The 229,949-nt window shown below is 62.1% G+C and carries 209 protein-coding genes and 2 pseudogenes (1 of these 211 only partly in view); 102 read left to right on the top strand and 109 right to left on the bottom strand.

What is annotated here, in order from left to right; translation table 11 throughout:
- Positions 1-2: 2 nt before the first annotated feature.
- Positions 3-2,594: a TonB-dependent receptor gene (locus HH213_RS26400; RefSeq protein WP_169114242.1), complete on the top strand. Its 2,592-nt coding sequence runs from the start codon at positions 3-5 to the stop codon at positions 2,592-2,594.
- A 12-nt stretch (positions 2,595-2,606) separates the two neighbouring features.
- Complete coding sequence (locus HH213_RS29815; RefSeq protein ID WP_174864435.1) at positions 2,607-6,173, top strand: exo-rhamnogalacturonan lyase family protein; 3,567 nt, start codon at positions 2,607-2,609, stop codon at positions 6,171-6,173.
- On the opposite strand, the gene HH213_RS26390 is transcribed toward HH213_RS29815, so the two are convergent.
- Positions 6,174-6,680, bottom strand: a complete 507-nt coding sequence (locus HH213_RS26390) for a TspO/MBR family protein (protein ID WP_169114241.1) — start codon at positions 6,678-6,680, stop codon at positions 6,174-6,176.
- On the opposite strand from HH213_RS26390, the gene HH213_RS26385 reads away from it, so the two are divergent.
- Together HH213_RS26385 and HH213_RS26380 are read left to right on the top strand one after the other, a co-directional pair.
- On the top strand, positions 6,679-7,551 hold the full coding sequence (locus HH213_RS26385) for an SDR family oxidoreductase (RefSeq protein WP_229263174.1): 873 nt from the start codon (positions 6,679-6,681) through the stop codon (positions 7,549-7,551). The genes HH213_RS26390 and HH213_RS26385 overlap by 2 nt on opposite strands.
- 59 nt (positions 7,552-7,610) lie before the next feature.
- Positions 7,611-8,579, top strand: coding sequence for a polysaccharide deacetylase family protein (locus HH213_RS26380; RefSeq protein WP_169115422.1), 969 nt, complete (start codon positions 7,611-7,613; stop codon positions 8,577-8,579).
- Between the two features lie 2 nt (positions 8,580-8,581).
- Here the strand turns inward: HH213_RS26380 and HH213_RS26375 are convergent, their stop codons facing one another.
- Positions 8,582-9,916: an amino acid permease gene (locus HH213_RS26375; RefSeq protein ID WP_169114240.1), complete on the bottom strand. Its 1,335-nt coding sequence runs from the start codon at positions 9,914-9,916 to the stop codon at positions 8,582-8,584.
- Positions 9,917-10,034: 118 nt separating this feature from the next.
- On the opposite strand from HH213_RS26375, the gene HH213_RS26370 reads away from it, so the two are divergent.
- The 5 genes from HH213_RS26370 (at position 10,035) to HH213_RS26350 (ending at position 17,704) form a co-directional block, all read left to right on the top strand.
- Positions 10,035-11,255, top strand: a complete 1,221-nt coding sequence (locus HH213_RS26370) for a cyanophycinase (protein ID WP_229263172.1) — start codon at positions 10,035-10,037, stop codon at positions 11,253-11,255.
- 102 nt (positions 11,256-11,357) lie between these two features.
- Positions 11,358-12,257, top strand: a complete 900-nt coding sequence (locus HH213_RS26365) for a MurR/RpiR family transcriptional regulator (RefSeq protein WP_169114239.1) — start codon at positions 11,358-11,360, stop codon at positions 12,255-12,257.
- 95 nt (positions 12,258-12,352) lie between these two features.
- Positions 12,353-14,680: a GH92 family glycosyl hydrolase gene (locus HH213_RS26360; protein WP_169114238.1), complete on the top strand. Its 2,328-nt coding sequence runs from the start codon at positions 12,353-12,355 to the stop codon at positions 14,678-14,680.
- Between the two features lie 67 nt (positions 14,681-14,747).
- Positions 14,748-17,165 carry a triple tyrosine motif-containing protein gene (locus tag HH213_RS26355; protein ID WP_169114237.1) on the top strand — a complete coding sequence of 806 codons (2,418 nt, stop codon included), beginning with the start codon at positions 14,748-14,750 and terminating at the stop codon, positions 17,163-17,165.
- Entirely contained in the window at positions 17,063-17,704 is a 642-nt protein-coding gene (locus HH213_RS26350) for a sensor histidine kinase (protein WP_229263171.1), read from the top strand. The genes HH213_RS26355 and HH213_RS26350 overlap by 103 nt, the downstream gene beginning before the upstream one ends.
- Here the strand turns inward: HH213_RS26350 and HH213_RS26345 are convergent, their stop codons facing one another.
- From HH213_RS26345 to HH213_RS26300, 10 genes are all read right to left on the bottom strand, one after another.
- On the bottom strand, positions 17,705-18,298 hold the full coding sequence (locus tag HH213_RS26345) for a DUF4337 domain-containing protein (RefSeq protein ID WP_169114235.1): 594 nt from the start codon (positions 18,296-18,298) through the stop codon (positions 17,705-17,707).
- 35 nt (positions 18,299-18,333) lie between these two features.
- Complete coding sequence (locus HH213_RS26340; RefSeq protein WP_169114234.1) at positions 18,334-18,699, bottom strand: hypothetical protein; 366 nt, start codon at positions 18,697-18,699, stop codon at positions 18,334-18,336.
- A complete protein-coding gene (locus HH213_RS26335; RefSeq protein ID WP_169114233.1) occupies positions 18,696-19,073 on the bottom strand; it encodes a glyoxalase superfamily protein in 378 nt (125 codons plus the stop codon). Before HH213_RS26335 ends, HH213_RS26340 begins: the two co-directional genes overlap by 4 nt.
- A gap of 11 nt (positions 19,074-19,084) precedes the next feature.
- Positions 19,085-19,750, bottom strand: a complete 666-nt coding sequence (locus HH213_RS26330; protein ID WP_169114232.1) for a hypothetical protein — start codon at positions 19,748-19,750, stop codon at positions 19,085-19,087.
- On the bottom strand, positions 19,747-20,124 hold the full coding sequence (locus tag HH213_RS30480; protein ID WP_255458419.1) for a DUF5700 domain-containing putative Zn-dependent protease: 378 nt from the start codon (positions 20,122-20,124) through the stop codon (positions 19,747-19,749). Before HH213_RS30480 ends, HH213_RS26330 begins: the two co-directional genes overlap by 4 nt.
- A gap of 56 nt (positions 20,125-20,180) precedes the next feature.
- Positions 20,181-20,780: a DUF5700 domain-containing putative Zn-dependent protease gene (locus HH213_RS30475; RefSeq protein WP_169114230.1), complete on the bottom strand. Its 600-nt coding sequence runs from the start codon at positions 20,778-20,780 to the stop codon at positions 20,181-20,183.
- Positions 20,781-20,824: 44 nt separating this feature from the next.
- Positions 20,825-21,745 carry a polyphosphate kinase 2 gene (ppk2, locus tag HH213_RS26315; protein WP_110847992.1) on the bottom strand — a complete coding sequence of 307 codons (921 nt, stop codon included), beginning with the start codon at positions 21,743-21,745 and terminating at the stop codon, positions 20,825-20,827.
- Positions 21,746-21,759: 14 nt separating this feature from the next.
- Positions 21,760-23,358, bottom strand: coding sequence for an inorganic phosphate transporter (locus HH213_RS26310; RefSeq protein WP_169114229.1), 1,599 nt, complete (start codon positions 23,356-23,358; stop codon positions 21,760-21,762).
- 45 nt (positions 23,359-23,403) lie between these two features.
- Positions 23,404-26,202 carry an SDR family oxidoreductase gene (locus tag HH213_RS26305; protein WP_169114228.1) on the bottom strand — a complete coding sequence of 933 codons (2,799 nt, stop codon included), beginning with the start codon at positions 26,200-26,202 and terminating at the stop codon, positions 23,404-23,406.
- Positions 26,203-26,680: 478 nt separating this feature from the next.
- The gene (locus HH213_RS26300) at positions 26,681-28,027 is read right to left on the bottom strand and encodes an MFS transporter (RefSeq protein ID WP_169114227.1); all 1,347 of its coding nucleotides are present in this window, start codon (positions 28,025-28,027) and stop codon (positions 26,681-26,683) included.
- 133 nt (positions 28,028-28,160) lie between these two features.
- On the opposite strand from HH213_RS26300, the gene cyoA reads away from it, so the two are divergent.
- Genes cyoA through HH213_RS26260 form a run of 8 tightly spaced genes read left to right on the top strand, consistent with a single transcriptional unit; the run spans position 28,161 to position 35,491 of the window.
- Positions 28,161-29,159, top strand: coding sequence for a ubiquinol oxidase subunit II (cyoA, locus tag HH213_RS26295; protein WP_110847988.1), 999 nt, complete (start codon positions 28,161-28,163; stop codon positions 29,157-29,159).
- Entirely contained in the window at positions 29,156-31,162 is a 2,007-nt protein-coding gene (cyoB, locus tag HH213_RS26290; protein ID WP_371875685.1) for a cytochrome o ubiquinol oxidase subunit I, read from the top strand. The genes cyoA and cyoB overlap by 4 nt, the downstream gene beginning before the upstream one ends.
- Complete coding sequence (cyoC, locus tag HH213_RS26285; protein ID WP_110847987.1) at positions 31,155-31,784, top strand: cytochrome o ubiquinol oxidase subunit III; 630 nt, start codon at positions 31,155-31,157, stop codon at positions 31,782-31,784. Before cyoB ends, cyoC begins: the two co-directional genes overlap by 8 nt.
- The gene (gene cyoD / locus HH213_RS26280) at positions 31,781-32,191 is read left to right on the top strand and encodes a cytochrome o ubiquinol oxidase subunit IV (RefSeq protein ID WP_110847986.1); all 411 of its coding nucleotides are present in this window, start codon (positions 31,781-31,783) and stop codon (positions 32,189-32,191) included. The genes cyoC and cyoD overlap by 4 nt, the downstream gene beginning before the upstream one ends.
- Positions 32,188-32,973: an SURF1 family protein gene (locus HH213_RS26275; RefSeq protein WP_169114226.1), complete on the top strand. Its 786-nt coding sequence runs from the start codon at positions 32,188-32,190 to the stop codon at positions 32,971-32,973. Before cyoD ends, HH213_RS26275 begins: the two co-directional genes overlap by 4 nt.
- Positions 32,954-34,339 (top strand): ATP-binding protein, encoded by a 1,386-nt coding sequence (locus HH213_RS26270; RefSeq protein ID WP_110847984.1) that lies wholly within the window; start codon positions 32,954-32,956, stop codon positions 34,337-34,339. The genes HH213_RS26275 and HH213_RS26270 overlap by 20 nt, the downstream gene beginning before the upstream one ends.
- The gene (locus HH213_RS26265) at positions 34,336-34,887 is read left to right on the top strand and encodes a response regulator transcription factor (RefSeq protein ID WP_110847983.1); all 552 of its coding nucleotides are present in this window, start codon (positions 34,336-34,338) and stop codon (positions 34,885-34,887) included. The genes HH213_RS26270 and HH213_RS26265 overlap by 4 nt, the downstream gene beginning before the upstream one ends.
- 10 nt (positions 34,888-34,897) lie before the next feature.
- Positions 34,898-35,491, top strand: a complete 594-nt coding sequence (locus tag HH213_RS26260) for a 2'-5' RNA ligase family protein (RefSeq protein ID WP_169114225.1) — start codon at positions 34,898-34,900, stop codon at positions 35,489-35,491.
- Here the strand turns inward: HH213_RS26260 and HH213_RS26255 are convergent.
- The gene (locus HH213_RS26255; RefSeq protein ID WP_169114224.1) at positions 35,472-35,960 is read right to left on the bottom strand and encodes a hypothetical protein; all 489 of its coding nucleotides are present in this window, start codon (positions 35,958-35,960) and stop codon (positions 35,472-35,474) included. The two genes, HH213_RS26260 and HH213_RS26255, sit on opposite strands and share 20 nt — an antisense overlap.
- A gap of 56 nt (positions 35,961-36,016) precedes the next feature.
- Between HH213_RS26255 and HH213_RS26250 the strand changes: the two genes are divergently transcribed.
- The 3 genes from HH213_RS26250 (at position 36,017) to HH213_RS26240 (ending at position 40,879) form a co-directional block, all read left to right on the top strand.
- Entirely contained in the window at positions 36,017-37,243 is a 1,227-nt protein-coding gene (locus tag HH213_RS26250; RefSeq protein WP_169114223.1) for a hypothetical protein, read from the top strand.
- Positions 37,244-37,427: 184 nt separating this feature from the next.
- Positions 37,428-39,086 (top strand): methyl-accepting chemotaxis protein, encoded by a 1,659-nt coding sequence (locus tag HH213_RS26245; RefSeq protein WP_169114222.1) that lies wholly within the window; start codon positions 37,428-37,430, stop codon positions 39,084-39,086.
- A gap of 2 nt (positions 39,087-39,088) precedes the next feature.
- Complete coding sequence (locus HH213_RS26240) at positions 39,089-40,879, top strand: sensor domain-containing phosphodiesterase (RefSeq protein ID WP_169114221.1); 1,791 nt, start codon at positions 39,089-39,091, stop codon at positions 40,877-40,879.
- A gap of 1 nt (position 40,880) precedes the next feature.
- Here the strand turns inward: HH213_RS26240 and HH213_RS26235 are convergent, their stop codons facing one another.
- Complete coding sequence (locus tag HH213_RS26235) at positions 40,881-41,792, bottom strand: LysR substrate-binding domain-containing protein (protein WP_169114220.1); 912 nt, start codon at positions 41,790-41,792, stop codon at positions 40,881-40,883.
- 107 nt (positions 41,793-41,899) lie between these two features.
- On the opposite strand from HH213_RS26235, the gene HH213_RS26230 reads away from it, so the two are divergent.
- Positions 41,900-42,592 (top strand): SDR family NAD(P)-dependent oxidoreductase, encoded by a 693-nt coding sequence (locus tag HH213_RS26230; protein ID WP_169114219.1) that lies wholly within the window; start codon positions 41,900-41,902, stop codon positions 42,590-42,592.
- A 42-nt stretch (positions 42,593-42,634) separates the two neighbouring features.
- Complete coding sequence (locus tag HH213_RS26225; protein WP_169114218.1) at positions 42,635-44,008, top strand: DUF2799 domain-containing protein; 1,374 nt, start codon at positions 42,635-42,637, stop codon at positions 44,006-44,008.
- 86 nt (positions 44,009-44,094) lie between these two features.
- On the opposite strand, the gene HH213_RS26220 is transcribed toward HH213_RS26225, so the two are convergent.
- Complete coding sequence (locus tag HH213_RS26220; RefSeq protein WP_169114217.1) at positions 44,095-46,287, bottom strand: TonB-dependent receptor; 2,193 nt, start codon at positions 46,285-46,287, stop codon at positions 44,095-44,097.
- A gap of 127 nt (positions 46,288-46,414) precedes the next feature.
- On the opposite strand from HH213_RS26220, the gene HH213_RS26215 reads away from it, so the two are divergent.
- From HH213_RS26215 to HH213_RS26190, 6 genes are read left to right on the top strand one after another with little or no spacing between them, the layout of a single operon-like run.
- On the top strand, positions 46,415-47,587 hold the full coding sequence (locus HH213_RS26215; RefSeq protein WP_169114216.1) for a PepSY-associated TM helix domain-containing protein: 1,173 nt from the start codon (positions 46,415-46,417) through the stop codon (positions 47,585-47,587).
- On the top strand, positions 47,584-47,766 hold the full coding sequence (locus HH213_RS26210) for a hypothetical protein (RefSeq protein ID WP_110847972.1): 183 nt from the start codon (positions 47,584-47,586) through the stop codon (positions 47,764-47,766). The genes HH213_RS26215 and HH213_RS26210 overlap by 4 nt, the downstream gene beginning before the upstream one ends.
- Positions 47,767-47,817: 51 nt before the next feature.
- A complete protein-coding gene (locus HH213_RS26205) occupies positions 47,818-48,759 on the top strand; it encodes a phosphate acetyltransferase (protein ID WP_169114215.1) in 942 nt (313 codons plus the stop codon).
- Positions 48,760-48,763: 4 nt separating this feature from the next.
- Entirely contained in the window at positions 48,764-49,960 is a 1,197-nt protein-coding gene (locus HH213_RS26200) for an acetate/propionate family kinase (RefSeq protein ID WP_169114214.1), read from the top strand.
- The gene (gene fabI / locus HH213_RS26195) at positions 49,957-50,733 is read left to right on the top strand and encodes an enoyl-ACP reductase FabI (RefSeq protein WP_110847969.1); all 777 of its coding nucleotides are present in this window, start codon (positions 49,957-49,959) and stop codon (positions 50,731-50,733) included. The genes HH213_RS26200 and fabI overlap by 4 nt, the downstream gene beginning before the upstream one ends.
- Positions 50,734-50,745: 12 nt before the next feature.
- Positions 50,746-51,042, top strand: coding sequence for an RNA-binding protein (locus HH213_RS26190; protein WP_169114213.1), 297 nt, complete (start codon positions 50,746-50,748; stop codon positions 51,040-51,042).
- Here HH213_RS26190 and HH213_RS30610 read toward each other — a convergent pair.
- Positions 51,039-52,700, bottom strand: a complete 1,662-nt coding sequence (locus HH213_RS30610) for an FAD-dependent oxidoreductase (RefSeq protein ID WP_169114212.1) — start codon at positions 52,698-52,700, stop codon at positions 51,039-51,041. The two genes, HH213_RS26190 and HH213_RS30610, sit on opposite strands and share 4 nt — an antisense overlap.
- A gap of 106 nt (positions 52,701-52,806) precedes the next feature.
- Between HH213_RS30610 and HH213_RS26180 the strand changes: the two genes are divergently transcribed.
- A complete protein-coding gene (locus HH213_RS26180) occupies positions 52,807-53,436 on the top strand; it encodes a 3-keto-disaccharide hydrolase (RefSeq protein ID WP_169114211.1) in 630 nt (209 codons plus the stop codon).
- A gap of 476 nt (positions 53,437-53,912) precedes the next feature.
- Here HH213_RS26180 and HH213_RS26175 read toward each other — a convergent pair whose 3' ends face one another.
- Entirely contained in the window at positions 53,913-56,993 is a 3,081-nt protein-coding gene (locus HH213_RS26175; protein ID WP_229263170.1) for a di-heme oxidoredictase family protein, read from the bottom strand.
- A gap of 512 nt (positions 56,994-57,505) precedes the next feature.
- On the opposite strand from HH213_RS26175, the gene HH213_RS26170 reads away from it, so the two are divergent.
- Entirely contained in the window at positions 57,506-57,979 is a 474-nt protein-coding gene (locus HH213_RS26170; RefSeq protein ID WP_146235944.1) for a hypothetical protein, read from the top strand.
- 28 nt (positions 57,980-58,007) lie between these two features.
- Positions 58,008-59,261, top strand: a complete 1,254-nt coding sequence (locus HH213_RS26165) for a type III secretion system effector protein (RefSeq protein WP_169114209.1) — start codon at positions 58,008-58,010, stop codon at positions 59,259-59,261.
- A 10-nt stretch (positions 59,262-59,271) separates the two neighbouring features.
- On the opposite strand, the gene HH213_RS26160 is transcribed toward HH213_RS26165, so the two are convergent.
- Together HH213_RS26160 and HH213_RS26155 are read right to left on the bottom strand one after the other, a co-directional pair.
- The gene (locus HH213_RS26160) at positions 59,272-61,242 is read right to left on the bottom strand and encodes a peptidase U32 family protein (RefSeq protein WP_169114208.1); all 1,971 of its coding nucleotides are present in this window, start codon (positions 61,240-61,242) and stop codon (positions 59,272-59,274) included.
- A 40-nt stretch (positions 61,243-61,282) separates the two neighbouring features.
- Positions 61,283-61,507, bottom strand: a complete 225-nt coding sequence (locus tag HH213_RS26155) for a hypothetical protein (protein ID WP_169114207.1) — start codon at positions 61,505-61,507, stop codon at positions 61,283-61,285.
- Here HH213_RS26155 and HH213_RS26150 point away from each other — a divergent pair.
- Entirely contained in the window at positions 61,506-62,504 is a 999-nt protein-coding gene (locus tag HH213_RS26150) for a LacI family DNA-binding transcriptional regulator (protein WP_169114206.1), read from the top strand. The two genes, HH213_RS26155 and HH213_RS26150, sit on opposite strands and share 2 nt — an antisense overlap.
- Here HH213_RS26150 and HH213_RS26145 read toward each other — a convergent pair.
- The 7 genes from HH213_RS26145 to HH213_RS26115 all read right to left on the bottom strand — a co-directional run bounded on the left by HH213_RS26145 (position 62,494) and on the right by HH213_RS26115 (position 67,997).
- Positions 62,494-63,279 carry a transporter substrate-binding domain-containing protein gene (locus HH213_RS26145; RefSeq protein ID WP_169114205.1) on the bottom strand — a complete coding sequence of 262 codons (786 nt, stop codon included), beginning with the start codon at positions 63,277-63,279 and terminating at the stop codon, positions 62,494-62,496. The two genes, HH213_RS26150 and HH213_RS26145, sit on opposite strands and share 11 nt — an antisense overlap.
- An 11-nt stretch (positions 63,280-63,290) precedes the next feature.
- Positions 63,291-64,217 carry an isoaspartyl peptidase/L-asparaginase gene (locus HH213_RS26140; protein WP_169114204.1) on the bottom strand — a complete coding sequence of 309 codons (927 nt, stop codon included), beginning with the start codon at positions 64,215-64,217 and terminating at the stop codon, positions 63,291-63,293.
- Positions 64,217-64,948 (bottom strand): amino acid ABC transporter ATP-binding protein, encoded by a 732-nt coding sequence (locus HH213_RS26135; protein ID WP_169114203.1) that lies wholly within the window; start codon positions 64,946-64,948, stop codon positions 64,217-64,219. The genes HH213_RS26140 and HH213_RS26135 overlap by 1 nt, the downstream gene beginning before the upstream one ends.
- A gap of 1 nt (position 64,949) precedes the next feature.
- Complete coding sequence (locus HH213_RS26130) at positions 64,950-65,621, bottom strand: amino acid ABC transporter permease (protein ID WP_110847956.1); 672 nt, start codon at positions 65,619-65,621, stop codon at positions 64,950-64,952.
- Positions 65,621-66,280 carry an amino acid ABC transporter permease gene (locus HH213_RS26125; protein ID WP_169114202.1) on the bottom strand — a complete coding sequence of 220 codons (660 nt, stop codon included), beginning with the start codon at positions 66,278-66,280 and terminating at the stop codon, positions 65,621-65,623. Before HH213_RS26125 ends, HH213_RS26130 begins: the two co-directional genes overlap by 1 nt.
- 75 nt (positions 66,281-66,355) lie before the next feature.
- On the bottom strand, positions 66,356-67,087 hold the full coding sequence (locus tag HH213_RS26120; RefSeq protein WP_169114201.1) for a copper homeostasis protein CutC: 732 nt from the start codon (positions 67,085-67,087) through the stop codon (positions 66,356-66,358).
- Positions 67,080-67,997 carry an ROK family protein gene (locus tag HH213_RS26115; protein ID WP_169114200.1) on the bottom strand — a complete coding sequence of 306 codons (918 nt, stop codon included), beginning with the start codon at positions 67,995-67,997 and terminating at the stop codon, positions 67,080-67,082. The genes HH213_RS26120 and HH213_RS26115 overlap by 8 nt, the downstream gene beginning before the upstream one ends.
- 138 nt (positions 67,998-68,135) lie before the next feature.
- On the opposite strand from HH213_RS26115, the gene HH213_RS26110 reads away from it, so the two are divergent.
- On the top strand, positions 68,136-69,311 hold the full coding sequence (locus tag HH213_RS26110; RefSeq protein WP_169114199.1) for a tyrosine-type recombinase/integrase: 1,176 nt from the start codon (positions 68,136-68,138) through the stop codon (positions 69,309-69,311).
- Between the two features lie 409 nt (positions 69,312-69,720).
- Here HH213_RS26110 and HH213_RS26105 read toward each other — a convergent pair whose 3' ends face one another.
- From HH213_RS26105 to HH213_RS26080, 6 genes are all read right to left on the bottom strand, one after another.
- Positions 69,721-70,287, bottom strand: a complete 567-nt coding sequence (locus HH213_RS26105; RefSeq protein ID WP_169114198.1) for a plasmid fertility inhibition factor family protein — start codon at positions 70,285-70,287, stop codon at positions 69,721-69,723.
- Positions 70,288-70,403: 116 nt separating this feature from the next.
- Positions 70,404-71,522 carry a hypothetical protein gene (locus tag HH213_RS26100; protein ID WP_217363466.1) on the bottom strand — a complete coding sequence of 373 codons (1,119 nt, stop codon included), beginning with the start codon at positions 71,520-71,522 and terminating at the stop codon, positions 70,404-70,406.
- On the bottom strand, positions 71,482-73,089 hold the full coding sequence (locus tag HH213_RS29930; RefSeq protein WP_229263169.1) for a YecA family protein: 1,608 nt from the start codon (positions 73,087-73,089) through the stop codon (positions 71,482-71,484). Before HH213_RS29930 ends, HH213_RS26100 begins: the two co-directional genes overlap by 41 nt.
- Before the next feature lie 129 nt (positions 73,090-73,218).
- Positions 73,219-74,211, bottom strand: a complete 993-nt coding sequence (locus HH213_RS26090; protein WP_169114197.1) for a hypothetical protein — start codon at positions 74,209-74,211, stop codon at positions 73,219-73,221.
- A gap of 13 nt (positions 74,212-74,224) precedes the next feature.
- Complete coding sequence (locus tag HH213_RS26085; protein WP_169114196.1) at positions 74,225-74,824, bottom strand: hypothetical protein; 600 nt, start codon at positions 74,822-74,824, stop codon at positions 74,225-74,227.
- A 139-nt stretch (positions 74,825-74,963) separates the two neighbouring features.
- Complete coding sequence (locus HH213_RS26080; RefSeq protein ID WP_169114195.1) at positions 74,964-76,007, bottom strand: DNA-binding protein; 1,044 nt, start codon at positions 76,005-76,007, stop codon at positions 74,964-74,966.
- A gap of 267 nt (positions 76,008-76,274) precedes the next feature.
- On the opposite strand from HH213_RS26080, the gene HH213_RS26075 reads away from it, so the two are divergent.
- From HH213_RS26075 to HH213_RS26060, 4 genes are read left to right on the top strand one after another with little or no spacing between them, the layout of a single operon-like run.
- Positions 76,275-77,072: a hypothetical protein gene (locus HH213_RS26075; RefSeq protein ID WP_169114194.1), complete on the top strand. Its 798-nt coding sequence runs from the start codon at positions 76,275-76,277 to the stop codon at positions 77,070-77,072.
- Entirely contained in the window at positions 77,027-77,869 is an 843-nt protein-coding gene (locus HH213_RS26070; protein ID WP_169114193.1) for a hypothetical protein, read from the top strand. The genes HH213_RS26075 and HH213_RS26070 overlap by 46 nt, the downstream gene beginning before the upstream one ends.
- A gap of 29 nt (positions 77,870-77,898) precedes the next feature.
- Positions 77,899-78,861 carry a site-specific integrase gene (locus tag HH213_RS26065; protein ID WP_169114192.1) on the top strand — a complete coding sequence of 321 codons (963 nt, stop codon included), beginning with the start codon at positions 77,899-77,901 and terminating at the stop codon, positions 78,859-78,861.
- Positions 78,862-78,908: 47 nt separating this feature from the next.
- A complete protein-coding gene (locus HH213_RS26060) occupies positions 78,909-79,454 on the top strand; it encodes a hypothetical protein (protein ID WP_169114191.1) in 546 nt (181 codons plus the stop codon).
- On the opposite strand, the gene HH213_RS26055 is transcribed toward HH213_RS26060, so the two are convergent.
- From HH213_RS26055 to HH213_RS26040, 4 genes are all read right to left on the bottom strand, one after another.
- Positions 79,410-80,249, bottom strand: coding sequence for a hypothetical protein (locus HH213_RS26055; protein ID WP_169114190.1), 840 nt, complete (start codon positions 80,247-80,249; stop codon positions 79,410-79,412). The genes HH213_RS26060 and HH213_RS26055 overlap by 45 nt on opposite strands.
- Complete coding sequence (locus HH213_RS26050) at positions 80,249-80,944, bottom strand: nucleotidyl transferase AbiEii/AbiGii toxin family protein (RefSeq protein WP_229263168.1); 696 nt, start codon at positions 80,942-80,944, stop codon at positions 80,249-80,251. Before HH213_RS26050 ends, HH213_RS26055 begins: the two co-directional genes overlap by 1 nt.
- Positions 80,926-81,402, bottom strand: a complete 477-nt coding sequence (locus tag HH213_RS26045; protein ID WP_169114189.1) for a helix-turn-helix domain-containing protein — start codon at positions 81,400-81,402, stop codon at positions 80,926-80,928. Before HH213_RS26045 ends, HH213_RS26050 begins: the two co-directional genes overlap by 19 nt.
- 121 nt (positions 81,403-81,523) lie before the next feature.
- Entirely contained in the window at positions 81,524-82,153 is a 630-nt protein-coding gene (locus HH213_RS26040) for a hypothetical protein (protein ID WP_169114188.1), read from the bottom strand.
- A 71-nt stretch (positions 82,154-82,224) separates the two neighbouring features.
- Here HH213_RS26040 and HH213_RS26035 point away from each other — a divergent pair, with 71 nt between their 5' ends.
- The 6 genes from HH213_RS26035 (at position 82,225) to HH213_RS26010 (ending at position 90,663) form a co-directional block, all read left to right on the top strand.
- Complete coding sequence (locus HH213_RS26035; protein ID WP_169114187.1) at positions 82,225-82,911, top strand: hypothetical protein; 687 nt, start codon at positions 82,225-82,227, stop codon at positions 82,909-82,911.
- Between the two features lie 160 nt (positions 82,912-83,071).
- Positions 83,072-83,905: a helix-turn-helix transcriptional regulator gene (locus HH213_RS26030; protein ID WP_169114186.1), complete on the top strand. Its 834-nt coding sequence runs from the start codon at positions 83,072-83,074 to the stop codon at positions 83,903-83,905.
- Positions 83,887-85,380 (top strand): Wadjet anti-phage system protein JetA family protein, encoded by a 1,494-nt coding sequence (locus tag HH213_RS26025; RefSeq protein ID WP_169114185.1) that lies wholly within the window; start codon positions 83,887-83,889, stop codon positions 85,378-85,380. The genes HH213_RS26030 and HH213_RS26025 overlap by 19 nt, the downstream gene beginning before the upstream one ends.
- Positions 85,377-86,039 (top strand): DUF4194 domain-containing protein, encoded by a 663-nt coding sequence (locus HH213_RS26020; RefSeq protein WP_169114184.1) that lies wholly within the window; start codon positions 85,377-85,379, stop codon positions 86,037-86,039. Before HH213_RS26025 ends, HH213_RS26020 begins: the two co-directional genes overlap by 4 nt.
- On the top strand, positions 86,036-89,479 hold the full coding sequence (locus tag HH213_RS26015) for an SbcC/MukB-like Walker B domain-containing protein (protein WP_169114183.1): 3,444 nt from the start codon (positions 86,036-86,038) through the stop codon (positions 89,477-89,479). Before HH213_RS26020 ends, HH213_RS26015 begins: the two co-directional genes overlap by 4 nt.
- Positions 89,476-90,663, top strand: coding sequence for a Wadjet anti-phage system protein JetD domain-containing protein (locus tag HH213_RS26010; RefSeq protein WP_169114182.1), 1,188 nt, complete (start codon positions 89,476-89,478; stop codon positions 90,661-90,663). Before HH213_RS26015 ends, HH213_RS26010 begins: the two co-directional genes overlap by 4 nt.
- Positions 90,664-90,886: 223 nt before the next feature.
- Here HH213_RS26010 and HH213_RS26005 read toward each other — a convergent pair whose 3' ends face one another.
- Positions 90,887-91,363: a hypothetical protein gene (locus HH213_RS26005; protein ID WP_169114181.1), complete on the bottom strand. Its 477-nt coding sequence runs from the start codon at positions 91,361-91,363 to the stop codon at positions 90,887-90,889.
- A 47-nt stretch (positions 91,364-91,410) separates the two neighbouring features.
- Between HH213_RS26005 and HH213_RS26000 the strand changes: the two are divergent.
- Positions 91,411-92,562, top strand: a pseudogene (locus tag HH213_RS26000) (IS3 family transposase).
- A 16-nt stretch (positions 92,563-92,578) separates the two neighbouring features.
- Here HH213_RS26000 and HH213_RS30350 read toward each other — a convergent pair.
- From HH213_RS30350 to paoA, 5 genes and pseudogenes are all read right to left on the bottom strand, one after another.
- Positions 92,579-92,881, bottom strand: a pseudogene (locus tag HH213_RS30350) (IS21 family transposase); the annotation flags it as partial.
- Positions 92,882-93,475: 594 nt separating this feature from the next.
- A complete protein-coding gene (gene paoC / locus HH213_RS25995) occupies positions 93,476-95,668 on the bottom strand; it encodes an aldehyde oxidoreductase molybdenum-binding subunit PaoC (protein WP_169114180.1) in 2,193 nt (730 codons plus the stop codon).
- A gap of 2 nt (positions 95,669-95,670) precedes the next feature.
- Entirely contained in the window at positions 95,671-95,817 is a 147-nt protein-coding gene (locus tag HH213_RS25990; protein ID WP_169114179.1) for a hypothetical protein, read from the bottom strand.
- Complete coding sequence (locus HH213_RS25985; RefSeq protein ID WP_169114178.1) at positions 95,814-96,773, bottom strand: FAD binding domain-containing protein; 960 nt, start codon at positions 96,771-96,773, stop codon at positions 95,814-95,816. The genes HH213_RS25990 and HH213_RS25985 overlap by 4 nt, the downstream gene beginning before the upstream one ends.
- Complete coding sequence (gene paoA / locus HH213_RS25980; RefSeq protein WP_169114177.1) at positions 96,770-97,414, bottom strand: aldehyde dehydrogenase iron-sulfur subunit PaoA; 645 nt, start codon at positions 97,412-97,414, stop codon at positions 96,770-96,772. Before paoA ends, HH213_RS25985 begins: the two co-directional genes overlap by 4 nt.
- 343 nt (positions 97,415-97,757) lie before the next feature.
- Here paoA and HH213_RS25975 point away from each other — a divergent pair, with 343 nt between their 5' ends.
- Positions 97,758-98,654 (top strand): LysR family transcriptional regulator, encoded by an 897-nt coding sequence (locus HH213_RS25975; protein ID WP_169114176.1) that lies wholly within the window; start codon positions 97,758-97,760, stop codon positions 98,652-98,654.
- 56 nt (positions 98,655-98,710) lie between these two features.
- Here the strand turns inward: HH213_RS25975 and HH213_RS25970 are convergent, their stop codons facing one another.
- The 6 genes from HH213_RS25970 to HH213_RS25945 all read right to left on the bottom strand — a co-directional run bounded on the left by HH213_RS25970 (position 98,711) and on the right by HH213_RS25945 (position 105,275).
- On the bottom strand, positions 98,711-99,304 hold the full coding sequence (locus HH213_RS25970; protein WP_169114175.1) for a flavodoxin: 594 nt from the start codon (positions 99,302-99,304) through the stop codon (positions 98,711-98,713).
- Between the two features lie 16 nt (positions 99,305-99,320).
- Positions 99,321-100,337, bottom strand: coding sequence for an aldo/keto reductase (locus HH213_RS25965; protein ID WP_169114174.1), 1,017 nt, complete (start codon positions 100,335-100,337; stop codon positions 99,321-99,323).
- 11 nt (positions 100,338-100,348) lie between these two features.
- On the bottom strand, positions 100,349-101,200 hold the full coding sequence (locus HH213_RS25960) for an aldo/keto reductase (RefSeq protein ID WP_169114173.1): 852 nt from the start codon (positions 101,198-101,200) through the stop codon (positions 100,349-100,351).
- 23 nt (positions 101,201-101,223) lie between these two features.
- Positions 101,224-102,201 (bottom strand): aldo/keto reductase, encoded by a 978-nt coding sequence (locus tag HH213_RS25955; protein ID WP_169114172.1) that lies wholly within the window; start codon positions 102,199-102,201, stop codon positions 101,224-101,226.
- A gap of 128 nt (positions 102,202-102,329) precedes the next feature.
- On the bottom strand, positions 102,330-104,351 hold the full coding sequence (locus HH213_RS25950; RefSeq protein WP_169114171.1) for a PAS domain-containing hybrid sensor histidine kinase/response regulator: 2,022 nt from the start codon (positions 104,349-104,351) through the stop codon (positions 102,330-102,332).
- 90 nt (positions 104,352-104,441) lie between these two features.
- Positions 104,442-105,275 (bottom strand): HpcH/HpaI aldolase/citrate lyase family protein, encoded by an 834-nt coding sequence (locus HH213_RS25945; RefSeq protein WP_110847943.1) that lies wholly within the window; start codon positions 105,273-105,275, stop codon positions 104,442-104,444.
- A 170-nt stretch (positions 105,276-105,445) separates the two neighbouring features.
- Here HH213_RS25945 and HH213_RS25940 point away from each other — a divergent pair, with 170 nt between their 5' ends.
- Entirely contained in the window at positions 105,446-105,691 is a 246-nt protein-coding gene (locus HH213_RS25940) for a hypothetical protein (protein WP_169114170.1), read from the top strand.
- Here the strand turns inward: HH213_RS25940 and HH213_RS25935 are convergent.
- The gene (locus HH213_RS25935; protein WP_169114169.1) at positions 105,688-106,794 is read right to left on the bottom strand and encodes an S-(hydroxymethyl)glutathione dehydrogenase/class III alcohol dehydrogenase; all 1,107 of its coding nucleotides are present in this window, start codon (positions 106,792-106,794) and stop codon (positions 105,688-105,690) included. The two genes, HH213_RS25940 and HH213_RS25935, sit on opposite strands and share 4 nt — an antisense overlap.
- Before the next feature lie 116 nt (positions 106,795-106,910).
- Between HH213_RS25935 and HH213_RS25930 the strand changes: the two genes are divergently transcribed.
- Positions 106,911-107,930 carry a GlxA family transcriptional regulator gene (locus HH213_RS25930; RefSeq protein ID WP_169114168.1) on the top strand — a complete coding sequence of 340 codons (1,020 nt, stop codon included), beginning with the start codon at positions 106,911-106,913 and terminating at the stop codon, positions 107,928-107,930.
- Here the strand turns inward: HH213_RS25930 and HH213_RS25925 are convergent.
- The gene (locus HH213_RS25925; RefSeq protein WP_229263167.1) at positions 107,916-109,346 is read right to left on the bottom strand and encodes a heavy metal sensor histidine kinase; all 1,431 of its coding nucleotides are present in this window, start codon (positions 109,344-109,346) and stop codon (positions 107,916-107,918) included. The two genes, HH213_RS25930 and HH213_RS25925, sit on opposite strands and share 15 nt — an antisense overlap.
- Positions 109,343-110,014 (bottom strand): heavy metal response regulator transcription factor, encoded by a 672-nt coding sequence (locus tag HH213_RS25920; RefSeq protein ID WP_110847939.1) that lies wholly within the window; start codon positions 110,012-110,014, stop codon positions 109,343-109,345. Before HH213_RS25920 ends, HH213_RS25925 begins: the two co-directional genes overlap by 4 nt.
- 234 nt (positions 110,015-110,248) lie before the next feature.
- Between HH213_RS25920 and HH213_RS25915 the strand changes: the two genes are divergently transcribed.
- A complete protein-coding gene (locus HH213_RS25915) occupies positions 110,249-112,615 on the top strand; it encodes an acyl-CoA dehydrogenase (protein ID WP_169114167.1) in 2,367 nt (788 codons plus the stop codon).
- A 2-nt stretch (positions 112,616-112,617) separates the two neighbouring features.
- Here the strand turns inward: HH213_RS25915 and HH213_RS25910 are convergent, their stop codons facing one another.
- A complete protein-coding gene (locus HH213_RS25910) occupies positions 112,618-113,427 on the bottom strand; it encodes a ferritin-like domain-containing protein (RefSeq protein ID WP_169114166.1) in 810 nt (269 codons plus the stop codon).
- Positions 113,428-113,603: 176 nt separating this feature from the next.
- Between HH213_RS25910 and HH213_RS25905 the strand changes: the two genes are divergently transcribed.
- From HH213_RS25905 to HH213_RS25865, 9 genes are all read left to right on the top strand, one after another.
- On the top strand, positions 113,604-114,137 hold the full coding sequence (locus tag HH213_RS25905) for a PRC-barrel domain-containing protein (RefSeq protein WP_169114165.1): 534 nt from the start codon (positions 113,604-113,606) through the stop codon (positions 114,135-114,137).
- A 106-nt stretch (positions 114,138-114,243) separates the two neighbouring features.
- Positions 114,244-115,674, top strand: a complete 1,431-nt coding sequence (locus tag HH213_RS25900; RefSeq protein ID WP_110848097.1) for a circularly permuted type 2 ATP-grasp protein — start codon at positions 114,244-114,246, stop codon at positions 115,672-115,674.
- A 2-nt stretch (positions 115,675-115,676) separates the two neighbouring features.
- Complete coding sequence (locus HH213_RS25895; RefSeq protein ID WP_110847935.1) at positions 115,677-116,624, top strand: alpha-E domain-containing protein; 948 nt, start codon at positions 115,677-115,679, stop codon at positions 116,622-116,624.
- A gap of 15 nt (positions 116,625-116,639) precedes the next feature.
- Positions 116,640-117,440: a transglutaminase family protein gene (locus tag HH213_RS25890; RefSeq protein WP_169114164.1), complete on the top strand. Its 801-nt coding sequence runs from the start codon at positions 116,640-116,642 to the stop codon at positions 117,438-117,440.
- A gap of 42 nt (positions 117,441-117,482) precedes the next feature.
- The gene (locus HH213_RS25885; RefSeq protein ID WP_169114163.1) at positions 117,483-118,358 is read left to right on the top strand and encodes a proteasome-type protease; all 876 of its coding nucleotides are present in this window, start codon (positions 117,483-117,485) and stop codon (positions 118,356-118,358) included.
- Between the two features lie 60 nt (positions 118,359-118,418).
- Positions 118,419-118,787: an Hpt domain-containing protein gene (locus tag HH213_RS25880; protein ID WP_229263166.1), complete on the top strand. Its 369-nt coding sequence runs from the start codon at positions 118,419-118,421 to the stop codon at positions 118,785-118,787.
- A gap of 363 nt (positions 118,788-119,150) precedes the next feature.
- Positions 119,151-119,576 carry a hypothetical protein gene (locus tag HH213_RS25875; protein ID WP_110847931.1) on the top strand — a complete coding sequence of 142 codons (426 nt, stop codon included), beginning with the start codon at positions 119,151-119,153 and terminating at the stop codon, positions 119,574-119,576.
- A 69-nt stretch (positions 119,577-119,645) separates the two neighbouring features.
- Positions 119,646-120,557 carry a LysR family transcriptional regulator gene (locus HH213_RS25870; RefSeq protein WP_169114162.1) on the top strand — a complete coding sequence of 304 codons (912 nt, stop codon included), beginning with the start codon at positions 119,646-119,648 and terminating at the stop codon, positions 120,555-120,557.
- Positions 120,558-120,640: 83 nt separating this feature from the next.
- Positions 120,641-121,459 (top strand): P-loop NTPase family protein, encoded by an 819-nt coding sequence (locus HH213_RS25865; protein WP_229263165.1) that lies wholly within the window; start codon positions 120,641-120,643, stop codon positions 121,457-121,459.
- Here the strand turns inward: HH213_RS25865 and HH213_RS25860 are convergent.
- The gene (locus HH213_RS25860; RefSeq protein ID WP_174864434.1) at positions 121,456-122,166 is read right to left on the bottom strand and encodes a nucleoside-diphosphate sugar epimerase/dehydratase; all 711 of its coding nucleotides are present in this window, start codon (positions 122,164-122,166) and stop codon (positions 121,456-121,458) included. The two genes, HH213_RS25865 and HH213_RS25860, sit on opposite strands and share 4 nt — an antisense overlap.
- A gap of 206 nt (positions 122,167-122,372) precedes the next feature.
- On the opposite strand from HH213_RS25860, the gene nadB reads away from it, so the two are divergent.
- The 6 genes from nadB to HH213_RS25830 all read left to right on the top strand — a co-directional run bounded on the left by nadB (position 122,373) and on the right by HH213_RS25830 (position 128,473).
- A complete protein-coding gene (gene nadB / locus HH213_RS25855) occupies positions 122,373-123,983 on the top strand; it encodes an L-aspartate oxidase (RefSeq protein ID WP_169114161.1) in 1,611 nt (536 codons plus the stop codon).
- Positions 123,980-124,513, top strand: a complete 534-nt coding sequence (locus HH213_RS25850) for a GNAT family N-acetyltransferase (RefSeq protein WP_169114160.1) — start codon at positions 123,980-123,982, stop codon at positions 124,511-124,513. The genes nadB and HH213_RS25850 overlap by 4 nt, the downstream gene beginning before the upstream one ends.
- A gap of 135 nt (positions 124,514-124,648) precedes the next feature.
- A complete protein-coding gene (locus HH213_RS25845) occupies positions 124,649-126,844 on the top strand; it encodes a sensor histidine kinase (protein ID WP_169114159.1) in 2,196 nt (731 codons plus the stop codon).
- Positions 126,841-127,461 (top strand): response regulator transcription factor, encoded by a 621-nt coding sequence (locus HH213_RS25840; RefSeq protein ID WP_169114158.1) that lies wholly within the window; start codon positions 126,841-126,843, stop codon positions 127,459-127,461. The genes HH213_RS25845 and HH213_RS25840 overlap by 4 nt, the downstream gene beginning before the upstream one ends.
- A gap of 65 nt (positions 127,462-127,526) precedes the next feature.
- Complete coding sequence (locus tag HH213_RS25835; RefSeq protein WP_110847926.1) at positions 127,527-127,910, top strand: response regulator transcription factor; 384 nt, start codon at positions 127,527-127,529, stop codon at positions 127,908-127,910.
- Positions 127,907-128,473, top strand: coding sequence for a GGDEF domain-containing protein (locus HH213_RS25830; RefSeq protein WP_169114157.1), 567 nt, complete (start codon positions 127,907-127,909; stop codon positions 128,471-128,473). Before HH213_RS25835 ends, HH213_RS25830 begins: the two co-directional genes overlap by 4 nt.
- Here the strand turns inward: HH213_RS25830 and HH213_RS25825 are convergent.
- From HH213_RS25825 to queE, 9 genes are all read right to left on the bottom strand, one after another.
- Positions 128,460-129,197 carry a substrate-binding periplasmic protein gene (locus HH213_RS25825; RefSeq protein WP_169114156.1) on the bottom strand — a complete coding sequence of 246 codons (738 nt, stop codon included), beginning with the start codon at positions 129,195-129,197 and terminating at the stop codon, positions 128,460-128,462. The genes HH213_RS25830 and HH213_RS25825 overlap by 14 nt on opposite strands.
- 94 nt (positions 129,198-129,291) lie before the next feature.
- The gene (gene nadC / locus HH213_RS25820) at positions 129,292-130,158 is read right to left on the bottom strand and encodes a carboxylating nicotinate-nucleotide diphosphorylase (RefSeq protein ID WP_110847923.1); all 867 of its coding nucleotides are present in this window, start codon (positions 130,156-130,158) and stop codon (positions 129,292-129,294) included.
- Positions 130,158-131,312: a quinolinate synthase NadA gene (gene nadA, locus HH213_RS25815; RefSeq protein WP_110847922.1), complete on the bottom strand. Its 1,155-nt coding sequence runs from the start codon at positions 131,310-131,312 to the stop codon at positions 130,158-130,160. Before nadA ends, nadC begins: the two co-directional genes overlap by 1 nt.
- Before the next feature lie 5 nt (positions 131,313-131,317).
- Positions 131,318-132,919 carry an ABC-F family ATPase gene (locus HH213_RS25810; protein ID WP_110847921.1) on the bottom strand — a complete coding sequence of 534 codons (1,602 nt, stop codon included), beginning with the start codon at positions 132,917-132,919 and terminating at the stop codon, positions 131,318-131,320.
- A 104-nt stretch (positions 132,920-133,023) separates the two neighbouring features.
- Positions 133,024-133,944, bottom strand: a complete 921-nt coding sequence (locus HH213_RS25805) for an LD-carboxypeptidase (RefSeq protein ID WP_169114155.1) — start codon at positions 133,942-133,944, stop codon at positions 133,024-133,026.
- A gap of 10 nt (positions 133,945-133,954) precedes the next feature.
- Positions 133,955-134,896: an alpha/beta fold hydrolase gene (locus HH213_RS25800; protein WP_169114154.1), complete on the bottom strand. Its 942-nt coding sequence runs from the start codon at positions 134,894-134,896 to the stop codon at positions 133,955-133,957.
- Positions 134,897-134,937: 41 nt separating this feature from the next.
- Entirely contained in the window at positions 134,938-135,423 is a 486-nt protein-coding gene (tadA, locus tag HH213_RS25795) for a tRNA adenosine(34) deaminase TadA (RefSeq protein ID WP_169114153.1), read from the bottom strand.
- Positions 135,413-135,862, bottom strand: coding sequence for a 6-carboxytetrahydropterin synthase QueD (queD, locus tag HH213_RS25790; RefSeq protein WP_169114152.1), 450 nt, complete (start codon positions 135,860-135,862; stop codon positions 135,413-135,415). Before queD ends, tadA begins: the two co-directional genes overlap by 11 nt.
- 3 nt (positions 135,863-135,865) lie before the next feature.
- Positions 135,866-136,501 carry a 7-carboxy-7-deazaguanine synthase gene (gene queE, locus HH213_RS25785; RefSeq protein WP_169114151.1) on the bottom strand — a complete coding sequence of 212 codons (636 nt, stop codon included), beginning with the start codon at positions 136,499-136,501 and terminating at the stop codon, positions 135,866-135,868.
- Positions 136,502-136,643: 142 nt separating this feature from the next.
- On the opposite strand from queE, the gene HH213_RS25780 reads away from it, so the two are divergent.
- Positions 136,644-137,423 carry a sensor histidine kinase gene (locus HH213_RS25780; RefSeq protein ID WP_169114150.1) on the top strand — a complete coding sequence of 260 codons (780 nt, stop codon included), beginning with the start codon at positions 136,644-136,646 and terminating at the stop codon, positions 137,421-137,423.
- 18 nt (positions 137,424-137,441) lie between these two features.
- Entirely contained in the window at positions 137,442-138,431 is a 990-nt protein-coding gene (locus tag HH213_RS25775) for a sensor domain-containing diguanylate cyclase (RefSeq protein ID WP_229263164.1), read from the top strand.
- On the opposite strand, the gene HH213_RS25770 is transcribed toward HH213_RS25775, so the two are convergent.
- From HH213_RS25770 to HH213_RS25760, 3 genes are read right to left on the bottom strand one after another with little or no spacing between them, the layout of a single operon-like run.
- The gene (locus HH213_RS25770) at positions 138,428-140,140 is read right to left on the bottom strand and encodes a DUF4214 domain-containing protein (RefSeq protein WP_169114149.1); all 1,713 of its coding nucleotides are present in this window, start codon (positions 140,138-140,140) and stop codon (positions 138,428-138,430) included. The genes HH213_RS25775 and HH213_RS25770 overlap by 4 nt on opposite strands.
- Positions 140,141-140,184: 44 nt before the next feature.
- Positions 140,185-140,433 carry a hypothetical protein gene (locus tag HH213_RS25765; protein WP_169114148.1) on the bottom strand — a complete coding sequence of 83 codons (249 nt, stop codon included), beginning with the start codon at positions 140,431-140,433 and terminating at the stop codon, positions 140,185-140,187.
- On the bottom strand, positions 140,433-141,218 hold the full coding sequence (locus HH213_RS25760) for a DNA/RNA non-specific endonuclease (protein ID WP_169114147.1): 786 nt from the start codon (positions 141,216-141,218) through the stop codon (positions 140,433-140,435). The genes HH213_RS25765 and HH213_RS25760 overlap by 1 nt, the downstream gene beginning before the upstream one ends.
- Before the next feature lie 292 nt (positions 141,219-141,510).
- Between HH213_RS25760 and HH213_RS25755 the strand changes: the two genes are divergently transcribed.
- The gene (locus tag HH213_RS25755) at positions 141,511-143,112 is read left to right on the top strand and encodes a methyl-accepting chemotaxis protein (RefSeq protein WP_169114146.1); all 1,602 of its coding nucleotides are present in this window, start codon (positions 141,511-141,513) and stop codon (positions 143,110-143,112) included.
- On the opposite strand, the gene HH213_RS25750 is transcribed toward HH213_RS25755, so the two are convergent.
- Positions 143,113-143,766, bottom strand: coding sequence for an HAD family hydrolase (locus tag HH213_RS25750; RefSeq protein ID WP_169114145.1), 654 nt, complete (start codon positions 143,764-143,766; stop codon positions 143,113-143,115). It lies immediately after the preceding gene.
- A gap of 124 nt (positions 143,767-143,890) precedes the next feature.
- Between HH213_RS25750 and HH213_RS25745 the strand changes: the two genes are divergently transcribed.
- The 3 genes from HH213_RS25745 (at position 143,891) to HH213_RS25735 (ending at position 148,272) form a co-directional block, all read left to right on the top strand.
- Positions 143,891-146,626 carry a sensor domain-containing diguanylate cyclase gene (locus HH213_RS25745; RefSeq protein WP_169114144.1) on the top strand — a complete coding sequence of 912 codons (2,736 nt, stop codon included), beginning with the start codon at positions 143,891-143,893 and terminating at the stop codon, positions 146,624-146,626.
- A 78-nt stretch (positions 146,627-146,704) separates the two neighbouring features.
- On the top strand, positions 146,705-147,544 hold the full coding sequence (locus HH213_RS25740; RefSeq protein WP_169114143.1) for an EcsC family protein: 840 nt from the start codon (positions 146,705-146,707) through the stop codon (positions 147,542-147,544).
- Positions 147,541-148,272 carry a hypothetical protein gene (locus tag HH213_RS25735; RefSeq protein WP_169114142.1) on the top strand — a complete coding sequence of 244 codons (732 nt, stop codon included), beginning with the start codon at positions 147,541-147,543 and terminating at the stop codon, positions 148,270-148,272. Before HH213_RS25740 ends, HH213_RS25735 begins: the two co-directional genes overlap by 4 nt.
- Here the strand turns inward: HH213_RS25735 and HH213_RS25730 are convergent.
- Positions 148,269-148,907: an FABP family protein gene (locus HH213_RS25730; RefSeq protein ID WP_169114141.1), complete on the bottom strand. Its 639-nt coding sequence runs from the start codon at positions 148,905-148,907 to the stop codon at positions 148,269-148,271. The two genes, HH213_RS25735 and HH213_RS25730, sit on opposite strands and share 4 nt — an antisense overlap.
- Before the next feature lie 44 nt (positions 148,908-148,951).
- On the bottom strand, positions 148,952-149,920 hold the full coding sequence (locus tag HH213_RS25725) for an MBL fold metallo-hydrolase (protein ID WP_169114140.1): 969 nt from the start codon (positions 149,918-149,920) through the stop codon (positions 148,952-148,954).
- A 143-nt stretch (positions 149,921-150,063) separates the two neighbouring features.
- Here HH213_RS25725 and HH213_RS25720 point away from each other — a divergent pair, with 143 nt between their 5' ends.
- A complete protein-coding gene (locus tag HH213_RS25720; RefSeq protein WP_169114139.1) occupies positions 150,064-151,362 on the top strand; it encodes an NCS2 family permease in 1,299 nt (432 codons plus the stop codon).
- On the opposite strand, the gene HH213_RS25715 is transcribed toward HH213_RS25720, so the two are convergent.
- Positions 151,347-151,628, bottom strand: a complete 282-nt coding sequence (locus HH213_RS25715; protein WP_169114138.1) for a hypothetical protein — start codon at positions 151,626-151,628, stop codon at positions 151,347-151,349. The genes HH213_RS25720 and HH213_RS25715 overlap by 16 nt on opposite strands.
- A gap of 126 nt (positions 151,629-151,754) precedes the next feature.
- Here HH213_RS25715 and HH213_RS25710 point away from each other — a divergent pair, with 126 nt between their 5' ends.
- The 8 genes from HH213_RS25710 to HH213_RS25675 all read left to right on the top strand — a co-directional run bounded on the left by HH213_RS25710 (position 151,755) and on the right by HH213_RS25675 (position 159,394).
- Positions 151,755-152,213: an Lrp/AsnC family transcriptional regulator gene (locus HH213_RS25710; RefSeq protein ID WP_110847902.1), complete on the top strand. Its 459-nt coding sequence runs from the start codon at positions 151,755-151,757 to the stop codon at positions 152,211-152,213.
- A 73-nt stretch (positions 152,214-152,286) separates the two neighbouring features.
- The gene (locus HH213_RS30605) at positions 152,287-153,087 is read left to right on the top strand and encodes a beta/gamma crystallin-related protein (protein ID WP_110847901.1); all 801 of its coding nucleotides are present in this window, start codon (positions 152,287-152,289) and stop codon (positions 153,085-153,087) included.
- A 58-nt stretch (positions 153,088-153,145) separates the two neighbouring features.
- Positions 153,146-153,664, top strand: a complete 519-nt coding sequence (locus tag HH213_RS25700) for a sigma-70 family RNA polymerase sigma factor (protein ID WP_169114137.1) — start codon at positions 153,146-153,148, stop codon at positions 153,662-153,664.
- Positions 153,661-154,620 (top strand): FecR domain-containing protein, encoded by a 960-nt coding sequence (locus HH213_RS25695; RefSeq protein WP_229263163.1) that lies wholly within the window; start codon positions 153,661-153,663, stop codon positions 154,618-154,620. Before HH213_RS25700 ends, HH213_RS25695 begins: the two co-directional genes overlap by 4 nt.
- 90 nt (positions 154,621-154,710) lie before the next feature.
- Positions 154,711-157,173 carry a TonB-dependent siderophore receptor gene (locus HH213_RS25690; RefSeq protein WP_169114135.1) on the top strand — a complete coding sequence of 821 codons (2,463 nt, stop codon included), beginning with the start codon at positions 154,711-154,713 and terminating at the stop codon, positions 157,171-157,173.
- Between the two features lie 18 nt (positions 157,174-157,191).
- The gene (locus HH213_RS25685; RefSeq protein WP_169114134.1) at positions 157,192-157,449 is read left to right on the top strand and encodes a DUF3649 domain-containing protein; all 258 of its coding nucleotides are present in this window, start codon (positions 157,192-157,194) and stop codon (positions 157,447-157,449) included.
- On the top strand, positions 157,446-159,047 hold the full coding sequence (locus HH213_RS25680) for a PepSY-associated TM helix domain-containing protein (protein WP_169114133.1): 1,602 nt from the start codon (positions 157,446-157,448) through the stop codon (positions 159,045-159,047). The genes HH213_RS25685 and HH213_RS25680 overlap by 4 nt, the downstream gene beginning before the upstream one ends.
- Positions 159,044-159,394: a DUF3325 domain-containing protein gene (locus tag HH213_RS25675; RefSeq protein WP_169114132.1), complete on the top strand. Its 351-nt coding sequence runs from the start codon at positions 159,044-159,046 to the stop codon at positions 159,392-159,394. Before HH213_RS25680 ends, HH213_RS25675 begins: the two co-directional genes overlap by 4 nt.
- Here HH213_RS25675 and HH213_RS25670 read toward each other — a convergent pair.
- A complete protein-coding gene (locus tag HH213_RS25670; protein WP_169114131.1) occupies positions 159,310-160,362 on the bottom strand; it encodes an NAD(P)H-binding protein in 1,053 nt (350 codons plus the stop codon). The two genes, HH213_RS25675 and HH213_RS25670, sit on opposite strands and share 85 nt — an antisense overlap.
- Before the next feature lie 93 nt (positions 160,363-160,455).
- Between HH213_RS25670 and HH213_RS25665 the strand changes: the two genes are divergently transcribed.
- Positions 160,456-161,364 carry a LysR family transcriptional regulator gene (locus HH213_RS25665; RefSeq protein ID WP_110847893.1) on the top strand — a complete coding sequence of 303 codons (909 nt, stop codon included), beginning with the start codon at positions 160,456-160,458 and terminating at the stop codon, positions 161,362-161,364.
- Here HH213_RS25665 and HH213_RS25660 read toward each other — a convergent pair.
- Positions 161,351-161,686, bottom strand: coding sequence for a DUF4124 domain-containing protein (locus HH213_RS25660; protein WP_229263162.1), 336 nt, complete (start codon positions 161,684-161,686; stop codon positions 161,351-161,353). The two genes, HH213_RS25665 and HH213_RS25660, sit on opposite strands and share 14 nt — an antisense overlap.
- A gap of 174 nt (positions 161,687-161,860) precedes the next feature.
- Here HH213_RS25660 and HH213_RS25655 point away from each other — a divergent pair, with 174 nt between their 5' ends.
- Positions 161,861-162,613: a DUF481 domain-containing protein gene (locus HH213_RS25655; RefSeq protein WP_110848093.1), complete on the top strand. Its 753-nt coding sequence runs from the start codon at positions 161,861-161,863 to the stop codon at positions 162,611-162,613.
- Positions 162,614-162,629: 16 nt separating this feature from the next.
- Positions 162,630-163,841: a formate-dependent phosphoribosylglycinamide formyltransferase gene (gene purT, locus HH213_RS25650; RefSeq protein ID WP_110847892.1), complete on the top strand. Its 1,212-nt coding sequence runs from the start codon at positions 162,630-162,632 to the stop codon at positions 163,839-163,841.
- Between the two features lies 1 nt (position 163,842).
- Here the strand turns inward: purT and HH213_RS25645 are convergent, their stop codons facing one another.
- The 5 genes from HH213_RS25645 to HH213_RS25625 form a co-directional block, all read right to left on the bottom strand.
- A complete protein-coding gene (locus HH213_RS25645) occupies positions 163,843-164,607 on the bottom strand; it encodes a LytR/AlgR family response regulator transcription factor (protein WP_229263491.1) in 765 nt (254 codons plus the stop codon).
- Between the two features lie 20 nt (positions 164,608-164,627).
- Positions 164,628-165,794 (bottom strand): sensor histidine kinase, encoded by a 1,167-nt coding sequence (locus HH213_RS25640; RefSeq protein ID WP_229263161.1) that lies wholly within the window; start codon positions 165,792-165,794, stop codon positions 164,628-164,630.
- Between the two features lie 17 nt (positions 165,795-165,811).
- Positions 165,812-167,284, bottom strand: coding sequence for a carotenoid oxygenase family protein (locus tag HH213_RS25635; protein WP_169114129.1), 1,473 nt, complete (start codon positions 167,282-167,284; stop codon positions 165,812-165,814).
- Positions 167,285-167,297: 13 nt separating this feature from the next.
- Positions 167,298-167,705: a DUF2141 domain-containing protein gene (locus tag HH213_RS25630; RefSeq protein ID WP_169114128.1), complete on the bottom strand. Its 408-nt coding sequence runs from the start codon at positions 167,703-167,705 to the stop codon at positions 167,298-167,300.
- A gap of 90 nt (positions 167,706-167,795) precedes the next feature.
- The gene (locus HH213_RS25625) at positions 167,796-169,511 is read right to left on the bottom strand and encodes an ATP-binding protein (RefSeq protein WP_229263160.1); all 1,716 of its coding nucleotides are present in this window, start codon (positions 169,509-169,511) and stop codon (positions 167,796-167,798) included.
- Positions 169,512-169,628: 117 nt separating this feature from the next.
- Between HH213_RS25625 and HH213_RS25620 the strand changes: the two genes are divergently transcribed.
- A complete protein-coding gene (locus HH213_RS25620) occupies positions 169,629-173,165 on the top strand; it encodes a CHASE domain-containing protein (protein WP_169114127.1) in 3,537 nt (1,178 codons plus the stop codon).
- Here HH213_RS25620 and HH213_RS25615 read toward each other — a convergent pair.
- From HH213_RS25615 to HH213_RS25600, 4 genes are all read right to left on the bottom strand, one after another.
- Positions 173,162-174,508: an MATE family efflux transporter gene (locus tag HH213_RS25615; RefSeq protein WP_229263159.1), complete on the bottom strand. Its 1,347-nt coding sequence runs from the start codon at positions 174,506-174,508 to the stop codon at positions 173,162-173,164. The two genes, HH213_RS25620 and HH213_RS25615, sit on opposite strands and share 4 nt — an antisense overlap.
- A gap of 127 nt (positions 174,509-174,635) precedes the next feature.
- The gene (locus HH213_RS25610; RefSeq protein WP_110847886.1) at positions 174,636-174,968 is read right to left on the bottom strand and encodes a hypothetical protein; all 333 of its coding nucleotides are present in this window, start codon (positions 174,966-174,968) and stop codon (positions 174,636-174,638) included.
- A gap of 80 nt (positions 174,969-175,048) precedes the next feature.
- The gene (locus tag HH213_RS25605; RefSeq protein ID WP_169114126.1) at positions 175,049-175,801 is read right to left on the bottom strand and encodes a hypothetical protein; all 753 of its coding nucleotides are present in this window, start codon (positions 175,799-175,801) and stop codon (positions 175,049-175,051) included.
- Positions 175,782-177,002, bottom strand: a complete 1,221-nt coding sequence (locus HH213_RS25600; RefSeq protein ID WP_229263158.1) for a hypothetical protein — start codon at positions 177,000-177,002, stop codon at positions 175,782-175,784. Before HH213_RS25600 ends, HH213_RS25605 begins: the two co-directional genes overlap by 20 nt.
- A 158-nt stretch (positions 177,003-177,160) precedes the next feature.
- On the opposite strand from HH213_RS25600, the gene HH213_RS25595 reads away from it, so the two are divergent.
- A complete protein-coding gene (locus HH213_RS25595) occupies positions 177,161-177,952 on the top strand; it encodes an SDR family NAD(P)-dependent oxidoreductase (protein ID WP_169114125.1) in 792 nt (263 codons plus the stop codon).
- Here the strand turns inward: HH213_RS25595 and HH213_RS25590 are convergent.
- From HH213_RS25590 to HH213_RS25570, 5 genes are read right to left on the bottom strand one after another with little or no spacing between them, the layout of a single operon-like run.
- Positions 177,936-178,370, bottom strand: a complete 435-nt coding sequence (locus HH213_RS25590; protein ID WP_169114124.1) for a GNAT family N-acetyltransferase — start codon at positions 178,368-178,370, stop codon at positions 177,936-177,938. The genes HH213_RS25595 and HH213_RS25590 overlap by 17 nt on opposite strands.
- Entirely contained in the window at positions 178,367-178,909 is a 543-nt protein-coding gene (locus HH213_RS25585; protein ID WP_169114123.1) for a GNAT family N-acetyltransferase, read from the bottom strand. The genes HH213_RS25590 and HH213_RS25585 overlap by 4 nt, the downstream gene beginning before the upstream one ends.
- Positions 178,910-178,914: 5 nt before the next feature.
- Positions 178,915-179,454, bottom strand: a complete 540-nt coding sequence (locus HH213_RS25580; RefSeq protein WP_110847881.1) for a hypothetical protein — start codon at positions 179,452-179,454, stop codon at positions 178,915-178,917.
- Positions 179,455-179,456: 2 nt separating this feature from the next.
- Positions 179,457-180,032: a lipopolysaccharide transport periplasmic protein LptA gene (gene lptA, locus HH213_RS25575; RefSeq protein ID WP_169114122.1), complete on the bottom strand. Its 576-nt coding sequence runs from the start codon at positions 180,030-180,032 to the stop codon at positions 179,457-179,459.
- Between the two features lie 56 nt (positions 180,033-180,088).
- Positions 180,089-181,714, bottom strand: a complete 1,626-nt coding sequence (locus tag HH213_RS25570) for a methyl-accepting chemotaxis protein (RefSeq protein ID WP_169114121.1) — start codon at positions 181,712-181,714, stop codon at positions 180,089-180,091.
- 204 nt (positions 181,715-181,918) lie between these two features.
- On the opposite strand from HH213_RS25570, the gene HH213_RS25565 reads away from it, so the two are divergent.
- Genes HH213_RS25565 through HH213_RS25550 form a run of 4 tightly spaced genes read left to right on the top strand, consistent with a single transcriptional unit; the run spans position 181,919 to position 184,880 of the window.
- Complete coding sequence (locus HH213_RS25565) at positions 181,919-183,121, top strand: SpoIIE family protein phosphatase (protein WP_229263157.1); 1,203 nt, start codon at positions 181,919-181,921, stop codon at positions 183,119-183,121.
- A gap of 25 nt (positions 183,122-183,146) precedes the next feature.
- On the top strand, positions 183,147-183,704 hold the full coding sequence (locus HH213_RS25560) for a SiaB family protein kinase (protein ID WP_110847877.1): 558 nt from the start codon (positions 183,147-183,149) through the stop codon (positions 183,702-183,704).
- A 19-nt stretch (positions 183,705-183,723) separates the two neighbouring features.
- Entirely contained in the window at positions 183,724-184,110 is a 387-nt protein-coding gene (locus HH213_RS25555; RefSeq protein ID WP_110847876.1) for a DUF1987 domain-containing protein, read from the top strand.
- Complete coding sequence (locus HH213_RS25550) at positions 184,110-184,880, top strand: GGDEF domain-containing protein (protein ID WP_169114119.1); 771 nt, start codon at positions 184,110-184,112, stop codon at positions 184,878-184,880. Before HH213_RS25555 ends, HH213_RS25550 begins: the two co-directional genes overlap by 1 nt.
- Here HH213_RS25550 and yjjJ read toward each other — a convergent pair.
- Positions 184,834-186,210: a type II toxin-antitoxin system HipA family toxin YjjJ gene (gene yjjJ / locus HH213_RS25545; protein WP_169114118.1), complete on the bottom strand. Its 1,377-nt coding sequence runs from the start codon at positions 186,208-186,210 to the stop codon at positions 184,834-184,836. The two genes, HH213_RS25550 and yjjJ, sit on opposite strands and share 47 nt — an antisense overlap.
- 86 nt (positions 186,211-186,296) lie before the next feature.
- A complete protein-coding gene (locus tag HH213_RS25540) occupies positions 186,297-187,247 on the bottom strand; it encodes a 2-hydroxyacid dehydrogenase (RefSeq protein WP_169114117.1) in 951 nt (316 codons plus the stop codon).
- 127 nt (positions 187,248-187,374) lie between these two features.
- Here HH213_RS25540 and HH213_RS25535 point away from each other — a divergent pair, with 127 nt between their 5' ends.
- Entirely contained in the window at positions 187,375-192,039 is a 4,665-nt protein-coding gene (locus HH213_RS25535; RefSeq protein WP_229263156.1) for a hybrid sensor histidine kinase/response regulator, read from the top strand.
- Positions 192,012-192,407 (top strand): Hpt domain-containing protein, encoded by a 396-nt coding sequence (locus HH213_RS30335; RefSeq protein ID WP_229263155.1) that lies wholly within the window; start codon positions 192,012-192,014, stop codon positions 192,405-192,407. Before HH213_RS25535 ends, HH213_RS30335 begins: the two co-directional genes overlap by 28 nt.
- On the opposite strand, the gene fusA is transcribed toward HH213_RS30335, so the two are convergent.
- On the bottom strand, positions 192,404-194,515 hold the full coding sequence (gene fusA, locus HH213_RS25530) for an elongation factor G (protein ID WP_169114116.1): 2,112 nt from the start codon (positions 194,513-194,515) through the stop codon (positions 192,404-192,406). The genes HH213_RS30335 and fusA overlap by 4 nt on opposite strands.
- Before the next feature lie 192 nt (positions 194,516-194,707).
- Here fusA and HH213_RS25525 point away from each other — a divergent pair, with 192 nt between their 5' ends.
- A complete protein-coding gene (locus HH213_RS25525; protein ID WP_110847870.1) occupies positions 194,708-195,793 on the top strand; it encodes a phospholipase A in 1,086 nt (361 codons plus the stop codon).
- Here the strand turns inward: HH213_RS25525 and HH213_RS25520 are convergent.
- A complete protein-coding gene (locus tag HH213_RS25520) occupies positions 195,790-195,987 on the bottom strand; it encodes a hypothetical protein (RefSeq protein ID WP_169114115.1) in 198 nt (65 codons plus the stop codon). The two genes, HH213_RS25525 and HH213_RS25520, sit on opposite strands and share 4 nt — an antisense overlap.
- Positions 195,988-196,123: 136 nt before the next feature.
- Here HH213_RS25520 and HH213_RS25515 point away from each other — a divergent pair, with 136 nt between their 5' ends.
- On the top strand, positions 196,124-197,890 hold the full coding sequence (locus HH213_RS25515; protein WP_169114114.1) for a tetratricopeptide repeat protein: 1,767 nt from the start codon (positions 196,124-196,126) through the stop codon (positions 197,888-197,890).
- Here the strand turns inward: HH213_RS25515 and HH213_RS25510 are convergent, their stop codons facing one another.
- Complete coding sequence (locus tag HH213_RS25510; protein WP_169114113.1) at positions 197,891-198,811, bottom strand: class I SAM-dependent methyltransferase; 921 nt, start codon at positions 198,809-198,811, stop codon at positions 197,891-197,893.
- A gap of 160 nt (positions 198,812-198,971) precedes the next feature.
- On the opposite strand from HH213_RS25510, the gene HH213_RS25505 reads away from it, so the two are divergent.
- Both HH213_RS25505 and HH213_RS25500 read left to right on the top strand, forming a co-directional pair.
- Positions 198,972-199,775, top strand: a complete 804-nt coding sequence (locus HH213_RS25505) for an alpha/beta fold hydrolase (protein WP_169114112.1) — start codon at positions 198,972-198,974, stop codon at positions 199,773-199,775.
- A 93-nt stretch (positions 199,776-199,868) separates the two neighbouring features.
- Positions 199,869-201,431 (top strand): DUF3300 domain-containing protein, encoded by a 1,563-nt coding sequence (locus HH213_RS25500; protein WP_169114111.1) that lies wholly within the window; start codon positions 199,869-199,871, stop codon positions 201,429-201,431.
- 130 nt (positions 201,432-201,561) lie between these two features.
- Here the strand turns inward: HH213_RS25500 and HH213_RS25495 are convergent, their stop codons facing one another.
- The gene (locus tag HH213_RS25495) at positions 201,562-202,203 is read right to left on the bottom strand and encodes an ankyrin repeat domain-containing protein (RefSeq protein ID WP_229263154.1); all 642 of its coding nucleotides are present in this window, start codon (positions 202,201-202,203) and stop codon (positions 201,562-201,564) included.
- Between the two features lie 17 nt (positions 202,204-202,220).
- Positions 202,221-203,000, bottom strand: coding sequence for a TatD family hydrolase (locus HH213_RS25490; RefSeq protein WP_169114109.1), 780 nt, complete (start codon positions 202,998-203,000; stop codon positions 202,221-202,223).
- A gap of 151 nt (positions 203,001-203,151) precedes the next feature.
- On the opposite strand from HH213_RS25490, the gene HH213_RS25485 reads away from it, so the two are divergent.
- Entirely contained in the window at positions 203,152-204,357 is a 1,206-nt protein-coding gene (locus HH213_RS25485) for a cation:proton antiporter (protein WP_110847864.1), read from the top strand.
- Between the two features lie 12 nt (positions 204,358-204,369).
- Positions 204,370-204,906: a DNA-binding protein gene (locus HH213_RS25480; protein ID WP_110847863.1), complete on the top strand. Its 537-nt coding sequence runs from the start codon at positions 204,370-204,372 to the stop codon at positions 204,904-204,906.
- Here HH213_RS25480 and HH213_RS25475 read toward each other — a convergent pair.
- Genes HH213_RS25475 through mltG form a run of 4 tightly spaced genes read right to left on the bottom strand, consistent with a single transcriptional unit; the run spans position 204,894 to position 207,934 of the window.
- Complete coding sequence (locus HH213_RS25475; protein WP_174821652.1) at positions 204,894-205,277, bottom strand: PilZ domain-containing protein; 384 nt, start codon at positions 205,275-205,277, stop codon at positions 204,894-204,896. The genes HH213_RS25480 and HH213_RS25475 overlap by 13 nt on opposite strands.
- 10 nt (positions 205,278-205,287) lie before the next feature.
- Positions 205,288-206,316, bottom strand: coding sequence for a DNA polymerase III subunit delta' (locus tag HH213_RS25470; protein ID WP_169114108.1), 1,029 nt, complete (start codon positions 206,314-206,316; stop codon positions 205,288-205,290).
- 16 nt (positions 206,317-206,332) lie between these two features.
- On the bottom strand, positions 206,333-206,938 hold the full coding sequence (gene tmk / locus HH213_RS25465) for a dTMP kinase (RefSeq protein ID WP_169114107.1): 606 nt from the start codon (positions 206,936-206,938) through the stop codon (positions 206,333-206,335).
- A 6-nt stretch (positions 206,939-206,944) separates the two neighbouring features.
- Complete coding sequence (mltG, locus tag HH213_RS25460) at positions 206,945-207,934, bottom strand: endolytic transglycosylase MltG (protein ID WP_174864433.1); 990 nt, start codon at positions 207,932-207,934, stop codon at positions 206,945-206,947.
- A gap of 156 nt (positions 207,935-208,090) precedes the next feature.
- Here mltG and ygfZ point away from each other — a divergent pair, with 156 nt between their 5' ends.
- Genes ygfZ through HH213_RS25440 form a run of 4 tightly spaced genes read left to right on the top strand, consistent with a single transcriptional unit; the run spans position 208,091 to position 210,948 of the window.
- On the top strand, positions 208,091-209,107 hold the full coding sequence (gene ygfZ / locus HH213_RS25455; RefSeq protein WP_169114106.1) for a CAF17-like 4Fe-4S cluster assembly/insertion protein YgfZ: 1,017 nt from the start codon (positions 208,091-208,093) through the stop codon (positions 209,105-209,107).
- 1 nt (position 209,108) lies between these two features.
- Positions 209,109-209,396, top strand: a complete 288-nt coding sequence (locus tag HH213_RS25450) for a DUF4936 family protein (protein WP_169114105.1) — start codon at positions 209,109-209,111, stop codon at positions 209,394-209,396.
- Positions 209,387-210,130 carry an NRDE family protein gene (locus tag HH213_RS25445; protein WP_169114104.1) on the top strand — a complete coding sequence of 248 codons (744 nt, stop codon included), beginning with the start codon at positions 209,387-209,389 and terminating at the stop codon, positions 210,128-210,130. Before HH213_RS25450 ends, HH213_RS25445 begins: the two co-directional genes overlap by 10 nt.
- Positions 210,127-210,948, top strand: a complete 822-nt coding sequence (locus HH213_RS25440; protein WP_169114103.1) for a hypothetical protein — start codon at positions 210,127-210,129, stop codon at positions 210,946-210,948. The genes HH213_RS25445 and HH213_RS25440 overlap by 4 nt, the downstream gene beginning before the upstream one ends.
- On the opposite strand, the gene HH213_RS25435 is transcribed toward HH213_RS25440, so the two are convergent.
- Together HH213_RS25435 and HH213_RS25430 are read right to left on the bottom strand one after the other, a co-directional pair.
- Positions 210,937-212,151 (bottom strand): ATP-grasp domain-containing protein, encoded by a 1,215-nt coding sequence (locus HH213_RS25435; RefSeq protein WP_169114102.1) that lies wholly within the window; start codon positions 212,149-212,151, stop codon positions 210,937-210,939. The genes HH213_RS25440 and HH213_RS25435 overlap by 12 nt on opposite strands.
- The gene (locus HH213_RS25430) at positions 212,148-213,626 is read right to left on the bottom strand and encodes a pyridoxal phosphate-dependent decarboxylase family protein (RefSeq protein ID WP_229263153.1); all 1,479 of its coding nucleotides are present in this window, start codon (positions 213,624-213,626) and stop codon (positions 212,148-212,150) included. The genes HH213_RS25435 and HH213_RS25430 overlap by 4 nt, the downstream gene beginning before the upstream one ends.
- Positions 213,627-213,721: 95 nt before the next feature.
- Between HH213_RS25430 and HH213_RS25425 the strand changes: the two genes are divergently transcribed.
- Together HH213_RS25425 and HH213_RS25420 are read left to right on the top strand one after the other, a co-directional pair.
- Positions 213,722-214,096 carry a flagellar protein FlaG gene (locus tag HH213_RS25425; protein WP_110847856.1) on the top strand — a complete coding sequence of 125 codons (375 nt, stop codon included), beginning with the start codon at positions 213,722-213,724 and terminating at the stop codon, positions 214,094-214,096.
- A 9-nt stretch (positions 214,097-214,105) separates the two neighbouring features.
- Positions 214,106-215,419 (top strand): hypothetical protein, encoded by a 1,314-nt coding sequence (locus tag HH213_RS25420; RefSeq protein ID WP_169114101.1) that lies wholly within the window; start codon positions 214,106-214,108, stop codon positions 215,417-215,419.
- Here the strand turns inward: HH213_RS25420 and HH213_RS25415 are convergent.
- From HH213_RS25415 to HH213_RS25390, 6 genes are read right to left on the bottom strand one after another with little or no spacing between them, the layout of a single operon-like run.
- The gene (locus HH213_RS25415; RefSeq protein WP_110847854.1) at positions 215,416-215,841 is read right to left on the bottom strand and encodes a GNAT family N-acetyltransferase; all 426 of its coding nucleotides are present in this window, start codon (positions 215,839-215,841) and stop codon (positions 215,416-215,418) included. The two genes, HH213_RS25420 and HH213_RS25415, sit on opposite strands and share 4 nt — an antisense overlap.
- A 39-nt stretch (positions 215,842-215,880) precedes the next feature.
- Positions 215,881-216,801, bottom strand: coding sequence for an SDR family oxidoreductase (locus tag HH213_RS25410; RefSeq protein ID WP_169114100.1), 921 nt, complete (start codon positions 216,799-216,801; stop codon positions 215,881-215,883).
- A 2-nt stretch (positions 216,802-216,803) separates the two neighbouring features.
- Positions 216,804-217,808: an NADP-dependent oxidoreductase gene (locus HH213_RS25405; RefSeq protein ID WP_169114099.1), complete on the bottom strand. Its 1,005-nt coding sequence runs from the start codon at positions 217,806-217,808 to the stop codon at positions 216,804-216,806.
- Positions 217,805-218,584, bottom strand: coding sequence for an SDR family oxidoreductase (locus HH213_RS25400; protein WP_110847851.1), 780 nt, complete (start codon positions 218,582-218,584; stop codon positions 217,805-217,807). The genes HH213_RS25405 and HH213_RS25400 overlap by 4 nt, the downstream gene beginning before the upstream one ends.
- A 35-nt stretch (positions 218,585-218,619) precedes the next feature.
- Positions 218,620-220,461, bottom strand: coding sequence for an acyl-CoA dehydrogenase (locus HH213_RS25395; protein ID WP_169114098.1), 1,842 nt, complete (start codon positions 220,459-220,461; stop codon positions 218,620-218,622).
- 5 nt (positions 220,462-220,466) lie between these two features.
- Positions 220,467-221,645 (bottom strand): acetyl-CoA C-acyltransferase, encoded by a 1,179-nt coding sequence (locus HH213_RS25390; protein ID WP_169114097.1) that lies wholly within the window; start codon positions 221,643-221,645, stop codon positions 220,467-220,469.
- A gap of 202 nt (positions 221,646-221,847) precedes the next feature.
- Here HH213_RS25390 and HH213_RS25385 point away from each other — a divergent pair, with 202 nt between their 5' ends.
- Positions 221,848-223,545: an MFS transporter gene (locus HH213_RS25385; RefSeq protein ID WP_229263152.1), complete on the top strand. Its 1,698-nt coding sequence runs from the start codon at positions 221,848-221,850 to the stop codon at positions 223,543-223,545.
- Between the two features lie 534 nt (positions 223,546-224,079).
- Here HH213_RS25385 and HH213_RS25380 read toward each other — a convergent pair.
- From HH213_RS25380 to HH213_RS25360, 5 genes are all read right to left on the bottom strand, one after another.
- Complete coding sequence (locus tag HH213_RS25380) at positions 224,080-224,850, bottom strand: LytR/AlgR family response regulator transcription factor (protein ID WP_169114096.1); 771 nt, start codon at positions 224,848-224,850, stop codon at positions 224,080-224,082.
- On the bottom strand, positions 224,851-226,026 hold the full coding sequence (locus tag HH213_RS25375; protein ID WP_169114095.1) for a sensor histidine kinase: 1,176 nt from the start codon (positions 226,024-226,026) through the stop codon (positions 224,851-224,853).
- 49 nt (positions 226,027-226,075) lie between these two features.
- Positions 226,076-227,416 (bottom strand): alpha/beta hydrolase family protein, encoded by a 1,341-nt coding sequence (locus HH213_RS25370; RefSeq protein WP_169114094.1) that lies wholly within the window; start codon positions 227,414-227,416, stop codon positions 226,076-226,078.
- 167 nt (positions 227,417-227,583) lie between these two features.
- On the bottom strand, positions 227,584-228,249 hold the full coding sequence (locus tag HH213_RS25365; RefSeq protein ID WP_110847843.1) for a PEP-CTERM sorting domain-containing protein: 666 nt from the start codon (positions 228,247-228,249) through the stop codon (positions 227,584-227,586).
- Positions 228,250-228,431: 182 nt separating this feature from the next.
- Positions 228,432-229,949 carry the 3' portion of a 3-hydroxyacyl-CoA dehydrogenase NAD-binding domain-containing protein gene (locus tag HH213_RS25360; RefSeq protein ID WP_169114093.1) on the bottom strand. 564 nt of this gene lie beyond the right edge of the window, so only the last 1,518 of its 2,082 coding nucleotides appear in the window; the start codon falls outside the window, past its right edge — the gene reads right to left on this strand; the stop codon is at positions 228,432-228,434.

The raw sequence follows: 229,949 nt of genomic DNA, 5'->3' as shown, positions 1-229,949 counted from the left end.
TTTTGCAAAAACCACAGCACATCCTGGCCATCCTGGCCGTGACCCAGTTACTCGCCCTGCCAGCCGCGCTGGCGCAGGATGCGACCCGCCACCAATATCAACTGGCCGGCGCTGCGCTGGACAAGACGCTGCTGCGCATTGCTGCGGAAAGCGGCGTCGCGCTGGCCTACGATCCCAAGCTGGTGGACTCGGTGCGTTCCGCGCCGGTGAGCGGCAACTACAGCGCCACCGAGGCGATCGAACGCGCGCTGGAAGGTACGGGTTTTGAATTGGTCAGCGCCGGTGGTGGCCGCACCTTGACGATCCGCCGTGCGATTGCGGCGCCGGCTGCCGCTCGCGCGCCGTTGCAGGCGGTGATCACGCCGGTTGCGCTGCGCGCGCCGGTGGCGGCAGCTGCCGTCGTTTCTGCGCCGGTCGCCAACAACGAGGTGCTGGCGCGCGTGACGGTGAAGGGCGCCAAGCGTCCCGGCAGCCAGGAGTCCGACGATGTGCAGCGCGCGCCGACATCGGCCTACCGCATCAGCGGCGAGGATCTGGAAGAGCAGAATCTGACCACGCTGGAAGACCTGCAGCAACTGGTGCCCGGCCTGGTGATCCAGAGTACCGATCCGTCGGATACGCAGATATCGATTCGCGGCGTGGGCGATGGCGGGGGGCAGGCCAGTGGCGACTCCAACATCGGCATGCCTAGCAGCGTGGCGATTTATGTCGACAATGTGTACCTGCCGCGCGCCGGCATGTTGAGCAGCGGCCTGGGTGATATCGCTTACGCAGAGGTGCTGAGCGGTGCGCAGGGTACGATGTTTGGCGCGAATGCCACGGGCGGCGTGCTGAATCTGCAAACGGTCGCTCCTTCCTTTACGCCGGAAGCATCGGCCAGCGTGGCGTATGGCCAGCATGGCTACACGCGTGGACGCGCGATGGTGTCCGGACCTTTGTCGGACAACTGGGCCGGCCGTTTGAATCTGGTGTACAGCAATAACGATGGCGCGGTGACCAATGTCCGCAACGGCAATCGCCTGAACGGTTCAACCAGCAGCGGCGCACGCGGCCAGTTGCTGTACAAGCGCGGCGACAACTTCGATCTGCGTCTGAGCGCCGACATCAACGTCACCAACAGCGAGCCGACGGCCGTGCTGTTGTCGACCAATGTGTTCAGCGGCGTGGATAGCTATCTCAAACACTCGACGGCGGTGGGCAACCATGTGGTGTTCGGGCCGAATGTGGATCTGGACGACGAAAACCGCGTGCATGTGAAGCAGGGTGGCGTGTCGGCGGAGGCCAACTGGCGTTTCGATAACGGTTTCAAGCTACGCTCCGTCACCTCGTACCGCTACTTCCGTTCCGATCCAACCTATGCGGACGGTCTGAGTGTGGCGGTCTACAACAACACCGGCACGCGGGTGCTGGACCGTACGTGGTCGCAGGAGCTACGTCTGGATTCGCCCGTTGGCGAGAAGTTTGATTATGCGTTGGGCCTGACCTATCTGGGCGAGAACCTGGATACCGCTGCGCACACGCGCTACACGAACAACAAGCTGGCTGGCATCTACACGGATGCGGCCAGCAACAACAACCTGGACATCATCCGTTTTGGCCTGCTGCACGATCATATGATTTCGCCATATGCGCAGGGCACGCTGCACATCGCGCCGGATTGGGATCTGGTGGCTGGCGTGCGCGCCAACTATGAAGAGAAGGGCGGCCAGTTTATCCGCTATAACAAGGCTGCCTTCAATTCCGGCTACATCAAGGAATACCATGTGCTGCCTTCGGGGACATTGGTTCTGAAATATCAGCTGGCGCCGGCGTGGAGCAGCTATCTGGCCGGTTCGTACGGCGAAAAATCGGGCGGTATCAATATTTCGGCCGGCGCGGCCAAGGCGGCAGGCTACGATACGCTGATCATCAAGCCGGAAAAGACCAAGAGCACGGAGTTGGGCATCAAGGGTTCGCTGTTGGACAACAAGGTGAGCGTGAAGGCAGATGTGTTCCTGACCGAGGTAACTGACTTCCAGACGCAAGGCTACAACCCGGATGACCAGCAGACTTACTTGCTGAACGCGGGCACGTTCCGTTCGCGTGGCGCTGAGGCGACGATCGGCGTGGCGCTGGCCAAGGGCTGGCAGGCGAATCTGGCGGGCGTTTATAACGATGCTTACTACACCGATTACGCGCATGCACGCTGCGGCTCGGAGATTACCTTGTCGCCGAAGCCGCCGGCCTTCTGCAATCTGACCGGGCAGCGCGTGTTCAATGCGCCGAAGGTGACGTGGAATGCGAATACGCGCTATGACTGGCGCACGGCGAATGGCCTGAAGAACTTCGTCACCGCGCGTTATTCTTATCGTGGCTGGATGTATGGTTCGGTGGACAATTCCTCGCTGACGCGGGTGCAGGGTTATGGTCTGGCGGCGTTTTCGGCAGGCACCAGTGGCAAGCTGGATCGCGGCGAGTGGACGGCGTCGGTCTGGGTGAACAATGCGTTTGACAAGCAGTATTACCGTCGTGTGGTGGCCGGTGATTACGGTTCGGTGTGGGGCTGGCTGGGCGAGCAGCGCACTGTCGGCGCTACGCTGGCTTATAAGTATTAAGGAGTTGGCGGCATGAGTGCATCGCTTGAACGACGTCAGTTTTTCAAACTGGCGGCGCTGTTGACTGGCGGCGCTGCTGGCTTGGCTGAAGGTGGCCAGGCTGCTGCGCGGGATAAGGTGATTGGGCCGGCGGCGGGCGACCTAACGCCGGCTTGGCAGGAGGGCGAGACCCCGCTGCATTGGCTGGAAGGTGTGCCCGCCAGCTTCCAGGGCGCGACGTGGGGCGTGCCATGGCCACAAGGCCGCGTACCCGCCGACAGCACGTTCGAACTGCGGCCGGTCAGCAAGTCTGCTGACGCGCCGTTCGCCGCTGCCCACGCTGCCCACGCCGGCGACAAGCGCGCTGCCGGACCGATGGGCGCAGCAGTGCCCCGCGCGCGCGGAGCAGCAGTAGGCGCAGCGACCGCCAGTGCCACCGGGGAGCGCGACGCCTTTGCGGTGCAATCGTGGCCGCTGGCTTATTGGCCGGATGGCACGCTCAAATGGTCTGCCCACGCGCTACCGCCGGACGCCGATGGCGCTGCGCCGGCCGGCGGCTACACGCTGCATGCGTTGCTAGACGCGACCGGCCGCGCCTTGCCAGCCGCGTCGGCCGGCCCGGCAGAGCGGGGCGGGGCTGCCGCTGGGCTGATCCCAGTTGCGTCGACCGCGCCGGCAGTATTGGCCGGAATTGCTGCCGCTGTTGCGTTGGCGGTTGAACGGGGCGATGCGATCATCGTCAACACCGGCAAGCTGCAATGCACGCTGGCGAAATCCGGCTCTATTTTGCTGAACGCCATTCAACGAGCAGGCAAGCCACTGCTGCGCGAAGGCCGTCTGGTGCTGCTGGTGGATAGCGCGGCCGACGATGAAACCAGCGCCGCCGGCCGCCGCGCCTACGACAGTGTGATCGACAGCGTCACGCTGGAGCAAACGGGCCCGCAACGCGCCGTCGTCCGTGTCAATGGCGCGCATCGCCATGCCGACGGCGCTAGACTACTACCTTTCGTCGTCCGCCTCTACTTCTACAAAAACTCGGACGCCATCCGCGTGCTGCACACGCTGGTGTACGACGCCGATCCACAACAATCCTTCATCCGCGGCGTTGGCCTGCGCTTCAACGTGCCGCTCACCGCGCCACTGTACGACCGCTACATCCGCTTTGTCGGCACCAACGGTGGCGTGTTCGCCGAAGCCGTGCAAGGTCTCACAGGCCTTCGCCGCGACGCAGGCGCCGCCGCCGAAGCGCAACTTAAAGGCCGCGCCGTTGCGGCCGGCACGCTGCCCGCCAACGTCAGTAAAAACCTCCGATACGTACCAGCCTTCGGCCACTACACGCTACTGCAATCGCACCCGGACGGTTACAGTATCAGCAAACGCACCCGCCCAGGCCGCGGCTGGATAAACGCCGCCAGCGGCAGCCGCGCCGCCGGCACCGGCTATCTCGGCACGCCGGAAGGAGGCATCGCCTTCGGCATCCGCAATTTCTGGCAAAGCTATCCCGGCCAAATCGACATCCACGGAGCAGAAACTAGCCAGGCCACCGTCACGCTCTGGCTCTGGGCGCCGAAGGCCGAACCCATGGACCTGCGCTTCTACCACGACGGCATGGGCGAAACCGACTACGCCAAGCAGCGCGATGCACTCGACATCACCTACGAAGATTACGAACCAGAATTCGGCACGCCATATGGCGTCGCCCGCACCAGCGAACTGGAACTGCAACTGCTGCCAGCCACGCCATCGCACGAAGAACTGGTAGCGATCAGCCGCCGCATCCAGTCGCCGCCGATGCTGACCGCGTCACCGGAACGGTTGCACAGCGCCGGCATTTTCAGTGAATACTGGCACCCGGCCGCTGCCAAGCCGACCAAACTCGATCAGCAACTGGCCTGGGTCTTCGACTTCTACCGCAACCAGGTGGAAGACCGCAAATGGTACGGCTACTGGGATTATGGCGATGTGATGCACACCTACGACACCCAGCGCCACGTATGGCGCTACGACGTAGGCGGCTTCGCCTGGGACAACTCGGAGCTGAGCACGGAAATCTGGCTGTGGCACTATTACCTGCACAGCGGCCGCGCAGACGCATACCGTCTGGCCGAAGCCATGACGCGCCACACCGGCGAAGTCGATATCCACCACATCGGTCCATACAGCCCGCTCGGCACGCGGCACGGCGTACAGCACTGGAGCGACAGCGCCAAGCAGGTGCGCGTGTCCACCGCCATCAACCGACGCTTCTTCTATTACCTCAGCGCCGATGAACGCGTTGGCGATCTACTGCGCGAACAGGTCAACGCGGTAAACCGCCTGCGTACCATCATCCCCGGGCGCAAAATCGGTCAGCATGCGCCGGACAAAGAGCCGGACAACTATGCCAGTGTGGCCTTCGGCACCGACTGGGGCGCGGTGGCTGCCGCCTGGTTCACTGAATGGGAGCGCACTGGCCAGCCGCAGTATCGCGACAAACTGTTGAACAGCATGGCGAGTATCGCCGCGCAGCCACTCGGCTTCCTGGCTGGCGGCGGCATCATGGACCTGCGCACCGGCGCTTACCTGTATGACGCCAACGCAAAAATCAATGTGTCGCACCTGAGCGCCGTCTTCGGCCTGCCGGAAATCGCCAGCGAATTGATACGCACGGTGCCGCAACCGGCCTTCCGCGAGGCCTGGCTGCGCTACTGCCGCCTGTACAACGCCAGTCCAGAACAGCAGAAGGCAGAACTGGGACAAGACCTGGGCAAACTGAATCTGGGCCAGGGCCACGCGCGTTTGCTGGCCTATGTCGCCGTACAACAGCAGGACAAGGAGATGCTGGCGCGCGCGTGGGCGCAGTTCCAGGAAGGTCGGGCGGGTCTGCGCGACAAGGATCTGGTGTCGCGCCGCGTGAAGCCGCCGCTGGTGCTCAACGAGGTAGAGGAGGCACCAACGTTGTCCACCAACGCGGTGGCGCAATGGGGACTGGGCTCCATCGGCATGCAGGCGCTGGCTGCGCAGACAGCTGACAGCACGCTGGCGCGCGATGACTTTGCGCGCTTCGATCCGCAAGCCTGGGCCATCGAGGCGGAGGTGGGTAACAGCGTCGCAGCAGCCTACGTCGAACGTGGTGCGCTGGTGCTGAGGGCAGATCGCGGGCTGACGGTCTGGCTGCGTAAGCAACTGCTGGGCCATTACGAAATCAGCTTCACCCGCACGGTGCTGGCAGAGGGGCGGCTGTCGGATCTGAACTTCTTCTGGGAGGCGCAACTGCCCGAAGGCTTCAAACGATCAGGCAAGCTGGAAGAATACGATGCGCTGCGGCTGTTCTATGCGGGCATAGGCGGCAATACCAACAGCACCACGCGGTTCCGCTATTACGACGGCAGCGGCGCGCGCAATCTGCTGCGCGAATACACAGCGCCCGAGTATCTGCTGAAGGCCGATCATCCTTACCGCATCCGTATCGTGGTCGATGCGCGCGGCACGCGGTTGTACGTGGACGATCGTGAGTATTTCAGTGCACCGGGGCCGCTGGCGGGTGGCGGCTATTTCGGCTTCCGCACCACACAGTCGGTGCAGAAAGTGGCGCATTTCCGCGTGCGTCGCGTGGCGTAATCAGAGCACGGAAGGATTCCGCTGCCAGATGCTGTAGCAAAGGCAGGTGGCAAAACTCACCCATCCGATATAGGGAACTAACAGCAGTCCGGCTACGCGGTCGCGCCGCCAGAAGGCAACGATGATGGCGGCGATCAGCACCCATAGCAGCAGAATCTCGGCAAATGCCCATGCGCCGAGATGCCAGCCGAAGAATAGCCAGGTCCACAGTGCGTTGGCGGCCAGCTGCACGACGTACAGCGTGAGCGCGGGGCGGGCGCTGGCGTTGGTTGCGGTGCGCTGCACGTGCCAGGCGGAGATGGCCATCAGCAGGTACAACGCGCTCCAGGCAGGGCCGAACAGCCAGGCAGGCGGCGCCCAGGCGGGGCGATCGAGTTGCAGGTAGAAGTCTGCGGCTTGCGCGGACGCGTAGGCGCCGATCGCGGCGAAGATAAACGTCAGTATCAGCCAGCCGGCCAGGGCGGGCAGTTGCAAAGGGCGGTGCGGGGCGGCAGTTTGGGTGGACATGGGAATTCCCTCCGGACTAAGGTGGTTCCATGGTGGTGGCGCTACCGAAGGTGGTCTGTGCGGCAGTCAACCGATCTTCAATCTGGGATTGAAGGTGATTCAAGCGCTGGGCCAATTATCGGCGCGCCGGTTGCGGCGCATGATGGGTGCACTGTTCATTTACTGGGAGTGCATCATGAAGAATCAGCTGGTGGTGGTAATTGGGGGCTTGTCCGGCATCGGACGGGCAGTGGCCGAGCAGGCTGCGGCCGAAGGCGCGCGGGTGATTGCGGCGGGCCGACGCGCGAGGCCGGCGGATTGGCCGTCGCAGATCGAGGCGGTGCAGCTGGATGTGACAGATGACGCGGCGGTACAGCGCTTCTTCGCCGACGTCGGCGCCTTCGATCATCTGGTGGTGACGGCCGGTCCGGTAATTCCTTCCAGCCGACTGGCTGACTTGGTGCCGGAGCAGGCGATGGCGGCTTTCAATGTGAAGGTGTTCGGCCAGCTGCGCGCGGTAAAGTATGCGGCGCGTTATATGAAGGCGGGTGGTTCGGTGACGCTGACTTCCGGTCTGCTGTCGCGCAAGGTGATGCCGGGCGGGGTGGTCAAATCGACCATGAATGCGGCGGTGGAGGTGATGGGCAAGACGCTGGCCAAGGAACTGGCGCCGTTGCGCGTGAATGTGGTTAGTCCAGGCATGGTGGAAACCGGCATGTGGGGTCCAATGAGCGACGCGGAACGTGGTGCGATGGCGCAGCGCGCCGGTGCTGGCATACCAGTGGGACGTGTTGGGCAGGGTTCTGACCTGGCGCAAGCGTATCTGATGCTGATGCAGAATGGCTTCATGACCGGCGCGGTGGTGGATGTTGATGGCGGAGGTTTGCTGTGAGCGCCGTGGTGGGGACGCGCCGTCGTTTTCTTGCGCAGGCGGCCAGCGGTGCGGCGGTGATGGCGGCTGGCGTGGCCGGTGCCTCGGAAGCGGTTGACGCGACTGGCGCGTCGGCGGCGCACAGCGCGGCAGCGGAGACAGCGGGGAGCGCGAGTGGCGCCAACGGCAGCAGTGGCGCCTTCTGGCCCAACGACGCGCGCCTCGTGATCTCGATCTCGATGCAGTTTGAAGCCGGTGGCCAGCCACCCAAGGGTGCCGACTCGCCATTCCCGAAAGTCGATTTCCCCGCCAGCGTGAAGTCGGACGCCGTTGCCAACACCTGGTTCGCCTACGGCTACCGCGAAGGTATCCCGCGCATGCTGGATCTGTGGGACAAGCACGGCGTCAAAGTCACCTCGCACATGATCGGCGAAGCGGTGCAGCGCCATCCCGAGCTGGCGCGCGAGATCGTCAAACGCGGCCACGAAGCATCCGGACACGGCCCGCGCTGGAGTTCGCAATACGCCATGACCCGCAACGAAGAACGCGCCTTCCTCGTCGCCGGCCGCGACATGGTGCAGCAAGTGACCGGCGAACGCACCGCCGGCTACAACTGCAACTGGCTGCGGCGTGGTCCGAATACGCTATTGCTCCTGCAGGAACTGGGCTTCGCCTACCACATCGATGACGTCAGCCGCGACGAGCCGTTTATCGAACAGGTGGATGGCAAGGACTTCGTGGTTGTGCCCTACACGCTGCGCAACAACGACATCCTGCTGATCGAAGGCCGCAATTACTCGCCGCAGCAGTTCCTCGAACAGATCAAGGGTGAATTCGACCAGTTGTACGAAGAAGCCGGCACGCGCCGTCGCATGATGTCGATCAGCGCGCATGACCGCATCAGCGGCACGCCGCAGATGGTGCGTGTGTGGGACGAGTTTCTCACCTACGCCCGCAGCAAGGCCGGCGTGGCGTTCATGCGCAAGGACGATATCGCCCGTTACGCGCTGGCCAGCCCGCAGACCTTGCGCGAACGGGAAACCATCTGACCTCAGGCCGGACGGCGGCGCAGCTTGTAACCGATGGCCAGCGCCGCCAGCCAGACCGGAATCAGATACACCGACAACCGCAGGTCCGGCGTCAGGTACATCACGACCAGGATCGCCGCCAGGAAGGCCAGGCACAGGTAGTTAGTGGTTGGGTAGCCCAGGCTGCGGAATTGCGTGATCTGGCCGGCCGCCTTCTTCTGCGCGCGGAAGCGCAAGTGGATCCAGCTGATCAAGCCCCAGTTGATAATCAGCGCCGACACCACCAGCCCCATTAAGAAGCCGAAGGCCTGCGCCGGCATGAAGTAATTGACCGCCACGCAGATGCCGGTAGCCAGCGCCGATACGCCGAGCGCCGTCAGCGGCACGCCGCGCGCGTTGACCTTCAACAGCGCCTGCGGCGCATTGCCTTGTTTTGCAAGGCCGTACAGCATGCGGGTGTTGGCGTACACGCCGCTGTTATACACCGACAGCGCGGCCGTCAGCACCACCAGGTTCAGCACGTTGGCCACCACGTCGCTGTTCAGCGCATGGAAGATCAGCACAAACGGGCTGCCGCTGGTGACCACTTTCTGCCACGGGTACAGCGACAGCAGGATGCCCAGCGCGCCAATGTAAAAGATCAGGATGCGGTAGATGGCCTGGTTGGTCGCCTTGGGAATGGTCTGCGATGGATTGTCCGCTTCGGCGGCCGTGATGCCGATCAGTTCCAGTCCGCCGAACGAGAACATGATGACCGCCATGGCCATCACCAGTCCACTGACGCCATGCGGGAAGAATCCACCGTGCTGCCACAGGTTGGCCACGGTGGCTTGCGGGCCGGCGTCGCCGGAGATCAGCAGCCAGGCGCCGAACAGGATCATGCCGACGATGGCCAGCACCTTGATGATGGCGAACCAGAATTCCATCTCGCCGAAGGCTTTGACGTTGAACAGGCTGATGGCGTTGATGATGGCGAAGAAGGCCAGCGCCGACACCCAGGTTGGCACCGCCGGCCACCAGTATTGAATATAGATGCCGACCGCCGACAGCTCGGCCATGCTGACCAGCACATACAGCACCCAGTAATTCCAGCCCGCCATGAAGCCGGCCCAGTGGCCGCAGTATTTGTCGGCGAAATAGCTGAACGAGCCGGCCACCGGCTCGTCGACCACCATCTCGCCCAGCTGGCGCATGATGAAGAAGGCGATGACGCCCGCCACGCCATAACCCAGCAGCACCGAGGGGCCAGCCATCTGGATCGTCTGCGCGATACCGAGAAACAGGCCGGTGCCAATGGCGCCGCCCAGCGCGATCAACTGAATGTGCCGGCTTTTCAGGCCGCGCTTGAGTTCACTCATCAAATCTCCTGTGCACACTGACGTAAAAGTTGATTCTCGCACAACTGCGGGTCCGGTAGCCAAATGCAGAGGCGCTCTGTCATATAATTGTAGGGATCACCCAGACGAGGAATATCGTATGACGAGTTTAGTTAAAGCGGTGCGCATGCTGTGCGTATCGTTGGTCGCACTGGCCATGCAGGTCTCAACCGCTGCCGAAAGCGCGCCGAAAGGCCATTTGCTGATCGCCGGCGGCGCCGTGCGGGCCGATAACGGCGAAGTGTGGACGCGGCTGGTGGAACTGGCCGGCGGCAAGGGCGCGCGCATTGCGGTGATGCCCAGCGCGGCCGGCAATCCGCTGCGTTCGGGGACCAATCTGGTGGCGACACTGAATAAATACGGCGCCTCGGCCTTCGCCGTGCCGGTGGGGGTGCGCTTCAAGGACCGCGACTACCAGCGCGATGCGGAAGATGAAACGCTGGCAAGCCAGATCCGCTCAGCGGGCGGCGTCTACTTCGCCGGCGGTGATCAGGGCTTGATTACCAAGGCGCTGGTGCGGGCGGATGGCACGCGCACTGCGGTGTTGCAGGCGATCTGGGATGTCTACCAAAAGGGCGGGGTGGTCGCGGGCAGCAGCGCCGGCGCCGCCATCATGAGCAGCACCATGTATTACGAGGCCAAGACGGTGCTGGGCACCCTGAGCGTGGGCGTCAACGACGGCCTGGAACTGGCGCCGGGCCTGGGCTTCGTCGGCAAGGACTTGTTCGTCGACCAGCACTTGCTGGCGCGCGGCCGCTTTGCGCGCATGCTGCCGGCCATGCTGAAGAAGGGATACAAGCAGGGTCTGGGCATTGACGAGAATACCGCCGTTATCATTGATGGCCAGCGCAATGTGGAAGTCATCGGCTACCAAGGGGCGCTGCTACTGGACCTGGAAAAGGCCCAGACCAACGGCACCGAGAAGGCCTTCAACCTGACCAACGCCCGCATCAGCTATCTGGATCGCGGCGACCGTTACAACCTTGAGAGCCGCCAGTACACGCCGTCTTCCGACAAAAAGGATGGCAAGCTTGACCCGGCCAGCCCGTATCTGGACGAACAGGTTTACTCTGCCGACATCCTCGGCCACAACACGGTGCTGGTGATGATGGAAAAGCTGATCAACAACTCGCGCAGCGAAGCGATCGGCATTGCGGCGCCAGCGCCGGGCGACCCGCGGCCCGACCTCGGCTTCGAGTTCAAGCTGACCCGCGACGCCAGCAGCGTCGGTTACGAGTCGGCCACCTCGGATGCTTATACCATCCTTAACTTGCGCATGGATGTGCGTCCGCTGAAGATCACCCAGTCCTGGTACCAATAAGGCGTATTACCGATTGGTTAGTCGGGCGCTTACGCGTCAATACTCAGTTCACAGTTGCTTGAAATTTAAGTATGCTGGCGGTTTTTGAGAATTGAGCATCGCATGACATCAGGGAAATCGGTTTCGGCGGACGTAGCTTTCGTCCAGTCGCCACTGGGGCAGGTGCTGTCCGCCGTAATGACCGGAGGCTCCGCCTCGCACCGCAGCATCGCGGACTACCTGATGCGCAACCCGATGCGCGGCACCGCGCTCAAGATCGAGGAAATGGCGGACGGCTGCAAGGTCTCCACCGCCACCATCAGCCGCTTCGCGCGCGATATCGGCTTTGGCAGCTACGGCGCCATGCGCAGCGCGCTGGCCGAAACACTGCATTCGGCCTTGCAGCCGGTAGAAAAGCTGCGCAGCTCCATCGTGCGCCGCCAGGAAGCGGTGTCGCCGGCCGAAGCGAGTATGGAATATGCGCGCGCCAACCTGGCCACCACTCAAGGCGCGCTGTCGCCGCAGGCGTTGGAGGATGTGGCGCGCAAGATCGACGGCGCCCGTACCATCTACGTGCTGGGGCTAGGCATGTCGTCCAGCTTCGCTTCGCTGCTGGCGCTGCATCTGCAACCGTATTGCAAGCACGTGGTGGAAATGGCCGGCAGCGGCGGCAACGAGGCGGCGGCCGGGCGGCTGCTCCACATCGAGCGGGGCGATATGCTGCTGGCCTTGTCCTTCCCGCGCTACTCGTCGGACACCATGCGGCTGGCGCACTTCGCCCGCAACCGCAAGGCCTGCGTGGTGACGATTACAGATGTGCCTTCGGCGCCGATGGTGCCGCTGTCCGACCATGTGCTGTACGCCAGCAGCGCGCACGGCGTGCTGCCGGGTAGCTATGTGGCGGCGGTGGCGGTGATCGAGGCGCTGGTGGCGACGCTAATGGTGTCCAACAAATCCAACGTCAGGAAGGCTGCGCGGCTCAGCGAAGTGATGTCCGAATACGTGATCGACCCCGCTGTTTAGCGGATTTACTAAACATCGGCCCTTATGCGTTCTATCGATTGACCGGGGCCGGAGCAGGCGCTATAAAGTCGGATCGTCTTGATAGCGGATGCTGAATGAACGTGATTAAATCCCTCTTTCCGGCCGGCGCAGTGGCGCTGGCCCTGGCCATTCCTGCGGTTTCCTTCGCCCAGACCATGCCCGCAGCGGCGGTCGATGTGTTCATTGGCACCGGCGGCGATGGCCATACCTTCCCAGGCGCCACGCGGCCTTTCGGCATGGTGCAGCTGAGTCCCGACACACAGGTGCGGCCGTTCCGCCAGAGTTACCCGTGGGCGTCCGGCTACCGCTATGACGACGACAGCATCCTCGGTTTCTCGCACACGCATTTTTCCGGCAGCGGCCACTCCGACCTGGGCGACGTGCTGCTGATGCCGTACAGCGGCGAGACCAAATGGGAGCCGGGTTATCCCGAGCGGCCGTTCAGCGGCTACCGCTCTCGCTTCAGCCACAAGGAAGAACACGCGTCGCCCGGTTATTACGCGGTGCGCCTGTCCGATAACGAAGTGGACGTGGAGCTGACCGCCAGCGACCGCGTCGGCCTGCATCGCTACCGCTACGCCAAGGGCGCCGAGGCCAAGGTGATGCTGGATCTGCGCACCAGCATCTATGATTATGCCGCCAAGAACCTGTGGTCGCGACTGCGCGTGCGTGACAACACGCTGATCACCGGAATGCGCGAAACGCGCGGCTGGGCGGCCGGCCGGCAGCTGTATTTCGCCATCCAGTTCTCGCATCCGCTGTCGTCGCGCTCCCTGCGCAATATGGAGCGCGATGTGGAATACCGAGGCTTCGCTGGCCCGGGCAGCGGTCCGGGCGACAAGGCGGTAGTAGAGGGCAAGGCGCTGGTCGGCGCGCTGGACTTCGGCGTGCCGGCAGACGGCCAGCTGGAAGTAAAGGTGGCGATATCCGGCGTCAGCGAGGAGGGCGCGATCGCCAATCTGGCCGAGATGCCGGGCTGGGACTTCGATGCGGAACGCGTCAAGGCATCGGCCGCGTGGAACGAGGCGCTGGGCGCCGTCGCCATTGAGGCCGAGCCGGAGATGCGCAAGATGGTGTACACGGCCCTGTATCACAGCATGCTGGCGCCTAGCCTATACATGGACCGTGACGGCCATTATCGCGGCCCGGACAACGAGGTGCATCAGGCCAAAGGCTTCCGCTATCACTCGACGTTCTCGCTGTGGGACACCTATCGCGCGCTGCATCCCTTGCTGACGCTGATCCAGCCGGAGCAGCGCAATGTGGACTTCGTGCGTTCGCTGATCGAGTCGCAGAAAGCCAGCCCGTACGGCATTCTGCCGGTGTGGCAGTTCCATGGGCTGGAGACGTGGTGCATGATCGGTTACCACGCAGTGCCGGTGATCGCCGACGCCTACATGAAAGGCCTGAAAGGCTTCGATGCCGAAGAAGCGCTGAAGGCCATGACCAGCAGCGCCGAATACGGTCCTTACGGCGGGCTGCAACACTATATGAAACTGGGCTATGTGCCGATTGACCTGGAACCGGAAGCGGCATCCAAGACCGTGGAATATGCCTTTGATGACTGGACCATCGCCCGCATGGCCGAGAAGATGGGCAAGAAGGACATCGCCGCCCGCTATTATCAGCGCGCGCAGAACTACCGCAATTCCTTCGACGTGAAGACCGGCTTCCTACGCGCCCGCAAATCGGACGGCAGCTTCCGCGAGCCATTCAATCCGGTGCAGTCCAACTTCGGCAGCGACTACACCGAGGGCAGCGCGTGGCAGTATTCCTGGTATATGCCGCACGATAACGCGGGCCTGATCAAGATGCTGGGCGGCGACAAGGCGTTGCAGGACAAGATCGACATGGTGTTCGACGCCAAGGTGGACGACAACGTCTACGCGCACATGGAAGACATCTCAGGCTTGATCGGCCACTACGCGCATGGCAACGAGCCGTCGCACCATGTGGCTTACCTGTACAACTACGCCGGCGCGCCGTGGAAGACGCAGCAGCGTTTGACGCAGGTGGTGGCCTCGCAGTACAACACCACACCGGCCGGCTTGTCGGGCAATGACGATCTGGGGCAGATGTCGGCCTGGCTGGCTTTCACGGCGCTGGGCTTCTACCCAGTGGCGCCGGGCAGCAACGAATATGTGATCGGCCGGCCGTTCCTTGACAAGGTGGTGATGAATCTTCCGAACGGCAAACGCTTCACCATCCGCGCACCGGGCCTGAGCAAGGAGAATATCTACGTGGCCGGCGTGACGCTGAACGGCAAGCCGCTGGCGCAAACCTTCCTGCGCCATGAGCAGATTACGGCTGGCGGTGAGCTGGTGTTCACCATGTCGAACCAGCCGAACAAGGAATGGGGACAACCCGCCAGCGCGCGGCCGTACACGCAGACCGCATACTAATTCTTGTACAACACAGCTGTCCAAGGTAAGCTCAGCCGCATTTCAATGTCGGATGGGCTGCCACCTTATGTTGCTTCGCAGATATTTCAATGCGGCTGGTTTAGTCATTGCGCTGGTGTGCAACCATGCGTTCGCCCTGAACCCGTCGATCCGATTGGAAGATCTTAACCACACCTCCTGGAGTGAAAAGGACGGTGTGCCCGCCGACATCAACGGCATGGCGCAGACCCGCGACGGCTGGCTGTGGCTCGCGACTACCGACGGACTCTATCGCTTCGATGGCGTGCGCTTCGAGCGGGTGGCGCTGCCCCATAGCCGCGTGTACAACTTGCACGCGCTCAGCAATGGCGATTTATTGATCAGTTACAGGCTGGGAGGGATGTCATCGCTGCATCCTGACGGCACGGTGACTGAACTGCTGGCGCCGGACGAACACAATATAGAGTATGTCGCCTCCATGGGCATGGACCACGAGGGCGCGATATGGGCCGCCGGTGGAACGGGATTGTATCGTTACCTGAATGGCAAGTGGCAGGCCATGTCCGAAGGCGCGGAGTGGAATGGCCGCACGTTCAGCGTGCTGGTGGACCAGTACGGGCGGGTGTGGGCATCCAATGATCATGCGCTGTATTTGTACGATCGCAGCGTCGGTAAACTTCTGCCGATTCCGGGCAAAGACTTGCATGGCAGCTTGATCCAATCTCCGGATGGGCGGGTATGGGTAGGTGGTCTCGACTCGGTACGTCCAATTCCGGCACCGCCCATGAGCCAGCAATTGCCGCGCGCGCCCGACGCCAATCAGGCGGAGTCGCGCTGGGGCGGTCAATTCGACCGCGATGGCAATCTGTGGGCGCTCAAGTGTCCATATGGCATATGCCGCGTCACGGGCGCCGGCAATCTGCCCAGCGCGGCCATCGTGCCGTCGCTGCAAGCTAGGGAAAAACTGGACCAGCATTGGCAATTGAGCGCATTGTCGACCAACGTGGCATTGGAGGACAGGGAAGGGAACATCTGGGTGTCGACCCAGTCCGGCCTGGACCGATTCCGTGAAAACAAGCTGATCCCAGCCCGCATACCGGGGCCGAATGGGATCTACAGCGTGGCCAGCGATGCCGAAGGCACCATGTGGGTGGTGGAAACGACGAACGGCGCGATCTGGCGAATCGGCGCGGATGGCTTGCCGGTCCCCGTCCCCCACCGTACCGCCAGCGTGGTCACCAATGATCGCGATGGCGCGATTCTGTTGGCAGGCAAGCGGGAAATAGAACGAATCTATCGCGGGCATGTCAGCAAAATTGCCTTGCCTGCGCCGGCCGGACAGCAAATGACCGACCTGGATGTGCTGGGCCTGCTGGATGATGGCAAGGTACTGTGGATGTTCGCCGTCAAGACCGGGCTGATGGGATTGCTCGATGGCCGGTGGGTGCCATACACCCAGTTCAACCTGCCCAAACGGATTTTCATGATGGCGCCCGGGGACCGGGGACAGATGTGGCTGAGCCATAATGATGGCAAGCTCAGCTTCTATGACAACGACAAGCTCACCGATTATGATATCCGCATGAACGGCGTGGAATCCGGTATTTTTCCCGGTCCCCAGCTCATCATCGCGGGTGAACGCGGATTGGCAGTGTTAAAGGGGCAAAACTTCGTCGCCATCGAACCCAGGAATTCGGATGCATTGCGTAATGTGACCGGCATGGCCACCACGCCCGACGGCGACCGCTGGCTCAACGGCAGCAAGGGCGTGGTGCATATTCGCCGCGACGATTGGGAAGCATCCATACGCCAACCTGGAACACCGCTGGTGTACGAAGTCATCAACGTGTTGGAAGGCTATCCGGGACGCGCGGCAATCGACAATAAGCGCCAGACCGTCCATGACCTCGGCAACGGCTTGCTGTGGTTCCGCGCCACCGGCGGGTTGGTGCGGCTCGATACGACCACGCTGCGTCCGAATACGGTGAAGCCGGCGATACAGCTGCTGACGGTGAACGTCGGCAGCGACAGCTACCGGGCACGCCGCCTGCTCACGCTGGCGCCAGACTCCCGCAACTTCAACATTCAGTACACGGCATCCGGTTTGCGCAAGCCGGAGGGCATGCGTTTTCAATACCGGCTCGATGGTGTGGATTCGAGCTGGCAAGATGCCGGTACCCGCCGCTCGGCTTACTACACCAACGTTGGTCCCGGCCTGTACACGTTTAATGTTCGCGCGGTCAACGAGGATGGTATTGCCAGTGACGCCATCGCCAGCATGCAGATTGAAGTGGCGCCGACCGTGATACAAACATGGTGGTTCCGGGTGTTGTGCGTGCTAGCCGCACTACTGGCGTGTATCAACTACGACTGCGCGCAGCGACGCGCAAGATCGCCCATCAGTTGCAGGTTCGGACCGAGGAGCGCGAGCGCATCGCGCGCACATTGCACGACACCTTCCTGCAGGGCGTACAGGCACTTACCTTGCGCGTGTTTTCCGTGTTGACGAAAATGCCGGAGGGGAGCGAGCAACGCGTCAAGCTTGAAGCCATTCTCGATGACGCCGACCGCACGCTGGTAGAAGGCCGGGACCAGGTGCATCAACTCAGGACCGGCAACGATGTCGAAGAAAGCCTGAGCGGCATGGGCGAATCGCTGGCGCTGATGCATGCAGGGGTATCGTTTGCGATTCATGTCGAGGGTATGCGTCGCCCGTTGGCGCCGCTGGTGCAGGAAGAGTTGACGCAGATTGGCCAGGAAGCGCTGCGCAATGCGTTCCAACATGCGCAGGCCAGCGAGATCAAATTAGACATTGAATATGACGCTGACCACTACGTGGTGCGTGTCAGCGACAATGGCCGCGGGCTGGATCCGGCAGAAGTGCAAAGTCGCGCCAAGGAAAAACACTGGGGCATGGCGGGCATGCGTGAACGGGCGCAGCGCGTGGGAGCGGCTTTTGCCATCCATAGTTCAGACAACAAGGGGACTACTGTTGAAGTCCGGACGCCGGCTGTCTTAGCTTACGACAGCCGCGTCAAGTCATAGCTAGGACAACAGCGCGACCAATGCGTTGGGATGGATAGCCCAACCGAGCAAGCCCGCCAGTCCCATGAGAACGCCGAGCGCAGTCGGCACCAGCGCCACCGCGTACAGGGCCCACAGCTGCGTCAGCGCGGTGATGGCGAACAGCGAAATAGCGATGGCAAGCAGGGCGTCCGACAGGTCGAACTGGTCGTCCTTGAAGTTGGCCGCGTCGTAGGTTTTCTGATCGTTTTCGGCGTCTGCCTTGGCTTCGGCCTTTTTGTGCGCCTGTTCCTGCACCAGCGTTTCGTACTGTTTGATGGCTTCCTGATACGCCGGCTGTTCGGCGGCGGGGCGGCCGGCGGCGGCCAGCTTCAATTGCAGCACGGTGGACTTGGCGACTTCCTCGCGCACATTGCGGGCCTGGTAGAAGGCCCAGTGGTCAACGCGGTTGGCCTGCGCCTGCTGCATGCTCTGGTTGATGTTGTCGTCCTTGACCTTGCAGATGCCGATAAAGGTGGCCAGCAGCGCGACCGTGATGGCGACGGTGGCATTCAGCTTGCGGTTGTTGGACTGCGCGGTGTCGTTCTGCGTGTCGACGATGTCGAGTGGTTCCATGATGCTTGGGGAGAGTAGAAAGCCGCCAGCATAACCTACTCTCTGCGTTTGGCGGTGATGGTGATGTGATGGTCGGTGCCGGCTTTGCCGTTGACGACGGTCGGCTGGTTCCATTGCAGCAGATGCTGCGAATCGCCAGTCTTCTGCAGCAGCTTGATTTCCAGACCCTCGCTGCAGGACGCTACAGCAACAACCGAGAATGCGAAATTCGGCGCGCTGAATTCCTGCGCAGCCGAGTTGCCGACGAATTTGTCGCTGGAGCGCATGGTGATGACGCCATGCTGCGCCGTCAATGCGATGGTCGCCGGCGCTTGCGGCAGCGGTTTGCAATCGGTGGCGGCGTAGGCTTGGCAGGACAGCATGCCGGCGGCGACCAGAATTAGTTGGCGCACCACCTTCATGCCGAAATCTCCGGCGAGCGGTTGAAGAAGGTCAGACGGTTGCTGGAGGGGTCTTTGATCGACATCTCGCGACCGCCCCACGGCATTTCCTCCACGCCCGGCCGGGCGTTCTTGTACTGCTTGGCGATCAATTCAACTTGATAGGCGTCGACATCGCTGGCAGCGATGCGGACGGCGGCGCCGGGAGAGCAGTCGCCAAAGTGTTCGCTCAGGTGCAGCACGCAGCCATCCTTGGAAACCTGCATGTATAGCGGCAGGCCGTCTTCAAAGCGATGCTCCCAATCGACCTTGAAGCCCAGGAAGCCGACATAGAACTCGCGCGTTTTGGCTTCGTCGAAAAAGCGAAAGATTGGGGTAACGGTGCCCAGACTCATGACGTCTCCTTCTAGTGATGGAACATCGAAAACAGCATGGTGAACACACCCAGTATCACCACATAAAACGCCACCGGCAAGATCAGGAACCAGAAACGCGCTTTCGATTTCTGCACGGCGAATACGGTGGTGGCAGCGCAATAGCTGGTCCAGCAGGACCAGAATACGAAGATTAACACCAGTGAACCGGTGACGTCACTGGCTTCCCACGCCGCTGCGTAATTGCTGTAGGTGGCGGTCTGTATCAACGCAAGCAGGATGGTCGGCAGCACGTACACCAGATCCTGAAGCACGGCGACACTGCGCGCGTCGTCCGGCGCTACGTCGCCGGCGCCCGACCACTCAAGCCGTTTGCGATACCACCAGCCACGAATGTACCAGATGAACACCGAGCCAATCAGGCCGGCGCCGACCACCAGTATCCAGTAATTCATCCACGATTGCAGCACCCAGGAGGTCATGTGATTGGTTTCGCCCATACCCTGGTTGCTCAAATCGGCGCGCACCAGCTTCTGGTCGATGCGGTCCATGGCGCCGGCAAAGCCGGACAGCACGGCCGTAATCAGGATGCCGCGCCGGTCGCTCAGCAGGTCGGGATGGGCAAAGTAGACGCGTGGCGTCAGCAGCAGCGATACCAGGCGGTGCGGCCCGAACACGGATGGCACGGCCGGCATCATGGCAGCACCTCTACCTGCTGGACGAAGTCCGGGCTGAACAGCGGCAATTTGCCTTGCTTTTGCGCGACGGCCTGGTAGCGCAGCAGGAACTGTTTCGGCGGCTGCTTGAGCAGCTCAAAGATGGCAGACTTGCCGTCCTGGCGAATGATGGTGGACGCCATCAGCCAGCCAAGTTCGTAGGCGGTTTCGTCGAAGTCGGTGTAGAACATGATGCCGTAGATCTGGTCGTAGGCCGCTTCGTCGGCTGGCGGCGCCGCCAGCATGCGCCAGCCCAGCGACTCAAAGGTGGTGAGGATGCCGCCGATGCGTTTGGCGTTGCGCTCGATGACCAGTTTCTTGGGAGCCGAATAAATCGTCGGCGCGCGGTCGGCGATTGGATGGGTGAACAGTTCTGCCGTGCCTTCGCTGACCAGTTGCTCCAGCAGTTGATTCAGCCAGAGCGGCCCTGCGATGCTTTTTGTCGCCCCGCCTCCGGCAGCACCTCGCGGCGCATGACGTGATGCTGTATCGCGTGGAACAGTTCATGGGCCACGGTTTCCGCCAGCTCTTGCGTATTGGCTGCGCTGAAGCCCTTCATGTCGACGTACACATCGTCCGGCGTATCGCCGAACGCAAAACCATCGGACAGGCTGCCGAAGATGAAGTGCACATTGAGCTGGGCGCGAAAGTCGGCCGGCACGTATTCCCTAAGCTGGCGCGCGACTTCGGCCGCCAGTGGCGCGTATTTGCCGTAGCCCGGCCTGGAAAGTTCGGTCGACAGCAGCTTGGCGGCATCCACCATTTGCGGCCGGTCGCGCAGGCTCTTGTAGCGGCCGATCAGCGCCTCGCAATCGTTCAAGCGCATCTTCCGGATCAGCGCCTTGGCTTCGGCACTGGTGCAGTACGTGGCGGGGAGGTTGAAATCGCCAGTGCTGATCGCCGCGCTGACGACCCTGGCGTTCTCGAAGTCGAAACCGAAGCGTAGCTGGTCGGCATGGGCGTTGGGGGAGAGAAGTAACAGCAGTAGCAGCAAGCGGCGCAACCAGAACATCCATCCCCCACGCAGAAATATATAAAGCTGATAACTTTAACAGCTTAGTATATTTCTGGCACGATAATTTCGGCGGGCACCGGCCGGCGCACGTAATCATCGTGGTATTCGCGTTCCGGCAGGTGGATCTCCGGATGCGCCACTTCTTCATACGGCATCTGCTCCAGCAGGTGATGGATGCAGTTCAGGCGCGCCTTCTTCTTGTCGACACCTTGCACCACCCACCACGGCGCTTCCGGTATGTGGGTCCGTTCCAGCATCACTTCCTTGGCCTTGGTGTATTCCTCCCAGCGTCGGCGCGATTCCAGGTCCATGGGGCTGAGCTTCCACTGTTTCAGCGGATCGTGGATGCGGCCGAGGAAGCGGGCATTCTGCTCTTCGTCCGAAATCGAGAACCAGTATTTAATCAGCTGAATGCCGGAGCGGGCCAGCATGCGCTCGAATTCCGGCACGGTCTGGAAGAATTCCTCGTACTGGTCGTCGCTGCAAAAGCCCATCACGCGTTCGACCCCGGCGCGGTTGTACCAGCTACGGTCGAACAGCACGATCTCGCCGGCGGCCGGCAGGTGCGACACGTAGCGCTGGAAGTACCACTGCGTGCGTTCGCGGTTGTTTGGCGCCGGCAGCGCGGCCACGCGGCACACGCGCGGATTCAGGCGCTGGACGATGCGCTTGATGACACCACCCTTGCCGGCGGCGTCGCGGCCTTCAAACAGGATCACGACCTTGTGGCCGGTGTGGACCACCCAGTCCTGTAACTTGACCAGCTCCGCCTGAAGGCGGAACAACTCGCGGAAGTACAAGCGGCGTTCTTCCTTGGCCTCGGCGCTGCGCTCACGTTCGACCACTTCCTTGGTGAACGGATCGATCTCGCGGTCTTCCAGCTCCATCTCCAGTTCTTCGTCGTAGCTGTCGGTCAGCTCGCGCTGGACGCGGTCCAGCAAATCCTGTTCGTTTAATTGCATGCTAATTCCTGATTTCAGAAGATGTGAGAGAAGAGCCAGAACAGTGAGCCGGACAATAGGATCGCCACCGGCAAGGTCAGTACCCAGGCCAGTGCCAGATTACGCACCGTCGACCACTGCAAGCCAGATTTGTTGGCGGCCATGGTGCCAGCCACGCCGGACGACAGCACGTGGGTCGTGGATACAGGCAGGCCGTAGATATCGGCCGCGCCGATGGTCAACATGGCCACCAGCTCCGCCGACGCGCCTTGCGCATAGGTCAGGTGGGATTTGCCGATTTTTTCACCCACCGTCACCACGATGCGCTTCCAGCCGACCATGGTGCCCAGACCGAGCGCGATCGCCACCGCCACCTTGACCCACAGCGGAATGAACTTGGTGGCGTCATCCAGTTGCTTGCGGAAGGCTTTCAGGTTGGCCGTGGTGTCGGCGTCGAACGGCACGGCGTGGCGCTTGTCGAGCAGGCGCATGGCTTCGGCGGCCAAGTACATATCGTTACGCACGTTGCCTACGGTTTCAGCCGGCACCTTGGCCAGCGAGCCATGCTGCTTGACGGCCTGGCCGATCTCGCCGGTCAGCGCCGCCAGCGCCGGCACTACGGCTGGCGTCAGTTCCTTGCTGCGGATATAGGTGGACAAGGCGGCGCGCGGTTCTGCGGCCGGCAGCGCGCCTGGCGCGATGTACTTTTGCAGCGACTGTTGCGTGACCTGGCTGACCGCGACGAACTGCGTCACCTGATCCACCGGCAGCGCGCGATTCAGCGCATACGCCATCGGCACCGTACCGACCAGGATCAGCATGATCAGGCCCATGCCCTTCTGGCCGTCGTTGGAGCCGTGCGCGAAGGAGACGCCGGTGCAGGTGAGGATCAACAGGCCACGGATATACCAAGGCGGCGGCGTGCTGCCTTTTGGCGCTTCGTACAACTCGCGGCGTTTGATCACGGCGCGCAGCACCAGCAACAACATGGCGGCGCAGCCGAAGCCCACCAGTGGCGACAGCAGCAGCGAGTAGCCGACCTTGGACGCCTGCGCCCAGTCGACGCCGCTGGTGCCGTCGCGACCATGCATCATGGCGTTGGCGATACCGACGCCGAGAATCGAGCCGATCATGGTGTGTGACGACGATGCCGGCAGGCCGAGCGCCCACGTGCCCAGGTTCCACATGATGGCGGCGATCAGCAGCGCGAACACCATCGCAAAGCCGGAACTGGAGCCGACCTGCAGGATCAGTTCCACCGGCAGCAGCGAGATGATGCCGAAAGCGACTGCGCCGCTCGACGTCAGCACGCCTAGGAAGTTGAAGCAGCCGGACCACACCACGGCGGCATTGGCCGGCATGGAGTTGGTGTAGATGACGGTGGCGACGGCGTTGGCGGTGTCGTGGAAGCCGTTGACGAATTCGAAGCCCAGCGCGATCACCAGCGCCACGCCGAGCAGGATGTAGGGCAGCCAGCTGGTGGCGACCGGGCCGGCCTCGGTGACATCGGCGCGCAGGCTGAAGGCGCTGTACATCAGCCCCGCAAGCAGCAGCACGACGAAGATGGCGGCGGTCAGCGGAGTGTTCTTGCTGTCCGCGGGGCTTGGGCGGGCAGGTTGGACGACAGTATTCATTCAGTCAGCTCCAGTATAAAAATGGTAACTGACTTTACCGGCCGATTATGACGGTGTGATGACCATTCCCGGTGGCGCCGGCGTGGCGGCCGGCTGCGGCGCGGCGTCGCCCTGTGTGGCCAGCTCCAGCTCATGGAAAGCGTCCTGGGTCAGCTGCATCAGGCGTTCCGGGTCCGGCACCAGCGCAGTGTCAACGAACAGCGCCAGCTGGATCTGGCCGGCGTAGGAGATGAAAGCCAGCCCAACGCCCAGCTTGCCGGTCTGCGGCACCCAGCAGATCAGGTCCGTCAGCCGCGATCCGGCCAGGTAGCGGCGGCTGGCCGGCCCTTCGATATTGGTCAGCACCACCGAACCCTTGGAGGTGAACAGGTTGAGAGCGAAATGCTGCAAGGCCGTCGGCAGGCAACCGGCCAACGACAGGAAGGCCATGGTGGCACGCGGCTGGTGCGAGCGCTTGATGGCTGTCATGCGGTGGCTGGACTGGCGCAGGCGCACGCACGGGTCTTCAACATCGGTTGGCAGATCGACGGCCACGAGGCCGAATTCATTCCCGAGCTGGAAGGCGTTGGCCTTTTCGCGCAGGTTAAAGGTGACGGCGGCGCGCAGCGCGCGGCCATCCAGATGCTGTCCGCGTTCACCGAGGTACTGTCGCAGCGCGCCGGAGACGGCGGCCACCCAGACGTCGTTAAGCGTCACGCCCATGCGCTTGGACATGGCGCGCACGCGTTCCATCTCCAGCGGCGGTAGCCAGACCAGCTGCTTGTCGCCGATCATCGGCGTCTTGAACTGGGTCTGCGCGTCCGGCCACAGGATGGACAGGCGCGCTACGTGGCCGGCGATCTTCAGCGATGACAGGCCGCGCACCAGCGCCGAACACACTGGATTGTGGGCGATGGCGCGATGCGGGTGGCCGACTGGCGATGGCGTCTTGCCATGCAGGCCGTTGTCGTCGGTGAGGTGGTTCAGCACATGCACCAGTCCCAGGCCGTCGGTGATGCAGTGATGGACGCGGAACACGATCGCATGGCCGCCATTGACGCGGTCCAGCACTGTCATGTGCCAGCGTGGGCGGTCTGGCGCCAGCGGCAGGTGGGCGAGGCGGGTCAGCTGCGCTTGAAGTTCCTCGCGCGGCACGTCGCGTTCCATGCGTTCCAGTTCGACGTGATGATTGATGTCGAACTGTTCGTCCTCCACCCAGCGTTTGCCGACGACCTTTTGTGTGAAGCGCGGGTAGTTGGTCAGACGGTAGGCGATGGTCGCGGTCAGCCGTTCCATATCGACAGGGCCGTCGAACAGCAGGATGCTGTTGATGACCATCAGGTTCTTGTCGCTGTCCATGCGGTGCCACGCGTAGTCGCGGCGAGTCAGGGCGGATGGCGCGGTTGGTTTGTCGTTGCGCGGCCGCAGCGCGTAGTGGTTCAGTCCCGCCATATGGACGCGGCACAAGTAGTCCTGCCAGTCGATGGCGCGGGTGTCGACGCTGTAGCAGGCCTGGTCTTCGGCGCTGAAACGCTGCGCCAGCGCTTGCAGGCGGTCACTGTGGAAGATATAGCGCGGCGCGGTGTAGAACGAGAAGGTCAGGGCCAGCAGCTGGGTCGTGCGCAGTGCTTCCAGCGCTGGCGATTCGCTGGCGCCGAGCAGCTTGCGCACGCCGCTCCAGGCGCCGGCGCCAATGCGCATTGCGCGCAGCATCAGCAGGAAGGCAGGGCGGCTGACGACGCGGAATTCATGCTTGGGCGGTTGATGGAACAGGCGCTCGTACTGGCGCCAGTTGCGCTTCGCTTCGCCCTGTATCAATTCGATTACGCGGCCGACCGTAACCGGGTTAGTGGCGCCGGTGCAGGCCTGGTAGATGCGCAGCGCCGGCGGCGCTTGCAGCGCTTCGGCGGCGGCCAGGATGATGCTGTTGGCGACCAGGTCGGCCGGGATGATGTCCACCACCTGCTCCGGTTGCGCCGGGAACAGGTTGGTCTTGCCGCGCGCGTAGGCCAGGATGATGGCATCGGCCACCTTGACGCCTTCGATCCAGCCGGGCGCCGGCTCCTGCAAGGTGCTTTCGATGATGGACGGCCGTACGATGGTCAGCGCGCGGCCACGCATGGCGGCCATGGCCAGTTGTTCGCCGATCCACTTGGTGAAGGTGTAGGTGTCGTTCCAGCCGTGGTAATTGGCTTCGGCGATGCCCAGCGCGGTCAGGCGGCGCGCCAGTTCGGTGGCGTCGGTGACATCGGCGTGCAGCAGGGCGATGCGGTGTTGCAGATGGCGTAGCAGGCCGTCCAGCTCATAGTGCCCGTCCGCGTGGCGCGGGATGGCGGCGCGCGCCGGCGTGACGATTTGCTCGGCCATGGGGCCGCGATGGTAACCGTTGACGTAGCAGGTCGACACCTGGATCAGCGGCGCGTTGCCGGCGCGCGCCAGTTCGGTGATGTTTTGCACGCTGATGGCGTTGATCGACAGCGCTTCGTCCAGCGCCTCGCGGAAGTTGACGCTGGCGGCGGCGTTGATCACCAGGTCGATGCGGCGCGCCAGCGCGTTGAAGGCGCTCAGCGGCAGGCCGAGGCAGGGCGCCGTCACCTCGCCGCTGACGCATTCGATTTTATCGGCGAAGAACTGCACCAGGAAATCCGGCCGCTCGGCGCGCAGGCGGTCGAAGATCGACGATGTGGCGATTTCGCTTTCGAAGCGCGCGCGGGCATCGCCGCGGATCAGCAGCACGATGCGGCCGATGTCGGGCACGCTGCGTATCAGCTTTTCCAGCACCACTTTGGCGAGGAAACCGGTGCTGCCGGTGATCAGTACGCGCTTGCCGGAGAGTGCCGTGTGCACATGGAATGCGGAGGTCATAGCGGGCTCTAAAAAAGATGTCATAGCTGCAATGGGCCGATCTTAGAGCCAAACCGCGCGGTCACTAGCGACTTTGCACTGGCTTGAGAAGCCAAACACATGGCGCTGCGAGTCAGCCCCGATGACAGGCGGTCCGCCGCCTTGCGGCATTTGCGCAACGCTTAAATAATTTGCTGAGAACTGAGGAGGGAATAAGTTCAACATCGGCGCGCGCCCGTGATCGGCGCTTGGCGCGGCGCTGGGCAATGCTGGTGATTGCCTTGAAATCATCGGTCCAATGAGCAGGGCCGTGGTTTTGCGAAGAGGATGATCGGGAGGAGTTTTAGGGTTTTATGATGCAACCGCACATCGGAAAATGTGCGGTTTTGGGAATGTTGTTCAAGCACCACATGAGCAGTACCATTGGAACCCGCAACCCGCAGGCGTCAGGGTCTGACCCCGTGGGGTCAGACCCTTTTGTCCGGGGTTAAGTCCGGCGTTAATTATCGCGAATATGCCATGCGCGGTTGATGCTCAACGCTGCCAGTGACGCGGCGGCGCCAGAGAACAGGTACACGCCCGCATAGGCCAGTCCGAAGTGCGAGGACAGTCCCAGCGCCACCAGCGGCGCAAAGCCGGCGCCCACCAGCCATGCCACATCGCTGGTCAGTGCCGCGCCGGTATAGCGGAAGCGCTGCGGGAAGTTGGACGTTACCGCACCCGCTGCCTGGCCATACGACAGCCCCAGCAAGGAGAAGCCGATCAGGATAAACGCGTCCTGCCCGGTTTCGCCGCTGCCGATCAGGAATGGCACGAACAGGCTGAAGATACCGATCATGATCGCCAGCGTGCCCAGCGTGCGGCGGCGGCCGACGCGGTCGGCGATGAAGCCGGAGATGATGATACCCACCGCCATCAGCGCCACGCCCAGCATCTGCACGTGCAGGAAGCCGGCAATCGAGCGCTGCGACGTCAGCGTGATCCACGACAGCGGGAATACCGTTACCAGGTGGAACAGCGCGTAGCTGGCCAGTGCTGCCAGGGCGCCGATGATCACGTTGCGCGATTGCGAATTGAGCAACTCGCCGACCGGCACCGGATCGAGCTGGTGCTCGTCCAGCAGGTGCGAGTATTCATGCGTGGTCACCAGGCGCAGGCGGGCAAACAGCGCCACCACGTTGATGGCAAACGCCACATAGAACGGATAGCGCCAGCCGAATTCGAGGAAGTCCAGCGAACTGAGGTTGGTCATCAGGTAGGCAAACAGCCCGGCCGCAATGACGAAGCCGATCGGCGCGCCCAGCTGACCCAGCATGGCGTACCAGCCGCGCTTCTCTTCTGGCGCGTTGAGCGCCAGCAGCGATGGCAGGCCATCCCACGATCCGCCTTGCGCAATGCCTTGTCCAATCCGCAAAATGGCCAGGAAGACAATCGAGGTGGTCCCCAAACTGGCATAGTCCGGAAGGAAGGCGATACCTGCCGTGGAAACCCCCATAATCAACAACGCCAGCGTCAATTTGGTTTCACGCGTGAAGTGATGTTGAACTGCCATAAAAGCCACAGTTCCTATCGGACGGGCAATAAAGGCAAGCGCAAAAATCGCAAAAGCGTATAGTGTGCCGTCAAGCCTGCTGTCGTATGGAAAGAATACCGACGGGAATACCAGCGCTGACGCGATGGCGTAGACGAAGAAGTCGAAATACTCGGATGCGCGCCCGATGACCACGCCGATCGCAATTTCCCCGGGAGAGATATGTCCGTCCCTGGCGTTAATGCTACGTGCTCCAGGGCTTGTTTGATGATGGACGTCAGCTTGGACGTCACTAATAGAAGTCGTGTTAGCCATAGTCTCTTTGTCTCGTGTTAAGTAATTGTTATCACGGCGAGTCCGAGCACGTAGGACAAAGTGTCCAATTGCAAGAACAACCCGTCGTGAGTACAGTAGCATGTTCCCAACAATCTGTAATCTAAATTACCGCATGATTCCTCCTATCGTTCGTCGTGGATTGCTCCTCGCACCGTTATTGTGGCTCGCTGGCTGCGATACGGTCGTGCTGAATCCGTCCGGGGATATCGCAGCGCAACAAGCACACCTAGTCGTGGTGTCAACCTTGCTGATGCTGTTGATTATCGTACCTGTCATGTTTCTCATCTGTCTGTTCGCTTGGCGCTATAGGAAGTCAAATACTGCCGCCGAATACAAACCAGACTGGGATCACTCTACCAAGCTCGAACTGCTGATCTGGGGCGCGCCGCTGCTGATCATCATCGTGCTGGGCCTGATCACGTGGATTTACACCCACTTGCTCGATCCGTATCGTCCGCTGAGCCGCCTGGACGAAAACCGTCCGATCGCCGCCGGCGTCAAGCCGCTGGAAGTGCAAGTGGTGTCGATGGACTGGAAATGGGTCTTCATTTATCCGGAGCAGGGCATCGCGACCGTGAATGAGCTGGTCACGCCGATCGACGTACCGGTCCGTTTCCACATGACCTCGACCTCGGTGATGAACGCGTTCTACATTCCTGCACTGGCTGGTATGGTCTACACCATGCCTGGCATGGAAACGCAGCTGAATGCGGTGATGAACAAGGTCGGCATCTACGACGGTTTCTCGGCCAACTACAGCGGCGCCGGTTTCTCGGACATGCGCTTCAAGTACCACGGCGTGTCGCAAGCCGACTTCGACGCCTGGGTTGCCAAGACCAAGTCCAGCACCACTGTGCTGAACCGTGCAGAAGCGTTGCTGCTGGAAAAACCGACGATCAAGCACCCGATCATGCATTTCGGTACCGTGGACAATGGCATTTATGACCTGATCCTGAACCGTTGCGTGGCCGAAGGCTCGGTCTGCGTCAATACCCAGATGCACCAGGATGCCACGCGCATCAAGGCAGCGGCAGTCATGAAAAACCTGCCGAAAGACGTGTGTGAACCTGCCACCGTCGCCGCAACTGCTCAACCTACCCGTAAAGAATGACCATGTCTGATCTCAACCTGACCAATCTGATCTTTGGGCGGCTGTCACTGGAAGCAATTCCATACCACGAGCCCATCCTGATCGGCACCTTCGCCGGCGTGGCGTTGGGCGGTATCGCCTTCCTCGCCGCCATGTTCTACTTCCGTTTGTGGGGTCCGTTCTGGCGTAACTGGGTTACCTCGATCGACCACAAAAAAATCGGCATCATGTATATGGTGCTGGGTATCATCATGCTGCTGCGCGGCTTCGCCGATGCACTGATGATGCGCGCACAGCAGGCCATGGCCTTTGGGGATAACCCGGGCTTCCTGCCGCCGCACCACTTCGACCAGGTGTTTACCGCCCACGGCACGATCATGATTTTCTTCGTCGCCATGCCGCTGGTTACCGGTCTGATGAACTACGTGGTGCCGCTGCAAATCGGCGCGCGCGACGTGTCGTTCCCGTTCCTGAATAACTTCTCGTTCTGGATGACCACCTTCGGCGCCATGCTGACCATGGTGTCGCTGTTCATCGGTGAATTCGGCAAAACCGGCTGGCTGGCCTTCCCGCCGCTGTCGGGCATCGCCGCATCGCCGGACGTCGGGGTCGATTACTATATCTGGTCGTTGCAGGTGGCCGGGGTCGGGACTACGCTATCCGGGGTCAACCTGCTGGCCACCATCATCAAAATGCGCGCGCCTGGCATGTCGATGATGAAAATGCCAGTGTTCACCTGGACCGCACTGTGCACCAATGCACTGATCGTCGCGACCTTCCCGATTCTGACCATCACCCTGGCCATGCTGTCGCTGGACCGTATCGCCGGCTTCAACTTCTTCACCACCGAACTGGGTGGTAACCCGATGCTGTACGTCAACCTGATCTGGATCTGGGGCCACCCTGAGGTCTACATCCTGGTGCTGCCAGTGTTCGGCGTGTTCTCGGAAATCGTCTCGACCTTCTCCGGCAAGCGTCTGTTCGGCTACACCTCGATGGTGTACGCCACCGTCGTGATTACCGTGCTGTCTTACCTGGTATGGCTGCACCACTTCTTCACCATGGGCTCCGGCGCCAGCGTCAACTCGTTCTTCGGCATCACCACGATGATCATCTCGATCCCGACCGGCGCCAAGATCTTCAACTGGCTGTTCACCATGTACAAAGGCCGCATTCGCTTCACCGTGCCGATGATGTGGACCGTGGGCTTCATGCTGACCTTCGTGATCGGCGGTATGACCGGCGTGATGCTGGCAGTGCCACCAGCCGACTTCGTGCTGCACAACTCGCTGTTCCTGATCGCCCACTTCCACAACGTGATTATCGGTGGCGTGGTGTTCGGTCTGTTCGCTGGTATCAACTACTGGTTCCCGAAAGCCTTCGGCTTCACGCTGGACGAGTTCTGGGGCAAGGTATCGTTCTGGTGCTGGCTGGTCGGTTTCTGGGTGGCCTTCACGCCGCTGTACATCATGGGCTTCATGGGCGTTACCCGCCGCATGAACCACTTCGATGATCCTTCGCTGCAGATCTACTTCATCGTGGCCGCCATCGGCGCGCTGATCATCGCTGCTGGTATCGGCGCCTTCCTGGTACAGATCGGCGTCAGCGTCCTGAACCGCAAGAAACTGCGCGACGTCACCGGCGACCCATGGGGCGGCCGTACGCTGGAGTGGGCCACGTCGTCGCCACCGCCAGACTACAACTTCGCCTTCACGCCAGTGGTGCATGACAGCGACAGCTGGGCCGACATGAAAGCCAACCAGTATCAGCGTCCGCTGAAAGGTTTCGTCGACATCCACATGCCGAAGAACACCGGCGCCGGCTTCATCATCTCGGCACTGGCCTTCGCCTTCGGCTTCGCCATGGTCTGGTCGATGTGGTTGCCTGCTGCACTGTCGTTCGCGGCGATGCTAGTGGCGATCATCGTTCACACCTTTAACTACAAGCGCGATTACTACATCAACGCCGATGAAGTGAATCGTACCGAAGAAGCGCATACTCGTTTGCTGGAAAGCCATGTCTGAAATTAACGCTAATGGCGCCCTGAGCGCCGATCCAAGCGCGCGTTACTACGTGCGTGACCATCATCCTGAGCACAGCACGCTGCTGGGCTTCTGGATTTACCTGATGAGCGACTGCCTGCTGTTCGCCGGCCTGTTCGCCGCTTACGCAGTCCTGGGCCGCAGCTATGCGGGCGGCCCAAGCGGCGCGGAACTGTTCGACCTGCCGACCGTGGCGATCAACACCGGCTTCCTGCTGCTGTCGTCGATCACCTACGGCTTCGCGATGATCGCCTCGCAGCGTAAAAACCTGAAGGCCACCATCGTCTGGCTGCTGATCACCGGCGCCTTCGGCCTGGCGTTCCTGTACCTGGAACTGGACGAGTTCGTGCACCTGATCCATGAAGGCGCGGGTCCGCAACGCAGCGCGTTCCTGAGCTCGTTCTTCGCGCTGGTCGGCACCCACGGTCTGCACGTGACCTTCGGTACCGTCTGGCTGGTGACGCTGTGCTTCCAGCTGGGCAAGCACGGCCTGACCCCTGAAAACAACCGCCGCCTGATGTGCCTGTCGATGTTCTGGCACTTCCTGGACGTGATCTGGATCGGCGTCTTTACCTTTGTCTACCTGATGGGAGTTCTGCCATGAGCGCACCACACAACCACTCTGCGCATGATGACCACGGCCACGGCCACGACGACCACGAAGGCGATGGTCACCACGGCAGCCTGAAGGACTACGCGATCGGTTTCATCCTGTCCGTGATCCTGACCGCGATTCCGTTCTACCTGGTGATGACCAAGGCGTTCGACAAGTCGAGCACCACCGCCATCGTCATCCTCGGCTTCGCCGCAGTGCAGGTGATCGTGCACATGGTCTACTTCCTGCACATGAACGGCAAGGCCGAAGGCGGCTGGTCGATGCTGGCCACGCTGTTCACGCTGGTGTTGCTGGTGATCGTCCTGGCTGGCTCGATCTGGGTCATGTACCACATGAACCTGAACATGATGCCGTCCATGGGTAACGACGCTCACAACATGCAAGACATGCAATGATGACGGGCGCCTCCAAGCGCCAACGTTCCCGAACCCTGCGCGTCATCCTGGTCCTCGCGGCCGGGGTGATGTTTGCAGGGTTTTTTGCTTTGGGGACGTGGCAGGTATTCAGACTTCAATGGAAACTGGCGCTGATCGAGCGCGTCGACCAGCGCGTGCATGCGGCGCCGGTTGCGGCGCCGTCGATGGCGCAATGGCCGCAGCTGAACGCGGACGCCGACGACTATCGGCGCGTGCAGTTGCGCGGCGTGCTGCTGGATGGTTCGACCACTCAGGTGCTGGCGTCGCTGGACCGCGGCATCGGCTACTGGGTGGTGACGCCACTGTGCACGCCGGACGGCGGCATCGTGATGGTCAATCGCGGCTTTACCCCGGCAGGCCTCGGCGGCTGGAAGCCACAACCGGCGCCGCCGGCGGCAATGGCCGATGCATGCCGTGGCGCGGCCGGTCCGACGGTGTCGGTCAGCGGTCTGCTGCGGCTGACCGAAGTGGCGGGGCGCTTGCGCCAGAACGAACCGGCGCGCAATTACTGGTACACGCGCGATGTGCAGGCGATCGCCCAGGCGCGTGGCCTGCCGGCGGTGGCGCCGTACTTTGTCGATGCCGATGCGGCGTCGGCCAAGGCAGCGGGACCGGTGGCGAGCGTGCAGCCGGTCGGCGGACTGACAGTTATTTCCTTCGTCAACAACCACTTGGTTTATGCTATCACCTGGTACGCACTGGCCCTGATGGTGGCTGGAGCGACGGTATGGATCATCCGAGATGCGCGCAAACAAAAATAGCAATCCCTATGACGGCGGCCCGGCACGGCTGCGGCCCCGTCTTCCTGTCGTAGAACCGCTGGCGCCGGCCAACGCCTCCGCCAGCACGATCACCCACGCGGCCGGACACAAGAACATGCAGCAGCTGATCCAGCTGCGCTGGATCGCCGTGATCGGCCAGATCACCACCATTGCCACCGCCTCAATTCTGCTGGGCGTGCAGCTGCCGATGCCGGCCATGCTGAATGTGCTGGCCTGCCTGATCGCCTTCAACGTCGCCAGCATCCTGCGCTGGCAGGAAAACCAGGTGGTGTCCAACAGCGAGCTGCTGCTGGCGTTGACGGTGGACGTGGCCAGCCTCACTGCGCAGCTGTATCTGAGCGGCGGCGCCACCAATCCCTTTGTGTTCCTCTATCTGCTGCATGTGATCCTCGGCGCGGTGCTGCTGGAGACATGGGCCACCTGGACCATGGTGATCGTCACCGGCGCCTGCATCGCAGGTCTGGCGCTGTTTTCGGAACCGCTGCCGCTGCCGCAGGATCACGCGCTGGGCATTTTCAGCCTGTATGTACAGGGTATGCTGCTGTGCTTTATCCTGGACGCGGCGCTGCTGGTCATCTTCATCACCCGCATCATGCAGAATATGCGCAGCAGCGCGGCGGCGGTGTCCGACCTGCGCCAGCGCGCGGCGGAAGAAGAGCACATCGTCCGTATGGGGCTATTAGCGTCCGGCGCAGCGCACGAACTGGGCACGCCGCTGGCGACGCTAGCGGTGATCCTCGGCGACTGGAAGCATATGCCAGAATTTAAGGGCAGCCCGGTGCTGCTGGAAGAAATCGCCGAGATGCAAACGCAGCTCAAGCGCTGCAAGTCCATCGTCAGCGGCATTTTGATGTCGGCCGGCGAGGCGCGCGGCGAATCTTCGACCGCCACCACGCTTAACACCTTCCTCGACGAGGTGGTGGCCGAGTGGCGCATCGGCCGCCCGGTAGCGGCGTTTGAACTGGAAAACCGCATCGCGACCGATCTGCCGGTGGTGTCCGATTCCACCCTCAAGCAAATGATCTGCAATGTGCTGGATAATGCGCTGGAAGCTTCGCCGGCGTGGCTGCGCATGGAGGCCAGCATTGAAGGCGGCATGCTGGTGCTGCTGGTGACCGATAACGGTCCCGGCTTTGCACCGTCTATACTGGCGCAGTTTGGCAAGCCTTACAATTCCAGCAAGGGGCGTCCCGGCGGCGGACTGGGACTGTTCCTGGTGCTGAATGTGGCGCGCACGCTGGGCGGCGAAGTGACCGCAACCAACCGCGAGCAGGGCGGGGCGATGGTGCGTTTGACGCTGCCGCTGTCGGCCATCGAAATCAAATCGGAACAACAAACGACATGACGACAGAAGATCGAGCAGAAGATCGAGTACTGCTGCTGGTAGAAGATGATGCAGCCTTCGCCCGTACATTGGGGCGTTCCTTCGAGCGGCGCGGCTATCAGGTGCTGCTGGCGGAAAACGTGGACGACGCCAGCGCGCTGCTGGTCGATCATTCGCCCGGTTACGCCGTGGTGGACTTGAAATTGAAGGGCAATTCGTCCGGCCTGGCCTGCGTGCAGATGCTGCACGAGCATGACGAAGAGATGCTGATTGTGGTGCTGACCGGCTTCGCCAGCATCAATACAGCGGTGGAGGCGATCAAGCTGGGGGCCTGCCAGTACCTGGCCAAACCATCTAACACCGACGATATCGAAGCCGCGTTCGAGCACGTGGCCGGCGCGGCGGACCTGGAACTGAGTTCTCGCACCACGTCGGTCAAGACCTTGGAGTGGGAACATATTCATACGGTGCTCGCGGAGACCGATTTCAATATCTCCGAAGCGGCGCGGCGTCTCGGCATGCACCGCCGCACGCTGGCGCGCAAACTTGAGAAACAACGGGTGAAGTGAGCCCGAAAATATGAGCCAACAAGCATCGCTATTTGATTTTGAACCGCCGCCAAAACTGACGGACCGGATCTTCTTCGCCATCGCGCCGGATGCTCCGGCCATCGCCGACATCGGCGCGCTAACGGCGACGCTGAAAGCGCAGCATGGCATGCAAGGCCGGCCGATTGCCGACGCCAAACTGCACTGCACTTTGTGTAATCTGGGCGATTTTGCCGGCATGCCGGATGCGCTGATCGCGCGCGCGTCGCAAGCAGCAACGCAGGTGGCCGGCGCTACGCCGCCCTTTGTAGCCAGCTTCGACACCGCACAGACCTTCGTCAATCGCGCCCGCAACCGGCCGTTCGTGCTAACTGGCGGCGATGGCGTGACCGGTGTGGCGGCGCTGTACCGTAACCTGAACAGCGCGCTGCACAAAGCGGGCATCCCCGGCAATCCAGCCAGCTACACGCCGCACGTCACACTGCTGTATGACGATGTGACGGTTCCACCGCAAGGCGTAACGCCGGTGGAATGGACCGTGCGCGAGTTCGTCCTGCTGCACAGTCATATCGGCCAGGCACGTCCTTACAACGTGCTGGCGCGCTTTAGAATGCCTTCAGCTTGAGCTGAATCGACAGCGCGCCGTACAAACGGTCTTTGTACGACGGCACGATGGCGACGTTGACGCCAACGCGTTCATATTCGTAGCTGAGGGTAGGGATGGCGGCGGGGAACCAGCCGCCATCGCGCATTTTAGGGTAGCCGCTAAAACCGCCCACCACCGCGCCGATGCGCACCGGGCCGATTTTCCACGGCTGGTAATACACGCCCGCGTAGTTGGAATAAGCGCGGTCGCTGTTATAGAAGCGTCCCGCCGTTACCGACGCCACCGTCGAAAAGCGCCATTCCCCGCCCAGGCCCGGATTGCTGTCGTTCAGGCCTTTATCGCGCTGGAAGTGGTAAGAGTAAAAGCCACCATTGATCCACACTTCCTGCAGCGGCTTCGCCTCGATGGTCTCGAAACCGTCGGCCATGGCCGCACCGGACACGCAGGCCAGCAACGCCAGCCCGGCAATACGCAAACTATTAATCATCCGAAGCTTTCTTCGTCATGTTGAGGACTGGGATTATAGCCGTGTATGATGCGGGCATGATAACCACGTCGCGTCCCTTCCTCGGTTTGCTGGTGTTTGCCGCCGGCTGCGCGCAGGCGGCCGAATGGCGTGGACTGGTCGATGTGCGCGCCGTCGATTCCGACGCCAGCCGCAGCTTCCTGGACAGCGGCATGGGCAAGACGCGCTATGACGCCAACTCGCCGCGCTTGAGCATCGGCCAGGCCGTGCTGCATGGCGATGCCGATATCACCGACAGCATCAGCGGCACGCTGGAACTGAGCGCCGACCAGCAGCATCGCGGCATAGTCGATGTGCGCGAGGCTTGGCTGGCATGGAGTCCGGTGCCGGCCGGCGCCTGGAAGACGCGCGTCAAGGCCGGCTTCTTCTTCCCGCCGACCAGCGTGGAAATCGACTACGACAGCCTCGGCTGGGTGCCGAAACACACCATCTCCAGTTCCGCCATCAATAGCTGGATCGGCGAAGAGCTGCGCACCAACGGCGTGGAGTGGAGTGCGCGACGGCTGGGCCGCTATGTCGATGCGCCGTATGACGTGGGCGTGGTGGCGGCGGTCTTCAACGGCAATGATCCCACCGGGACGTTGCTGGCATGGCGCGGCTGGTCGATCAGCGACCGCATCGCCGGCCGCTTCGATACAGTCAAGCTGCCCGACTTGCCGGTGTACCGGAGCGACGGCGCGATCCCACGGCAATGGCGTGACATCCATCCGTTCCGCGAAGTGGATGGACGGCTCGGCTACTACGCCGGCGCCAATTTCAATGTCGGCACGCGACTGGAGCTGGCCGCGCTGCATTACGATAATCTGGCCGATCCGATGGCGGTCAAGGACGGGCAGTACAGCTGGCGCACGCGCTTCGACCATGTCAGCGCCGTGTGGCGGCCGCAGGGTCAGTGGGAACTGGCGATACAGACCATGCGCGGCGATACGCTGATGGGCCCCAACGCGGTGGCGCTGGATTTCCAGTCGTGGTTTGCACTGGCCAGCCATCCGCTTGGCGGCGGCACGGCGGCGATTCGCTACGATCATTTCCGCACGCGAGGGCACGACATCCTGCCCGCCGATCCCAACGACGAAAACGGCTATGGGGTGGCGCTGGCCTACGATTGGCCGCTGTCGGACAGCCTGTCCCTGATGAGCGAGGCGCTGCTGGTCCGCAGCGACCGGTCAGCGCGGCGCCTGCTCGCTGAACTTCCGCAGCAAACCGAACGCAGCTTTACGGTATCGCTGCGCTGGCGTTTCTAACACCTGCCGCTACCTCGTTAGAGAGGTGTTTTCCCTATCTTCAAGTAGTAAAGTTCCATCCAAGTTGACGCATGGATATTGTTAATAGGCAATGACTATTGAATGGATTTAATCAATCCATTTAACGAAATTGCTGAAACAAAATATGATGCGGATATCTCGTGTGCGATCTAAAGGAACTGCAATGGAAACGAATAAGAATGAAATCAGCGTCGCCGCCCGTCTGAGCATCGGTTTCGGCATCGTGCTGGCGATGATGCTAGTGCTGTCGATACTGAGCGTTATCAAGGTCAATGCCATCGACAACAGCCTCCAACACATCAGCGAAGTGAATAACGTTAAGCAGCGGCATGCCGTCAACTTGCGCGGCAGCGTGCACGATCGCGCGATTGCGTTGCGCGACGTGGCCTTGGTCAGTGATGGTGAGCTGGCTGCGGTGACCACGCAGATCGAGAAACTGGATGGCGATTATCAGCGCTCCGCGCAGCCGCTGGATGCGATGATCAGCGACGCCAAAGCCAAAGTCACGCCGGAAGAACGCGATTGGTTGAACAAGATCAAGCAGAGCGAAGCCCGCGCCACGCCGCTGATCAAGAAAATTGTGGAAGCCCGCCGCGCTGGTGATACCGACAGCACCCGCAAGATGATGCTGGATGAAGCCAAGCCGGCCTTCACCGATTGGCTGGGCAGCATCAATGGCTTCATCGACCAGGAAGAAAAGCTGACCGAGGCGGAATCGGAACTGGCGCGTAAAGGCGCGCACAACTTCCAGTCGCTGGCCCTGTTGGCTGCGGCGATTGCCATCGCCATCGGCGTGGTGGTTGCATGGCGCGTGACGCAGTACCTGCTGCGCACGCTCGGCGCGGAACCGGCGGAAGTCAAAGCGCTGGCCAATGCGGTGGACCGTGGCGAGTTGTATCACGAAGTAGCATTGCGCGGCCAGGATAAGGATAGCATCATGGCCGTGCTGGTGAAGATGAGCCGCAACCTGCGTAGCACCGTCACCGAAGTGCATGAAGCTGCTGTCGCCGTCAGCAGCATCAGCGACCAGATCTCGGAGCAGAACCAGCACCTGTCGGGGCGCACGGAAGACCAGGCCAGCTCGCTGGAGGAAACTGCATCGGCGATGGAAGAACTGACCGCCACCGTCAAGCAAAACGCCGACAGCGCCCGCGACGCCAACAGCCTGGCGCACAACGCATCCGATATCGCCAGCAAGGGCGGCGAGATTGTCGACGAAGTGGTGCAGACGATGAATGCCATCGATGTTTCGTCGCGCAAGATCGAAGAGATCATCAGCGTGATCGACGGTATCGCCTTCCAGACCAATATCCTGGCGTTGAATGCGGCAGTGGAAGCAGCACGCGCCGGTGAACAGGGCCGTGGCTTTGCGGTGGTGGCGACCGAAGTGCGCAATCTTGCGCAACGCAGCTCCACGGCAGCGCGCGAAGTAAAAACGCTGATCGATGAATCGGTCGCCAAGATCCACGCCGGCACTGCGCTGGTGGAACACGCCGGCACCACCATGCGCGATATCGTGCATAGCGTGAAGCAGGTGAGTGACATGGTGAGCGCGATCACGCTGGCCAGCAATGAGCAGAGCGTGGGCATCGAGGAAGTCAACCGCGCCATCTCGCAGATGGATCAGGTGACGCAGCAGAACGCCGCACTGGTGGAGCACGCGGCCGGCGAAGTCGAAGTGCTGCAAGAGCAAGCAGCGCATCTGAATAACGCCGTCAGCGTGTTCAAGACCCGCCGCGAAGGCTGGAATGCGCAGCCGGTACGGGCCGCTGCACGTACCGAAGTCCGCGTCGGCTTGCTGCCGGCGCCAGTGGGAGCGTAAGAATGCAGCAGATTTTGCTCAGGAATTCCGAGCCGGAGCGCATTCAGGCGCTCCACCAACTGGGTATTTTGAACACCAACACCAGCGAATATTTTGACGCCATCACCCGGCTGGCGATGGAAATATTCGGCGCCGATGGCGCTTACATCTCGCTGCTGGACAGCGACCGCCAGTGGCTCAAGTCCACCGTCGGTTTCTGCCCGCCAAACACGGATCGTGAACAAACCTTCTGCAACTACACCATCCAGCAGGCCAGCGTACTGGTGGTGGAAGACACGCTGCTGGACGCGCGCTTTGCCGATAATCCGATGGTGACCGGCCCGCAGGCGGTGCGCTTTTACGCCGGCGCGCCGCTGATTACGGTGGACGGCTACGCCATCGGCGCGCTGTGCGTCATCGATCAGCGGCCGCGCAGCCTGAACGCTGCCGAAAAGGACAAGCTGGCCCGCCTGGCATCGCTGGTGATGGCGCACATCACGCTGGGCCGCGCGGTCGGCCATGTGGATGCGGTCAGCGGCATTCCCAATAAATACCAGCTGTTTGAAGACTTGACCACGCAAGCGCGCCTGTATCCGCAGCAGCCCCGCGTGCTGGCGGATATCGCCATGCCGGATGCGGCCAAGTCGTTCGAAATCATTCGCGTGCTGGGCGCGGCAGTCTACGATGCGCTGGTTCGAGAAGTCGGCGCGCGATTGATCCAGCTGTTTGAGGGCAGGGCACAGGTGTATCACCTTAACGATGCGCGCTTCGCCATTCTGTCGCGCGACGAGGATACGGATGGTTTCATCCGCTACCTGCATGGGCTTGACGAGGCGCTGGAGGCGCCGCTGAACGGCTTGAATATCCCGATGGCGTTGAACAGCTTCGGCGGCATCGTGGTGTTTGAGCTATGCCAGAACGCAGCCCAGGACGCGCCGCGCAAGGCCGCTGCCGCGATCAATCACGCGATGGTCAACCAGCAGCGCTGGAGCCAGTACAGCAACGCGGAAGACGAAAAGCAGCAGCGCGCTTTCCGCCTGCTGAACGATGTGCGTCACTCCATCGCGCAAGGCCACTTCGAGTTGTTCTATCAGCCCAAGCATGAACTGAACAAAGGCGCGTGCCTGTCCGCCGAAGCGCTGCTGCGCTGGAATCATGCGGAGCTGGGACCGGTGTCGCCGGCCGAGTTTATCCCGCTGGTGGAGAAAACGGCGTTAATAGGGCCATTGACGCATTGGGTGATCCGCACCGCCATCCGCCAGATCGGCGAGTGGCATGCGGCGGGCAATCAGATCAAGGTGGCGATCAACCTGTCGGCCTATAATTTTACGGAACCGGATATCGTCGAGCGGCTGGCTGCGACCTGCCGCGAATTCGATGTCGATCCGCGTTATGTGGAGATCGAATGCACCGAAGGCATGTGGATGGAAGGGCCGGGCATCCTGAAGGCGCTGCACGGCATCCGCGATCTGGGCATGAGCCTCGCGCTGGACGATTTCGGCACCGGCTATAGCAACTTCGCGTATTTGCAGAAGGTGCCGGCCACGGTGGTCAAGGTCGACCAGTCGCTGATCCGCAATGTGGACGCCAATCCACGCGACCAGCGCATCGTCCGTTCGCTGATCGGCCTTGCGCGTGAACTGGGTTACCAGGTGGTGGCGGAGGGCGTGGAGACCGAACAGTCACTGGGCCTGATCCGCGCGTGGGGTTGCGATATCGCGCAAGGCTACCATTTCGCCAAACCGCTTAACGCCACGGCCTTCCTGGCCCACGCGATCCAGCACCGCGATAGTCACGTGGCAATCGCCGCGTGAGTCAGGGATACCCAGTCTGGCAGAGTGCGAGGATTTCATTGCGCAGCCAGACGTGGGCCGGATCCCTGTCGAGGCGTGGATGCCAGATGGCAGAAACATTGAAAGCCGGCGTCTGTACGGGCAACTCAAAGCTTTGCAGTCCGTTGGCGGCCGCGTGATCCGGGATGAAGGCGTTGCCCAGGCACGAGTGGGGGATGATGGCCAGCAGATCGGAATGGCGGGCCACCTGCATGGCATGGGTGTAGCCGGCGACGGTCATCATTATTTTCCGCTTCAGACCCAATGCGGCCAGCGCGGCGTCCACCGGCGTGGGGCGTGATGCGGCCACGTGGTCTGCGGCTGCATATGTGGCGGCGTCCATGGCATGAGCGTCCAGTACCGGATGTCCCTTGCGGCACACGCCGATATAACGGTCGCGAAAAAGCAGGCGGGTACGGATTTCGGGCGCGGTGGTTTTGACGGTGCCGATTTCCAGATCGATGGCGCCGTCCCGCAAAGGCTGCGCATCCCAATCGACCTTGGGGACGAAATTCAGCTGAACGCGGGGCGCTGCGTTGTGAATCCGCTTCATCAGCGCAGCGCCAGCCAGGTCGACGAAGCCTTCGCCGGCGCGAATGGTGAAGCTGCGCTCCAGCGTGGCGGGATCGCACTGGCGATCCGTTGGACGCAGCACAGCCTGAATGTCGCGCGATAGCGCCGGCACCTGTTGATTCAGCTGCTCGGCATATGGTGTGAGCACCAGCGTGCGGCCGGCTTGCAGCAGCAAGCGGTCGCCGGTTGCTTCGCGCAGGCGGGTCAGCGTGCGGCTCATCGCCGAGACGCTCAGCCCCAGGCGGCGGGCAGCGCCAGTGACGCTGCGCTCACTCAGCAGCGCTTCCAATGCAATCAGCAGGTTGAAGTCGATATTGACCATGCGGCGATTATAGCGTGGGACGCAATCGTCGATTGCAGGCCGGGCGTCTGGTGCAAGACGCCCGCCGCGCCTATCATCGATGCTTGTTCAGCCCAAGGAGTAGCACTATGCCCAGTATCTTGTTAGTCGGCGCCTCGCGCGGGCTCGGTCATGCGATGGCCGTGGAATTTGTCGGGAAAGGCTGGCATGTTGTCGGGACGGTGCGCCCCGGTGGCGCCAGCACGCCTTTGCACGGCCTGGCCGACACGCATCCGTTCCAGCTGGAGATTGAAACGCTGGACATCACATTCAGCGAACAGCTTCATGCCCTTTATGGCCGCCTGGACGGGAGAGTCTTTGACGCCCTGTTTGTGAACGCCGGCACCACCAATCCCGATCCAAACCAGACGATTGCTGAAGTATCGACCAAGGACTTCGTCAACCTGATGATCACCAACGCTTTGAGTCCCATGAGGGTGCTGGAGAAGTTGGCGCACCTGGTGCGGCCGGATGGCTTGCTCGGCGTGATGTCGTCCGGGCAGGGCAGCATCGCCAACAACCACGCGGGGCAGCGAGAGCTTTATCGCGGCACGAAAGCGGCGCTGAATCAGTTTATGCGCAGTTTCGCGGCGCGGCAGGACGAGACGCAGCGCCCGATGCTGGTGATGGCGCCAGGTTGGGTACGCACTGAGTTGGGTGGCGACGATGCGCCGCTGACTATTGCCGACAGCATCCCGCCATTGGTCGATGTGATGCTGGCCAAACTGAATAGGCCGGGACTTGAATATCTGGATTACCAAGGCCGCACCGTGGCATGGTAGCTGGCTGGCCTGGATTGTAAAGTTGGCATTATAATTCGGGCCATGAAAACCATCGTACGCCTGATTCCCGTGATTCTGCTGCTGGCCGGATGCCAGTCCACCCAACAGCGGATTGCCGATTGCAAGGTCGGCGACTGGACCGCCATTGGCCATAAGGATGGCTTGCTGGGCGAGCCGGCCAACTACGCCGACCGCAAGGACTTCTGCGACGATCACGCCGACAAGCCGGCTGCCGCCGATGCCGCCGCGCGCTACACGGCCGGCTGGGCGCAAGGTAACTGGGACGCGTGGTACCTCCTCGGCGAACAGGATGGCGTGCAGGGACAGCAGCCGCAGTTTGAACAGCGCTCCAACAATGACGACGTCCGCAAGCACAAAACGCCGCTGAATCGTCCTGCCTACGATGGCGGCTGGGCCAACGGTAACTCCACTCATTGGCGCAATGCCGGTCAACGCGATGGCGCGAGCGGCCAGCCGTCCACGCAAAAGGACATCAGCCGCGCCAATGCGGCCGCCGCGCAGCTGCGGTTTGACGATGCTGCTTACGCTGATGGCTGGCGCGCCGGTAACCGCACTTTCTGGTCCGATGCCGGCTACTCGGACGCCAGGAGTGGTATCCCCGACAGCGAATTCCGCAACCGCGCTACCGCCGCGCGCCGCGCCGGTGTCGACGTACAGGAAGAGTCGTACCGCACCGCGTGGAACGCGGAGATCGTCAACTACTGGCGCAATCTGGGCACGCAGGATGCCACCAGCGGCAAGGAGTTTGGCACGCGTGGACGCGAGGCCAAGGCCAAGGGCTTGAAGATCTACGAGCAGGAATACCGCCAGGCCTGGGAAGCCCGTCTGATCGAATATTGGCGCGCCACTGGCGCGGCGGACGGTTACGGCCAGCCGTTTTTGCTGGAAGACCGTATCAATCACGCCAGCCGCGACGGCGTGTTTGCGATTCCCGGCACGCGCGATGCCTACACCAACGCCTGGCGTCAGGAGAATGCGCGCTACTGCGTGCCGGATAACGCTTTTGAACGGGGACGCACCAATACCGGCATGGCGGTGGAAGTCTGCGCGCCGGCGGTAAAGAACCAGTTGAAGCACGCTTACGTCAGTGGACAGGATTACGAGATCACGGCGGTCAAATATCGCCAGGCGGTGGCAGATGCGAACGATCTGGCAAACCGCGCGCGTGATGCGCGCAACCGGTTAGGAAAACTGGAACGCGAGATCCGCGCCAATCAGGAAGCCAAGGACCGTCCCGCCAATGACGAAACGGCCAAGCAGGATCGCCGCCGGGAACAGGAGCGGCGCGAGTTGAACGACTATCTGCAACGGGTGGAGCGCCAGCTGGATGACGCCCGGCGTTGGGCCGAGCGTCATGACCTGCAAATGCAGCGCCTGCGCCGCGAGATCTATTAGACAGCGCGCGGTACCAGCCAAACTCGCACAGCGCCGTCGCCAGGGTCTGACCCCGTACGGGGTCAGACCCTTCCGCAGGGGGGCCTTTAGAAGCCGACCGTCGCCGACAGCGAGAAGGTGCGCGGTGCGCCCAGGATCAGGTAGCCCGAACCTGGGTACCCGCCAGCCGAAGCCCAGTAGCTCTTGTCGGTGACGTTATCCACGCGTGCGCGGAAGGTCACATTGCGGTCCAGGATGTGGGTGGCGTAGCTGGCGCCCAGATCCAGGCGGGTCCACGATGGCAGTTCCTGCGTGTTGGCGCCGTCAGCGTATTGCGACGAGGTATACAGCGTACGCGCATTCACGCTCAGGCCATGCACGCCCGGCACATCCCAGTCGGCGCCGATGTTCAGCTGCGTGCCCGGCACGCCGATCACGTCTTTGCCCTGGTTTTTGCCGTCCTGCGTGGTGCGCTGCGTTGCGTCCAACAGCGTCAGGCCGCCCAGCAGGCGCAGGCCGCGCGCAGGCATGCCGTACACGGTCATTTCCAGACCCTGGTTGCGCTGTTCGCCGAACACGCCGAAGTGGTCGTTTTCAATGTACGCGGAAGGCTGGTTGGTGCGGAACAGCGCGGCGGTCGCGCCCAGCGTGCCGACTTCATACTTCACGCCGACCTCTTTTTGCTTCGACACGAACGGCGCGAAGATGGTGCCGGTGTTGTCGATGCCGGCGCCGGAGGCGGTAGGACCTTGCTGCAGACCTTCGACATAGTTCGCATACAGCGACACGGCTTTGATCGGACGGTAGACGATGGCGGCCATCGGTGTGACTTTGCTCTCGTTGTAATGCGCGTTGCTGATGCCAGTGTTGTAGTCGTAACCGTCGGTCTTGATGGTCTGGTCACGCGCGCCGACGGTCAGCAGCACTTTATCGTCCAGCATCGACAGCGTATCGGCCAGCGCATAGCTGCTGAAGATGGTCTTGGCGGTCAGGCCCGGATTGCTCAACACGCCGCCGGTGAAGAAGGTGGCTGGCGGCGCGCTGACGTCGATCGGGCTGTAGATGTTGGTGGCAATGCCGCCAAAGGTGCTGAACGCGTAGGCGTTCTTCGACTCCAGCCAGTAGCTCGACGCGCTGGCGCTGATGCTGTGGCCAATGCTGCCGGTGCGCAGTTTCGTGCGCACGCCGATTTCGCCGGTGCGCACGTTGTCGTGGCGCGTGTTATCGAAGCGGTAGGCGTTGGCGGTGCCGCTGGTGGCGGTGACGGTCGGTTCGGACAGGCTGTTGTTTTCGTCGCCGCTGCGCGCGCCGAATGCGGCCCAGGCCACCGAGTCGGCGCCCAGATCCCATTCGCCACGGACGGTGCCGAAGGTGTCGCGTTCATTCGAATGGGTCCAGTCCTGCGCCCAGTTGCTGCCGCTGTCCGGTGCTTTAGGCAGCGCAATCCCGCCGGCGACGGTGACGGCCGGACGTGGCGCGGTCAGCTTGTTGTCCTGGTAGCCCAGGTCGGCCGACAGGCGGAGGCCGCGGCCCTGGTAGTCCAGGCCGACCGAGGCCACGTTCAGTTCACGGTGTTCTTTGTCGACGGCGGTGTCGCCGTCGCGGCGGGCGACGTTGACGCGGATGCCGGCGCGGTCTTCCGGACCAAAGCGGCGGCCGATATCGGCGGCAGCGTAACCCTGGCCGCCGCTTTCGACGCCGACCGTCACTTCGGTCAGTGGCGCGTTGCCTGCGCGTTTAGGCAGCAGGTTGATCGAACCGCCGATGCCGCCGCCGCCCGGCGCTGCGCCGTTGAGGAAGGAGTTCGCGCCGCGGAAGACTTCCACGCGCTCCAGCAGTTCGGATGCGACGAACTGGCGCGGCAGCACGCCATACAAGCCGTTGTAGGCGAGATCGTCGGAGCTGACGGCGAAGCCGCGAATCACATACAGTTCCTGGAAATTGCCGAAGCCGCGCGCCACGCGCACCGATGGATCGTTCTGCAGCACGTCCGCGACGCTGCGCGCCTGCTGGTCCTGGATCAGGGCAGCGGTGTAGTTCAGCGAGTTAAACGGCGTGTCCATCATGTCGACATTGCCCAGCAGGCCGACGCGCCCGCCGCGTGCGATCTGACCGCCGGCGAAATTCTTGGTCAGGCCGGCCGCCGATGCGTCAGCCGAAGCGCTGATCACGACCGACTGCACTTTTTCATCGCCGGTGGCGGCGGTAGTGGTAGCGTCGGTTTGCGCTTGCGCAGCCGTAGCGACCATCAGCATGGCGGCGAGGGCGAGCGGGGACAATTTCAGATTCAGGGTTTGCATGGCGTTTATAAGTTTAATAAGTAAATGAGATCGATTCTCAATTATAACGCCACCCCTGATTTTTCGCTGCGTAATGAGAGTAATTTGCATTATCATTGTAAGCTGGGTACAGTAACTGGATAACAAAATGACACCGATCGCCGTCCGCCGCTGGGCATGGATACACAAATGGAGCAGTCTGGTCTGCACCGTGTTCATGCTGCTGCTCTGCCTAACCGGCCTGCCGCTGATTTATCACCACGAAATCGATCACGCACTGGGCAACGCCATCGAAGCGCCGACGATGCCGGCCAGTACACCCAAGGCAAGCCTCGACGACGTGATCGCCGCCGGCAAGGCGCTGTATCCGAACAAGATCGCCATGTATCTGTCGCAGGAGCCGGACGATGCCAGCATCTGGTTCCTGACCATGGGCGACAATCCCACCGACGAGAAATTCAAATCCATCGCGATTGACGCGCGCACCGCCAAAGTGCTGGGTGAGCCGAGTTTTGAGGGCAGTTTCCTGGGCGTGATGTTCCATTTGCATGTCGACCTGTACGCCGGCCTGTGGGGCAAGCTGTTCCTCGGTTTCATGGGACTGCTGCTGGTGATCGCCATCATTTCCGGCGTTGTGCTGTATGCGCCGTTCATGCGCAAGCTGGAGTTTGGCGAAGTGCGACGGCAGCGGGGTCCGCGCGTCAAATGGCTGGACCTGCACAATATGCTGGGCATCGTCACGCTGACCTGGGCGCTGGTGGTGGGCGCTACCGGCATGATCAATACCTGGGCCGACCTGTTGCTGAAGTACTGGCAAGTGACCGAAATGGCCGAGATGATCGCGCCGTACAAAGGCACGCCAGCGCCGACCCAATTGGGCTCGATGCAAAAATCGCTGGAACATGCGGTGGCGGCGGAACCGGGGATGAAGATCGGCTTCGTGGCATTTCCCGGCACGCCGTTCACCAGCCCTCACCATTACGGCATCTTCATGCGCGGCGACGAGGCGTTGACCTCTCGCCTGTACAAGCCGGTGCTGATCGATGCGCAGACCACCGAAATTACCGACCGCCGCAACCTGCCGTGGTATCTCACCGGCCTGCTGATTTCGCAGCCGTTGCACTTCGGCGATTACGGCGGCGCGTGGATGCAGTTCCTGTGGGCGGCGCTGGATGTGATTACCATCTTCGTGCTGGGTAGCGGGCTGTATCTGTGGCTGAAGCGCGGCGCGCCGGCGCCGGCCCGTGCAAGCAGTCCCGCCGCACCTGTGCGCCGTGAAGAGGATGCACCTGTCCTGGCGACGGAAGGGGAGGCGCAATGAGTAGCCCGTTCATGCGCATGTGGGGTGCGCCGATTATACTGGCCGCGCTGACTATTATTGGCCTGATCTCGGCGCTGGTGGGCGACGGTGTCTGGGATCACGTCTCCGCTGTAGCGCTGGGTGTGCCGGTACTGTTATGCCTTTGGTTTGGTTTGCGGCGTCGCACAAAAAGCGATTGATTTATTGGCATCTGTTGTATCATTCCCGTGCTGCCTTACAGAGGAGATCGCATGGAAAGACCGCACCCGCACTACGACAGATTAATCGCTGCAGCGCGGCACGCCGGCCCGGCTACCGTTGCTGTCGCCCATCCCTGCGACCGCAATGCGCTGGAAGGCGCGCTCGATGCTGCCCGCCTGGGATTGATCAAACCCATACTCGTCGGCCCTATTGCCCGCATCCGCGAAGTGGCCGATGCCGCCGGGCTGGATATTTCTGACTGGCCCATTGTCGACACCGAACATAGTCATGCATCTGCCGCGCGCGCGGTACAACTGGTGCACGAAGGCCAGGCCACCGCGCTGATGAAGGGCAGCCTGCATACCGATGAATTGATGGGCGCCGTGGTGGCCACCGCCACCGGCCTGCGGACCGAGCGCCGCCTCAGTCACTGCTTCGTGATGGACGTGCCGAATCGCGCCGAGCCGCTGATTATTACCGACGCCGCCGTCAACATCGTTCCCACACTGGCCGACAAGGTCGACATCGTGCAGAACGCCATCGACCTGGCGCATGTGCTGCGCTTTAATCCCGTCAAGGTCGCCATTCTGGCTGCCGTGGAGACGGTCAGCTCCAAGATGCCGTCCACTATCGACGCGGCAGCGCTGTGCAAGATGGCTGACCGTGGCCAGATCACCGGCGCGCTGGTGGACGGTCCGCTGGCGATGGACAACGCCATCGATCCGGAAGCGGCGGCGATCAAGCATCTGGTGTCGCCGGTCGCCGGCCAGGCCAATGTGCTGGTGGCGCCGGACCTGGAAGCGGGCAATATGCTGGCCAAGAGCCTGACCTTTATGGCCGGCGCCAGCGCGGCCGGCATCGTTCTCGGCGCGCGCGTACCGGTGATACTCACCAGCCGTGCAGATAGTGTGCAGGCACGGTTGGCATCGTGTGCGGTGGCTGTACTGGTCGCGCACAGCAAACTGTCTGGTGCACGTATTCTGGGGAGCTGACGCCATGCTGGCCAACGATAGCGTCATCGTCATTAACGCTGGTTCTTCCAGCATCAAGTTCTCGATGTACAGCGGACCCGCGCTGGACCTGACCATGCGCGGCAAGATCGAGAACCTGTACAGCGGCGTGGCCCGTTTCATCGCACAGGATGCGGACAACGCCGTAGTGGGAGAACGCCACTGGCGCGACGGCCCGCTGGATCACGAAGGCGGCATGCGTTTCCTGATCGACTTCGCGCAAACGCATCTGGACGGGCATCGGGTGGTGGCGGTTGGCCACCGCATCGTGCATGGCGGTGTGGCGCACAGCAAGCCAGTCGTGCTGACCGCAGCGCTGGTCGATGAGCTGGAAAAGCTGATGCCGCTGGCGCCGCTGCATCTGCCGCATAACCTGGCACCGGTGCGCTCGGTGCTGGCGATGGCGCCGCATGTGCCGCAGATCGGCTGCTTCGATACCGCATTCCACGTCGGCCAGCCGGTCGAGGCGCAGGAGTTTGCGCTGCCGGCGAATATCACGGAGCTGGGCGTGCGCCGCTACGGCTTCCATGGACTCTCTTACGAATACATCGCCAGTGTGCTGCCGCAAGCGGATGCCGGCCTGGCGCGTGCGCGCGTGGTGGCGGCGCATCTGGGCAACGGCGCCAGCATGTGCGCCATGGACGCGGGCCGCAGCATGGCCAGCACCATGGGCTTCACCGCCGTTGATGGCCTGCCGATGGGTACCCGCTGCGGTGCGCTCGATCCGGGCGTGGTGCTGTATCTGATGCAGGAGTTGGGCATGGATGTGGCGGCGGTGCAGAAGCTGATGTACCAGCAATCCGGCCTTCTGGGCGTGTCCGGCATTTCGTCGGACATGCGCACGCTGGAGCAGAGCGATGATCCGCGCGCCAAAGCGGCGATTGCGTTGATGGTGTACCGCATCGGTCGCGAACTGGGTTCGCTGGCGGCGGCGCTGGGCGGTATCGATGCGCTGGTCTTCTCCGGCGGTATCGGCGAAAACAGCGTGTCCTTGCGCGCTGCGGTCTGCCACGACGCGGCCTGGCTCGGCGTGCAGCTGGACGAGGCGGCGAACGTCAACGTCAGTGGCGGCGGCATCGTCCGGATCAGCAAGGTGGATAGTAAAGTCGCCGTCTGGGTAGTGCCGGCCAACGAAGAATTGATGATCGCGCGCCATGCGCTGGAAGTAGTGGAGGCGGCATGAGTACAGAAACTGTCTATCCGATCCTGACCGGCAAGCGCGCGCTGGTGGTTGGCGTGGCCAACGAACAGTCGATCGCCTGGGGCTGCGCGTTGGCCTTCCGCAAGCTGGGAGCCGACGTCGTGCTCACGTATCTGAACGAGAAGGCGCTGCCGCACGTGGCGCCGCTGGCGCAGCAGATCGACGCGCAGCTGCTGCCGCTCGATGTCACCCAGCCAGGGCAGCTGGAAGCGGTATTCGCCACGCTGGCGCAGCAGGGCAAACTGGATATCGTGGTCCACTCCATCGCCTTCGCGCCGAAAGCGGATTTGCAGGGCGGTTTGCTGGACTGCTCGCTGGAGGGCTTCCTGCAGGCGATGGATGTGTCGTGCCACTCGTTCGTGCGCATGGCCAAACTGGCCGCACCCTTGATGTCCGACGGCGGCACGCTGTTCGCCATGAGCTACCACGGCGCGGAGAAAGTGGTCCCCAACTACAACGTCATGGGGCCGGTGAAGGCAGCACTGGAAGCGGCTTGCCGCTATCTGGCTTACGAACTAGGGCCGCGTGGCATTCGTGTGCACGCCATCTCGCCGGGGCCGTTGCAAACGCGCGCCGCATCGGGCCTGAAGGACTTCGACCATTTGCTGACAGACGCCGTGGCGCGCGCGCCATTGGGAGAACTGGTGGACATCGTCGATGTCGGCAACACCTGCGCCTATCTGGCGTCGCCGTTTGCGAAGCGGCTCACCGGCAGCACAGTCTATGTAGACGGCGGCCTGAATATCATCGCTTGAGAGGAACACACCATGCAAGTCATCTTATCCGGATTGCATTGTGACGCGTGTGAAGACAGCGTCACGGAAGGGCTGAAGCCATTTTTCCACGTGAAGAACGTGAACATGATCCGAGAGGGATTGGAGGACAATCCCTGGGCCCTGATCGAGGTACATGACTCGTATGAACACGTGTGGAACGTCTGTAACCAGCTGCGTGGCGTTTTCCATCGCGGGAAAAAGCTGCACTTTTATATTCCACTACACCAAGAAGACGTGTTTTACGACTTTCACGAGTTGGCGCCGCATCAGCGCATCAATATTCTTTAAGGCCGGTCAGCCAGAAAACCGTGGATCTGTGAGACCACGGCGGCGCCTTCGCCCACCCCCGCCGCTACGCGCTTGGTCGAACGTGCCCGCACATCGCCAATGGCGAATACACCCGGCACACTGGTCTCCAACGCGGCCCGTTCACTGCTTGGCGCACCCGGCACGTCGGAGCCTGTCAAAATAAAGCCTTTGTCGTCGACCTGTACACCGCAGTCGCCGAGCCAGCCGGTGTTCGGCTCGGCGCCGATGAACAGGAATACGTGCCTGATGTTGTAGACCGCTTCTTCTTTGCTGCGATGGTTGCGGACTTCCACCTTTTCCAGGCCTTCCTCGTCGCAGCCTTCCAGCGCGACGATTTCCGATTGCGTATGTAGCTCGATGTTCGGTGTGGCCGCAATGCGGTCGATCAGGTAGCTGGACATGGTATCCGTCAGGCTGTCCCTGCGGATTAACATATGCACCTTGGATGCGTGGCTGGCGAGATACACGGCCGCCTGTCCGGCCGAATTGCCGCCGCCGACCAGGATCACTTCATCGTCGGCGCACAGGCCAGCTTCCAGCGGCGACGCCCAGTAATAAACGCCTTTGCCTTCAAACTGTTTGAGATTGGCCAGCGACGGGCGGCGATAGCGCGCACCGCACGACAGCACCACGGCACGGCCTTGCAGGTGCGTCAGGCTGCCGCACATTTCCACTTGCAGCGGATAGGTGTCGCACAGCAGGCGGCCCGCCGGCGCAGGAATCGCCATCTTGACGCCGAATTTTTGCGACTGCACGAAGGCGCGGCCAGCCAACGCGGCGCCCGATATGCCGGTCGGGAAGCCGAGGTAGTTTTCGATGCGCGCGCTGGCGGCGGCCTGGCCGCCGTAGGCGCGGGTTTCCAGCACCAGCACCGACAGTCCTTCGGAGGCCGCATACACGGCGGTGGCCAGGCCTGCGGGTCCGGCGCCGACTACGATCACGTCCCAGACATCATCTGGGCTCAGCGGGGGAAGGGTGCCGAGGCAGCGCCCCAGGTCCACCACCGTTGGATTCTTCCTGACGCCGCCATCCGGACACACCGCCAGCGGCCAGTCGCCGGCTTCCGGCTGATAACGTTCTACCAGCGCGCGCGCCTGCGCATCGCTGCGCGGGTCCAGCACGCGATGCGGCAGGCCGTTACTGTTCAGCCATCCCTGCAAGGCGTGCATGCGTGGGTGGCCGGGTGGGGCCACCAGCACCACGCCGCCGTCCTTGTTGTCCAACTGTTCGACGCGGCGCAGGATGAAGGCGCGGACAATGCGTTCGCCCAGCTCCGCCTCCGCGATGAGCAGCGAACGCAGTGCTTCGGTGGTCAGGGCCAGCACTTCGACATCGCCGACGGCGTGGCCGTTGACCAGCGACGGTGCGCCGGCCAGCTGGCTGATTTCGCCGGCAAATTCGCCGACGCCATGCTCGGTGATGACCGAGCTGTTACCCAGGCCATCGTAACGGCCGATGCGAATCGCGCCTTTCAGCACCACATACATGCCAAAGCTGCTATGGCCTGCCTCGAACAGGCGTTCGCCGTCGCGGAAGCACATCAGCGCGCCGAAGCGCTGGATGCGCTTGATCTCGGCGGGCGCCAGTTTCGGCAGCGCCTGCGCGCTGCGGCTCTTGAAAGTGTCGTAGATCGTCATGCTGCTAGTCTAACGCCAATCGGCCGCGCACAACTACATTCTAAAGTGAGACTTTTGGCAGATCGTGGTTCGCATATACTGTACAAAAATTCATAAAGGAGACGGTGTGCGTAAATTAGTAAGTGCTGCGATATTGACGTTGGCCGCCCATGGCGCCGGCGCGGTCGATCTGTTTAATGGCCGCGATTTCAACGGCTGGGAGCTGCAAACCACGCCATCGGCCATGGTCGCCGATGTTTTTCGCGTGCTGCCGGAAGGCGTGATCGCTTCGACAGGCAAGCCGTCCGGCTTCCTTGCCACCACCGAAAACTACCGCAACTACGCGCTGCACGTGGAATGGCGCTGGACCGGCAAACCGGGGAATGGCGGCGTGCTGCTGCACATTAGCCCCGGCACGTTTGATCGCGTATGGCCCGTCAGTTTGCAGGTGCAGACCAAGAACGGCAACGCCGGTGACCTGTTGCCGATGGCGGCCGGCAGCTTTGCCGAGCCGCTGACCAGCAAGCCCGGTGCAGAAACCCGCATCAAGGCGCGCACGGCGGCCGACAGCGAAAAACCGGTCGGGGAATGGAATGCCTGCGACATCGTCAGCCGCGACGGCACGGTGGAGGTGACGGTGAATGGCGTGCTACAGAATCGCGTGACGAATGTGTCTCCGTCATCCGGCAGGATCGGCTTCCAATTGGAAGGCACGCCGTACGAGTTGCGCCGGGTGGTGCTGAAGCAGCTGGATTGAGATATCGCCAGGGCGGCGCTTAGTCGCCGCCTCCGCAGCCGGTGCTGGTATGTCCCAGGTCGCTGCCGCAATACGTTTCGGCGCTGCTACTGCCGTCAACCACTTGCGCAGCTTGTCGAACAAGCCTGGCGGCAAGCTGAACTCGCGGATATGCTGCTCGCGGCGGGCGCGGCGCGCATGGAGGAAATCTAGCCAGAGGATGGCGGATACGCCGACCAAGATGATATAGGGAATGGACTCGGGACCGTTCACACTGACACCTCGTTGACAGTCTCGGTGATGGCGATTCTAAACCGGTGCTCCGCTGCAATAACTGGTGTTGATCAAATTGCGTTCATCGTCTTGGCTGTTTTCGCAGGCGTGATTGCGACCATTGCTTCGGCGCGGCCACCGTCAGTAACGTCTTCAACGCCGCGCAATAAAAAAATGCCGGGCACTTCACAGTGCCCGGCATCAAAAGAACAACTAAGGATAACTTACAGCGACTTCAGGAACGCCAGCAGTGCATCGCGATCCGCTGCGGTCAGGTTTTCAAAGCGTTGACGCGATTTGGTCGCTTCGCCGCCGTGCCACATGATCGCTTCGGTCAGGTTACGTGCGCGGCCGTCGTGCAGGTAGCCAGCTTTGCCTGCGGAACCCATCACGGTGTCCGAGTAGCCGATACCCCACAGCGGCGAAGTACGCCACATATTGCCTTTGGCCTGGCCTTCCACAAACTTGTCCGCCAGACCGTCGCCCATGTCGTGCAGCAGCAGGTCGGTGTACGGTTTGATGTTCTGGTTGCGCAGTTCTGCAAACAGGCTGCCGCTGCCGGTCTTCTGATCAACCGTGTGGCAAGCGGCACAACGCATACCCTGGAATACCGTATTGCCCTTGGCGATCTTGGCCGGATCAACATCCAGATCCTTCAGCGGCGACACGCCTTTCGGGAAGCCGCTGGAGATCGCACGTTGGGCAGGTACCGCCACCAGCGACAGGTACTGGGTGATCAGCGTCAGTTCCGCTTCGCTCACGCCCTTTTGCGCCGCCGCCGATTTGCAGCCGGCAGGATCGGTCAGGCAGCTACGGTTAGGATACAGCGGCGAGGTCACCGACATATCCTGTACCAGTGCAGCCGCAGCCTGGTGACGCAGGGTCGCCTTGGCAGCCTTCCAGCCGAAGCGGCCCAGACGCACCGCGCCGGTTTCCGGATCGAACACGTAATTGGCGCTACCTTTTACGCCGTCTTCATCCGCCGAGGTGCGCACCTTGGCCAGGATGTCGGCTTCCGGAATGGCTTCCAGCAGGCCAACGCCCAGCATTGGTTGGGCCTGACGCAGCGAGACGGTGTCCGGCGTCGCGCTTTCGAAGGCCAGCACTGGCTTGCGCAGTTCGACCGAGGTGCCGTCGGCCAGCTTGGCGATGCTGGAAACGAAGTTGGCGACACGCACGCCCAGGCCCCAGTTCTGCGGCGCACCGGTCGACGACACGGCGTTCATCTGCACCGCGGTACCATATTGCGGATGCGGGGTTTGATTGCCGTTGGCGTCGGTCACCGCCACACGCACGGTCATGTTGTCCAGACGCTGGTTGACCGCGATCGGCGCCGGGCTGCGGCCGTTGTTGACGTGGCAGCCGATACAGGCAGCCTGGCCATAACGCTGGCCTTGCAGGCCGACGGCAGGATCGTAACGGTCATTGCCTGGCTCGTTGTGCATACCGGTGGTGAAGTTGGTGTGCACCAGACGGCGGCCTTCCACGAAGCGCTGCATATTCTGCATGCCGACGTTGTTCTGCGGCTGCTGGAACATGTGGTCGCCATTGTCGGCGTAGTCATACGACACCGAACCGGTACCGCCTTGCAGGTACTGGTCTGGAATCGGCGTCGAATTCAGGCGTGGCTGGATGCCATACCATGGACGCAGGCCTTGGCCGACTACATAGGTCCACTCGTTGGCGTAGTAGCGGAAGCCGCCGTTGTCGCCCTTGGCCTTCATCGCGGCCTCGACCGCGAACATCGATGGACCGGCTTCGATCACGTCGCCGATTTTCAGCGCGCGCGCATCGACGGCGGTGCCGTCCGGAAAACCGGCCGCGTTCAGGTTGTTGTGGCGTGGATACTCCTTGATCAACAGCGTGCAGCCGTTATTGATGCCGTTGGCCGAGTTGAGCTTGAAGTTGGCCGGGTAAGCGACCGGATCGCAAGGCTGGTTGTTGTCCTGAACGATTTCGCGGCCGACCATCCAGCCGTAGCCGGTGCTGCCCGGATCGTCGAAGCGGCGGAAGAACACCGTGTTGCCGCGCAGGCCCTGGGTCTGGTGGTACTCGTTGAAGATCAGGGTCGGCTTGGTGACACCGGCCACGCGGCTGTTGTCGATCATCTCCAGGCCCCAGGTACGGTTCTTGAAGTAGTTCGCCACGAAGATCAGGTAAGCGCCCGGACCCTTGTCCTGCGGCAGGCCGGTGACTGGATCGACGGTGTCGTTCGGGCCGTAGCCAATTTCGTTCCAGTCCTCGCCGCGCTCGCGGCCGTGACGGCCAACGCCACGCGCGCCCCAGCGGGTGACGATGGTGCCGTCAGCCAGGGTGAACTGGGTCGATTCCAGCGGCTGGGCGTAGCTTGGCAACGGAATCAGGCCTGCGCCGCTGGTTGGGAACGGAATGGCCGAGGTGGTCGTGCCGGCCGCCAGGCTGTTGTCGCTGCCAGGAGTCTTGAACTCGACTTCAAACAGCGAGTAACCGTACTGGGTGGCGCGCTGCACGCCTTGCAGCTGGACGTAGCGGGCATTGACGCCGAGGTTGAAAAACTCCTCGGTGCCGCCCTGGCCGTTGGTGACGGTGCGGATGATGTTCCAGGTCTGGCCGTCGTCCGATACCGCCAGGTTGTACTGCTTCCCGTAGGCGTTTTCCCAGGTCAGCTTCAGGTAGCCTATTTGCGTCTTGGTACCGAAGTCGAATTGCAGCCAGGCGCCATTGTCGGCGGCGCTGCTCCAGCGGGTGTTCAGCTTGCCATCGACCGCCAGGTCGGCGGTGTTGCCGCCTTCCACTGCCGACGAGGTCACTTTAACCGGCTTGATCGACACGCCAGGCTTGGTGACGTCGACTGGCTGTTGCGGCGTGGTGGTTGGATCGTCCGGCACGGTGCCGGTACCGGTGTCGGTGCTGCCGCCCGAGTAGGCGACGATCTCGAAGATCGAATAGCCGTAGCCGGTTGAGCGCTTGATACCCAGCATGCGCAGATAGCGGCCCTGGCCGTTCAAGCCAGTCAGGTCCTCGACGCCGCCGGTGCTGCCGGTGACGTGTTTCAGCGTGGTCCAGTTGGAATTGTCGTCCGACACCTGCAGTTCATATTCGGTGGCGTGGGCGTTTTCCCAGTTGATGTGGACGCGGTTGATGGTCTGGCTCTGGCCGTAGTCCAGCGTTAGCCATTCGTTGTCGCTGAAGCCGCTGCCCCAGCGGGTGCCGTCGTTGGTATCGATCGCCGCAGCTGCGCTCAGGTCGCCGCGTTCCGACGAACTGGCGGTGGCGCCCACCGGTGTTAGCGCTACCTCTGCAACCGCAGCTTTCATCATGCTCATGGTGCGGGCATTGGGTGCGGTCGTGCTGTCACTGCTGCCGCCACATGCAGCAAGTGCCAAACTCAGCGCGATTGGTAGCGCTGTCTTTGAAAAAGTGTGAAAGCTTTCCAAAGATAGCTTTCTATGTGGCAAGTTTGTCATAAATATCCCCTGGCTTTCGGCTGAAATGGAAAGATTGCCAACGGCACATCGCCGTAGCGACGCGCATTCTGCAACAAAAAAAGTTTTCGCTGCGCACGGATGATTCAAGTACTTGAATCCGATAATTGCCGCATAGCAACAGCCGTGAAGATAGCTTTCGTCCTGTTGACTGTCAAGCCATTTGGACAACCGTACAACAAAATCTTTAGAGGTATATCGATAGAGTGACTGTCACCAGGCGAAGACATGAAAGCCTTTCAATCAGCAATAGAAACATGAAGATACACAAAGATATGTTGATATACATGAAACTGTTTGATGTTGTATTTTGGAGCATGTAGTATTAATAACACTGACCATATGGGTTCTATATGAAGAAAATTCTATTTTCGTTGCTTGCCCTGAACTTGGTATGTTCTGCCGCCGGCCAAGATATTCCCGTTTCTGCAGATGCCGCGTTTATTCCCAAAAACCTGGCTTATATCACGCATATTGACGACGCCATTTTGCAGAAAATTGGCTGCAAATATGCAATTACCGAGTCCGCTACAGCTTCTCAATTGCTGACTTTACTCAGTGCTGCACGAAGCGTGCCGCCAGGCGGATCGGCCGCGCAACCGCGATTCGAAGTCAGAAATAAAATCGTTTTTCATTTCCAGGACAGAAATGATATTTCGGTGGAATTTAGTCAGAAATTCCTGAATCAGTCCTATCTGCATGCAAATTGGAATGCAGAGCCGATTCTGCTGCGCAACGAGGTTGTCGAAGAAGTCCGCGCGATGGTTAATCGCGGCGGCTTTGTGCAGTTGAATAAAAACGCTTCCGCATCTTGTGATGCTCTTTAATCTTATTAACTCCATTGAGGGATAAAGCATGCCAATCAACGGTGTATTCAGGACGATCGAAAACGGCAGCGGCGCAGATCTGGAAAAACTTCAAAGTGCACTGAGTTATGGCAGTCAAAATGCACAAGGGACGCAGTTAATCAGCGATGCGGCGTTGCAGCATGCGGATCTTGTCATCAATCATAGTGGCATCAATCAAACCTCGGTTGCTCCCGACGGGCAGATCACCATCAGCTGGGATCCCGATACGGCTATCGCAGTAACGGACGCAGCCGGCAATATCAGGAATTACGAGTCGCCGGCTTCTAATCTTTTCCACGAAATGTCCCATGCAGCCGATACCAACTTTGTGACCAATGCAAATACCGCAGATGCTCAATACGATACGGTAGCAGACCGGATCGCCGTTGAGAGGACCAATGCCGTCGTGGTTCCGCTGGGTGAAGAAGGACGCACCAATCACTCCGGCGGCCTGGTTCAAGTGAATAATCCAACTGAGCATACGGCCGGCGGCAAGTGGGTCGAAATTGGGTCGGATGGCCAGGAGAAATCGTCGACGCAGCCTGATGGCTTCAATGATGACTGGAACGGCGCAGATAGCGATCCGGAAGAACCCGGCGGCGGCGGCGACGCCGGCGGTGGAGGCGGTGGTGGCGGCTGTGTCAGTATTGACGCAATCCTGCCGGACGGGCGGCTAGCCGGCGATATCGCTGTCGGCGACGAAATGCAGCTGGCCGACCAGCAAACGCTGGAAGCGGGACGTGGCGTGGTCAGTTACTCCCAGATCAAGACTGCGGCGGGCTTCCGCATCACCACCGTCAGCGGCGTCAGCCTCAAATGCTCGGACAGCGCGCCTATACCAACGCCAGAGGGCTTGATGCTGGCGCCTGAGCTGCTTGGCAAACAGGTGGCGGTGCGGCAAGACGGCGCCCAAGGTTCGGTGCGGTGGGAGAAAGTCGTTGCGGTTGATGCGATCGGCGAGATTCAGGTGCAGCACATCACGGTCGGCGACAAGTGCTTCTGGGCCGGGGAAAAACCTGGGGCGTACATCCTGCACCACAACTTGAAAGACGAGGGCGGTGACGATCCCGACCCAGGCGATGACGACGACTACATGGTGGCGCAGCCCAACACGGCGGCGGTCAAGCCGGTGATCAAGGCGGCCGCGACGTCGGAGTCCAGCCATCCGTCAGCTGAAGCCGGCGCGCAGCATCACGCGCCGGTGGAGATTACGCTGGTTGGTCACCACGACGTGGCATTGCACCATGTCATGATTATGTGACCGGCCTGATTCAGGCGCGTGGGCGCTGGCGGTGAAAGGTGAGCGGGCTGTACGGAATGTTGGACGGTGGCGCCGACTTCAAAATGCCCGGCTTCATTGCGCCGACCACGTGCATTTCGCATGGTTTGCAGTCGAAACGCAGGGTGTAGGTCTCGTCGCCGCTGACCAGGGTCATCGGCTCGGCCTTGACCTGGCCCTGCACGCCTTGCACGCCCTTGGCCTGCTTGGGACACAGGTTGAACGAGAAGCGCAGGCAGTGCTTGGTGATCATCAGCGGCACTTCGCCGGCTTCCTCGTGCGACTCGTAGGCGGCGGCGATCAGCTGCACGCCGTGCTTGGTGTAGAAGGCGCGCGCTTTTTCGTTGTAGACATTGGCCAGGTAGCTCAGCTGGGTGTCCGGGTAGAGCGCCAGCGGTTCGGCGGCCGCCTTGCGCATCGGCCGGTCCCAGGCCGCCAGACGCACTGCCTCGTGGGCCGCGATGGCGTCGCGGCGCAGCGCGTTGATGACGGCCGACGGCACAAACCACGGCTGCGATAGCTTGAGCGTGACGCTGTCAGCACGGAACATGGTATTGCCCAGCTTGCCCAGGCTGGCGCGCAGGCCGGCGTCGGCCTGGTCGGCGTTTTGTGCCGGTTGCAGTGCCAGGGCGGCCTCAGTGCTGCTCAGGTAGCCATCCTCGTCGCACAGGTCCAAGCGCAGGCCGCCGCTCTGTTCGCTCAGCGTCAGGTGCAGGCCCACCTTGCGGTCGGCGGATTTCTTGTTCAGCGTCGATTCCCACTGGCGGTCGCCATTACGGTTGACCGACAGGCCGATGCGCAGGCCGGGCAGGGCGCTGATCGCCTCGTTCGGATAGACGCGCCACAGCTGGCCTTCCTCGTTATCGCCGATTTTCTTGGCGGTGTTGGCCTGGATGCCGAAGGTCTCGCGCTTGTGCATGTAGTTCAGGCCGTCACCGTTGGACATCGCCGCGTTGGTGACCATGTCGAAGTGATCGGTGGCCAGGCGGGTGATCGTGCCCAGCTCGACGCCGACGTATTTCGGGCTGTCGAAGGCGCCGATTTCATCCTGGCGGCCGTTGGCGAAGTAATCCGTGTGGCCGCGGTGGAAGTTCTTATCGATATCCGGCGTGAACAGGATGCTGGTGTCGCCGCTGGCGGCGCGCGTGAATTCGGTGCGGCGTTCCAGGATTTCGTCCAGCAGCAGGCGGTAGTGGGCGGTGATGTTCTTCACATAGCCCATGTCCTTGTAGCGGCCCTCGATCTTGAACGAGCGGATGCCGGCGTCGATCAGCGCTTCCAGATTGCGGCTCTGGTCGTTGTCCTTCATCGACAGCAGGTGTTTTTCGTAGGCCACGACGCGGCCCTTGTTGTCACTCAGCGTGTACGGCAGGCGGCAGGCTTGCGAGCAGTCGCCGCGATTGGCGCTGCGGCCGGTGTCGGCGTGCGAGATGTAGCACTGGCCGGAATAGGCCACGCACAGCGCGCCGTGGATGAAGTATTCCAGCGGGGTGTCGACGTCGGCATGGATTTTTTTAATCTGCTCAATCGTCAGTTCGCGCGCCAGCACCAGCTGCGAGAAACCGACGTCGCCGAGGAACTTGGCCTTCTCCATGGTGCGGATATCGCACTGGGTGCTGGCGTGCAGCTGGATCGGCGGCAGGTCCATTTCCAGCAGGCCCATGTCTTGCACGATCAGCGCATCGACACCGGCTTCGTACAGTTGCCAGATCTGCTTGCGGGCCGCGTCCAGCTCGGCGTCATGCAGGATCGTGTTGAGCGTGACGAAAATGCGCGAGCGGTAGCGGTGCGCAAACTCCACCAGACTGGAGATTTCCTCAATCGAATTGCTGGCGTTATGGCGCGCGCCGAACGCCGGGCCGCCGATGTAGACGGCGTCGGCGCCATGCAGGATCGCTTCACGGCCGATTTCGGCGGTCTTGGCGGGCGACAGCAGTTCAAGCTGGTGGGCTAGCAGAGTCATGATTTGATTCCTTACGGTGAAGGCGGGAATTATAGCGAAATCAAGGCCTTAAGTCAGCATTCATCACTTCGGCACCACATAATTGCTCGCCACGATTTATGCAATGTTGCTCCCAGTGCGGATAATTGCCCGTGCCGTAATATTTGCCGGTGTCGGTGTCGATGATCGGTACCCGGCCGCCCGAGCAGGTCGTTTCATTAAATAATATGCAATGGACGAGGCCGTAGTTCTCGGCAGGGGAACGGGTAGGTATAATCGCCGGCATGAACGACGCCCTGAAACCCGCTCCGGAACCGACGCTGTCCGATGTCGCTGCGCTGGCGGGCGTGTCGCGGGCGATCGCGTCGCGGGCCCTGTCGGCGCAGCCGCGGCCCGTATCCGCCGATAAGCGCGAACGCGTGCTGCGCGCGGCCGAGGCACTCGGTTTCCGGCCCAACTCACTGGCACGCGGACTGGCCAACAAGACCGTCAACCTGGTCGCCATCTTGGTCAACCACATCCACGACCTGTCGGACCTCGACCTGTTTGATTTGCTGCTGGCGGAGATCCAGGCCATCGGCAAACAGGTGATTTTCATCCGTGTGGGTGCCGGCCAGCACGCCGAATTGTTCTTGCGTGACGGCGTGGCCTATCACGTCGACGCGGCGCTGGTGTTTTCCGATTTTGCCGATGCCGCCACGGTACGCCGCATGTTCCGCAACAATGCGGTGCTGATGCTGAACGGCCATCACGATGCGGACGTGCCGTCGGTGACGATGGATGAAGATCAAGGCATTCGCGAATGCGTGGCCGATGCGGCGGGCAAGGGCGTGCGCAGCGCGCTGCTGCTGACCGGACGCACCATGTCGCTGGTGGAGCAGGCGCGCATCGCTTCCTACCGCGCGGCGCTGGCGCGGCACGGCGTCACACTACTGGGTGAATTGGCGGGAGATTATTCCTACGCCAGCGGACGGGCGCTAGCGCAACAGATCGATGTGGATGCCACCGGCGCGGTGTTCTGCACCTCCGATGCAATGGCGATGGGGGTGCTGGATGCGCATCGCCAGCATTTTCCGCAGCATGCGCCCACGCGCTTCCGGTTGTACGGTTTCGACAACATCTCGCTGACGCAGTTTGACGCCTACCCGATTTCCTCGATCGGTTTCGACCGGCGCGAATACGTGGCGCAGATTGTCCGCATCTTGAGCCAGCCGGCGGACCTGGCGCAGAACGGCGGCCAGGTGCTGGTCGCCACCCGCTTCGTCCCCCGGCTTACGGGGTAAGCACCGGCGGCACGGCTTTGCCGCCCCACCATTTCTTGTAGTTGGCCGCGTAGGCGCCGGACTTGATGTAGTCCGACACGAAAGCGTTCACAAACTTCAGCAGCGCCGGATCGCCCTTGGCCATGGCGATGCCGATCGGCGTATTGCCATACATCGTCGGCAGCGTCTCCAGCTGGTCGTTCTTGCTGGCCAGGTAGTCCAGCAGCGACGAATCCTCGATGCCGGCATCGGCGCGCTTTTGCTGCAGGAGCAGGACGCCGTCCGGCGCAAAATTGTCGGTGTAGATGAAGATCGCCTGCGGCGCCGACTGGCGCAGGAAGGTATCCGCCGTGGTGCCGCGGCCGACCACAACCCGCTTGCCGTTCAGGTCCGCCAGCGTCTTGATATGCACGCTCTTTTGCGCGATCACCCGCAGACCCGCCAGGTTGTAGGGAATGGAGAAGTCCACCACGCGCGCGCGTTGCTGTGTGATCGAGACGTTGGCCACCACCAGATCGAGCTGCTTCGACATCAGCATCGAAATGCGCGCATCGCTGGAGACGTCCGCGAAGCGCACCGGCACGCCGAGTTTCGCAGCCAGCTGCTTTGCCACATCGACGTCATAGCCTACCGGCTGATTGCTGGCGTCACGGAAGCCAACCGGCTCTCCACCCAGCGAAACACCGATGCGCACATAACCGCGCGCCTTGATTTCCTCGATGCGGCCGGCCAGCGCCGACGTCGCCGCCAGCACCAGTGCCACAGCGGCGGCAGTGCGTTTGTAACGATGCTGCATGCTCAACCCTTTCAAAGTTTGACGGCGGCGGCAACGCGCAACTCCGGCGCGGCCATGCGCTCGTCCCAATACCAATAACGTATTTCTTCGTCACAGCGGTAGTTGACGACCTGGTGATTGCCCTTGGCGTCGATGGCGTGGATCACCACACCGGCCAGGAAGCCGGTCTTCAATTCGGACAATTCTTCCACCGCCAGCTTGATGGCGTCGTCCAGTGTATAGCCAAGCCGCATTGCCAGCACGATGCTGCGCGACGTCGCGCAGCGCATGGTCATTTCGCCGGTGTGGGTACAGGCGGCGGCGCCATAGCGGCTGTCGGCGTAGAAGCCGGCGCCGGGAATCGGCGAGTCGCCGAGGCGGCCCGGATACTTCCAGGCCCAGCCAGAGGTCGAGGTGACCACGCCGATGTTGTCGCCGGCGTCCTGGCCCAGGAACACCGTGGTGTCGCGCACGCGTTCTGGATCGGTGATGGTGTTGCTGAGCGGCGCCAACGCGATATCGGGAAAGGCCGCCAGCTGCGCCGGCGACATCTCCTTTTGCAGCCGTTCCCACCAGACCCGTTTACTATCCGGGTGCAGCACGTCATCGACCGCGAAACCGCGTTCGGTGGCGAAGCGGCGCGCGCCGGCGCCGGTCAGCATCACGTGCGGCAGGTGCTTCATCACTTCGTGCGCCAGAGCGGAGACGGGCAGGGTGGCTGGCACCGCACCGACCGCGCCGACGTCGCGCGAGGTGCCGTCCATGACGCCGGCGTCGAACTCCATCTCGCCCAGCATATTCGGCCAGCCGCCGTAGCCGACGCTGCGTACCTTGGCTTCGCGTTCAACCTTGGCGATGCCGCTGACCATGGCGTCGATACTGGCGCCGCCTTGTTTCAGCAGGTCGACCGTGGTTTCAAAGCCGGGCCATGCCTCGGCGTTCGCAAGCAGCATTTTCATTATTTGCTCATTTTGGATAAGAATTGGGCGATGCGGGGCTGCGCCAGACCGCCATCCGCAGCGAAGAACTGCGCGGTTGGCAGGTCGGCCAGCAAACGGCCCTGATCGAGGAACACCACGCGGTTGGAGATCTGGCGCGCGAAGGCGATTTCGTGCGTGACGAACAGCATGGTGGTGCCGCCTGCCGCCAGCCTGGCCAGGATGTCCAACACTTCGGACGTCATTTCAGGATCCAGCGCGCTGGTGACTTCGTCCAGCAACAGATAGCGCGGTTTCATCGCCAGGGCGCGACAGATGCCTACGCGCTGACGCTGGCCGCCTGACAGCTGCGCCGGATATGCGTCCGCGCGGTCGGCCAAGCCAACGGAGGACAGCAGCTCGCGGCCCTCGTCTTCGGCCTGGCGACGTGGCACGTTCAGCACTTCAATCGGCGCCAGCGTAACATTCTGCAGCGCCGTCAGGTGCGGATACAGATTAAACAGCTGGAATACGGTGCCGGAGCAGCGCCGCGCCAGCTGCAACTGCTTCGGATCATCGACGCGATGGCCATCGACGGCAATCGTACCGCCGTCGAGCTTTTCAAGTCCGTTGATGCAACGGATCAGCGTCGATTTGCCGGAGCCGCTGGCGCCGAGGATGGACACCACTTCGCCCGGCGCGATGCGCAGGTGGACGCCATCGAGCACCGTGTTGGCGCCGAAGCGTTTGACCACGCCTTCGATATCTATCATGCTACAAACCCTTCCATTGACTATGCGCGCGCAAGCGCGTCTCGGCGCGGGCGCAGACCCTGGCGATCAGCCGGGCCATCAGGTAATACAGCACGCCGATCACGGTCCAGACGATGAAAGGCTTGAGCGTGCGCAGGTTCAGGATGGCGCCAGCCTTGGTCAGGTCGACCACGCCGATCACGGAAATCAGCGACGTCACCTGCAGCTGGTTGACCAGCAGCCCGGCCAGCGGGCCGAGGCCGAACGCCGCCGCCTGGGGCGCGACGATGCGGCGCAGTGTCTGCCAGCGGCTCAAGCCGAATACACGGGCCGTTTCCAGCTGGTCGCGCCCGACCGATTCGATGGCCGACACCGCAATCACATAAATGAAGGCCGCTGTATTGCCGGACAGTGTGATCAGCGCGGCCTGTACAGGCGTCAGATCTGTTTCCAACAGCACCGGCAAGCCGAAAAACACCAGGAACAACTGTACCAGTACAGGGGAATTCTTCAGCAGTTCGGCCAGCGCCGCGGCCAATGGCGCCAGCAGCGGCGTGCGGTAGTAGCGCAGCAGCGCCCAGCACAGCCCGATCAACAGGCCGATGGCGGTGGTGGCGGCGAACAGGGCGACGGAAACACCCAGTCCTTGCAGCAGCAACAGCAGATCATGCGGCGTGAAATCGGTGTAGCGCATCAGCCGTCATCCCGGTTCAAACGACGGTGCAGGGCGCCGGCCGACAGCGACACCAGCCAGGTCATCACGGCATACAGCAGCAGAAGCAGGACGTAGACTTCGAACGGCTGGAATGTATCGGCGGCAACGATCTTGGCGCTGCCGGTCAATTCATTCAGCGTGATCGCCGACAGGATGGATGAGGTCAGGATCAGGTTGACGAACACCGATCCCAACGGCCGCACGGAAGTGCGCAACGCGATCGGCAGCACGATGTGTCGGTAGATGGCGAAGCGCGACAGGCCGCTGACCTGGGCCGCCTCCAGCACGCCCGGTTCCACCGCCAGGATGCCGGAGCGAATCACGTCGGAAGTGAAGGCGCCGCCGGCCAGCGACAAGGCCAACACACCGGTGCCGAAGGCGCTCAACTCGACGCCGATTTCAGGCAGGCCGTAAAACAGGAAGAACAGCTGGACGATGAAAGGCACGTTGCGGAAGATGTCCACATAGATTTCCGCCACACGGCGGGCCAGCGGCGACGCAGCGGTGCGCATCAAGGCCGCCACGATGCCCAGCGTCAGACCGCCGGCCAGAGCCATCCCGCAGGCGAGGGCGGTCAGCCGCGCGCCGGCTGCCAGATCGCCAAAATATGGGACAAGGGTGGTCGGATCGAACGTCAAACAGGCTGCTCCCGCTAAAAGTGAAACCGGTTTCACTGCAATTTCGAACGAGTGTCACACAAACTGCGGTGAATTTCAAGACAACAGCGCGGCTTTCAGGGCGGTGACTTTCTCGCGGCTGGTCTGGCGTCGTCCGCCAGAATCGAAACCAAAGGCCAGCACCTGCTGCGATGCCGGCGTCACCGGCTGAGAGCAGGAAGCGTGAACATCGGTGAGCGGCAGCCGCGCGCGCAACCACTGCACATTGTCGGCGTTGATACCGGCGCCGGGCATGACGGCGATGCGTCCGGCGCCAGCGTCAAAGCAGCGCTGCAAGCCGATCAGGCCCTCCGGCGCGGCTTTGGCGCCGCCGGAAGTCAGGATGCGTTCGAAACCAAGGTCCACGGCTTGGGCGGTGGCCTGCGCCAAGTCCGGGCACAAGTCGATGGCCCGGTGCAGCGTGCAGCGCAGCCCGTGGCCGGCGGCGCGGCGCACCAGTCGTTCCAGCGTGCGTTGATCCAGCCGGCCGTCTGGCAACGAAGCGCCGAGCACCACGCCTTGCAAGCCGGCGGCGGCAACGGCGTCGATTTCGTGCAGCATCAGTTGGGTTTCCGACTCGCCAAACCAGAAATCGCCGCCGCGCGGACGTATCATTGCCACCACCGGCGCCGGGCTGGCCGAGGCCAGGCGCAGCAGACCGGAGGTCGGCGTCAGGCCGCCAATTTCCAGCGCGCTGCACAGTTCGATGCGGTCGGCGCCGCCGGCCAGCGCAGCGGCCAGTCCATCGGCGCTGTCAACGCAGACTTCCAACTTGATGGGCTCAGCCATGTCTGTTTTCCAGTTTCTCCAGGCCCAGCCACGCCGCGCCGATCAATCCCGGTTCTGCGCCGGACTGGCCGGGCACGATGATGGGCGCGTCGGTCTTGCGCAAGATGGCGGCGCGCACTGCCTGGTCAAGCCGCGCGATCAGCGGCGCGCTGTTGGCCAGGCCCCCGCCCACCGGCAGGATGGATGTACCGAGCGTGTTGACCAGCATGGCCAGCGGCCCGCTCAACAGATCGATAAAGCAGGAGATGGTCAGCGCGGCATCCGCATCGCCCGCTTGCCAGGCCGCGATGATCGCCCGGCTATCCAGTGCCGTCTGATGCAACGTCACATGCAGCCGTTCCATACCGCGCGCACCGCCGACCGTATCCAGGCAACCGGTCTGACCGCAGCCGCAGCGGAAGCGGGGGATGGACTGTGGCGGCGTGCCGGCAAGCTGCGCGGCCACCGGTCCATGGCCCCATTCGCCAGCAAAGCCGCCAGGTCCGCCGATCAGCCGGCCGCCAATGACAAGGCCGCCGCCGACGCCGGTGCCCAGGATCAGGCCGAACACATTGGCATGACCGCGCGCCGCACCGGCCTGGGCCTCGGCGAGGGCGAAGCTGTCGGCGTCGTTGATGATCCAGACGGGGAGGCCGAAGACCTCAGCCAGATCGGTAGCCAGCACGCGGCCATCGACGCAGGGGATGTTGGCGCACTTGATGCGGCCATCGGCCGGATCAACCACGCCGGCGATCGAGATGGCGACGCCGCGCGCAGGGCCGCCGGCAACGATCAGCGCGTGCATGGCGGCCGTGAAGGCGGCGAAGTCATGGGCGGGGGTCGGCACGCGTTGCAGGTCGCCAATCCGGCCGTCGGCCGTGGCGACGGCACATTTGATGGCGCTGCCACCGATATCGAAACAGGTAATCATGGCGCAAATCATAAGGGCAAAAGCGACGAAATGCCAAATTGATTAACTCGACATTACTACCTATATTGTCGACTAAAAGAACTGTATGGAATACTGTATAATGCACTAGATATTCATACAGTATTTGCCCGTTGACCAATGCCAGAAAAGAAATTCGACGTCATCAATCTGGACCCATTTCCCGCCCACAGCGGCGGCGCCACCGAACGCCGGCTGCGCGACCACGACGCCTTGCGCACCATTGCCGAAGATGCCATCACCGATGCCCGCACGGACAGTGAAATTGCCCGGGAATTCATCAGTCACGGTGAATTGGGCGAAAAATCGATGGCCAATACCCAAAAAGAGCTATTTCGGTTTTTGACCTGGTGTCGGGAAGAGGCGGGCAAAACGCTGCGTCAGCTGACGGTAGCGGACCTGAACGGCTATAAGGACTTCATCAAATCGCCGCCGCCGGACTGGATTTCGACCACGAAATGGCCGCGAAACGATCCACGTTATCGGCCGTTCAGCGGGCCGTTGTCGGACGCCAGCCGCCGTCAGGCCATCATTGCCGTCAAAGGACTGTTCGCGTACGCCGCGCAAACCGGCTATTTGCGGCGCGATCCGGCGGCGCTGGTCAAGCACGTCAAAACGGCTAGCTCCAGCCGTATTACGCGCTATCTGACCCCCGACGCATTGGCGCTGGCCTTGAGCGTGGCGTGCGAGCGCGAAGCGCCAACGCCGGCCACCTTGCGGCAACGCGAACGCGATCGGTTTTTGCTGACGGCCTACATTCACACCGGCGCCCGGCTGAATGAAATTGTCAGCGCCAACATGGGCGCCTTGTACACCGAAGGCAACGGCCGCTGGTGGCTGGATGTGCTGGGCAAAGGCAACAAACCGCGTCGCTTGCCGGTGCCGCCCGAAATGCTGGCGGCATTCCGGGATTATCGCGCGGCCTTCGGCTTGCCGCCGCAAACTGGGCGCAGCGACGACACGCCGCTGGTATTGTCGAGCCGTGGCGTAGCGCTGGCACGCATCACCGACGAAGCCGCATCCGATGCGCTGAAGGCGATCTTTGCGGCGGCTGCGGCGGATGCGGACAAGCTGGGCGACGCCGACATGGCAGCGACATTGCGGCAAGCGTCAGCGCACTGGCTACGGCACAGCATGCTGACCAACCACGCGAACAACGGCGTGCAGCTGAAGACGCTGCAAGAGACCGCCGGTCATGCCAGCATTGCCACCACAGCAGCGTATCTTCACAAAACCGACAATGAGCGGCATGACGAGATTCTTGCTTCAGCCAGTCTCGGCAAAGATACTACATGACTTCGCATAATTTATATTATGTAAAATGCCGTCGCCGCCAACGCCGCCTTAAAGTGGCCTTACGGACAATACCGGAGCGCTCTAACCTAAATCTGCCAACATTCCTTACCTAAAGCTTAGTACAAGGCGATATGCTGCTGTTTCGACGCCAAGTATGCATTATTGCGTAAAGCTGACTACCGAATTTACTTGTATATTGAATTACGTAATCAACCAGATTGATGATTTCTGGCCTTGGGTGGTCAAATCGTCGAGTCGATCAAGACTTTTACAAGCCCGCGCTGCCATCGGGAACTCTTCACTCCACGACCCGGCATCAACTGCACGGTTTCCGTAGCATGGTGGACCATGCAGCAACTCAACGCGATAAGTTACGCCGGCAATGCCGGCGTATTCGTTCCTACGGTGCCTAAGCCGCGAGCCGATCCGGGATCAGCTCAGCGATGGTTTTATATTGCTCACCTTCGAAGCCAGCAAGTGCTTGGAGCAGCGCCGCGCTTTTAGCGTCGCACTCGACCGGGAATGCCTTGGCGCCGGTGGTCATGAGCCAAATTGTGCGGGTGATCCCATTCGTGAATGACAGCGTTGCCTGTATTCGCACTTCAGTGCCAACTCGTTTGTGGAAGCCAAAAAACGTCGGCGCATATTTCCAGATTCGCTCGGCCTGCTCATAGCAATGCACCAGAGCCAAGGGAACAGGATTTTCTTGACCTCTACTGAACCCGTCCACCGCGTCCTTGTATTTCCGGTCGGTGGGCCATGTTTCAGGACCTTGGTGGGCTATATCATCGTGGCTGCTTCCTTCACGGCGCCACAGTGCAAGAAACTTCTTAGCGTCGACGACTACGACTGCCCTCTTCTCATTTTCATAGTTCGACCTAGTAGCACACATGTAGACGCTGCCTTGCTCAGTCGGGACCTCGAACATGGCGCCATGCCCGTAGTGAATTTTCTCGATACCTCTTAATAAGCGCATGTGTAGTTTTCAAGCGTGGATGGAGTCGCCATATTGCCACACAGCACTATGTTGCCGCAAATTGAGGTTCATGGTAGCGATAAGGCACACGATTGGTCCGTTAGCTACTATGCGGCTCACCATTTTGGTTCGAGCGTAAGAACTTGACCTTCATACGTGCCGTCGTCCGTGCGTGCAATACGCACATGTATTTTCGATAGAAACTTGGCCGGTGTTGCAAGCCATTTCAGGACGGCGAGTTTTTCGTCCCCGCCGGGAATGTCGGCTCCGGAATCTCTGGCTGCTAGAAGATCTTGCAGCATGCCGGCGGCGAGATCAGGTACGCTTAACAGGTCATCAAGATAGCCCTTCTCCGAAAACGATTTTGCAAACCCGAGTACGTCAAAGCAATGAGTCATGTACATCGCACCTATGCTCCCGAACAATTTCTTCACATGAGCAAATGAACGGTCCTTGGCATCCTCGTTGATTTGATCTGTATCACTGTACCAGAGTAGGCGCTGCTGGTCATACGTCAGCGCTGCCGTAAACGCCGCAAGAATATGCAGGACGCGCATTACCTTTTCGCCGACGTGGCCTGGCCAGCTCCCGAAATCGCCGTCTTCGAGTTGTTTCGCAATCGTTGCATGCCCCTCACTTTTAGTGCTTCCGAAGACCGATCCTATCGTCTTATCGATCGCTACAGTGACGATGGCTCCGTGAATGAAATTGTCAATTAGCTTGAGATATTCAGAAAGAGCGCGACTCCTCGGCCCGTATTTGAGATCTTTATACTTGAATTCGCTGTAGCGATCGAGGATCTTGTGCTTCCGTCGCAGCTCTTGCATGTGCGTTTGAAAAGGGCCATTCTTATTCAGTGCAACGAACAAAAAGGAATAAGTGCTGTAGTGCGCATCGCTATGTTCGCCGCCATAATCGGACATTACGGCGATCTTGTTGTCGTCGGAAAAGTCCGGGAGTTCAGGGATTATCTCGAGCACTCCACCCAGTACGTGGCAGAAATAATGATGGTCTGGGCTGATAGTTGGCAGCTTGAAAGGGCCTTGTTTGCGGATCTTCTGCTGTAACGCTGCGACCGGGACTGGCGTCGCATGAACGAGCGCAAAAATCCCTTCAATTGCCACCGCGAGAGTTTTCTTCTTGAAAGGGGGGTTCATTGCACTTGTCGTGAATATACGCAGGGCTGCAAAACTGTTAAGCTTGCTGCACAGGTGATTTAACGTCTGACGACTCATGCCTTGCCATTACCGACAGTGTCATGCGTTGCGCATAGATTGAAACAAGTTCCGCCTGCGATTTTGTGCGTAGTTGCTCCCAATCGGGGGCGCCTCGAAGCAGCTCAAGCAAACGAGCGTGAGGGGTCTCTCGATAACCATTGTGAAAGAACTCATATAGGTCAAGCGGGCCGTTGGCCTGACTATTTTTTTGCGCAGGCTCGCCAAAGAACGTATCGGGGTGGCGACGCCATGCATCCAACTCTGCCTCTGGCATATCCCAGACCAAGATCTCAGCAGCCCCGTCTTCGAAGTACAATGCCGCATAAACTTTAGACTCCGGTTCGGCCACGGTGGCACTGGTGAGAATGCCTGCTCTTTTACCACCGTTACCGTCCGGTATATGATAGCGACGACCGATGACGAGGCGCTGCGCTGGGTCTAATACGCCGAGAGCATACTCTTCAATTTCCCCGTCAAAAGTCACAGGCGGGAAGCTATGTTCCCTGGCCGAGTCAAGAATCTCGAAGAGGGCTTTGTCGCGTGCATGCGCGTCGATTGCCTCACGCAGCGTCGAAAATTCCGAATCAAGCTTGAAGTCTGGTATTTGAAATCCCTCGCCTAAGACAAAGGTGTGAATCTCCGTTGAATCGAGATTGAGATGCGCCGGCGAGTTGGTGATGAACACGTAAGCTGGCGGTAATGGCTCTCCGGCATGGTTGCGGGTTCCTTCCTGCCTGCGGATAAGCTGGAGCGCGCCCTTGAGCTCGCGCGGAACTTCGTCACCCCCACGTAAATTGCCGATGCCGAGCTCGATGAATACCAGTCTTTCGTGATCTGCGCGCTTTGCCAGCGCTTTTTGCAGCTGCCGACCTGGCCTGAATCGTTCGCCGGTGCGACACTTCGCCTCGACCGAAAATCGACGTCCCGAAATCTTGTGGGTCGCGGCAAATTCGCAATGCGAGCTTGTTCGGTCATCCTCATCTTCAAGAGAGATTTCAAATCCAGCGCGGATCATGGTCGCGGCGACGAAAAGTTCATACCGAGCAGGAATGAATTGCTCGGTGTTCTTGAGTCGGCCAATCAGCTTTGCCTGTAAATCAGCATTATGATCCATCGAGTACAGGTCGTACGCGAGTCGCAGATAAGAGATGGCCGCACCGTTAGCCGGCATGCTTGAAATGGTGCCGTCGGCATTGGCATGTTTCTGCTGCTGCCGGCAGAGGTTGTCATACCAGACCAAGATGGGATGGCGCTCATCAACCGGCCTCGCCATTTCGTTGGTCCCCCATTCCGGAGTGAGTTTCCCCTTAATGTAGTCAAAGAGAAAATCGTGAAAGGTCTTCCACTTTGTCGAAAATAGAATTCGGTTCTTGACCGCGACCACGCGGTGCGCGCCCAACGTGCCGGAAATAATCGGTCTACCTAAACCTTGCTGACGTTCCCGTTGAATTGCCATAGCTCTGCGCTGTGCCTCGGTCATAAACTGACCGGCAGGGGCAGCCGGCCTGTGCCGGCCGTGGCATTTTTTGAACTTCTTCCCGCTGTCGCATGGGCAAGGGTCGTTCCGCCCGATTTTCTTGGCCACAGTAGCCTCTCCGGAATAAGTGCAATAAGGTGGCGATGCGCGCACGCGTCGACGCGCACTATGCTGAGAGACATTTTCCCACGGTCCGATTGCCGGCCATCATCCTCTCCAGGTATCGATCCGACTCTTTCAGCCCAACTGCATCCTAGCTACTTCACCATTTTTCTGTTCGTAATACTCACGTTGAGCAATCAAGTCAAAAACGATGGGTGTTTTTTCTCTGATCGAGCCGTCTGCGGCAAGCGCCACCGCAGCGAGGGCAACAACTTTAGGTAACTCGTCTTCCACATTCACCTCTGCGTAGAGGTAGGCACCCTCAAGGTATGCCTCTTCTGTGTCGGATACAAAATTGGCCAAAGCGCTACGATATTCCAGTTGCGCGTCCCAAAGGCCGGCGACGTAGTCGCGCGCCATGACAATGAGATCGTGGCGATCGCCGATTGCTTCCAGCTGCGCCGCCACTCTCTTCTTGAACTTCCTGTCCTCAGCAAGTTGAGCGGCGCTGGTATATACGCTGACTTTGTGCCGAAGCGTCATCGCGCCTTCGGCATCATAGTCCTTTCCAGTATGATATTCGACAGAATGAACTGCTGAACCTCTGTGGAGCATATAGTTTCGCAGTTCTTCGAATAACTGGTAACCAAGCCTTGCATCGTATTGCCTTGTTCGGGCGCCTGCCAAATCGAAAAGCATACCGCCCGCTAACGCGTTCAATTTGTCGACATGGACCAGCGATTGCTCGATGAACATGCGTCCAAGGGCGACCAAGTTTGCAACATGGCGGTTGATATCGCTCTTATTAATCTGGAACTGGACGGTCGCGACTGGCGCTGTCTTGCACAGATCGGCCGCTTCCAAAACTGCTCTTTCTAGCGCCGCGAGATTTTCGACGACGAAGTCGAACTTCTCTTCGATCACAACAAGCTGCATTAGGCAATCCCGCGCTTTCGTGATTTTCTCGAAGACACACTTCGAGATTGGCACGAATCGTTCTTGGTTAAGAACCAGCTTCGTCAGTCCATAGTTCAAGGATTCCTGCGCGCCCTGCCCCACTTCGACGGCGGACGTTTCTGGCTGGGTCGATGAAGAGAAAGCGTTCGAGGTAATTCGATCGTTGGTCATGGTGCGGTTCGCTTTACAGGATTGGGTATTGATCCGACGCCAATGAGTGATAGAGTTGTTCCGGCGTAAAAATCGGAACAGCGTGATCGAAGGTGTTCGCAGCGGCAGCGCGGTTCAACTTCCGGAAATCATCCAAGTTTGTTGTGCAAATCGGCATCCCGAGATTTCTAGCGCAGGCATGTATAAGCGCATCGAACGCCAGTTCCTTTTTTTGCTTACTCATGACGGCGCCATGTGTAGATATCGTATGGCGTATGATTCGATTTTTCGACGTATCCCACTCGAAGTCACCGGGCTCCACCACAGCTATACCTGGGCTGTTGACCAAATTGGCCTCCTGCGCCGCAGCGAAGGTCAGCATCGGTACTTTCCGCTGGGCGGAAAAGATTTCTTTAAACTTCTTTTCGTTTTCACTCACCATACCTGGCTCACCAAAACCAACCTCATAAAGCACTGGGGCCGGCACGATTAGGGAGTAGGTTTTCGACAGCACGTTCAGCTCGGCTATGCCATCGGCGTGCTTTAGAAACCATGTCACGCCACAGGTATCCATGACAATCGCGGGCACGCGGAAGTACCATTTACGGCATTCAGGGGTAGGCAAAAGCGGCACAGGATCTCCTTTAGGACGCGGTCAATATCGGCATAGCCACGCAGAAAATAGTTATTTGGACTCAAAAACGATTATAAATCGGCTGTTTTTGCAAAAAACGATTACATACTTGCTTTTCCGATATCAAATGAAAAATAGGTCACTGCCCTACCTCGGGCAAGGCCGAGGTAGCCGCGAGCTTGTCAAGGTAGGCCCGCAACTGTTCGCCGATTTGCTCCTGCGCCTGCAGCTTGGCATCGGCCTGGGCCAGCGAGAGTTCTAACTGGCGGGCCTGCGTTTTTAACGACGTGATCTGGTCGTTGGCTGCCGCTACCTGCTCGTCCAGCAGCTCCGCCTCGGCGATTTTTGCGGCAAGCTGACGCTCAGTGTCCGCGGCACGGCTGTGCAAGGCTTGCAGCGTGTCGATCCTCTCCTCCAGCTTGCGGCTCCGCGCCAGTTGTTCATACAGGTCCTGCTTGGCGTGCGACAGTTCGGCGACCAGTTTCGCGCCTTCCTGATTCAGACGAGTCGCTTCGTCTTGTTTAACGGCGATGGTTTGCTGCGCCAGGCGTAGCTCGGCCTGCACCTGCTGCACCTGCTGCTCGTGGCGCCGGATGTCGGCTTCGCGTTGCTCCTTGACGGACTGGCGATAATGTTCAAGCGCTTGGCGCGCGTGCAGATGCTTCTCCTCCAGCGATTGGCGATGCGCCTCGTTCTCGGCCAGGCGCAGCTTGAGATCCTCCACCTGCTGCTCGGCGACGAGCCGCATAGTCGATTCGCTTTGATGATCGGCCTGACTGGCCAGCAGTGCCGTGCCTTGTCTCTCCAGGGCCGTTTCAAGGTCCGACACGCGAGCCCGCAGCTGCGAGTTCTCTATCTGGGCCGCCTGTAGGGAGGCTACGTGCGCGGCCGCATTCGCGTCGGCCTCAGCGCGGAGCGCCGTGATTCCTTCCTCCGCTTCTTCCTGCAGCCGCGCGGCCAGCCGCTCGACCAGATCCTGTAAGGCCTCGCTGATCGAGGAGCGCTTGCCGCCGGCACCGCCATCCTGGGCCTCCAGCTCCTTGAGGTACTTGTGGATAGTGGTCTTGGAGCCGGTGTTACCCAGCGCCACACGAACGGCGTCGACCGACGGGTTCGTGCCCTGCGCGATCAGGGCGTCCCGCGCCTTTTGTACGTCCGATTTGTATAGTCCGCTCCGCGCCATGGGGGTCTCCGAGGATGAAGTAAGATAATATATTACATACCACGTTATTACATACTATTTACTGCCAAATGCCAAGGTCATTTGCGTTTAAATTTTACATCGGATAAAGTCACATTATCCGGTGTGATCCGTCTTTTAGGCCGCAAATTCCTCCTGTTTGGGTGTAACGGCCGATTCCGGCCAGATAATTGGAATGCGGCTGGAAGTCGTGTTTCCACCGTTTGCGGCTTAAAACCCAGAAGAAAATGAATGCCCCCCCCAAAAAACATGAAGATCCCCGCGTTCAACCAGGTAGCTTTAATCTGCGACGATCCTGAACTCGCCGCACAGCTCTCTGTTGCGCTTTCAACCAAAGGCACCTATTTGCCGGTCCTGGACAGCCCTCGGCTGGCGCGCCCTGACGCCGAGGCGGAAGTCATCAAGCGCGTCAATGCGCTGGCAGACGCCAATCCGAAGAAAATCATTTTGGGCGGCTGCGCGGAGCGGGTACGTCAATGCTTCGACAACCACGTTCCTGCCTCCAAGCTGAAGCGGGTGGACACCGCTTCTGACCAGTGGCTGGCACTGGAGGGAATCCACCTGAAGAAGGGGGCGCCCTTGAGAGTGAGCCGCAAGAGCATTGGAGCGGGCCTGCTTCTCGCGCTGAGGGCAAAGCGTCAACTGGAGTTTGCCGATGATGCGTCCGAGGTTCGATATGTGCCGCCGTCAGCTGCGCATCTGGTCGTGTGCGAGGACGGCAATGCTCTTACACAGGTGATCGCTGCCAATTACGCCTACGCTATCGGCGCCGGCCTGCAGTTGATCTCGACGCCGGCCGAGTCGCTCATCAAAGATATCAACGAACGGTTCTATGGCGCGACCGAAAATCGGCATGCGTCCACGACATCCATACTGCAGGGGTTGGCGCTGGAGATGCGCGAGTACCTGAAGGATCTCAACTTGATAGGCGTTCAATCAATCACCTTCATCACCAGCGGAATACCGTGGGGTTTCGCCGTGCAAGAAATGCCGACCACCTGGTGCCCTACGATCTTTTGTTCATCGCCACGCACTGCGGCGACGTGAAGGGATCGCGGGACACCCACAAGTTCACCGATTCCAGCGGCGCCGAGCGAACCCTCGTCCTGGACCTGGCGTTGCAGGTTTCTCCGGAAGCTCGTGATGGCAAATTCGAAGTGAAGGCCTATGAAAAATTCGTCTCGATCGACGGAGTGCGATGGGAAGACACGGTGGAGCGTCGGCGCGTCGTAGGAACCGCGGTGAGAGATTTTTGTGCGGTGCCCCTTGGTGACCGCACGCCCGTATCGCGCGAACCTATCGATCGGATTGCAGGCTCTGCGGCCCTGGGGATGTTCGATGGCAACTTGCTTGCGACGCCCACTAATGCTGGGGCCGGCAGATTCCCGTTCGTCTTCAATAACGCCTGCGTCTCCTGGCATGAACTGGCCGGCCGGTTCATGTTTGGCGGCGCCAGGGGTTACATTGGAAGCCTTATCTCGGTCGCTGATTCAGAGGCCCAGGAAGTCGCCATGGGCGTCTTAGATAAATACTTCGGACGTCCTCTGGCCCACGCGCTATGGAGCACTCAAAAGTCGGTGTCGGGCGACGGCATCAGACGCCCGTATGTGATGGTTGGCGTGCATTTTCAGCGCTTAAGGAGCACGCTGCAGCCGCCGCACAAGCACATACTGCAACAGCTTGTTCGCGCGCACCGCTATTGGAGCGAGCAATTGAACAACACGCCCGCTACGGACGATAATAAGCGCATGGACATCACTGATCGGGTCGATTTTCTTCATCATTGCATTGAGGAATTTAGATCCGCCAAGCCAACCCATACACCACGACCATCGGCAAGCTAACCGGGGTCGAAGCAAGTTCAGGGGAGAAGATGTCCAAACTCGACCAATACATCGAAGCGGCGACGCGCGACAGCACCCGGCAGAGCTACCGCGCCGCCATCGAGCACTTCGAAGTGCAATGGAAAGGCATGCTGCCGGCCACCGCCGACGGCGTGGCCCGCTATCTGGCGGAATATGCCGACACCCTGGCGGTCAGCACGCTACGGCAGCGCCTGGCGGCGCTCGCTCAATGGCACAACGAGCAGGGTTTTCCCGATCCGACCAAGGCACCCATTGTCCGCCAGGCCATGCGCGGCATCAGGGCACTGCATCCCGCGCAGGAGAAGCAGGCCAGGCCCCTGCAGCTCGATGAACTGGAGCGCGTGGTCGGCGCGCTCGATCGCGCCGTCGGCGCCGCCCGACTGGGCAACGATCGCGCCGGCGAGTTGCGCAACCTGCGGGATAAATCACTGATACTGCTTGGTTTCTGGCGCGGGTTTCGCAGCGACGAACTCTGCCGGCTGCGTGTCGAACATGTCGAAGCCAAGGCTGGCGAAGGCATCAGTTGCTTCCTGGGGCGGACCAAGGGCGACCGGCAAAATCTTGGCACAACGTTCAAGGCGCCCGCGTTGACGCGGCTGTGTCCGGTCGATGCCTACCTGGACTGGATCGGTGCCGCGCAGCTGACCACGGGAGACGTCTATCGTCCGATCGACCGCTGGGGCCATGTCGGCGAACACGGGCTGCACATCGACAGCATCGCTCCGCTGCTGCGCGCACTTCTCGGAAACGGCGGGCTCGACGGCGCCAAGGCGTACAGCGGCCACTCTCTGCGTCGGGGATTCGCGAACTGGGCGGCCTCGAATGGCTGGGACGTGAAAAGCCTGATGGAGTATGTTGGATGGCGCGACGTCAAGTCGGCCTTAAAATATCTCGATGCATCGGTCTCCTTTGCGAAGGACCGCATGGAGCACAGCATGGCCGGCCGTCTGCACGAGTTGGAGCGATCCTGACCGCGGCGCATGTCGGGGAAACGCCACCTTTTTTGAGGATGATAACCATGCCACCAGCAGGTTCCAACGCGCGCACCTTCTCCTTGCAAACGCCGGCCGATCTGTACCGCAAAATGCGCTTCGAGGCCACCACGCTGCGGCAGGCGCCGCCCGATGATCTGACCGAGCGTGCCTACGCCGTGATGAACGCCGTGACGACCGCGTGGCAAATGAAGGACTGGGTCTACGAGTCCCTGCGCCAGGCAGACCGGCTCGATGTCCTCCACCAGGTCGCCGGCCGGCGCATTGCCGGCTCAAGGGACTTCGGCAATTTCCTGACGACGAACAGCCCGTGGATGAACATGAGCTTTCAGCTTGCCACGGCCGCCAAGCATTTCGCGGTGAACGCCGATGCGGGCCCCGAAGTGTTCACCATGATCGATTTTCAAATCGACCCCGCAGGCGCCGGGCAGCAGCCTGCCGCTGTTCAGGAAATCATGGTCAGGACGCGAAACAATAGCATTTCCGGGCCCGATCTTGTGGTTATGCTGGTATTCGTTTGGGGCCAGTTACTCGTGGATCTGGGTTTGCTCACGGCCGAAGATGCAGCCTAGCCTGGCGAGCCCTGAAACAAACCGTCCAGGATGCGGTGTTTCAGGATCGGGCAGCGCGTGATGTCCCGGGCAAAATAGTAGCGGCGGCTGCCGTGGACCGCCATACCGATTGATATCGGCGACCTGTCTAAAGCCGATCTGCCCATCGGCGTGTCCTTCCACGAGAGCGATCGTTGGCGATAACGGAAGCACGCTATAGGCCGAGAAATTATCCGGCACCAGAAATTCCGCCTCGCTCGATCTCAAGATGCCCCATTTCTTGCCCGCCATTCTTCGCCTTTCCCTGTCCATCTGGAAAAGGAAATGCAATCCGGTCATGAAGCGGCTCGGGATCGTATTGTCCGGCGCGGCGAACACGTATCCGTTCGCCTCCAGTATCTCCTGCGTGTCGACCGACATCCCGTGCTCAGGCTCCACCATGTTGATCCTGATGTCGGGAAGCGGATTGAGGTAACGTTCGTGCCGGAGAGTCCAGAGCAAGTACATGTCCGTGACGGCCGCGGTCATCGCGCCGTCGAGCGTGGTGATGGCGCCGGAGACAATACTCCTCGCCACATCCTGATACCGGTCCTCGATGGTCTTCATGAACACGGCTTCGGCCTTCTGATCCCACAGGCGGCGTGCACAAAAATACGAGTTTCCCGGCGTGAGCCACAGATCTTGCTCGCCGCTTTTTCGGCGCATCTGCACCGTTCCATTCTCGCGGGCGAAACGGGATATGCAGGCCTTTGGAAAGATATGCTGATCGATCGTCAGCTTGTGCGGATTGCCCTTTTGTGGCCTCGGATAGCGCATCAGAGACCCTGCGCAGCCGGCGCGTCGAGCATGCCGGTCAGCGTACCTTTCAAGGTGTGGCAGGCCTGGTCAAAAGTCGGGTGGAAATTGAGGGAGTCGACCGCTTCGAATTGCTGTTTGAGCGGGATGTATCGCTCGTCGAGCTGCTGGAATACCGCTTCCGCGTGCCGGGTCATGAATTCGCGCGCCGCCATGAGCGCATGCGGTTCGCGCTCCGCGATCAAGGCGAAGTCAAAGATGTCGCGCCCCGTGATGCGGTCGCCACGGTGCCACATCTTTTTCGCGATGATTTCAACCGATGTTTCGACCCGTACTTGATGCCCCAGGATCATCTCGGTTTCAAATCCCGGCGCGGTCAGGTTGGGCGCGGCCACGAAGTCGATCTCGCCCTCGGGCAGGTACAGCTTGACGTAGCCTGCCGCCTCCACGTAGTCGGTGGTGATGGATTCGGCGACGTCGCTCAGCCTGGGCGTGACGAAGCCGAGCGATTGCGGATCCGGAACAAAGATGTCGATGTCCTTGCTGAAGCGGTGGCCGTAGCGCAGCATGAGAACGGTGCCGCCGCCGAAGGTCCAGAAGGGATCGTCGCGGCCATGCCTGGCGATCTCGCCGATCACCTTCAGCGCCTGGGAGAACAGCGTCTCCCAAGCCTGGGGAATGCCCGGCTTGCCCGCCATCACCAGACCGTTCTGCATACTTTCCATTGTTTTGCCCACTGGCTGAGGTTTTTCATGATTTTCTTCGCGGGCACGTCGGGTGTCGCCGCTTCGGCGACGGCTTTCACCACCACCGGCAACGGCGTCTCGTCGAGCAAGGCCATTAAATGGGGCTGGAACTGGTCCGGCGCCTCGCCGGAACGCAGCACCATCGACAGCATGTCCGGCGTCATCACGTCCCGGTAGCTGGTGCTGATGCTGCGCGCGGCGACCGTCAGTGCGCTTTTCAGGCCCGAGGGTTGCACGGTCTCCATGTCCAGGCCAAGAACATCCATCACCGCCTTGAGCTTGGTGTAGCCAAGGTCCTTCAGCGTGCCGTTCTCCAGCTGGTTGATCGTCACGCGCGACAGTCCGGCGAATTTGGCAACATGCTCCTGCAGCAAGCCTGCCTGGATACGCTTGATGTGGATTTCACCGCCGATTTGGGCCAAGTTCATGTTCCGCCTCATTTAATGTTAAGTATATTTAACATTGTAGCGCAGATCCCGACTTTTCCAAGGCAGTTTTATGGCTGCGGCCGCCGCAGATGCCGCCGACCGGCGCGTCGCCCAGCTGGGACTAGCCGGCACGCGGCTGGATCTGGCCAGCATCCTCCACCGTCAATCTCAACTGATGCAGCATCGGATTGACGATCAGATTGAAAACTGCGGTGGAAATGGCCACGCCGGCGCGCGCCTGTTCCTCGGTGGCGGACGCGCCCGCATGGACAATCCGGTTACGCAGCCCCCGCTGCGCGTCGCATTCGGCCAGCAACTTGGCGTTCGATTCTGGACGTTGCAGCGAATGGATGTCGATACCGACAAACTCTGTGAACAGGTGAGCAAGCAGCTTCGCATAGCGGGAATAGCCCGGTCCAGAAAAGGTGTTCTCCACCACCACGTCGGCCAGGCTCTCGATATGGACCAGACCATGCACCACCGGCGTCAGAATCGCCGCTTTGAGCAGCAGCTCCGTGCAGGAGACGGCGAAGACCACCGTGGCGGCGAAATGGCCATTGTCCTGGAGGCGTTGGGCCTCCTGCAGCGCATCTACCGCCGGCCGCATGACGCCATGGTGATCGAGGTAGAACGAACGCAGCCGCTCGGCGGTGAACTCGCCGATGGCTTGGTTTTTGTGCTCCGGATAAAGTTCGTCGGATATACGTTCATACATGTCGTCCATCGCAGCGTCGTTTGCGTCGTAGCTCATGCCAATTTCCTATCGTGGTCGATGGTGCCGATTTACCTACCAGGTGGAGCCCAGCCGCCATCATATCGCTGATGAAACCGCCTAAAGCAGGTACGTTTGCGCACAGTGCGATGGAGGTGCGACGCGCCGTCTTACTGGTGTTGCGTGCCGCCCAGTCCCCGGCGGTGGCCGACGTTCGCGACGCGCCCCAGTTGATGCGACAACTACTGCATGCTGGTCATGATGTTATTCCTTTGCGTCGCCTGGTGCGCGATCTTTTATTGCGCTCGGCAGACTACGCTCAGCCAGGGGACCGATCAGCTCTGCCCGCGGTGCTCTACGTGGGGTTACAACCTTTGCTGCCTGCCGGCATGAGCCTGGAGATATTCTCGCAATTGGATGTGTTCGCGGCGCCGGGATATGCGGTGGCGGTCCACGGGACCGAGCAGCATCACTGCATGGTAGAGCATGAGCAGCGGCAGTTGACGATCCCCATTGGCACTGTGGCGTCGATGAAGGGTGAAACGCACCTCGCTACGCTGGTGCTTGAGTCGCACGGTGGAACCAGCCAACGATTCGATCTAGAGGAAGCGGTAAAAGTGTTGGTGGGAACATCAGCGCTCCCCACCCAGAAACTCTTGAAGGGACAATTTCGCAACCTCTATGTGGCCATGTCTCGTCCAACCAGTTTTTTGTGCGTGGCCGTCAACGCGGAACGGGTATCGGCCGAATCACAGGCGTTGCTTCGCGCCAAGGGATGGGACATCGAGTACTTGTAACGCGCCACTGTGAATTTCGCGAAGCGGCCCCCAGTGGCGGCACGTGGTTGGCACGGCGCCTAACACAAGGAAAATCGCCGCCGCTTGCCCCGGCTCCATATGGCTTTACATATCGTATGTTTTTCCATACCATATAGACAACCATCACGAGGTGACACCCATGTCTATTGCTAGCCGTCGGGAAAGAGATGCCAAAGTGGGCAGGATCCTTCTCTGGGAAGGTCGCGTCAGCCGCAGCCGTCTCATCTCCGAGTATGGGCTAAGCCCCATACGGGCAAGCGAGTGGCTGCGCGACTTCCGGGAGTCATATCCAGACTGGGTGGCGTGGGACAACAAGCTCAAGGCGGATGTGGCAACGTCCATCGCATATGCGGACGCCGAACGCGCCGCAAACGCCAAGCGGCAGAACTCCATCAGCGCCATGCTGGTTCCATATGCACTGAACGTACCAGGTAAGCCCCAGTCCATTTCATGGGAATTCGCCCATATCTCCCCCCGCACATTCTCACGGCTAAACTTAGCTATCACGGACCGGCTCCGGGTGCGATTCGTCTACTGCTCCATGAGCACTCCGGAGCCGCATGAGCGAACCGTCGAGCCACACAGCCTGTTGCGGGCGGAACGACGGTGGCACGTGCGCGGTTACTGTCCGGAACGGCAGGATTTCCGTGACTTCGTGTTAGGGCGCATGAGCAAGGTCAAGCTACTCACGGAGCCTAGTTCGGCCGACGTGGCGACCGATACTGCCTGGTCAACCGTTCTTCAAGTCAGAATTGCCGCTCACCCTGGCCTTAGCCCAGCGCAGCAACTGGTCGTCAGAAACGAATACTTCCAGGGAGCCTCAGCACGCGTAGAGAGCTGTAGGGCTGCCCTCCTGAACTACATGACGCAAGAGATCATGGCGGCCACAGATGTGGGTCGACAGGTCCCGCCCGACTATCAGCTGGCAGTTGAGAACGTAGAGGAGTGCCGACAATGGCTGTTCGTGACCTGACCGACCAAATTCGGCAAGAGAAGGTGGCCGAGCGCTATCCGCCGCTCTTCAAGCGCTTGCCCGACCACCTTTTCGCGCCGTTGGCATCGGCAAATCGTTTCCAGTATTGGTGGCTGCTGTGCGTCCTGCATGCCAAACGCTTCGGGCCCGAGGCCCCGCTGCCGCCGAGCACAGGCTTCCTGATGCGCGAGATTACCGCGGACATCGCCGAGGAACTCCAGTATCAGGACTGGGCCCCAGAGGGCGACGACGTGACTCCCGCCACGCCGCTGGCAACCCGGGCCATCGTGGTCTTCAACCGCCTGCGCGACGCGGGATGGATCCGCGTGGATCGGGTGGGCGTGCGTGAGATGGTGACGATGGCGCCAGCCGTCGCCCATTTCATGAACCGTCTCGTCGAGTTCGCTCACACCGGCCCGGAATTCGTCTCCGGCAAGATCCGTAGCATCGAGGCCAACCTGAAGCTACTTTTGGACGAGAGCACGGACGGGGCCTCGCTGCACGAGGCCGCACTGCAGTCACGTGCCCTTCTCGAACACGTCCGGATCGCAGGCACCAACGTGCGCGACCTGATGCTGGAGATCGGCCGCGTCGACGCCACCGGCGAATTCGTGCGGCGATTCTTCGACGACTACGTTGAGCGCATGTTCATCGGCGACTACAAAGAACTGCGCACACGCGAGCATCCCCTGGCACGACGCCAGGAGATCCTGCGTCTAGTGGCCCATGTCCAGCAGACCCAGGACCTGCGTGCCCGGCTGATCCAGTGGTACCTGGAGAAGCAGGCCGGGCGAGATCCTACCCGCGCCGAAGCCATGTTCGAACGCGACATCCAAAAGGTGGAGGACCTGCGCCGAATCGACGAGTACCTGGACCGACTGGACGACGAAATCCGACGCGCCAACAAACTGGCGCTGGCCTACCTGGACTACCGGCTGCGTGCTACCCGCCCCCTCGACGAGTTGATCGGCCACGCCATCGACGCCGTCGTCAAGCATGGCAACAAAGCGGCCGCGCTGGCTCCGTTCGCGCCAGGTGACTGTATCGCCGGCGAACGCTTGGCCGTGCCCCGCGCCGAGACTAAGCGCCCGCCACCCGGCGGACTACGCAAGCAGCTCATGTCCCCCGAACAGGAGGCTCGGGCACGCCTGGCTCTATTGGCGCGAGACCGACGCATCATGTCGCTGCCAAAGCTCGCGGCATTCGTGCGCCAGCAGCTCGGCGAGGAAGATACGGTGCCCAGCGCCTCTCTCCAGGTCGACAGCATCGAATCAGTCCGAGCGCTGCAGGTCTTGTGCACCATCGCAACGGCGAATGCAACACCCAGCAAACTACTGCGCGCCAACGCACGGGCGATGAGCAGCGGCTTCACCACTGTTCGCATGGAAGGCGAAGAAGTCCAGAGCCAAGGTATCTCTCACCTGCCCTTCACGATCGCAAGGACAACCAAGCCAGCGAAGGGAGGAAGCCAATGAGTTTCTGGGAGAATGCGGCCGAGTCCACCAAAAACGTGGTCACCGAAGATGAGTTCGAGGCCGCGGCAAATCGGCTAGTCACCGAGCAGGTCCTGTACGCCGCAGATCGCGGCAGCAAACTCGCTTACGGGCTAATCCGTGACTTCGAGCGCGAATTCAAACGCGCCCTGGATCCGCTGGGCTACGTCGTGCGGGTCAATAGCCAGCTGCGCTATGCCTGCGCTATCCCCAAACATGCCAGGACGTCACCAGTCACCGTGGACCAGACGCTGCTCGCGCTGGTGCTGCGCAGGATCTTCGACGAGGAGACGCGCTCCGGGCACCACGACGAAAACGGCGAGGTAGCCTGCGATCTGGTCACGCTCGAGGTCAAATACAAGCAGACGACGGGTGGCCGCGAACTGGCCACCGGCGGCAAGCTCGTCGCACTGATGCAGTGGATGCGGCGCTGGGGCATCGCCCGTGTGTCGGACGAGGAGACCAGTCAGTTCGGACACGATGCGGACCAGCCCTACGTGGTTATCATCCGGCCCGGTATCGCCGACGTCTTAGGAGAAGCGGCGTTAGCCCGCATCGCTCTGTTCACCAACCCGGACGCCGAGGTTGATGGCGTAGGCCATACGGTCGCGCCCACCCTGGAAGAAGGCGGTGCTGCATGAAGAAGCTGATTAGAATCCGGGTGGTCCAGTTCTTCTTGTACGAGATGCGCGACGTCGACGTCGGTATGACTTGCGGCGTCTTCGGCGCCAACGGTAGCGGCAAGTCCTCGCTCCTGGACGCCGTACAAATCGTCATGCTGGGAGCCAACGAGAGTCGCGGCAGCGCAGGCGTCGCCTTCAACGCGCAGGCCGACGAGTCCAATCACAACAGCCGCAATATTCGCAGCTACTGCCTGGGTCAGTACGGCGACTCGCCCGACGCTCGCGTGCGCGACAACGCCAACACCTACATCACCCTGGTATGGGAGGACACAGCGACCCAAGAGGTCGTTTCCACGGGTGTAAGTATCTACGTGAGCGCCGACCGCGAGAAGTCAGATGTGCAGGGCCGCTACATTCTCCCCGCAGACATCGCGCTCAGCGACCACTTGGAGCTGGTCGATGGTGAGTATCGGCCGCGCCCGTGGTCCAGCTTCAGACAGATGCTCTCGCAGCGCGCTCATGGCGAGGAGGTGCTCTTCCATGACTCCGAGCGTTTCGTCAACGCGATGCTATTCCGGCTACGAGGTGCGCGCGGCGCGCCGCGCTTGGACGCCTATCGCCAAGCGTTCCGCTTCGGGCTGCGGATGAAATTTGACAAGAGCGTCGACGATATCGTCCGCCAGCAGGTGCTGGAAACCCGGCCAACCAATATCAAGCGCTTCAAGGAAGTGTTGCACACCTTCCAAGAGATGGCCGCCCTGGTGCGCAGCGTCCAGGCCAAGCTCGAGGAGGCCGAATTGATTGAGGCCGATTTCGCCGATGCCCACCGTCGCAACATCCATTCGGTCTCGCTCGCAGCCTTGGCTCAAGCAGCCGAACTCGAGGTCGCCAATGAGGCGGTAACCGCCGCCGAGGAGGCCGAAGGCCGTGCGGCGGCGGCATTCGACGTCGCAAGCGCCCAGCGTGACGACGTGAACCGCCGAGTCGGTGTGGCCGAGCAGCACGCACGCGACAGTGCATCCGACCGTGACAAGCATGCTTCCCATGCAGATGCTGCGCTGCTGCGCGAAAGCCTTGCCGGGGTACAGAACCGGCTCGCCGAACAAAGAACGGGGTTGCATCGCATCGTCAAAGCCATCGGAAAGGCCATCGACGTACAAATCCCTGGGAAGCCCGTAGCCGACAGCGCGGGAGCGACTACTCAGGCGTTCAAGGACATCCAGTCCCTGCTGGAGGGCGACAAGGTCGGCAGCCGCGACGCAGTGGAGTCGACGGTCCGCAAGGCGTTGCGCGCGGCCAAGTTGCTCAGCAACGAGATATTCGAGGAGATGCAGTCTGTTGGCCGCGCGCAGACGGCAGCCGAAGCCGAGCTCACTGACGTGCGAGAGAACCAGGAGCGCATCGCCAAGGGTAAGCCGCCGCTCGAGGGGCCGGCTGCGGCGCTCAAGCGCGTGCTGGCCAACGCCGGTGTGGATGCTACCCCAGTATGCGACCTGGTGCGTATCGACGACCCGGACTGGCAATCGGCCATCGAGTCCTATCTGGGTATGTCGAACATGCAGGCCCTGCTGGTCGATGAGCTCGACGAGCGCAAAGCATTCGGTGTGTCACGCCGGGCTGGGGTCTACGAGGCGAAGGTCGTAATGCCAAGCAAATTCTCCAATCGCGGCAGCCCAAGGCGCGGTGCCGTCGCTGAGCTAATCAGCGGCAATAGCGCAGTTGCGGTCAACTACCTTCGGTCCAAGTTCGGCGACACGCAGCGGGCCGATACGGAGGACGAGTGCTTTGCCCATCGGTTCGCGATGACCAAGGACGGCATGTTGCTGGCCGACGGTGAGATGGTGCGAAAAAGACCAACGGATCCCGTTCTCTTCAAGATCGGCCCAACCTCAACAGCGACGCGCAACTCTATCGCCGAACGCGCCCGCCAGCTTCAAGACCAGGTTGAGGCACTTAAGGACAGGTACGCCAAGCTCAAGGTCCTCTTGAACAACCTAGGTCCGTTCGTGGGCGGGGAGCAGGACAAGGTTCAGGATGTCCTCGAGGCCTTTGACCGGATTTCCAAGGAGGCCAGCGACGAGGGGGATCTGACGCGGCGCCTGCAAGCTTTGGATACCGAGGAATATCGCCAGTTGGTGCGGGCAGCCGAAGAGGCTGAGGTGGCAGTGATCGCGCTGCGAAAACAGCAGCTTGATGCGGTTCGGGCCGTCGGCGCAGCAGAGACCGAGTGCCGGCAAAAGAACGAGGATACTAAGAGGAAGCAGGCGTTGGCCGCCACCCAGAAGGAGGTCTCCGAGATGGCGCGTGCGGCCGATGGCTTCGACGTCGACTATGCGTCGGACCAGTGGGAGAGACTGTTGACGCGCCAGGGCTTGTCGTTCCGAGAGATTGTCATTGACTGTACTCGCCGAAGCGTTGGAGCCAAGGACGACTCCCGACAGAAAGCGTCGAACGCCATGCAGAAGCTGTCGGCTTTCCTTGTCAGGCACAACGAGCTAATGCCGTCAAGCCCCCAAGACGACTGGCGCAGCGCGCGTGCCTGGCTGGAGGCACGCGTCGCCATTCTCACCGAGACCGGCCTGCGAGAGAACAAGGCCAGAATGGAAGATGCCCTCAGCGCAGCCAAGAGCACCTTCCGCAACGACGTCGCGGTGGCGCTGCACGAGCACCTCGAATGGTTGAGCGACACCGTCAACCGGATGAACGAGGCCTTGAGACTAGCGCCCATGTTCACCAACAACGAGCGCTACCAGTTCCGCTCGCATGTGCGGCCGGCCTTCTCCGTGCTGCTAAAGTTCATCAAAGACGTCGCCCAGTACGGTCCGACCGAGGACTTGCTCGGCGGGGCTGGAGAGCTACCTAAGGAGTTCGAGGAGCTCATGCGCGAAAAGACGGTCGCCGGCGCCGCCGCAGTGAAATCACCACTGGACGACTACCGAGAGTTCTTCGACTTCGATATCGAGGTGCTCCGCGAGGAAGCTTCCACAAGCACCACCAAGCATATCGGCTGGCTTAGCAAACGCGTCGGGTCCGGCTCTGGTGGCGAGCATCGCGCGCCACTGTACGTGATCGCGGGCGCCGCGCTGTCGTCGGCCTATCGACTGGAGCGTGGGGATGACAGCGGCATCCGACTGCTGGTCATCGACGAGGCCTTCATCAAGATGGACCCGAGGAACATCGTGGCTACCATGCGCTACTTCGAGGAGCTAGGCCTGCAGGTCTTCATGGCCAGCACGGGCGACGCCTTGGGTAGCCTGACCGCCTTCCTCGATCGGTATTACGACATCATGCGCGATGCCGAGAGTAACGTGGTGGAACTCGAAGGGCACGACGTAGATCCCGAGACGCGCGAGATGTTCCGCGCCGACCTGCCTGAGTTCAATCCGGAGCTTATTGAGGCTGAGATCAGGAGACAATACCAGTCGCGGGCCGGCCCAGCAGGGGGCGCCGCAGTATGAATCGCGAAGACCAAGCCGAGATGGATCCGTTAGCCAGGAAGGCGCTGGAGCGCCTGCTGAAGTCCTCCGACAAGCATGTGGCCGGCGCCGCCACGCGGCGCCCCACCCTAACGGACTCCTCGCTGTCCGAGTACCGCGAGTTGCGCAGCCTGAAGGCAAAAGAAGACTTCGAGACGGTGATGGCCTTCGCACAAGCGGAAGGAGCGATCACGGTCGTGCGCCCCCGGCGTGACATTCAAGGCCTCATCGAGCGCATTGAACTGATTGACGCCATTAAGCTGGCTTCGATCCTGGGTAAGGTGCCCCATGCCGTACGGGTCCAGTCGGCCAGACAAACACTTGCCACGTATCTCGCTGGGCATTTGGTCTTGAACGACGTCTTATCCAGTTGGGAAAGGCTCAAGAAAGTTCGTGGCACTGGGCCTGACGGCGTCACCAAATGGGTCATGGCATGTGACGTCATCGCCTATTGCCAGGCCCAGGTGGCGCTCGGCGCCATGGAGACACCGGTCCGAGACGCCAGTGCGCGCCTGTTCAAAGACAGCAAACGCATCGAATCCTTGGTGCCTTGCCTCGATGTTCTACTGACAGGCAACGTCGAGGACGATGCACGCTCGGAAGCCGAGGTACTGCACGAACTCGGCCTCTATCGCGAACAACAGCCCGTGCGCTTGTCTGGCAACATAGTGGTTCGTCGAGAGCGAGGCGCCTTCCCCCTGGATCGGCCCTACTGCGCATTGCCCCCGTCGACAGTGCTGGGTATCGAGTCGATGCCCAGCCAAATACTGACTATCGAAAACCAGACCACCTTTCATGTCTGGGCTCGTCAGCACTATGACTCCAATGTGCTGTGCATCTACACCGCAGGGATGCCTTCCCCCGCCTGGCGGGCAATGTATCTTCGGCTGCTTTCCGGGCTCCCTGCCTCTACGCCAGTGCACCACTGGGGCGATGTCGATGAAGGCGGGTTCCGGATCGCTTCCCTCCTAAGCCAGTGTGTAGCCGAGGTTGGCCATACTCTGCTGCCTTGGAAGATGCACCCTGCGGACGTTCCCGAGTCGCTGCGCCGAGCGGCGTCAGCGCGTACCGTGGAACGGATGGTCAAGTACGCGTATGAGACGGGCTGGAACGACATTGCACACGAGCTCACGAAAGGCAAGTTCGTCGCCGAACAAGAGGGATGACAACGATTACGAATTTTTCGAGTAGTACCTAGAAAACGGAGACCAGAACGGTCCCATGGCACGACTCGTCTCATTCTGGTTGATTTCAACACGCCGTGGAGCGGTATGCGGCGAAGCATCCCTTAGTGATCGTTCCCTGAATACTCAAAGCAGCCGCGCGGTGCCCAAATTTGGTAGACAGTCAACTCGACACCGTCCCGCGTTTCGCGCAGACGAAATGGCGCTAGCCAGGCGGAATCGGGACGCGGAACGTGAATTCGTCAGCCCCTGCTCGACCGGAATCAAGCGCGATCTGATAACGCTGAGTAGCAAGCAGCTGCTCCTGGCGCTCATCAAACGGCTCACCAGAATCAATGGTTTCTTCGATTTCCTTGCACAGTTTGTGGAGAATTAGCATTACTCGCAGCATTTGTGGTGCAGACAGCGCAACGACTGCTGCCGCGATCATCGTGAGAAGGCTCGCTGCCTGCGGCATGGCATTGATGGAGGAGCCGATAGCCTCCGTGAAACACGCGAAAGGTCGGTGGCGGCTATCATTCGCGAAAGTATTGGCTACATCTAGCAGATTTCGCCACGGCGAGCGCTCAGTACAGTAGTAGACCTTGGTTCGACTCACATCCGCGCCGCCGCCGCCGCGTTCGACAGTGTCGCTATCGATGGCATAATGGGATATTAGGTGGTTCAGGCACTGAATCGCCACGACTATTGTAGACACTCCTGAGCCATAATTTAGGCAAAGGAGAAATCATGAGTGGGAAGCGTTACACGGAAGAATTTAAGGTCGCTGCGGTCAAGCAGGTTCTTGAGCGCGGACACCCAGCGGCCGAGGTCGCTGAGCGACTTGGCGTCAGTATCCACAGCATCTATGCGTGGACAAAGCGGTATGGCGTGCCCGAAGTCGAGCGCAAAGCTCAGGACGCCCAGTCGGACGAGATGCGGCGACTGAAGGCCGAATTGAAGCGCGTTACCGAGGAGCGCGACATATTGAAAAAGGCCGCGGTGTACTTTGCCAAGACGTCCGGGTAAGGTACGCCTTCATTCAAGAAGTACAGGACGAATTTCCGGTGCGGCGCTTGTGCCAGATGATGGGAGTTCATCCCAGCGGTTTTTATGCGTGGTGCGTCCAGCCTGAGAGCAAGCGGGCCAAGGAAGACAAGCGCCTGCTTGGTCACATAAAGCAGTCGTGGCTAGAAAGCGGTGCGGTCTACGGCTATCACAAGGTATCCGACGACCTGCGCGACCTCGGAGAGCGATGCGGCATCAATCGCGTTCACCGCATCATGCGCTCAGCGGGCCTGCGCTCGCAGACCGGATATGGCAAGCGCAAGTGGAAAGGCGGCGGCGTGCCATCGGTGGTAGCGCCGAATCATCTGCAGCGGCAATTTGACGTGCTTGAGCCAAACCGGGTCTGGGTGACCGACATAACTTACATCCGAACCCATGAAGGCTGGCTATACCTGGCTGTTGTACTCGACTTGTTTTCGCGCCAGGTTATCGGGGTGGTCGATGAGTTCACGGATTGACACGGAGCTGGCGATGAATGCGCTGCTGATGGCGGTTTGGCGACGCAAACCGGCCGATCCTGTAATGGTTCATTCGGATCAGGGCTCGCAGTTCACCAGCAAGGACTGGCGCGATTTTTTGACGGCGCATCGGCTGGAGCCCAGCATGAGCCGGCGCGGAAACTGTCACGACAATGCGGTCGCTGAAAGCTTCTTTCAGCTTCTGAAGCGCGAGCGTATCAAGCGCAAGACCTATGCAACCAGGGACGATGCAAGGCAGGATATCTTCGACTATATCGAGATGTTCTACAATCCGAAGCGACGTCACGGATTTAATGACAGGCTTTCGCCAGCAGAGTATGAGCGAAGGCATTTTGAACGGCTAGCGGGTGTCTAGCACACTCGTGGCAATTCACCCTGTCGTAAGACCATTCAAAACCCAATTCCCTTAGGTCCTCGTGGATCTGCTTTAAGGTGCGTCGCTGCTTCCTAGAACGAGCTGCCTCGGTCTTGAGCATGGCTGAAAGTTGGAACGCATATTTGTCGATCGCGCTGCGTGAGCGCCGCACGGCGTAGGCCGGCTCGGTTATTTCCGCGCGCAGATAGCGCGGGACAGTGTTTCTAGAGATGCGCAGGCGTCGGGCTATCTCTCGAAGGGGGAACTGGTCACGGATATGCCAGCGTCGAATAATGCTTAGTAGTGCCACGTCGATCACTCCAATTCCCCACTCAACTTGTTGAGCAGGATTGTGTCTTAACCGTGGGTCAGATTCAGTTGCAAATTACTGGGTAAAGTGGGTCAAGTTTCCGTGCAAATCAACAGTAGTTGCTCATGAATGCGTGCAACTGCTTTGAGTCGAACTGAGGTTTTACCATTTCCTTATCCGAAAATTTGAGTTGAGCTTAGCCATCACGTGGCCACGCGAATAAGGATAGCATTCTTGCTTATTTGAAAATTCACGAATTCTCACCTATGCTTTCGTTATCCTGTGTCAGCGCTCCCATCCTGGGCGAAATTTAGCTATCGAGCTTCGATCAATGGTTAGCAGATACCTACGAGGTGGCCTATTTCCACTGTGTTGACGATATCTTGGGCGCCCCACTGGTCACATCCGACGTCTGTCTAAATCATTGAGTCGAGATTTTTTGACCCGCTTCCGGTATGAATTTCGTTACCGCTCGCGACCAACCTCATTTTCAATGATCGACAGAAAAGTTCGTACGGTGTAACTGAGCTTAAGACCGTTTCCCTATGAAAACCAGACGACCCAAGGCGTGAGGGACGTACTAATCTTTAGGTCGGGGAGTTATCAGGCTGGCAGTTGCATCAATAACTTATCCAGCGTGATGGGGTAATCGCGCACGCGCACGCCCGTGGCGTTATATAATGCATTGGAAATGGCCGCCGGTACACCAGTTATACCCAACTCCCCTACTCCTTTCGCCTTGAGCGGTCCGGCCGTAGCGTCTACCTCGTCGAGGAATATGACCTCCTGATGCGGGATGTCGGCATGAACCGGCACCTCGTATCCGGCCAGGTCGTGATTGACAAAAAAGCCCGCGCGCTTGTCCACCACGAGGTCTTCCATCAACGCCGCACCGGCGCCCATGGTCATCGAACCGATAATTTGGCTACGGGCCGCCATCGGGTTGAGGATACGCCCTGCAGCGCATACTGCCAGCATGCGACGGATGCGGATCTCGCCCGTGTCGGCGTCCACCGCCACTTCCACGAAGTGCGCGCCAAAGGTTTGTTGAGCGTACTTTTTGGACAGGTCTCCATACTCCATCGCATCTTCGCCCACCAGTTCGCCGGCCGCTACCGCGTCCGTCAGCGGCCGACTATTGCCGCCAGCGCGCACGCGGCCATTGGCGAATTCGATATCGACACCTGACAGGCCTAATCTGGCCGCCACTTGTTCGCGCAATTTGACACACGCCGCGTACACCCCTGCTGTCGATGAGGCCGCACCGAACTGGCCGCCCGAACCAGCGCCCTGCGGGAAGCGTGAATCACCCAGTAGCACAGTCACTTTGCTCAATTCCACGCCCAGCATCTCAGCTGCCGTTTGGGCCAAGATGGTGTAAGTGCCGGTACCGATGTCGGTCATGTCGGTTTCTACTGTGAGATTGCCGCTCTTGCTTAAGCGCACCCGCGCAGCCGATTTGACCACCGGGGCGCCGCGAATGGCCGAGGCTGTGCCCAAGCCGATAAGCCAGCGCCCTTCACGCCGGCTGGCCGGCTTCACGCTGCGCAGGTTCCAGCCGAAATGTTCAGCCCCGCGCTCCAGGCACGCCACCAGTTGGCGCTGCGAGTACGGCTTATCGGGAGACTCTGGATCGACCTGCGTGTCGTTCAGCACTCGCAAGGCGACGGGGTCCATGCCCAGTTTTTCAGCCAGTTCGTCCATGGCGATTTCCAGCGCCATCATGCCCGGCATTTCCCCTGGAGCACGCATCGCACTAGCTTCGGGGAGGTCCAGATGTGCGACCTGCAACCGCGTCATGCGGTTGGCGCCCGCATAGAGCAGACGAGTGGGCGCAGTGGACGTCTCGGGCCGGTCACCTAGGTTACCCGACCAGCTTTCATGGCCAATGGCCGTCAACTTGCCTGCGCGAGTGGCGCCCAGACGGATGCGCTGGATGGTGGCAGCCCGGTGAGTAGTGTTATTGAACATGAGTGGGCGCTGCAAGGTCACCTTCACCGGCCGTCCGATACGCCTGGCCGCCAGCGCGGCAAGCACTGCGTCACTAAGGATGGAACCTTTGCCACCAAAGCCGCCGCCGATGTATGGGGCCACGATACGTACGTTTTTCTTGGGAATGCCGAGGATCTTTGCAATGTCGCGCACACCCCAGCTCACCAGCTGAATCGCCGTGTGCAGGGTAAGTTTATCGCCGTTCCACATCGCGATTGTCGCGTGTGGTTCCAACATTGCGTGTGACTGGTCCGGTGTGGTGTACGTCGCGTCGACAGTTATTTCCGCCTGCGCAAAGGCGCCGTCGAAATCTCCCACGGACGACGATAATTTAGGGTCCGGCTTCACCGTGGGCAGTTTATCCTTTTCCACGTGCAGGTCGAAGGCGCCCTCCGTGGCAGTGTAGCGCGGCCGAAGCAGAGCGGCAGCCGCACGCGCCTGTTCGAACGTTTCTGCCACCACGAGCGCTACTGCCTGGTGATAGTGCGCCACTTCTGGGCCCGCTAACGCGCGTGCCACGTAGAAACCGCCAACGTCCAGCCGGCCCGCATCCTCGGCTGTGATTATTGCCAGCACGCCGGGCGCAGCGCGGGCTACGGTCAGATCAATGCCCGCGATGCGACCCTTGGCGATGCTGGCGCCTAACACGTAACCGTAGGCAGCGCCCTTTGCCGCGTCGTGTTGCTCATAGGCGTAAGGCGCCGTGCCGGTCGTTTTGCGCGGGCCATCGATGCGCGTGGTGGCCTTGCCGACCACTTTCAAGCGGTCGATCGGGTTGCGTATGGCAGGGGTGTCGAATTTCATGGTTAGCCTTGGCTTGACAGTTGGGACGGCAGTTTATCGAGCGTGAGCGGATTGTCCTGCAAGAATCCGACCCGGGCGTTGCGGATAGCGTTGGCCGCTGCATCCAGTTGGCCGACGGGATGGGTGTTGGCGCCTGCAATAAATGTCATGCGCCGCCCTTCTTCGCTTCTGCCAATACTGCGCTTAAGGTACGCTCGACCAATGTGACTTTGAAAGCGTTTTGCTCGGTCGGTTTGGCGCCGGCCAGCAGGGTGGCGGCCACTGCCGCAGCTCCCTGCGGCAGTCGTGCATCCGCCGCCTCGACGCGCCAGGGCTTGTGCGCCACGCCACCAACGGCCACTCGGCCGGTGCCGTCCGGCTGGATAACCGCGGCCACCGACACTAGCGCGAACGCATAGGAAGCGCGGTCGCGCACTTTGCGGTAGATGTGCAGGCCGCGTAAGGGCGCGGGCAATACCACTGCGGTGATTAGCTCGCCGGGTTCCAGCACCGTGTCGCGGTGCGGCGTATCGCCCGGCAGCCGATGGAAGTCGGCAATCGGTATAACGCGTTGGGCCCCGCTTGAGCGCACGGTTTCCACGCTGGCATCCAGCAGACGCATGGCCACGGCCATGTCGCTCGGATGCGTGGCGATACAGGCCCCGCTGGAGCCGATCACCGCATGCTGGCGATTGACCCCTCCGATCGCCGAACAACCGCTACCCGGGACGCGCTTGTTGCACGGCTGGTTGGTGTCATAAAAGTACGCGCAGCGGGTGCGCTGCAACAGGTTGCCGGCCGTGGTCGCCTTATTGCGCAACTGGCCGGATGCTCCAGACAATAGCGCGCGCGACAGTACGCCGTAATCTCTTCGGACGCGTTCATCGGCCGCCAGGTGGGTATTACGCACCAGCGCGCCGATGCGCAATCCGCCCTCTTGCGTGGATTCGATCTTGTCGAAGCCTATGCCGTTGACATCGATCAAGTGGCCCGGCGTTTCGATCTCCAGCTTCATCAGGTCGAGCAGGTTGGTACCACCGGCGATGAACTGCGCGCCAGGAGTGCGCGCGAAGGCGTCGGCCGCCGCTTCCGTCGTGGTGGCGCGTTCGTATGTAAAGGCTTTCATGCCGGACCTCCGGCGACTTCGATGATGGCGTCGAGGATGTTTGAGTACGCGCCGCAGCGACAGATATTGCCGCTCATGCGCTCGCGGATTTCCTCGGCCGATAGGAGTGGGCGCGTGGTCAGGCTGCCGCTGACATGGCTCGGAATCCCCTGCTTAATTTCTTCGAGCACCGCCACGGCGGAGCAGATCTGGCCCGGGGTGCAGTAGCCGCACGGGTAGCCATCGTGCTTGATGAATGCGGCCTGCATCGGGTGCAACTTGTCGGGCGTGCCGAGACCCTCGATCGTGGTGATCGTAGCGCCTTCGTGCATGACAGCCAACGTCAGGCAGGAATTGATGCGGGCGCCGTCGAGCATGATCGTACACGCGCCGCACTGACCATGGTCACAGCCCTTCTTGGTGCCTGTCAAGTGCAGGTTTTCGCGCAACACGTCGAGCAAGGACGTGCGGGTGTCCACCTCCAGATGGTGGCGCTGCCCATTAATCGTGAGTGCCACCCGGGTCAGCACCCGTGGAGCGGCCGTCGCAACTGTGGGCGGCTTGGCAGCGACCAGCGACGGTACCACGGCGGCGGTGGCGGAAGTGGCGCCGGCTTTCAGTACATCTCGCCGGGTGAGCTTGAGTTCGCTGAGATGATCCATACGTCGCTTCCTTTATTGGTGGGCGGGTGGTTGTTGATCGAGCGCGGTGTGTGCGCGCCTCGCGGCCTCAAGGTCAACACGTTCGGTCAGCTGCAAGAGTTCCAATGTAGTCGGTGTGCTATTGTGCGGCTAGGGCGAAAATGCGCATGGCTTTATAAGCACACCTTATCAATCAACAGTCATGAGCGCCATCATGCCAAGCGGCCGCCGCCGGCGCGCTTGTCCTGCCGTTAGTTGACAGGCGCATGGGCGGCAGCCTGCGGCGAGCGGCAAACGATTACCGCCCCCCCTCGTGTTAGAGTAACCGCTACCATTCATTCCGCCGCACGTCAGCTCAATCTCAATGGCACTTACCAATTTCAATGACATCCTTGCGTTCATCGCTGTCGCGCGCGAAGGCAGCTTCACGAAAGCGGCAGCCAAGCTCGGGGTATCGCAATCCGCACTGAGCCAGACCGTGCGCGGCCTTGAGCAGCGCCTTGGGATACCGCTGTTGGTCCGTACAACGCGCAGCGTCTCTCCTACCGAAGCGGGGCGGCAAATCATGACAAGCATTGCCCCGCGCTGTGAGGAAATCGAGACCGAGTTGGCGGCTCTTAGCGAACGTCGGTTATTGCCAGCGGGCACGATCCGGGTGAGTGCGGGCGAGCACGCTGCGCTGAGCGTGTTGCAGCCGGCATTGAACAAGTTGCTTCCGCTATATCCAGACATTCGGGTGGAAATCCATGCGGAGAACCGCATGGCGGACATCGTCGCCGAGCGTTTCGACGCCGGCGTGCGTCTGGGCGATCAAGTCGACAAAGACATGATCGCGGTGCGGATAGGTCCGGATTTGCGCTGGGCCGTGGTGGGGTCACCGGCGTATTTTGAGCAGCATCCGGCGCCCCAGACCCCAGCCGACCTGACCCATCACAATTGCATTAATATGCGCCTGCCCACGCACGGTTCGATCTTTACCTGGGAATTTGAAAAAGATGGCCGGGAAGTGAAGGTCAAGGTGGACGGACAAATGGTGGTCAACAATCTGACCATGCGGGTTCTATCAGCCCTTGATGGCCTGGGCTTGGCGTATGTGCCGGAAGACCAGGTCACGGCGCACCTGTCGTCCGGGCGGCTGGTACGGGTGCTCGATGCGTGGTGTCCAGCCTATCCCGGCTACCGGCTCTACTATCCGAGCCGACGACATCCCTCGGCGGCGTTCGCCCTATTTCTTGACGCCGTACGGTATCAAAAGTCCTGAGGCAGCAAGCTCAACCCCGTTTTCCGTTTTGTGGGGCGAAAACGCTGTCAGCCAGATTAGCGCGGCACTGGTTTTCCCAACCACTGCAATACCTCGGTGGTGGTGCGGCGCTCCTGGTCGGCCTCCATTACCAATGGCGGTTTTAGCATGGCACCTTTCGCACGTTTGGCCAGGTCGGCAGCGCTCTTCCCGGCACCGTAGCCGCCGTGGGTGATGAACGGCACCACCGTCTTGCCACGCAGGTCAATCTGCGACAGAAAGCTGCGCACCGGCGGCGGCAGGGTTTCGCCCCAGATGGGAAAGCCGAGGTACACCTTGTCGTAATGCGCTATGTTGGGTGGCCCGTCGCGCAAGGCCGGCAGGTGGCCCTCGTCGCGCTCCTGCCGGGCCTGCTCGACAGTCTGAAAATAGTCGTCCGGATAGGCGCGCACGGTGCGAATCTCGTACAGGTCTGAAGGCTCTGCACGGTGGATCACCCCCGCCAGCACCCGTGTGTTGCCCGAGCGCGATAGGAACGCCACCAATGCGCGCGGGCGGCCCGTGGCGGTCGCGCCGTCCCCCTCGGCATCGATGGCGGCTACGGTCTCGCCGATCGGCAACGCCGCCATGGCGGTCATCAGCATGCGGCGCGATGGATTGTCGATGGTCATTCTCCCCCCTCAGATATTAATGCCTTGGTGGCGACTCAACGCCGGAATATGCCAATACTGCATCGGGCAGCCGCGCGCCCTGCACTTTGATTGCGCGCACCGCGCCACCAAGCTCCGCCAGTTCCGCAGCGCTGAATTGAATGCTTGCCGCCCCAACATTCTCAAGCATGTGAGCCATCTGCGTCGTGCCTGGTATTGGCACGATCCACGGCTTTTGCGCCAGCAGCCAGGCCAGTGCGATCTGGCCTGGTGTCGCATGCTTGCGGACCGACCATTTTTTCAACAGCTCTACCAGCGCCAGGTTCGCCGTAAGGTTGGCGCCCTCAAAACGCGACTCGACTTTGCGGATGTCACCATCTGCAAAACGAGTGTTAGCGTCAATCGCGCCAGTGAGGAAACCCACGCCGAGCGGACTCCACGGCACGAAGCCAATACCGAGTTCCTGGCAAGTATCGAGCACTTTGTCTTCTGGCCCGCGCCACAGCATCGAATATTCGTTTTGCACCGCTGTGACGGGCAATGCAGCATGCGCGCGGCGCAGCGTGTTGAGGCCCATTTCGCACAAGCCCCAATGCAGAACTTTGCCTTGTTTGACCAGGTCTCCCACAGCGCCGGCCACGTCCTCGATCGGCACTGCGGGATCAACCCGGTGCTGGTACAGCAGGTCGATGCGGTCGGTGTTGAGCCGCTTGAGCATGCCCTCTACCGCCAGCTTGATATGTTCCGGGCGGCTGTTCAGGCCGGGCAGGCGCTTGCCCGTCTGGAGGTCGATGTTCCAGCCGAACTTCGACGTGATGGCCACCTGGTTACGGAACGGTGCGACGCCCTCGCCTAGGATGCGCTCGACTTCATGCGGACCGTAGGCTTCGGCCGCATCGAAGAACGTGACGCCACTGTCGAACGCGGTGCGCAGGATCTGGTGCATCTTCGGAGCGGACCTGTTAGCCGGTTGAGCTTTGCCCACCAATGGTACGGCGGCCGCGCTCGCTGCAGCCGCAATGAAGCTGCGCCGGGAGGTTGGTGTGTCGGTCATTGCATTTCTCCTTAAATGTCGAGCTTGCGGCTTGCCATCCATTTCACCATGTCGGGATCCTGGTGCGAGAAGAAACTGCTGTTGCCTGATTCCAGCATGGCAATCTGCTTGGTGTCGTCGTCGCTCAGCGCAAAATCGAACACGTTCAAGTTTTCTTCCATGCGTTCGCGCTTGACCGTCTTGGCCAACGCCACGATTCCACGCTGCACCAGCCAGCGCAGGACCACCTGGCCGATCGACTTGTTGTACTTAGCGGCAATCTTAGCCAGCACCGGATTGTGGAACAGGTCATTCTTGCCTTCTGCGAAGGGCGCCCACGCTTCGGCCTGGACCTTGTCCGCCGACATGAACTTCGTTGCCTCAAGCTGCTGGTGGAAGGGGTTGATTTCGATTTGGTTGACGGCTGGAGGGATCTCGTTGAAAGCCATCAGGTCCGCCAAACGATCTGGCGCGAAGTTCGATACGCCAATGGCGCGAAGCTTTCCTGCCTTGTGCGCGTCCTGCATCGCCCGCCAGGAACCGTAGACGTCGCCGTACGGCTGGTGAATCAGGAACAGGTCGAGGTAGTCCATCTGCAGGCGCGTCAGCGATTTATCGATGGCTTGCTTGGTGTTCTCGTAGCCCGTGTCCTGGACCCACAATTTGCTAGTGACGAATAGGTCGCTCCGTGTGACGCCGCTGTTCCGGATGCCTTTGCCGACGGCGCCTTCATTCTGGTACGAAGCAGCCGTGTCGATCAGTCGATAACCCGCGCTGATGGCGTCGATGACGGTGCGCTCGCATTCAGCCGGATCGGGAATCTGAAAAACACCAAAGCCGAGGATCGGCATGACCAGCCCATTGTTGAGTGTGACGTATTCCATATGATTTCCTTTGGTTTGTGTGCTTAACGATCAATCATTTTTTGTGAAGCTGGCGCATAGCGCTCGCCGTGGATGGCGATTTGCGCGAGCGCAGTCTGGATCGTGTTCAGTTCCGCAGCTGTGAGCACCACCGGCGCCGCCCCCAGGTTTTCCGTCAGGCGGTTGATCTTGGTGGTGCCCGGTATGGGCACGATCCATGGCCTTTGCGCCAGTAGCCAAGCCAATGCGACCTGCGCCGGCTTCAGTTGGCGAGTGTGTGCAATGGCCTTGATTCGTTCCACCAACGCTTCATTGGCTGTGCGCGCCTCGGCTGTGAAGCGGGGGACCGTGTTGCGAAAATCGCTGGCGTCGAACGTCGTGGAGGCGGAAATGCCGCCGGTCAGGAAGCCCTTTCCGAGCGGACTAAACGGCACGAATCCGATGCCGAGTTCTTCCAGCACGGGCAGGATGGCCTCCTCCGGCTCGCGCCACCACAGCGAATATTCACTTTGCAGCGCGGCGACCGGTTGCACGGCGTGGGCACGACGGATAGTTTGCACGCCCGCTTCGGACAGCCCGAAATGTTTGACTTTCCCCTCGCGAATTAAGTCACGCACAGCGCCGGCTACCTCTTCGATCGGCACGTTCGGGTCGGGACGATGCTGGTAAAGCAGGTCAATGGCGTCAACACGCAGGCGCTGCAGCGATTGCTCGACGACGGCGCGAATACGCTCCGGCCGGCTGTCGAGGCCGTCGCTTGGCTTGCCGTTACGAAAGCCGAATTTGGTGGCGATGACGACCTGATCGCGGAACGGCGCCAACGCCTCGCCGACCAGTTCTTCGTTGGCGCCATAGGCTTCGGCCGTGTCGAAAAGGGTGACACCTTTCTCCACTGCGGCGCGGATCACGTTGATGGCGTCCTGGCGGTCCGCTGCCGGACCGTAACCAAATGACAGTCCCATGCATCCATAGCCGATGGCGGAGACGTTGAGTCCGCTGTTACCCAGTTGCCGTTGCTGCATGCCGTTCTCCCTGTCTTTGCGATAGCTACAGGGTACGTCCGTTCATTTGAATTGATAACCCGCTCTAATCGACATGTCTTTATTAGTAAAACTAATAAATACTTCAGCGGACGCTGGCAGTCGGCGACCTAGCCGATCAGTTCCTTTTGAAGAATCTTGGCGATGTCGGTGATCGAAACCGGCTTGGTCAAGTGATAATCGAAGCCGGCCTCCTTGGACAGCGCACGGTCGGCCGCCGTTCCCCAGCCGGTGACCGCGACCAACACGGTGTGCTTGAGTGTCGCCGATGCGCGTATCTCCTTTGCTACGGCATGGCCATCTTTGCCCGGCATGCCGATGTCGAGAAACGCGAAATCCGGCACGAGCTGCTGGGCAACCGCGATCGCCTGTTCGCCATCGGCGGCAATGCCGACTTGATGTCCATGAAACGTTAGCACCGACCCCAGCGTTTCGGCGGCGTCGACATTGTCGTCGGCAACCAGGATGCGGTACGACGCCGCGCCTGGCGTTATGGACGAGACTTCTTCCGCTGTGTCAATCGTGTCTGCTGCCACAGCTGTCAATGGCAGCCGGACGTAGAATGAAGCGCCCTGTCCTATTCCGCCGCTGGCTGCGGCAACTGTGCCGTGGTGCAGCTCGACGATCCTCTTCACCAGTGACAGGCCGATGCCCAGGCCACCCTGGGCGATGTCGGTGCGGACCTGACTAAACATTTCAAAGACGTCCGACAGCGATTCCGCCGGAATGCCCATGCCGTTGTCCTTAATCTCGATCACCGCCTGATCGCCGTCGCGCCAGGCCGCGATGCCGATTTGGCCGCCGGCAGGGGTATATTTCGCCGCATTGGCCAGGATATTGCCAAATACCTGGGCCAGGCGCAGCCGGTCGCCTTGCACCACTAGCGCCTCGACAGGAATGGCGGTGCTTAGCTGCTGCCCCGCCCGATCGATATGGGGCATGCTGGTCTCAATGGCTGCCCGGATCGCATCGCCCACGTCCTGGGGCTCAAGGCGAAGTTCGACTTTGCCGTTGTTGATGCGGGCCAGGTCCATCAGGTCATCGATCAGGTGCGCCAGTTGACTGACCTGTCGCTCCATCATGCCGCGCAAGCGGTCGGTGGCCTGACTGTCGGGCTGGCCGATGCGCATCAAATCCAGCGCGCTGCGAATCGGCGCCAGCGGATTTCTGAGTTCATGCGCCAGCGTCGCCAGGAATTCGCTTTGACGGCGGTGCGCGGCCTGCAGGTCTTTGGCCAGCCGGGCGCGCTCGTCCTCTTTTTTTCGACGCTCGGTGATGTCGACGGCCACCCCGGCAAAGCGTTTGGCGCCGCCCTGTTCATCGTCGAATAACCGCCCTTTGGCAGTGACCCAGATGTCTTTCCCCGAAAGCTGCGGTATCCGATAGTCCGCCTCGTACAGCTCGCCCGTGGTGATGGAATTGCTAATGGCGTCGAGCACGCGCGCGCGGTCATCCGGGTGGATCATATTGGTGAAGCGTTCCAGGGCGGTGCCGCTTTGCGCCAACGCAGCGTCCACCTGGAACAGGCGGGCGAAGCGTTCATCGACGTATGTGGCATTCGTTTCCGGGTACCACGACCAGGTGCCGATGTTGCCCGATGCATCCAGCGACAGCTGCAACCGGTCTTCGCTCTGGCGCAGTTTGGCGGTACTGACCACGCTCTCGGTGGTCTCCGCGATAATGCACAGCGCGCCGATCACGGCGCCGCCGTCATCCCGGATCGGACTCAGTGAAAACGTGAAGTAAGCCAATTGCGGCTGGCCGTAGCGCTCCAGCGTAAAGGCGCGATCCTTGGCGAAGGTGGTCGACCCGCGGTATGCAGTCCTGGCGATGTCGACCGCCTCATCGCCGACCTCGGCCCAGAGATCGGCCAGGCGCCACCCCTGCCCGATCGCTTGCTTATTGCCCAGGATCGGCACATAAGCATCGTTATAAAATACGAAAAACTCCGGTCCCCAGATTACATAGGAAGGAAAGCCGGAATTCAACACCATGCTGAGCGCGGTCCGGAACGCCGATGGCCACGCGCTGACAGGTCCCATCCCATGCCCCGTCCAGTCTGTTTCAGCGATTTGTCGCGCCGCGTTGCCGCCCCCACTGAGAAATCCCAGCCCGGCCTCGTTATAGTCCATGATGCTCTTCAGTATTGTTAGTCAGCTATTGTATCTGGGCTGACGTCCTGCGAGCGTACAATTAAGCTGCTGAGCTGCGGCCTGCGCCGTTCAAGGCGCATTGCGCCGGCGGGCGTCTTCTATGATGCGCTGTGCCGTGAGTACCATGGGCCGGTCGATCAGGCGGCCATCCAAGGCTACCGCGCCGCCCCGCGCGCGCTCGGCGGCTTCCAGCACCCGGTTGGCCCAGCGCAGTTCGTTTTCGGAGGGCACGAAAGTGCGATTGATAATCGGCACCTGGTTGGGGTGAATGCAGAGTTTGCCGCCGAAGCCGAGGCGCTTGGTGTAGGCCGCGTCGCGCGCAATCTTTTCCAGGTCGTCGATGTCGGTAGTGACGCCATCCACCGGGCTCAAGAGTCCAGCGATCCTGGAAGCGAGCACGACTTGCGAACGAAAGAACAGCAGCTCGTCCTCGTCACCGTCAATGCCCATGTCGTGCTTGAAGTCGATGGCGCCGAATAGCAACCGCTGGACCCGCGGCGCCTTGGCCAGTTCGGCGATGCGCGAAAATCCAAGTGCCGTCTCAACCAGCGGATAAACCGGCGCGCCGGCCGAGGCGCTGGCGATATCGTCGGCACGCTCGGCCTTCGGCAGCACGATGCCGGCGATGTCGGGACGGCGGCACACCCGCAAATCCTCGCCAAAACAGCCCGAATTAACGCAGTTGACTTTGACCAGGATGGGCACCCGGTTCGCGCGCGCTTCCTCGCTGTCGAGCCAGTTGGTCAGGCTGTTGCGGCCGGCCGTCTTGTCGTCGGCGCCGACGGCATCTTCCAGATCGATGATGACGGCATTGGCGCCGGACGCCACGGCCTTGGAAAATCGCTCTGGGCGGTTGGCGGGAACAAACAGGTAGGAATGAACGAACGGCAAGGCGGTAGTCATGGAACGCTCCCAATTTGGATGGTATCCATACCTTACCCCAAAGTTAAAAACGATGCGTTCAAGCAGCGCGTTTATATCAGGTAGAATTACCGTTACGCGTTACTTTATTTAACTGATCAACTCAGATGATAGAAAACAAAAAACGTGGCCGTCCGGTCACCGGACATGCCATGAGCAGCGCCGAACGCCAAAAAGCCTACCGTGACCGCAAGCGCGAAGAGAAGGCCGCCATCGCCAATTCCCGTAACGCGTTACAGGAATCGCCGGACGACGGCTCGCCGCGCCGCCTGCTGGCGGAACTCGACCGGGCCCAGCGAACCGTCGAACGGCTCACGCAGGAAAACCATGACTTGCGCGAACAACTCAGGCTGGCCCAGGCCCGGACCAAAAAAAACGTAACGCGTGACGTAAATTAGTACAGCACCACCGAACGAATCGACTCGCCGCTCTTCATCAGATCAAAGCCTTCGTTGATGCGTTCCAGCGGCAGGCGGTGGGTGATCAGGTCGTCGATGTTGAGTTTGCCTTCCATGTACCAGTCGACAATCTTCGGCACGTCGGTACGGCCGCGGGCGCCGCCGAAGGCTGACCCTTTCCATTCGCGGCCGGTCACCAGCTGGAATGGACGGGTCGAAATCTCCTGCCCCGCCGCCGCCACGCCGATGATGAACGACTGGCCCCAGCCCTTGTGCGTGCACTCCAATGCCTGACGCATCAGCGTGGTGTTGCCGACGCACTCGAAGCTATAGTCGGCGCCGCCATCGGTCAGCTGAACGATCTGGTCGACCACGTTCTCGGCCTCGTTCGGGTTGATGAAATGGGTCATGCCGAACTTGCGCGCCATTTCCTGGCGGGCCGGATTAATATCGACGCCGATAATCTTGTCCGCGCCAACCATTTTGGCGGCCTGAATCACATTCAAACCAATGCCGCCCAGGCCGAACACCACCACATTGGCGCCCGCCTCGACCTTAGCCGAGAACAGTACCGCACCAACGCCGGTGGTCACGCCGCAACCGATGTAGCACACTTTATCGAACGGCGCATCCGCGCGGATCTTGGCCAGTGCAATCTCCGGCACCACGATGTAGTTGGAGAAAGTGGACGTGCCCATATAATGGAACAGCGGTTTGCCGTCCAGTGAGAAGCGGCTGGTGGCGTCCGGCATCAGGCCGCGGCCCTGGGTCGAGCGGATTGCCTGGCACAGGTTGGTCTTGCGCGACAGGCAGAATTTGCACTGGCGGCATTCCGGCGTGTACAGCGGAATGACGTGGTCGTCTTTTTTCAGCGTGGTCACGCCGGGGCCGACGTCCACCACCACGCCGGCGCCTTCATGGCCCAGGATGGCGGGGAAAATCCCTTCCGGATCGGCGCCGGACAGGGTGTAGTAATCGGTATGGCAAATGCCGGTGGCTTTCAGCTCGACCAGCACCTCGCCCGCGCGCGGGCCGGCCAGGTCAACTTCTTCGATGGTCAGCGGCGCGCCGGCGCGCCATGCAACTGCTGCTTTGGTTTTCATGCGTGCTCCCGTTAAAAGATGGCAGTATTGTGCAGGCGGTCGCCGCGCGCGTGGCCGACTCCGCATGAGAATGGCAGGAATTGGTACAATAATGACCGGATTTTTCTCACTGCCCTATGAACTTATCTTCGTCCCAGCCGTCGATCACGGTCGATATCGTGGTCTACCCGGGCTTTAAAGCGATGGAGGCGATCGGCCCGATGTCGGTCTTTGAATACGCCAACCTGCATTTGCAACGGCGCGGCAAAGCGCCCGGCTACGATGTCCGCATCGCTTCCCACAAGACCGGCATGGTGCGTTCCGATACGTTGATGGCGCTGGAAGCGACCAAGGCGCTCAGTCCGCTGGCGCTGCCGGACAACGCCATCATTGTCGGCGCGCGTCATATCCAGCAAGCGCTGGTGGACAGCGCCGCCATCACCGAATGGGTTGCAGCGGTCGCGGCGCGCATTCCGCGCCTGGCCGCGCTGTGCTCGGGCGCCTTCTTCCTGGCGGCGGCCGGCGTGCTGGACGGCAAGCGCGCCACCACCCACTGGAGCGTGGCCGATCGTTTGAAGGCGGCCTATCCGGCAATTGAAGTCGACGCCGACGCCATTTTCATCCGCTCAGATAATGTATGGACCTCGGCTGGCGTTACGGCCGGCATCGACCTCGCGCTGGCGCTGGTGGAAGAAGACTACGGCCGCGACCTGGCGCTGGAAGTGGCGACCGAAATGGTGGTCTACCTGAAACGGCCGGGCGGCCAGTCGCAATTCAGCTCGCATCTGTTGAGCGAACGCACCACCCGCCCCAACATCCGCGAACTGCAAAACTGGATACTGGACAACCTGCACGAACGCCTGTCGGTGTCGCAGCTGGCGCAAAAAGCCATGATGAGCGAGCGCCACTTCGCCCGCGTATTCCAGCAGGAAGTGGGCTTGAGCACGCAGGAATTCATCGAGATGTGCCGCTTCGAACGCGCCACGCAATTGCTGGCCGACCTTGATCTGGCATTGAAAACCGTGGCCTCGCGCGCCTGCTTTAGCGATGAGGCCCATATGCGCCGCGTCTTCATGAAGAAGCTGGGGATTGCGCCGAAAGTCTACCGCGAACGTTTCGCTACCACCGGCATCGAACGCCCGTCAATTCAACGCTAGAAACTGCAAACTGAACGTGGTCCGCGCGCCCGGCACGCTGGCCACGCTGACATCGCCGCCATGCAACTGCATGATGGCGCGCACAATCGCGAGGCCCAGTCCGGTCGAGGCGCTGCTGGCGCGAGCATAGTCGGCGCGATAATAGCGCTCGAAGATATGCGGCATGTGCTCGGCGGCGATGCCCTCGCCAGTGTTGGTGACATCGATTTGCAGGCCTTGCAGACTGGCCTGCATCGCCAGCGTGATGCGCCCGCCGGGTGGCGTGTGCGTAATCGCGTTGGACAGGAGGTTGCCGAGCGCGCGCCGCAGCAAGGTGGCGTCCGCGTATAGATGGGCCGCGCTGGCAATCTCACGGATCTCCAGTGTAACGCCGGCCTCCTCCGCCAGACCGGAAAAATAATTGCAGACGCGGCGCAATTCGGCCCGCGCATCCAGCATCGCGCGGGCGATCGCCAGCTGGGCGTTGTCGACCCGCGCCAGGAACAGCGTGTTCTCGATCATGTGCGCCAGATGCTCGTATTCCTCCAGGTTGGAGGCCGCCATGGCCTGATATTCCTCGTTGCTGCGCGGCTGCGACAACGCCACCTGGGTTTCCACCATCAGCGTGTTGACTGGTGTACGCATGTCGTGCGCGAGGTCGGCGGCGAAGCCCGACAGGCGCTGCACGCCGTCTTCCAGCCGGTCCAGCATGGCGTTGAAGGCGGCGGCCAGCTCGCGCAGCTCGGCCGGTCCGCGCTCGACCGACAGGCGGGTGTTCAACCGGTGCGTGCTGATGTTGTTGGCCTGGCTGATCACCAGATGCAGCGGCTGCATGCCACGCCGGACGATCAGGAAGCCGAACACCGCCACCAGCGTGGCGCCGAAGGCCACCGCACAGGACAGGTTCAGCAGGTAGTGCCGCAGGAATTCGGAATGCCGCGAGCGCGGCCGTGAAATGGCGATCTGCACCGGCGTGCCGGCGGTGTCGCCCAGCATGCCTTCGGCGTTCAGTACCCGCAATTCGTCAGGCGCCCACGATTGTTTGTGGACGTCGTCGGCTACCGGCGTACGCGTGATCGGCACCACATTGTGCAGCGGAGCCAGGGGTGGCGCGTTGGCGCGCGCCGGCGCTTGCAGCAACAGGCGGCCGTCCGGCCCGATCAGGCGTAACGTCAGGCCGTCGCTGCCGTGCACGGCGTGTTTGAACGGCGCCGGCGATTTGGACAGGGCGTCCAGCGAGGGAAAGTCCGATAGCAAGGTGCGCGCCAGCACCACTTTATCGACCAGACGGTCGTCGTCGCGCAGCTCGATTTTTTGTACCAGCAATTGGTACAGATAGGTGCCAACGGCGGTAAAGGTCAGCATGGCCACCAGTGAAAACAGCAAGGTCAGGCGGAATGCAATGGAACCAGAGCGGATGCTGGCCACCGGATTCACGCCCGCGCCTCCAGCACGTAACCCATGCCGCGCACTGTGTGCACCAGCTTGACCGGATAGGGATCGTCGATCTTGGCGCGCAGCCGCCGGATGGCGACATCGACCACGTTGGTATCGGATTCAAAGTTCATGTCCCACACGTGGGAAGCGATCAAGGAGCGCGACAGCACATCGCCTTCACGCTCGGCCAGCAGGTGCAACAAGGCGAAATCCTGCACCGTCAGGTCGATCCGCACGTCACCACGCGAAACGCGGCGGCGCTGCACTTCAATGCACAGGTCAGCCACATTCAACGTGTCGCGGGGGCGTGGCGGCGCGCGCCGCAGCAAGGTCCGCAGCCGCGCCAGCAGTTCGGCGAAGGCGAACGGCTTGATCAGGTAATCGTCGGCGCCCAGCTCAAGGCCGCGCACGCGGTCGGCCACCTCATCGCGCGCGGTTAGCATCAGCACCGGCGTCTGCTTGCGTTCACGCAGTCGGCGCAGCACGCTCCAGCCGTCGAGACCGGGCAACATCACATCCAGCACGATCAGGGCGTAGTCTTCGTGCAGCGCCAGGTCAAGGCCGCCCGGCCCAGTACGGGCCAGATCGGCCTGGAAGCCGGCTTCCAGCAGCCCTTTACGCAGGTAGTCGCCGGTTTTCGTTTCATCTTCAACAATCAGGATACGCATTTTTAAGATTGTCTTCGCTGAAGATTAGGAATGGCTGAAATCAACGGTAGGTTGGGTCGCGGTCGACATACACCTGCACGCCGCTGGTATCGAAACCGGTCGGCGCAATCGAGGACAGCTGAACATCGCCAGCATGGCCCCCGGATTACACTTTTATGACAGCCTGTATGAGCGCAACCGTACAGTAATGCGCGATTCGCTGGGTTATCTTCCGCCTAACTAGAGGAGATCACCATGATGCTATGGATAGCTGCGGTCATCATCGCCGCCATTGTTGTACTGCTTGCTTATACGCCGCTGCGGCGCAGCCTGATTACGCCGCGCATTTACGCGCTGTTCAAGCGCATCCTGCCGCCGATGTCCGACACCGAGCGCGACGCGCTGGAAGCCGGCACCACCTGGTGGGACGCCGACCTGTTCTCCGGCCGTCCAGACTGGAACAAGTTCATGGAGCTCAAGCGCCCCACCCTCACCGCCGAAGAACAGGCTTTCCTGAATAATGAAGTGCGCCAGTTGTGCGAGATGGTGGATGACTGGGAAGCCACCCAGGTCTGGCAAGGCCTGCCGGCGCCGGCCTGGCAGTTCGCCCGCGACAAGGGCTTCCTCGGCATGATCATTCCCAAGCACTACGGCGGCAAGGCGTTTTCGGCCTATATGCATTCGCAGGTGGTGATGATGCTGTCAACCCGCGCATCGGCGCTGGCGGTGCAGGTGATGGTGCCCAATTCGCTGGGCCCGGCCGAACTGCTGCTGCATTACGGCACCGACCAGCAAAAGGATTACTACTTGCCACGTCTGGCCAAGGGGGAGGAGATCCCCTGCTTCGCGTTGACCAGCCCGTATGCTGGTTCGGACGCCGCCGCCATTCCGGACACTGGCGTGGTCTGCATGGGCCACCATGAGGGCCGCGAGGTGCTGGGCCTGCGCATCACCTGGAACAAGCGCTACATCACGCTGGGACCGATCGCCACGCTGCTCGGCCTGGCCTTCCGTGTCACCGATCCGGACAAGTTGCTACCGCCGGACGCCAAACCCGGCATTACCTGCGCGCTGATTCCGACTACGCATCCCGGTGTGGTAATCGGCCGCCGGCACTGGCCGCTGAACGCGGTGTTCCAGAACGGCCCGACCAGCGGCAAGGACGTGTTTATTCCGATGGAGTGGGTCATCGGCGGGCCGCAGCAAATCGGCAAAGGCTGGCGCATGTTGATGGAATGCCTGGCCGCAGGCCGCGCCATTTCGCTGCCCTCGGCCAGTGTCGGCACGGCCAAGCTGGCGGTACGCGGCACCAGCGCGTATTGCGCAATCCGCCGCCAATTCAATACTGCCATTGGTAAATTTGAAGGTGTGCAGGAAGCGCTGGCGCGCATGGGCGCCAATCTTTATATGATGGATGCGGCACGCAAGCTGTCTGCGCTGGCCGTCGATCTGGGTGAAAAGCCGGCGGTCATCTCGGCCATCGCCAAATACCATGTGACCGAGCGCGGCCGCGCGGTGGTCAACGATGGCATGGATATCCTGGGCGGCAAAGGTATTTGCATGGGACCGTCCAATTTCCTGGCGCGGGCGTATCAGCAGATTCCGATTGCCATCACCGTGGAAGGCGCCAATATTCTCACGCGTTGCCTGATCATCTTCGGCCAGGGCGCGATTCGCTCCCATCCTTACGTGCTGAAGGAAATGCGCTCCACCGCCGACGCTGACCAGCGCCAGGGGCTGATCGATTTCGACGCCGCCTTCTTCGGCCACATGCGCTTCACCATCGGCAATGCCTTCCGTTCGCTGTGGTACAGCCTGACCGGCGCCGTGACCGCACCCGTGCCGCGCCGCGCCTCAAGCGAGATGGGCCGCTATTACCGCGCCGTTGGCCGCCTGTCCACCGCATTTGCGCTGATGACCGATTTGTCGATGTTCACGCTGGGCGGCGACCTGAAACGGCGCGAACGCATCTCGTCGCGGCTGGGCGATGTGCTGTCCATGCTGTACCTGATCAGCGCCACGCTGAAACGCTACGAGGATGAAGGCCATCAGGAAGCCGATGCCCCGTACGCCCACTGGTCGATTCAGGATGCGCTCGACAAGGCGCAAATCGCGCTGGTTGGCGTGCTGGACAACTTCCCGAGCCGCCCGGCGGCGTGGCTGGCGCGGCTGCTGGTGTTCCCGTTCGGCCTGCCATATGCGGCACCGTCCGACCGCATCGGCGCGGAAGTCGCGACCGCCATGCAGACCCACGGCGATTCCCGCGAACGGCTGCTGGCCGACACCTTCCTGGCCGACGACCTGCGCGATCCGGTCGCCTGCGGCGAACTAGCGTTCGGCCTGCTGAGCATGGTGGACGGCATCGAGCACCGTCTGAAGCCAGCCATCAAAGCCGGCACGCTGCCGCCGATACCGCAAAGCCTGCCGGAGATGGAACACTGGATCACCAACGCCGCCTCCCAAGGCCTGATGACGCCGGAAGAACGCCGCGCCATGTCGGACTTTGCCCGCTATACCGACCTGTCGGTGCATGTGGACGACTTCCCGCCCGACCTTAACGCGGCGGCCGACACTGAGCAGCGCCGTCGCATGGCCGTCCAACCTAGCCCGGTGGAAGCCTAGGATTAGCTGGGCGGCTGTATCAGTAATTGTAACTCGGCCTCGGTAAAGCCCGCCTGGCGCCGCGCTTCCAGATTGAACGGGCCGCGCGGCGTTGGCGCTTTGTATTGCGCTGCCAGCGCTGCGTAGGTCGGGATCAATTCCAGCCCGCGCAGGCGGCACAGGTAGCCATACCAGCTATTACCGATTTCCACGTGACCGATTTCGTCGCGCAGGATGATGTCGAGAATGGCGGCGGCTTCCTTGTCGCCGGCCTGGGCCAGCTTGGCGCGCAGCGGCGGATTGGCGTCGAGACCGCGCGCCTCCAGCGTGCGGGGCACCAGCGCCATGCGCGCCAGCACGTCGTCGCTGGTCCTGGCGACCATTTCCCACAGGCTGTCGTGGGCCAGGAACTGGCCGTAGCCATAGCCCAGCCGCTGCAGATGTTCTTCCAGCAGCGAAAAATGGTAGGCCTCTTCCTTGGCCACCTGCAACCAATCAGTGTAGTAAGCGGCCGGCATGCCGGCAAAGCGCCAGATCGCGTCCAGGGCCAGATTGATGGCATTGAATTCGATATGCGCCAGCGCGTGGATCAGCATGGCGCGGCCTTCCGGCGTATTCATCGCGCGACGCCCCACTTGCAGTGGCGGCACCAGGTCCGGCCGCCCGGGCCGGCCGGGAATCTCCGCCGACGAGCTCAGCTCCGCCAACGGGTCCGGCAGGCAAGCGCCCTGCTCCGATGCCGTCGACAAGGCGTATACCGCCGCCACCTTGGCCCTCGGATCGGACTCGGTCAGGCATTGCAGCGCGCGGGCGCGGAGTTCGGGAGCAGTCATGCGGAGTCTTCCAATTTGCGAGGGCGGTAGTGTAGCACTTTGGTTCTTCAAGAACTAATCCCTGTCCTACAGCGACACTGCACGCGCACCGATACCTCAACTGTCGGGCAAGCAGCATGATGATGCCTGTCACCGCATCGTTAGACGCGGGACCTTACCAACCTTTGGAGACCATCATGAGCTATCTAGACCGCGACACCTACGGCATTTATCGCAGCGACGACGCAACCGGCCCAGGCCCTCGCCTGATGGGCGCCGACACGCTCATAGGTGAAGATGTGTACAACCGCCAGGACGAAGACCTGGGCGACATCAAGGAAATCATGCTGGACATTCGCAGCGGCCAGGTGGCTTACGCTGTGCTGTCGTTCGGCGGCTGGCTGGGCATGGGCGACAAGCTGTTCGCCGTGCCATGGCAGGCGCTGCAACTGGACACCGAAAACAAGCGCTTCCTGCTGGACGTGTCGAAAGACCATCTGAAAAACGCCCCGGGCTTTGACCAGGACAATTGGCCCGACATGGCCAGCACCGAGTTCAACACCCAGCTGCACAGCTTCTACGGTACCCAGCAAAATGTTCCCGGCGGCGTGACCTCGACCGGCAGCGTGATGGGCAGCGGCAGCGCCAGCCTGCAAAGTGATCCGGGCTACATCGATCCGACTTACAGCAATCGCGGCGGCAGCATCGGCTCCGGCAGCGGCAATATCTGATCGTTGATTGACGGCGCCCACCCCGGGCGCTTGCACCAAAAGCGGGCATTCCCCTTGGCACGTTTCTTGATAGAAGAATAAACGTGCCAAACAGGGAATGTCCGATATGCCAAAATTCTTCAATGAAATGACAGCTGACGGCCTGGCGCACAATGCCAGCGCTGAGGTGCGTGAACACTACCGCGAATTCTGCGGCTGGCTGCAGCGCCAATCCGCCGATACCATCGAACGCAAGCGCGCTGAGGCCGACCTCACCTTCCGCCGCGTCGGCATCACCTTCGCCGTGTATGGCGACGATGCCGGCACCGAGCGCTTGATTCCGTTCGATACCATCCCCCGCATTATCCCCGCCGCCGAGTGGAAGCAGTTGCAGACCGGCCTGGTGCAGCGCGTCAAGGCGCTAAATATGTTCATCCACGATATTTATCACGATCAGAACATCATCAAGGCCGGAATTATTCCCGCCGAGCAAATATACCAGAACGCCCAGTACCGCCCGGAGATGCAAGGCATTAACGTGGTATCCGACATCTACGCCCACATCGCCGGCGTCGATATCGTGCGCGCCGGCCAGGGCGAGTTTTACGTGCTGGAGGATAATCTGCGGGTGCCGTCCGGCGTCTCTTATATGCTGGAAGACCGCAAGATGATGATGCGGTTGTTCCCGGAACTGTTCGCCCGCAACAAGATCGCCCCGGTTGACCATTATCCCGACATGCTGCTGGACAATCTGCGCTCGGTGGCGCCGATGGGCATCAATGACCCCACCGTGGTGGTGATGACGCCGGGCATGTACAACTCGGCTTACTTCGAGCACGCTTTTCTAGCGCAACAAATGGGCGTGGAGCTGGTTGAGGGCACGGATTTGTTTGTCAGCGACAACACCGTGTTCATGCGCACCACGCGCGGGCCGAAGCGGGTGGACGTGATCTACCGCCGGCTGGACGACGATTTCCTCGATCCGCTGGCGTTCCGGCCGGATTCCTCGCTGGGCGTGCCGGGATTGCTGTCGGTCTACCGCGCCGGCCGCGTAACGCTGGCCAACGCCATCGGCACCGGCGTGGCCGACGACAAGTCGATCTATCCGTATGTGCCGGACATGATCAAGTTCTACCTGTCGGAAGAACCGGTGCTAAACAACGTGCCGACCTACCAATGCCGCAAGAAGGAAGATCTCGCCTACACGCTGGCCAACCTGCCCGAGCTAGTGGTCAAGGAAGTGCACGGCGCCGGCGGCTACGGCATGCTGGTCGGGCCGGCCTCGACCAAGGCGCAGATCGAAGACTTCCGCCAACGCCTGATCGCCAGGCCGGACGGCTACATCGCCCAGCCGACGCTGGCCCTGTCCGCCTGCCCGACCTATGTGGAAAGTGGCATCGCCCCGCGCCACATCGATTTGCGGCCATTTGTGCTATCCGGCAAAACCATCTCGATGGTGCCCGGCGGCCTGACGCGTGTGGCCTTGCAGGAAGGCTCACTGGTGGTGAATTCGTCGCAAGGCGGCGGCACCAAGGACACCTGGATTTTGGAGAAATAAGCATGCTGAGCCGAACCGCTGACCACTTGTTCTGGATGGCCCGCTACACCGAGCGCGCCGAAAACACCGCGCGCATGCTGGACGTCAACGTACAAACCTCGATGCTGCCGCAGTCCGACGAGGAAAATGCCCAGGGCTGGCGCGCCCTGCTCGGCATCTCCGAGCTGCAAAAGGCATTCAATCAGAAATACCAGTCGCTGGAGGGCCGCGAAGTCATCGACTTCATGGTGCGCGATCCCGACAACAGCTCGTCGATTGTGGCCTGCCTCACGCAAGCGCGCGAAAATGCCCGCGCCGTGCGCGGCACGCTGACCACGGAAGTGTGGGAAATCCAGAACCAAACCTGGCTGGACATGCAGCGCCGCCTGCAAAGCGACCTGCTGGAAACCGATCCCAGCAAGTTCTTTGAATGGGTCAAGTACCGCTCCCACCTGTCGCGCGGCGTCACACTGGGCACCATGTTGCGCGACGAGGCGGTCCATTTCATCCGTCTGGGCACGTTTCTGGAACGCGCCGACAACACCGCCCGCATTCTGGACGTGAAATACCACGGCGGCGCCACCGACAGCGCGGAAAGCATGAGCCAGCGCGATTTCTATTACTGGGGCGCGATGCTGCGTTCGGTCTCCGGCTTCGAGATCTACCGCAAGGTGTATCGCGACGTCATCACCCCGGCGCGCATCGCCGAGTTACTGATCTTGCGCGGCGACATGCCGCGCTCGCTGCTGGCCTGCATGGATGAAGTGGTACAAAACCTGCACGAGGTGCGCAACGACGTCTCGGCCGATACCGAACGCTTCGCCGGCCGCCTGCGCGCTGAGCTGCAATTCGGCAAAATCGACGATATCCTGGCGGACGGCTTGCATGACACGCTGACCCGCTTCCTGGCCAACATCTACGAACTGGGCAATCGCGTCAGCCGCGATTTCCTGGTGCCGCTTGCGGCATAAGCGAAAGGCCACTCAATGCGACTGTCCATCCGGCACGAAACGCGTTACACCTATACCTTGCCGCTGGCTTACACCATCCAGCAGCTGCACCTGACCCCGCGGGTGGAGCCGCAGCAGCACGTGCTGGCCTGGAACCTGGCGGCGCCGGGCCATATGCACCGCTACACCGACGCCTACGGCAACCTGTCGCACATGATGACGATGGATACCCCGCACCAGGCGCTGTCGATCGTCGCCAGCGGCGTGGTGGAAACCACGGTGCCGGATCGCGGCCGCATCGTCGCCGACGCGCTGTCGCCGCTGATTTTCACCGTGCCGACCCGGCTGACGGCCGCCACGCCCGGCATCCTGGAGCTAGCGGCGTCGTGCTTGCCTGACGGCAGGGCCATGACGCGCGACCTGATGTGCCTTGCGGAGCACATCTTTGGTGCGGTCCGGTATCAAAGCGGTGCGACCGCGGTCTCTACCACCGCCAGCGACGCCCTCGCCCTCGGTCAGGGCGTGTGCCAGGACCATGCCCACCTGTTCCTGGCCTGCTGCCATGCGCACGGCATTCCGGCGCGCTATGTATCCGGCTACATCGACCCCGGCAATACCGGCCACGCCGCCAGCCATGCCTGGGTCGACGCCTGGGCCGACGACAAGGATCACAGCGGCTGGGTCAGCATCGACGTCACCCATGCGCGGCTGATGACGGACGCGTATTGCCGTCTGGCCACCGGCCGCGATTACGACAGCGCCGCCCCGGTGCGCGGCGTGCGACGCGGCGGCGGTACCGAGTCTTTGAGCGTGGACGTACAGATTGTGCCGCAATGAGCGGTGTAAAATAACGATACTTCAAATCAATACTTTGCAACGATGACTTATTGTGTGGGCATGCGCCTGAATGCCGGGCTGGTGTTTTTATCAGATTCACGTACCAATGCGGGCGTGGACCAGGTCGGCACGTTCCGTAAGCAGACCGTGTTTGAGATTCCCGGCGACCGCATGATGGTGATGATGACCGCCGGTAATTTGTCGATATCGCAATCGATCCGCCAGCTGGTGTCGGAGCTGATGGACGATGCCGGCCACACCATCTGGACCGCGCCGAGCGTGTATGATGCCGCGCGCATTCTCGGCCAGGCGGTGCGCCAGGTGCATGAGCGCGATGCCAGGACGCTGGCGGACTTCGGCATTGAGTTCAATGTCAGCATCATTTTCGGCGGGCAGGTCAAGGGCGAACGCTGCAGGCTGTTCCAGATTTACTCGGCCGGAAACTTCATCGAAGCGCACGACGAGAACACCTATTTCCAGATCGGCGAAGCCAAATACGGCAAGCCCATCATCGATCGCGTGGTGACGCCGGCCACCTCGCTGGACGATGCCGCCAAGTGCGCGCTGATTTCCATGGACTCCACGTTACGGTCCAACGTCTCGGTCGGCCTGCCCCTTGATTTGCTGGTGTATGAAGACAACCAGCTGGCCGTCACCCATTTTGTAACAATTGATGACCGCAACGAGTATTTCCAGATGATCCGCCGCACATGGGGCGACCAGCTGAAGAGTGTGTTTGAAGGCCTGGAAGCGCCGGTGTGGAACGCCGCGCCGGAGACGCCGGGCACGGTGTTACATTCGACCAGCACCGGTGGCAAACCCGTGCGGGTGACGCCGCCTGCCAGCGTGCCTCCCCCAAAAGTGGCCAGCCCGCCGTTGCAAACCTTGTCACAGCAATTTCACGACGGACAACAGTAATGGGACCGGCGGCAAACGCGGCGTATGATGGGATAAAAACAACCTATTCTGGAGCAGTGCATGAGTGACGCCACGCCATCGCAACCTGAACTGAACATTTTCACGGTCGATACCTTGTTGAAGTACATGGGAAATGACGATAAAGCGCTGGCCATCGTCGCCAAGATCGTTCGGGACGCCTGTGCGCCACGCATGACGCCGATGGCGCAGGCCGGCGCCGCCCTGCGCGAGGCTCGCCTGGTCGAGGCCGGCAAGATCTTCCACGGCCTGCGCGGTTCGATCGGCGCACTGGGCGCCAAACGGCTGGTGGCGGCCTCGCTCAAGCTGGAACAGGCCATCGTCGAACGTCAGACCGACCAGATCCCCCCTTGTTCGCGACGCTGGAATCCGAGTATCAGCTGGTGCTGCGCGAAGCCGATGACTGGCTGAAACGCCACGCTCCGCCGGGCATCTGACCTCGCTCCGCATTCACTATTTGTGAAGACACGTTAATGCTGCACTGCACAGCAGGATGCTACCTGCACGTAACTTTTATGCCATTAACGAATGGTTACAATTGTTACCCCCGTTTGCCATGTGCAGGCGGGTTGCAGAAAATCTTCATGCTAATATCGCCATCACTTGCAGAGCGTGCGCCGTGACTTACAACAACTTTGTAGAATTCGGGTGCGGTTATTTTATTTTGCAAGTTATTATGTAATCGACAATTTGCCCAAACGCAAGTATAATGGTGCAATGCGTCGAGTTTCTGCTTGCAATGGATGCGACGGCTTCACAACAAGGATCTAAAGTATGGAATTATTCAACAAGTCTGGTGTGTTGGTTTCTGCGGTGCTGGTCACCGTTGGCGCTTTGATCGCCTGCCAGGCTCAGGAGGATGCAATTCCATCGTCGACGGTGATTGAAGCGGCTGCCATGCAACTGAGCCCTGGCGGCCAGCCAGCTGCCGAGCGTCGCCTGCAAGAATGGGCCGATCAAGGTTCGCCAGTTGCCCAGCGTGAACTGGCCCTGCGCTATCTGGCCAATCCGGACAAGCGCCGCGAAGCAATGCAGCTGTTTGAGCGCGCCGCCAGCGCTGGCGATGCCCAGGCCGCCGTCGGCCTGGTAGGCATGTCGCACGAAGCCAGCAATACGCCGCGCGTTGGTAGCACCGGCCCGGCGCTGAGCGCCGGCCGCGTGATCAAGGAAGCCGCCACCGCCAATTACGTCGCGCACTAAGCCGTCGTGCCATCAATGACCGAGCCGCCCACCTTCCGGTGCCGCGGCTTTTTTCTTTTGGAGTGAGGCATGGATCGACTGCGCGCACTGGAAGTATTTGTGGAGGTCGTCAAGCGCGACGGCTTTGCCCGCGCGGCCGAGGCGCTGGATACCTCACCGGCCAATGTCACCCGTTACATCAGCGATCTGGAAGCCCATCTGCAAACCCGGCTGCTGAACCGCAGCTCGCGCAAGATGTCGCTGACCGCCAGCGGCGAGGCGCTGTTGGAGCGCGCCAAGTCGATCCTGGACGATGTGGCCGAAGCCGAAGCCATCGTCTCCTCCGCCACCTTGCAGCCGCATGGCGTGCTGCGCATCAACGCACCGCTGAGTTTTGGCGTGCTGCACCTGGCACCGCTGTGGGCCAAGTTCATGCGGTTGTATCCCGAGGTGCGGCTGGACGTGTTGCTGATCGACCGCGTGGTCGATATTGTCGAGGAAGGCTACGACATGGCGGTGCGCATTTCGCGCGCCGGCTCCACTGCCAACGTCGCCCGAAAGCTGGCAACCTCGCAGAATGTGCTGTGCGCGTCGCCCGACTACATTCAGCAGCGCGGCATGCCACAGACCCCGGCCGAGCTATTACAGCATGACGGCATCGGCTACAGCTACGCCGCCAGCGCCGACGAATGGCCGATGCTGGACGCCAACGGCCAGACCCACACGGTCAAGATGCCTTGCGTGATGCACACCAATAACGGTGATACGGCCCGCGCCGCCGCGCTGGGCGGACTCGGCGTCATCTGGCAGCCGACTTTCCTGGTCGGCGCCGACCTGCGCGCCGGTCGTCTGCAACGCGTGCTGCCCGATTACCATATGCCGGACATGGACGTGCTGGCGATCTACCCCAGCCGCCGCCATCTGAGCGCCAAGGTGCGCGTGATGATCGACTTTCTGGTGCAGGAGCTGGCCGGCACGCCGCCGTGGGACCGCGTCGCGTAAAAGTTCCCTTTTTTCGTTTGAGGCAGATCATCTGAGCCACGGCCCGAGCGCCGATACTCCCAAATTGCGGAGGACAGGCGACGATGGAACACACACAAACCCACGAGGCATTTCGCGGCCAGTTGCGTGCCTTCACGCAGCAGCACCGCGCCGGCCATTGGCGCGGCAGTTTTGCCGAGTTCATGGAGCAGGTGCTGCCGCTGGCGCCGGTCCAGATGGCCCGCTCGTCACATCAATATATCTGGGACATGCTGCGCTGGAGCGGCAAGCAAGGCGATGACGGCAAGCTGCGCTGTTCGCTGTTCGCCGACGAGTTGTTTGGCATCGACGACGCCCTCGCCCGCGTTGCCGATTATTTCAAGGCGGCGGCGGCCGGGTCCGAGGTAGGACGGCGCTTGCTGTTGTTGCTGGGGCCGCCCTCTGGCGGCAAATCAACGCTGGTGATCCGCCTCAAGCGCGGCTTGGAGGAATACAGTTACACCGACGTCGGCGCCATGTACGGCATCGCCGGCTGTCCGGTGCATGAATCGCCGCTGCATCTGGTGCCGCACACGCTACGCGCCGGCTTCCGCGACAGTTACGGCGTCGACGTGGTCGGCGAACTATGTCCGTATTGCCGCATGCGGCTGGAACATGAGTTGGGCGGCGATTTCCTGCGCATGCCGGTCGAGCGCATCTTCATCTCCGAGGCCGGCCGCAGCGCGATCGGCACCTACGCGCCGCATGACCCGAATACCGCCGATGTGGCCGATCTGGTCGGCTCGGTCGACCTGTCGCGCGTGGCCGAGTATGGCGACGAAGGCGATCCGCGCGCGTGGTCGTGGTCCGGCACCGTGTACGCGGCCAGCCGCGGCGTGCTGGAAATGATTGAAATCCTCAAGGTGAAGCGCGAATTCCTCTAACTCGGTTGCAGCGAATCGACGCGGATCTGGCACGCTTCGCGTTCGAAGAACGTCGCGGCATCGGTTACAGGCACGCCGCCCAGTGCGCATTCAAGCAACTGGCGCACCGGGAATGCGCCGTTGCGCCGGTCGCCCACCGTGACGACGATTTCATCGGCGGCATAACGCCGCGCCAGCGTCAGCAACGGCAAGTCGGCCGGTAGCAGCATGGCCGACGGCACCGCGCGCATCTCGCCTTGCACCGGCACAAAGCCCACCACCCGGAACGGATGAAATCCGGCGCTGCTGGCCGCCAGCGCCAGACACTCGCGCGCAATCGCGCCGTCGCCGACGATGATCAGCCGCCGCTCCAGCATGCTCGACTGTGCCGAGGTGAACACCACCAGCCGGGCCAGCAGCACCGCGCCGCCACCCAGCAGGAACACCATGCTGCCCAGCCGCCCCAGCTGCATTTCCGGCAACAGCGCCGCCAGCAGTTGCATCAAGCCAAATCCCAAAGCCAGCGACGGCATGATGCGCAAGACGATGCTTTTGATGTCCTCGCGTGACTGGTCATGCTGATACATGCCTAGCGTGCCCATGCTGAATACCATGATCAACGCAAACGCCAGCGCAGGCATATACCGTTGCCCCGGGTCAGACAGCCACAGCGGCGAACTGGCGATGCCCGCCGCCAGCAATATGGATAGTTCCAGCAACAGCAGCATGAACGCTACCCTGGATACATAATGATGAAAGATCCTGATCACGATAGACTCCCCGACGGAGCTTTCATGATGAGGAACACTGCAAAACGCCGTTTTGACCACCCACAACCAGCACGCAATCCACTCATCAAAAAGGGCTTTTGTGACGCTCCTATGACAAATAGACTATAGTCATGGTTCATTTACCTTCACGTAATAATGTAACCATGAAATTTGATGTTGCAATTGTCGGTAGCGGATTGGCAGGCCTGTCGGTCGCCCTGCACCTGGCCGAAACGCGCACTGTAGCGATTATTTCCAAACGTGCCCTGCGGGACGGCGCCAGCAACTGGGCCCAGGGCGGCATTGCCGCCGTACTGGACTCTGGCGACAGCCACACCCAGCACATTGATGACACCCTGATCGCCGGCGGCGGCCTGTGCGACGAAGGCGCCACGCGCTACATCGTCGAACACGGCCGTGAAGCGATCGAATGGCTGATCGACCAGGGCGTGCCGTTTACCCGCGACGAGTCGGCGGAAATGGGCTTCCACCTGACCCGCGAAGGCGGCCATAGTCAGCGCCGCATCATCCACGCCGCCGACGCCACCGGCAATGCGGTGCAAACCACGCTGGAAGAAAAAGTCCGCGCGCATCCGAATATCACGCTGTTCGAGCACCACTGCGCGATTGACCTGATCACCTCCGACAAGGTCGACGCCAACAAAAAAGGTTCGCAACCGAAGTGCTACGGCCTGTACGTGCAGGACGAGCGTACCGGTCAAGTGCACACCTTTGCAGCAGAACACACGGTGATGTGTACCGGTGGAGCCGGCAAAGTGTACCTGTACACCACCAATCCAGACACCGCCAGCGGCGACGGCATCGCCATGGCATGGCGCGCCGGTTGCCGGGTGTCGAACATGGAATTCATCCAGTTCCATCCGACCTGCCTGTATCACCCGTACGCCAAGTCCTTCCTGATTACCGAAGCGATACGCGGCGAAGGCGGCTTGCTGAAGCTGCCGCCGGAAGCCGGCGCCGCCGCCGGCCAGCGTTTCATGCTGGCCCACGACGAACGCGCCGAACTGGCGCCGCGCGACGTGGTGGCGCGCGCCATCGACTTCGAGATCAAGAAGCGCGGCCTGGATTACGTTCATCTGGACATCAGCCACAAGCCGGCCGAGTTCCTGATCGAGCACTTCCCGACCATTTACGCGCGTTGCATGGAACTGGGCATCGACATCACCAAGCAGCCGATTCCCGTGGTGCCGGCCGCGCACTATACCTGCGGCGGCGTGGTCACCGACATGCACGGCCGTACCGACCTGCCCGGCCTGTACGCGGTCGGCGAAACCGCCTGCACCGGCCTGCACGGCGCCAACCGCCTGGCCAGCAATTCGCTGCTGGAATGCGTGGTGATCGGCCGCGCCTGCGCGATGGACATCACGTCCAAGGAAAAAGGCGAAGTACCCTACCTGCCGGATTGGGACGAAAGCCGGGTCGGCGACGCCGACGAGGAAGTGGTCATCTCGCACAACTGGGATGAACTGCGCCGCTTCATGTGGAACTACGTCGGCATCGTCCGCACCAGCAAACGCCTGGAACGCGCGCAGCACCGCCTGGCGCTGCTGAAGGAAGAAATCGACGAGTACTACCGCAACTTCCGCGTCACGCATGACCTGCTGGAGCTGCGCAACCTGGTCGAGGTGGCGAGCCTGATCGTCAACAGCGCCTTGTTGCGGCGGGAAAGCCGTGGCCTGCACTTCAGCCGCGACTACCCGGAGACCCTGGCCAAGGCCCTGCCGTCGATCCTGACGCCGCCGCGCCGTAAATGACGATCCGGGTCCGCCACGCCACGCCGGCCGACATTCCGGCCATGGAAGCGCTGATTGCGCGCTCCGGCATTGCGCTGAGCGCCGGCTTCTACACGCCAGAGCAGGCGCAAGCCGTTACGCGCTACGTATTCGGTGTGGACACGCAACTGGTGGCGGACCAGACCTACTTCATCATCGAAAAAGATGACCAGCTAGCCGCTTGCGGCGGCTGGAGCAAGCGCAGCACCCTGTTCGGCGCCGACCGCACCAAGCAAGGCGCCGATCCACTGCTGGACCCGGCCACCGAAGCAGCCCGCATCCGCGCCTTCTTTGTCGAGCCATCGGCGGCGCGGCAAGGCCTGGGCCGCATGCTGTTGCAGCACTGCACCGATGCTGCAGCGGCCGGTGGCTTCACCACGCTGGAACTGGCCGCCACCATGCCCGGCGTACCGTTGTATCAGGCCTGCGGCTTCGAGATCGTCGCGCCGATCGACATCACGCTACCCGGCGGCGTGCAGGTGCCGCTGGCGAAGATGCGCAAGACGATCTGAGCGCCATGCCGGCGCGATTGTTGTCCGCAGGCTACTAGTAGCAAATAAAGCATCCTTCTTCCCCTTGCCGGCGAGCGTTGTGGTTACAATCGATCATCACTCGCCATGGCTGCCTTCACCGGCCGTCGCGCTCACATGGGTCTCTCATTTTTGCGAAACTGGAAGCAGGCGCCAAGCGTCAACACCAGTCTCACGGCCCTGGTCATCGCTTGCATCCTGCCAGTCTCGGCCGTGGCGGCCGCGCTCATCCTCAGCTTCTACCACAAGGAACGCGCTCAGCTGATCAGCAACACCATCGGTCGCGCGCGCGCCGCCATCACTGCGGTGGACCATGACTTTGGCACCGCCACCACCGCGCTAGGCGCGCTCGGCACTTCGCGCATGCTGCTGAGCGGCGACCTGCAAGGCTTTCATTCGCGCGCCACCACAGTGCTCGCCAGCATGCATGCCGACAGTATCCTGGTGCTCGACGCCAGCGGCAAGATGTTGATGACCACCCGCCTGCCGTACGGCCAGCCGCTGCCGACGCTCAGCAGCACGCCGCTGCTGCGCCGCATCCTCGCCAGCGGCAAGCCGGGCGTGTCGGACTTGTTTATGGGGCCGCTCAACCGGCAACTGATCTACACGGTCGGCGTGCCGGTGTGGCGCGACGGCCGCATCGTCATGACGCTGAACGCCACCGCCACCTCGGCGCAACTGGCCCACGTGCTGGTCGAACAGCAGTTGCCCCCAACCTGGCGCGCCAGCGTGCTGGACGCCAGCGGCCGCGTGGTCACGCGCTCCCACGAGATCGAAAAATATGTCGGCCAGCGGCTCAGCGACGCGCAGCTACGGCTCGCTGCCGTCGCCACCGAAGGCGGCTTCGATAGCACCACGCTGGACGGCATCGACGTCTTCGTCGTGTTCAGCCGTTCGCCGCTGAGCGGCTGGACCGTCTTTCTCGGCATCCCGCGCGACGAGCTGACCGCCGGCCTGCGCGCCAACACGGCCTGGCTGGCGGTTGCCACGTTGGCGGCGCTGGCGGCCGGCCTGACGCTGGCTGCGCTGGTCGGCCGCCGCATCACACGCTCGGTACAGGCGCTGATTCCGCCGGCGCAGGCCATCGGCAACGGCGACGCTCCGGCCATCCCGCCGCTACACTTCAAGGAAGCCAATGAACTGGGGCAAGCGCTGCGTAATGCCGGCGCCAGCGTGCGCGAAGCCCGTGCCGCTTCGCAGGAAAGCGAACAGCGGCTATTGCTGGCAGCCGACGCCGCCCATCTCGGCATCTGGATCCGGGATCTGACACGGCAGCAGATATGGCTCTCCGAACAGTGGCGATCCCTGTTCGGTTTCAGCGCCGGCCAGCCGGTGGCACTGGCCGATCTGCTGGCGCGTGTGCATGCGGACGACCGCGCCGCTGTCCAGCGCACGCTCGATAATGCCGAGCTCGGCGTACCGCGCTACGAGATGGAATACCGCATCACGCGGCCCGACGGCGCCTTGCGCTGGATCGGCTCGCACGGCAGTGTGGAAACCGGTGCCGACGGCCGGCCGGCGCTGGTGCGCGGCGTCTCGCTCGACATCACCGCCCGCAAGCTTGCCGAGCTCGATGCACAGCAAAAGCAGAAAGAAGTGACCCACCTGGGGCGCCTGGCGGTGCTCGGCGAACTGTCTGGCGCGCTTGCGCACGAGCTGAACCAGCCCTTGACGGCCATCCTCAGCAACGCCCAGGCGGCGCGCCGCTTCCTCGAACGGCAACCACCGGACCTGGCCGAAATCGACGAGATCCTGCGCGACATCGTCGACGAAGACCGCCGCGCCGGCGAGGTGATCCAGCGTCTGCGACGCCTGTTCGACAAGGGCGGCACGCCGCGCACGCTGGTCGACCTGAATCAGCTGACGCGCGACGTCATCCGCCTGCTGCGCAATGACCTGATCAACCACGGCATCGCCGTGCACACCGAGCTGTCGGCCACCCCGGTGATCGCCAGCGCCGACGCCGTGCAACTGCAGCAGGTGCTGATCAACCTGCTGATGAACGCCTGCGACGCCATGGCCGGCGCAGCACCCGACAACGCCGTGATTGTGGTGCGCTGCGCCACAATCGGCGCCGAGGGCGAGGCCGTGCAGCTGAGTGTGGTCGACCGCGGCGCCGGCATTCCGGCCGCCGACCTGAGCCACATCTTCGATCCGTTCTACACTACCAAGGAGCGCGGCATGGGGCTGGGTTTATCGATCTGTCGCAACATCGTCGCCGCCCACGACGGCCAGCTGTGGGCCGAGAACAACCCCGACGTTGGCGCCAGCGTCCACCTGCGCCTGCCGCAGGCGAAAGCACACCCCGCATGAGCACGGACGCAAACGTGTTTCTGGTCGACGACCAGCCGGCCGTGCTGAAAAGCCTGACGCGGCTGCTGACGGCGGCTGGCTACACGGTGCAGCCCTACCAAACGGCGCAAGCCTTCCTTGACAGCGGCAATGCTGGCGCCGAGGGCTGCCTGGTGCTTGACATGTCGATGCCGGAGATGAACGGCCTGGCCCTCCAACAGGCACTGGCGCAGCGCGCCAGCCTGCTGCTGATCATATTCCTGACCGGGCACGGCGATCTGGACAGCGGCATCCGCGCGATGAAGCTGGGCGCCGCCGACTTCCTGACCAAGCCGGTCGACGACAGCCGGCTGATCGCCGCCATCGAACAGGCCTTGCAGCGCAACCGCCAGCTGCGCGCCGACGACGCCGAACGCGCCGAACTCAACGAGCGCCTGCACAGCCTGACACCGCGCGAGGTCGAGGTGATGAACCTGGTCATTGAAGGGCTGCTCAACAAGCAGATCGCGGCGCAACTCGGCACCGTGGAAAAGACCGTCAAGGTGCACCGCGCCCGCGTCATGACGAAAATGCAAGTGCGCTCGGTGACGGCCCTGGTGCGGCTGGTCGACCGCCTGCGCGCCGGCCCGCCGCCGTAGACGCCGCGCGGGCGTTGGCCCAAGGTCCAATATCGCGCCGCCGGCAAGCGCGCTATCGTCACAGCATGGACACCACACTACCCTGGGTTGCTGTAGTCGACGACGAAGAAAGCATCCGTCGCGCGCTGCTGCGCTTGCTGCGCTCGGCCGGCATCCCTGCCCTCGCCTTCGACGGCGCCGACAGTTTTCTCGCCGCGCTGCCGGCCGGCGCTCCATGCTGCGCGCTGCTGGACATTCACATGCCGCGGCGCTCCGGCCTGGAGTTGCAGGCGCTGCTGGCCGATCAGGCGCCGCAGACCGGCGTCATCATCATGACCGGGCATCACACGCCGGAAGAATATGCCCGTGCGCAGCACTACCGGCCATTGGCCTACCTGCACAAACCGGTGAACGATCTGCAATTGCTGGCCGCCATCGGCGCCGTCTGTCCTTCCTGGAGTCTGTCATGAACCTCGCTACCTGCCCACACCCCGCAGCTAACCCCCATCTGGCCGACCCCAGCTACGACAATGTGACCACCTTGCCAACGCGCACGCCTTTCGCGCGTACGCTGGCCCAGCAACTGGTGGCGTTCTGGCCGCGCGCCAGCACGCTGATGCTGATCGACCTCGATGGATTCACCGCCGTCAACAGCAGCCTTGGCCAGGCGGCCGGTGATGAAATCCTGCGCCAGTTCACCCAGCGGCTGCGCAACCTCGCACCGCAACGCGCCATGCTGGGGCGACTTGGCAGCGATGAATTCGCACTACTGCTGCCGGGCCATCCGGACCTGCATGCGGCGGCGCGCATGGCGACGCAGATCCGCAGCGCGCTGGATACACCGTTCGACCTGCCGGGCGGCGAACTGCTGCTCAGCGCCTGCATCGGCATCGCCAGCTGCCCAGCGCACGGCGTCGATGACGCCTCGCTGATCCAGTGCGCCAGCATCGCGCTGCGCCAGGCCAAGCAACAAGGGAGGGATGTCTGCTGCTTCTACGCCAACCCCACGGCGCCAGCGATCAGGGCACGGTAACGCCGAAGCGGCGCGCCAGTCGTTGCAGTTCACCGCTCTTGCGCATGTCGGCCAGCAGCTGGTCCATCTGCGCCGGCAGGTCGCGCTGGCGCGGCGCGAGCGGATAGGCGAAGTAGGCATCCTGCACGTCGATCAGAGGCGCCAGCGCCATCACCGTGTCCTGCAGGCCAAGGGCTGTCACCACCGGGTCGGTGTCGCGGCGGTTGGTGGCAAACATCTCCACATGGCCGATGGCCAGCATCTTCAAGCCACTTTCGACCGAATTGGCCACGCTGATATTGAGCTGCGCCTGTGCGCGGGTGAAGGCCGGGCCGTAGGTCCAGCCGTTGAGCGTGACAATGCGCCGGCCCTTGAGCATGTCGTAATCCCCCTCCCAGATCGGCATGCGGTCGGCGCGCACGTAAAACGCCACCTGGTCGCGGAAAAACGGCTGCGCGCTGAAGCGCATGGTGCGTTGACGCTCGACTGATTTGTACGGGCCGATCAGCACATCGGCGGCGCCGCTGTTAATCAATTCCTGCGCGCGCCGCCACGGGTAAAGCTCGAAACGCAGATGATAGCCATGGCGCCCGGCGTACAGGCGCAACAACTCCACGCCCATGCCGGCGAAATCGCCGTTGTCGCGGCGTTCGTAAATACCTTCAAAGCGGGTTCCCACCACCAGCAGCTCGCGCGCTGCAACCTGGCGGGCAAAAGATGATAGCGGCACGGCGTCAAGCGCCATGCCGCACAAGCCAGTCAAATAAAGCCGACGTGCTTTCCGCAAGCGGGTCTCCCCTGCCGGAGAATCCGGCATCCTGCGGTTGATTCTACGCGGGTTAGCCGACGATGCGCAAAGAATAATCGGTTGCCCGGATATCCTTGGTAAGGCTGCCGATCGAGATGCGGTCGACGCCCGTTTCGGCAATCGCGCGCACGGTGTCGAAGTTGATGCCGCCCGAGGCTTCCAGCAGCGCGCGGCCGGCGTTGATCACCACCGCTTCGCGCATCATGCCGGTGTCGAAGTTATCCAGCAGGATGGAGACGGCGCCCGCATCCAGTGCTTCCTTCAACTCATCCAGCGATTCCACTTCCACCTGGATCGATACGCCCTTGTCCAGCGCCTTGGCTGCCAGCACCGCGTTGGTGATGCCGCCCGCCGCAGCAATGTGGTTTTCCTTGATCAGGATACCGTCGTACAGCGCCAGACGCTGATTCTGGCCGCCGCCCACGCGCACCGCATACTTCTGCGCCAGGCGCAGGCCCGGTAAAGTTTTGCGGGTGTCGAGAATCGCGGCGCGGGTGCCTGCGATTACGTCCACATACTTGCGGGTGGCGGTGGCCACGCCAGACAGCAGCTGCATGAAGTTGAGTGCCCCGCGTTCCGCCGTCAGCAGCGCGCGCGCCGGACCTTCGATGGTGCAGACCACGCTGTCGGCCTTCATCAAATCGCCTTCGGCGTACTGCCAGTCGATTTCGATCCCGGCCTGCATGCAGTTCATCACGCCTTCAAACCACGGCGCGCCGCACAGCACCGCATCCTCGCGCACGATCACGCGTGCCTTGGCACGGCCGCCTTCCGGCACCAGCAAACCAGTCAGGTCGCCAGTGCCGACATCTTCCAGCAACGCCGCCAGCAGATTGGATTCAAAGGCCGATTTCAACGCGTCGTCAAACGGCGCGAACTTGTTTACCAGAGTGCTCATCATGCAGGGCCGATTCCCGAAAACAGTTTTGCTTCTTGCGCCAGATCCGGACCTGGCTGCACCTTGGCCTTCTTGGCCGCAGCGAAGTCCAGCATGCGCGTGATCGAGGTCACCGCCTGCTTGCCGATTTCCGCATCGACGAAGATTTCGTGGGCGGCGCTGGCTACCGGATCGTCCATCTTTTCCAGCACGTCGGCCAGGTTTTGCAGGCCGTTCATCGCCATCCACGGGCAGTGCGCGCAGCTCTTGCAGGTGGCGCTGTTGCCGGCGGTCGGCGCTTCAATGAAACGCTTGCCCGGTGCAGCGGCGCGCATTTTGTGCAGGATGCCGTTGTCGGTGGCGACGATAAAGGTATCGGCGTCCGATTCCACCGCAGCGTTGATGATCTGCGTGGTCGAGCCGACGACATCGGCCAGCGCCACCACATTGGCCGGCGACTCCGGGTGCACCAGGATCTTCGCCTGCGGGTACTGAGCCTTCAGCAGTTCCAGTTCCACGCCCTTGAATTCATCGTGCACCAGGCAGGAGCCCTGCCACAGCAGCATGTCGGCGCCGGTCTGCTTCTGGATGTAGGAACCCAGATGCTTGTCCGGCGCCCACAGGATCTTCTTGCCCTGCTCGTGCAGGTGCTTGACGATATCCAGCCCAATCGACGACGTCACCATCCAGTCGGCGCGCGCCTTGACGGCGGCGCTGGTGTTGGCATACACCACCACCGTGCGGTCCGGATGGGCATCGCAGTAGGCGGCAAATTCGTCGGCCGGGCAGCCCAGGTCCAGCGAACAGGTCGCGTCCAGGTCCGGCATCAGGATGCGCTTTTCCGGGCTGAGGATCTTGGCCGTTTCGCCCATGAAGCGCACGCCCGCCACCACCAGCGTCTTGGCCGGATGATCGCGGCCAAAGCGCGCCATCTCCAGCGAATCGGAGACGCAGCCGCCGGTTTCCTCGGCCAGATCCTGCAAGTCGGCGTCCACATAATAGTGCGACACCAGCACTGCCTGCTTTTCCTTCAACAGGCGCTTGATGCGTTCTTTGAGCTCCACGCGCTGTTCGGCGCTGGGAGTCGCTGGCGTGCGCGCCCACGCATGGGCTACGCAGCTGGCGCCGTCTTGTGGATGCTCGTACTCGACGGGTTTGATCTCGATGGCTTGCATGATGGTTAGTCGATACCTTGGCTGGTCAGATATTCTTCGTAGCCGCCACGGAAGTCGACCACTTCGTTTTCTTTGATTTCGATGATGCGGGTCGCCAGCGACGACACGAACTCACGGTCGTGCGAGACGAAGATCAGCGTGCCGGCGTATTTGTCCAGCGCGATGTTCAGCGACTCGATCGATTCCATGTCCATGTGGTTGGTCGGCTCATCCAGCAGCAGCACGTTGTGACGGCCCAGCATCAGCTTACCGTACATCATGCGGCCTTTTTCACCACCGGACAGCACCCGCACCGACTTCTTCACCTCGTCGCCGCCGAACAGCAGGCGGCCCAGGATCGAGCGCACGGCCTGGTCGTCGTCGCCTTCCTTGGTCCATTTGCCCATCCAGTCGGTCAGCGAAATGTCGGTCGCGAAGTCCTCGGTCGGATCTTGCGGCATGTAGCCGACGTTGGCGTTTTCCGCCCACTTGACCATGCCGTGATCGGCGTGCAGGCCGGCGATGTCGTCACCGCCGATGCAACGCAGCAGCGTGGTTTTACCGGCGCCGTTGGCGCCGATGATCGCGATGCGTTCGCCCGCTTCAACCATGATGCTGAAGTTGTTGAACAACGTGCGGTCGTATTTTTTGCTGATGCTGTCGGTTTCCACGGCCAGACGGTGCAGCTTCTTCTCGCCTTCGAAGCGCACGAACGGATAGGCGCGCGACGACGGCTTGATGTCTTCCACCTTGATCTTGTCAATCATCTTGGCGCGCGAGGTTGCCTGGCGGGCCTTGGACTTGTTGGCCGAGAAGCGGCGCACGAAGTCCTGCAGCTCGGCGACTTTCTCTTTCGCCTTGGCGTTGTTGGCCAGCTGCTGGTTGCGCGCTTGGGTCGACGCCAGCATGTAGTCGTCGTAGTTGCCTGGGTAGATCTTCAGCGTGCCGTAATCCATGTCCGCGACGTGGGTGCACACCTGGTTCAGGAAGTGGCGATCGTGGGAAATGATGATCATGGTGGAGTTGCGCTCGTTGAGCACATCTTCCAGCCAGCGGATGGTGTTGATGTCCAGGTTATTGGTTGGTTCGTCGAGCAGCAGGATGTCCGGGTTGGAGAACAGCGCCTGTGCCAGCAGCACGCGCAGCTTCCAGCCTGGCGACACGGCGCTCATCAGGCCCTGGTGCTGATCGATGCTGATGCCGACGCCCAGCAGCAGTTCGCCGGCGCGCGATTCGGCGGTGTAGCCGTCGTACTCTGACACTTTGCCTTCCAGTTCGGCGGCTTTCATGTAGTCGTCGTCGGTGGCGTCCGGGTTGGCGTAGATCGCATCGCGTTCGGAAATCGCGGCCCACATTTCGGTGTGGCCCATCATCACCACGTCCAGCACGCGCATGTCTTCGAATGCAAACTGGTCCTGACGCAGCTTACCGAGGCGCTCGTTCAGATCCAGCATCACGTTGCCGCCCGACGGTTCCAGATCGCCACCGAGGATTTTCATGAACGTGGACTTGCCGCAGCCGTTGGCGCCGATCAGGCCATAACGGTTGCCATCGCCGAACTTGACGGAGATGTTTTCAAACAGCGGCTTGGCGCCGAATTGCATCGTGATGTTTGCTGTAGAGAGCATTGTGGATTTGGACCTTGCAGATTAGGTAGAGCGGAAAGACGAAATTATACAGCAACCAAGATGGATCACGTGTTACCCCATATAAAACAAGCACTTACGCGATTCTACAAGGTCAAATAATCGCTGATCGCCAGTTCCAGGCTGCGCGTGGTCGAAGTCAGGTGTGCCTTGCCGCCGTACGGCAGCGTGGCGCGTTCCTTGATGTGGCCGAATGGCAGCCCGGTCAGGACTGGGATCGGCAGCGTGGCCCGAAGGTAGGCCAGCATGGCCTCGAAGTCGTAGCCGTTGTCCATCGCGTTTAACTTGTAACCCGAGAAATCGCCTAGCACCAGCGCCTGTTGTCCGTCCAGCGCGCCGGCGTAGAACAGTTGCAGCACCATGCGTTCCACCCGGTATGGATGTTCGCTGATGTCCTCGATGAAGCAAATCCCACCGTCCAGCGCCTGGAAATACGGGGTGCCGAGCAGGCTGACCATCATCGCCAGGTTGCCGCCCCATAGCTTGCCGCTGAGATCCACCACCGGATTATCCGCGCCGCCATCGGCGACGGCGCCCCGTACGGTATGCACCGGCCCGCGCACGCAGTCCCAGAACTGCTTGATGGTGTAGGCGACCGGCTCGTCGCGTGTGAAATCGTCGCACATCATCGGGCCGCCTAAGCTGGTGCGGCCGGTCTGCTTGAATAGCGGCATCTGGAAGGCGGTGAAGTCGCTGTAGCCGACAAACAGCTTGCCGCTGTCGGCCATCTTGCCAAAGTCGATCATCGGCAACAGGCGCGACATGCCGTACGAGCCGCGCACCGCCATCACGATCTGCACCGCCGGATCAGCGGCGGCGGCGTTCAGTTGCGCCAGGCGCCACGACTCGGTGCCGCCGAAACGCTGGAATTTCTTGTCGTCGTCGTAGTAGTTATGGACCAGGAAGCCCTGCTGTTCCAGACACTGCACGCCGCGCTGCAAAGCGTCATTGTCCGGCGGACGGCCGCTCGGTGCGGCAATCGCGATACCGATTTTGGATGTACTCAAAATGTCTCTGTCAGTGATGGGTGCCGCTGCCGGCACGATGCGGCGTCAGCGGAGGAAGTTCCGGCGCCATATTACCCCGCAGATGATGGTCGAGCAAGGCCAGTAGGCGCTCGATCAGTTGCGCCGGCAGATCGTGCCCCATGCCTTCGATAACCTCCAGCCGCGCGCCAGGTATGGCCCGCGCGGTATCGATGCCGCACGCCACCGGCACCAGCGGGTCGGCCGCGCCATGAATGACCAGCGAAGGACAGCGTATCTTGCGCAGCAGCGGCGTGCGGTCGCCCGATCCGACAATCGCCACCAGCTGCCGCGCCACGCCGTCCGGATTGGCGCCGCGATCGATCGCACGTTCGATATTGGCGCGCATCACCCGCTCGGGCGTGGGAAAAGATGGACTGCCGATCACCCGGTAGACGTTAACCACCCGGTCCACCACCGCCTTGCGGTCCGCAGGATCGGCCGAACGCATCATGGCGTTGCGCGCCGCCGCCGTCGGACCGGGCAAGCCGCGCTTGCCGCTGCTGGACATGATGGAAGTGAGGCTGAGCGTGCGCGCGCTAAAACGCGACGCGAAGATCTGGGCGATCATACCGCCCATGGAAACGCCGACCACGTGCGCCTGCGCGATGCCCAGCGCATCAAGCAGACCGGCGGCATCGTCCGCCATGTCGTGCAGCGTATAGCCGCCGGTCTGCTTCAGGCCGAACAGGGATTTCACATACACCCACACCAGGTTGGGCTTTTTATGCTGAGGGAATTTGGTGGACAGGCCGATGTCGCGGTTGTCGAAGCGGATCACGTAATAGCCCTGCTCCACCAGGCCGTCGACCAGATCCTGCGGCCAGGCAATCAGCTGCATGCCCAGCCCCATGATTAGCAGCACCGGCGGATTGAGCGGACTGCCGCTGGTTTCGTAGGCAATCGTGATGCCATTTACTTGTGCGGTAGCCAAGACTATCTCCCAGATAACACCTGGGATTCAGCATACCATTTTTATTCTGCCGTGGCGCGTCTGGCAGCGGTGGCCGCCGCGCGACGGGCGGCAAAGAAGTTTTTCAGCATGGCGCCGCACTCCTCGGCCATGACGCCGCCGACGATCTCGGTGTGGTGATTTAGCAGCTCCTGCTCGAACAGGTTGAGCACCGAGCCGCAGGCGCCGGTTTTCGGATCACTGGCGCCGAACACCACCTTCGCCAGCCGCGCATGCATCATTGCGCCCGAGCACATCACGCACGGCTCCAGCGTCACATACAACTCACAGCCGGGCAGACGGTAATTGCCCAGCTTTTCGGCGGCGGCGCGCAAGGCGACGATTTCCGCGTGCGCGGTCGGATCGTGCCGGCCGATCGGCTGGTTGCAACCGACCGCGATCACCTCGCCATCCTTGACGACGACAGCGCCGACCGGCACCTCGCCGAGGTCCCACGCTTGCCGCGCCTGTTCCAGCGCCAGCTGCATGATGGCCGTATCAGACACCATCGGTGATCTCGGCCCAGCAGTTCGGGGTTTCGTGCAACACCAGCTTGTGCAGGTGCAGGCCGGTGCCGTAACGGTCCTTGTAAGCCGCCTTGAGGATGTCGAAGGCGACGCGCGCCAGGTTTTCCACGGTCGGAATACGGTCGATCACCACAGTCTTGTGGTCCGGCAACGAGGCCAGGAACTCGCGCACCGCGTTGTCCTTCTCGTAGACGATGAAGGCGTGATCCCAGACATCGACCAGGTGCTCCTTGGCCAGCGACTTGATGTCGGAGAAGTCCATGATCATGCCGTTGTCGGAACTGCCTTCAACGTCGATGACATTGCCGGTCAGCGTGATTTCCAGCGTGTAGCGGTGGCCGTGCAGGTTGCGGCACTGGCTTTTATGGTCGGGAATACGGTGGCCGGCGTCGAATTCCAGCTTGCGGGTGATGGTCAGCATTGATTAGGGTATCTGTAAAAGTTTATGGGTTTGCAAGCTCAGTTTCCACTTCGGGTTGCGCTTGCAGGTTTCGATCGCCAGCCTGGTATTGAACTCGGCCAGCGGGCCATCCATGGCCTGCACGAAGAAATTCTCGAAGTCCAGTTGTTCGTAGACCGACAAATCCTGGTTGGTCTGCGGGATCACGACCTTGATTTCGCTGCCTTTTTTGACCACCAGTTCCGAGCCCATTTTCGGGCTGACGCAGATCCAGTCGACGCCGTCCGGCACCGGCAGCGTGCCGTTGGTTTCAATCGCGATGGTAAAGCCAACCGCGTGCATGGCGTCGATCAGCGGCGTATCCAGTTGCAGCAGCGGTTCGCCGCCGGTGAACACCACGTACTTGCTGGCAATATAAGTTTCCGGCCACAGCGCATTGATGGTCGCGGCCAGTTCCTCAGGCGATTTGAACTTGCCGCCGCCTTCGCCGTCGGTGCCGACAAAGTCGGTATCGCAGAACTGGCAAATGGCGCTGGCGCGGTCGCTTTCGCGGCCGGTCCACAGGTTGCAGCCGGAGAAGCGGCAGAACACCGCCGGGCGGCCGGCGTGGGCGCCCTCACCTTGCAACGTGTAGAAAATCTCTTTGATGCTGTAAGTCACGATAATTCCTGATAGGACAACCCTCAATTATATCCCACGCCACAGATTTCCGGAAAGCATGCTCAGATATTGACATTTCACAAACCTTCCCGGCGGCGAGGCGGCTAAGGTCATAGGTGGGTCCACTCTGGGAAGATACACCATGAGACATGCGCCGCCACTGCTGGAAATCGACGTCATTTGCGCCAGCATCTGCGTGCTGACTTGCGCCGCCTGCTTGTGGCTGTGGTGGCGACAGCGCGTCCACACCCTGCGGGCGCTGAAGGAAGCGCGCCGTCAGGTGGCGCGGCTGGGCGCCAGCCAGCAATCACTGCGCGACGCCGAACGCCGCCGCATCGCCCGCGACCTGCATGATGATCTCGGCCAGCAACTGCTGGCGCTCGGCATGGACACCGCCGCGCTGGCACGCCAGTATCCAGCATTGCAAGCGCCGCTGGACCGGCTGGCCCAGCGCGTCCAGCAAGCCACGCGGTCCATGCGCGCGATTGTCGACGACTTGCCGGCCGAAGCGCTGGCATCCGGCCTGGAAGGCGCGGTGCAGCAGCAGATCGACCAGTTCGCCCGCCTGAGCGGCATCCGCTGCCGGCTGGACGCCGCGCCGGACGCCTTTGCCGGCCGCCCGGGTCACGGCATGGACAACATCGTCTACCGCGTGCTGCAAGAATCGCTGAGCAACATCGTGCGCCATGCCCAGGCGTCCGAAGTGTGCGTCCGCCTGCGCCGCCAGGAGCACAGCCTGAGCTTGATCGTGCGCGACAACGGCGTCGGCCTGCCGCAGCCCAGGGCTGTCCTCGGCGCCGGACGGCGCAGCCACGGCCTGCGCGGCATCGCCCAGCGCGTGGCCGAAGCCGGCGGCCGCTTCGACATCGCCAGCGAACCCGGCGCCGGCACGGCGTTGACCATGTCCTTCCCTCTTCCATAAAAACAACCAAGGCGCGCCATGACCGGAACACAAAAAATCCAGCACGTGATGGAGTTCTCACAGGCCGACCAGCAACACGGTTTTGCGCTCAAGCTGATGGAACTGCTGGTGATCCCGACCTTCGTGATCGACATCAACGGCAAGGTCATCATCTGGAACCGCGCCTGCGAGCGGCTGACCGGCGTGGCGGCATGGGAAGTGCTGGGCACCTCGGACCACTGGCGCAGCTTTTACGGCGAACAGCGGCCGACGCTGGCCGACCTGGTGATCCAGGGTCGTAGCGCCGAGCTGCATCGGCTCTACCGCCAGCACGCGCGCTGTAATGATACCGATAACAATCTGTGCGCGGAAAACTGGTGCGACATGCCGCGCATCGGCCGCCGCCGCTACCTGGCGGCCGATGCCAGCCCGATCGTCGACGCCGACGGCAAGCTGGTGGCGGTGGTGGAAACGCTGCGCGACGTCACCGACGAAAAGCGCGCGCAGGTGGCTTTAGAACAGTTGGCCACCCGCGACGGTCTGACCGGCCTGGCCAACCGCCGCTGCTTCGACGATACCCTGAGCGCCGAGTGGCAGCGCGCGCTGCGCAACCAGCAGCCGCTGTCGCTGCTGATGGTGGATGTCGACAACTTCAAGCAGTACAACGACGCCTACGGCCACCTGGGCGGCGACGAATGCCTGCAACGCATCGCCAGCGCGGTCTCGAGCGAGATGCGCGCCAACGACCTGGTGGCGCGCTACGGCGGCGAGGAGTTCGCAGTGATCCTGCCCAACCAGTCGCTGAAAGGCGCAGCCATCGTGGCCGAACGCATCCGTTGCCGGGTCGAACAGCTACGGCTGCCCAACCTGGGCAGCCAGCAGCATGTGGTAACGGTAAGCATCGGCGCGGCGACGGCGCTGGCCTCGGTGGAAACCGATCCCAGCCAACTGGTGGCCACCGCCGACTCGGCGCTGTACCGCGCCAAGCACATGGGCCGCAACCGCATCAGCCTGCCGGGTGCGGATTAGCCCGTGTGCAAAGTATAGGCAATCCCCAGCGGGATATGCTGGCCGATCAACGCCGTGCCCTCCGGCGACTCCGAAAAGCCGGTCAGCACTGACGCCCGCGAGACGTGATTGGCCAGCATATCGGTCCAGTGCTTGAAACCATCAGCATCCGGCGCGCGGTGCAGCACGTTGTTGTACAGCAGCGTGACAAAAGTGGTGTCGGAGGAATTGGCGCCGTAGATGCGCATGAACTCATCGCTGTAGACAAAGCCGGCGGCAATCGAATCCAAGTCGCGGCCATGGTCCAGCTGATACAGCCAGTCGCCCATGCCGTCCTTGTCCGGCGCGCGGTTGAGGGCGGCCACATACAGACGGTAAATGCGGCCGGCGGCGCCGGTGGTGTCCAGCGCCAGGGCGCCGTCCGCGAACGTCAGCCGCTCGACGCCGGTCAGCAGGTCGGCGCCGCCGCCGCTCAGATCCGTCACCGTCATGGCCGAACCGGTAGCCGCCAGCGCGTAATGCGACACACTGTCGCTGAAACGCACCGTATCCAACCCGCTGCCGGTGGCGATCAGCTGGCGGCCGGTGCCTGCCGTCAGCACATCGTCGCCGTAAGTGCCGGTCAACAGCGCCCCGTAATTCGACAGCTGCACCGTGATATCGCTGAATTGCAGCCGGGCGATGCCCGTCAGCGTATCGGCGCCATCGCCGCCCACGCCCAGCGTCGACAGGTTGCCGCTCAATGCGTAGGAGGCCAGCGTCTTGCTGAACACCACCGTATCGCTGCCGCCGTTACCGCTGATCTGGTCGTTGCCCGCGCCTTGGTAAATCACGTCATTCCCGACGCCGCCACTGATCACATTGCCGGCCGCATTGCCGTAAATGGTCGAGCCGCCACTGCCGGCAATCGCCCGCTCGATCGTCACGTTGTAAGCGATGGAAATATTGTTATAGCCCGTCGCCGTGGAACTGAAGGTGCCGGCGTTCAGGTTAATCACCGTGGCGTCGCGGCAGGCGGAAAAGTCCAGCGTGTCGGTGCCGCCCGCATCCCAGATGCATTGCAGCGCGGCGTCCTTGCTGAAGTTGTAGGTATCGGCGCCGGTGTGGTAGCTCAGATTGGCGCCATACAGATACTGCATGGCCTGAATGTCATACAGCATCGGCGTGATGCCGTAATTGCCGTTCAGCTTGAAGCCAGAGCCGACGTTGTAGGACATCTGCGAATAATCGATATTGTCGGTCGCAGCCGGCAGGAACGGGCCGTCGATATCGCCGCCGGTCGAATTGTAGTTGCCCGGATGCTTGAGGCCCAGCGTGTGGCCAATCTCATGGATCAGCACCGACATGCCGAAATCGCCGTCGGCAAAGCTGTAGTTATAGCGATCCTGGGTATTCGTGTACAGCGAAACGGAATAGCTGCGTCCCTCCGGGAGATACGCATACCCGCTGCTGTCCTGCCCCTGGTCATTGGTGCCGATCAGGATATCGCCGCCGGCCGGCACCTCGTTGAAGGTGATGTTGGCCACTGCGGCCCAGGTCGCCAGCGCCTTGCGCACACCCTGCTGCTGCACCGCATCCATCGCTGCGAAGCCGTTGGCGTCTTCGATCGTGGCGTCATCCGGCACGCTGGTCAGGAAGCTGTAGTTCAAGGACACCGCCTGACCCGACTTGGCGTTCCAGCTGTTGTAGACCAGCGAATCGATCGAATTATTTCCCGTTGTCAGGCTCATTACATTTTCTCATGCAGTTAAACGTTGCTTGAGAGAATAATACCTTATTCGAAGGGATTGGCGACAATGGTCGTGACCGGCGGCGGCATTTTGTCCGGCAATTGCTGCGCCTCAAGCCGGTCGACCACATCGGCCAGCAGTTGGTGCAACGCCCGAGCGTCGGCCAGGCCAACCTGGTCGGCGGTCAGGTCGATATCGCCGTGGATCGAGATGCGGTCCAGGCGATTCTCGATGCACAGGCCGCCGATGTTCAGTACGTCCGACTCGTTTTGGTACGGCGCGAATTTCTTCATTATTTATTCCCCGTCTTGCGTTGACGCACGTTCGCCACGCGCAGCATCACGGCTTTTTGCGCTGGCGTCAGCGACGGCAACAGATTGATGCCGATCTTGTCTTCCAGCTGAGCGATGCTCAGCAACTCATATTGCGCATCGGCGTGGTTTTCGATAAAGAACGCGGCGCCGGCGCGCTGGCGTGGGCTGTACACCAGTTTATACAAATGCGTCGGCACCAGCACATTGCCTACCTTTTGCAGATTGCCGCCGATGAACACCGGGCCGGTAATCACGTACAGGTCGCCTTCCTTCTGCGCCATCTTGCGCACCACGCCCTCGATGCCAGCCCAAATGTGGCGGTTGACGTCCCCGTCCTGCGGCACCATGTTCGCCAGCGTAAAACTTTCATGCTGGGTGGCGCGGTCCGGCATATCGCCGTTGGGCGCCATGTGGCCTCGGTCGTAACCGCTGCGGGCGTAGTCGGACAACTCGGCGCGCGCCGAGGCCGGCAAGCGGGATTCAGGATGGAAGGAGTTTTCGCGCGACAGCGTCTTGGCCGCCTCGACGTTTTCCGCCGTCAAGTGCTCAGCCGACCACAGCGGCGTACGCGTAATGCCACTGTGCATCACGCCAAATACGCCGTAGCACAGCTCGGTCGTAGCGGCGGCCATCTTGCTGTTGCGGATTTCCGGCAGGCGACCGTCGACGTAGAAAGTGGGGCACTCGACGGCACTGGCCAGTCCAGCGGCCAGCAGGCCGCACACCAGCGTGGCGGCGGCCACGGAACGCTGTATCAGAAGCATAGATTTCCAAGGGTAAAAAAGTTGGCCGCATTCTAGCGGAGCCCCCGGAAAACAAAAAGGGCCGGCGTTCAATCGAACGCCGGCCCTTTCAAACATCCAGCCCTACCAAGGCAATGTTTTAATATTTCAAATGCAGCAACACTGGTGATAATTATACCTCGAAAAAGCCGCATTTCGCAAGCTGTTGCTTGGCTCAAAAATATATTCATTCTATTAAGAAATATTACTTTGTTGCCATGGACTGTCACGCTACACTTTACATTCTCACTGGCAACTAACAATAAAACAAATCATGAATATTACTAATCTGAAGATTGGTCACCGGCTGACGATTGCATTCTCCCTCACCACCCTGCTGATGGCGATTGTGGTGGTCGTCGGCGCGCTTGGACTCCGCGCCACCAGCACCGCCATCAGCCTGACCATCCAGGACCGCTACATGAAAATCGGCCTGCTCAACGAGGTCAAAGACCACGTCTCGCAACAGTCGCGCAGCCTGCGCGACCTGCTGCTGATCGACGCCGGCGAGGCTGGCCCCGAATATGCCGCCATCACCCAGCGCAGCAAGGAAATCGGCGCCCTGCTCGACCAGCTCGGCGGCCTGCTGCACCAGCCGCAGGCGCTGGCCCTGTTCAAGGAGCTGAACGACGCCCGCGACACCTATTCGCCGCTGCGCGACCAGCTGGTCAGCACCATCAAGGCCGGCGACAAGGACGGCGCGACAGCACTGCTGCTGCAAAAAGTGCGGCCGGCGCAAAACGCTTACATCGCCGCGCTGGACAAGCTGATCGCCTTCCAGGTGCAACTGATGCGCGACTCCGGCACCGATGCCGAGCAAACTGCCAGCAGCTCCAGCACACTGATGATCGCGCTGGGCGTGGCCGGCGCCGGCCTGGGCCTGTTCTTCGGCTGGTACGTCACGCGCAGCATCGTGCGGCCTATCGGTTATGCGGTGCGGGTGGCGCGCACGGTGGCCGGCGGCGACCTCAGTTCCGATATCCAGATCCGCAGCCGCGATGAAGTCGGCCAGTTGTCGGCCGCGCTGAAGGACATGAACAGCAGCCTGATTGCCATTGTCTCCGAAGTGCGCAAAGGGACCGATTCGATCGGCACCGCCTCGGCCGAAATCGCCGCCGGCAATCTGGACCTGTCGGAACGCACCGAGCGCCAGGCTGGCTCGCTGGAAGAAACCGCATCGTCGATGGAAGAACTGACATCGACCGTCAAGCAGAACGCCAACAACGCCAGCCAGGCCAACCAGTTGGCGATGTCGGCCTCCGACGTGGCAGGCAAAGGCGGCGCGGTAGTAGCGCAGGTGGTCGACACTATGGCCTCGATCAACGCCTCGTCGCGCAAGATCGTTGACATCATTGCCGTCATCGACGGCATCGCCTTCCAGACCAACATCCTGGCACTGAATGCGGCAGTAGAAGCCGCGCGCGCCGGTGAACAAGGCCGCGGCTTTGCCGTGGTGGCGACCGAAGTGCGCAACCTGGCGCAACGCTCGGCCGCTGCCGCCAAGGAGATCAAGGAATTGATCGGCGACTCGGTCGACAAGGTCGATGCCGGCGCGCGCCTGGTCGACCAGGCCGGCGCCACGATGGAGGAAATCGTCACCAGCGTGCGCCGCGTGACCGATATCATGGGCGAAATCGCCTTCGCCACGCAGGAGCAGTTGTCCGGCATTGAGCATATCAACGGCGCCATCACCGAGATGGACCAGTCCACGCAGCAGAACGCCGCGCTGGTCGAACAGGCGTCCGCCGCCGCCGTCACCATGCAGGAACAGGCCACGCACCTGGTGGATGCGGTCAGCGTCTTCAAACTGGATAGCGCAGGCCACCGCAGCGCCCTGCCGGCGCGGCGCACCGCCCGCATCCCGCTCGGCGCTTAATCAAGCGGAGGCCAGCAGCGCTTCCACCTCTTCCCGCACCTGCGCCATGGTATCGACCACGCGCCAGGCGCCGGGAAAATCGTGATGCCGCGTGAGCGCATTGCGCAAGATGATGCAGCGGATGCCGGCCGCCGTCGCCGCCTGCAAGCCGCGCGGCGAATCCTCGATCACCAGTGCCTCGTCGGCGCGCACGTCCATGCGCGCCAGCCCAAGCAGATACGGCTCCGGCGCCGGTTTGCTGCGGGTGTACGATTCATGCGTCAGCACGAATTCAAAATACTGCAACAGGTCCAGCCGCTGGTGGATGATCTCGAAATGATCGGCATTGGAGCTGGTGACCACGCCCATGCGCAAGCGCGGCGTCAGCGCCGCCAGCACCTCGGCCACACCGTCAATCGCCGGAATATGTTCGGCCGCCAGCCGCGCCGCGTAGCGCACATTCCGCCCGCTACGCTCGGCCTCCATCTGCGCCTCGCTCAGCGGTGGCGCCAGCAAATGCCACGCGCCGCAGTTATCGGCCAGATACCAGTCGAAGAAGTGCTGCGTGCTGAGTTCCAGCCCGAAGGGGCGGAACAGCTCCCGGTTCGCCTCGTAAAACAGCTGTTCGGTGTCGACCAGCACACCGTCGTTATCCCACAAAATCGCCCGCAGCATAATCCGCATTCCTTGTAAAGAACGGCACGCCGACTGTGGCGTTGCCGCAGCGCGCATTGTACCCGCTGGTCTTGCCTGTCAGGGTGTGACATACTCGTTTCACCACAGCCCCACTCCCAGTGACATGGCCGTTTTCGCAACGCTACCGCGTAGCCTCAAGTTCCGCATGACGGTGGTCGTCGTCATGCTGGTACTAACGGCTACGCTGATCGTCACACTGGTGGCGCTGCTGCTGGCGGAACGCGACATGAAAAGCGTGATCGGCGACCAGCAATACGCGCTGCTGTCATCCGCTGCCGCCCAGGTGGATGCACAAATCACCGCCCGCAAAGTGCTGCTGGCCAGCCTGGCCGACACCCTGCCGCTCGACGCCGGCGCCACTCCCGCCGTGATGCAAGCCTACGTCGAACGTCATGCGGTGGCGCGCAAGGAATTCCTTAATCTGCACCTCTTCACGCCGCAAGGCACGCTGCTGCACATGGAAGGCGATCATGCTGAACCAACGCGGGCGCTCAATCCGCGCAGCCGCGCCTTCCTGGAAAACGCGCTGGCCGGTGGCAAGCCGGTGATCTCGCCGCCTTACAAGAGCGTGGAAACCGGCCTGCCGTCGATCATGATTCTGCAACCGGTGCACGGCGCGCAAGGCCGTACCGTCATGCTGCTGGGCGGCAGCATCGACCTGACCAACTCCGCCTTCCTGGAGCAGATCGCCGCGCAAAAGCCCGGCAAGACCGGCTTCATGTTCATCATGACGCGCGAAGGCATCCTGCTGCACCACCCGAATCACCAACGGCTGCTGGAACACATCAACGCCCGCCCCGGCTACAACCGCGCCACCGAACTGGCGCTGCGCGGCTTCGAAGGCTGGACCGAGGCGGTCAACAAGGACGGCAGCGAAGGCATTTACTCGTACAAGCATCTGGAGTCGACCGACTGGATCATCGGCGCGCGCTTCCCGGTCGATGAAGCATTCGCGCCGATGATCCAGATGCGCCAGCACGCCATGCTGGCCGCTGCCGTATTTGCCGTCATCGCCGGCATCATGGCGTGGCTGGCGATCCAGACGCTGTTCAAACCGATTGGCCGTTTGCACCGGAATATCGGCGATATCCGCAGCGGCGCAGCAGACATCAGCGTGCTGCAACGCCAGCGCTGTGACGAAATCGGCGAACTAAGCGCCGCCTTCTATGAATTGATCGCCGAGCGCGAAGCCGCGCAAAAGGCCATCCGCGACAGCGAATCCCTGATCAGTAATATCCTGGAACGCGCGCCGGACGCCTTTGTCAGCTGCGAAAACACCGGCATCGTCACCAAATGGAATGCCGCCGCCGAACGCACCTTCGGCTGGACCCGTGACGAAGCCATTGGCCGCGATATCGCGGAGCTCATCGTGCCGCCCGATCAGCGCGACGCCCACCGCACCGGCATGATGTATTTTGCGCTGGGCGGCAAGGGGCCGATGGTCAACGCCCGCGTGCGCGTCAACGCGATCCACAAGGACGGCCACGCGATTCCGGTGGAACTGTCGATCGGCGCGCTGCGCCACGACGGCGCCTATCACGCCACCGCCTTCCTGCACGATATTACGGATCAAGTGGCATACGAACAGCAGATCGCCGCCAGCGAAAAGCGCCTGCGCACCATTGCCGACAGCATGCCGGCGCTGATCGCCTACATCGGCCGCGATCTGCGCTACCGTTTCACCAACGACCATTTCCGCGTGCTGCTGGGGCTCGATCCGCGCGCCATGCTGGACCAGCCGGTCAACGACGTGCTGGGCGAGGATTTCGCCGGCAGCCTGCTGCAACTGAGCGAAGCGGCGCTGCGCGGCCAGCGCGTGCACTACGAACGTGAAGGCGTATATCGCGGCGTCAAGCGCCAGATGATGGGCGACCTGGTGCCCGACATCGGCGCCGACGGCAAGGTGTCCGGCTTTTACATGATGGCGCTGGATATCACGGAACGCAAAAACGCCGAGTTGCAGCAGGCCGCCAGCGAAAAGCGCCTCAAGCTGCTGACCGATAACCTGCCGGTGCTGATCGCGTACCTGGACCGCGAGCGCAATTTCCAGTTCCTCAACGCGACCTTCCAGCACTGGTTCGGCACCGATCCGCAAACGCTGATTGGCCGCCATCTGGCCGAAGGTATCGGCGGCGACCAATACCGCACCGCTGAACCGCATCTGGACCAGGCCTATCGCGGCGAGGCCGCCACCTATGAGCTGCAAGCGCGCATCGGCGACCGCACGCATACGCTGGAAACCACCTTCCTGCCCGAGCTATCGGCCGATGGCGCAGTGCTAGGCATCTACTCTCTGACGCACGACACTACCCGCATGAAGGAAATCGAGGAGCGCCTCAAGCAGCTGGCGCGCATCGACAGCCTGACCGGCATCGCCAACCGCTTGATGTTCGAGGAGATTCTGCACGCAGCCGTGCTGCGGGTGCGACGCAACCGCAAGCCGCTGGCTTTGGCCTATCTGGATATCGACTACTTCAAGGAGATCAACGACACGCTGGGCCATGGCGCCGGCGACCAGGTGCTGAAGGAGTTTGCCGCGCGCCTGACAGCCAGCGTGCGCGCCTCTGACACGGTGGCGCGGTTGGCCGGCGACGAATTCGTCATCGTTTTCGAGCTGGTGGCGAATACCGAGGAAGCGGCGCGGCTGGCCGGCAAAATCGTCGAAGCCATGCACGCGCCCTTCACGCTGAACGGCGCGCCGCGCCACGTCACCACCAGCATCGGCGTGGCGGTGCATGAAGGCGACGATGAAACAACAGCGGAACTGGTAGCCCGCGCCGACAGTGCGCTGTACACCGCCAAACGGAATGGTCGCGACGGTTACGCCATTGCATCGTGACAATGTGTGAATATTTCCCAAGTGAAAATCTATTAGACTATTGGTTACTTTAATTTTTCGACACCAATAGGCTGGACAATGAGCATCCAAGAGAACCCGCAGGACTTGCAAGCCCTTGAAACTGCAGTGAAATTACTTACCGATACGCCGGTGATGATCAAAATCAGCAACGTCGTCGGCTCCACGATCGAGGCGGGACTCAAGGCACTGCCGCAAAAAGGACGGGACGTTATTCAGCAGGCTACCCAGAAAGGCCTGAACAAGGCCGTGGAACTGGCAGGCAAGACCCTGGAAGCAAAGGTCCAGGAAGCCAGCACCAAGACCCACATGTTCGCGGCAGCGGCGAGTGGTGCGATTGGCGGCTTCTTTGGCTTTGCCGGCCTGGCGGTCGAAATCCCCGCCACGACTGTGCTGATGATGCGCTCCATCCTCGACATCGCCCGCAGCGAGGGACACGACATCACGGATCCGAAAGTACAGCTGGAATGCCTCAGCGTCTTTAGTCACGGTAGTGAGACCAGCGACGCGGACGATAAAACTGACGCCAGCTACTACGCCTCTCGTGCAGCCTTGGCTGAAGTGATGACGGAAGCCGCAAAATCGCTCAGCAAAATCGCAGCCGATCGCGCCGCCAAAAACCTGTCAGCCAAAACCGCGGGCAAATCGGTGGCCCAGTTAATTGATGCGATTGCGACCCGCTTCGGCATCGTGATCACCGAAAAGGCTGCACTACAAGCCGCCCCCGTCCTCGGGGCCTTCACCGGCGCCACCGTCAATAGCCTGTTCATGGACTTCTATCAGGACACGGCACGCGGCCACTTCACCGTGCTTCGGCTGGAAGAAAAATACGGCATGGAGGCCATCAAAAACGAATTCGAAAACGTTCGCCTTCGCCTCGCACGGGAACTCACCAGATGACGCAACAAACAGACAACGCCGGCTTCACCTTCGCGCCGCTCCTGCTGCTATTTGTGCCGTACGCCGGCATAGTGTACTTTCTCCAGGCGCGAGAAGTATGGCTCGCCGGGATTATCGCAATGGGCGTGATCACGGGGCTGTGCCTTCTGCTCTACGTGGCCAGAAACTGGCAGGAGATAGTGTCGGGTTTTCTCGGCGCGTTGCTGCTGATGGCTATCCTGGCGGGGTGCGCCATGATACCGGTGGTCGGCTGGATCGCTGACGTACTGCTTATCCTGTTTGCATTTGGCAGTGTCTTGAGTTCAATCGGCGCCCTGCTGCCCTACGCAATAAAGGCCGCGCTGATTTGGGCGGTGTTCCTGATATCCCTGCTGCCGATGGTCTTCCATCCGATCATTAGTCCCGCAGTTATCTTCCTGCTGTCGGTGGGACTGGGATCTGCCCTGGCGAAAAAGCAGCGTCCCACTGACGAATTCATTCTCATGATGGCGTCCACCCCGCTGCTAGCGATGGCAATCGCCTCGCTTGGGAAGCTGCTGCAATCCGGTATAGGCATGCGGACCGCCCAATTCCAGCAGAACGTTTCGGCGCATTCCCGCGCCGGCGTGCAGGTCGGCGGCTACACCCGCATGATCACCAAAACCGTTCCAACGATTACCACCACGGTCAATCCGGTGGCAGCTGCAATTGGAACGGCAGTGGGCGAGAAAAAGCCCGAGGACGATTAAGCCGGCACGCCGCTGGCCAGAGGATTCGGCAGCGGCTCGGCCACGCGGTGCAGCAGGTTGCGGTCGGTGTGGTGGAATTCTTCCTCACCGCGCAGCAGCATCACGGTATCTTCCTCGTAGCCCCAGGTGCCGTCATCATTGATGGTGACCTTGATGCGGTACTCGGTGGTCTTGAAGCCGTATTCCAGGAAGGGATTGGAACGGATGCCGTAGGTGTCGGACTCCAGCCGCGCCACCAGTTCGAACTGTTTGGCGTCCGGTTCCACCACCGCCGACGCCATGGCGATCTGGCCGCGCGGGATGCCCAGGGTCTGGATCACGGTCTTGGTCTTCGGCTCCCACAGCCAGTAGCCTACCTGTTCGTGGTAGGTCTTGACGTTATCCGGCTTGTTGATGATGATCAGATAGCGCAGGCCATAAAACAGCTGCGGACCGTTGGTGACCGGGTCGATCGGATACAGCTCGATGCGCTCGACATACGCCTGCTTGCGTGCACCGTCGGCCTTCGGTTTGGTATCCAGGCCGCGCTCCCCTTTCCAGACGCCCGCCATCGGCGTCAGTGGGCCGAGGTTGGCCAGGGTGTTGACATCGACTGGCGACGGCTCGGTGTAGATATCGGTGGAAAACTCGGTCATGCGTGGTCCTGTGAAAAATGAATGCAGGCGCTATTGTAAGTCCGTTAGAGCGTGATTTCCATGCCGTCGTAGGCCGACACAATCTCCAGCGGCGCCTCGCAGGTCACCTCGGCATAGCGCCGCGTTTCGGCCAGCACGCGCGAAATGCGCGCATCGTCGTACACCGGTTCATGATGGAACAGGCAAAGCTGGCGCACGCCTGCCAGTTGGCATAGTTCGACACCCACCACATTGCTGGAATGGCCCCAGTCGGCCTTCACCGAAATCGACTCTTCCAACGAATACATGGCGTCGAAGATCACCAGGTCGGCATCGCGGAAGAAGTCCACGAAGGCCGCGTGTTCGGCGATGTTATCCAGCTTGTGTTCCGAGTCGGTGGTGTAGATCATCGCCTTGCCGCCCTGCTCCAGCCGATAGCCGTAGGAGTCGCCGCCATGCAGTTGCAGCTTGGCCGTCACCGTCACGTCGCGCACCTGCAGCGGCACGCCGGGCGTCATCTGCACGAACGAGATGTCGGCCGCCAGCTGGTCGAACGGCACCGGAAAACTGATGGGGTCCTGCTGGCGGCGCAACGCCGCCTCCAGCTCTTGATGGCAGCCGTAGATGATGATGCGGTTGCCCGGAATGTAAGCTGGTGTAAAAAATGGGAAGCCCATGATGTGATCCCAGTGCAGGTGCGACAGGAACACATGATAGGTCTGCGGCTGCGCGGCGCCATAGCGCGCCAGCTTGGCGCCGGCCAGCGGTCGCACGCCCGAACCCAGGTCGAGGATGATGTGTTCATGCACCGCGTCCCCATCCCAGGCTTCGACTTCCACGCAGCTGGAATTGCCGCCATAGGTACCGCGCACGTCGAAGCTCAGCTCATGGTCGACATAATCCGCCACTTTTTCAGGCGTATCGAGATCGCGGCCGATGGCGCCTTCCAGCGCCGTCACCAGCTTGGCGCGGATTTGTTTGTGGTTCAGGGCCACCGGCAATGAGCCGCGCGCGCCCCAGATGCGTGCCTTCATGCGGCGCCCATGATAGAGTGTAATAGACAACTAATTTTGCATTATCGCATCCTTTTGTATATTTGGCACCGCCGGCTGCCAAAGCCATCCGTGCTATTCTTCCGCCCTCGACGAATTTAACAGTCACTAGCAGGAGCGCACGCATGCCGTCACTACAACAATTTTTCAAGCTCGCAGAGCACGGCACCAACGTCCGCACCGAAGTCGTCGCGGGCGTTACCACCTTCCTTACGATGGCCTACATCATCTTCGTCAACCCGGCGATACTGGGCGACGCCGGCGTACCGAAGGATGCGGTATTCGTCGCTACCTGTTTGGCCGCCGCGCTGGGCACCATCATCATGGGCGTGTACGCCAACTACCCGATCGGCATGGCGCCGGGCATGGGCCTGAACGCGTATTTCGCCTACGCCGTGGTGCTGGGCATGGGCGTGCCGTGGCAGTCCGCGCTCGGTGCGGTGTTCATCTCCGGCTGCCTGTTCATCATCGTCAGCCTGTTCAAGGTGCGAGAGCACATCGTCAACGGCATACCGCATTCGCTGCGGGTGGCAATTACCGTCGGCCTGGGATTGTTCCTGGCGCTGATCGCGATGAAGAGCGCCGGCCTGGTGGTCGCAAATCCGGAAACGCTGGTGCGCGTGGGCGATGTCCACAATCCGCACACTATCATGGCCATCTTCGGCTTCCTGCTGATCGTCACGCTGGACCGCCTGAAGGTGCCGGGCGCGCTGTTGATCGGCATTGTGACGGTGACGGTGCTGAGCTTTTTCTTCGGCGGGAATACCTTCCACGGCTTCATGTCGCTGCCGCCATCGATCGAACCGACCTTGTTCCATCTGGACCTGCAAGGCGCGCTGGGTCTCGGCCTGTTCAACGTGGTGCTGGTGTTCTTCCTGGTCGAACTGTTTGACGCCACCGGCACGCTGATGGGCGTAGCCTCGCGCGCCGGTCTGCTGGTCAACGGACGCATGGAGCGCCTCAATAAAGCGCTGCTGGCCGACAGCACCGCCATCGTCGCCGGCTCCCTGCTGGGCACTTCCAGCACCACCGCGTATCTGGAAAGCGCAGCGGGCGTGCAAGCTGGCGGCCGTACCGGCCTGACCGCGCTGGTGATTGCAGTGCTGTTCCTGGCCGCGCTGTTCTTCGCGCCGATTGCCGGCGTGGTGCCGGCCTACGCCACCGCGCCGGCGCTGCTATTCGTCGCTTGCTTAATGCTGCGCGACCTGGTTGACGTGGACTGGAGCGACACCACCGAGAGCGTGCCGGCCGCGATTACCGCGCTGGTGATTCCGTTCACTTACTCGATCGCCCACGGCATCGCCTTCGGCTTTATCACCTACGCAGGCCTCAAACTGCTGACCGGCCAAGCGCGCCAAGTTAAGCCGGTGGTGTGGATCATCGCCGTGGTATTCCTGATCAAATACACCTACGTCACCGCCTGACGGACATTATTTACTACTAGCGTAGGCATTTCCCGGATCGGCAGCACGCCGATCAGGTTATGCAGCCGCATGCGGCACAGCGTCAGAATATCTTCCTCCGGCGCCGCCAGCCGCATTTGCACCTCCATGCCATACGGCGTGGTGGTGGTGCGCAGCGCGCGCAACTCAATATCCAATCGCCGCACGACCTGTAACGCCGCCTCCAGTGTGGCGATAGGCGCATCCGGCTCGATGCAGAAGCGGTAGGTTTTTTGTGTGGTATCCATGCTGATAGCATAGCCATAAACACAGAAAATAGGCTTCTGAGATTTATGCCAATTTAGCTATATAGCAGCAGATTATCCTGCATCGATTAAAATACATGGAACAATCATCCTTAAGAATGCGAATCCATGGAAATCGACGAAATCGATCGCCGCATCCTGCGCGAATTGCGCATGGACGGCCGCCTGAGTAACACCAAGCTAGCCGAAAAAGTCGGCCTGTCCACCACGCCGTGCTGGAACCGCGTACGCGCGCTTGAGGAAGGCGGCATGATCGAAGGCTACGCCGCCCTGCTCAGCCAGACGGCGCTCGGTTACCCGGATACCGTCATCATCGAAGTCACGCTGGACCGGCATGACGATGACATCTTCGAAAAATTCGGCCAGGCGCTGGCCACGCTGCCCGAGGTGATGGAAGCCTATTTGCTGACCGGCGACTACGACTACCTGATCAAGGTGGCCGTCGCCGGCACTGCCGGCTATGAGGAATTCCTGCGCAAGAAGCTCTACAAACTGCCAGGCCTGAAGCACAGCCGTTCGACCTTCGTGCTGCGCTGCCTGAAGCGCGCACATTCCGTCGAGCCGTAACTGTGTGCGCTTGCGTACAGATGCTCAACCGGAAACAGTTCATGCTTAAAGTTCATCCAATAAGGAGAAGACAATGAACAACACGATCAAGATCGCCGTGGCCGCCGCAGCACTGGGTATGGCTTCGCAAGCTTTCGCACAAATCACATTCTATGAAGGCGAAGGCCTGCGTGGCCGCGCCTACGCCGCCAATGGCCAGGTACGCGACCTGTCGCGCAACGGCTTCAACGACCGCGCCTCGTCAGTGGTGGTGGAACGCGGCCAGTGGGAAGTCTGTGAAGACGCCAACTTCCGCGGCCAATGCATGGTGCTGCGCCGTGGCAGCTACGAGTCGCTGCGCGGCATGGGACTGAACGACCGCATCTCGTCGGTGCGCCCGGTCAAACCGCGCGACCGTTACGAAAACGAAGCACCGCCGCCAGTTGCCCAGCCTAGCTACGAATGGCGCCGTCGTCCAAGTGAGCGCGTCATCGACGTGCCTATCCGCGACGTGCGCGCCGTGGTCGGCTCGCCTGAGCAGCGCTGCTGGGTCGAGCGTCAACAGGTCAATGAGCCATCGCGTCCTAACGCCGGCGGCGTGATCGCTGGCGCGCTGATCGGCGGCATTTTGGGCCACCAGGTCGGCGGCGGCACCGGCCGTGACGTCGCCACCGCAGGCGGTGCGATTGCCGGCGCAGCCATCGGCAACAACGTCGCCAACCAGAACAACGTCTCCACCCGCGACGTGCGCCGTTGCGAAAACGTCGGCAACCAAAAGCCGGAATACTGGGAAGTGACCTATGACTACCGTGGCGTGCAGCACCGCGTACAAATGACTACGCCACCGGGCAACACCATCGCTGTCAACGCCAAGACCGGCGAACCACGCATGTAAGGTGCTTGCAGCGGCTGTCCGCCTGATATAGAATGAGAATCATTCCTATTCTCATATCATGACAGTCGCCGCTTCCTCGATCAAGCATCCGCACTTCACCGCCCTGTACAACCAGCACCATTCCTGGCTACAGCGCTGGCTATGCGTCACGCTGGGCAACGCCAGCGATGCGGACGATCTGGCTCAAGATACTTTCACCCGCATTCTCGGCCGCGCCGATCTGGCCGCGCTGCACGAACCGCGCGCCTTCCTCACCACGGTAGCCAAAGGTGTCCTGGTCAACTGGTATCAGCGCCAGGCGCTGGAACGCGCCTATCTGGAAGCGCTAGCCGCCCTGCCCGAGCCCACAACCATTTCGCCGGAACAGCGCCTGCTAATCCTCGAAACGCTGCACGTCATCGACGCCATGCTGGACGCGCTGCCGCCCAAGGTCAAGCAAGCCTTCCTGATGGCGCAGCTGGACGGCATGGGCTACGCCGACATCGCCGCGCATCTCGACCTGTCGCTCATCACCATCAAGCGCTATATGAAACAGGCCTTCCTGCAATGCCTGCTGGCGATGGAGGACATGCCGTGAACGCCCGCGTATCGCCCGAAGCGCTGGAACAGGCGGCCGAATGGCTGGTGCGCCTGCAAGACGGCGCCACCACCGAAGACCATGCCGCCTGCGAAGAGTGGCGCGCCAGCGACCCGCAACACGCGCTGGCGTGGGAACGCGCCGAACGCCTGCTGGATAAACTAGGCACGCTGCCGCCGGAACTGGCGATGCCGGTGCTGAGCCGCGCACCTGACGGCCACAGTGCCGGCCGCCGCGCAGCAGTCGCCCGCATTGTTACGCTGATGCTGACCGTGCCGATGGCATGGGGCGGCTGGCGCTACGCGCAATCGCAGGAGTGGACCGCCGATATCCGCACCGCCGTCGGCGAACGCCGCACGGTCACGCTAGCCGATGGCACCAGCGTTACGCTCAACACCGCCAGTGCCATCGACGTCCGCTTCACGGCCACCGAGCGCCTGATCGTACTGCGCAGCGGCGAGATCCTGGTCCGCAGCGGCCATGTGCCGGACGCCGGCCCGCTGCGCGTGCGCACGCCGGAAGGCGTGATGGAACCGCTCGGCACCGTGTTCAATGTACGCCGCTACGAATGCAGCACCAGCCTCGCCGTGCTGGAAGGCGCAGTGCGTGTCACGCCCGCCGCCAGCGCCGCAGCGCACATCATCAACGCCGGCGACCAGACCCGCTTCAACCAGCAGCGCATCTCCCCACTGCGCATCGTCGACCCCGCACTCAGCGCCTGGACCCGTGGCATGCTGCTCGCCGACCAGATGCGGCTCGACGAACTGGTGACCGAGCTGTCGCGCTACCGCAATAGCCTGGTGCGCGTCGATCCGTCGGTGGCGGCGCTGCGGGTCTCCGGCGCCTTCCCGATCGGTGATAGCGAACGCACGCTGGATATGCTGGTCTCCACCTACCCGGTCGATGCCGTCCAGCGCTTGCGCGGCTACTGGATTACGCTGGTTCCCCGCACCTGAAAATATTTTTGCATTTGCTGATACTTTTTTGCGACTCGGCTGGCATACAGGCAGACACCCTCTATCTGCCACCGAAAGGAAGTAACCGCAATGCCAGCCAACCGCCCTGCCTCGTCCGAACGCCGACTCCCGCGCGCCATCCGCATCGCCCTGCTGAGCATGACGCTGGCCGCCGGCCATGCCGCCACGGGCGCCAGCGCCATGGCCGCCGAAGCGCCGACTGCCGCCCAGCAGGCGTACCAACTGCCGGCCGGCCCGCTGGGCCGCACCCTGTCCGGCGTGGCGGTCAACGCGGGCATCTCGCTGTCCTTCGATCCAGCACTCACCGCAGGTCTGAACAGCCCCGCACTGCAAGGCAGCTACACCCCGCGCGCCGCGCTGGAACATCTGCTGGCCGGCAGCGGCCTGGTACTTGTGTCCCGCACCGACGGCCCGCTGACACTGCAAAAACACGTCTCTTCATCCAACACCGCTGCCGGCGCCGCAGCCGCCGCACCAGCCACGCTGGCCCAGGTCGAAGTCCACGGCGTCACCGACGGCGCGCCGGGCCAGGCCCGCAGCACCGGCGCCACCGGCCTGGAACTGTCGATCCGCGACACGCCGCAAGCCGTCAGCGTCATGACCGCGCAGCGCATCGCCGACCAGCACCTGGAAACGCTGCAAGACGTGGTCGGACAAACCACCGGCATCACCCTGGAACATTCGTCCGCCAGCCGCGAGACCGATCAGCTGTTCTCGCGCGGCTTCGCCATCGACACCTATATGTTCGACGGCATCCCGACCACCAAGCTGGTGGAACCGGCCGGCTTTGACGCCGCCATCTATGAGCGCATTGAGGTGGTGCGCGGCGCCGCAGGCCTAATGGGCGGTAACGGCAGTCCGGCCGCCGCCGTCAACCTGGTGCGCAAGCGGCCAACGCGCGAACTGCATGCGGACGTGGAACTGGAAGCCGGCAGCTGGGACAAGTACCGCGCCCAGGCCGACATCTCGGCGCCGCTGAGCGAAGATAAGCACGTGCGCGGTCGTGTGGTAGTGGCCCATCAAAACGCCGATTCTTACGTCGACCGCTATCATCAGGACAAGGATCTGTTCTATACCATCGTCGAAGCGGACCTCGGCCCGTCCACGCTGCTGAGCGCAGGCCTGAGCTACCAGAACGAGCGGCTGGATGGCGCCAGCCGTGGCTTCGCCGTCTACTACAGCGATGGCACCAAAACCGATTTCCCGCGCTCGACCAACAGCGCCTCCAGCTCCAGCTATTACATCCGCAAGCAAAGCCTGGCCTTCGCCACGCTCGAACACTACTTCGCCAACGAGTGGACCGCGAAAGTCGCGATCAACTACGCCGCCAATCAGTACGACGCGGTGCAAGGCTACGCCGGGCGCGGTTCGCTGGACCGGCAGACCGGCGCCGGCCTGTCGCTGTGGCAGACCAAGTGGAACAGCAAACCGGAACAGTTCTCGGTCGATGCCGTGGCCAGCGGCCCATTCGAGGCCTTTGGCCGCAAGCACGAAGCGGTGGTTGGCTTCAGCGCCTCCGACATGAAAAACACCGGCCCAAGCTACCCAGCGTGGATTTTGCCCGGCTACGACGCCACGGTGCCGAATTTCTTCACCTGGAACGGCAATTCGCCAACGCCCAATTATGTCGGCACCATCAGCGGCAGCTACACGGAGAAGGAAAAGCAGCTGGCAGGCTACGGCTCGCTGCGGCTGCGTCCGACCGATGACGTGTCGGTCATCCTCGGCGCGCGCGTCGCCAACTGGAAGCGCACCACCGAAAGCGTGAGCTGGGGTTCGCCGACCGTGAACGATGAAGTTGAGAGCAACGGCAATATCACGCCCTACGCCGGCGTGGTCTACACCATCAATCCACAGTGGTCGACCTACGCCAGCTACACCGGCATCTTCTCGCCGCAGACCTACCGCGACCGCAACAACCGCGTCATCGATCCGCTGGAAGGCAAAAACACGGAAGTCGGCATCAAGGGCGATCTTCTGGACGGCCTGCTGAGCACCAGTCTGTCGGTGTTCCGCATGCGCCAGGATAACCTGGCCGAGATGGACGCCGACCAGTTGGTGCTGCCGGATGGCTCCAACGCCTACCACACCGTCAAAGGCGCCACCGCCAAGGGCTTTGAGCTGGAAGTGTCGGGCCAGATCCAGCGCGGCTGGCAGCTGACCGCCGGCTACGCCCATTCGCGCATCGAAGACCAGCAAGGCAATCGCCTGCAAACCAGCCAGCCGCTGAACAACTTCAAACTGTGGACCAGCTACGACCTGACCAACGTCGGCAACGGCCTGACGCTGGGCGGTGGCGTTAACTGGCAAGGCGACATTTACCAGGACGGCATGGGCCCGAACGGCGAACGCTTCACGCAGCACAGCTACGCGCTGGTGGCGTTGATGGCGCGCTATCGCATCAGCAAGGAGCTGTCAGCCACGGTCAATGTCAATAATGCGCTGGACAAGCATTACTATTCGACGGGCTACGGCAACTACTACGGCGATCCACGCAATGTCACGGTGTCGCTCAACTACCGCTTCCGCTAAGCCGACGGAGGCCACGACATGAATCGCATTGCTGCCGCCATTGTAGGCGGCTACCTGTTTGCCTCCAGCGGCGGCGCGCTGCTATCCGCGCTCAATGGACCGGGCAGCGACGCCATGCTGGGCGGCGCACTGCTTGGCCTGGCGTTGTACGCGCCGGCCATCATCTGGGCTTTTGCCACACGCAGCGCAAAGCGCGCCTGGGCCGGGCTGCTGGGCGCTAGCTTCAGCCTTGCGGTGCTGACCGCAGTCGCCGACGCCACTGGGGCCGCAGCATGACCGGCGGCCTGCGTCAACGCATGGCGTGGCTGCACACCTGGGTGGGATTGTGGGTGTGCTGGCTGGCCTTCGCCATTTTCCTGACCGGCACCCTGAGCGTGTTCGTCGATCCCATCTCCGACTGGATGCGGCCGGAGCAAGTGCAGGAGCCGGCCGCCGCACCGTTCGCTGGGCCGCTGGATCACACGCAGCAGCTCCAACACGGACTGCGTTTTCTGGAGCAGCACGCGGCCAACAGCAAGATGTGGGAATTGTGGCCACGCGCCGGCAAGGATGAATTCCAGGTGTTCTGGCTGAACGACAAAGGCTATTACGCCGATGCGCACCTTTCCACCACCACCGGCGCGGCATTGCCGGAAGAAGTCAGTGCGGTGCGCGACACCTTGGGCGGCCAGCACTTCGTCGAGTTCCATCACGCGCTGCATGCCGGGACCACCGGCCTGTGGATCGTCGGTGCGGCGTCGGTGGCCATGCTGGTAGCGCTGATTTCCGGTGTCATCACGCATAAGCGCATCTTCAAGGATTTCTTCACCTTCCGCCCCGCTAAGGGCCAGCGTTCGTGGCTGGATGCGCACAACCTGGCGGGCGTGTTGACGCTGCCCTTCCTGTTCATGATCGTCTACAGCGGACTGGCGATCAGCTGGAGCACGTATATGCCGGCCATTCCGTGGGCGCAAGAGCTACGCACCGGCGAGACCGCAAATGTGCGCGAGTACGGCCCGGAGAGCAAGCCATCCGGCCGGCGCGGCGTGCTGACGTCACTGAATCCGCTGGTGCACATCGCCGAAGCGACCTTCCACAGCCCTGCGTATGCGGTGGTGGTCAACCATCCCGGTGATGCGGCGGTGACGGTGGACGTCTACAGCACCACGTCGCCGGAGACGCAGGCCGGAAACCTGCTGAGCAAACGAGGCGTGATGCAGTTTGATGGCGTCACCGGCGCGCTGCGCGAGACCGAGATGCCGCACCGCGCACCGCCCAACGGCGCCCGCGCCACCATGGCCACTCTGGACGAACTGCATCGCCTGCACTTCGCCGGTTCGGTGATTCGCTGGATTTACTTCGTCGCCGGCATGGCGGGCACCATGATGATGGCCACCGGCGCGGTGCTGTTCATGGTGAAGCGCCGGCAGAAATCGCTGAACGAATTCGGTGCCGGCACGCCGCGCGTCTATCGCATCATCGATGTGCTGAATGTGGCCACTGTGGCCGGCCTGTCGCTGGCGTGCATTGGCTTCCTGTGGTCCAATCGCCTGCTGCCGCATGACTTGGTGGAGCGGCATGAATGGGAAGTGGCAGCCTTCTTCGGCGTGTGGCTGGCGGCCTTGTTGCACGCCGCACTGCGTCCGCCGGCGCAAGCGTGGCGCGAACAGCTGTGGGCAGGCGCGGTTCTGTGCGTGCTGCTACCGTTATTGAATGTGCTGACCACCGGCCAGCATCTGCTGGCTTATCTGGCGCAGCGCGACATCGAACGTGCCGCCGTCGAGCTGACCGCCATCGTAATCGGCGCCCTGCTGGCCGCCGCCGCGCTACGCGTGCGCAGCCCGGACCCGCGCAAGATGGCTTCCGCAACCGCCATGAGAAAGGCTGCATCATGAGTTACGCCCTTGTCGTACTGACCGCGCTAGGCCTGTGCTTCGCCGGCATGAGCGCGTTATCGCTGGCGATCGACCGCCATCACAAACAGGTCTACGGCGCCGATGCGCCGGCACGCAAGCGTTACCTGATGCGCGCCGGCGGCACGCTGTTGCTGGCATTGGCCACTGTGCCATGCGTGCTGCTGTGGGGATCGGGCGCCGGCTTCGTCGCATGGATCGGCATGCTGACAGTCGGCGCACTGCTGGCTGCGGGCTTGCTTCCTTACTGGCCGGCGCGCATCGCGCCATTGGCAGCCGTCGCCGGTGCACTAGGCTTGGTCGGCATCGCCGGGCTGGCGTTGACCTGAGCCGCTGCATGGGCCGATTCGTCAGCAGGCAAGCAGCCCTGCCCCTGCAAGGTGCGGCGTACAGCGACGTCCAACGGCGTATGCGGCTCAGTGCCAAGCGCCTTGCGTAGCCGAACATTGGACATGCGCACCGGCTGCCGCCACAAATAGCGCATCTCGCGCAGTTCTCGGAACACCGTCACAAACGGCGCTGCCAGTGTGACCAGCCACCAAGGGAAGGCGCCGGCCTTCAGTTGCGGCTGGCCAGCCGCGCGTGCAATCGCAGCCGCCATCTGCATGCCATCACCATCCCAGTGTCCCTCCATCTGATACACAGCCACCGGGGGCAGCGCCTCGCCTAGTTCCAGCAGCCGCACCATGGTCTCCGCCACATCCGGCAGATAAGCCCACTGGTGGCCCACGCCAGGCGACGCAGGATTGCTGATCGCTGTCACCGGCTTGCCCGGCTTGACCAGCCCCTGCGCGAACCAGTTATTGCCCGCGTCCGGCCCGAAGAAATCGCCCGCCCGCACAATCAGCACCGGCAGGCCGGAAGCGCGCAAGCGACGCTCCATCTCTACCCGGATCGCGCCCTTGCGGGTCAGGGGCCGCTGTGGCGCATCTTCCGTGATGTGCAGGAACGCATCCGGCCCGTAATTGTAGACGGTCCCCGGCAGCAGAATCCGCGCACCGGTGGCACGCGCCGCCGCCATCGTATTCTCCAGCATGGGCAGCACCAGTTGGCCCCAGTTGCGATAGCCCGGCGGATTCACCGCATGCACAATCAGCTGCACGCCCTGCGCGGCGGCCAGCACGTCGTTGTGTTCCATCGCATCGCCGGACAGCCATTGCAGGCCGTCGCCGCTCTTCGCCACACGCTCCGGGGCGCGATGCAAGGCCTTCACCTGCCAACCGCGCGCCAGCAGCACCCGTGCCACTTCGCTTCCAATGCCGCCCGTTGCGCCCAATACCAGTGCGACTTTATCCATGCTGTTCTCCTGTGTGAGTTGATGGATGTAGTGTGCCCTCGCGCGGGCTAAAAGAAAATTACCGAAAGCTGCATAGTCGCTATACAATTTCGTATGACTATCGTTGAACCAAACTGGGATCTGTACCGGTCCTTCCTGTCGGTGCTGAAGGAAGGTTCGCTATCCGGCGCAGCGCGGGCGCTGGGCCTGACGCAACCGACCGTCGGCCGCCATATCGACGCGCTGGAGCAAGCGCTTGGCTTATCCCTGTTCACCCGTTCGCAGGCTGGCTTCATCGCCACCGATGCCGCCCACGCACTGCAACCGTACGCCGAAACGCTGTCCTCTGCTTCGTCTGCCCTGCTGCGCGCCGCCTCCGGCATAGGCCGTGGCGTCGACGCGCAAATCAAAGGAACGGTGCGGGTGACGGCCAGCGAAGTAGTCAGTGTGGAAGTGCTGCCGCCTTTACTGGCGCAGCTGCGCGATAGCCATCCCGGCATCGCGATAGAACTCGCGGTCTCCAACCGCATCGAAAACCTGCTGCGACGCGACGCCGACATCGCCGTCCGCATGCAGCGCCCGGAGCAGGACGTGCTGGTGGCGCGCCGCGTCGGGCATATCGATCTGGGATTCCATGCGCACCGGCGCTACCTGGAGCGCCACGGCATACCGCAAAATATGGAAGAAATGACGCAACACACGGTCATCGGTATCGATACGGAAAACGCCTTTACGCGCAAGCTGCAACCGCTACTAGGTGGCCTGGCAAGCAGCCATTTCGCGCTGCGCAGCGATAGTGACCTGGTTCACCTGGCATCGATCCGCGCGGGACTCGGCATCGGTATCTGCCAAGTGCGGCTGGCAGCGCGCGACCCCAATCTAGTCCGGGTAGTGCCCGAACAATTCAACATTAGCATGGAGACCTGGCTGGCCATGCATGAAAACCTGCGGAGCAATCCGGCCTGCGCGGCTGTCTACACTGCCTTGGCGGCCGGGCTGGAAGACTACATCAACGGGCACTAACCAGGCGACGCTGCTTGCGCAGCTCATCTTCCATGGTCAGGCTTTGACGCGCAGCCTGCAGGGTAGCGACATCGGTACCGACGGTCTTGCGCGCTTGCGCGCGTGGCAAATCTGCCCAGCGGCTGCGCGGCGCCGGCGCTGATGCCACCGAAGTGGTCATCGCTGCCGGCACGCGCTCGATATTATCGTCTTCCGCGCGGCTGCCTTGCGGGCAATCGACATCGGTCAACAGCACATGGCCTTCCGCGTCAACACAGCGGTTGACGGCGGCGCCGGCCACACCAGTCATTGCGACCAACGCCGCGCACAGGATGAATTTCATGATTGATGCCCCTTTGATAAGAGCCTTCATCATCCGCCCCGCCGCTTCGCCAGTCTGTACGTCCTCGCACATCCCGTCCCCGATGCGGCATTGTCGCTCTATGTCGGGTACAATACTGCCTTCTTTCCGTATCACGACAGCGTGTTGCTGCTGCGCGGCGCCGTCCTCTTGCCTATGAAATCTCTCCTTATTCTTTCTGCGCTTGCGCTGGCCCACGGCTATGCCGCCGCAGACTCGATGGACCCGGTCAATGCCCACGGCTGGAATACTTCCGCTGAACTGGGCGCCATCTCCACCTCTGGTAACACGGTCGGTACTTCGGTCACCGGCAAGATCGATGCCAAGCAGGAGCTGCACAACTGGAGCAATGAATACATCCTGTCCGGTTACTTCAAGGATGAACAGGTCACGAACGACGAAGGCCAGCAAGTGCGCGAGCGCTCGGCGCAGCGCTACGCGGCATCAGCCAAGGCGGCTTACAAGCTGCTGCACGACGAGCATGGCAAGCTGTATGCGCTGGCGACCCACGTCGACGACAAATTCGGCGCCTACACCCGCTACTCGACCATCGGCGTCGGTTACGGTACCCAGATCTACCAATCGGACACGCACACGCTGGACGTGGAAGTCGGTCCCGGCTACTTCCGCGGCGTGCGCTCGCCAACCGAAACCGAAAACGGCCCGACCGTGCGCGGTGCGGCGCTACTGAAATGGAAGCTGAGCGACAGCGCGCAATTCAGCCAGAACGTCATCGTCGAACGCGGCACCGACAATATCCACTCGATGGCGGAAACCGCGCTGCGCACCAAAATCAACAGCACCATGCAGATGAAGGCCGCGTTCAATATCCGCAGCGATACCAACGTCCCGGCTGACAAGAAAAACACCGACACGCAAACCTCGGTGACACTGGTTTATTCTTTCTAACTTCTATTTCCAAGCTATGAACACTCCACGCACCCTCGGCACGCCCCTGTCCCCTACCGCCACCAAAGTCATGCTGCTTGGCTCCGGTGAACTCGGCAAGGAAGTCATCATCGCGCTGCAGCGCCTGGGCGTCGAAGTGATTGCCGTCGACCGCTATCCAAACGCACCTGGTCACCAGGTGGCGCACCGAGCCCACGTCATCAACATGACCGACGGCGATGCGCTGGCGGCGCTTATCGAGGAAGAGAAGCCTGACCTGGTGGTGCCGGAAATCGAAGCCATCGCCACCGACAAACTGGCGGAGCTGGAACAAGCCGGCAAGATCACCTGCATTCCAACCGCGCGCGCAGCGCAGCTGACCATGAACCGCGAAGGCATCCGCCGCCTGGCCGCCGAAACGCTGGGCATCGCCACCTCGCCATACCGCTTCGCCAGCAGCCTGGAAGAACTGGCCGCAGGCGCCGAAGCCGTCGGATTCCCATGCGTGATCAAGCCGGTGATGTCGTCGTCGGGCAAAGGCCAGTCGAAGATCGACAGCGCCGCCGAAGTCAAAGCCGCGTGGGATTACGCCGCCGCCGGCAGCCGCGTGGACTCGGGCCGCGTGATCGTTGAAGGCTTCATCGACTTCGATTACGAAATCACCCTGCTGACCGTGCGTTCGCTGGGCGAAGACGGCCAGGTCATCACGCAATACTGCGAGCCAATCGGCCACGTACAAGTGCAAGGCGACTACGTGGAATCGTGGCAGCCATGCCGCATGGACCCGGTGGCGCTGGTGCGCGCACGCGACATCGCCGGCAAGGTCACGGCGGACCTGGGTGGCCTGGGCCTGTTTGGCGTGGAGCTGTTCGTCAAGGACGATATGGTGTGGTTCTCGGAAGTCAGCCCGCGTCCGCACGATACCGGCATGGTGACCATGGCAACGCAAGTGCAAAGCGAATTCGAACTGCACGCCAAGGCGATTCTCGGCCTGCCAGTCAACGTCGCGCTGAAGGCGCCGGGTGCTTCGGCTGTCATCTACGGCCAGCACGAAGCCGCAGGCATCGCCTTTGAAGGCGTAGCCGACGCGCTGCGCGTGCCGAACACCGACATCCGTCTGTTCGGTAAGCCGGAGTCATTTGCCCGCCGCCGCATGGGCGTGGCGCTGGCGACCGCCGACGATGTCGACACTGCGCGCGTCAACGCCAAGCTGGCGGCTTCCAAAGTCAAGCCGGTGCTGGCCAAGTGAGTCACATCCCCCGGAACAGATCAACGTAGTTGCGGCTGACGACCAGCTGTTCCGGGCGGCCTTTCAGCTGCACCATCAAGCGACCGCGGAAGTCCTGCCGCGTGCCGGCCACATGGCGCGCGGCGACAATCACACTGCGGTGGATCTGCCAGAACTGCTGATCATCGAGCTGTTCGCGCAGCTTGCTGATCGGCGTGCGTATCAGGCTTTCGCCATCCGCCACAAACACGCTTGTGTATTTATCGTTACTCTGGAAGTAGATCACGTCGTCGATCGGGATCAAGCGCGTTTCCTCGCCGTGCGTGGCGCGTATCCATTGCAGCGGTGCGGCGACCGGCGCTGGCGCGGCTGACGCCACCGGCACGCCGCCAGCCGCCAGCTGCGCGAGCAACGCTTGCAACGCCGCCGCCGGCACCGCGCCTTCGGCCGAAGCAGGCTTCAGGCGGACCTTCAATTTGGCGACCGTCTTTTCCAGCCGCTCGATGTTGGCTGGCTTCAGCAGATAATCCACCGCCGAGTGCTCAAACGCTTCTACCGCATACTGGTCGTAAGCCGTGACGAACACAATGTGCGGCGGCTTGGGACTGTCCACCAGTTTGGCGGCGACCTCCAGACCTGTCAGCCCCGGCATGCGGATATCGAGGAACACCACCTCCGGCGACTCCTCGTCGATCATGCGCAGCGTCTCGATACCGTTGGCGGCGCGCGCCACGACCCGCAGTTCCGGCCAAACGGTTTTCAGCTGGCTTTCCAGGTATTCGCGCAGATGGGCTTCGTCATCTGCGATCAGGGCACGGATGGTATCGATGTCGGACTCACATTCAAAGGCAGCAGGAGGCGCACCGTCATGCCGCAGGGTTGATTTTCCAATAATTCTACCTTAGCGGCGCCGCCATACAAACTGCCCAGGCGTTCGCGCAGATTACTCAGGCCGACGCCACCGCCCGGCTTGCGCGGCGCCGATTCGTTCAAGCCCGCGCCGGTGTCGCTGATGCGGATGCTGACCTGCTCACCTTCGACTCGCGCGCTGACCACGATCTCGCCGCCTTCCACCTTCGGCTCAAGGCCGTGGGCAATGGCGTTTTCCACCACCGGTTGCAGCAGCATCGGCGCAATACGGAACTGGCGCAACTCGTCCGGCACGTCGATGCGGTAACGCAGGCGGTCGCCCATGCGCACCACCAGCACGTCCAGATAGGCGGCGATCAGTGCCGCTTCGGACGCCAGCGTCGCCTCGTCGCTGCGGCTGGCGGCCAGGCTGGCGCGCAGGTAATCGATGAAGCGCTCCAGCATGTGCTGCGCCTGCGCCGGACGCGGTCCGATCAGGCTCACCACATTGGCCAGCGTGTTATACAAAAAATGCGGCTCGATCTGCGCCTGCAACGCGCGCAACCGCGCCTCCGCCAGCATGCGCGCGCTGGCCGCCACAAATTCCTGCTGGCGCACCGCTTCCATGGCGCGCGCGCTGCGACGCTCGGCGGCGCTACGCACCATGTACATCAGCAGCGCCACAAATGCGCCGATCACCAGGCATTGCAAGACCACCGCGCGGTTGCCAAGCAGGTGCAGCGGATTGCTGCCGTTCCAGATCATATTCCCAATCAGGACGCCAAGCAGCACACTGAATGCCATCAAGGCCATGTTGAACAGGACACGCGGCACACGTGGCGCACGACGTGGCCAGCCGTCCAGCAGGCGGTTGGCCATCAGCGCGACGCCATGGAAGATCGCGCCGACCAGATTGGACATCAGCAGCATGGACCACAGCCGCTCGTACAAGGTGGCGTCGTCGTTGGTCAGCAGACGCACAAACGCGGTCAGCACCACGCCGAGCAAGGTACTCCAGATCACCGTGTACAGCCAGTCGCGCACTAGCGACGGCTGCCAGCGGCGGAAAAACGGGATCAGCTCCAGCGGGTGCTCGCGCACCAGGCTACGGTCTTGTTGCGTCATCTCTGCTTTCATTTAATTCATGCCGCCAGAAAGTTACCATGAAAGCAAACCGGCGCGCGATAGGGCAAGCGTGCCAGCGCCACCGGACCGGCCTTGATGTTGTGCGCATCAAACACCGTCAGCACGCTTTGCGCGCGGCGCGTGTCCTGCGCCACGCCGACCACATACCCGTCAGTCTCCGAACGTGCGCCACGGCGCGGTACCAATACGTGCTCTTCGACTTGCCAGCCGGGACCAAAGGCATAGCCATCCACTTTGCCGCTGTCGGTGTCGATGACATTGACGCTGTCGAGTATCAGTTCGCGGCCGCTGGCGCCCAGCACCAGCAGCTTGCGGTGACGCCCCGACACCACCTGTGGCATCACGCGCGGGAATTCGCTGACGCCGAACATCCGCGCCTCGCGCGCCTGGCCGCTGGCATAGTCCAGCGTGATCTGCACCGTGCTGGAAGGATTGTCGCCGACCATGCGCATCTGGCCGCGCATCGGCAGGCCGACCTTGCGCAGGGCGTCTCCTTCGTGCAGCACCACGTCCAGCCGCGTGCAGGCGCCGTCCTCATAGGCGTTCCCGAAGTGGAACACCGAGCGTGCCGGCAGCTCGAACACCTGGCGCAGCGCCAGCGTGTCCTTTGAGATGACGATGGCGCGCAGCGGCAGCTTGTCGCCGGCCCAGTGCATGCTGTCGCCCAAGCTGACTTCCGGGCCGGAGCGCATGTCGTATGGCGCCACCAGGAAAATCAGGTGACGGCCGCTGACCACGAAGTCGTGCACCATGTTCAGCTGCGGCACCGGGATCATGGCGGTGCGGGTTATTTCACCCGCCGCGTTCATACGGTAAATCGCCAACTGATTGGCGCCCGGCGCATTACCGAAGTTCCACAGGCCGCCGTCCGGGTCGATCTTCGGATGCGCCGAAAACGGCATGGCTTTCAGGTCCGGGCGCCAGGTCTTGATGCCGCGCGTGGCCAGTGTTTGCGGATCGACTTCGGTGGCCGAGCCGCCTTCCCACAGCGCGTACACGCGGCCATTGAACGGCAGCAGATTGGTGTTGGCGACGTTGACGCTGTCGTTGTTCTTGACTGCCTTGCGGCCGACGTAAGTGCCGAAGGCCGGATACAGGAATTGCCCTGCCTTGCTCTCATCCTGGAATTTTTGCGTGGCGACGAAGCGGCCGATGTGACTGACCTTGCCGTCGCCGATCTGCCAGCGCTGGGCGAAACCGTCGCCGTCAAACCAGTGGTGATAACGTTCGCCGCCCAGTTCAAAACGTCCCGGCCCGTTACGGTAAAAGACACCGTTCAGGTCTGCCGGCAGGCGGCCCAGCACCGTGGCGTCGCCGGCGACGTCGCCGGTATGGTCGGCGTAGGCCATCAGCCGCGCGTTGCCGTCCAGCGCGTGGTGGAAGGATTCGTAGGTCAGGCTGTCGGCCAGTGCGGACGAGGAAGCCAGGCCCAGTGCGGCGAAGCTGAGGAATTGGCGGCGGTTGGTCATGTCGGCTCTCCGATCAGCGCAGGTTGACAGCGGTGAGGGCGCCATCGGCCGGCAGCACGATGCGGGCTTCCTCGAAGCGTGGCGCGCCGCGCTTGCCGAAGGCGTTGTTGCTGAAGGCGTAGTCCTCGGTCGGCATGCCGACCATGTTGCGGTCCATTTTGCCGTTGGCGTTGGCGTCGTGGTAGACGGCGAAGGCGTAGTCGCCAACCAGCAGGTCGGCCACTTTCACTTCCACCGTGCCGTTGTGGGCCGGCGCCTGCACCGCGCGCAGCGGCTTGGCAAGGAAGGTGTCGGCCGAGTTGTAGACGGCGATCATGACATTGCCTTCGGCGCTGGCAACGCCGTCAACATGGATGGTCAGGTCGGCGGCATGGGCGGAGAAGCAAACAGCAAGCAGCGAGGCAAGGATCAATTTGGACATTTCAGGCTCCCGGTTGGATCAAGTGGTTGAGGTGTGATGCCACTTTATCCAAGCACCGGGGCGGTCGTGCGGCCATGTGACGAAATGCGGTCAGCGGGCGCGAATTGCATCCCAATGGCGCGAAATGGTGTCCAGCATCTGCTCCACATCCAACGGTTTGGCGATGAAATCGTCCATGCCGGCATCGATGCACTGGTCCTGCTCCGATTGCATCACGCCGGCCGTCATCGCCAGAACCGGCAGTTTCAGGCCCAGCGTGTGGCGGATGTGGCGCGTGGCCTCGAAGCCGTCCATCACCGCCATCTGCACGTCCATCAGCACGATGTCGTAGTCTTCGGCGCGGTCGCGCAGGCGGTCGACAGCCAGCTGGCCGTTTTCCGCCACCTCCACACTGGCGCCGGCGTGTTCCAGCATGCCGCGCGCCACCAGCTGATTCAGCGGATGATCTTCTACCAGCAGCAGCCGCAGTCCTTGCAGCCGGGGGGCGAGCGCTGGCTCGGGTTCCGGCGGCGCGTCCTGCAAGGCCGGCGTCTCCGACATCAACCAGCCCTGCGCGGCGGCGGTCTGCAAGGCCGGATGCTCGACCGGGACGTCTTCGTCGGCCACGCCAAACGGCAGCGTCACTACAAACTCGCTGCCGGCGCCCGGCGTGCTGCGCACCGAGATATCGCCGCCCATCAGCTCCGTCAAACGGCGGCAGATCGCCAGTCCCAGGCCGGTGCCGCCGAAGCGCCGCGTGGTCGAGGCGTCGGCCTGATTAAAGGCAGAGAACAGGCGGCTCTGCTGTTCCAGGTCCATGCCGATGCCGGAGTCGCGCACCGTGAAACGCAGCCGCAAGCCCTGCTCCGCCGCGGCCGGCTCCAGCATCACCCGCACCGAAACGCCGCCGCGCTCCGTGAACTTGACTGCATTGCCCACCAGGTTGAGGAGAATTTGCTGCAGGCGCATGGCGTCGCCCACCAGCACTGCCGGCACTTCGTCGTCGGCGTCGATGGCAAGGCTGATGCCGCGCGCATTGGCCGGCAGCGACATCACGTTGGATAATGAGTCCAGCACTTCCCTCAGCAGGAATGGCTGCGGCGCCAGCTCCATGCGTCCGGCCTCGATCTTGGAAAAATCCAGCACGTCGTTCAGGACACCCAGCAGCATCTGGCCGGACGACCGTATCATGCCCACGTATTCCTTCTGCGCCTGGGTCAGCGGCGTGTTCTCCAGCAGGTAGGCCACGCCCAGTACCGCGTTCATCGGCGTGCGGATCTCGTGACTCATATTGGCGACAAACTCGCTCTTTGCGCGGCTGGCGGCTTCGGCGCGCTGCTCGCTGTTCTTGCGGTCGGTGATATTCATCGCGGTCAGGTAGAAGCCGGCCACGCGGCCGTCCGGCGCGACGTCCGGCACCAGATCGACCAGAAAGTGGTCAACGCCACTAGGGCCCTGGAAGTCGCGTTCGTAATGCAAGCGACGCCCGGCCAGCGCCGACTTCAAATCCTCCAGCCATGGTCCGGCCGCCGGACCGAATACCTCACTGACGGTTTTGCCCAACATATCCTGCGGCTCCAGGCCCCACTGCGCGCGGTAATGGGCGTTGGCGAAGCGGTAGCGCAGGTCGCGGTCGAGGTAAGCGATCAGTAATGGCAGTGTGTCGGCCAGCACGCGCGCGCGCCGTTCGCTTTCCTGACTGCGTTGCCGGGCCGCGTCGCGCGCCGCCTTCTGGCGCACGTTCATCACCAGCGACAACAGGCCGACCAGCACGGCAAACAGCACCGACACAGCAACGATCAGGGTATCGTTGGAAGACAAGGACAAGGTTCACCCGCTATCGACAAAGATGACAAAATATAACCCGCGATGGGTGCATCTGCCAAACCATTATGACAATATTTACGCTATAGTGGCTCATCGTTGACAACCACAGAATCCGCCATGCGCGTGCTTGTGCTGCTCACGCTGTGCTACGCCTTGATCGCCCGCGCCAGCCTGCTGCTGGCGTTCGCGCATACCAATGCGACGCCAGTCTGGCCGCCGTCCGGCATCGCCTTCGCGGCGCTGCTGCTGATCGGTTATCGCGCCTGGCCGGCGATCTTCCTGGGAGCCTTGGCCGCCAACCTCGCCACCTTCCACGCCAACGGCCTGCCGCTCAACAGCGGCGTGCTGCTGGCCTCCGCGCTGATCGCCAGCGGCAATACGCTGGAAGCTTTGTCCGGCGTGTGGCTGGTCAAACGCTATTTCGACATTAAACAGCCGATCGGCCAACAACAGAACGTCTACAAATTTGCATTGGTGGCGATGGCCATGAGCGCGGTCAGCGCCGGCATCGGCAGCAGCACGCTGGTCTATAGCGGACTGGCGCCGGCTGCCGCCCATGGCGCCATCGCGCTGACCTGGTGGGTCGGCGACATGGCCGGCGTGCTGCTGGTCGGCCCGGCCATCATCATCTGGTGCGTGCGGCGGCTGCCGCGCTGGAACTGGCGCGGCGCACTGGAAATCGCCCTGTCGCTGCTGGTGCTGGCGGCGCTGTCGTATGCGGTGTTCGGCCGCCGCTACTCTTACGACGACGGCTTGGGATGGCTGCCGTATCTGTTTGTGCTGGCCATCGCCTGGTCTTCACATCGTCACGGCCTGCGCGGCGCCAGTACCATCTGCATCGTCACCGCCGGCTGCGCAGTGACAGGCACCATTCACGGCTACGGGCCATTCGCGGTTGGCACGCTGAATGACGCACTGATTGCGCTGGTCAGTTTCATCATGCTGTGCAGCCTGATCGCCATGGTGCTGTGCGCCGACGCCAGTGAACGGCAGCGCGCCGGCAACGATGCGGTCAGCTACAACGCCGCGCAATGGGGCACGTTGCTGATCGGCGTCGGCCTGACGGTGGCGGTGTGGCACCTGCTGTCGGCCAGTACCGAGCGGCGCGCGCAGGAGCAATTCGAATCCGAATGCGCCGATATCGCCAAGCGCATCGCGCGCCGCATGACGCTGTACGAATCCGGCCTGCGTGGCGCCCAGGCGCTATTCAAGGCGCAGCAGGAACCCACGCGCGACCAGTGGCGCGACTTCGCCGAAGGCATGGACCTGCCGCATAACTTCCCCGGCGTGATGGGCCTGGGCTACGGCATGTACCTGCGCGCCGACCAGCGCGGCCCCACCGAGAAGGACATCCGCAACCAGGGCTATGAGGACTTCCACATCTGGAGCAATAACCAGGGTCCCGATACCGGCAGCTCGGTGGTGGTGATGTACCTGGAGCCGTTCGCCGGCCGCAACCTGCGCGCCTTCGGCTACGACATGCTGTCCGAGCCAACCCGCCGCGCGGCCTTGCTGCAGGCGGCGCGCAGCGGTTCGCCGGCGCTGACGGCCAAGGTGGTGCTGGTGCAGGATCACGACAACACTGGCCTGCCCGGCTTTCTGATGTACTTCCCGATTTATCGCCGGGATACGCTACTCGGTCCGCGCAGCACGCCGGCGCAGCGCATGGCGGCGCTACAGGGTTTTGCCTATAGCCCGATCCGCGCGGACGAATTGATGCGCGATCTGCTCGGTCCCGCCGATCACACGGTGCGGGTGGAAATCTTTGACGGCAACGGCGCCAATCCGGCATCGCTGCTGTACTCCAGCGAGCGCGCACCGGCCGATCCACAGCAATATCCGAATCCATATCTGCGCACCATGTCGCTGGACCTGCTGCATCACCAATGGACGCTGCGCTTCGCGTCCCAGCCGGCGTTTGAAGACGCCATCGACCGTCAGAAGTCGCACATCGTGCTGCTGGCCGGCGTGATTATCAGCCTGCTGTTCTTCGGCGTGGTGCGCGCGCTGACCGCACGCCAGGCCTACGCCACCGCGCTGGCGCGGCAGATGACTGGCGCATTGCGGCAGTCGGAAAGTTCGCTGATCGCCGCGCGCGATCTGGCGGAAGCGGCCAGCCGCGCCAAGAGCGAATTCGTCGCCAACATGAGCCATGAAATCCGCACGCCATTGAATGCAGTGCTGGGCATGGCGCATTTGCTGGGCAATACCTCGCTGTCGGGCGAGCAGCGCAAGTACGTGGACATGATACGGTCGTCAGGTCACTCGCTGCTCAGCATCCTGAACGACGTGCTGGATTTTTCCAAGATCGAAGCGGGCCGCATGGAGCTGGCGCCGGCGCCGTTCCACCTGTCCGCCATGCTGGAGGCGGTGGCCACCATCATGACCGTCAACGCCGGCGAGAAGGATCTGGAACTGGCGATTGGCGTGGAGCCGGGCGTGCCGCAATCGCTGGTGGGTGACGGCCACCGGCTGCAGCAGGTGCTGGTCAACCTGGTCGGCAACGCCATCAAGTTCACCGAAAAGGGATCGGTGTCGGTGCTGGTGGAACTGGCGCAGGCGCCGGCCACGCTGCGCTTCACGGTGCGCGACAGCGGCATCGGCATTCCAGCCGACCGCCTGACGCAGTTGTTCGCCCCCTTCTCGCAGGCCGATGCGTCGATGACGCGCCGCTTCGGCGGCACCGGCCTGGGACTGGCGATATCGCGCCGCCTGGCCGCGCTGATGAACGGCGACATCGACGTCCGCAGCACCGCGGGCGTGGGCAGCGAATTTATTCTGACCGTGCCGCTGCAGGCGGGCGTTGAGCCGGCCCCGGAACGTCTCGGCGCCGTGCAGCACCTGCTGGTGGTCGACGACGACAGCACCAGCGCCGACTATCTGTGCCGCACGATACGCGCGCGCGGCTGGAGCTGCGATAGCGCCAGCACCGGCGAGCAAGCGTTGGCCCTCCTGCACAGTGGCGGCTCGCGCTACGACGGTGTACTGGTGGACTGGAACATGCCCGGCATGTGCGGCCTGGCCACCATGCAGGCGATCCGCGCCGACGACACCATCGCCAGGACGCCGGTGATCCTGATGATCAGCGCTTTCGGCCAGGGCAAGCTGCTGCACACCGACGGCGCGCAAATGGCGGACGCGGTGCTGCTCAAGCCCGTCACCGGTGCGCGGCTGGCGGAGACGCTGCAACAGGCGCAGGCCAGCGCGCGCGACGCCGTGCCGGCGGCCGACGCCGACATCATCGGCCAGCGGCTGGACGGCGTACGCATCCTGCTGGTGGAGGACAATCCAATTAATCAACTAGTGGCCAGCACCATGCTGACGCACGCCGGCGCCACCATCGACACCGCCGACAACGGCCGTCTCGCCGTTGAACGCCTGCGCACCGAGGCGCACCGCTACGACCTGGTGCTGATGGACGTGCAGATGCCGGAGATGGACGGCTTTGAAGCGACCGGCAAGATCCGGACAGAACTCGGCCTGCACCTGCCGGTGCTGGCGATGACGGCCGGCGTGATGGAATCCGAGCGTGAAGAATGCATCGCCTGCGGCATGAACGACTTCATCGCCAAGCCGATTGACGTTGAAGACATGCTGCGCGTGATTGCCCGCAACCTGCCCGCCACGCAAAAAACCGCGTCCGGACTGGCCTAGCCCTCGATCACCAGCGGGGAACGCAGCCGCTTGCGCGAGCTGCGCGCGTGCGGCACCCAGGCGTGGGTTTGCCAGCGGCGCCACATGATCAGGCCCCGTATCCATTCATCCGCGGCGTAGGCGATCCAGACACCCGGCAAGCCCCAGCCCAGCACCACGCCCAGCAGCCAGCTGCCGCCGGCCAGCACAAACAGCATCGAGAACGCACCGGCCATCACCGGAAAGCGCGCGTCGCCGGCCGCGCGCAGCGCGTTGATCACCACCAGGTTGAAGGTGCGGCCCGGTTCCAGCAGCACCGTGATCCACAGCAGCGTGGCGCCGGCGGCGAGAATCTCGTGGTCCTGCGTGAACCAGCCGAGCAGCCAGCGGCCCAGCAGCGCGGCGCAGGCCGCGATCAGCACGCACACCACCAGCCCGCGTGCCAGCGCGCGACGCACCACGCGGTGCGCTTCACGCAGCCGGCCGGCGCCGATCAGGTAGCCGACCACGATTTCCACCGCCAGTCCGGTGGCGATGCTGAACATCATGACGCCGCCCATCAGCTGCAACACATAGGCCTGCGTGGCCAAAGCCTTGGTGCCCAGTTCCGCCGCAGTCGCCACGCTGACCATGAAGGCCAGCCGCCAGGCGATGTTTTCCGCCGCGCCGGGCAAGCCGATATGCAGTACCGCCGACAGTTCGGGACGCGGCAAGCGCCACCAATCGTCGCGCGCCACGGTAATGGCGAGGTGGGTGCGCCACATCATCAGATGCAGCGCCAGACCGACCATGCGGCTGACGGCCAGGGCCAGCGCGTAGCCCGGCAGGCCAAGCGCTGGCAGCGGTCCCCAGCCATACATCAATGGCAACGCCAGCAGCAGATGACTGACGTGCATGATAATCAGCACCACCAGCGTGTCGCGCGTGCGCAGGTGCGCGCGCATCACGCCGGCCATCGAGGCGTTCCACGCGTCGAACAGCATGGCCGGGCCCAGCGCGATCAGGAATGGTGCGGCAATCGGGAAGACTTCAGCGGGCGTGTTCAGCAGATGCAGCAGGCCGTGCGACCCGAGCATGGCGATCAGACCGGTGACCGCGCCCAGCCAGGTACTGGCGCCGACCACGGCGCGGGCCACCTTGTCAGCCGCCGCGCGCTGGCCGCCGCCGAGATTCTGCGTGACCACCACGCTGACGCCGGCGCCGATGATACGGAACAAAATAAACAGGGCAGCCGATACCTGGCTGGCGATGGCAAACGCGCCGCCGGCCTCGTCCGAAATGCGCGAGGCCAGCGCGGTGCCGATGATGCTGGAAGCAATCGCCAAGCCCAGCTCGACCAGCAACGGCCACGCAAGGTTGAACATGGGCGGCGTACTGATCGGCGTTCTGACGGAGGGCATGGAATGAGAAAGTAAAAGTGTTGCCACTTTATACCATGTGGAAGCGCTTTCATCACTCCAATTTAAAAAATCTATTGCCTTGCGTGGCGGCTTATTTCTGGAAGAAGAACACGATACCCAGCACGGCCAGGATGTACGGCCAGATTTTCACGGGAATAAAGAACAGGTCGTTCTTGGGATGGACGATAATCTCTTCGCCGGTGGCCTTGTCGATGTACGCGCGCGGCGATTGCCGGGACTGGATCAGGCGATGCAGGCCGTAGACGATGGCGGCGGCCAGCAGCATGCCCGCCAGCTCGGAGCTTGGCCGATAGGCCGCCGGCAGCGGCGCACCCCAGATCTGTTCGGCGCCCACCCTGCACAGCGCGTAACCCAGCACAGTGAACACCAACACCAGAATGCCATATCCGCGCCAAACTATCATTCAGCCCTCGCAAGTGAGTTTGATTTTACGAGGAAACTATACAACCTTTATAGACATGCAATACTCACCTATTGTCACTGTTACTCAATAATAAAGGCCAGTTTCCCGTCATCCTCGCAGCGCTTTGCGCTCTGCTCCGCTTGCTCAAACGCCGAACATAGACGGTTTCCTTGCGGGTCTTCCAGCCTTGGGTGGATGCGTAATAGATGCGCACCCGGACGCCAGTTTTGCTTCGGCGTGAACTGCCACTCCCGCTCGCCCGCCGTCAGCATCGCGACGCCAGCCACGCGCCGGCCATCCGGCCCCTGCACGGCAATCGCCTCGACAGCATCGCCATCCAGTGCGGCCGGAGCGATGACGCGCAAGGTCTGCCGGCCGCTCCGCCGCACAGTTTGCACCGTCCATTGTTGGGGATCGATGCGCTCGCGCAGCGGTGGCGTTACCTGCCAGTGCTGCGCGAAGGGGCGACCAAGCTGCGGATCATCGATACGCAGCGTCACCGACTGGCCGCTGCGCAGCGCCGGCCCCAGCGCAACATTCGGCCCGACTCCGGTTTTGATGCGGCCGGGATGCAGCAGCAGCGTCACGTTCCTGCCGCTGCGGTCAAGCAGCGGCAGGTCAAGAAAGGCGTCAGGGATCGGCGTGCCGGCGCTGTCCAGCAGCGTCACGTGGGACATATCCAGCGCTCCCGCCATCGGCCGGTCAAGATGCAGCTCGATGCGCAGCAGATTTTCCGCCACCTCCGGGCCGGACGGCGTCACGCTGGCGCCGGACGCGGTCCCGGCCGCCAAGGTGACCACCAGCAAAGCCGCGTTAGCGCGCCAGTTCGCCATAGCCTTCGAGAGTGCGCGCATATTTATGGAAGTCGCGGAATTTATCGCCGTCAGGATAGCGGTAGTCGGGGAAATCATATTCGTTGACGAAGTCGCTCAGGCGCAGGTAGCCGCCTTTCGGAATCGACACCAGTTGCATCTCGCCGCCGGCGTCGGAGCGGCGCAGTGCCAGCAGCAGTTGCGGATTCAGGTTATCGATCCGCATCACTGCCGACATCGGCGTCATGGTCGCCTTCACGCCCAGATAAGGCTTGCCCGGCCATTCGATTGGCGTGTTCAGGCCCGGCGCTGCAACGGCGCTGGTCAGATCGGTGGCGCTCAGCAGGTCGGCCGAACGGCTGGAATTGACCAGCAGAGCATATTCCGCATCGCCGACCTTGAAGCTCACCAGACCGTTAGGCGCACTGCCCCACCCCAATTCGCCCACCGTGCGGGCGGCGATGTGCGCGCCGTCCTTCAAATCCTTGAGCGGAATGGTGACCAGCGGCGTGCAGGTATAGGCCGCCACCAGCGTCGGCTCGCCGCCGATGGTCATCACGGTCATGCTGCGGATCGGCGCGCGGGTTTCGACCTGGTTGTGCACCGGATGGTACATTTCGATGGTGGTGGCGCTGGCCTTGCCGTTGAATGGATAGTCGTACACACGCAAGGTGGACGCGAAGCTGCGGTCCGACAGACCGGCGACGTACAGCTTGTTATCGTAATAGCGCATGTCGGTCACGGTGAGTGTCTGTTCCGGCAGGTCGCGCCAGAACGTGACATCGCCCTTCGGCGCATCGCTGATCGCTGCCGAGCCCGACGCCTTGCTCAGGTCCAGCCGTTTGACTTTGCCCGATGCGTCGATGCTGACGATGGCGGGCTTGCTCTGGCCCTTGGCGCCGCGCACGGTGAGTGCCACGTAGGCCAGTTCACTGCCGGGCTGGACGGCAAGATCTTCAAAGCGCAAGGCCGTCGGCGCTACGCCCAGCGCTTTGGCGATTGGCGCCTGCACATCCAGCAGGTTGAACGGTTTGCCCGCCGGGCTGGCGGCGGCTTGCAACGGCAATGCAAAAATACGCGCGCCTTTCCAGTCGGCGACAAATAAGGTACCGGCATCGCCGAAGCTGAGCTTGCTGGCCGACTGGATCGCCGGCGCTGGCGCCGCATAGGCGAGCTTTACTGCAAGGAGTAGAGGCAGCAACAACTTGAAGCGGGTGTTCATCACGTCTTCCTTCATTTGATGGTAAAAGATCAGTATAGGCAGGGGGTGGCGCGCCAGTCGCTCCGCCTTTGGTAAGTGTGGATGTGCGCCCGATCGTGTGTATGACCTGTCTCGCCGGGTGGCTATTATCAGGAGTCAATCAACCAAGGAGAGTCGAGATGAACTTACAACTCAATGGCAAGCTGGCATTGGTGAGTGGCAGTACCGCAGGCATTGGTTACGCAATCGCATCCACGCTGGCCCTGGAAGGCGCCAGCGTGATCGTCAACGGCAGGACGCAGGAAGGCGTGGACGAGGCGGTCGAACGTATCCGTGCAGAAACCCATGGCACCGTGCATGGTTATGCGGGCGACTTGAGCAAGGCCGACGCGGCGCAGGAAGTCATCCGGCGCTATCCGGGCATCAGCATTCTGGTCAACAACCTGGGGATTTTCGAGCCCAAGGCGTTTGAAGATATTCCCGACGAAGACTGGCTGCGCTTCTTCGACGTCAACGTGCTGAGCGGCGTGCGGCTGGCGCGGCTGGTGCTGCCGGAGATGAAACAGGCTAACTGGGGCCGCATCATCTTCATCTCCAGTGAAAGCGCGGTGCAGATCCCGACTGAGATGATCCACTACGGCATGACCAAGACGGCGCAGCTGGCGGTGTCGCGCGGGCTGGCGGAATCGGTCGCCGGCACCGGCATCACGGTCAACAGCGTGCTCCCGGGCCCGACCAAATCACGCGGCGTGGGCGATTTCGTCGAAGACATGGCACGCGCGGCCGACAAGAGTTTCGAGCAAGTTGAGGCAGAGTTTTTCGTCCATGTACGCCCGACCTCGCTGATCAAACGCTTTGGCACGCCGCAGGAAGTAGCGTCGATGGTGGCTTACATCGCCAGCCCGCTGGCATCGGCCACCACCGGCGCCGCGCTGCGGGTCGACGGCGGCGTCATCAAGAGCGCGTTCTAATCCCTGGCGGTCGCTGCATCGCGATGACCGCCTGGCCCCTCGCCAGATAGAATTCCAGACGTTGAGCGAGAAAATCCGGCAGCTCGACGTTGTCCGTCACGGTGAATCCGGCTGCGCCGTAAAATGGCAGCAGGTGTGCGTACGGCAGGCAGTATGAGGCGTGCTGGTCGAGATATGGCCGGCACGCGGCCAGCAATTGGGCGCCGATGCCTTGTCGCTGGTAGACGCTGCGGATTTGCATGCCGCGCAGGACAGTCACACCCTGCTCGGGACACAGACGCACCACGCCCACCAGTTGCGCCTCGTCTTTGGCGACGAGGATAGTGTCGGCTGGGTCGATGGCCGCGCCATAGCCTGCTTCGGCGTACAGGGCGGTGATATCCGCAAGGTCGGATGGACTTGCGATGGCGATGTTCATTTGCAGCGTGCGTACATGAAGCAGGCGCGCGGCTCCTCGCTCAGGTTGGGGACGACGGTGTGCCGCTCCAGCCGCCCTTCCAGCAGGAAGCCGGACTTTTCCAGCGTGCGCGCGGAGGCGGTGTTTTCCACGTCGCAGGTGGCCTGGATGCGGAAATACTCGGGCAGCGACAACGCCAACTGAGTGAAAGCATCGATGGCTTCCGGCATCAGTCCCTCGCCCCAGGATTTGCGTTGCAGCACGTAGCCGATGTCGATCGTCCGCTGCTGCAAGCGCGCGTCCAGCATGCCGATCGGCACATCGTCATTGTCATGCAGGACCAGCAGATAGGCACGGCTGCGGTTCTCCGCCCAGGCCTTCATGCAGTACGCGATAAAGCCCTCGGTCTCAGCCAGCTGCGTTTGCGGCCGCCATGTCATGAAGCGCGCCACATCCAGGTCTTGCGTATAAGCCGCAAACAGGTGCGCAGCATCGGACGCACGCGGTGCGCGCAGCGTCAGTCGCGACGTGCGGATTTCGTCAGGCAGGGATAGGGTCATGCAATCTAAGGCGTGCAAATAAAGATGTTGGGACTTTTGACAGTTCGGGTGTCCGCCGCAGACAGGTTGCCTTTCACCCCAGGGAACAGGCTGGCGATTGGCGCCTTTGCCTGATCCAGATTCTGGCGCAATGTTACCGCACGGTTCTTCTCGTAGACGAATTCCCCCACGTAGACATGCTTGCCCGCCGCCGCCTCGAACGCGACATTGCCGCCGGAAAGAAGATTCGCGTTAAAAGGGCTGTAAACATACTGACCTGGAGGAACGTCAAACGCAAAATACTGGACATCACGCCTAGCGCTGTCAACCGTGGCCAGGGTTTTGGTGTGGATCAGGCAATTGCCGGTAATCTTGCCGGTCTGGGCGTCATACTCATCCAGCGAAATGGAGAACTGAGGATAGCCCCACAGCCCTTCGACCTTGACGCCATAGACGATTACTGCGCGATCATTGCCAATCACGTCGCCAGGCGATACCTGCTTCACATAATTAATCCCGCAGCCACTGAGCAGCACGAGAATGAACAAGGCGAGATAGCGTCGCATATTTACTGGGTGGAAGCGGTAGCCGAGGCCGGCGAGATCAGCGGGTCTTTGCGCGTCGGCTGCAACACCATAGTGCCGCGACGGTCGCCGGTGGTCGCCCGGTGCGCCAGTTGCGTGACCTGGTACTGCTCCTCGCGCGAGTTGTAGATGATGTGCTCACCAAACACGTCGTCGGTAACCGCGCCGTCAGTAGTGCGGCGCACCTTGGCGTGGTCCATCAAATCCACCAGCTCGGCCTTTTCGTCATAAACGACTTCCAGCGCCTCGCCCTCCATCCATACGTTCTGGCCGCCGTCGCGTCGCTGGCGGAAGAACACTGGCGCTTCGCCCGGCCTGGTGCTGAGCACGATGTGCTGGTAGCCTTGCGCATCTTCCGTTAGCACGCCGTGCTCGGCACGAATCAGCAGCGTGCCACGCTGGATTTCGATGTTGCCAGTTAGCGTCGTAACCTTGCGCGACAACTCACCAGACGCATCGCGCGCGCGGACCACCGTTTTTTGGAAGCTGTCGGCACGCTCCGCGTGAGCGGCGGAAAGGCCGAACAGCAAAGAGCAGAGAAGCAGGCTAGTGTTTTTCATACAATCAACTATACAACATTTGCAGATCCGCAATAGTCAAATTTTGTAACTGTGGCTCATGCGGCACGGCGCAGATGGTTATCGTCAGGCGCCGGCAATGTCAGACGCTGCGGCAAAGGCTGGACGACGGCCTGCTGCGCGTCCAGCTTGAACGAGCCAACCAGCTCGGCCAGTTCGCGCGCCTGCGTCTGCATCGCCTCGGCGGCGGCTGCGGCCTCCTCCACCAGCGCGGCATTCTGCTGGGTCACGTCGTCCATATCGCTGATCGCTGTGTTGACCTGCAAGATGCCGTGCTCCTGTTCGGCGCTGGCGGCGCTGATGTCGCCGATAATCGCCGTCACCTTGTGCACGCTGGCGACGATATCGGTCATCGTGGCGCCGGCCGTCTCGGCCAGGGCGCTGCCCGTGGCCACGCGTTCGGCGGAATCCTGGATCAGTTGCTTGATCTCCTTGGCCGCTTTGGCCGAACGATGGGCCAGGCTGCGCACCTCGCTCGCCACCACGGCAAAACCGCGTCCCTGTTCACCGGCGCGGGCCGCTTCCACCGCCGCATTCAGGGCCAGGATGTTGGTCTGGAAGGCGATGCTGTCAATTACGCTGGTGATGTCGCTGATCTTGTGCGCGTACTCGTTGATGCTAGCCATGGTGCGCACCACTTCCGACACCACCGCCCCGCCCTTGCCCGCCACCTCTGATGCCGACAACGCCAGTTGATTGGCCTGGCGCGCATTGCTGCTGTTCTGCTTGACCGCCGACGTCAATTCCTCCATCGCCGACGCCGTCTCCTCCAGCGCGCCGGCCTGATGCTCGGTGCGGCGCGACAGATCCAGATTGCCGTTGGCGATTTCGCGCGAGGCCGAATCGATCGCTACCGCGCCGTCGCGCACGCGGCCGACGGTATCGGCCAAGCGGCCGGTCATGTGACTGAGCGCATCGAACAGCTTGCCGATCTCGTCGCTGCGGTCATGCGTCAGCGCGCCGCGCAATTCCCCACCAGCCACTTGCTCGGCCAGCGACACCGCCTGCGTCAGCGGCCGCACGATGCTGCGCGTCAGCAGCCAGGCCAGCACCGCGCCCAGCGCCAGCGTCGCCAGACCGAAGCCGGTCAGCAAGGCGCGGCTGCTCTGATATTGAGAAGCCGACTGCTCCGCCAGCGCCTTGGCCTGCCCGGCCTGATACGCCAGCAATTGCTCCAGCGCGCCGGCGTAAGCCTTGAACACGGCCGGCCACTGGTTATCCAGCAGATCGCCGACTTCCTGGGTGCGGCCACTGTCCTTGAATTTAAACAGTTCGCCGCGCAGTGTCATGAAAGCCGCCTTTTTGCTTGCCACCGCGCCCAGCAGCTTGGCCTCCTCGCCGCCGGCCGGCATGGCCGCCAGTTGCCGTTCCATCTCGGCCGCACGCTTGTCGCCGGCGGTCAGCTGGGCCTGAAAGATGTCGGCCACCTCCAGGCTATCGCTGCGGGCAATCGACATCGCCCGCAGTCCGTTCAACTCGGTCACGCCCAGCAGTTCGGACGTCAACTGCTGCCGTGCCAGCTTTTCATGCACCAGGTTGGAGGCAGTATCGTTGGCCGTTTGCAGCCGCCACAGCGATAACACGGACATGCACGCCATCACCAGCAACAACACGGCAAATGATGCCACCACACGCATGCCGGTATTCAATTGGGGAAATTTCATAGCTACTCTTGAGGGAAAATGCGCCTTCTGCGCGGATTCTCACCAATATACACACCCAATGTTACGCCAATATTACCTTACAGCAATATTTGCAACAGAGTTTTCTTTTAGTCAATATGTAATGAGCATGTAACAATTGCCCGTTAGCATGGAAGACTCAGTGTTGATAAAGGGTTCCCGGCCGTGGAGTTCAATGCCTCTCGTTTGCACCTGCCCCGCTTCCGTCTCTCCGTTGCCGCCGACCTGTGCGTAGAGACGATTTCGGTCCTGTCCGACACGACCAATTTCGCCGTCCTGGAGCTGTTCACCGAACGCCGCGACCTGATGAGCCTGCCCGTCATCGAGAGCGGCCGCCCAATCGGCCTGATCAGCCGCAACATCTTCATGTCGCAGATGTCCAAGCCCTTTTACCACGAGCTGTACGGCAAGAAGAGCTGCATCGCCTTCATGGACAAGGAACCGCTGATCGTCGATGCCAATATGACCATCGAAGCGCTGACCTTCCGTGCCGTCGAATCGGGCGAAAAAGCGCTGGCCGACGGCTTCATCGTCACCCGTGACGGCGCGCTGGCCGGCGTCGGCTTCGGCTTGCAGCTGATGAACGTGGTGGCCAATATGCAGGCCGAGAAAAACCGCCAGATCATGCACAGCATCGACTACGCCAGCGTAATCCAGCGCTCGCTGCTGCGTCCATCCAACCTGGCGCTGTCCGATGCGCTGGACGACGCTCACCTCGAATGGCAGCCGCGCGATGTGGTCGGCGGCGATTTCTACCACTTCGCCAAATACGAAGACGGCTGGTTCGCCGCCATCGCCGACTGCACCGGCCACGGTGTGCCTGGCGCCTTCATGACGCTGATTTCGTCGTCGACCTTGACGCAGGCCTTGCAGCAACTGGGCCCGCGCGATCCGGCCAAGCTGATTGCCGAAGTCAATCGCGGCGTGAAAGGAATGCTGGGCCAGGTCGAGGGCCACGGCCACACCGAATCCAACGACGGCATGGACGCAGCCTTTCTATGGTTCGACAACGCCACCCGCCAGTTGCGCTTCGCCGGCGCCAAGCTGTCGCTGTTCCAGCTCGATCCGGACCAGCAATCGGTGCAGACCGTCGACGGCGAACGCATGGGCGTTGGCTACACCGATTCGCCGCTGGACTACAGCTGGACCAACAAGATCATCACCATCCCGGAAGGCAGCCTGCTGTTCCTGACCACCGATGGCCTGATCGACCAGATTGGCGGCGCCAAGGACATCGCCTACGGCAAGCGCCGCATGCGCGACGTGCTGCTGGCCCAGCGCACCGAATGCGCGCGCCATGTGGCGCAGGCGATGCTGGACGATTACCAGGCGTGGCAAGGCGAACAGCCGCGCCGCGACGACCTGACCTTTTTCTGCTTACGTCCTTAACTTACGCCTCTAAGAGGAGCATCACTTGTTGTACAAAGAATTCAGCGATTTTTATGAAGTGGCCCGCAAGCGCCACATCATCTTCTTCTACGTGGGCTACTTCTCGCAGCACGTGGTGGCGGCCATTTCGGAGACCATCAAGGCGCGGCTGGATACGGCCGGCGCGGCAGGACCGACGCGCCGCCGCATCTTCTCGTCGTTTGTCGAAATGTCGCAGAACATCATGCACTACTCGTCCGACACGCTGACGCCGGGCGACGCCACCGAGAACCAGATGCGGCGTGGCTCGTTCTGCATCGGCATGAAGGACGACAGCTTCTTCCTGCTGTGCGCCAATCCGGTCGACAGCGCCAACGCGGAGAACATCCGCAGCCGCCTGGAACCGCTGCATTCCATGAGCATGGAAGAGATCAAGCTCGCTTACAAAAAGGCGCTGCGCGACGAAACGCCGACCGACAGCAAAGGCGCAGGCCTGGGCTTCCTGACCATGGCGCGCGACGCCAGCGAACCGCTGGAATTCGAATTCGTGCAGGATGAGCACAATCCGGACACCACGGTCTTCTGCATCAAAGCGATTATCTGAACATACTGAGAACTATAAAATGGAACCACTCTTCATCGCCGCTTCGCCCACTTCGCCGGAAGTCGATTTCCGCTTCGACCAGCACACGCTGTCGATCAAGGGCGAATCCTATCCAGAAAACGCCGCCGCCTTCTACGGTCCTGTGATCGCGCGCGTAAAAGCTTACCTCGACCAGTGCAGCGACGCCGAGATCACCGTGCACGTATCGCTGGCCTACTTCAACAGCTCCAGCACCAAGATGCTGTTCAGTTTCTTCGAGGCGCTGAACGAAGCCGCCATGGCCGGCAACCAGGTGCGCCTGAACTGGTATCACGACGAAGACGACGACACCATCCTCGAATTCGGCCAGGAACTGCAAGACGATTTCGGCGCGCTGGACTTCCACGATCACGCAGTGAGCAACTGATGAAACCCACGGCCGACGCCGACCTGTTTGCGCTGGAAAGCGCCGCGCTGGCCAACGCCAAGGCGGCACACGCCGACTCCAGCGCCGACCCACGCGCGGCATTGGCCGAAATGATCGTCCACTACGAGCGCCTGATGCGCGAGAGCCGCCGCCTGATCCGCCGCAGCGACCGCGCAGAACTGGACATGAACCAGATGAACCGCCAGCTGCACGAACTGGCGCAGCAGCTGGAATACCGCGCCACCCACGACCCGCTGAGCGGCGCGCTGAATCGCGCCGCCGTCATCGAGCAGGCGTCGGATTGCCTGGAGCATGGCGACATGGCGCTGATCGTGCTGGATATCGATCACTTCAAGTGGATCAACGACGACTTCGGCCACCCGGCCGGTGACACCGTCATCAAGACCGTGGTGGACTGCCTGAAGGCGCTGTTCGGTCCCGGCATCGCCATCGGCCGCGTCGGCGGCGAAGAATTTTCGGTGGTGTGGCCCACCTCCTCGCCCGAGGAAGCCAAGGAAGTGGGAATGCGCATCTGCGACGCCATCGCCGACCAGGTCTTCGGCGCACCGATCAACCGCCAAGTGACGGCCAGCGTAGGCGTCAGCTGGAACAGCATGGACACCAGCTTCGAGCTGGCCTACAGCCGCGCCGACGAGGCGCTGTACGCAGCCAAGCGCGCCGGCCGCAACTGCGTCAAGCTGTACTCGCAACTGCCGCTGCCGGTCACTCAGCCACCAACGTCCGAAGACGCTTCAACTCCTTGCCATTAGCCTTGCAGACGACGCGGAAGCCAGCGCTGATGCGTTCATCCGCGCCGGCCGCGCGCCAGAAGACAATGGCGGCATCGGCCGCCGCCAGCCAGTCGTCGCGCTCCGCCGGCAGTGGCAACGACGGCGCATACTCGCGCTGCGGCAGTTCCACGCCGCGCGCCGGCGCATACAGCATCGGCAGCATGTCGTAGGCTGGCGCCAATGCCAGCGGCGGCTGGCCGCTTTCCCCCTGCACGAAAGCCAGGTTCCCCTCGTGCATATCGCTGTTGGCGATCAGCCGGCCGAAGTGATACAGGCGGTTGATAGCCGCATGCGTGTCGGCGCTGATGTAACGTTCGGCCAGCAGGCGGGCAGCGGCGCGACTCCAGTTTTCGCCGGCCATGCCGAACAAGGCGGCGTCCAGCGCGGCCCAGGTGCAGACTGCCGAGCGGCCGAATTCTCCATGGCGGTCGAAGCGCTCCACTTCCAGAAAAGTACGATGGGCGGCGCGGTGGATGCGGCTGCGCGCGACCTGCAGCCGCAGTTCTGCTGCGATGGTGTCCAGCGCCAGGTGTTCGCACACCAGCAGGTCGGCCCAGCGCTGCGCGCCCGGCGTCTGGTCGTTGCCGGAAAATTTGACGATGACGTGGGCGCTTTCGCCGCCATGCTCGCGGAAGGCGGTAAATTTCGGAAATTCGCCGCCGGCCGAGGAACCGGCGTCGCCGGCCTGCATCGCCGCTGCGGCCAGTTCGGGATAGGCGCGTTCGGCCAGCAGCGCATGCCCTTGCTGCATGCTCTCCAGGTGACGCCGGTACGCGGCCTCGCCGATGATGTAGTTGCCGGCCGTGTCGTGGCCCAACTGCGCCAGCATGTAGAGGATGTCGTCTTCCGGCCATTTCTGCGGATCGGGACCGACTTGCAGCAGGCTGGCGTAGTTACGGGCGAAGTTGCGGCCTAAAAAACCCTGCGGCCGCATGTCGTCTAGCGGATATGGCAGGCCGGGGAACCAGCCGTCGCGCATTTCCGGCGCCAGCGGCCATTCAAGCGTTTGTTCGTAGCGCAGCGCGCAGCCGGCCGGGTAGATCGGATCGAGCATGGCGATCTGCTCCCCGCGTCCTTTGCGGTCGATGCGGTAGATGGGAATCGATTCGGTACTGCCGCGCAGCGGACGGCGCGCGGCGTAACTGGTGCGGCGGGCGGCGCCGCGCACCACGATCTGGTCGCCCAGTTCACGCACCATGCGCATCATGGTGGCGCGGCTGAGCGTGGGGCGGCTTTTCTGCAGGCGCAGCAGCAGATCGGCGCCGGACAGCACGCGCGCAAGTCGGAGAATGTGCAGTATATCGGTCATGTGAAACGTTTTATGAAACGATTCTAATGCATCAAATATAGCATATTCAATGACTTACGCGTATTTTTACCGGGATGGTGAAACGATTATTTGACCGGTGTGAGCAAAGGCTTGCCGTCAAAATGCGCGCGCAGGTTGTCGACCACCAGTTGGCCCATGGCGTGGCGGGTTTCCACCGTCAGGCTGCCGATGTGCGGCGTCAGCACCACGTTGTCGAGTTCACGCAGCGCGGCCGGCACGTTTGGCTCGTCGGCGAAGACGTCCAGCGCAGCCATGCCCAGCGTACCGTCGGCCAGCGCGGCGATCAACGCATCTTCATCCACCAGCGAACCGCGCGCGATGTTGACCAGCGTGCCTTGCTGGCCAAGCGCCGCTAGCACCGCCGCATTGATCGTGAGATGCGTGGCCGCGCCGCCCGGGGCAGCCACCACCAGATAATCGCTGCTCTCGGCCAGTGCCAGCAGCGACTCGGCGCGTGGCACCGGCGTGCCGTCGATGGCGCGCGGCTGGAAGTATTGCAGCGTCATGCCGAAGGCCTGCGCGCGCTCGCCGATGGCCTGGCCGATGCGGCCAAAACCATAAATGCCGCAAACCTTGCCGCGCAAGGTGCGCGTCGGCTTGATTGGTTTGCCGGCTTCCCACGAACCGTCGCGCACGAAAGTATCCAGTGCCGGCAGGCGGCGCGCGGCGGCCAGCAGCAGCGTCAGCGCCAGGTCGGCCACATCGTCGGTCAGCACGCCCGGGGTGTTGGTGACGGCGACACCGCGCGCACGCGTGGCTGCCAGGTCCACCGCATCGGTGCCGATGCCGTTGACGGCGACGATTTCTACTTTTGGCAACTGCGCCAGCAAATCGGCCTTGATGCCGATTGCACCGGTGGTCAATACGCCACGCACTTGCGGCGCCACGCCGGCCAGCCATTCGGCTTGCTGTTCGCGCGGCTGCTGCCACAGATGGTGGCAATGAAAATGCTGCGCCAACTGCGCCATCACATCGGCCGACGGACTGGCTGCCAGGACTAATACATCTGGTTTCATATCGATACCTACTCGGGTTAGCATGTGGCGATTGTACAAGCGCAGACGAATTCGCGTTGCCAGTCATGGACTTTCGGTCAGCATTTCCGTATGCTTGTTTCACCAACCAGAGGAGCGCGCCCTGATTTTGAACGATCACGCACCCATCTCTCCCGCTCCGGCAGCAGTCGCCCGCTGGCTGCGCACGGCCATGCTTGTACTGGCGGCCTGGCTGGCCGTGTGCGGCGCAGCCGGCGCCAGCCCGCAGCGCTGGAAGGCGCTTTCCACACCGTTGTTCGAGCATCTCGGACTGGATCAGGGCTTGCCGCACGCGGTGGGCATGACCATGGCGCAGGACGGCGATGGCTATATCTGGATCGGCACCCAGAGCGGCCTGGCACGCTGGGACGGCTATCGCACGCGTAGCTTCCATCACGACCCCGCACAACCAACCAGCCTGCCGGGCGACTTTATTCAGGTGCTGCACACCGACGTCAGCGGCCGCCTATGGGTGGGCATGGCCGCCGCCGGCCTGGCCATGTACGACAAGCACACCGAAAGCTTCATCCGCCCGCTTGATGAATTGAGTCGCGGCGCGGTCAGCGCCATTACAAGCGACAGCAAAGGCAATCTGTGGATCGGCACCGCCGATGGCCTGAAATACTACGACACCGTCAACTGCACCATCCGCCGCTACAGCCACGAAGACATGCCCGGCCTACCGGACAACCAGATCCGCGCCCTGCTGACGGACCGCGCCGGCACACTGTGGATCGGCAGCGCCAGTGGCCTGTCACGCATGAAGCCCGGCGGCGCCATCTCCACCATCACCATCAGCGGCGAGAAACCCGGCGCCTGGAGCGACGCCGTGCTGGCGCTGGGCGAGAACCAGCGCGGCCAGATCGCCTTCGGTACGCTGAAGAGCGGCATCGGCGTCATCGATCCGGGCGCCGGCACCGGCCGCATCGTCGCGCTGCCCGGCATCAAGGACGCCCAGGCCAATATGGTGCTGGCGGTGGTGGAGACGGTGCCCGGCACCTGGTGGGCCAGCACCTACGGCGGCGGCGTGATCGAATACCGCACCGACGTCGGCCGCGGCACGCGCATCCTGCACCAGCCGGCGGTGTCCTTCAGCCTCAGTAACGACCGCGCCGCCGCCCTGCTGCGCGACCGCAGCGGCATGATCTGGGTCACCACCGAGCGCGGGGTCGACATTCACGATCCGCACAGCGACGCGATCGACGCGGTATTCGGCGCCGAAGGCGCGCAGGAAGCCAGCATCTCGGCGCTGATGAGCGACAGCCACGGCGACGTCTGGATCGGCCTGGCCGACCAGGGCATCGACATCGTGCCGGCCAGCGGCGTGCGACGTGCCGCGCTACGCCCCGATCCGCACAAGCCGGAAACCGCGCTACCCAACCGCATGGTGCTGGCGATGGCCGAGGCGGAGCCCGGCGAAGCCTGGATCGGCACTCAGCTCGGCCTTTACCGGACCAGTAAAAACGGCACCGCCGTACGTCGTGTGCCGCTGCCGCAGGCCAATCCCTATCCACGCACCGGCACCATCCTCGTGCGCAAGGGCGAACTGTGGCTGGGCACTTTTGAAGGACTGCTGCGCTACAATCCCACCACCGGCGCGCTGCAGCATTACGTGCAGGGTGCCCAGGAAGGTGGCGGCCTGACCGACAACCGCATTCACGCGGTGCTGGGCGACGCCGACGGCGCGTTGTGGGTGGCGACCCGCAATGGCCTCAACCGCCTCGACCCCGATAGCGGCAAGGTGGAACAGATCAAGGCCAATGCCGCCAAGCCGGATGCGCTGTCGGAAGCGGTCATCAGCTCCCTGGTGATCGACCGGCGCGGACGGCTGTGGGTCGGCACCTACGGCGGCGGCATCTGCATCATGACCGGGCGCGATGCGCTGGGCGAACCGGTGTTCGAGCGGCTCGGCACCAACACCGGGCTGACCACCGGCACCATCATGGGCCTTCAATCCGATCCTTCCGGCCGCATGTGGGCCGCCACCTCGGACAGCATCGCCGTGATCGATTCCGGCACCTTGAAGGCGCGCGCGCTGAGCCGCGCCGATGGCCTGCCGTTTCGCACCTTCTTTATCGGCGCCAGCACCGTCACGGCGGAACGCGATTTGCTGTTCGGCGCCACCTCGGGCCTGGCGGTGGTCTATCCGGGCCGCCTGAACGACTGGTCGTATCGTCCGCCGCTGGTAATCAGCGCCGTGCGGCTGGACCAGCGCTCGGTGCCGCCGTCCGAAATGGCGACCAAGGATGGCCCGACGCTGGTGCTGCAACCGGATAACCAGAGCTTTGAAGTGGAGCTGGCGGCGCTGGACTATTCAGCGCCGCAGCGCAACCGCTACTCCTATCTACTGGAAGGGTTCGACCAGCGTTGGCAGGAGGTTGACGCCAGCCGGCGTATCGCCTCCTACAACCACCTGCCGCCGGGCTCCTATGTCCTGCGCATGCGCGGCAGTAACCGCGAAGGCCTGTGGAATGCCGACGAGCTGACGCTGCGCGTGATCGTGCTGCCGGCCTGGCACCAGACCTGGTGGGCGCGGCTGGGCTACTTGCTGGTCTTCTGCGCGCTGGCGTGGACGCTGGTGCGCTGGCGCGTGCGGCACCTGCAACGCAAGCAGGAAGCTTTGCAGGCGCTGGTCTACTCGCGCACACAGCACCTGGAGAAGCTGAATGCCATCGTCAAATCCATCAACGAACAGATGGACTTCGACGCCCTGCTGCACACAATCCTGCATGAATCGACCATCATCAAAGGCATCGACTCGGCGCTGGCCCTGGTGCGCGAACAAGGCACCGACACCCTCAGCCTGCGCGCGGCCTGGGGCCGCATCGACGCCGCCGCCGACGCCTACCGCATCGACCTGCGTCAGGCGGAACTGCGCTACGCGCCGGCCGACTGCATGATCGCGCCGGATATCTTCGAGGTCCACCATTCCAACTCGCTGCCGGGCGATGTGTGCGCGCTGCTGTCGGTGCGGGTGGTGATCGACGGCCAGGTCGAGGGCTATCTGATTTTTGAAAACTACCAGTACCAGGCCACGTTTGAAGGAAGCGACCTGGATCTGTTGAAGGCGCTGAAAGAGCCCTTCACCTCAGCCTACCTGAAAGCGCGCGCCATGCGCATGATCGAGAAAGCCCGTGCCAACGCCGAAGCGGCCACCCGCGCCAAGAGCGAATTCCTGGCCAATATCAGTCACGAAATCCGCACGCCGATGAACGCCATCCTCGGTTTTGCGGGACTCGGCACCCACCTCGACCTGCCGGCGCAGCCGCTCGACTACTTCCGCAAGATCAGCCGCGCCGGCCAAAGCCTGCTACAGATCATCAACGACGTGCTGGACTTTTCCAAGATCGAATCCGGCAAGCTGGAACTGGAAGCCCTGCCCTTCGACCTGCCCGATACGCTGAACCAGATTGCCGACCTGTTTGCATGGCGCGCCGCCGAGCGTGGACTGGAACTGGTGATCGGCGCCGCGCCGGACGTCCCCTCCAACCTGCTGGGCGACCCGCTGCGGCTGGGACAAATCCTGGTCAACCTGGTCGGCAATGCGCTCAAGTTCACGGCGCGCGGCCACATCGAACTGCGGGTGGAGGTGGACGCGAGCAGCCCGACCGTGATGGCCGGCGCGCCGCTGGTGCTGCGCTTTACGGTGGAGGATTCGGGCCTGGGCATCAGCGACGAGCAGCAGGCGCGCCTGTTCCAGGCGTTTGCGCAGGCCGACGCCAGCACCACGCGGCTGTACGGCGGCACCGGCCTGGGTCTGGCCATTTCGCAGCAACTGGTGCGCAAGATGGGCGGCGAATTCCGCGTCGATAGCGAACCTGGGGTCGGCAGCAGCTTCAGTTTCACCGTGCATTTGCAGGCGGCGACCGACCTGTCGCCGCGCGTGCAGCCAGTGCCGCCGGCCGCGCAGGGGAAGCGGGTGCTGGTGGTGGACGACAGCGAATCGAGCCGCCATATGCTGAAGATCCAGCTGGCCATGCTGGGATTGAAAGCGCGCGCGGTCGGTTCGGGCACGGCGGCGGTGGCGGCCATGCAGCTCGATCCCTACGACGTGCTGCTGATCGACGCCGACATGCCGGACCTGGACGGCATCGACACGCTGCACCGCATCGCCGAAGATGCCGAACTGGCGGCAGTGCCGGCGGTGCTGATGGTAACGGCCTACTCGCGCGAGCATGACAAGGATGTCATCGAGCAGACCCGCAACATGCCCTTCCTCGACAAGCCGGCCAATCCGCAGCAACTGCGCAACGCCGTGCTGTCGGCGCTGGGACTGGAGGCCAGCCAGCAGATGGCGGCCAGCAGCGCGCCGCCGTCGTTGGCGATCCAGCGCATCCGCAACGCGCGCGTGCTGGTGGTGGATGACAACTCGATCAACCAGCAGGTGGCCAGCGAGATCCTGCAACGCGCCGGCGTCAAGGTCGACCTGGCCGCCAGTGGCGAAGAATCGGCGCGCATGATCGACGCCGAAAGTTACGATGCGGTGCTGATGGACATCCAGATGCCGGACATGGACGGCTACCAGTCGACGGCGCTGATCCGCAAGAACGAGCGGCATGCGGCGCTGCCGATCATCGCCATGACCGCCCATGCGGTGGCCGGCTACCGCGAACGCTGCCTGGAGCGCGGCATGAATGACTACGTCACCAAGCCGATCGACCCGGATACCTTGTATGCGGTGCTGGCAACCTGGGTGCAGCCGGATTTGAGTCGCGCCGCAGGGGCGGAAGTGCCGGCAGTGGGGCAGTGTCGGCCAGCGCCGGGATGCCGGTGATGCCGCGTGCGGGCATCGATATGCAGGCGGCCATGGAGCGCCTGGGCGGCCATGGCGCGCTGCTGGTGCAGCTACTGGGGCTGTTCGCCCACGATTTTGAATCGACTGTGCAGCAGATTCATGATGCCATCCATGCAGGCGAACTCGCGCGCGCCGCGGATCTGGTACACAAGATCCGCGGCGCGGCCGGCAACCTGTCGGCCAACGAGCTGTTTGCCACCTCCGGAGCACTGGAGGATCGCCTGCGGGCGGAACCGCAGGCGCTGGCCGATTTGCTGCGTGACTTCGTCAGCGAGTTCGACGTCGTCATGGCCAGCGCGCGCAGCGCAGTGGCCACACCCGAGACCGAGGTCCCGGAGGTGCTTTAAGCGCGCGCCTTGGACACGGCGATCTGGTCCAGGATGTGTTTCGGCACTTCAGCGTAGTGCTTGAACTCCATCGTGTAAGTCGCGCGGCCCTGGGTCAGCGAACGCAGCGTGGTCGAGTAGCCGAACATCTCGGCCAGCGGCACCGACGCGCGGATGATCTTGCCGCCGCCGCCCGGAATCTCATCCATACCCTGCACCATGCCGCGCCGCGACGTCAGATCGCCCATGGCGTTGCCCATGAACTCTTCCGGCGTCTCGACCTCGACCTGCATCAGCGGCTCCAGCAGCACCGGACCGGCGCGCCGCATGCCTTCCTTGAACGCCATCGAACCGGCCATGCGGAACGCATTCTCGTTCGAGTCGACATCGTGGTACGAACCGAAGGTCAGCGTGGCCCGCACATCGACCACTGGATAACCGGCCAGCACGCCGGCACGCAGCGTCTCCTGGATACCCTTGTCGACCGCCGGAATGAACTCGCGCGGCACCACGCCGCCCTTGATGGCGTCGACAAACTCGTAGCCCTTGCCGCCCGCCGGCAACGGCTCCAGCGTCAGCACCACGTGACCGTACTGGCCACGGCCGCCCGATTGCTTGACGAACTTGCCTTCGACATCGGTGGCGACCTTGGTGATGGTCTCGCGGTAAGCCACCTGCGGCTTGCCGACGGTCGCTTCGACGCCGAATTCGCGTCGCATGCGGTCAACCAGAATCTCCAGGTGCAGCTCGCCCATGCCGGACATGATGGTCTGGCCCGATTCCTCGTCGGTATGCACGCGGAACGACGGGTCTTCCTGCGCCAGGCGATTCAGGGCGATGCCCATTTTCTCCTGGTCGACCTTGGTCTTCGGTTCCACCGCCTGCGAAATGACCGGCTCGGGGAAGATCATTTTTTCCAGCACGATCACATGATCCGGTGAACTCAGCGTATCGCCGGTGGTGACGCCTTTCAGGCCGACCGCCGCGGCGATGTCGCCCGCGTACACTTCCTTGATTTCCTTGCGCTCGTTGGCGTGCATCTGCAAAATGCGGCCCAGGCGTTCTTTCTGCGACTTGGTCGGGTTATAGACCGTGTCGCCGGAATTCACCACGCCGGAATACACGCGGAAGAAGGTCAACTGGCCGACAAACGGGTCGGTCATGATCTTGAACGCCAGCGCAGCAAACGGATCGTCGTCGGTCGGATGACGCTCGATGGGATGGTCCGCTTCATCCGTACCGGCGATCGCCGGCACATCCACCGGCGACGGCAGATATTCGATCACCGCATCCAGCATCGCCTGCACGCCCCGGTTCTTGAAGGCGCTGCCGGCCAGCATCGGCACGATTTCATTGCGGATGGTGCGCAGGCGCAGGCCGGTCTTGATTTCCTCTTCGGTCAGCACGCCGCCGTCCAGGTATTTCTCCAGCAGTTCGGGCGTGCCTTCGGCTGCGGCTTCGACCATCTTGTCGCGCCACTCCTGTGCCACCGCCTGCAACTCGGCCGGGATGTCTTCATAGGTGAACTTGACGCCCAGCGTCTCGTCATCCCAGTTAATTGCGCGCATCTTGACCAGGTCGATCACGCCGTGGAAGTTGTCCTCGGCGCCCAGCGGCACCTGAATCGGCACCGCCACGCCCTTGAGGCGATTGGCGACCTGCTCGCGCACGCGGAAGAAATCGGCGCCGACGCGGTCCATCTTGTTGACGAAGGCGATCCGCGGCACTTTGTACTTGTTTGCCTGGCGCCACACGGTCTCCGACTGCGGCTGCACGCCGCCGACGGCGTCGTACACCATCACGGCGCCGTCCAGCACACGCATGGAGCGCTCGACTTCAATCGTGAAGTCGACGTGACCCGGGGTATCGATGATGTTGATGCGGTGCTCGGGGAAATTGCCGGCCATGCCTTTCCAAAAGGCGGTGGTGGCGGCCGAGGTAATGGTGATCCCGCGTTCCTGTTCCTGCTCCATCCAGTCCATCGTGGCGGCACCGTTATGTACCTCACCGATTTTATGGTTGACTCCGGTATAAAACAGGATGCGCTCCGTCGTCGTCGTTTTGCCAGCGTCGATGTGCGCGCTGATGCCGATGTTGCGGTAACGCTCGATGGGGGTCTTGCGGGTCATTACGATCTCCTTGGATATACAGCTTCGGAAGTCCCAAGTGCGGCGATAGTTGCCGAATTCAAGGGCCCGTTACCGTGCGACATGTTGAATAGCAATTAATGTAATCTCTAACATTATTGAAATAGCTTAACTCTCACCTGGACCCACTGCATGCGCGCATCAACCAAAACGACTCTTTTACTTACTTTAGGCATGGCCCCGGCTCTGGCTTTAGCCCAGGCCCAGGTCTCCGACGTCGAGCTGCGTCTCGAACGCTGCTCGGTGCTGGGCGACGCCAGCGCGCGCCTCGCCTGTTACGACGGCCTGGCCAAAAACGCGCCGGTGGTGCAAAAAGCCGGCGAAAACGCCATCGTCGCGCCGGCCGCCGATGCCAACAATGGCACCGTCGCTTCGGCCGATGCCCCGGCCCGCACGCAGCCGGCCGCGCCGCCGCCGGAGCCGAACGTATCGCCCAAGGTGGCCGCACTGACCACCATTGCGCCCGAGGATACCGTGTCGCGCATGGTGCAGGAATGGGAACTGGACCGCTCGTCCAAACGCGGTGTGTTCAATTTCCGCCCTCATCGTCCCAGCTATTTGTTACTCGCCAATTACAGCACCAGCTCCAACGATACGCCTTTTGACGAGTTTACGCCGGGCGGCATCAAATCCAAGCACGTGGAGCTGACTTACCAGATCAGTTTCAAGATGAAGATGATCGAGCAGCTGCTGAGTACGCCGGTGGATTTGTGGTTTGGCTACACCCAGAACAGCTTCTGGCAAGCGTACAACCGCGCTGCCTCCAGCCCGTTCCGCGAAACCAACTATCAGCCTGAGCTGATGCTGACCACGCCGCTGGCATTGGACCTGGGTATTCTGGACGTACGCTATCTGACGCTGGCGCTGAACCACCAGTCGAACGGCCAGACCTCGACGCTGTCGCGCAGCTGGAACCGGATTTATGCGGAAGTGGGAGCGGAAAAAGGCAAGTTCGGCGTCTCGTTCCGCCTGTGGAAGCGCCTCGACAACGCCCGTTCGGACAACGACAACATCGACATCACCGATTACATGGGCCATGGCGACGTGCGCGCCACCTACCGCTTCGACGGCCACGAGCTGTCGCTGCTGGCGCGGCGCAATATCTCGACCGGTCACGGCGCGTTGCAAGCCGGCTGGGCCTTCCCTGTGGTGGCCAACCTGAACGGTTACGTGCAGGTGTTCAGCGGCTACGGCCAGAGCCTGATCGATTACAACTATTCGCAGAAGTCGGTCGGCGCCGGCTTCCTGGTCAAGTTTTAACGAGGATTACCACCCAGGATGCGCGCTGGCAGCATGACGACGGCGCGCAGCAGTTCAAACACGCCTTCGACGCCGATGCCGATCAGCCGGAACGGCAACGTTATCAGCCACAGAATCGGATATAACACCAGCGCCAGCAACGCCAGCGGCCAGCAAAAGAACAGCAACGCCAGCCACAGTAGAAAACTCAGCATGAGAAGCTCCCGATACGGTTAATTTATTGTCTATAATGTCACTCTAATAGAGCAGTGCCGCACACGCAATCCTGGTGCGACCAGCTGCATAAAACGCCGATCAATCGTCGGTTTCAGGGGACAAACGGAGTAGCTCATGCATACATCGTGGTATCTGGCCGCGCTGCTTATCAGCGCCAGCCTGTTGGACGCGCACGCCCAGCAGCCGGCATCGGCCGCCCCCAGCGTCACGGTCGCCGGCCAGCGTCATGCGTCGGATTGGTTCCGGGTGGAAAGCCAGCATGTCATCGTGTATTCCGACACCAGCAATGACGAAGTCGCCTTGCTGCTCAACCAGCTGGAAAAGCTGCACCAGATGCTGCGGGTCTACACCAAGCCCTTCCTGAAAGCCACCGGCAACGAGCCCAAGCTGACGTTCTATTACCACGACAGCGCCAACGATCTCGACGGCCTGGCCAACGACCAGCCAGCCGACGCCATCGGCCTGTACAGCAGCTGCACTGCGGGCGTGCAAGGCTTCGGCGTTCAACTGAGCAAGCTGGAGCGGCCGGAGCAGTTACACCTGCCCAAGGTCGACCAGAGCGAGAGCCTGTCCTATCTGTTCGAGGCGTACACCCGCCACTTCATCTACCGCTATACCGATGTGCGCGCGCCGACCTCGTTCATCGAGGGCCTGGCGCAGTATTTCGCCAGCGCGCGCTTCTCGGACACGCAGATGCTGGTAGGCCGCGCGCCGCTCAACGTCAACCGCTACCTGTCCTTCCTCGACGACGGCAATACCTACTACCTCGACTACAAGGACATTCTGGAGCAGAACGACACGCGCGCCATCGGCAATATGTCAAAAGCCGGCATCAAGCTGGAATTCGCCGCCCGCTCGTGGCTGCTGACGCATTACATGCTGTCTTCCGACGACAACCGCAACAAGCTGGTCAACTATCTGGCGGCCGTGTACCGCGACACGCCGATCCCGCAGGCGTTCGAGCAAGCGTATGGCATCAAGACCGGTGATCTCGGCAAAGAGATGTGGCGCTACCGGAATACCTCGATCAAGGTGCTGCAGGTGGATGTGCCGGACCTGCCGGCCGCCGTCATGGATTTCAGAACTCTGCCGCAATCATCGGGAGAATTCGTGCTGGCCGAGTCGGCGCTCAAGTCCTGCCCTACCCGCCCGGCCGGCGAAGCGCTGCTGCGCCAGACCGCGCGCGGGGCAGCCAATTACCCATCCAACGATTATGCCCAGCTGGTGCTGAGCCGCGCGCAGATCGACTGGGGTAATCCGAAGGACGCGCTGCCTTACTTGGGCGCGGCGGCCAAAAAGCCGGGCGCCAGCGCCGAAGTGTTATACCTGCTGGGCCAGGCCCAACTGCGTTTGTCGCAACTCGATGCCGCCCGCAACAGTCTGGGGCAGTCGCTGAATCTGGACCCGAAATCGGCCGAAGCCGCCTACGCGCTGTACCAGGCCGGCATACAATCGGGCCAGCCGCCGGACGACGACACACTGGCCGCCGCCATCGTCGCCTTCAACAACGGCCATGAAGTCACCACGCTGGCCCGCTCGGCCGCACTGGCCTATGCCTATGCGGGCGACAAGGCGCATGCCCGCAACGCCCTCAAGCTGATGGCGCATAACATCCGCGAGCCGGAACTGTCGGCATGGGCAAAAATCTGGCTGGGCAAACTGGCCGCCGGCGTCGGCAAGGACGAGCTGCTGGCCGAGATGCGCGTGCAGCCAGCGGCCGGCACGGCGTTCAGAGAATGGACCATCGCCACGGCGACGGTGATGCAGGATATCGAGCGTAACGCCGGGCTGAAGAAGGCGCGCAGCTACCTCGACCAGCAAAGCGTCAATCCGACCAATCCGGACAGAGCCTTGCAGTCGACGTTTGGCGGCAGCCGCTAATTAGGCGAAGGCGGCAACGCGCTGCGGTTGCAGCGCGGCCTCGTACAGCACTTCGGCTTGCAGTGACGCTTGCAGCGACGGAATGGCGCCGCCCGCGCGGTACTGGAAGCTGACTTGCAGCACGTCGCCTTCGCGCGCCTTGATCGGCGTCGCCAGCGGCAGCGTCATGTAGCCCATCAGCCAGTCGATGGTGCTGGAACGCTCCTGCACCACTTGCAGGATGTTCTTGGTAACAAAGCGCATGGCGTTGATTTCGCCGTTGCGCTCAACCACAAACTTGCCTTGCCACGAATAGACCAGTTCGTTCGGCTGGTTGAAGTCGATGATGCTGTAGACGGCCGGCGGCGCCATTTCCACCGTGCCTGGATAAATCACCGTGGTTTCCTGGAATTGCACAATCGGCGCGTAGAAGCCTTCGAAGTCGTACTCCTGCTGTAACGGCTGCACCGCCATGATCACGGCTTCCGGCAGGAAGATCGGCAGCGGACCGCCGAAACGCTCCAGATAACGGCGCTTGAACGATTCGATCACCTCGACCTGCTTTTCGCGCAGCATGCCGACGTGCAGCATCTCGCAGATGACCACATCGACCGGCTCCGGCGGCAGGTATTCAAAGGCGTCGGCGTGGATCACCTCGACCTTGTCGCCGTTCGGATTGAGCGCCAGAAACTTGCGCGCTTCCCTCACCATGTCCGGATTGAACTCGACGCAATACACCTTGGACGCCTGCGACGCCGCAAACCACGACAACACGCCAGTGCCGCCACCCAGCTCCAGCACCTTGGCGCCAGGCTTGACCGCATACGCGATCGCCGACTTGAAGGGATGCATGCGGTTCTGGTCCATCAGCATATTGTGATGGTAGTGGAGTGGAATGAACTGCCCCAGATAGCAGCTTTCGATTTCGCGTTCGTTGAGCATGGTGGTCCTTGGTAGATGCGCTGAGGACATTATCGTTAAGATTGTTGATGTCCTATGCTGGGAACTGGGAGGCAAATACCCGCCAATTCAATTAGTGCTCTGCGGTTAACCATTAAACATTATTGCGCTTATACTAGCGGCGATTCGCTTCGGAGATACCATGTCCATCCAGTTTCGCAATAATGTCCACTGTCACGGCGACGGCCCGGTTACGCTCATGTTCGTCCATGGCTATGGCTGCGACCAGCAGATGTGGCGTTTCATCTACCCGTCGTTTCTCGGCCGCTACCGGGTGGTGCTGATGGACCTGACCGGCAGCGGCGGTTCGGACCTGAGCGCCTACGACCGCGACAAGTACAGCACGCTGTACGGCCATGCGGAAGACATTCTCGACGTGATCGACCTGTACGCCAAGGCGCCGGTGGTGTTTATCGGCCATTCCGTCAGCGCCATGATCGGCATGCTGGCGTCCATCATGTCGCCGGAAAAATTTACCGCGCAGATTATGGTGAGCCCGTCGCCCTGCTACATCAACGACGGCGATTACGTGGGCGGCTTCAATGCGGAAGACATCGATGGTCTGCTGCAGCTGATGGAAATTGATTATGACAGCTGGATCAGGCGCATGGCGCCAGTGATCATGGGTGCGCCGCGCCAGCCTATCCTGCAGGAAGAGCTGCTGACGCGCTTTTCAAAGAACGATCCGGAGATCACGCGTCACTTCGCTCGCGTGACCTTTACCGCCGACCACCGCGCCGAGGTGGAAAAATCGACCGTGCCGGCGCTGATTCTGCAATGTAGCGACGACCTGATCGCCCCACGCGAGGTGGGCGACTACCTGCACCGGCACCTGGCCAACAGCCAGCTGGCGGTGATCAACAATGTCGGCCATTGTCCGCATATGAGTTCGCCGACGCCAAGTTCCGACCTCATCGAGGATTACCTGCTGCATATCGGCGCTTGAGTTAGCTACCTCGCGCACGTTACAACAGGTAACAGCTTGGCGGGCGGCCGCCTGCTAACCTAGCCTCAACGATTAGCGAGGAAGGAAGCCATCATGGCCGCTCAAGCAAAACATCTGATGTCGTCGACGCTGCTGTTAAGCCTGTTGACGCTGGCCGGCTGCAACAAGCCGGTGGACCCGCAACAACCCAAGGTCGCGCTCGCCCCAACAGCGCAACCTGCGCAACCGTACACACCGCCTACTGCGGAGCAGCTGTCGCAGATGGTCGCGCCGATCGCCCTGTTCCCTGACAAGCTGGTGGGGCAAGTACTGGCCGGCGCCACCTATCCGGCGCAGATCAGCAAGGCCGACCAGTGGCTGGCGCAGAATCCATCGCTCAAGGGCGATGCGCTGCAATCGGCCGAAGCCAATCAACCGTGGGATGTCAGCGTCAAGTCGCTGACCGCCTTCCCCAGCGTGCTGGACCAGATGGCCGCCAATCCCCAGTGGACCACCTCGCTCGGCCAGGCCTATGCCAACGATCCGAACGATGTGATGAACGCCATCCAGGTGATGCGGCAACGCGCGCAACAGGCGGGCAATCTGAAGACCACGCCGAAGCTGCGGGTATCGACCACGCTTCGGGCGACGCCGCCGCCAGACTACATCGATGAGCCACCGCCGGACCAGGTGGTGTATGCCGGGCCGGCAGTGATTCCGCCACCTCCGCAAACCATCATCATCGAGCCGGCCGAGCCGGACGTGGTCTACGTGCCGCAATATAACCCGACCGTGGTGTATGGCGAGCCGGTGGCGGTGTATCCGGGTTGGCGCTATCGCGAACCTGCATATGTCGGCAGCGATCTGGTAACGACCGGCGCGATCACGTTTGGCATCGGTGTGCTGGTGGGCGCTGCGTTCAGCCATCACCATGACTATGGTTGGAATTCGTGGGGCGTGAACTGGGGCGGGCCCGCACATGGGGGTGGCGGCTGGCACCGGCCGGCGGTGGTGTACAACAACAACACGTACATAAGCAAATCGGTCACGGTCAATAACTACGGCCCGCGCGGCGGTGCACTGGCCGCGCATGCGCAGCCGCCAATGCGTCCCGCAGGCCCGCCGCCAATGCCGATGCAGCCGCGAGGAGCCGGGCCGATGGCGATGCAGCCCCATCCGTCCGGACCGATGACCATGCCACACTTTACGCATCACGATGCAGTGCCCGGCGCCCGTCCGCCGATGATGGCGGCGCAACACGGCGCGGGACCGCAGGGCGCGGGACAGCCGGATTTCCGACAACCGCCGCAAATGGCGCAGCAGATGCAGCCGCACGGGGCGTCGACGATGCACATGCCGCAGGCAATGCAGCAACGTCAGCCAGCGCAGCAGCACGGGTCGGCGAATATGGCTAACCAGCTGAGTGCGCAACAGCATAACCCAGCGGTACAGCAGCACCAACAGGCTCAGCAACAGCAACAACGACAGCAAGAGCACAACATGGCGCAGCGTCAGGCCGCTCAGCAGCAGCAGCAGCGACAGCACGAGCAGCACGAGCAGCAGCGCCAGCAGATGGCATCACGCCAGCCGCCGGCCATGCACGCGGACGCGGGCGCCGCACACGCGGCAATGCCGCATCAGGACGCCAATCCCCCGAGCGCGCGCAGGCTCATGTGATGCACCAGGAAGCGCCAGCCATGCAGGCCCGCCCCGCCGGTCCTCCGCAGCCGAGCCACGAGCAACGGCAAGCGCCACGGCACGAGCAGGCCGCCCATCAAGAGCAGCATGACAAGCACGAGCACCACGGCTAGCGCGGCTTCTTGTTCGCCAGGAAGGCGTTGATAGTCTTGGCGATCCAAGGCTTGTCAGCCTTCTCGGCAAAACCGGCGGCGGTCAAGTGGAAGCCGCCGTCTTTCAGCGTCGCGTCGGCGCCTTGATTTAGCAAGAGTTCGACGACCTCTTCCTGCCCCTCGCGGGCGGCGATCATCAACGGCGTCATGCCGGACGGCGTTTCGGCATCAATATAGGCGTACTTATCGAGCAGGATGGTGGTGATTTCCACGCTGCCGGATGCTGCTGCGTAATGCAGCGCCGTCCAGCCCTTCTGGTTGACCTGGGCACCGCGCTTGAGTAATTCCAGCAGCGCCGTCTTGTTCTTGCGAAAAGCGGCCATCATGAGCGCCGTGTTGCCATTGGGCGCCTTGGCTTCCAGGTCGATGCCTTTCTGGGCCATCAGCACTCGCGCCACATTCAGCGCCTCATAGCGCATTGCCACAATCAGGCCAGTCTCGCCGTTGGAATCGCGCGCATTCGGATTGACGCCACGCGCCAGCATCTTCTTCACGCGCTCGGCGCCATCCAGCTGCGCCGCACGGAAGAATTCGACCTCATCGTCGCTCTGCTCGGCAGCAAACGCCGGACGGGCCGCAAACGCAGCCAAAGCCAGCAAAGCAATCCGGCGCCGCATCATGCCGGCACGTTAAACAGTGTGCGGAAATTGGCCGTCGTCTGCTCAGCCACCTGTTCCACCGACACGCCCTTCAACTTGGCGATGTATTCGCCCACATGCGCCACAAAACCCGGCTCATTCATGCGGCCACGGAACGGCACCGGCGCCAGATACGGCGAATCGGTCTCGATCAGAATGCGCTCCAGCGGCAATTCCAGCGCCACCGCCTGCAAATCCTTGGCGCTCTTGAACGTCACGATGCCCGAGAAGGAAATATAGAAGCCCATCTCAATGGCCGCGCGCGCCACTTCCAGCGACTCGGTAAAGCAATGCATTACACCGGCCACGCCGCCCGCCTCGGTGCCGGCGCCCTCTTCGCGCATGATGCGGATGGTGTCCTCGCTAGCGCTGCGGGTGTGAATGATCAGCGGCTTGCGGGCAATCCGCGACGCCTTGATATGGGTGCGGAAGCGCTCGCGCTGCCATTCCAGGTCGCCTTCCAGACGGAAGTAATCGAGGCCGGTCTCGCCAATGGCGATGATTTTTGGATCGTCCGCCAGTTGCACCAGCTGTTCCACCGACGGTTCCGGCGTGTCTTCATAGTCCGGATGCACGCCGACCGAGGCGTAGATATGCGGATATTGATGGGCCAGCGCCAGCACCTGCGGAAAGTCCGGCAGGTCAACCGACACGCACAGCGCGTGGGTGACCTGGTTCTCCGCCATCTTGGCGAGAATCTCAGGCATGCGAGCGGCCAGCTCAGGGAAATTGATGTGGCAATGAGAGTCGATATACATGCTGCGATTGTACCTGATCACGCCGGCCAGTCCTTTTGTGGAATCGATACCACTGCGCCGCAAGAAAACGCTTTCATTTTTAATATTGGCAAGTTAGTATCGCTCAGCGGTATGTAATTACATTACACAAAATAAAAAATACGGAGACTTTATGAACACTAGCGAAATCTTTCTGCTGGCGATGCTGCTCATCTTCGCCGTGCCTTATCTGTTCTGGCGGCTGCTGAAAACCGATTATTTTGCGCCGTTGGTGGTAGTCCAGATCATCATGGGCGTCATCCTCGGCCCTGGCGTCATGGGCAACCTATTCCCCGATTACCATAAGTTCGTCTTCAATCCGGACGTCGTCAAAACCCTCAACGGCGTCTCGATGTGGGGGGTGATCCTGTTCGTGATGCTGGCCGGCGTCGAACTGGACTTGAAGAAAACCTGGCAATATCGCCGCGAAAGCATGACCACCGCCGGTCTGTCGCTGGGCATGCCGCTGTTGTTCGGCTGCGGCGCCGCCCTGCTGCTGCTGAATTACCAGGGTTGGATCGGCGCCAAAGCCGCTCCTTGGCAATTCCTGATCGGCACCGGCATGGCCTGCGCCGTGACCGCGCTGCCGGTGCTGGTGATGCTGCTGGAAAAACTGGAGATCCTGCGCCAGCCGATGGGCCAGCGCCTGCTGCGCTACGCCAGCCTGGACGACGTCGCCATCTGGGGCGTGCTGGCGCTGCTGATGCTGGATTGGGAACGCGTCGGCCGCCAGGCCGGCTTCCTGGCCGCCTTCGCCATCCTGACCTTCGCCTATCGCCGCCTGATGGTGCGCCTGAACAAGAACGACCGTTGGGCCGTGGCCCTGATCTGGCTCATCGCCTGCTCCTTTGGCGCCGACTGGGCCGGCTTGCACTTCATGGTCGGCGCCTTCCTGGCCGGCGTGGTGATGGACGCCGACTGGTTCGGCCAGGAAGCACTCGACGCCATGTTCAAGAACGTGCTGCTGATCCTGATGCCGGTATTTTTCCTCAGCACTGGGCTGCGCACCAAGTGGGACATGGGCGGCTATTCCGTGTTCTTCGTCGCCGGCCTGCTGTTGCTGGCCTCAGTGGGGGGCAAGCTGGCGGCGGCGCACATGGCCGGCAAGATCCTCAAATGGAAGGATGGCGAAGCCTCGATCATCGGCTGGCTGCTGCAATCCAAGGGCTTGATCGAAATCGTGTTCGCCAATATCCTGTTGGACAAGCAGATCATCACCAGCGAGACGTTCACCGCGCTCCTGTTGATGGCGGTCGGCAGCACCATGCTGACCATCCCTCTGGTCCACCCCAAGCTGCACCGTGCACAGAATCGCGGGCTGGTTGGCCAGGCAAGTTAGGAGACAGAGACCATGGCACGCATAGGATTGAGCAAATCGGAAGTCAAGGCCAGCCGCGACCAGTTGCTGGCCGAGGGACGCTATCCGTCCGTCGATGCGGTGCGGGCCGCGCTGGGTACCGGCTCGAAGTCGACCATTCACCGCCATCTGAAGGAACTGAGCGACGAAGACGGCCAGCCCGGCATCAAGCGGGACGACACGGCGCGCAGCCTGCAAGTGATGGTGGAACAACTGGCCGGCCAGTTGCACGATGATGCCGAACGCCGCTACCGCGCGCTGTACGCCGCGCATCAGCTGGCCATGCAGGAAAAGGAGCAGGAGCTGGCCGCGTTACGAGAAACAGTCGAGCGGCTGCAATTACGCGTGGACGAGCTGGAAATCGACGCCTACGCCAGCCAGCCGCACGATCATGGCTTCGGCAACTTCAGCCACCTGTACGCCAGTTCGCGTGGCGGCTTGAACGACAGCACGGCCTTCAGCATGGTGCTGTCCGGCGGCCGCTCGTCGGTGTTTGACGTCGACAGCCGGCCGATCCACTACAAGGTGTGAGTGGCGCGTGACGAGCGCAGCGCGGCGCCGAGGATTTCTTCAATCCTCAGCCTGGCGCGCTGGCCGCTCTCGTCATCCGGGAAATGCACGCCGATGCCCTGCGCCTTGTTGTTGTGCGCGCCGGGCGGCGTGATCCAGGCGACCTTGCCGGCGATCGGGTATTTGTTGGGGTCGTCCATCAGCGCCAGGATCAGATAAATCTCGTCGCCGAGCTTGTACGGTTTCTGGGTCGGCACGAACATGCCGCCGTTTTTCAGGAACGGCATATAGGCCGCGTACAACGCGGCCTTTTCCTTGATTGCCAGCGATAGCACCGTCGGCCGTGGCGTCATGGGCACGGTGTTCGGGTCGAGTGGGCTGGCAGCGGACATTCCTTACCTTTCAGGCGCAGCAGCTGGCGTAATCCAGCAGCATCTCTTCCAAAAACAGCTTGGGCGACAGCGGGTGATCGGCCGTCGCGCGGCGTTCGTTCGCGCTCTTGATTGCTGCCAGCAGACGGCTGACGTGAATCTTGTCGGCCAGGCTGGCCAGCTCTTTCTGGTAGCGCGGATAATACCGGATGTTACCTGCCAGTTTGTACGAAAACACATCGTAAAGCCAGCGCTGCAACCAGGACGCGGGGCCGCTCAGTGGCACTTTCTGCAACTTGTCGGCGACTTTCAACGCGCCTTCCACACTTGGATGTGCCAGCAGTTGCAGCAGCGTTTCCAGCTCCTCGCGGCTGCCGGCTTCCGCCTGCGCCATCGCCGCCAGCGGCGCGCCGCCCTGCTCGCGCAGCCAGCTGTCGGCATCCGGCACGCCCTGCTCCTTGAGCCAGGCCAGCGCTTCGGCGTGGTTCGGCATCGGCAAAGCAAACTTGCGGCAGCGCGACAAAATGGTCGGCAGCAACCGGTCCAGGCTATTGGACGCCAGCAGGAACACGGTGCCCGGCGGCGGCTCTTCCAGCGTCTTCAGCAAGGCATTGGAGGCTGGCGTATTCAGCGCTTCGGCCGGATACAGCACCACCACCCGCAAACCCTGGCGGTGAGTGGAAATATTCATGAAATCCGCCAGTGCGCGGATCTGCTCGATCTTGATTTCCTTGGACGGCGTCTTCGACTTGGCGGCCTTCTTGCTCTCGCCCTCACCCTCCTCGTCGGCGGCCGGTTCATCCTCCATCGACTCGGGCCGCACGCGACGGTAATCCGGATGATTGTGCTGCGAGAACCAGCCGCACGACGCGCAAGTGCCGCAGGCATGGCCGTCCGGCTGCACGTTCTCACACAGCAGGCCTTGCGCGAATTGCTCGATGAAATCGGCCTTGCCTATCCCGGCGGCGCCGTGGAACAGGATGGCGTGCGGCATGCGCGGGCGCAGCGTTTGCAGCTGCTGCCACGACGATTCCTGCCACGGGTAGATGGAATGACTCATTATTCAGTATTCTATTTCAAAAGAACGCGTCCAGGATCGCGGCAATTTGCTGCTGTATCTCGGCGATGCTCCGGGTCGAGTCGATCACGCGGAAGCGCTGCGGGAACTCGGCCGCGCGGCGCAGGTACTCGGTGCGGGTGGCAGCGAAGAAGTCGCTCTTTTCCTGCTCGAACTTGTCCAGTTCGCGGGTGGCATCCAGGCGCGCGCGCGCCACGTCCAGCGGCACGTCGAACAACAGCGTCAGGTCCGGCTGCCGCTCGGGATGCACCCACTGCTCCAGCGCGTCCAGCTTGGCCAGGCTCATGCCGCGGCCGCCGCCCTGGTAGGCGAAGCTGGAATCGGTAAACCGGTCGGAGATGACCCAGGCGCCGCGCGCCAGCGCCGGTTCGATGACTTGCGCCAGGTGTTCGCGGCGGCTGGCGAACACCAGTAAGGCTTCGGTTTCCAGATGCATTTTTTCGTGCAGCACGATCTCGCGCAGTTTTTCGCCCAGCGGCGTGCCGCCCGGTTCGCGGGAGCTGACCAGCTCGACGCCGCGCTGCTTGATGTAATCGCTGACGAAGGCAATGTGCGTGGACTTGCCGGCGCCGTCGATGCCTTCGAAGGTGATGAATTTACCCATTTACTCTTATCGTTGATACTGGTTGACTGCCCGATTGTGGTCGTTCAGGTTGTCCGAGAACTGGCTGGTGCCGTTGCCCTTGGAGACGAAATACAGCGCGGCGGTCTTGGCCGGCGACAGCGCCGCCATCAGCGACTGCACGCCCGGCAGCGCGATCGGGGTCGGCGGCAAGCCGGCGCGCGTATAGGTATTGTAAGGGGTGTCGGTCTCCAGATCCTTTTTGCGGATCTTGCCATCATATTTCAGGCCCATGCCGTAGATCACGGTCGGATCGGTCTGCAGCAGCATGCCCAGCTTGAGGCGGTTGACGAATACGCCGGCAATCATGGCGCGCTCCGACTTCTGGCCGGTTTCCTTTTCGACGATGGAGGCCATGGTCAGCGCCTCATACGGATTCTTGTACGGCAGCGCTGGATCGCGCTTGGCCCAGGCGTCGGCCAGGCGGGTCAGCATGATGGCGTGCGCCTGCTTGTAGATCTGCAGGTCGCTGGACCCCTTGGCGAACAGATAGGTATCCGGGAAGAACAGCCCTTCGGCCTGCTTGTAGTCGGCGTCGATCGCGGTCATCAGCTCAGTGTCGGACAGCGCCACGGTGTCATGCTTGAGTCCCTTGTGAGCGGCGATGGCGGCCCGCATCTGGCGGAAGTTCCAGCCTTCGATAATGGTCAGCTGCTCCTGCGCGAACTCGCCGCGCGCCAGCTGGTCGATCAGGCGCAGCGGCGTCGAGCCGGGCTTGAGTTCGTACGAACCGGCTTTCAGCTTGCTGCTCTTGCCGGTGGCGCGCGCCAGCAGGTTGAACAGCAAGGGCTGGATCGGCACGCCCGCTTCGGCGATCTGCTGGCCGGCCGCATGCGCGCCGCTGCCGGGCGTAATGGTGAAGTCGATCGCTTCGGCATCGGCCGGGATAATCGGATTCTGCGACCAGTAAATGAAATACCCGCCGCCAACGATGGCCAGCACGACACACAGACTAATTATTTTTTTGATAAAAGCCATTATTAAAGCCATCTGATTGGATCAAGTCGCACAGCTTGCCAGTTCCTGACCCGGTGCGCCAGTGCGATGTTTTGTGCCGCGTCCGACGCGATCGGCGCGACATCACTATAATGAGCCCGTAATGATAATGCTTTCACCGTCAAAAGATTGAAAATTATGCCTTCCTGGAATGAACTTTTAACGCAGCAGGCCGTCCCGCTGACCACCACGCAGCTGGCAGTCGGTTTTGTCGCCCCCATCACCGACCTCGGCCTGATCGCGCTGGATGGCGAGGAATCCGCCAACTTCCTGCACACGCAACTGACCAACGACGTCGAACACCTCGGCCAGGGCGAAGCGCGCCTGGCGGGTTACTGTTCGCCGAAAGGCCGCATGCTGGCCTCGTTCCTGATGTGGCGCAACGAATCAACTATCTTCCTGCAACTGGCCCGCGACATCCAGCCGGCGATCCAGAAGCGCCTGTCGATGTTTGTGCTGCGCGCCAAGACCAAGCTTAGCGACGCGTCCGAACTGCCGGCCAATCACGTCGTATTGGGCCTGGGCGGCGGCATGGCCGAAACCACGCTGCAAACCTGGTTCGACACGCTGCCTGCCAAACCGTTCGCCAAGCTCGATCATCCACTTGGCACGCTGATTCGCGTGGCCGACGTCTTCGGCGCGCCGCGCTACCAGTGGCTGATGTCGGCCGAAACTGCCGCCACCGTGGTGCCGGAACTGGCGGAAAAGCTCAGCGTCGGCAGCAACGACGCGTGGCACCTGTCGGAAATCCATTCCGGCGTGGCGCACATCAGCAAGGCGACGCAGGAACAGTTTGTGCCGCAGATGATCAACTACGAGCTGCTGGGCGGCGTCAATTTCAAGAAAGGCTGCTACCCGGGCCAGGAAATCGTCGCCCGCAGCCAGTATCTGGGCAAGCTCAAGCGCCGCACAACGCTGGTCAGCATACCGGACCCGACGGCGGCAGCCGGCATGGAAGTGTTTGCGACGGCCGATCCGGAACAGCCTTGCGGCATGATCGTCAACGCCGCGCCGAACGGTCAGGGCGGCGTCGACGCGCTGGTGGAAATGAAGCTGGCGGCCATCGAAGCGGCGTCCGTGCGACTGGGCTCGGCGCAAGGCACGGCCTTGAGCTTCCTGGCCATGCCGTATGTGCTGGAACCGCTCGATCTCTAGCATGGATCTCTACATCTACTACAAGGTCAAGGACAGCGACGCGGCGTCCTTGCTGGCGGCAGTCGCGCCGATGCAGGCGAACCTGGCCCGGCACCACGGCGTGACGGGCCAGCTCAAGCGCCGTCCGGACACCAAGGAAGACATGCAGACATGGATGGAAGTCTATCCGTCCGTGCCGGAAGGTTTTGCGGCGGCGCTGCACGACGCCGTCGCCCAGGCCGGGGTGGACCAGTTCACCACCGGCCTGCGCCACACGGAAGTTTTTATGGATGTCGTCCCATGTGCCTGATTGTCTTTGCCTGGCAGGTGGTGCCAGCGGTGCCGCTGATTGCCGCCGCCAACCGCGATGAATACTACCAGCGCGCCACCGCGCCAGCCGGTCCGTGGCCCGAACATCCGCACATCTACGCCGGCCGCGACTTGCAGGCCGGCGGCAGCTGGATGGGCATCACCCAGCCGGGTGTCGACGGCGGGCCGTCGCGCTTTGCCGCCATCACCAACATCCGCGCACCGTCCGAACACAAGGACGATGCGCCGTCGCGCGGCCATCTGGTGGCCGACTACCTGGCCGGCAGCATGACGCCACAGGAATACGTCGCCGCCATTCGCGCCAGGGCCGACCAGTACAACGGCTTCAACCTGGTGCTGGGCGACCGCGACACGCTGATCTGGTACTCCAATAAAGGCGACCACGATCCGCGCAACGGCCAGCCGTTGGAAGCCGGCATCTACGGCCTGTCCAACGCGCTGCTGGATGCGCCGTGGCCGAAGGTCCTCAAGACCAAAGCCCAGTTCGCCAGCCTGCTGTGCCTCGGCGCGCCGGAAGAAGCCTTCTTCGAGATGCTGTCCGATACCACGCCAGCGTCCGACCAGCGTCTGCCGGAAACCGGCGTGCCGCTGGAACTGGAGCGCGTCCTGTCCGCCGTCCGCATCGAAAGCCCCGGCTACGGCACCCGCACCTCGACCGTCGTCAAACTCTACGCCGACGCCCCCGCCACGTTACATGAGGTGCTGATTCATTGAATCGGTACCGCCATCCCTTTCCCGGCGCTTTTGGCCGAATACTCGGCAGTCTGGCCAACTCCGTCGGTCTGGCCAACCTCCGGCACGCCGTGATGCGGCGGCTGCCGTTTCTGAAACTGGAAAGTGATGTCACCGATGTGGTCTATCTGACCTGGATGGTAGATGTCGACGCTGCGCAGGGCTTGGCGCCAGCCGGCCATGTGCTGTGGCAGCGAGACGGCAAGACGCCGTTCACGATACTGACCTACCGCCACGGACATTTCGGCCCGGCGTTCCTGGGCGGCTTGAGAAGGATGATGCCGTCTCCGCTGCAAAGCAACTGGCGCCTGTATTCGGAGCGTCCCGGCCAAGTCATTTTTCTGAAGAATGTGTTGAGCAATCCGTTGCACGCGATGGGCACACGCATATTCAGCGACGCGCTGCAAAGCCACTATCCTGCGAGCTTCCGCCACGCGGCGGCCGGCAATGTCTTCAAAACCGAAATCGTTCCCGGCGACGGCAGCGCACCGGCGTTGCAGAGCGCGGTACGCATAGCCGCCACCAAAACAGCGCCACCGCAGTTCACCGACTGGCACAGCGCGGTCGAATTCCTCGCCTGCCAGGACATCGCCATCGCCCACGTGGCCCGCAACGACGCGCTGGCGGTGTCGAAAATCGAATTGCCCATCCAACTTTCGGAAGTGCAACCGCTGGAGCCGATAGGCGAAGTCACTTGCCCATTACTGCGCCAGCTAAACGCCAACTGCCAACCATTCTGCTTCCTCGTGCCGGCAGTCAAATTCCGCGTGCTTTCCGAGAGGCTGAAGTTAGCCCACTGATTTGGCCAGCAGTTCGCGGAAGGCTTTGAACACCTTGCGCATGGCCGGCGCTTTGTAGGGGAACATATCTTCCGGGTCCATCGAGTGGACGATCATGGCGTTGTCGGCCTCGAAGATCAGCAGGTCGCCGTTCGGCATTTCGGCGCAGTCGATGCCCAGATAAGGCAAGCCCATGCGCTGGTCGATGGCTTGCAGCGCGGCCTGGTGGCGTAACGCGAACCCCTGGTCGAAGCGCGCCATTTCGGCCGCTTCCTCGGCGCGTTTTTCGGCGCTTTCGGTCATGCCCGCGTTCAGGTAGTGAATCATCCAGTTCTGCGAAATCGCGTAGTGGCAGATGTACGGCTTGCCTTCGATCAGCACAATACGGTATTTGCGGAACAGGCCGTCGGCGCCGCGATAGTCGACAAAGCGCGACACGTAGAACTGCGGCCCTTCCACTTCCAGCAGGTATTGACCCAGTGCAGCCGGCGTGTCGATCTTTTGCAGATTGGTGCCGGCATGCGAACCCAACGGCCGAACGATGATCGGAAAGCCGCCATCCGGCAGCAAGCTATCGATCGCCTGGGTGCCGGCGGCAATCGCATTCAACGTGCTCAGCCCAGTACGCACGGCGACCGGCATTTCCACGCCTGGCAGGCCGCGCAACGCTGCGCTCAAGCCGTCACGCGAAGTCGCGCGCAGTTGCGCTGGACGGTTGATCACCGGCCGCGGCCAGTCGCTGGTGTAGTCGATCAGCCGTTCCAGCAGCGGCTGGTTGGCTTCCGATTCCGCCACCGCCACCAGCATCACGTCGTGGTCCGGCACCTGTTCCGGGAAGTCTTCGTCGGCGCGCAGGTACAGCAGCTCCAGCGTGACGTCGCTGTCTTCCACCAGGAATTCGACCGGCGTGTTGGCCATCAGATCGCCCGGCCCCATCAGCACCAGCAGCGTCAGGCCTGGCGATGCGGCGGGAATGGTGTAATGCGGTTGCAGCATGATGGCTTCCGCCTGCACCGCCAGCGCGTCGTCGCGGTTGCCGGTCAGTTGCAGCACGGTGGAGAAATCCATGTAGGCGTGCGCATCATTGGGATAGGTCTGGGCGCGCTCCAGCAGCACTTGGCCGATGGGCGACAGATCCTCGCCGGCAAACGCGCGGCGCATCAGAGGGGCGACGCCGATCAGCGGGGCGTTGTGCTGGCCGATAGTGCTTGCGTCAAATGTCATGCGGACTCCGTGTTGGTAAGGGACAGGCGCGTGGCGCCCAATTGCAGCACTGCAGCGAGCAGCGCGTCGATGTCTGATTGGCCGGTGCGGTGGTTGACGATGGCGGCGCGGATCGCCAGCTTGCCGCGTACCGTCGTAGCGGAGGGAGCCGCAATGCCGGACTCCTGCACGTCGGCGATCAGCGCGGCATTGAAGGCGTCGATATCCGCGTGTCCCGCCGCGCGGTGGCGGAAGCAGACGATGTTCAGCGCTACCGGCGCCAGCAATTCCAGCTCCGGCTGCGCCTGGATGCGTTCTTCCAGATAGCGCGCCAACAAGCAGGTTTCGTAAATCACCTGGCCGATGCGCTCGGCGCCGAAGACCTGGAAGGTGAACCAGGTCTTCAAGGCGCGGAAGCAGCGCGACAGGTCGGGGCCAAAATCGCATGGCCATGGCGAATTGGCCGCCATGCCGCGTTCATCGCGCCGCAGGTAAGTATCGCGGCTGGCGAAGGTATCCAGATGAATCTCGCCATCGCGCACCAGGATAAATCCGGCGTCGTACGGCACCTGGCCCCACTTGTGAAAATCGCAGGCGATGGAATCGGCCAGTTCGATGCCGTCCAGCAGCGGCCGCAACTCAGGCGACAGTGCCGCCAGCGCGCCATACGCGCCATCGACGTGGAACCACAGGCCGTTGCGCTCGGCGATGGCGGCCAGCAGCGGCAACTCGTCAATCGCGCCGACATCGACCGTGCCCGCCGTGCCCGCCACAAAGAACGGCTGCAAGCCGGCCTGGCGGTCTGCGGTGATCGCGGTTTCCAGCGCCGTGATATCCATCTGGAAGCGCGCATTCATCGGGATTTTGCGCAGGTTGGCGCTGCCGAGGCCGGCCAGATCCATGGCCTGGGCGATGCAGCCATGGGCGCCGGCCGAAGCGTACGCCACCAGCTGGCGCTTGGGCGGAATGCCGTGGCTGCGCACTTCGCGACCCAGTGCGCGGTAACGCGCCACCAGCACCGCAATCATATTGGCCATCGAACTGCCGGTCACGAACAGGCCCGAGGACGAGGATGGGAAGCCGAACAACTCGGCCATCCAGCGCACCACCTGGCGCTCGACTTCTATCGGGATATGGTCGCGGCCGCCGCAGTTGGCGTTGAGGCCGGCGGCCAGCATCTCGGCCAGCATGCCGGCCGCGGTGCCGCCGCCATGCACCCAGCCGAAGAAGCCGGGATGGGTATTGCCGATTGCATACGGCAGGATATTGTCCATGAATTGCTGGTGGACATCGGCCAAATCGCTACCCTGCGCCGGCAGCGGGTTGCGGAAGGCGGCGCGGGCCTGGTCCGGCACTGGCTGCCACACCGGCCGCTGGCGGATGCCTTGCAAGTAGTCGAACATATCGTCCAGCATGCGGTGGCCCTGCGTGCGGAATTGCTGCCAATCTGCCGGTTCCAGTGGCCCAGCGAAATTTTCTTGCGTTTTTTTTGCCATGTGACTCAATTTTTCTTCAGACCTGCCGTTAATGCCAGTAGCGGGGCATTTTATCCAAAGCAAATCTCCCGCGCGAACGGAGGAACCCAACCAGCATGGACACGAGCAGCATCAACCGATTAGATTCGCTACCCACCACCACCGCCACGTGGGCGGTGTTGCCCTTGCCTGCCCTGGACAAAAATACGGATATAGCAGCCGCACAATCTATTGTCGCCGGTAAAGACGATCCTGCGTTGAAAACTCCAAGTAAATCTGAGTTAAAAAAATCGGTTGACGCTATAAATCGTTTCCTCGAAAACAATAGTGAGGTAGAGTTCAGTATAGACGACCACAGTGGCCTGTCGGTGGTCAAGGTGATCGATACTGAAACCAAGCAGGTCTTGCGTCAGCTTCCGTCCGAGGAATCGCTGGAAATTGCCAAGAACCTCAACAGCATGAAAGGCCTGCTGATTAATAGCAAGGCATAGTACTCCAACTTGATCAAGCACGCCGCCGATCTGCACCAGCTTCCCCCGACGCACGATCTGCTGCTTGCCGGCGGCGACGACAGATTGGCGCTGGATGCCGGCACCGGCCGCTCCCGCTATGGCTGCCGGCCAACGCCGGACACTGACCTGATATCGCTAGGCTCGTCCACCGCCTCACATATTTCCCCTTATGCTTACCAGGCCGCCGATGCTTTGCGGCAGCGCTGCGTGCAAGCCATGCGGAGGGAGCCGGAACGGGTGGTCTACCGGCAGGCGCTGGCCACTGTACGGCAGCGCTTGCTGGCCTACTGCGGCTGCGCGCCAGAAGACAGTCCGATGACGCTGCTGGCACCCTCCGGCACCGATCTGTTCATGCTGGTCGCCAATCTGCGGCAGCCGCAGTGCACGGTGCTGATTGATCGCGCCGAGACCGGCAGCGGCGTACCGCTGGCCTTGCTCGGGCCGCGCCAGGGTGCGCCGCATATGGTGGCGGTGCGGCATGCAGATGGCAGTTTGCGCGACGCCGGCGAGGTCGATGCCGAGTACGCCGCCATCGTTGATGAGGCGGCTTCGCGCGGGCAACGGGTGCTACTGGTGCTTACCGATGTCAGCAAGACGGGCCTGATTACGCCGTCGATCGCCTCGGTGCAAGCACTGCGCGCACGCTGGCCGGATCACTTGGATGTGCTGGTCGATGCTTGCCAGTTCCGGCTGGACCCGGTGACGGTGCGGGCGTATCTGGCGCAGGGCTTCATGCTGGCGCTGACTGGTTCCAAGTTCCTGACCGGGCCGACCTTCAGCGGCGCCCTGCTGCTGCCGCGCGCGATAGCGGCCAATGCGGTGGAGGCGGTCACTAGCCATGCCAATTTCGGCATGCTGCTGCGGTGGGAGGCGGCGCTGACGGAAATGGAGCGTTTTGCTGCTGTGCCGCAGACGGCACGCCTGCACTGGGTGAGGCACTTTGAAGATGCGGTGGGGCGCGGGCTGGCGCAAAATGAGGCGTTCATATCGCTGGCCGTCAGTGATATCGACCGCTCGGCGCTTGGTGTGCCGGCCTGCTGGGACAGCGTGCAAACCATCTTCCCGTTCACGCTGCGTAGCGCTGATGGCCACCTGCTGGATGCCGCCGAGGCGCGCCGTGTGTATCTTCAGCTGCAACTGCCGGCCATTGGTACGCGCCGTTATCAGCTGGGTCAGCCGGCGGCGGCCGGAGCGCTGCGATTGTGTCTCAGCGCCCGCATGATCGCCGACCTGCACGAGGGCGTGGCGCCAGACATCGACGTCGCCGCGCCGCTGGCCCGCATCGCCCAGCTGCTTGCTTAGAAGCTGCGCTGCATATTGATGTGGGCGATGCCCGCTTCGTAGAACTCCTCGCCTTCGATGGCGAAGCCGTGACGCTGGTAGAACGGCGCCGCGTGCGTTTGCGCGCTCAACGCCACCAGCAGGTCGCCACGTGCCTTGGCCTGCACCATCAAAGCCTGCAACAACTCGCCGCCGACACCACTGCCGCGCGCCGATTTGCGCACCGCCATGCGGCCGATGTGACCGTCCGGCAGCAGGCGACCGGTACCGACCGGCGTACCGTCGGCCTCGTAGGCCACCGCGTGCAGACACAGCGCGTCCATGCTGTCCATTTCCAGCTCCGCAGGAACGCCCTGCTCCTCAACGAAGACTTCGGTGCGGATGGCCTTGGCGTCGGCGCTCAGCGTGCCCCAGTCGCCCAGTTTGATTTCGTGCTTGCTCATCGTTGTGATCCTGTTCAGCAAAAGCACGATTGTAGTACGTCAGCCCAGCGGTTTGGAAGCACCCTGAATTTTGGCCCGCAGCAGCTCACGGATTTGCGGCGTCGCAGCATACGGGTCCGGCGGATTGGTGCCGGCCACCACACTCTCCAGATTCAGCCGCACGCCAGCCAGCGCATCCGGATGCGAGTAGATGTAAAACTGGCCGCCGGCAATCGCCTTGAAGGTAATCTCCGCCACTTCCCCGGCCGATACCTTGCCCGAAGAAACGGCCTTGTCGGTCATTACCTGCGCGGCGATCTGGCTGGCGGTCGGGCCGGCCGTCATGCGCACGTCTTCCGGACGGTTGCGGTGCGACTGGCTGATACCGGTCGGCACAAAATACGGACACAGCACCGAAGTACCGATCGGCGCACCGACCAGCTGCAAGTCGTGATACAGCGTTTCCGACAGCGACACCACCGCGTGCTTGGAGACGTTGTAGACGCCCATCGCCGGTGCATTCAACAGGCCGGCCATCGAGGCGGTGTTGACTATATGGCCTTCAAACGACGCGTCTTTCGCAGCCGCCTCCAGCATCAGCTTGGTGAAGATGCGCACGCCATGGATTACGCCCCAGACGTTGACGCCCATTACCCATTCCCAATCCGCCTCGGTGTTTTCCCAGATCAGCCCGGCCGAACCAACACCGGCGTTGTTGAACAGCAGATGCACGGCGCCGAACTCGGCCACCGCAGCATCCGCCAGCGCCTGCACCTGCTCGCCCTTGCGCACGTCGCACAGCTGCGCAATGACGCTGGCGCCCTGTCCGCGCAACTCGGCGGTGGCCTGCTCCAGCGCGTCGGCCTGCACGTCGGCCAGCACCAGCTTCATGCCCTCGCGCGCGGCAATGTTTGCGAATTGACGGCCCAAACCACTTGCGCCGCCGGTGATGACGGCGACTTTGTCTCGGAATGTTTTCATTTTTAAATGAGCTTCACCAGTTGTTTGCCAAAATTACGCCCTTGCAGCAGGCCCATGAACGCTTCCGGCGCGGCAGCCAGGCCGTCCGCCACCGATTCGCGGTATTTGATTTGACGATTTGCAACCAGCACGGCCAGTTCCTGCAAGCCCTGCTGCCAAAACTCCATGTGCTCGGTGACGATGAAACCGCGCACAGTCAGGCGATTAATCAACAGCACCCGCGCATTCTTGATCGGCATGTCGGCGCCGTTGTAGCCGGCGATCAAGCCGCACAGCGCGATGCGGGCGAAGGCGTTGGTGCGGGCCAGTGCCGCATCCAGACAGGCGCCGCCGACGTTTTCAAAGATGGCGTCGACGCCGTCCGGCGTGGCGGCGGCCAAGTCGGTCTCCAGGTTGCCGGCCTTGTAATCGACGCAGGCGTCGAAGCCGAGTTCGTTCACCACGTAGGCGCACTTTTCCGCACCGCCGGCGATACCGACCACGCGGCAGCCGCGCAGCCGCGCCAGCTGGCCAACCACGCTGCCGACCGCGCCACTGGCGGCCGACAACACCACGGTTTCTCCGGCCGCCGCTTCCATGATCTGGTTGAATCCGTACCAAGCCGCCATACCGGGCATCCCGACCACGCCGAGAAACGCCGACAGCGGAATGCGCGTGGTGTCGAGCTTGCGCAGCAACAGGCCATCCGACACGCCCATCTCGGCCCAGCCCAGCATGCCGTTGACGTAGTCGCCGACCTGGTAGAAATCGTTTCGTGAGGCGACCACCTGGCCGACCGTGCCGCCGATCATGGTGTCGTCCAGCTGCTGCGAGTTGGCGTAGCTCCTGGCCGCGCTCATGCGGCCGCGCATATACGGGTCCAGCGACAGGTAGTGATTGCGGATCAGCACCTCGCCGTCGGCCAGCGACGGCACCTGCACGGTCTCCAGCCGGAAATTCTCCGGTTTGACCGGGCCGCGCGGACGTTCGGCCAGCACGATGCGCTGGTATGTTTCGGGAATACTCATACCGCCGACACGCCTCCGTCCACCGCCAAGATCTGGCCGGTGATGTGCTTGCCCGCGTCGGACGCGAACAGCACGGCTGCGCCTTTCAGGTCTTCGTCGTCGCCGAGACGGTTCAATGGCGCGTGGCCGATCAACTGGTCGCCCATGGCGGTCAGCAAACCCTTGGTCATCTTGGATGGGAAGAAGCCCGGCGCCAGCGCGTTGACGGTGATGCCATGGCGGCCCCATTCGCCGGCCAGCGTGCGGGTAAAGTTGACCAGCGCGCCTTTCGAGGTGTTGTAGGCGATGGTCTGCATGGTGCCCGGCGGGTTGCCGGCCAAACCGGCGATCGAGGCGATGTTGATGATGCGGCCCGACTGGCGCGGGATCATCGAGCGCTTGCCCACCAGCTGCGACACCACGAAGATGCTGCGGATGTTCAGGTCCATCACCTTGTCCCAGGCTTCGACCGGGTGGTCTTCGGCCGGCGCACCCCAGCTGGCGCCGGCGTTGTTGATCAGGATGTCGATATGGCCGAGGTGGCCGATGGCGGCGTCGACCAGCGCTTCGGCCTGGGCGTCCTGCGCCAGGTCGGCGGCCACCGCGTGGGCGCTGATGCCGCGCTGGGTCAGAAAGCTGACGGCTTCATCCAGTTCGGCTTGCTTGCGCGCCGAGATGACGACCTTCGCGCCCTGCTCGCCCAGCGCCAGCGCCATTTGCAGGCCGAGGCCGCGGGAGCCACCGGTAATCAGCGCGGTCTTGCCGGCCAGTGAAAACAATTCTTGGGTAGTACGCATCGTGTCTCCTCGTTGGTTTTTTTGATTATTCCTGATTAGAACCAGGCGTCCTGCATATCGAGCGTGGTGGTGTCTATGCTGGCCAGCAGCGCCAGCTGCGGCCCCACCTTGGGCAACTCCCACTGGAAGAAATACTGGCACGCCTGCAGCTTGCCGCGATAGAAATCTGTATCGCCGCTGGCCAGCGACGCCGCCGCCAGCAACGCTTGCTGCAACCAGATCCACGCCACCACCACATGCCCGACCGCTTCCAGATAGAGGCTGGCGTTGGCCAGCGTCTTGTTCAAATCGCCGACAGCATACAACTTCTGCGTGACTTCTTCCACGCCCTGCCAGGACTGCTCCAGTGCATCCGCGTGCGCCAGCAGTTCGACGCTGATGGTGGCCAGCCCCGGACCGACCGCATCCGGCGCACCGACGCTGCCACGCACCTTGCGCACCGTCTTGCGCAGCTCGGCGGCAAAGGCACGGAACAGCGCGCCTTCCTGCAGACTCACCTTGCGGCCCAGCAAATCCAGGCCATGGATGCCGTGCGTGCCTTCGTGGATAGCGTTCAGGCGGTTATCGCGATAAAACTGCTCGACGTTATACTCTCGCGTGTAGCCGTAGCCGCCGTGGACCTGAATCGCCAGGCTATTGGCCTCGACGCACCATTGCGATGGCCACGACTTGGTGATCGGCGTCAGGAAATCCAGCAGCCGGCCTGCATGTTCGCGGGCTTCCGGCGTTTCGGCCGTGTTCTGCTCGTCGACCAGTCTGGCGCTGTACAGCACCAGACCGAGGCCGCCTTCCACGTAAGCCTTCTGCGCCAGCAGCATGCGCCGCACGTCGGTGTGCTGGATGATCGGCAGTTGCGGCTGCGCGGCGTCTTTCTGCGCCGGGTGGCGGCCTTGCGGACGGTTGCGCGCATAGTCAAGCGCGTGCAGGTAGCCGGTATAGCCCAACACCGCCGCGCCGAGGCCGACGCCGATGCGCGCCTCGTTCATCATGTGGAACATATTCGCCAGGCCGTGGTGCGGTTTGCCGACCAGGTAACCGATGGCGCCGCCGTTCTCGCCGAAGTTGAGCAGGCAATTGGTGGTGCCGCGATTGCCCATCTTGTGGTTAAGACCGGCCAGCGAGATGTCGTTGCGCTCGCCGAGGCTGCCGTCATCGTTGACCAGGTATTTCGGCACGATAAACAGCGAGATGCCTTTGACGCCGGGAATCAGCTTGCCATCGTCGCCGGGAATCTTGGCCAGCACCAGGTGCACGATGTTGTCCGCCAGTTCGTGCTCGCCGGCCGAGATCCACATCTTGTTGCCGGTGATGCGGTACTGGTGGTCGCCGTCAGGCACGGCGCGGGTGGTGATGTCCGACAGGCTGGAGCCGGCCTGCGGCTCGGACAAACACATGGTGCCGAAGAAGCGGCCGGCCAGCATCGGATTGACGTAGGTTTCAATCTGCGCCGGCGTCGCGCATTTGAGCAAGGTATTGGCGTTGCTCATGGTCAGGAAGGTATAGGCCGAGGTGCTGACGTTGGCGGCAGTGAAATACGCCGCCAGCGCCTTCTCGACCACCACCGGCAGCTGCATGCCGCCGCGCTCGTAGTCCTGGCCGGCCGCCATCAGGCCGGCCAGCGAAAACGCTTCCAGCGCCGTCTTCACCTCGGGGATGATCTGCACCTTGCCGTCCACCACGTGCGGCTCGTTGGAGTCGGCCTTCTTGTTGTGGTTGGCGAACAGATCGGTTGCGAGACGCTCGGCCGTATCGAGCGCGGCGTCGAAGGTCTCGCGGTTGTGGTCCTCAAAGCGGGCGCGGCGCGTCAACGCCTCCGCGTCCAGCCACTCGTACAGCATGAAGGACAGGTCGCGGCGCGACAGAATGGTCGAGCGCATGGCGCTTACACCACTTCGAACAGGCCTGCCGCTCCCTGGCCGCCACCGATACACATGGTGACCACCACATATTTCACACCGCGTCGCTTGCCTTCGATCAGCGCGTGGCCGACCAAACGCGCACCGGACACGCCATACGGGTGACCGACCGCAATCGCGCCGCCGTTGACGTTGAGACGGTCCATGGGGATGCCCAGCGTGTCGGCGCAATACAGCACCTGCACGGCAAACGCCTCGTTCAATTCCCACAGGCCGATGTCCTCGACCTTCAGGCCGGCTTTCTTCAGCAGCTTGGGTACGGCGAACACCGGGCCAATGCCCATCTCATCCGGTTCGCAACCGGCCACGGCGAAGCCGCGGAACACGCCCAGCGGCTGCAAGCCCTTGGCGGCGGCGGTCTGCGCGTTCATCACGATGGCCATCGAGGCCCCATCCGAGAACTGGCTGGCATTGCCGGCGCTGATCACGCCGCCTGGCAGCGCGCTGCGGATCTTGGACACGGCTTCATACGTGGTATCGGCACGGATGCCCTCGTCGGCCGAGATGGTCACTTCACGCGACAGCAGCTGGCCGGTGGCCTTGTCGGCGACGCCCATGATCGTGGTCATCGGCACGATTTCGGCATTGAACAGGCCGGCGGCCTGGGCGGCGGCGGCGCGCTGCTGGCTCTGCACGCCGTATTCATCCTGGCGCTCGCGGCTGATGTTGTAGCGCTTGGCGACAGTTTCTGCGGTTTGCAGCATTGGCCAATAGATTTCCGGCTTGTTTTTCGACAGCCAGACTTCCTTGTACATATGCATATTCATCTCCTGCTGCACGCAGGAAATCGACTCGACGCCGCCGGCCGCGTAGATGTCACCTTCGCCGGCGATGATGCGCTGGGCGGCGGTGGCAATGGTTTGCAGGCCGGACGAGCAGAAACGGTTGATGGTCATGCCGGCGGTGGTGACCGGGCAGCCGCCGCGCAGGGCGATCTGGCGTGCGATGTTGCCGCCGGTGGCGCCTTCCGGATTGGCGCAGCCGGCCAAGACGTCTTCCACTTCGCCGGCTTCCAGGTTGGCGCGCTGAATCGCTGCTTGCAACACATGGCCGCCCAAGGTGGCGCCGTGCGTCATGTTAAACGCGCCTTTCCAGGATTTGGCCAGACCCGTGCGGGCAGTAGAAACAATGACGGCATCGATCATGAGGAGTCTCCTATAGTGAAGGTGTTATCAATCCAGAATAGCATAGTTTTAGTACGGTCGTTCGCAAAATTTATTGTAAGTTTCGCGTAAGCCTCATGAAAGCATCGCGTAAGGTTCAGCGCCCAAACTCGGATCAAGCTGACGAAGTAGTAACTATCTCAGCTGGGGACAAAACATCCTACAAAACCAAAGGAGACACATCATGGCAAATAGCGGTACCGCGGATACCCGCAACCTACCCAAGCAGGCCACGCCGATGACGGCCGAAGAGCGCAAGGTGATTTTCGCCTCCTCGCTCGGCACCGTATTCGAGTGGTATGACTTTTATCTGTACGGCGCGCTGGCGCCGATCATCGCCAAGCAGTTCTTTATTGGCGAGCCGACTACTACGTTCATCTTCGCGCTGCTGGCGTTCGCCGCCGGCTTCATCGTGCGGCCATTCGGCGCGCTGGTGTTCGGCCGCCTGGGCGATATGGTCGGCCGTAAATACACCTTCCTGATCACCATCCTGATCATGGGCGCCTCCACATTTATTGTCGGGCTGTTGCCGGGCTACGCGGCGATCGGCATCGCGGCGCCGATTGTGCTGGTCGGGCTGCGGATTCTGCAAGGGCTGGCGCTGGGCGGCGAATACGGCGGCGCAGCGACCTACGTGGCCGAGCATGCGCCGCAAGGCAAGCGCGGTTCGTTCACCGCATGGATCCAGACCACCGCGACCCTGGGCCTGTTCCTGTCGCTGCTGGTAATCCTGGGCACGCGTACCGCCATCGGCGAGGAAGCCTTCAACGCCTGGGGCTGGCGCGTGCCGTTCCTGGTGTCGGTGCTGCTGCTGGGCGTATCGGTGTGGATTCGCATGTCGATGAATGAATCGCCGGCTTTCGCCAAGATGAAATCTGAAGGCAAGACCTCGAAGGCGCCTCTGAGCGAAGCGTTTGGCCAATGGAAAAACCTGAAAGTGGTGATCCTGGCGCTGATCGGCCTGACCATGGGCCAGGCGGTGGTGTGGTACACCGGCCAGTTCTACGCACTGTTCTTCATGACGCAGGTGCTGAAGATCGACGGCGCCAGCGCCAACATCATGACGGCCCTGTCGCTGGCCTTGGCCACGCCGTTCTTCATCTTCTTCGGCATGCTGTCGGATAAGATCGGCCGCAAGTGGATCATCCTGGGCGGCTGCATCCTGGCGGCGGCCACCTACTTTCCACTGTTCGGCGCCCTGACCCACTACGGCAATCCACAGCTGGAAACCGCGCTGAAAAATTCGCCGGTGGTGGTGATTGCGGATCCGGCTTCGTGCCACTTCCAGTTCAACCCGACCAACACCAAGAAGTTCCCATCGTCTTGCGACATCGCCACCGGCATGTTGTCCAACGCCTCGGTGAATTACACCACGCAAGACGCGCCAGCTGGCAGCGTGGCCAAGATCAAGGTCGGCGAAAAGGAAATCTCGTCGTTCAACGCCGTCATGACGACGGATGGCCTGAACTTCGACAAGCCATCGAAGGATACGGAAGCCGCGCTGAAGAAAGAAGTCGGCGGCGCCATCAAGGCAGCCGGCTATCCAGCCAAGGCGGATGACGCGCAAATGAACAAACCGATGGTGGTGCTAATCCTGTTCATCCTGGTGCTGTATGTGACCATGGTGTACGGCCCGATCGCCGCCATGCTGGTGGAGATGTTCCCGACGCGCATCCGCTACACCTCGATGTCCCTGCCTTACCACATCGGTAACGGCTGGTTCGGCGGCCTGCTGCCGACCATCTCGTTCGCGCTGGTGGCGTTCAAGGGCGACATCTACTACGGATTGTGGTATCCGATCATTATCGCCTTGATCACCGTCGTCATCGGCGCGGTGTTTGTTGGCGAGACCAAGGACAACAACATTTACGCGGCCGACTGAATCTGCATCGCTCCGTTAAAAAACCGCCTTCGGGCGGTTTTTTATTCGGGGTCAATTCTGCCAAATGCACACGGGCTGGAGGGTAACCCCTCCAATCTGCCCACGATCCGGCTAACGGTGCGGTGGGATACGTTGAAGTACGTGCCAATCTGTTTCATCGTATAAGCCGTAGACAAATACGCTTGCAATATTGCTTGATCGCGACCGGGGAATTTAGATTGATAGTCGGCGAGCGACAGTGCCAACGCTCGGCGATGGACTCGGGTGACCTCGCTTAATCGATCTTTGGACGGCTCGGCATAATGCTGAGCCAGAAATCTCGTGGCGCCAAACTGGCTTAGCAACCACTCAACCTGCAACCAGGGCGGCGGCGCAGGTTGATGCTGGACCGTTAGTGCATAACTGCTCCACTGCCATTCGTCCAAGGTCGTCACCATTCCTGCTCGCAACGGATTCAACACAATATACCGTGCCAGCTCAAGCAAATAGGTTCCCTCCTGACCCAGGACTGCCGCAGAACTGACCCCAAATTGCTTAGCCCAAATAGATGTCGCTGCGAAAGCGCCAGGCGTAGGTCTGGCTTACTTTGAGCTGTTCCGAATGGTCGCGCAGTTCGACGGTAATCGCGCCCGCTTCGTCGCGGCGGGCGCGGGCGATGGCGCGGACCGCCACCAGCGTGCCACGGTGTATCTGCCAGAACTGGCCCGGATCGAGTCCCTGTTGCAGTTGCTTGATCGGGGTCCGCACCAGCCCTTCATCGGTGGCGCTGACCACGCGCGTGTAGCGGCTGTCCGATTCGAAAAACAGCACTTCTTCAATCGGGAATATCTTGATGGTGTTGCCGCTGTTGGTACTGATCCAGCGGATACGCTCCGCCTGCGCACTCACGCGCAGGTGCCGGTCCATCTCGCCCATCATGCGCAGCAGGTCGGGCATGGCGGCGCCCGCCGCGAGTTGCTTGCGCAGCCGTTCCACCGTCTGCGTCAAGCGGTCCAGCGCGATCGGCTTGAGCAGGTAATCCTGCGCGCCGACGCCAAACGCTTCGACGGCGTGGGCGTCGTAGGCGGTGGTGAATACCACGCGGCAGCGCCCTTCGCTGGCGCGCGCCACGTCCAGCCCGCTCAGTTCGGGCATGCGGATGTCGAGGAAGGCGATGTCGGGCCGGTGCGCGGCGATGGCGGCCAGCGCTTCGTCGCCATCTTCGCATTCGGCCACGACGTCCAGTTCCGGCCAGACCTGCGCCAGCAGCCGGCGCAGGTCGCCGCGTTGCAGGTCTTCATCATCGGCAATCATTGCGGTGGGCATTCAATACTCCTTGGTTGGCAAAGCTTGCACAGGCAGGCTGATGCTGGCTTGCAGTCCGCCCTGCTCGCGCGCGGTCAGCATCAGCGCCGCCTGGCCTTGGTACAGATGTTGTAGCCGTTCGCGGATATTGCTGAGGCCAATTCCGCTGCCGCTCACGCCGCCGCCAAAGCCGACGCCATCGTCGGCCACTGCCAGCACCAGTTGCTCGTCGCGCCGGCTGACGCTGACGACGATTTCCACCGGCCCTTTCTTCGGTTCGATGCCGTGCTTGACGGCGTTTTCCACCAGCGAGATCAGCATCAGCGGCGGCACGGCGCAGTGCCGCAGTTCGTCCGGACAATCGACGCGGAACGCCAGCCGTGGCAAGCGGGTATGAATCACGCCGAGATAGGCGCTGACCGCGTCCAGCTGCGACGCCAGCGGCACCAGCAGTTGCGCTCCGTCGTCGCGAATCTGCGGGATGGTCGCGCGCAGGTAGTCGACCAGGTGATCGATGATGGCGACGCCACGTGCCGGGTCGCTGATGATCGCCGCGCGCACGCCCGAAAGGGTGTTGAACAAAAAGTGCGGCTCAACCTGGCTGGCCAGCAGCGACAAGCGCATCGCCACCTGATTGCGCTCGTCCTTGTAGCGCTCCATCTGGTCGAACAGATGGGCATCTTGCAGACGACGGCGCTGCCGCAGGTAGGCGATCAGGTCGCCCATGCCGCCCAGCCACAGCAATACAAACGCCCAGACGATGCCGTTGAGCAGGCGTTCCGACGGCGAGTTCTGCACACGGGTGAACTGTGAGATATAGCCGGCCACCAGCACGCCAGCCAGCATCCCCACCAGCACGCCGGCCAGTTCGCGGCGTGGCGGCAAACCGCGCTGGCACACCAGCACCGCCAGCCAACGCCCCAGAAACAGCGCCACCACCACCAGCGGCCAGACGGCGAACAGTGCCAGCAACTCGGCCGGCTTGGAATAAACCGACGGAATCAAACTGGAGAGCACCAGCAAGAACAGCGTAAAACTCAGCACCGGCAGCAGGAAGGAGCGCGCGCGGTAAACGAACCAGGTGCGGCTGAACACTGGATACTGGCGCGCTTTGGCAGACCAGCCCGCCAGTTGCCCGGCCAGGCGGGCGGGAATCGGCTGTTCGTTGGCGGCGTCTGTTACGGTGGGTCTGTTCATCACTTGCATTCAGAAAATTACTGGACCTGGCTGCGAATCCAGTCCGACATCACGGCCAGCGCCGATGGCGCCAGCGTTCCTCGATCTGTCCGTATTCGGCAGGCGCACCGGTGGTCGCGGTTTGGAACAGGTGGTTCAGTTTGGGCAGCTGTTTTACCACGGCACGTGGGTTGTTGGCCAGGGCGATGCGCATCGCGTCGAGGTCAAGCTTGGCCGGCACTTGGCGGTCCAGTTCGCCATTCAACGCCAGGACAGGCTGGCGCATGGCGCGCAGGGCCGGTCCCGGCTCCAGAATAAGGAAGGTGCGGAACCATGGCGTAGTGAAGGTTTTCGCCTCCAGCGCCGCCGCGCCTTGCACCACCAGACCGTCACGTTCGCCCTGTTCGAGGATGGCCTGGGCTTTGATACGCGCCTGTTCCGGGTCCCGCTCGGCGACGATGGCGGCCAGCATAGCCTGATTCATGGCGCGCTGCCTGGCGGCTTTGTCGCCCTCGCTGTGGTACGCCAGCTGTTCGACCATCAGCAATTCGCCGCGCACGCCGGGGCCGGCCATCAGCACCACGAAGCCCAGTTGCGGGTCGCGCGCGGCGACCATCGGTGCGATCAGGCCGCCTTCGGAGTGGCCGATGATGCCGAGGTGGCGGGCGTTGATTTCCGGCCGGGTGCGCAGGAAGTTGACGGCCGCTTGCGCGTCGTCGGCAAAGTCGTGTGTGGTGGCGGTCTTGTAGTCGCCGCTGGAAGCGCCGATGCCGCGCTTGTCGTAGCGCAGCACGGCAATGCCCTGGCGCGCCAGATGGTCGGCCAGCACCAGGAAAATCTTGTGGCCAAAGACTTCTTCGTCACGCGTATTCGGTCCGGAGCCATGCACCAGCAACACTGCCGGCCATGGCCCGGCGCCTTTCGGCACGGCCAAGCTGCCGGCCAGTTGCACGCCGGCGGCCGAGCTGGCGAACTTGACCTCTGCGCTGGTGTAGGTCGCGACGGCGGCGGCGATGGCTTTTTCCTGCGGCCGTGACGGCGCCGTCACTGCGGCCGCGCCGGCCGGCACGCGCTTGAGGGTCAGCGGCGCTTGCTGGCCCTGGGTCCAGGTGCCGGTCCAGGCCTTGGCCTGATCGTCCCACGTGGCCTGATAGCTGGCGTTCAGCTTTGGCAGCGCAAAGCTGAGATGCGTAGCGTCGGTGGTCAACTGCTCGACCTTGGCCGAGAACGACTGGCTCGGGCTGGCCATCGTGGCTTGCCATTGACCGTCGGCGCTCTTGCTGACGTCCAGCACCACGGTCAACTGGCCGGCGATCACGCCGCTCCACTGCCCTTGCGCGTCTTCCGCGCTGGCCGGTACGGCAAGGCCCAAGGCCACGATGACGGCCAGGCCGCCGAAGAAGGTCTTCATGCTGTTGCGCTTTCCGGAATTGAAGGAGGCTCTACCTTAGCCAAACGGCAAGTTCCGCGCAACAATATGCGACCAATCCGCCCGGCGATGTCACCAGCCCCTGTTTTCCGGTCACGAATAAAAAAACCGCCCCGGAGGGCGGTTGAACTTGCGGTAACGTACTCGGTTCAGACAGCTTTACCTTTGCGGCGGCGGGCGACCACGCCCATCAACGCCAGGCCGCCCAGCATCATGGCGTAGGTTTCCGGCTCAGGCACCGGCGCAGCGATGCTCGACGTGCCGAACTCCACGCGCAGGCCGGTCGGGTTGCCGCCGTTCTGCTGCCAGTTGGTGACCACGAAGTCCAGCTTGTTGACGCCGGAGACAAAGCCGCTGGCGGCATTGAACGAGGTCCAGTCGGTAAAGCCGGCGGCGGTGCTGATGACCTGGTTGTTCAGCTTGACGGTGACGGCGTTGTCGGCCGCCAGACGGCCGGCGAACGAGGCGGTGGTGGCGTTGTAGCCGGTCAGGTCGAACGACAGCGTGTAGGTATAAGTGCCGGCGCTCCAGGCGTCAAAGGTCTGGCCTTGGGTGCTGGTCGGCGTGATCCATTTCGAGTCGACGCTGTTGGCCAACCATGGGCTTACCGGCCACTGATTGTCGTAGGTGATGAATGGCGAAGTGTTGCCGATCGCGGTGTCGCTGCTGGCCGAGGTCAGCTTGTAATTGGTGTCGGTGTCGCCGCTGGTACCAACGCCGGTGTTTTTCAGGCCGGTGATGGTGGTGGTAGCGGCTTGCGCCGAGCCGGCGAATGCTGCGATTGCCAGGGCGGCGGTGATGACGATGCGTTTCATGGGTAGCCTCTAAAAATGATTGGTGAAGTTGCCGGCGTCGATAGGAAGGCCGGTTTTTCATCATCGATCCGTTTTTTAGGGCGTCGAAGGAATGAACTGCTGTTGTGTAAATTATAGCCGAGTTTTTTAGAAAATGCTCACATGCCACTAAAATTTCTTTATGGCATGTGAGCAGGCGTCGATCAGCTATTAAAGCTGCCGCCTTCCGCCGCCAGTTTTTGCAGCAACGGCGCCGCCTGCCATGCCTGGCCCTGATGGCCTTGGGCATATTTGCGGATCGCCGCCAGCACATTCGGCAGGCCGACCGTGTCGGCGTAGAACATCGGGCCGCCGCGGTAAAGCGGGAAGCCGTAGCCGGTCAGGTAGACCATGTCGATGTCGGACGCGCGCAAGGCAATGCCCTCTTCCAGGATCAGCGCGCCTTCGTTGACCAGCGCGTAGACCAGCCGCTCGACGATTTCCTGATCGCTGATCTTGCGGCGCGTGATGCCGAGGTCGGCCGAGTGCTGGACGATCATAGCGTTGACCTGCTCGTTCGGATACGCCTTGCGGTCGCCGGCCTTGTAGTCGTACCAGCCGGCGCCGGTTTTCTGGCCGTAGCGGCCCATCTCGCACAACAGGTCGGCAGTCTTGGAGTAGCTGATTTCCGGCTTCTCGACGTAGCGGCGTTTGCGGATGGCCCAGCCAATATCGTTGCCGGCCAGGTCGCCCATGCGGAACGGTCCCATGGCAAAGCCGAACTTCTCGGCCGCCTTGTCGATCTGCTCCGGCAGCGCGCCCTCTTCCAGCAGGAAGCCGGCCTGGCGGCTGTACTGTTCGATCATGCGGTTGCCGATGAAGCCGTCGCACACGCCCGACACCACACCGGTCTTCTTCAGTTTCTTGGACAAGGTCAGCGCGGTGGCCAGCACGTCCTTGGCAGTTTCCTTGCCGCGCACGATTTCCAGCAGCTTCATCACATTGGCCGGCGAGAAGAAGTGGGTGCCAATCACATCTTGCGGGCGCTTGGTGAAGCTGGCGATCTTGTCGACGTCCAGCGTCGAGGTATTGGTTGCCAGGATAGCGCCCGGCTTCATCACCTCGTCCAGCTTGCGGAACACCGCTTCCTTGACGCCGATTTCCTCGAACACCGCTTCCACCACGATGTCGGCCTGGCCGATTTCTTCATAGGACAGCGTGCTGGTCAGCAGGCCCATGCGCTGGTCCAGTTTTTCCTGGGTCAGCTTGCCTTTCTTCAGCGTGTTTTCGTAATTCTTGCGGATGGTGGCGATGCCTTTGTCCAGCGCTTCCTGCTTGGTTTCCAGCAGCTTGACCGGAATGCCGGCGTTGAGGAAGTTCATGGCGATGCCGCCGCCCATGGTGCCGGCGCCGATGATGGCGGCCGACTTGATCGGACGCACCGGCGTATCGGCCGGCACATCGGGCACCTTGCTGGCCACACGCTCGGCAAAGAAGGCATGCCGCAGCGCCTTCGATTCGGTGGTCTGGATCAGGTGCAGGAAGCGATCGCGTTCGAACTTCAGGCCGTCTTCAAATTTCATCGTCACTGAGGCGGCGACGGTTTCCACGCACTCCAGCGGCGCCGGAAACGGACCTGCCATGGCCTTGACGGTGTTGCGCGAGAATTGCAGGAACGCTTCGTAATTCGGGTAATCGACTTTGCGGTCGCGTACTTTCGGCAGCGGACGCACATCGGCGAT

Origin of the sequence: Duganella dendranthematis (assembly GCF_012849375.1) — a bacterium.
In the GTDB taxonomy this organism is placed as follows: domain Bacteria; phylum Pseudomonadota; class Gammaproteobacteria; order Burkholderiales; family Burkholderiaceae_D; genus Rugamonas; species Rugamonas dendranthematis.
This window is presented reverse-complemented; position numbering and strand designations above follow the sequence as displayed.

Bases quoted from the DNA above. Each gene is read 5' to 3' on its own strand.
- HH213_RS25570 (WP_169114121.1), bottom strand. From the start codon at position 181,714: ATGAAATTTCCCCAATTGAATACCGGCATGCGTGTGGTGGCATCATTT.
- HH213_RS25745 (WP_169114144.1), top strand. From the start codon at position 143,891: ATGGCCGTTTTCGCAACGCTACCGCGTAGCCTCAAGTTCCGCATGACG.
- HH213_RS25860 (WP_174864434.1), bottom strand. From the start codon at position 122,166: ATGCTGCTGTTGCTGGAACTATCCATATTGCTGGCGGCGGGCATCGCC.
- HH213_RS25425 (WP_110847856.1), top strand. From the start codon at position 213,722: ATGGACACGAGCAGCATCAACCGATTAGATTCGCTACCCACCACCACC.
- cyoA (WP_110847988.1), top strand. From the start codon at position 28,161: ATGATTCCTCCTATCGTTCGTCGTGGATTGCTCCTCGCACCGTTATTG.
- HH213_RS25930 (WP_169114168.1), top strand. From the start codon at position 106,911: ATGAACTTATCTTCGTCCCAGCCGTCGATCACGGTCGATATCGTGGTC.
- HH213_RS26035 (WP_169114187.1), top strand. From the start codon at position 82,225: ATGAAACCGCCTAAAGCAGGTACGTTTGCGCACAGTGCGATGGAGGTG.
- HH213_RS25870 (WP_169114162.1), top strand. From the start codon at position 119,646: ATGGATCGACTGCGCGCACTGGAAGTATTTGTGGAGGTCGTCAAGCGC.
- HH213_RS26265 (WP_110847983.1), top strand. From the start codon at position 34,336: ATGACGACAGAAGATCGAGCAGAAGATCGAGTACTGCTGCTGGTAGAA.
- tmk (WP_169114107.1), bottom strand. From the start codon at position 206,938: ATGGGTAAATTCATCACCTTCGAAGGCATCGACGGCGCCGGCAAGTCC.
- yjjJ (WP_169114118.1), bottom strand. From the start codon at position 186,210: ATGACCGATATACTGCACATTCTCCGACTTGCGCGCGTGCTGTCCGGC.
- HH213_RS25630 (WP_169114128.1), bottom strand. From the start codon at position 167,705: ATGTCCAAATTGATCCTTGCCTCGCTGCTTGCTGTTTGCTTCTCCGCC.
- HH213_RS25485 (WP_110847864.1), top strand. From the start codon at position 203,152: ATGAACACTAGCGAAATCTTTCTGCTGGCGATGCTGCTCATCTTCGCC.
- HH213_RS25715 (WP_169114138.1), bottom strand. From the start codon at position 151,628: ATGGATACCACACAAAAAACCTACCGCTTCTGCATCGAGCCGGATGCG.
- HH213_RS25390 (WP_169114097.1), bottom strand. From the start codon at position 221,645: ATGATCGATGCCGTCATTGTTTCTACTGCCCGCACGGGTCTGGCCAAA.
- HH213_RS25730 (WP_169114141.1), bottom strand. From the start codon at position 148,907: ATGACCGAGTTTTCCACCGATATCTACACCGAGCCGTCGCCAGTCGAT.
- HH213_RS25615 (WP_229263159.1), bottom strand. From the start codon at position 174,508: ATGTTCAACCTTGCGTGGCCGTTGCTGGTCGAGCTGGGCTTGGCGATT.
- HH213_RS25765 (WP_169114148.1), bottom strand. From the start codon at position 140,433: ATGAAGAAATTCGCGCCGTACCAAAACGAGTCGGACGTACTGAACATC.
- HH213_RS25375 (WP_169114095.1), bottom strand. From the start codon at position 226,026: ATGAACAGACCCACCGTAACAGACGCCGCCAACGAACAGCCGATTCCC.
- HH213_RS26355 (WP_169114237.1), top strand. From the start codon at position 14,748: ATGTTGCTTCGCAGATATTTCAATGCGGCTGGTTTAGTCATTGCGCTG.
- mltG (WP_174864433.1), bottom strand. From the start codon at position 207,934: ATGGCTTTTATCAAAAAAATAATTAGTCTGTGTGTCGTGCTGGCCATC.
- HH213_RS26120 (WP_169114201.1), bottom strand. From the start codon at position 67,087: ATGGCTGAGCCCATCAAGTTGGAAGTCTGCGTTGACAGCGCCGATGGA.
- HH213_RS25750 (WP_169114145.1), bottom strand. From the start codon at position 143,766: ATGCTGCGGGCGATTTTGTGGGATAACGACGGTGTGCTGGTCGACACC.
- HH213_RS26375 (WP_169114240.1), bottom strand. From the start codon at position 9,916: ATGAGTGAACTCAAGCGCGGCCTGAAAAGCCGGCACATTCAGTTGATC.
- HH213_RS25655 (WP_110848093.1), top strand. From the start codon at position 161,861: ATGAAATCTCTCCTTATTCTTTCTGCGCTTGCGCTGGCCCACGGCTAT.
- HH213_RS26240 (WP_169114221.1), top strand. From the start codon at position 39,089: ATGCAGCAGATTTTGCTCAGGAATTCCGAGCCGGAGCGCATTCAGGCG.
- HH213_RS25760 (WP_169114147.1), bottom strand. From the start codon at position 141,218: ATGCTTCTGATACAGCGTTCCGTGGCCGCCGCCACGCTGGTGTGCGGC.
- HH213_RS26210 (WP_110847972.1), top strand. From the start codon at position 47,584: ATGAGTAGCCCGTTCATGCGCATGTGGGGTGCGCCGATTATACTGGCC.
- ygfZ (WP_169114106.1), top strand. From the start codon at position 208,091: ATGCCTTCCTGGAATGAACTTTTAACGCAGCAGGCCGTCCCGCTGACC.
- HH213_RS30475 (WP_169114230.1), bottom strand. From the start codon at position 20,780: ATGTTCTGGTTGCGCCGCTTGCTGCTACTGCTGTTACTTCTCTCCCCC.
- HH213_RS26190 (WP_169114213.1), top strand. From the start codon at position 50,746: ATGCAAGTCATCTTATCCGGATTGCATTGTGACGCGTGTGAAGACAGC.
- HH213_RS25810 (WP_110847921.1), bottom strand. From the start codon at position 132,919: ATGCTCTCTACAGCAAACATCACGATGCAATTCGGCGCCAAGCCGCTG.
- HH213_RS25990 (WP_169114179.1), bottom strand. From the start codon at position 95,817: ATGACATTTATTGCAGGCGCCAACACCCATCCCGTCGGCCAACTGGAT.
- HH213_RS25955 (WP_169114172.1), bottom strand. From the start codon at position 102,201: ATGCAGCAACGGCAACTGGGTAACAGCGGACTCAACGTCTCCGCCATC.
- HH213_RS25850 (WP_169114160.1), top strand. From the start codon at position 123,980: ATGACGATCCGGGTCCGCCACGCCACGCCGGCCGACATTCCGGCCATG.
- HH213_RS26225 (WP_169114218.1), top strand. From the start codon at position 42,635: ATGAAAACCATCGTACGCCTGATTCCCGTGATTCTGCTGCTGGCCGGA.
- HH213_RS26175 (WP_229263170.1), bottom strand. From the start codon at position 56,993: ATGAGCATGATGAAAGCTGCGGTTGCAGAGGTAGCGCTAACACCGGTG.
- HH213_RS26040 (WP_169114188.1), bottom strand. From the start codon at position 82,153: ATGAGCTACGACGCAAACGACGCTGCGATGGACGACATGTATGAACGT.
- HH213_RS26380 (WP_169115422.1), top strand. From the start codon at position 7,611: ATGGCGGCTGGCGTGGCCGGTGCCTCGGAAGCGGTTGACGCGACTGGC.
- HH213_RS26045 (WP_169114189.1), bottom strand. From the start codon at position 81,402: ATGAACTTGGCCCAAATCGGCGGTGAAATCCACATCAAGCGTATCCAG.
- HH213_RS25540 (WP_169114117.1), bottom strand. From the start codon at position 187,247: ATGAAACCAGATGTATTAGTCCTGGCAGCCAGTCCGTCGGCCGATGTG.
- HH213_RS25835 (WP_110847926.1), top strand. From the start codon at position 127,527: ATGGACACCACACTACCCTGGGTTGCTGTAGTCGACGACGAAGAAAGC.
- HH213_RS26030 (WP_169114186.1), top strand. From the start codon at position 83,072: ATGTCTATTGCTAGCCGTCGGGAAAGAGATGCCAAAGTGGGCAGGATC.
- HH213_RS25640 (WP_229263161.1), bottom strand. From the start codon at position 165,794: ATGACGCAACAAGACCGTAGCCTGGTGCGCGAGCACCCGCTGGAGCTG.
- HH213_RS25740 (WP_169114143.1), top strand. From the start codon at position 146,705: ATGAGCATCCAAGAGAACCCGCAGGACTTGCAAGCCCTTGAAACTGCA.
- HH213_RS26145 (WP_169114205.1), bottom strand. From the start codon at position 63,279: ATGCAGCATCGTTACAAACGCACTGCCGCCGCTGTGGCACTGGTGCTG.
- HH213_RS25600 (WP_229263158.1), bottom strand. From the start codon at position 177,002: ATGAACACCCGCTTCAAGTTGTTGCTGCCTCTACTCCTTGCAGTAAAG.
- HH213_RS26110 (WP_169114199.1), top strand. From the start codon at position 68,136: ATGCCAGAAAAGAAATTCGACGTCATCAATCTGGACCCATTTCCCGCC.
- HH213_RS26220 (WP_169114217.1), bottom strand. From the start codon at position 46,287: ATGCAAACCCTGAATCTGAAATTGTCCCCGCTCGCCCTCGCCGCCATG.
- HH213_RS25725 (WP_169114140.1), bottom strand. From the start codon at position 149,920: ATGAAGGCACGCATCTGGGGCGCGCGCGGCTCATTGCCGGTGGCCCTG.
- cyoB (WP_371875685.1), top strand. From the start codon at position 29,156: ATGACCATGTCTGATCTCAACCTGACCAATCTGATCTTTGGGCGGCTG.
- HH213_RS26155 (WP_169114207.1), bottom strand. From the start codon at position 61,507: ATGCCGGCGATTATACCTACCCGTTCCCCTGCCGAGAACTACGGCCTC.
- HH213_RS25430 (WP_229263153.1), bottom strand. From the start codon at position 213,626: ATGGCAAAAAAAACGCAAGAAAATTTCGCTGGGCCACTGGAACCGGCA.
- HH213_RS25595 (WP_169114125.1), top strand. From the start codon at position 177,161: ATGAACTTACAACTCAATGGCAAGCTGGCATTGGTGAGTGGCAGTACC.
- HH213_RS25480 (WP_110847863.1), top strand. From the start codon at position 204,370: ATGGCACGCATAGGATTGAGCAAATCGGAAGTCAAGGCCAGCCGCGAC.
- HH213_RS25550 (WP_169114119.1), top strand. From the start codon at position 184,110: ATGAAACCCACGGCCGACGCCGACCTGTTTGCGCTGGAAAGCGCCGCG.
- HH213_RS26010 (WP_169114182.1), top strand. From the start codon at position 89,476: ATGAATCGCGAAGACCAAGCCGAGATGGATCCGTTAGCCAGGAAGGCG.
- HH213_RS26015 (WP_169114183.1), top strand. From the start codon at position 86,036: ATGAAGAAGCTGATTAGAATCCGGGTGGTCCAGTTCTTCTTGTACGAG.
- HH213_RS30605 (WP_110847901.1), top strand. From the start codon at position 152,287: ATGAACAACACGATCAAGATCGCCGTGGCCGCCGCAGCACTGGGTATG.
- HH213_RS26080 (WP_169114195.1), bottom strand. From the start codon at position 76,007: ATGGCGCGGAGCGGACTATACAAATCGGACGTACAAAAGGCGCGGGAC.
- HH213_RS26305 (WP_169114228.1), bottom strand. From the start codon at position 26,202: ATGACCTCCGCATTCCATGTGCACACGGCACTCTCCGGCAAGCGCGTA.
- HH213_RS25865 (WP_229263165.1), top strand. From the start codon at position 120,641: ATGGAACACACACAAACCCACGAGGCATTTCGCGGCCAGTTGCGTGCC.
- HH213_RS26245 (WP_169114222.1), top strand. From the start codon at position 37,428: ATGGAAACGAATAAGAATGAAATCAGCGTCGCCGCCCGTCTGAGCATC.
- HH213_RS26060 (WP_169114191.1), top strand. From the start codon at position 78,909: ATGCCACCAGCAGGTTCCAACGCGCGCACCTTCTCCTTGCAAACGCCG.
- HH213_RS25470 (WP_169114108.1), bottom strand. From the start codon at position 206,316: ATGAGTCATTCCATCTACCCGTGGCAGGAATCGTCGTGGCAGCAGCTG.
- HH213_RS26170 (WP_146235944.1), top strand. From the start codon at position 57,506: ATGAAGAAAATTCTATTTTCGTTGCTTGCCCTGAACTTGGTATGTTCT.
- HH213_RS25840 (WP_169114158.1), top strand. From the start codon at position 126,841: ATGAGCACGGACGCAAACGTGTTTCTGGTCGACGACCAGCCGGCCGTG.
- paoC (WP_169114180.1), bottom strand. From the start codon at position 95,668: ATGAAATTCGACACCCCTGCCATACGCAACCCGATCGACCGCTTGAAA.
- purT (WP_110847892.1), top strand. From the start codon at position 162,630: ATGAACACTCCACGCACCCTCGGCACGCCCCTGTCCCCTACCGCCACC.
- HH213_RS25830 (WP_169114157.1), top strand. From the start codon at position 127,907: ATGAACCTCGCTACCTGCCCACACCCCGCAGCTAACCCCCATCTGGCC.
- HH213_RS25890 (WP_169114164.1), top strand. From the start codon at position 116,640: ATGCGACTGTCCATCCGGCACGAAACGCGTTACACCTATACCTTGCCG.
- HH213_RS26260 (WP_169114225.1), top strand. From the start codon at position 34,898: ATGAGCCAACAAGCATCGCTATTTGATTTTGAACCGCCGCCAAAACTG.
- cyoD (WP_110847986.1), top strand. From the start codon at position 31,781: ATGAGCGCACCACACAACCACTCTGCGCATGATGACCACGGCCACGGC.
- queD (WP_169114152.1), bottom strand. From the start codon at position 135,862: ATGCTGACCATCACCCGCAAGCTGGAATTCGACGCCGGCCACCGTATT.
- HH213_RS25590 (WP_169114124.1), bottom strand. From the start codon at position 178,370: ATGAACATCGCCATCGCAAGTCCATCCGACCTTGCGGATATCACCGCC.
- HH213_RS25720 (WP_169114139.1), top strand. From the start codon at position 150,064: ATGCCGTCACTACAACAATTTTTCAAGCTCGCAGAGCACGGCACCAAC.
- HH213_RS25900 (WP_110848097.1), top strand. From the start codon at position 114,244: ATGCCAAAATTCTTCAATGAAATGACAGCTGACGGCCTGGCGCACAAT.
- HH213_RS25780 (WP_169114150.1), top strand. From the start codon at position 136,644: ATGAGACATGCGCCGCCACTGCTGGAAATCGACGTCATTTGCGCCAGC.
- HH213_RS26200 (WP_169114214.1), top strand. From the start codon at position 48,764: ATGCTGGCCAACGATAGCGTCATCGTCATTAACGCTGGTTCTTCCAGC.
- HH213_RS26100 (WP_217363466.1), bottom strand. From the start codon at position 71,522: ATGAGTCGTCAGACGTTAAATCACCTGTGCAGCAAGCTTAACAGTTTT.
- HH213_RS25510 (WP_169114113.1), bottom strand. From the start codon at position 198,811: ATGCTCAACGAACGCGAAATCGAAAGCTGCTATCTGGGGCAGTTCATT.
- HH213_RS25915 (WP_169114167.1), top strand. From the start codon at position 110,249: ATGATGCTATGGATAGCTGCGGTCATCATCGCCGCCATTGTTGTACTG.
- HH213_RS25525 (WP_110847870.1), top strand. From the start codon at position 194,708: ATGGCCCCGGCTCTGGCTTTAGCCCAGGCCCAGGTCTCCGACGTCGAG.
- HH213_RS25400 (WP_110847851.1), bottom strand. From the start codon at position 218,584: ATGCGTACTACCCAAGAATTGTTTTCACTGGCCGGCAAGACCGCGCTG.
- HH213_RS26135 (WP_169114203.1), bottom strand. From the start codon at position 64,948: ATGATAGATATCGAAGGCGTGGTCAAACGCTTCGGCGCCAACACGGTG.
- HH213_RS25365 (WP_110847843.1), bottom strand. From the start codon at position 228,249: ATGAAACGCATCGTCATCACCGCCGCCCTGGCAATCGCAGCATTCGCC.
- HH213_RS25515 (WP_169114114.1), top strand. From the start codon at position 196,124: ATGCATACATCGTGGTATCTGGCCGCGCTGCTTATCAGCGCCAGCCTG.
- HH213_RS26360 (WP_169114238.1), top strand. From the start codon at position 12,353: ATGAACGTGATTAAATCCCTCTTTCCGGCCGGCGCAGTGGCGCTGGCC.
- HH213_RS25975 (WP_169114176.1), top strand. From the start codon at position 97,758: ATGGCACTTACCAATTTCAATGACATCCTTGCGTTCATCGCTGTCGCG.
- HH213_RS25905 (WP_169114165.1), top strand. From the start codon at position 113,604: ATGAGCTATCTAGACCGCGACACCTACGGCATTTATCGCAGCGACGAC.
- HH213_RS26385 (WP_229263174.1), top strand. From the start codon at position 6,679: ATGGGAATTCCCTCCGGACTAAGGTGGTTCCATGGTGGTGGCGCTACC.
- HH213_RS25675 (WP_169114132.1), top strand. From the start codon at position 159,044: ATGAGTTACGCCCTTGTCGTACTGACCGCGCTAGGCCTGTGCTTCGCC.
- HH213_RS26020 (WP_169114184.1), top strand. From the start codon at position 85,377: ATGAGTTTCTGGGAGAATGCGGCCGAGTCCACCAAAAACGTGGTCACC.
- HH213_RS25585 (WP_169114123.1), bottom strand. From the start codon at position 178,909: ATGACCCTATCCCTGCCTGACGAAATCCGCACGTCGCGACTGACGCTG.
- HH213_RS25435 (WP_169114102.1), bottom strand. From the start codon at position 212,151: ATGACATTTGACGCAAGCACTATCGGCCAGCACAACGCCCCGCTGATC.
- HH213_RS25755 (WP_169114146.1), top strand. From the start codon at position 141,511: ATGAATATTACTAATCTGAAGATTGGTCACCGGCTGACGATTGCATTC.
- HH213_RS26050 (WP_229263168.1), bottom strand. From the start codon at position 80,944: ATGCAGAACGGTCTGGTGATGGCGGGCAAGCCGGGCATTCCCCAGGCT.
- cyoC (WP_110847987.1), top strand. From the start codon at position 31,155: ATGTCTGAAATTAACGCTAATGGCGCCCTGAGCGCCGATCCAAGCGCG.
- fabI (WP_110847969.1), top strand. From the start codon at position 49,957: ATGAGTACAGAAACTGTCTATCCGATCCTGACCGGCAAGCGCGCGCTG.
- HH213_RS26335 (WP_169114233.1), bottom strand. From the start codon at position 19,073: ATGAGTCTGGGCACCGTTACCCCAATCTTTCGCTTTTTCGACGAAGCC.
- HH213_RS25620 (WP_169114127.1), top strand. From the start codon at position 169,629: ATGCGCGTGCTTGTGCTGCTCACGCTGTGCTACGCCTTGATCGCCCGC.
- HH213_RS25380 (WP_169114096.1), bottom strand. From the start codon at position 224,850: ATGCCCACCGCAATGATTGCCGATGATGAAGACCTGCAACGCGGCGAC.
- HH213_RS26025 (WP_169114185.1), top strand. From the start codon at position 83,887: ATGGCTGTTCGTGACCTGACCGACCAAATTCGGCAAGAGAAGGTGGCC.
- nadC (WP_110847923.1), bottom strand. From the start codon at position 130,158: ATGAGCACTCTGGTAAACAAGTTCGCGCCGTTTGACGACGCGTTGAAA.
- HH213_RS25680 (WP_169114133.1), top strand. From the start codon at position 157,446: ATGACCGGCGGCCTGCGTCAACGCATGGCGTGGCTGCACACCTGGGTG.
- HH213_RS25825 (WP_169114156.1), bottom strand. From the start codon at position 129,197: ATGGCGCTTGACGCCGTGCCGCTATCATCTTTTGCCCGCCAGGTTGCA.
- tadA (WP_169114153.1), bottom strand. From the start codon at position 135,423: ATGGTGTCTGATACGGCCATCATGCAGCTGGCGCTGGAACAGGCGCGG.
- HH213_RS26310 (WP_169114229.1), bottom strand. From the start codon at position 23,358: ATGAATACTGTCGTCCAACCTGCCCGCCCAAGCCCCGCGGACAGCAAG.
- HH213_RS25845 (WP_169114159.1), top strand. From the start codon at position 124,649: ATGGGTCTCTCATTTTTGCGAAACTGGAAGCAGGCGCCAAGCGTCAAC.
- HH213_RS26390 (WP_169114241.1), bottom strand. From the start codon at position 6,680: ATGTCCACCCAAACTGCCGCCCCGCACCGCCCTTTGCAACTGCCCGCC.
- HH213_RS30610 (WP_169114212.1), bottom strand. From the start codon at position 52,700: ATGACGATCTACGACACTTTCAAGAGCCGCAGCGCGCAGGCGCTGCCG.
- HH213_RS25405 (WP_169114099.1), bottom strand. From the start codon at position 217,808: ATGAGTATTCCCGAAACATACCAGCGCATCGTGCTGGCCGAACGTCCG.
- HH213_RS26370 (WP_229263172.1), top strand. From the start codon at position 10,035: ATGACGAGTTTAGTTAAAGCGGTGCGCATGCTGTGCGTATCGTTGGTC.
- HH213_RS26235 (WP_169114220.1), bottom strand. From the start codon at position 41,792: ATGGTCAATATCGACTTCAACCTGCTGATTGCATTGGAAGCGCTGCTG.
- lptA (WP_169114122.1), bottom strand. From the start codon at position 180,032: ATGAAAAACACTAGCCTGCTTCTCTGCTCTTTGCTGTTCGGCCTTTCC.
- paoA (WP_169114177.1), bottom strand. From the start codon at position 97,414: ATGGATCATCTCAGCGAACTCAAGCTCACCCGGCGAGATGTACTGAAA.
- HH213_RS25775 (WP_229263164.1), top strand. From the start codon at position 137,442: ATGACCGGAACACAAAAAATCCAGCACGTGATGGAGTTCTCACAGGCC.
- HH213_RS26330 (WP_169114232.1), bottom strand. From the start codon at position 19,750: ATGATGCCGGCCGTGCCATCCGTGTTCGGGCCGCACCGCCTGGTATCG.
- HH213_RS26270 (WP_110847984.1), top strand. From the start codon at position 32,954: ATGCGCGCAAACAAAAATAGCAATCCCTATGACGGCGGCCCGGCACGG.
- HH213_RS25580 (WP_110847881.1), bottom strand. From the start codon at position 179,454: ATGCGACGCTATCTCGCCTTGTTCATTCTCGTGCTGCTCAGTGGCTGC.
- HH213_RS25670 (WP_169114131.1), bottom strand. From the start codon at position 160,362: ATGGATAAAGTCGCACTGGTATTGGGCGCAACGGGCGGCATTGGAAGC.
- HH213_RS26300 (WP_169114227.1), bottom strand. From the start codon at position 28,027: ATGGCTAACACGACTTCTATTAGTGACGTCCAAGCTGACGTCCATCAT.
- HH213_RS25690 (WP_169114135.1), top strand. From the start codon at position 154,711: ATGCCAGCCAACCGCCCTGCCTCGTCCGAACGCCGACTCCCGCGCGCC.
- HH213_RS25500 (WP_169114111.1), top strand. From the start codon at position 199,869: ATGGCCGCTCAAGCAAAACATCTGATGTCGTCGACGCTGCTGTTAAGC.
- HH213_RS25490 (WP_169114109.1), bottom strand. From the start codon at position 203,000: ATGTATATCGACTCTCATTGCCACATCAATTTCCCTGAGCTGGCCGCT.
- HH213_RS25910 (WP_169114166.1), bottom strand. From the start codon at position 113,427: ATGACTGCTCCCGAACTCCGCGCCCGCGCGCTGCAATGCCTGACCGAG.
- HH213_RS25770 (WP_169114149.1), bottom strand. From the start codon at position 140,140: ATGAGCCTGACAACGGGAAATAATTCGATCGATTCGCTGGTCTACAAC.
- HH213_RS26340 (WP_169114234.1), bottom strand. From the start codon at position 18,699: ATGAAGGTGGTGCGCCAACTAATTCTGGTCGCCGCCGGCATGCTGTCC.
- HH213_RS26215 (WP_169114216.1), top strand. From the start codon at position 46,415: ATGACACCGATCGCCGTCCGCCGCTGGGCATGGATACACAAATGGAGC.
- HH213_RS25520 (WP_169114115.1), bottom strand. From the start codon at position 195,987: ATGCTGAGTTTTCTACTGTGGCTGGCGTTGCTGTTCTTTTGCTGGCCG.
- HH213_RS25985 (WP_169114178.1), bottom strand. From the start codon at position 96,773: ATGAAAGCCTTTACATACGAACGCGCCACCACGACGGAAGCGGCGGCC.
- HH213_RS25920 (WP_110847939.1), bottom strand. From the start codon at position 110,014: ATGCGTATCCTGATTGTTGAAGATGAAACGAAAACCGGCGACTACCTG.
- HH213_RS25960 (WP_169114173.1), bottom strand. From the start codon at position 101,200: ATGGAATACGTCACACTCAACAATGGGCTGGTCATGCCGATCCTCGGC.
- HH213_RS25635 (WP_169114129.1), bottom strand. From the start codon at position 167,284: ATGACCAACCGCCGCCAATTCCTCAGCTTCGCCGCACTGGGCCTGGCT.
- HH213_RS25880 (WP_229263166.1), top strand. From the start codon at position 118,419: ATGAGTGACGCCACGCCATCGCAACCTGAACTGAACATTTTCACGGTC.
- HH213_RS26105 (WP_169114198.1), bottom strand. From the start codon at position 70,287: ATGCGCTTATTAAGAGGTATCGAGAAAATTCACTACGGGCATGGCGCC.
- HH213_RS25370 (WP_169114094.1), bottom strand. From the start codon at position 227,416: ATGAAGACCTTCTTCGGCGGCCTGGCCGTCATCGTGGCCTTGGGCCTT.
- nadB (WP_169114161.1), top strand. From the start codon at position 122,373: ATGAAATTTGATGTTGCAATTGTCGGTAGCGGATTGGCAGGCCTGTCG.
- HH213_RS25935 (WP_169114169.1), bottom strand. From the start codon at position 106,794: ATGAAAACCAAAGCAGCAGTTGCATGGCGCGCCGGCGCGCCGCTGACC.
- HH213_RS25605 (WP_169114126.1), bottom strand. From the start codon at position 175,801: ATGGCGAACTGGCGCGCTAACGCGGCTTTGCTGGTGGTCACCTTGGCG.
- HH213_RS25445 (WP_169114104.1), top strand. From the start codon at position 209,387: ATGTGCCTGATTGTCTTTGCCTGGCAGGTGGTGCCAGCGGTGCCGCTG.
- HH213_RS25700 (WP_169114137.1), top strand. From the start codon at position 153,146: ATGACAGTCGCCGCTTCCTCGATCAAGCATCCGCACTTCACCGCCCTG.
- HH213_RS26075 (WP_169114194.1), top strand. From the start codon at position 76,275: ATGAAGATCCCCGCGTTCAACCAGGTAGCTTTAATCTGCGACGATCCT.
- HH213_RS25950 (WP_169114171.1), bottom strand. From the start codon at position 104,351: ATGGACTATAACGAGGCCGGGCTGGGATTTCTCAGTGGGGGCGGCAAC.
- HH213_RS29815 (WP_174864435.1), top strand. From the start codon at position 2,607: ATGAGTGCATCGCTTGAACGACGTCAGTTTTTCAAACTGGCGGCGCTG.
- HH213_RS25410 (WP_169114100.1), bottom strand. From the start codon at position 216,801: ATGAAAACATTCCGAGACAAAGTCGCCGTCATCACCGGCGGCGCAAGT.
- HH213_RS25610 (WP_110847886.1), bottom strand. From the start codon at position 174,968: ATGATAGTTTGGCGCGGATATGGCATTCTGGTGTTGGTGTTCACTGTG.
- HH213_RS26130 (WP_110847956.1), bottom strand. From the start codon at position 65,621: ATGCGCTACACCGATTTCACGCCGCATGATCTGCTGTTGCTGCTGCAA.
- HH213_RS25385 (WP_229263152.1), top strand. From the start codon at position 221,848: ATGGCAAATAGCGGTACCGCGGATACCCGCAACCTACCCAAGCAGGCC.
- HH213_RS25965 (WP_169114174.1), bottom strand. From the start codon at position 100,337: ATGACCGACACACCAACCTCCCGGCGCAGCTTCATTGCGGCTGCAGCG.
- HH213_RS26230 (WP_169114219.1), top strand. From the start codon at position 41,900: ATGCCCAGTATCTTGTTAGTCGGCGCCTCGCGCGGGCTCGGTCATGCG.
- HH213_RS26090 (WP_169114197.1), bottom strand. From the start codon at position 74,211: ATGACCAACGATCGAATTACCTCGAACGCTTTCTCTTCATCGACCCAG.
- HH213_RS26205 (WP_169114215.1), top strand. From the start codon at position 47,818: ATGGAAAGACCGCACCCGCACTACGACAGATTAATCGCTGCAGCGCGG.
- HH213_RS26275 (WP_169114226.1), top strand. From the start codon at position 32,188: ATGATGACGGGCGCCTCCAAGCGCCAACGTTCCCGAACCCTGCGCGTC.
- fusA (WP_169114116.1), bottom strand. From the start codon at position 194,515: ATGACCCGCAAGACCCCCATCGAGCGTTACCGCAACATCGGCATCAGC.
- HH213_RS26150 (WP_169114206.1), top strand. From the start codon at position 61,506: ATGAACGACGCCCTGAAACCCGCTCCGGAACCGACGCTGTCCGATGTC.
- HH213_RS25970 (WP_169114175.1), bottom strand. From the start codon at position 99,304: ATGACCATCGACAATCCATCGCGCCGCATGCTGATGACCGCCATGGCG.
- HH213_RS25875 (WP_110847931.1), top strand. From the start codon at position 119,151: ATGGAATTATTCAACAAGTCTGGTGTGTTGGTTTCTGCGGTGCTGGTC.
- HH213_RS26140 (WP_169114204.1), bottom strand. From the start codon at position 64,217: ATGAAAATGCTGCTTGCGAACGCCGAGGCATGGCCCGGCTTTGAAACC.
- HH213_RS26160 (WP_169114208.1), bottom strand. From the start codon at position 61,242: ATGACTCTGCTAGCCCACCAGCTTGAACTGCTGTCGCCCGCCAAGACC.
- HH213_RS26165 (WP_169114209.1), top strand. From the start codon at position 58,008: ATGCCAATCAACGGTGTATTCAGGACGATCGAAAACGGCAGCGGCGCA.
- HH213_RS25685 (WP_169114134.1), top strand. From the start codon at position 157,192: ATGAATCGCATTGCTGCCGCCATTGTAGGCGGCTACCTGTTTGCCTCC.
- HH213_RS26055 (WP_169114190.1), bottom strand. From the start codon at position 80,249: ATGCGCTATCCGAGGCCACAAAAGGGCAATCCGCACAAGCTGACGATC.
- HH213_RS25885 (WP_169114163.1), top strand. From the start codon at position 117,483: ATGACTTATTGTGTGGGCATGCGCCTGAATGCCGGGCTGGTGTTTTTA.
- HH213_RS25395 (WP_169114098.1), bottom strand. From the start codon at position 220,461: ATGCGCTCGACCATTCTGTCGCGCCGCGACCTGTCCTTCATGCTGTAC.
- HH213_RS25710 (WP_110847902.1), top strand. From the start codon at position 151,755: ATGGAAATCGACGAAATCGATCGCCGCATCCTGCGCGAATTGCGCATG.
- HH213_RS25660 (WP_229263162.1), bottom strand. From the start codon at position 161,686: ATGAAATTCATCCTGTGCGCGGCGTTGGTCGCAATGACTGGTGTGGCC.
- HH213_RS25415 (WP_110847854.1), bottom strand. From the start codon at position 215,841: ATGAGCAAGCACGAAATCAAACTGGGCGACTGGGGCACGCTGAGCGCC.
- HH213_RS25505 (WP_169114112.1), top strand. From the start codon at position 198,972: ATGTCCATCCAGTTTCGCAATAATGTCCACTGTCACGGCGACGGCCCG.
- HH213_RS26115 (WP_169114200.1), bottom strand. From the start codon at position 67,997: ATGATTACCTGTTTCGATATCGGTGGCAGCGCCATCAAATGTGCCGTC.
- HH213_RS26065 (WP_169114192.1), top strand. From the start codon at position 77,899: ATGTCCAAACTCGACCAATACATCGAAGCGGCGACGCGCGACAGCACC.
- HH213_RS25945 (WP_110847943.1), bottom strand. From the start codon at position 105,275: ATGACTACCGCCTTGCCGTTCGTTCATTCCTACCTGTTTGTTCCCGCC.
- HH213_RS25475 (WP_174821652.1), bottom strand. From the start codon at position 205,277: ATGTCCGCTGCCAGCCCACTCGACCCGAACACCGTGCCCATGACGCCA.
- HH213_RS25555 (WP_110847876.1), top strand. From the start codon at position 183,724: ATGGAACCACTCTTCATCGCCGCTTCGCCCACTTCGCCGGAAGTCGAT.
- HH213_RS25940 (WP_169114170.1), top strand. From the start codon at position 105,446: ATGAGCAGCGCCGAACGCCAAAAAGCCTACCGTGACCGCAAGCGCGAA.
- HH213_RS26345 (WP_169114235.1), bottom strand. From the start codon at position 18,298: ATGGAACCACTCGACATCGTCGACACGCAGAACGACACCGCGCAGTCC.
- HH213_RS25735 (WP_169114142.1), top strand. From the start codon at position 147,541: ATGACGCAACAAACAGACAACGCCGGCTTCACCTTCGCGCCGCTCCTG.
- HH213_RS25450 (WP_169114105.1), top strand. From the start codon at position 209,109: ATGGATCTCTACATCTACTACAAGGTCAAGGACAGCGACGCGGCGTCC.
- HH213_RS26255 (WP_169114224.1), bottom strand. From the start codon at position 35,960: ATGATTAATAGTTTGCGTATTGCCGGGCTGGCGTTGCTGGCCTGCGTG.
- HH213_RS25665 (WP_110847893.1), top strand. From the start codon at position 160,456: ATGACTATCGTTGAACCAAACTGGGATCTGTACCGGTCCTTCCTGTCG.
- HH213_RS26365 (WP_169114239.1), top strand. From the start codon at position 11,358: ATGACATCAGGGAAATCGGTTTCGGCGGACGTAGCTTTCGTCCAGTCG.
- HH213_RS26250 (WP_169114223.1), top strand. From the start codon at position 36,017: ATGATAACCACGTCGCGTCCCTTCCTCGGTTTGCTGGTGTTTGCCGCC.
- HH213_RS25895 (WP_110847935.1), top strand. From the start codon at position 115,677: ATGCTGAGCCGAACCGCTGACCACTTGTTCTGGATGGCCCGCTACACC.
- nadA (WP_110847922.1), bottom strand. From the start codon at position 131,312: ATGCAAGCCATCGAGATCAAACCCGTCGAGTACGAGCATCCACAAGAC.
- ppk2 (WP_110847992.1), bottom strand. From the start codon at position 21,745: ATGCAATTAAACGAACAGGATTTGCTGGACCGCGTCCAGCGCGAGCTG.